180 protein-coding genes, 1 tRNA gene and 2 pseudogenes (2 of these 183 only partly in view) are annotated in these 230,686 nt (G+C 62.2%); 113 read left to right on the plus strand and 70 right to left on the minus strand.

Features of this window, described 5'->3' with window-relative positions:
• Positions 1 to 1,366, minus strand: the 5' portion of a protein-coding gene (locus M2396_RS07770; RefSeq protein WP_259074083.1) for a helix-turn-helix transcriptional regulator. Its footprint begins 116 nt before the window's first position; 1,366 of the gene's 1,482 nt are visible here — the first part of the coding sequence; it begins with the start codon at positions 1,364 to 1,366; its stop codon lies off the left edge, out of view.
• A 231-nt stretch (positions 1,367 to 1,597) separates the two neighbouring features.
• Here M2396_RS07770 and M2396_RS07775 point away from each other — a divergent pair, with 231 nt between their 5' ends.
• From M2396_RS07775 to M2396_RS07795, 5 genes are all read left to right on the plus strand, one after another.
• Positions 1,598 to 2,587, plus strand: a complete 990-nt coding sequence (locus M2396_RS07775; RefSeq protein ID WP_150569636.1) for a hypothetical protein — start codon at positions 1,598 to 1,600, stop codon at positions 2,585 to 2,587.
• Positions 2,588 to 2,720: 133 nt separating this feature from the next.
• On the plus strand, positions 2,721 to 2,900 hold the full coding sequence (locus M2396_RS07780; protein WP_101318671.1) for a CsbD family protein: 180 nt from the start codon (positions 2,721 to 2,723) through the stop codon (positions 2,898 to 2,900).
• A gap of 68 nt (positions 2,901 to 2,968) precedes the next feature.
• Positions 2,969 to 3,739 (plus strand): SDR family NAD(P)-dependent oxidoreductase, encoded by a 771-nt coding sequence (locus M2396_RS07785; RefSeq protein ID WP_259074085.1) that lies wholly within the window; start codon positions 2,969 to 2,971, stop codon positions 3,737 to 3,739.
• 111 nt (positions 3,740 to 3,850) lie between these two features.
• Entirely contained in the window at positions 3,851 to 6,415 is a 2,565-nt protein-coding gene (locus M2396_RS07790) for an EAL domain-containing protein (protein WP_259074086.1), read from the plus strand.
• A gap of 121 nt (positions 6,416 to 6,536) precedes the next feature.
• On the plus strand, positions 6,537 to 7,229 hold the full coding sequence (locus M2396_RS07795) for a type 1 glutamine amidotransferase domain-containing protein (protein ID WP_103437031.1): 693 nt from the start codon (positions 6,537 to 6,539) through the stop codon (positions 7,227 to 7,229).
• Positions 7,230 to 7,279: 50 nt separating this feature from the next.
• Here the strand turns inward: M2396_RS07795 and M2396_RS07800 are convergent, their stop codons facing one another.
• Positions 7,280 to 8,053, minus strand: a complete 774-nt coding sequence (locus M2396_RS07800) for an IclR family transcriptional regulator C-terminal domain-containing protein (protein ID WP_101318663.1) — start codon at positions 8,051 to 8,053, stop codon at positions 7,280 to 7,282.
• A gap of 144 nt (positions 8,054 to 8,197) precedes the next feature.
• Here M2396_RS07800 and M2396_RS07805 point away from each other — a divergent pair, with 144 nt between their 5' ends.
• From M2396_RS07805 to M2396_RS07825, 5 genes are all read left to right on the plus strand, one after another.
• On the plus strand, positions 8,198 to 9,013 hold the full coding sequence (locus M2396_RS07805; protein ID WP_259074087.1) for a shikimate dehydrogenase: 816 nt from the start codon (positions 8,198 to 8,200) through the stop codon (positions 9,011 to 9,013).
• Between the two features lie 26 nt (positions 9,014 to 9,039).
• The gene (locus M2396_RS07810; protein ID WP_259074088.1) at positions 9,040 to 10,782 is read left to right on the plus strand and encodes an FAD-dependent oxidoreductase; all 1,743 of its coding nucleotides are present in this window, start codon (positions 9,040 to 9,042) and stop codon (positions 10,780 to 10,782) included.
• Positions 10,772 to 11,092, plus strand: coding sequence for an NIPSNAP family protein (locus M2396_RS07815; protein ID WP_150569518.1), 321 nt, complete (start codon positions 10,772 to 10,774; stop codon positions 11,090 to 11,092). Before M2396_RS07810 ends, M2396_RS07815 begins: the two co-directional genes overlap by 11 nt.
• A gap of 72 nt (positions 11,093 to 11,164) precedes the next feature.
• Complete coding sequence (locus M2396_RS07820; RefSeq protein WP_259074089.1) at positions 11,165 to 12,898, plus strand: FAD-dependent oxidoreductase; 1,734 nt, start codon at positions 11,165 to 11,167, stop codon at positions 12,896 to 12,898.
• Between the two features lie 142 nt (positions 12,899 to 13,040).
• On the plus strand, positions 13,041 to 14,003 hold the full coding sequence (locus M2396_RS07825) for an endonuclease (protein ID WP_259074090.1): 963 nt from the start codon (positions 13,041 to 13,043) through the stop codon (positions 14,001 to 14,003).
• A gap of 7 nt (positions 14,004 to 14,010) precedes the next feature.
• Here the strand turns inward: M2396_RS07825 and M2396_RS07830 are convergent, their stop codons facing one another.
• Positions 14,011 to 15,096, minus strand: coding sequence for a GlxA family transcriptional regulator (locus M2396_RS07830; RefSeq protein WP_259074091.1), 1,086 nt, complete (start codon positions 15,094 to 15,096; stop codon positions 14,011 to 14,013).
• A gap of 85 nt (positions 15,097 to 15,181) precedes the next feature.
• Between M2396_RS07830 and M2396_RS07835 the strand changes: the two genes are divergently transcribed.
• The 4 genes from M2396_RS07835 to M2396_RS07850 all read left to right on the plus strand — a co-directional run bounded on the left by M2396_RS07835 (position 15,182) and on the right by M2396_RS07850 (position 20,342).
• Positions 15,182 to 16,165 carry an aliphatic sulfonate ABC transporter substrate-binding protein gene (locus M2396_RS07835; protein WP_259074092.1) on the plus strand — a complete coding sequence of 328 codons (984 nt, stop codon included), beginning with the start codon at positions 15,182 to 15,184 and terminating at the stop codon, positions 16,163 to 16,165.
• A 61-nt stretch (positions 16,166 to 16,226) separates the two neighbouring features.
• Positions 16,227 to 17,345, plus strand: coding sequence for an aryl-sulfate sulfotransferase (locus M2396_RS07840; protein WP_259074094.1), 1,119 nt, complete (start codon positions 16,227 to 16,229; stop codon positions 17,343 to 17,345).
• Between the two features lie 78 nt (positions 17,346 to 17,423).
• Entirely contained in the window at positions 17,424 to 19,745 is a 2,322-nt protein-coding gene (locus tag M2396_RS07845) for a TonB-dependent receptor (RefSeq protein ID WP_259074095.1), read from the plus strand.
• A gap of 393 nt (positions 19,746 to 20,138) precedes the next feature.
• The gene (locus M2396_RS07850; RefSeq protein ID WP_150572963.1) at positions 20,139 to 20,342 is read left to right on the plus strand and encodes a hypothetical protein; all 204 of its coding nucleotides are present in this window, start codon (positions 20,139 to 20,141) and stop codon (positions 20,340 to 20,342) included.
• 5 nt (positions 20,343 to 20,347) lie between these two features.
• Here M2396_RS07850 and M2396_RS07855 read toward each other — a convergent pair whose 3' ends face one another.
• From M2396_RS07855 to M2396_RS07865, 3 genes are all read right to left on the minus strand, one after another.
• On the minus strand, positions 20,348 to 20,734 hold the full coding sequence (locus M2396_RS07855; protein ID WP_101318643.1) for an NUDIX hydrolase: 387 nt from the start codon (positions 20,732 to 20,734) through the stop codon (positions 20,348 to 20,350).
• 128 nt (positions 20,735 to 20,862) lie between these two features.
• Positions 20,863 to 22,563 (minus strand): FAD-dependent oxidoreductase, encoded by a 1,701-nt coding sequence (locus M2396_RS07860; protein ID WP_259074097.1) that lies wholly within the window; start codon positions 22,561 to 22,563, stop codon positions 20,863 to 20,865.
• Positions 22,560 to 23,414, minus strand: coding sequence for an IclR family transcriptional regulator (locus tag M2396_RS07865; protein ID WP_259074098.1), 855 nt, complete (start codon positions 23,412 to 23,414; stop codon positions 22,560 to 22,562). Before M2396_RS07865 ends, M2396_RS07860 begins: the two co-directional genes overlap by 4 nt.
• 251 nt (positions 23,415 to 23,665) lie before the next feature.
• Here M2396_RS07865 and M2396_RS07870 point away from each other — a divergent pair, with 251 nt between their 5' ends.
• Together M2396_RS07870 and M2396_RS07875 are read left to right on the plus strand one after the other, a co-directional pair.
• Positions 23,666 to 24,493: a sugar phosphate isomerase/epimerase gene (locus tag M2396_RS07870; RefSeq protein ID WP_259074100.1), complete on the plus strand. Its 828-nt coding sequence runs from the start codon at positions 23,666 to 23,668 to the stop codon at positions 24,491 to 24,493.
• A 13-nt stretch (positions 24,494 to 24,506) separates the two neighbouring features.
• Positions 24,507 to 24,593: pseudogene (locus M2396_RS07875) on the plus strand (glutathione S-transferase); the annotation flags it as partial.
• A gap of 13 nt (positions 24,594 to 24,606) precedes the next feature.
• On the opposite strand, the gene M2396_RS07880 reads toward M2396_RS07875, so the two are convergent.
• The gene (locus M2396_RS07880) at positions 24,607 to 25,314 is read right to left on the minus strand and encodes a FadR/GntR family transcriptional regulator (RefSeq protein ID WP_101318636.1); all 708 of its coding nucleotides are present in this window, start codon (positions 25,312 to 25,314) and stop codon (positions 24,607 to 24,609) included.
• Between the two features lie 98 nt (positions 25,315 to 25,412).
• On the opposite strand from M2396_RS07880, the gene M2396_RS07885 reads away from it, so the two are divergent.
• On the plus strand, positions 25,413 to 26,156 hold the full coding sequence (locus M2396_RS07885) for a FadR/GntR family transcriptional regulator (protein WP_101318634.1): 744 nt from the start codon (positions 25,413 to 25,415) through the stop codon (positions 26,154 to 26,156).
• Positions 26,157 to 26,168: 12 nt separating this feature from the next.
• Here the strand turns inward: M2396_RS07885 and M2396_RS07890 are convergent, their stop codons facing one another.
• The 8 genes from M2396_RS07890 to M2396_RS07925 form a co-directional block, all read right to left on the minus strand.
• Entirely contained in the window at positions 26,169 to 27,989 is a 1,821-nt protein-coding gene (locus M2396_RS07890; protein ID WP_259074102.1) for a glycoside hydrolase family 28 protein, read from the minus strand.
• Positions 27,990 to 28,135: 146 nt separating this feature from the next.
• Positions 28,136 to 28,912 (minus strand): ABC transporter ATP-binding protein, encoded by a 777-nt coding sequence (locus M2396_RS07895; protein WP_101318630.1) that lies wholly within the window; start codon positions 28,910 to 28,912, stop codon positions 28,136 to 28,138.
• An 11-nt stretch (positions 28,913 to 28,923) separates the two neighbouring features.
• The gene (locus M2396_RS07900) at positions 28,924 to 29,763 is read right to left on the minus strand and encodes an ABC transporter ATP-binding protein (protein ID WP_101318628.1); all 840 of its coding nucleotides are present in this window, start codon (positions 29,761 to 29,763) and stop codon (positions 28,924 to 28,926) included.
• An 11-nt stretch (positions 29,764 to 29,774) separates the two neighbouring features.
• Entirely contained in the window at positions 29,775 to 30,692 is a 918-nt protein-coding gene (locus M2396_RS07905; RefSeq protein WP_150572994.1) for an ABC transporter permease, read from the minus strand.
• Between the two features lie 61 nt (positions 30,693 to 30,753).
• Positions 30,754 to 32,364: an ABC transporter substrate-binding protein gene (locus M2396_RS07910; RefSeq protein WP_259074104.1), complete on the minus strand. Its 1,611-nt coding sequence runs from the start codon at positions 32,362 to 32,364 to the stop codon at positions 30,754 to 30,756.
• A gap of 46 nt (positions 32,365 to 32,410) precedes the next feature.
• The gene (locus M2396_RS07915; RefSeq protein WP_101318624.1) at positions 32,411 to 33,448 is read right to left on the minus strand and encodes an ABC transporter permease; all 1,038 of its coding nucleotides are present in this window, start codon (positions 33,446 to 33,448) and stop codon (positions 32,411 to 32,413) included.
• A gap of 64 nt (positions 33,449 to 33,512) precedes the next feature.
• Complete coding sequence (locus M2396_RS07920) at positions 33,513 to 35,123, minus strand: ABC transporter substrate-binding protein (RefSeq protein WP_150569528.1); 1,611 nt, start codon at positions 35,121 to 35,123, stop codon at positions 33,513 to 33,515.
• Between the two features lie 69 nt (positions 35,124 to 35,192).
• Complete coding sequence (locus M2396_RS07925; RefSeq protein WP_101318620.1) at positions 35,193 to 36,347, minus strand: mandelate racemase family protein; 1,155 nt, start codon at positions 36,345 to 36,347, stop codon at positions 35,193 to 35,195.
• Positions 36,348 to 36,699: 352 nt separating this feature from the next.
• Between M2396_RS07925 and M2396_RS07930 the strand changes: the two genes are divergently transcribed.
• Together M2396_RS07930 and M2396_RS07935 are read left to right on the plus strand one after the other, a co-directional pair.
• Entirely contained in the window at positions 36,700 to 37,425 is a 726-nt protein-coding gene (locus M2396_RS07930) for an oligogalacturonate-specific porin KdgM family protein (RefSeq protein ID WP_101318618.1), read from the plus strand.
• A gap of 84 nt (positions 37,426 to 37,509) precedes the next feature.
• Positions 37,510 to 38,334 (plus strand): NAD(P)-dependent oxidoreductase, encoded by an 825-nt coding sequence (locus M2396_RS07935; RefSeq protein WP_259074106.1) that lies wholly within the window; start codon positions 37,510 to 37,512, stop codon positions 38,332 to 38,334.
• 21 nt (positions 38,335 to 38,355) lie between these two features.
• On the opposite strand, the gene M2396_RS07940 is transcribed toward M2396_RS07935, so the two are convergent.
• The gene (locus M2396_RS07940; protein ID WP_371918899.1) at positions 38,356 to 38,835 is read right to left on the minus strand and encodes an isochorismatase family protein; all 480 of its coding nucleotides are present in this window, start codon (positions 38,833 to 38,835) and stop codon (positions 38,356 to 38,358) included.
• A gap of 150 nt (positions 38,836 to 38,985) precedes the next feature.
• On the opposite strand from M2396_RS07940, the gene M2396_RS07945 reads away from it, so the two are divergent.
• Positions 38,986 to 40,293: an MFS transporter gene (locus M2396_RS07945; protein ID WP_188035751.1), complete on the plus strand. Its 1,308-nt coding sequence runs from the start codon at positions 38,986 to 38,988 to the stop codon at positions 40,291 to 40,293.
• A 244-nt stretch (positions 40,294 to 40,537) separates the two neighbouring features.
• Here M2396_RS07945 and M2396_RS07950 read toward each other — a convergent pair whose 3' ends face one another.
• Positions 40,538 to 40,852, minus strand: coding sequence for a DUF2834 domain-containing protein (locus M2396_RS07950; RefSeq protein ID WP_259074107.1), 315 nt, complete (start codon positions 40,850 to 40,852; stop codon positions 40,538 to 40,540).
• Between the two features lie 109 nt (positions 40,853 to 40,961).
• Here M2396_RS07950 and M2396_RS07955 point away from each other — a divergent pair, with 109 nt between their 5' ends.
• Positions 40,962 to 41,774: a helix-turn-helix domain-containing protein gene (locus M2396_RS07955; RefSeq protein ID WP_259074109.1), complete on the plus strand. Its 813-nt coding sequence runs from the start codon at positions 40,962 to 40,964 to the stop codon at positions 41,772 to 41,774.
• On the opposite strand, the gene M2396_RS07960 is transcribed toward M2396_RS07955, so the two are convergent.
• The gene (locus tag M2396_RS07960) at positions 41,771 to 42,712 is read right to left on the minus strand and encodes a LysR family transcriptional regulator (RefSeq protein ID WP_101318606.1); all 942 of its coding nucleotides are present in this window, start codon (positions 42,710 to 42,712) and stop codon (positions 41,771 to 41,773) included. The genes M2396_RS07955 and M2396_RS07960 overlap by 4 nt on opposite strands.
• Before the next feature lie 156 nt (positions 42,713 to 42,868).
• Between M2396_RS07960 and M2396_RS07965 the strand changes: the two genes are divergently transcribed.
• Genes M2396_RS07965 through M2396_RS07975 form a run of 3 tightly spaced genes read left to right on the plus strand, consistent with a single transcriptional unit; the run spans position 42,869 to position 47,011 of the window.
• Complete coding sequence (locus tag M2396_RS07965; protein ID WP_259074111.1) at positions 42,869 to 44,011, plus strand: iron-containing alcohol dehydrogenase; 1,143 nt, start codon at positions 42,869 to 42,871, stop codon at positions 44,009 to 44,011.
• 46 nt (positions 44,012 to 44,057) lie between these two features.
• Positions 44,058 to 45,401, plus strand: a complete 1,344-nt coding sequence (locus M2396_RS07970) for an MFS transporter (protein ID WP_101318603.1) — start codon at positions 44,058 to 44,060, stop codon at positions 45,399 to 45,401.
• A gap of 20 nt (positions 45,402 to 45,421) precedes the next feature.
• Positions 45,422 to 47,011, plus strand: coding sequence for an aldehyde dehydrogenase (NADP(+)) (locus M2396_RS07975; RefSeq protein WP_259074113.1), 1,590 nt, complete (start codon positions 45,422 to 45,424; stop codon positions 47,009 to 47,011).
• A gap of 55 nt (positions 47,012 to 47,066) precedes the next feature.
• Here M2396_RS07975 and M2396_RS07980 read toward each other — a convergent pair whose 3' ends face one another.
• A complete protein-coding gene (locus M2396_RS07980) occupies positions 47,067 to 47,549 on the minus strand; it encodes an Lrp/AsnC family transcriptional regulator (RefSeq protein WP_259074115.1) in 483 nt (160 codons plus the stop codon).
• A 161-nt stretch (positions 47,550 to 47,710) separates the two neighbouring features.
• Between M2396_RS07980 and M2396_RS07985 the strand changes: the two genes are divergently transcribed.
• The 3 genes from M2396_RS07985 to M2396_RS07995 all read left to right on the plus strand — a co-directional run bounded on the left by M2396_RS07985 (position 47,711) and on the right by M2396_RS07995 (position 49,977).
• Positions 47,711 to 48,751 (plus strand): zinc-dependent alcohol dehydrogenase family protein, encoded by a 1,041-nt coding sequence (locus tag M2396_RS07985; protein ID WP_259074116.1) that lies wholly within the window; start codon positions 47,711 to 47,713, stop codon positions 48,749 to 48,751.
• Positions 48,752 to 49,130: 379 nt separating this feature from the next.
• Entirely contained in the window at positions 49,131 to 49,523 is a 393-nt protein-coding gene (locus tag M2396_RS07990; RefSeq protein WP_259074117.1) for a GFA family protein, read from the plus strand.
• A gap of 1 nt (position 49,524) precedes the next feature.
• On the plus strand, positions 49,525 to 49,977 hold the full coding sequence (locus M2396_RS07995; protein WP_150569538.1) for a GNAT family N-acetyltransferase: 453 nt from the start codon (positions 49,525 to 49,527) through the stop codon (positions 49,975 to 49,977).
• 40 nt (positions 49,978 to 50,017) lie between these two features.
• Here the strand turns inward: M2396_RS07995 and M2396_RS08000 are convergent, their stop codons facing one another.
• On the minus strand, positions 50,018 to 50,530 hold the full coding sequence (locus M2396_RS08000) for an AAA family ATPase (RefSeq protein WP_101318579.1): 513 nt from the start codon (positions 50,528 to 50,530) through the stop codon (positions 50,018 to 50,020).
• Positions 50,531 to 50,596: 66 nt separating this feature from the next.
• The gene (locus tag M2396_RS08005) at positions 50,597 to 51,163 is read right to left on the minus strand and encodes a nucleotidyltransferase family protein (protein ID WP_150572980.1); all 567 of its coding nucleotides are present in this window, start codon (positions 51,161 to 51,163) and stop codon (positions 50,597 to 50,599) included.
• A gap of 242 nt (positions 51,164 to 51,405) precedes the next feature.
• Between M2396_RS08005 and M2396_RS08010 the strand changes: the two genes are divergently transcribed.
• The 6 genes from M2396_RS08010 (at position 51,406) to M2396_RS08035 (ending at position 58,642) form a co-directional block, all read left to right on the plus strand.
• Complete coding sequence (locus tag M2396_RS08010) at positions 51,406 to 52,632, plus strand: MFS transporter (protein WP_150569639.1); 1,227 nt, start codon at positions 51,406 to 51,408, stop codon at positions 52,630 to 52,632.
• 120 nt (positions 52,633 to 52,752) lie between these two features.
• Entirely contained in the window at positions 52,753 to 53,550 is a 798-nt protein-coding gene (locus M2396_RS08015; protein ID WP_259074119.1) for a class I SAM-dependent methyltransferase, read from the plus strand.
• 173 nt (positions 53,551 to 53,723) lie between these two features.
• A complete protein-coding gene (locus M2396_RS08020) occupies positions 53,724 to 54,437 on the plus strand; it encodes a helix-turn-helix transcriptional regulator (RefSeq protein WP_259074121.1) in 714 nt (237 codons plus the stop codon).
• Positions 54,438 to 54,541: 104 nt separating this feature from the next.
• The gene (locus tag M2396_RS08025; RefSeq protein WP_409035082.1) at positions 54,542 to 55,981 is read left to right on the plus strand and encodes an efflux transporter outer membrane subunit; all 1,440 of its coding nucleotides are present in this window, start codon (positions 54,542 to 54,544) and stop codon (positions 55,979 to 55,981) included.
• Positions 55,978 to 57,123, plus strand: a complete 1,146-nt coding sequence (locus tag M2396_RS08030) for an HlyD family secretion protein (protein WP_101318568.1) — start codon at positions 55,978 to 55,980, stop codon at positions 57,121 to 57,123. Before M2396_RS08025 ends, M2396_RS08030 begins: the two co-directional genes overlap by 4 nt.
• A complete protein-coding gene (locus M2396_RS08035; RefSeq protein ID WP_259074123.1) occupies positions 57,113 to 58,642 on the plus strand; it encodes an MDR family MFS transporter in 1,530 nt (509 codons plus the stop codon). Before M2396_RS08030 ends, M2396_RS08035 begins: the two co-directional genes overlap by 11 nt.
• On the opposite strand, the gene M2396_RS08040 is transcribed toward M2396_RS08035, so the two are convergent.
• Positions 58,629 to 59,543, minus strand: a complete 915-nt coding sequence (locus tag M2396_RS08040) for a LysR family transcriptional regulator (protein WP_259074124.1) — start codon at positions 59,541 to 59,543, stop codon at positions 58,629 to 58,631. The two genes, M2396_RS08035 and M2396_RS08040, sit on opposite strands and share 14 nt — an antisense overlap.
• Positions 59,544 to 59,662: 119 nt before the next feature.
• Here M2396_RS08040 and lysA point away from each other — a divergent pair, with 119 nt between their 5' ends.
• The 4 genes from lysA (at position 59,663) to M2396_RS08060 (ending at position 63,028) form a co-directional block, all read left to right on the plus strand.
• Positions 59,663 to 60,895, plus strand: a complete 1,233-nt coding sequence (gene lysA, locus M2396_RS08045) for a diaminopimelate decarboxylase (RefSeq protein ID WP_259074126.1) — start codon at positions 59,663 to 59,665, stop codon at positions 60,893 to 60,895.
• A gap of 176 nt (positions 60,896 to 61,071) precedes the next feature.
• Complete coding sequence (locus tag M2396_RS08050; RefSeq protein ID WP_150569547.1) at positions 61,072 to 61,665, plus strand: fasciclin domain-containing protein; 594 nt, start codon at positions 61,072 to 61,074, stop codon at positions 61,663 to 61,665.
• A gap of 125 nt (positions 61,666 to 61,790) precedes the next feature.
• Positions 61,791 to 62,357 carry a sigma-70 family RNA polymerase sigma factor gene (locus M2396_RS08055; RefSeq protein WP_224786382.1) on the plus strand — a complete coding sequence of 189 codons (567 nt, stop codon included), beginning with the start codon at positions 61,791 to 61,793 and terminating at the stop codon, positions 62,355 to 62,357.
• A complete protein-coding gene (locus tag M2396_RS08060) occupies positions 62,354 to 63,028 on the plus strand; it encodes an anti-sigma factor domain-containing protein (protein ID WP_259074127.1) in 675 nt (224 codons plus the stop codon). Before M2396_RS08055 ends, M2396_RS08060 begins: the two co-directional genes overlap by 4 nt.
• Positions 63,029 to 63,058: 30 nt before the next feature.
• Here the strand turns inward: M2396_RS08060 and M2396_RS08065 are convergent, their stop codons facing one another.
• From M2396_RS08065 to M2396_RS08075, 3 genes are all read right to left on the minus strand, one after another.
• Complete coding sequence (locus M2396_RS08065) at positions 63,059 to 64,081, minus strand: methionine synthase (protein ID WP_259074129.1); 1,023 nt, start codon at positions 64,079 to 64,081, stop codon at positions 63,059 to 63,061.
• A gap of 27 nt (positions 64,082 to 64,108) precedes the next feature.
• Positions 64,109 to 65,092, minus strand: coding sequence for a DUF1852 domain-containing protein (locus M2396_RS08070; RefSeq protein WP_259074131.1), 984 nt, complete (start codon positions 65,090 to 65,092; stop codon positions 64,109 to 64,111).
• A 194-nt stretch (positions 65,093 to 65,286) separates the two neighbouring features.
• Positions 65,287 to 65,874: a TetR/AcrR family transcriptional regulator gene (locus M2396_RS08075; RefSeq protein ID WP_101318549.1), complete on the minus strand. Its 588-nt coding sequence runs from the start codon at positions 65,872 to 65,874 to the stop codon at positions 65,287 to 65,289.
• Between the two features lie 135 nt (positions 65,875 to 66,009).
• Here M2396_RS08075 and M2396_RS08080 point away from each other — a divergent pair, with 135 nt between their 5' ends.
• Positions 66,010 to 67,218: an MFS transporter gene (locus M2396_RS08080; RefSeq protein ID WP_259074133.1), complete on the plus strand. Its 1,209-nt coding sequence runs from the start codon at positions 66,010 to 66,012 to the stop codon at positions 67,216 to 67,218.
• 89 nt (positions 67,219 to 67,307) lie between these two features.
• Here M2396_RS08080 and M2396_RS08085 read toward each other — a convergent pair whose 3' ends face one another.
• The 4 genes from M2396_RS08085 to M2396_RS08100 form a co-directional block, all read right to left on the minus strand.
• Positions 67,308 to 67,595 (minus strand): hypothetical protein, encoded by a 288-nt coding sequence (locus M2396_RS08085; protein WP_375139959.1) that lies wholly within the window; start codon positions 67,593 to 67,595, stop codon positions 67,308 to 67,310.
• 14 nt (positions 67,596 to 67,609) lie between these two features.
• On the minus strand, positions 67,610 to 70,084 hold the full coding sequence (locus M2396_RS08090; RefSeq protein WP_101318545.1) for a TonB-dependent siderophore receptor: 2,475 nt from the start codon (positions 70,082 to 70,084) through the stop codon (positions 67,610 to 67,612).
• Between the two features lie 92 nt (positions 70,085 to 70,176).
• A complete protein-coding gene (locus tag M2396_RS08095) occupies positions 70,177 to 71,136 on the minus strand; it encodes a FecR domain-containing protein (protein ID WP_259074135.1) in 960 nt (319 codons plus the stop codon).
• A complete protein-coding gene (locus M2396_RS08100) occupies positions 71,133 to 71,654 on the minus strand; it encodes a sigma-70 family RNA polymerase sigma factor (protein WP_150572992.1) in 522 nt (173 codons plus the stop codon). The genes M2396_RS08095 and M2396_RS08100 overlap by 4 nt, the downstream gene beginning before the upstream one ends.
• A 159-nt stretch (positions 71,655 to 71,813) precedes the next feature.
• Between M2396_RS08100 and M2396_RS08105 the strand changes: the two genes are divergently transcribed.
• The 5 genes from M2396_RS08105 (at position 71,814) to M2396_RS08125 (ending at position 78,241) form a co-directional block, all read left to right on the plus strand.
• Positions 71,814 to 72,335: a sigma-70 family RNA polymerase sigma factor gene (locus tag M2396_RS08105; RefSeq protein WP_220633404.1), complete on the plus strand. Its 522-nt coding sequence runs from the start codon at positions 71,814 to 71,816 to the stop codon at positions 72,333 to 72,335.
• The gene (locus M2396_RS08110; protein WP_259074136.1) at positions 72,332 to 73,303 is read left to right on the plus strand and encodes a FecR domain-containing protein; all 972 of its coding nucleotides are present in this window, start codon (positions 72,332 to 72,334) and stop codon (positions 73,301 to 73,303) included. Before M2396_RS08105 ends, M2396_RS08110 begins: the two co-directional genes overlap by 4 nt.
• Before the next feature lie 137 nt (positions 73,304 to 73,440).
• Positions 73,441 to 75,780, plus strand: a complete 2,340-nt coding sequence (locus M2396_RS08115) for a TonB-dependent siderophore receptor (RefSeq protein ID WP_409035093.1) — start codon at positions 73,441 to 73,443, stop codon at positions 75,778 to 75,780.
• 153 nt (positions 75,781 to 75,933) lie between these two features.
• Positions 75,934 to 76,749 (plus strand): protein phosphatase 2C domain-containing protein, encoded by an 816-nt coding sequence (locus tag M2396_RS08120; protein ID WP_259074137.1) that lies wholly within the window; start codon positions 75,934 to 75,936, stop codon positions 76,747 to 76,749.
• A 139-nt stretch (positions 76,750 to 76,888) separates the two neighbouring features.
• Entirely contained in the window at positions 76,889 to 78,241 is a 1,353-nt protein-coding gene (locus M2396_RS08125; protein WP_259074138.1) for a hypothetical protein, read from the plus strand.
• A gap of 62 nt (positions 78,242 to 78,303) precedes the next feature.
• On the opposite strand, the gene M2396_RS08130 is transcribed toward M2396_RS08125, so the two are convergent.
• Positions 78,304 to 79,473 (minus strand): GGDEF domain-containing protein, encoded by a 1,170-nt coding sequence (locus tag M2396_RS08130; RefSeq protein WP_181089475.1) that lies wholly within the window; start codon positions 79,471 to 79,473, stop codon positions 78,304 to 78,306.
• A 282-nt stretch (positions 79,474 to 79,755) separates the two neighbouring features.
• A complete protein-coding gene (locus M2396_RS08135; protein WP_101318535.1) occupies positions 79,756 to 80,640 on the minus strand; it encodes a LysR substrate-binding domain-containing protein in 885 nt (294 codons plus the stop codon).
• A 102-nt stretch (positions 80,641 to 80,742) separates the two neighbouring features.
• On the opposite strand from M2396_RS08135, the gene M2396_RS08140 reads away from it, so the two are divergent.
• Positions 80,743 to 81,699, plus strand: a complete 957-nt coding sequence (locus M2396_RS08140) for a DMT family transporter (protein ID WP_150569561.1) — start codon at positions 80,743 to 80,745, stop codon at positions 81,697 to 81,699.
• On the opposite strand, the gene M2396_RS08145 is transcribed toward M2396_RS08140, so the two are convergent.
• The 4 genes and pseudogenes from M2396_RS08145 to M2396_RS08160 form a co-directional block, all read right to left on the minus strand.
• A complete protein-coding gene (locus tag M2396_RS08145) occupies positions 81,675 to 82,394 on the minus strand; it encodes a DUF2063 domain-containing protein (protein WP_259074139.1) in 720 nt (239 codons plus the stop codon). The two genes, M2396_RS08140 and M2396_RS08145, sit on opposite strands and share 25 nt — an antisense overlap.
• Positions 82,391 to 83,221 carry a DUF692 domain-containing protein gene (locus M2396_RS08150; protein WP_259074140.1) on the minus strand — a complete coding sequence of 277 codons (831 nt, stop codon included), beginning with the start codon at positions 83,219 to 83,221 and terminating at the stop codon, positions 82,391 to 82,393. Before M2396_RS08150 ends, M2396_RS08145 begins: the two co-directional genes overlap by 4 nt.
• Before the next feature lie 105 nt (positions 83,222 to 83,326).
• Positions 83,327 to 83,581 (minus strand): annotated as a pseudogene (locus M2396_RS08155) (hypothetical protein); the annotation flags it as partial.
• Between the two features lie 215 nt (positions 83,582 to 83,796).
• The gene (locus tag M2396_RS08160; protein WP_150573501.1) at positions 83,797 to 84,360 is read right to left on the minus strand and encodes a DUF4174 domain-containing protein; all 564 of its coding nucleotides are present in this window, start codon (positions 84,358 to 84,360) and stop codon (positions 83,797 to 83,799) included.
• A gap of 286 nt (positions 84,361 to 84,646) precedes the next feature.
• Between M2396_RS08160 and pvdM the strand changes: the two genes are divergently transcribed.
• The 8 genes from pvdM (at position 84,647) to M2396_RS08200 (ending at position 97,291) form a co-directional block, all read left to right on the plus strand.
• Entirely contained in the window at positions 84,647 to 86,020 is a 1,374-nt protein-coding gene (pvdM, locus tag M2396_RS08165; protein WP_259074141.1) for a pyoverdine-tailoring dipeptidase-like protein PvdM, read from the plus strand.
• Positions 86,017 to 87,297: an aminotransferase class V-fold PLP-dependent enzyme gene (locus M2396_RS08170; RefSeq protein WP_259074142.1), complete on the plus strand. Its 1,281-nt coding sequence runs from the start codon at positions 86,017 to 86,019 to the stop codon at positions 87,295 to 87,297. Before pvdM ends, M2396_RS08170 begins: the two co-directional genes overlap by 4 nt.
• A 96-nt stretch (positions 87,298 to 87,393) precedes the next feature.
• The gene (locus M2396_RS08175) at positions 87,394 to 88,203 is read left to right on the plus strand and encodes a formylglycine-generating enzyme family protein (protein ID WP_224786383.1); all 810 of its coding nucleotides are present in this window, start codon (positions 87,394 to 87,396) and stop codon (positions 88,201 to 88,203) included.
• A 35-nt stretch (positions 88,204 to 88,238) separates the two neighbouring features.
• The gene (locus tag M2396_RS08180) at positions 88,239 to 89,255 is read left to right on the plus strand and encodes a GNAT family N-acetyltransferase (protein ID WP_101318520.1); all 1,017 of its coding nucleotides are present in this window, start codon (positions 88,239 to 88,241) and stop codon (positions 89,253 to 89,255) included.
• A 330-nt stretch (positions 89,256 to 89,585) separates the two neighbouring features.
• Complete coding sequence (locus tag M2396_RS08185; protein WP_259074144.1) at positions 89,586 to 91,334, plus strand: BCCT family transporter; 1,749 nt, start codon at positions 89,586 to 89,588, stop codon at positions 91,332 to 91,334.
• A 197-nt stretch (positions 91,335 to 91,531) separates the two neighbouring features.
• Positions 91,532 to 93,187: a cyclic peptide export ABC transporter gene (locus tag M2396_RS08190; RefSeq protein ID WP_181108735.1), complete on the plus strand. Its 1,656-nt coding sequence runs from the start codon at positions 91,532 to 91,534 to the stop codon at positions 93,185 to 93,187.
• A gap of 294 nt (positions 93,188 to 93,481) precedes the next feature.
• On the plus strand, positions 93,482 to 95,797 hold the full coding sequence (locus tag M2396_RS08195) for a TonB-dependent siderophore receptor (RefSeq protein ID WP_259074146.1): 2,316 nt from the start codon (positions 93,482 to 93,484) through the stop codon (positions 95,795 to 95,797).
• Between the two features lie 297 nt (positions 95,798 to 96,094).
• Entirely contained in the window at positions 96,095 to 97,291 is a 1,197-nt protein-coding gene (locus tag M2396_RS08200; RefSeq protein ID WP_259074148.1) for a colicin-like pore-forming protein, read from the plus strand.
• 643 nt (positions 97,292 to 97,934) lie between these two features.
• On the opposite strand, the gene M2396_RS08205 is transcribed toward M2396_RS08200, so the two are convergent.
• From M2396_RS08205 to M2396_RS08230, 6 genes are all read right to left on the minus strand, one after another.
• A complete protein-coding gene (locus M2396_RS08205; protein WP_259074149.1) occupies positions 97,935 to 108,404 on the minus strand; it encodes a non-ribosomal peptide synthetase in 10,470 nt (3,489 codons plus the stop codon).
• Positions 108,401 to 111,481, minus strand: a complete 3,081-nt coding sequence (locus tag M2396_RS08210; RefSeq protein ID WP_259074150.1) for an amino acid adenylation domain-containing protein — start codon at positions 111,479 to 111,481, stop codon at positions 108,401 to 108,403. The genes M2396_RS08205 and M2396_RS08210 overlap by 4 nt, the downstream gene beginning before the upstream one ends.
• Before the next feature lie 10 nt (positions 111,482 to 111,491).
• Positions 111,492 to 112,550 carry a TauD/TfdA family dioxygenase gene (locus M2396_RS08215; protein WP_101318508.1) on the minus strand — a complete coding sequence of 353 codons (1,059 nt, stop codon included), beginning with the start codon at positions 112,548 to 112,550 and terminating at the stop codon, positions 111,492 to 111,494.
• 69 nt (positions 112,551 to 112,619) lie between these two features.
• Entirely contained in the window at positions 112,620 to 121,871 is a 9,252-nt protein-coding gene (locus M2396_RS08220) for a non-ribosomal peptide synthetase (RefSeq protein WP_259074151.1), read from the minus strand.
• Positions 121,872 to 121,962: 91 nt separating this feature from the next.
• The gene (locus tag M2396_RS08225) at positions 121,963 to 124,323 is read right to left on the minus strand and encodes a DNA polymerase II (RefSeq protein WP_259074153.1); all 2,361 of its coding nucleotides are present in this window, start codon (positions 124,321 to 124,323) and stop codon (positions 121,963 to 121,965) included.
• A 52-nt stretch (positions 124,324 to 124,375) separates the two neighbouring features.
• On the minus strand, positions 124,376 to 125,296 hold the full coding sequence (locus M2396_RS08230) for a LysR substrate-binding domain-containing protein (RefSeq protein WP_101318503.1): 921 nt from the start codon (positions 125,294 to 125,296) through the stop codon (positions 124,376 to 124,378).
• A gap of 159 nt (positions 125,297 to 125,455) precedes the next feature.
• Between M2396_RS08230 and M2396_RS08235 the strand changes: the two genes are divergently transcribed.
• From M2396_RS08235 to M2396_RS08270, 8 genes are all read left to right on the plus strand, one after another.
• Positions 125,456 to 126,232, plus strand: coding sequence for a YqcI/YcgG family protein (locus tag M2396_RS08235; RefSeq protein ID WP_101318501.1), 777 nt, complete (start codon positions 125,456 to 125,458; stop codon positions 126,230 to 126,232).
• 3 nt (positions 126,233 to 126,235) lie between these two features.
• Positions 126,236 to 126,868 (plus strand): LysE family translocator, encoded by a 633-nt coding sequence (locus tag M2396_RS08240; protein WP_101318499.1) that lies wholly within the window; start codon positions 126,236 to 126,238, stop codon positions 126,866 to 126,868.
• A gap of 35 nt (positions 126,869 to 126,903) precedes the next feature.
• Positions 126,904 to 127,977, plus strand: a complete 1,074-nt coding sequence (locus tag M2396_RS08245) for a hypothetical protein (RefSeq protein ID WP_101318497.1) — start codon at positions 126,904 to 126,906, stop codon at positions 127,975 to 127,977.
• Positions 127,978 to 128,169: 192 nt separating this feature from the next.
• Positions 128,170 to 128,814, plus strand: coding sequence for a hypothetical protein (locus tag M2396_RS08250; protein ID WP_101322984.1), 645 nt, complete (start codon positions 128,170 to 128,172; stop codon positions 128,812 to 128,814).
• Between the two features lie 92 nt (positions 128,815 to 128,906).
• Complete coding sequence (locus M2396_RS08255) at positions 128,907 to 129,608, plus strand: AzlC family ABC transporter permease (RefSeq protein WP_101322983.1); 702 nt, start codon at positions 128,907 to 128,909, stop codon at positions 129,606 to 129,608.
• Complete coding sequence (locus M2396_RS08260; protein WP_101318495.1) at positions 129,605 to 129,919, plus strand: AzlD domain-containing protein; 315 nt, start codon at positions 129,605 to 129,607, stop codon at positions 129,917 to 129,919. The genes M2396_RS08255 and M2396_RS08260 overlap by 4 nt, the downstream gene beginning before the upstream one ends.
• Positions 129,916 to 130,749 (plus strand): AraC family transcriptional regulator, encoded by an 834-nt coding sequence (locus M2396_RS08265; RefSeq protein ID WP_101318493.1) that lies wholly within the window; start codon positions 129,916 to 129,918, stop codon positions 130,747 to 130,749. Before M2396_RS08260 ends, M2396_RS08265 begins: the two co-directional genes overlap by 4 nt.
• A gap of 60 nt (positions 130,750 to 130,809) precedes the next feature.
• The gene (locus tag M2396_RS08270) at positions 130,810 to 131,037 is read left to right on the plus strand and encodes a hypothetical protein (protein WP_101318491.1); all 228 of its coding nucleotides are present in this window, start codon (positions 130,810 to 130,812) and stop codon (positions 131,035 to 131,037) included.
• Between the two features lie 68 nt (positions 131,038 to 131,105).
• Here the strand turns inward: M2396_RS08270 and M2396_RS08275 are convergent, their stop codons facing one another.
• The 5 genes from M2396_RS08275 to M2396_RS08295 all read right to left on the minus strand — a co-directional run bounded on the left by M2396_RS08275 (position 131,106) and on the right by M2396_RS08295 (position 136,564).
• The gene (locus M2396_RS08275; RefSeq protein ID WP_101322982.1) at positions 131,106 to 131,588 is read right to left on the minus strand and encodes a copper chaperone PCu(A)C; all 483 of its coding nucleotides are present in this window, start codon (positions 131,586 to 131,588) and stop codon (positions 131,106 to 131,108) included.
• Positions 131,589 to 131,594: 6 nt separating this feature from the next.
• Entirely contained in the window at positions 131,595 to 132,200 is a 606-nt protein-coding gene (locus M2396_RS08280; RefSeq protein WP_101318489.1) for an SCO family protein, read from the minus strand.
• Between the two features lie 234 nt (positions 132,201 to 132,434).
• On the minus strand, positions 132,435 to 133,019 hold the full coding sequence (nfuA, locus tag M2396_RS08285) for a Fe-S biogenesis protein NfuA (protein ID WP_101318487.1): 585 nt from the start codon (positions 133,017 to 133,019) through the stop codon (positions 132,435 to 132,437).
• 58 nt (positions 133,020 to 133,077) lie between these two features.
• Entirely contained in the window at positions 133,078 to 134,112 is a 1,035-nt protein-coding gene (locus M2396_RS08290; RefSeq protein WP_101318485.1) for an acyltransferase, read from the minus strand.
• 142 nt (positions 134,113 to 134,254) lie between these two features.
• On the minus strand, positions 134,255 to 136,564 hold the full coding sequence (locus M2396_RS08295; protein ID WP_181089356.1) for a fatty acid cis/trans isomerase: 2,310 nt from the start codon (positions 136,562 to 136,564) through the stop codon (positions 134,255 to 134,257).
• A 164-nt stretch (positions 136,565 to 136,728) separates the two neighbouring features.
• Between M2396_RS08295 and metH the strand changes: the two genes are divergently transcribed.
• Both metH and M2396_RS08305 read left to right on the plus strand, forming a co-directional pair.
• Positions 136,729 to 140,436: a methionine synthase gene (metH, locus tag M2396_RS08300; protein WP_259074156.1), complete on the plus strand. Its 3,708-nt coding sequence runs from the start codon at positions 136,729 to 136,731 to the stop codon at positions 140,434 to 140,436.
• 103 nt (positions 140,437 to 140,539) lie between these two features.
• On the plus strand, positions 140,540 to 140,758 hold the full coding sequence (locus tag M2396_RS08305) for a DUF2970 domain-containing protein (protein WP_101318479.1): 219 nt from the start codon (positions 140,540 to 140,542) through the stop codon (positions 140,756 to 140,758).
• 272 nt (positions 140,759 to 141,030) lie between these two features.
• Here the strand turns inward: M2396_RS08305 and M2396_RS08310 are convergent, their stop codons facing one another.
• A complete protein-coding gene (locus M2396_RS08310) occupies positions 141,031 to 142,107 on the minus strand; it encodes an ABC transporter substrate-binding protein (RefSeq protein ID WP_188035715.1) in 1,077 nt (358 codons plus the stop codon).
• Between the two features lie 211 nt (positions 142,108 to 142,318).
• On the opposite strand from M2396_RS08310, the gene M2396_RS08315 reads away from it, so the two are divergent.
• The 4 genes from M2396_RS08315 to nhaA all read left to right on the plus strand — a co-directional run bounded on the left by M2396_RS08315 (position 142,319) and on the right by nhaA (position 147,768).
• Positions 142,319 to 143,971: a nitrite/sulfite reductase gene (locus M2396_RS08315; protein ID WP_101318475.1), complete on the plus strand. Its 1,653-nt coding sequence runs from the start codon at positions 142,319 to 142,321 to the stop codon at positions 143,969 to 143,971.
• On the plus strand, positions 143,955 to 144,449 hold the full coding sequence (locus tag M2396_RS08320) for a DUF934 domain-containing protein (protein WP_101318473.1): 495 nt from the start codon (positions 143,955 to 143,957) through the stop codon (positions 144,447 to 144,449). Before M2396_RS08315 ends, M2396_RS08320 begins: the two co-directional genes overlap by 17 nt.
• Positions 144,450 to 144,598: 149 nt before the next feature.
• On the plus strand, positions 144,599 to 146,188 hold the full coding sequence (locus tag M2396_RS08325) for a hypothetical protein (protein WP_101318471.1): 1,590 nt from the start codon (positions 144,599 to 144,601) through the stop codon (positions 146,186 to 146,188).
• 389 nt (positions 146,189 to 146,577) lie between these two features.
• Positions 146,578 to 147,768 carry a Na+/H+ antiporter NhaA gene (nhaA, locus tag M2396_RS08330; protein WP_259074157.1) on the plus strand — a complete coding sequence of 397 codons (1,191 nt, stop codon included), beginning with the start codon at positions 146,578 to 146,580 and terminating at the stop codon, positions 147,766 to 147,768.
• 61 nt (positions 147,769 to 147,829) lie between these two features.
• Here the strand turns inward: nhaA and M2396_RS08335 are convergent, their stop codons facing one another.
• The 4 genes from M2396_RS08335 to vasI all read right to left on the minus strand — a co-directional run bounded on the left by M2396_RS08335 (position 147,830) and on the right by vasI (position 154,441).
• Entirely contained in the window at positions 147,830 to 148,699 is an 870-nt protein-coding gene (locus M2396_RS08335) for a DMT family transporter (protein WP_259074158.1), read from the minus strand.
• A 63-nt stretch (positions 148,700 to 148,762) separates the two neighbouring features.
• Positions 148,763 to 152,401, minus strand: coding sequence for a type VI secretion system membrane subunit TssM (gene tssM, locus M2396_RS08340; RefSeq protein ID WP_259074159.1), 3,639 nt, complete (start codon positions 152,399 to 152,401; stop codon positions 148,763 to 148,765).
• A gap of 7 nt (positions 152,402 to 152,408) precedes the next feature.
• Positions 152,409 to 153,863, minus strand: a complete 1,455-nt coding sequence (gene tssA / locus M2396_RS08345) for a type VI secretion system protein TssA (RefSeq protein WP_259074161.1) — start codon at positions 153,861 to 153,863, stop codon at positions 152,409 to 152,411.
• Positions 153,851 to 154,441, minus strand: a complete 591-nt coding sequence (gene vasI / locus M2396_RS08350) for a type VI secretion system-associated protein VasI (protein ID WP_224786365.1) — start codon at positions 154,439 to 154,441, stop codon at positions 153,851 to 153,853. The genes tssA and vasI overlap by 13 nt, the downstream gene beginning before the upstream one ends.
• 392 nt (positions 154,442 to 154,833) lie before the next feature.
• Between vasI and tssB the strand changes: the two genes are divergently transcribed.
• From tssB to M2396_RS08435, 17 genes are all read left to right on the plus strand, one after another.
• Positions 154,834 to 155,340, plus strand: a complete 507-nt coding sequence (tssB, locus tag M2396_RS08355) for a type VI secretion system contractile sheath small subunit (RefSeq protein ID WP_150569589.1) — start codon at positions 154,834 to 154,836, stop codon at positions 155,338 to 155,340.
• 14 nt (positions 155,341 to 155,354) lie between these two features.
• Positions 155,355 to 156,845 (plus strand): type VI secretion system contractile sheath large subunit, encoded by a 1,491-nt coding sequence (tssC, locus tag M2396_RS08360; RefSeq protein ID WP_259074162.1) that lies wholly within the window; start codon positions 155,355 to 155,357, stop codon positions 156,843 to 156,845.
• On the plus strand, positions 156,842 to 157,252 hold the full coding sequence (gene tssE, locus M2396_RS08365) for a type VI secretion system baseplate subunit TssE (protein ID WP_259074163.1): 411 nt from the start codon (positions 156,842 to 156,844) through the stop codon (positions 157,250 to 157,252). The genes tssC and tssE overlap by 4 nt, the downstream gene beginning before the upstream one ends.
• A 2-nt stretch (positions 157,253 to 157,254) precedes the next feature.
• Entirely contained in the window at positions 157,255 to 159,021 is a 1,767-nt protein-coding gene (tssF, locus tag M2396_RS08370; RefSeq protein WP_259074165.1) for a type VI secretion system baseplate subunit TssF, read from the plus strand.
• Positions 158,985 to 160,001 (plus strand): type VI secretion system baseplate subunit TssG, encoded by a 1,017-nt coding sequence (tssG, locus tag M2396_RS08375; protein ID WP_150569593.1) that lies wholly within the window; start codon positions 158,985 to 158,987, stop codon positions 159,999 to 160,001. The genes tssF and tssG overlap by 37 nt, the downstream gene beginning before the upstream one ends.
• Positions 159,998 to 160,567, plus strand: coding sequence for an FHA domain-containing protein (locus tag M2396_RS08380; protein WP_259074167.1), 570 nt, complete (start codon positions 159,998 to 160,000; stop codon positions 160,565 to 160,567). Before tssG ends, M2396_RS08380 begins: the two co-directional genes overlap by 4 nt.
• Entirely contained in the window at positions 160,564 to 161,349 is a 786-nt protein-coding gene (tssJ, locus tag M2396_RS08385) for a type VI secretion system lipoprotein TssJ (RefSeq protein ID WP_259074168.1), read from the plus strand. The genes M2396_RS08380 and tssJ overlap by 4 nt, the downstream gene beginning before the upstream one ends.
• A 54-nt stretch (positions 161,350 to 161,403) precedes the next feature.
• Positions 161,404 to 162,741 (plus strand): type VI secretion system baseplate subunit TssK, encoded by a 1,338-nt coding sequence (tssK, locus tag M2396_RS08390; RefSeq protein WP_259074169.1) that lies wholly within the window; start codon positions 161,404 to 161,406, stop codon positions 162,739 to 162,741.
• A 1-nt stretch (position 162,742) separates the two neighbouring features.
• The gene (icmH, locus tag M2396_RS08395; protein WP_150569597.1) at positions 162,743 to 163,555 is read left to right on the plus strand and encodes a type IVB secretion system protein IcmH/DotU; all 813 of its coding nucleotides are present in this window, start codon (positions 162,743 to 162,745) and stop codon (positions 163,553 to 163,555) included.
• Positions 163,556 to 163,688: 133 nt separating this feature from the next.
• Positions 163,689 to 164,204: an Hcp family type VI secretion system effector gene (locus tag M2396_RS08400; protein ID WP_259074170.1), complete on the plus strand. Its 516-nt coding sequence runs from the start codon at positions 163,689 to 163,691 to the stop codon at positions 164,202 to 164,204.
• A gap of 74 nt (positions 164,205 to 164,278) precedes the next feature.
• Entirely contained in the window at positions 164,279 to 166,444 is a 2,166-nt protein-coding gene (locus M2396_RS08405) for a type VI secretion system Vgr family protein (protein WP_259074171.1), read from the plus strand.
• Positions 166,441 to 167,367, plus strand: a complete 927-nt coding sequence (locus M2396_RS08410) for a DUF4123 domain-containing protein (protein WP_259074172.1) — start codon at positions 166,441 to 166,443, stop codon at positions 167,365 to 167,367. The genes M2396_RS08405 and M2396_RS08410 overlap by 4 nt, the downstream gene beginning before the upstream one ends.
• On the plus strand, positions 167,360 to 170,353 hold the full coding sequence (locus tag M2396_RS08415; protein WP_259074173.1) for a T6SS effector BTH_I2691 family protein: 2,994 nt from the start codon (positions 167,360 to 167,362) through the stop codon (positions 170,351 to 170,353). Before M2396_RS08410 ends, M2396_RS08415 begins: the two co-directional genes overlap by 8 nt.
• A gap of 4 nt (positions 170,354 to 170,357) precedes the next feature.
• Positions 170,358 to 171,245, plus strand: coding sequence for a DUF6708 domain-containing protein (locus M2396_RS08420; RefSeq protein WP_259074175.1), 888 nt, complete (start codon positions 170,358 to 170,360; stop codon positions 171,243 to 171,245).
• Entirely contained in the window at positions 171,242 to 171,496 is a 255-nt protein-coding gene (locus M2396_RS08425) for a PAAR domain-containing protein (RefSeq protein WP_259074177.1), read from the plus strand. Before M2396_RS08420 ends, M2396_RS08425 begins: the two co-directional genes overlap by 4 nt.
• A gap of 325 nt (positions 171,497 to 171,821) precedes the next feature.
• Complete coding sequence (locus M2396_RS08430; protein ID WP_259074246.1) at positions 171,822 to 172,751, plus strand: DUF6708 domain-containing protein; 930 nt, start codon at positions 171,822 to 171,824, stop codon at positions 172,749 to 172,751.
• A gap of 185 nt (positions 172,752 to 172,936) precedes the next feature.
• On the plus strand, positions 172,937 to 173,854 hold the full coding sequence (locus M2396_RS08435) for a LysR substrate-binding domain-containing protein (RefSeq protein WP_101318467.1): 918 nt from the start codon (positions 172,937 to 172,939) through the stop codon (positions 173,852 to 173,854).
• A gap of 49 nt (positions 173,855 to 173,903) precedes the next feature.
• Here the strand turns inward: M2396_RS08435 and madM are convergent, their stop codons facing one another.
• From madM to mdcA, 9 genes are read right to left on the minus strand one after another with little or no spacing between them, the layout of a single operon-like run.
• On the minus strand, positions 173,904 to 174,665 hold the full coding sequence (gene madM, locus M2396_RS08440; RefSeq protein ID WP_101318465.1) for a malonate transporter subunit MadM: 762 nt from the start codon (positions 174,663 to 174,665) through the stop codon (positions 173,904 to 173,906).
• Between the two features lies 1 nt (position 174,666).
• Complete coding sequence (gene madL, locus M2396_RS08445; RefSeq protein ID WP_101318463.1) at positions 174,667 to 175,083, minus strand: malonate transporter subunit MadL; 417 nt, start codon at positions 175,081 to 175,083, stop codon at positions 174,667 to 174,669.
• A 60-nt stretch (positions 175,084 to 175,143) separates the two neighbouring features.
• Positions 175,144 to 176,070, minus strand: a complete 927-nt coding sequence (mdcH, locus tag M2396_RS08450) for a malonate decarboxylase subunit epsilon (RefSeq protein ID WP_259074179.1) — start codon at positions 176,068 to 176,070, stop codon at positions 175,144 to 175,146.
• Complete coding sequence (locus M2396_RS08455; RefSeq protein WP_259074180.1) at positions 176,067 to 176,672, minus strand: malonate decarboxylase holo-ACP synthase; 606 nt, start codon at positions 176,670 to 176,672, stop codon at positions 176,067 to 176,069. Before M2396_RS08455 ends, mdcH begins: the two co-directional genes overlap by 4 nt.
• Before the next feature lie 4 nt (positions 176,673 to 176,676).
• A complete protein-coding gene (mdcE, locus tag M2396_RS08460; RefSeq protein ID WP_150571286.1) occupies positions 176,677 to 177,459 on the minus strand; it encodes a biotin-independent malonate decarboxylase subunit gamma in 783 nt (260 codons plus the stop codon).
• Positions 177,456 to 178,310, minus strand: a complete 855-nt coding sequence (locus M2396_RS08465) for a biotin-independent malonate decarboxylase subunit beta (RefSeq protein WP_259074182.1) — start codon at positions 178,308 to 178,310, stop codon at positions 177,456 to 177,458. Before M2396_RS08465 ends, mdcE begins: the two co-directional genes overlap by 4 nt.
• Positions 178,303 to 178,602, minus strand: a complete 300-nt coding sequence (locus tag M2396_RS08470; protein ID WP_101318453.1) for a malonate decarboxylase subunit delta — start codon at positions 178,600 to 178,602, stop codon at positions 178,303 to 178,305. Before M2396_RS08470 ends, M2396_RS08465 begins: the two co-directional genes overlap by 8 nt.
• A 2-nt stretch (positions 178,603 to 178,604) precedes the next feature.
• Positions 178,605 to 179,459, minus strand: a complete 855-nt coding sequence (locus M2396_RS08475; RefSeq protein WP_259074183.1) for a triphosphoribosyl-dephospho-CoA synthase — start codon at positions 179,457 to 179,459, stop codon at positions 178,605 to 178,607.
• Complete coding sequence (mdcA, locus tag M2396_RS08480; RefSeq protein WP_259074184.1) at positions 179,459 to 181,120, minus strand: malonate decarboxylase subunit alpha; 1,662 nt, start codon at positions 181,118 to 181,120, stop codon at positions 179,459 to 179,461. The genes M2396_RS08475 and mdcA overlap by 1 nt, the downstream gene beginning before the upstream one ends.
• 222 nt (positions 181,121 to 181,342) lie before the next feature.
• Between mdcA and M2396_RS08485 the strand changes: the two genes are divergently transcribed.
• Together M2396_RS08485 and M2396_RS08490 are read left to right on the plus strand one after the other, a co-directional pair.
• Positions 181,343 to 182,269: an MBL fold metallo-hydrolase gene (locus tag M2396_RS08485; protein ID WP_409035083.1), complete on the plus strand. Its 927-nt coding sequence runs from the start codon at positions 181,343 to 181,345 to the stop codon at positions 182,267 to 182,269.
• A 281-nt stretch (positions 182,270 to 182,550) separates the two neighbouring features.
• On the plus strand, positions 182,551 to 186,885 hold the full coding sequence (locus M2396_RS08490; RefSeq protein ID WP_259074185.1) for an NEL-type E3 ubiquitin ligase domain-containing protein: 4,335 nt from the start codon (positions 182,551 to 182,553) through the stop codon (positions 186,883 to 186,885).
• A 267-nt stretch (positions 186,886 to 187,152) separates the two neighbouring features.
• Here the strand turns inward: M2396_RS08490 and M2396_RS08495 are convergent.
• The 5 genes from M2396_RS08495 to M2396_RS08515 all read right to left on the minus strand — a co-directional run bounded on the left by M2396_RS08495 (position 187,153) and on the right by M2396_RS08515 (position 190,806).
• A tRNA-Gly gene (locus tag M2396_RS08495) sits at positions 187,153 to 187,228 on the minus strand.
• A gap of 62 nt (positions 187,229 to 187,290) precedes the next feature.
• Positions 187,291 to 187,851: a CDP-diacylglycerol--glycerol-3-phosphate 3-phosphatidyltransferase gene (gene pgsA, locus M2396_RS08500; protein WP_101318441.1), complete on the minus strand. Its 561-nt coding sequence runs from the start codon at positions 187,849 to 187,851 to the stop codon at positions 187,291 to 187,293.
• Positions 187,852 to 187,884: 33 nt separating this feature from the next.
• Complete coding sequence (gene uvrC, locus M2396_RS08505; RefSeq protein WP_259074186.1) at positions 187,885 to 189,708, minus strand: excinuclease ABC subunit UvrC; 1,824 nt, start codon at positions 189,706 to 189,708, stop codon at positions 187,885 to 187,887.
• Between the two features lie 6 nt (positions 189,709 to 189,714).
• Positions 189,715 to 190,353, minus strand: coding sequence for a UvrY/SirA/GacA family response regulator transcription factor (gene uvrY, locus M2396_RS08510; RefSeq protein ID WP_101318436.1), 639 nt, complete (start codon positions 190,351 to 190,353; stop codon positions 189,715 to 189,717).
• 126 nt (positions 190,354 to 190,479) lie between these two features.
• Positions 190,480 to 190,806 carry a helix-turn-helix domain-containing protein gene (locus tag M2396_RS08515; RefSeq protein WP_101318434.1) on the minus strand — a complete coding sequence of 109 codons (327 nt, stop codon included), beginning with the start codon at positions 190,804 to 190,806 and terminating at the stop codon, positions 190,480 to 190,482.
• 447 nt (positions 190,807 to 191,253) lie between these two features.
• Here M2396_RS08515 and M2396_RS08520 point away from each other — a divergent pair, with 447 nt between their 5' ends.
• The 11 genes from M2396_RS08520 to M2396_RS08570 all read left to right on the plus strand — a co-directional run bounded on the left by M2396_RS08520 (position 191,254) and on the right by M2396_RS08570 (position 205,504).
• A complete protein-coding gene (locus M2396_RS08520; protein WP_150571292.1) occupies positions 191,254 to 192,561 on the plus strand; it encodes a nucleotide sugar dehydrogenase in 1,308 nt (435 codons plus the stop codon).
• A 64-nt stretch (positions 192,562 to 192,625) separates the two neighbouring features.
• The gene (locus M2396_RS08525; RefSeq protein WP_178080758.1) at positions 192,626 to 194,158 is read left to right on the plus strand and encodes a glycosyltransferase; all 1,533 of its coding nucleotides are present in this window, start codon (positions 192,626 to 192,628) and stop codon (positions 194,156 to 194,158) included.
• 17 nt (positions 194,159 to 194,175) lie between these two features.
• Entirely contained in the window at positions 194,176 to 195,339 is a 1,164-nt protein-coding gene (locus M2396_RS08530) for a PilZ domain-containing protein (protein ID WP_259074187.1), read from the plus strand.
• Positions 195,340 to 195,361: 22 nt separating this feature from the next.
• Positions 195,362 to 196,813 (plus strand): sel1 repeat family protein, encoded by a 1,452-nt coding sequence (locus tag M2396_RS08535; protein ID WP_150572849.1) that lies wholly within the window; start codon positions 195,362 to 195,364, stop codon positions 196,811 to 196,813.
• Positions 196,810 to 198,264 carry an alginate export family protein gene (locus M2396_RS08540; RefSeq protein WP_150571295.1) on the plus strand — a complete coding sequence of 485 codons (1,455 nt, stop codon included), beginning with the start codon at positions 196,810 to 196,812 and terminating at the stop codon, positions 198,262 to 198,264. Before M2396_RS08535 ends, M2396_RS08540 begins: the two co-directional genes overlap by 4 nt.
• A gap of 14 nt (positions 198,265 to 198,278) precedes the next feature.
• Positions 198,279 to 199,706 carry an MBOAT family protein gene (locus tag M2396_RS08545; protein WP_101318422.1) on the plus strand — a complete coding sequence of 476 codons (1,428 nt, stop codon included), beginning with the start codon at positions 198,279 to 198,281 and terminating at the stop codon, positions 199,704 to 199,706.
• Between the two features lie 9 nt (positions 199,707 to 199,715).
• On the plus strand, positions 199,716 to 200,810 hold the full coding sequence (locus M2396_RS08550; RefSeq protein WP_259074188.1) for an alginate O-acetyltransferase: 1,095 nt from the start codon (positions 199,716 to 199,718) through the stop codon (positions 200,808 to 200,810).
• Positions 200,811 to 200,829: 19 nt separating this feature from the next.
• The gene (locus M2396_RS08555) at positions 200,830 to 201,459 is read left to right on the plus strand and encodes an alginate O-acetyltransferase AlgF (RefSeq protein ID WP_101318418.1); all 630 of its coding nucleotides are present in this window, start codon (positions 200,830 to 200,832) and stop codon (positions 201,457 to 201,459) included.
• 24 nt (positions 201,460 to 201,483) lie between these two features.
• On the plus strand, positions 201,484 to 202,893 hold the full coding sequence (locus M2396_RS08560) for an alginate O-acetyltransferase AlgX-related protein (protein WP_101318416.1): 1,410 nt from the start codon (positions 201,484 to 201,486) through the stop codon (positions 202,891 to 202,893).
• A complete protein-coding gene (locus M2396_RS08565) occupies positions 202,884 to 204,035 on the plus strand; it encodes a polysaccharide lyase (RefSeq protein ID WP_150571297.1) in 1,152 nt (383 codons plus the stop codon). The genes M2396_RS08560 and M2396_RS08565 overlap by 10 nt, the downstream gene beginning before the upstream one ends.
• Positions 204,036 to 204,049: 14 nt before the next feature.
• Entirely contained in the window at positions 204,050 to 205,504 is a 1,455-nt protein-coding gene (locus M2396_RS08570) for a right-handed parallel beta-helix repeat-containing protein (protein WP_220633377.1), read from the plus strand.
• Positions 205,505 to 205,507: 3 nt separating this feature from the next.
• Here M2396_RS08570 and M2396_RS08575 read toward each other — a convergent pair whose 3' ends face one another.
• The 3 genes from M2396_RS08575 to M2396_RS08585 form a co-directional block, all read right to left on the minus strand.
• Positions 205,508 to 205,939: a GNAT family N-acetyltransferase gene (locus tag M2396_RS08575; protein WP_259074189.1), complete on the minus strand. Its 432-nt coding sequence runs from the start codon at positions 205,937 to 205,939 to the stop codon at positions 205,508 to 205,510.
• A 98-nt stretch (positions 205,940 to 206,037) separates the two neighbouring features.
• Entirely contained in the window at positions 206,038 to 206,733 is a 696-nt protein-coding gene (locus tag M2396_RS08580; RefSeq protein WP_259074191.1) for a glutathione S-transferase N-terminal domain-containing protein, read from the minus strand.
• A 525-nt stretch (positions 206,734 to 207,258) separates the two neighbouring features.
• On the minus strand, positions 207,259 to 208,656 hold the full coding sequence (locus tag M2396_RS08585; protein ID WP_150572857.1) for an amino acid permease: 1,398 nt from the start codon (positions 208,654 to 208,656) through the stop codon (positions 207,259 to 207,261).
• A 421-nt stretch (positions 208,657 to 209,077) separates the two neighbouring features.
• Between M2396_RS08585 and M2396_RS08590 the strand changes: the two genes are divergently transcribed.
• Entirely contained in the window at positions 209,078 to 210,328 is a 1,251-nt protein-coding gene (locus M2396_RS08590; RefSeq protein WP_101318404.1) for an aspartate aminotransferase family protein, read from the plus strand.
• Between the two features lie 3 nt (positions 210,329 to 210,331).
• Here M2396_RS08590 and M2396_RS08595 read toward each other — a convergent pair whose 3' ends face one another.
• The gene (locus M2396_RS08595; RefSeq protein WP_101318402.1) at positions 210,332 to 210,631 is read right to left on the minus strand and encodes a hypothetical protein; all 300 of its coding nucleotides are present in this window, start codon (positions 210,629 to 210,631) and stop codon (positions 210,332 to 210,334) included.
• A gap of 182 nt (positions 210,632 to 210,813) precedes the next feature.
• Between M2396_RS08595 and M2396_RS08600 the strand changes: the two genes are divergently transcribed.
• Positions 210,814 to 211,242 (plus strand): hypothetical protein, encoded by a 429-nt coding sequence (locus M2396_RS08600; protein WP_101318400.1) that lies wholly within the window; start codon positions 210,814 to 210,816, stop codon positions 211,240 to 211,242.
• Positions 211,243 to 211,340: 98 nt separating this feature from the next.
• Entirely contained in the window at positions 211,341 to 213,452 is a 2,112-nt protein-coding gene (fusA, locus tag M2396_RS08605) for an elongation factor G (protein WP_259074193.1), read from the plus strand.
• 55 nt (positions 213,453 to 213,507) lie between these two features.
• On the opposite strand, the gene M2396_RS08610 is transcribed toward fusA, so the two are convergent.
• Positions 213,508 to 214,950, minus strand: coding sequence for a SulP family inorganic anion transporter (locus tag M2396_RS08610; protein ID WP_188035700.1), 1,443 nt, complete (start codon positions 214,948 to 214,950; stop codon positions 213,508 to 213,510).
• A 200-nt stretch (positions 214,951 to 215,150) separates the two neighbouring features.
• Between M2396_RS08610 and M2396_RS08615 the strand changes: the two genes are divergently transcribed.
• From M2396_RS08615 to nuoM, 14 genes are all read left to right on the plus strand, one after another.
• Positions 215,151 to 215,885 (plus strand): secretin N-terminal domain-containing protein, encoded by a 735-nt coding sequence (locus tag M2396_RS08615; RefSeq protein ID WP_188035699.1) that lies wholly within the window; start codon positions 215,151 to 215,153, stop codon positions 215,883 to 215,885.
• A gap of 500 nt (positions 215,886 to 216,385) precedes the next feature.
• Positions 216,386 to 217,711: an isocitrate lyase gene (gene aceA / locus M2396_RS08620; protein WP_101318394.1), complete on the plus strand. Its 1,326-nt coding sequence runs from the start codon at positions 216,386 to 216,388 to the stop codon at positions 217,709 to 217,711.
• A 590-nt stretch (positions 217,712 to 218,301) separates the two neighbouring features.
• A complete protein-coding gene (locus M2396_RS08625; RefSeq protein WP_101318392.1) occupies positions 218,302 to 218,715 on the plus strand; it encodes an NADH-quinone oxidoreductase subunit A in 414 nt (137 codons plus the stop codon).
• A gap of 9 nt (positions 218,716 to 218,724) precedes the next feature.
• Complete coding sequence (locus tag M2396_RS08630; protein WP_101318390.1) at positions 218,725 to 219,402, plus strand: NADH-quinone oxidoreductase subunit B; 678 nt, start codon at positions 218,725 to 218,727, stop codon at positions 219,400 to 219,402.
• 79 nt (positions 219,403 to 219,481) lie between these two features.
• Positions 219,482 to 221,263, plus strand: a complete 1,782-nt coding sequence (nuoC, locus tag M2396_RS08635; RefSeq protein WP_101318388.1) for an NADH-quinone oxidoreductase subunit C/D — start codon at positions 219,482 to 219,484, stop codon at positions 221,261 to 221,263.
• A gap of 2 nt (positions 221,264 to 221,265) precedes the next feature.
• Positions 221,266 to 221,763 carry an NADH-quinone oxidoreductase subunit NuoE gene (gene nuoE / locus M2396_RS08640; protein ID WP_101318386.1) on the plus strand — a complete coding sequence of 166 codons (498 nt, stop codon included), beginning with the start codon at positions 221,266 to 221,268 and terminating at the stop codon, positions 221,761 to 221,763.
• Complete coding sequence (nuoF, locus tag M2396_RS08645) at positions 221,760 to 223,136, plus strand: NADH-quinone oxidoreductase subunit NuoF (protein ID WP_101318384.1); 1,377 nt, start codon at positions 221,760 to 221,762, stop codon at positions 223,134 to 223,136. Before nuoE ends, nuoF begins: the two co-directional genes overlap by 4 nt.
• 134 nt (positions 223,137 to 223,270) lie before the next feature.
• The gene (gene nuoG, locus M2396_RS08650; RefSeq protein ID WP_181089390.1) at positions 223,271 to 225,985 is read left to right on the plus strand and encodes an NADH-quinone oxidoreductase subunit NuoG; all 2,715 of its coding nucleotides are present in this window, start codon (positions 223,271 to 223,273) and stop codon (positions 225,983 to 225,985) included.
• Positions 225,982 to 226,989 carry an NADH-quinone oxidoreductase subunit NuoH gene (gene nuoH / locus M2396_RS08655; protein WP_101318381.1) on the plus strand — a complete coding sequence of 336 codons (1,008 nt, stop codon included), beginning with the start codon at positions 225,982 to 225,984 and terminating at the stop codon, positions 226,987 to 226,989. Before nuoG ends, nuoH begins: the two co-directional genes overlap by 4 nt.
• 11 nt (positions 226,990 to 227,000) lie before the next feature.
• Positions 227,001 to 227,549, plus strand: coding sequence for an NADH-quinone oxidoreductase subunit NuoI (nuoI, locus tag M2396_RS08660; protein WP_101318379.1), 549 nt, complete (start codon positions 227,001 to 227,003; stop codon positions 227,547 to 227,549).
• A 10-nt stretch (positions 227,550 to 227,559) separates the two neighbouring features.
• Positions 227,560 to 228,060 (plus strand): NADH-quinone oxidoreductase subunit J, encoded by a 501-nt coding sequence (gene nuoJ / locus M2396_RS08665; protein ID WP_101318377.1) that lies wholly within the window; start codon positions 227,560 to 227,562, stop codon positions 228,058 to 228,060.
• A gap of 3 nt (positions 228,061 to 228,063) precedes the next feature.
• Entirely contained in the window at positions 228,064 to 228,372 is a 309-nt protein-coding gene (gene nuoK, locus M2396_RS08670; protein ID WP_103436825.1) for an NADH-quinone oxidoreductase subunit NuoK, read from the plus strand.
• Entirely contained in the window at positions 228,369 to 230,222 is a 1,854-nt protein-coding gene (gene nuoL / locus M2396_RS08675) for an NADH-quinone oxidoreductase subunit L (protein WP_101318373.1), read from the plus strand. The genes nuoK and nuoL overlap by 4 nt, the downstream gene beginning before the upstream one ends.
• Positions 230,223 to 230,271: 49 nt before the next feature.
• Positions 230,272 to 230,686, plus strand: the 5' portion of a protein-coding gene (nuoM, locus tag M2396_RS08680) for an NADH-quinone oxidoreductase subunit M (RefSeq protein WP_101318371.1). 1,118 nt of this gene lie beyond the right edge of the window; 415 of the gene's 1,533 nt are visible here — the first part of the coding sequence; its start codon is at positions 230,272 to 230,274; the stop codon falls past the right edge of the window.

Below are 230,686 nucleotides of genomic sequence, written 5' to 3' on the forward strand. Positions count from 1 at the left end.
CCAGCTTGAGCCGCGCGGCGATTTCCTTGTCAGCCAGGCCTTCGCAGATCAGGCCCAGCACTTCGCGCTCGCGCGCGGTCAGGTCGGTCACTGACGCCGGCGGGAATTGGCGGGTGTTGAGATTCTTGGCGTTGGCCAGTTTTTCGATCAGGGTCTGGCTGAACCAGGACGCATCGTGCATCACCGTCTCAATGGCTTCCACCAGCTCAAGCTCGGAGCGTTTGCGCTCGGTGATGTCCATCACCACCAGCAGGTAGCACGGCGAGTCCTGCAGGCTGACGGTGTCGGCGGCGAGCACGCAGTCGATGATCTCGCCGCCCTTCTTGCGCAACTTCAAGTCCAGGCCCTCGATGCGTCCGGACTTTTCCAGCAGGTCGAACAGCTGAGTGCTCACCTCGCGGCCTTCGACCACATCCAGCTCATCAACGGTACGGCCGATCAGCTCCTGCGCGGTGTAGCCCAGGGTCGCCAGGAACGCCTCGTTGGCGTCCACCACCTGCTGGCGGTCAGCACTGCACACCAGGGTCGGCACCGGGTTCAGGCGAAACGCCTTGGCGAAGCGCTCTTCACTCTGGCGCAACGCGGTTTCGGCCTTGCGCCGTGGCTCAAGGTCGGTAAAGGAAAACAGCATGCAGTCTTCTTCGTGCATGTCCAGTGGCTGGCCGGCAACGATCACCAGCTTGCTGCCGCCTTCAGGCAGGCGCAATTCGGCCTGCATCTGCGGGATGGTACCGCCGCTGGTCAAGCGTTCGATGGCAAGGTCCTTGCGCTCGGCGTTTTCCAGCACGTCGACCTCGTACACCGAGCGGCCGATGACGTTCTCCCGGGTGTGCCCGGTCATCTCCAGAAAGCCCTGGTTGACCCTGATGAAACGCAGGTCGCTCAAGCGGCAGATCACCGCCGGTGCCGGGTTGGCGTTGAAGGTCTTTTCAAAGCGTTGCTCGGCACTCGCCCACTGGGTGGCATCGGCGATGATCAGCACCAGTGACTCCGGGGCGCCCTTGCTGTCCTCCAGGACCATGCTGCGGATGCGCTGCACGCGCATGCGCTCTTCTTCATCGCCTATCCGCAGCACCTCGACCAGCACATCACTGAACACGTCACCGGCCGTGACCCGGCTGATCGGGTATTGCTCGGGCTCCAGCGGGTGGTTGTTGCGATAGCGCAAGGCAAACCGCTCGCGGTACTCCTCTGCGTTTGCGCCCAGCTCGCTGATCTCGCTGACACCGTGCATCTGCAGGGCAGCTTCGTTGGCCCAGAGGATGGTCTGATCGACCTCGACCAGGATCACCCCATCGGACAACCCGGAGATGATCTGCTGCAACTGGCGGCGGTTAGTTTCTCGGGCAAGCACAGCGTCGCTCATGGGTCGATCTCCAGTGGGTCAAGGCGCACCCGGGTTAGAAGCACGCCGTGGCAAAAGGTGCCCGCCCAGCTTAGTGCATCGCCTGCCCGTGCAGATTAGTGCGAATGCACCAGATCGGGGGGTGCAGATGCGTCATTACAGGCCTTGGACGCCTGGGCAAACTCAAATCACGGTCCACCCACGGGTGACTGAACTGGAATCTGCCTTGCTGAGGATGCATAGATGACTGACATGACTGACGCGTACGCAACCACTACCGCAGTGCCTGCCCAGCCATTGCGGGTATCGTGGAGCTCGGTGTTCGCCGGTGGTGCAATTGCCCTGGTGACTTATCTGCTGTTGAGCGTGCTCGGTACCGCGATCGGTGCTGGCGCGGTTGATCCGCTCGAAGCCGGCAACCCGCTGCGCGGATTCGGCACCGGTGCCGGTATCTGGTTGTTCGCCAGCACCCTGCTTGCAGTAGCTGCTGGTGCGTGGGTGGCAGGCCGCACGGCCCCCACTCGCGGCGGCCTGCATGGCCTGTTGAGCTGGACCATCACCACCCTGCTCACCACCTGGCTGCTGGCCTCGCTGGCCACCGGTGTGGTCGGCACCGCCGGCAATATCGCGGGCAAAGGCTTGTCGCTGGCCGCTGATGGCGTAGCCGCAGCAGCGCCGGGGGTTGGCCAGAGCATCAAGCAGCAGCTCGACAAGAACGGTATCAGCCTGGACTGGGACAGCCTCAAGGCTGAGCTGGACAAAACCCTGCAACAGTCCGGCAAAGCAGGCCTGGCGCCGAATAATGTTGACCAAAGCGCTGCCCAGGTGAGCGCCGAGACCGAACAGGCTGCGACCACCGTCGCCAATGACCCGACTCAAGCCATGGAGCAACTGCAGCAGTGGTTCGACCGCATCAAGCAGGCTGGCGACCCAGCGCTGAGCGCCGCTGACAAGGATGCACTGGTCAACATCGTGGCTGCTCGGACCGGCAAGAGCCGCGAAGAAGCCCAGCAGGTCGTCGACAACTACGCCCGTGCTTACCAGCAGGCTGCAGAGAAAGTCGAAGCCCTCAAGCAACAGGCTGAGCAGCAAGCCCGCGAAGCAGCTGACGTAGCCGCCAAGAACCTGTCCAAAGCAGCCTGGGGCACCTTGATCACCCTGCTTATCAGCGGCGCACTGAGCTTTGCTATCGGTCGCTTTGCGCTGACCAGCCGTAACCGCCAGATCGCAACGCTGCGCTGATTAGTTGATGGCAATGAAAGCGAAGAAGATGAAACCGAATTTATTTTCGCCAGGAGGTGCAACTGTTGAAAGCGGCAAGCGGTCATTAAAGATGTCGACGACACACACATACTATTGAGCTAGGAGAACGTCCATGAGCGGTACTTCTGACAAAATCAAAGGCATGGCTAACGAAGCTGTTGGTAAAGTAAAACAAGCCGTTGGCAAGGCCACCGACAACACTGAACTGGAAGTCAAAGGCAAGGTTCAGGAGAAGAAAGGTGAAGCTCAGCAAGTGGTAGGCGATGTGAAGAACACAGTGGACAAACACTGATAGTGTCGCCAACGTAACCCAGAACGGTCGTCCTCGGACGGCCGTTTTTTGCGTTTCCGAGGTAGTCAATGAAACTGATTCCCGCGCTCGCTGCCCCTGCCAGTGCACTGATCTGCGGCGCCAGCCAAGGCATTGGCCTGGCTCTGTGTCAAAGCCTGCTCGCCCACCCTGACGTCGAGCGGGTATACGCAGTAGCGCGGCACGCCAGTACCAGCGCTGAGCTGGAAGCATTGGCCCAGGAGCATGGCCAACGCCTGCTGCGGTTTGACTGCGACGCCCGCGATGAGCAAGCGCTGGAACAGTTGGCGCGCGAAGTTGGCGCGAGCTGCCAGCACTTGCACCTGGTGATCAGCACTCTGGGTATTCTTCAGCAGGACGGCGCCCGCGCCGAAAAGAGCCTGGCGCAACTCGACCTCAGCGGCCTGCAAGCCACTTTCGCGACCAATGCCTTTGCTCCCGTCTTGCTGCTCAAGCACTTGCTGCCACTGCTGCGCAGGCAACCGACAACCTTCGTTGCGCTGTCGGCACGGGTCGGTTCGATCGACGACAACCAGCTTGGCGGCTGGTACAGCTACCGCGCCAGCAAAGCCGCTCTCAATCAATTGCTGCGCACCGCCAGCATCGAACTGCGCCGAATCAACCCCGCATCCACCGTATTGCTGGTGCACCCTGGCACCACTGACACACAGCTGTCCCGGCCCTTTCAGGCCAATGTACCCGCCGAGCAGCTATTCACCACTGCGTTTGCCGCCAAGTGCATCCTCGAGCTGGCACGCCAGCATGGGCCCGAGCAGAGCGGTAGTTTCTGGGCCTGGGATGGCAAGCCGATCAGTTGGTAAGTCATGAACGGCGCCAACCGATAGACAGTTCATCGGGAACTGCCCGCCACTCCTCATCCTCGAGTTCATGCAGCCGATAACCTCCATGAGCCCTTTCGAGCAGCGCAATCCATGTCCAACAGCTCTTCCAATGCTGTCAGCCCTTCCAGCGTACGGTTGGCCAGTGCGCCACTTTTCAAATTTGTTGCGCTGCTCGCTGGCGTGTTTTTGCTCGCCGCCATTTCGCTGGTCTATCTGGCGCAGGATCTCGACCGCACTGAGCAGGAAAAAAACGCCTTCTACGTGCGCAAGGCGGTGCAGTCGCTGGAAAAATCCTTGGCCGTAACGGTTCAGGATTATGCCTTCTGGGGCGATGCCTACCGCCATTTGCACGCCGAGGTCGACACCGACTGGGCCTACATCAATCAGAATATCGGCCCGACGCTGTACGACGACTTCGGCTTTCAGGGGCTGTTCGTGGTCGATGACCAGAACCGCACGGTGTATTCGGTAATCGATGGCAAACAGCGCAGTGAAGAAGCCAGCGACTGGCTGCGTCAGCCCATTGCCGGCATCGCCGGCGTGGCCCGGGCCGGTGCCGAGGCGCAAACCTCCGTTACCCGCTATATCAATATTGGCGGTGCGCCCGCAGTGATTGCCGCAGCGGCCATCACCCCAGGCACCGATCCCACCGTCACGCCAGACAACCGAGCACACTCGGTGCTGATCTTTGTCGATGTGTTGGACCCAAAAAAACTGGCTGCCCTGGGTACCGACTTCGGTGTAGCTCAGCTGCGTGTAGCAAGCCATGGTCAGCATTCCGTTGATAGCGTAGTAACGCTGGCCGATGGCGGCGGCACCCTGCAATGGACCCCAGCTCAGCCGGGTTGGCGCCTGCTGGCCGGTGGCCTGCCGCTGATCGGCCTGGCCGCTTTGCTGGTGGCGCTGATGACTTGGGTGATCCTGCGCCGCACCACCGCCGCCGCCCAGGCGCTGGACGCCAGCTTTGCCTCGTTGCAACACAGCCAGGCTGCCCTGGCCACCAGCGAAGCGCGCTTTCGCGATGTTGCCGAAGCCAGCTCCGACTGGATCTGGGAGGTCGACGCGGCCCTGCGCTTCACTTACCTGTCGGAGCGCTTTCAGTGCGTGACTGGACTGTCCAGCGACACTTGGCTGGGCGCCCACATCGACGATCTGCTGACCACCGAAATGGGTCTGCTATCGCAGTGGCTGAGCATTCCCAACCGCCGCCCCGAGATCAGTGTGCAATGCCGCTACCTGGATGCCCGCGGGCAAGCACGGATCACCCGCCTGTCAGCACGCACCTTGCCCGACGGCGGCGTGCGCGGCACCGCTACCGATGTCACCGAAGAAGTCGAAGCGCGCCGGCGCATCGAGTTCCTGTCTCAGCACGATGCCCTGACTGGCCTGCCCAACCGCACCCGCCTGCAGGCCTTCCTCGACGGCAAACTGAAGGCCCAGCCCACTGTCGAGCAGCCGCTGGTGATGCTCTGCCTGGACCTGGACCGCTTCAAACCGGTGAACGACCTGCTCGGCCATGCCGCCGGTGATCGGGTACTCAATGAAGTGTCCAGTCGCCTGGCCGATTGCGTACGGCATGCCGACCTGGTAGCGCGGGTGGGCGGCGACGAATTCGTCCTGATCGTGACCGATGTCAGTTCTCAGGAAGAGGTCGAAACCCTGTGCCGGCGGCTGATCGCCTCCATCGAAATGCCGATCGCAATCGAAGACCAGGAGGTGTTCATCAGTGCTAGCATCGGCATTGCCATGGCCCCGCACGATGCCTGCGAGGCGACCGCACTGCTGCGCTATGCCGACATCGCCCTGTATGAAGCCAAGAGCGGGGGGCGCAACACCTGGCGCTTCTATGCCGGCGACATGAACGCGCGGATCATCGAGCGCAGACGCCTGGAAAGCGACCTGCGCCAGGCGATCAAGAACGGCGAGCTGGAGCTGCACTTCCAGCCCCGCTACCGCATCGCCGACGGCCAGATGGTCGGCGCCGAAGCCCTGGTGCGCTGGCAGCATCCGCTGCGCGGACAGATCGCACCGGATGTGTTCGTGCCGATTGCCGAAGAGTCCGGGTTGATCCTGGCGTTGAGCAACTGGGTGCTCGAACAGGCCTGCCGCAATGCCGCCAACTGGCCCGCGCAGCTGTTTGTATCGGTCAACCTGTCGCCATCCGAATTCAAACGCGGCAACCTGATCGAGCGGATCCAGCATGTGCTGAGCGCCAGCAACATCGCCCCTGCTCGGCTTGAGCTGGAAATCACCGAAGGGGTCATGCTCGACGATGCTGCGGGTGCGCTAGAAATCATGCGCACGCTTAAACGCTTGGGCGTGCGCATCGCCCTTGATGATTTTGGAACGGGTTATTCGTCGTTGAGCTACCTGCGCGCGTTTCCGTTCGATGGCTTGAAGATCGACCGAAGCTTTCTTAGTCGGTTGGACCAGAGCGACAACAACGAAAGTGATCAGGCGATCATTCAGGCCATCGTTGGCTTGGGCCGGGCGTTGTCTCTCACGGTTACCGCTGAAGGCGTGGAAACTACGGATCACCTGAAACTGCTGCAGGCGGTGGCGTGTGATGAAGGTCAAGGGTATTACTTGAGTCGGCCGTTGGGCAGTGATGCGTTCAGGGCTTTGTCTGCGATTGCCGGTGGGGTGGATGCTTGAGGTTGGCTCGCAGCGCCTCCCAGCTGTTTCTGGGCTCATGGCCGGAATCGTTGAACGTCTGCGCCAGCCAAGCCTCTGAAATAAACGCACCTACACATCCAGCTCTGGAGGACAGCCTCACATGAAGATTCTGATGGTCCTGACATCCCACGACCAACTCGGCGACACCGGCAAGAAAACCGGCTTCTGGCTGGAAGAGTTCGCCGCCCCTTATTACACCTTCATCGACGCCCAGGCCGAGGTCACCCTCGCCTCGCCCAAAGGCGGCCAGCCGCCACTGGACCCGAAAAGCGATGAACCCGACGCACAAACCGAAGCCACCCGCCGCTTCGCCGCTGACAGCAAAGCGCAAGCGCTACTCGCCGACACCCTGCCGCTGGGCGAGATCGACCCGTACGACTTCGATGCAGTGTTCTACCCAGGCGGCCACGGCCCACTGTGGGACCTGGCCGAAGACCTCGATTCGAAAACCCTGATCGAGGCCTTCTACGCCTCGAACAAACCGGTAGCCGCCGTGTGTCATGCCCCAGGCGTGCTGAAAAACGTCAACGCAGCTGATGGCAGCCCGGTCGTCCAGGGCAAGCGCGTAACCGGCTTCACCAACTCCGAGGAAGAAGCCGTCGGCCTGACCAAGGTGGTGCCGTTTCTGGTCGAAGACATGCTCAAGGCCAAAGGCGGCAACTACTCCAAAGCCGCCGACTGGGCCAGTTACGTGGTCGAGGACGGCAACCTGATCACCGGCCAGAACCCGGCATCGTCGGAAGCGACGGCAGAGGCGCTGCTGGCGCGACTGCGCCAGGAACAGGCTGACTGAGCCAAACGTTCGCCGCTATCGCTCAGGCGCTGGCGGCGAACTACCCTCAGCTACAAGGTCATGATCGGCCGCAACAACGCCTGGCCCTCGTACAACGCCGACAAATAGCGTTCGCGCATCTGCTCGGTGGTCATTCGCGAGGCATGGGTGGTGATGGTCAGGACCGCCTGCAACCGCCCTTCCCGATCGATCAGCGGCACGCTCAGCACACGCATCCCCACCTCGTATTCCTGATCCAGCAACACATATCCGCGCTCGCGTGCCAGGTTGATCTGGGCGCGCACCTCTGTCTCGTCGATCAAGGTATACGGGGTAATCGCCCGCAGCGGGTTACGCGCAAAATAGCCCGCCAGCGCTTCTTCATCGAGGCTCGCCAGCCAGAGCCGACCGCTGCCGGTGCAGTACATCGGCACCCGCGAGCCGGGACGGATCGACAGCGACGCGATGTGGCTGTAGCGGCTGCGTACGATATGCACGATGTCGTCGCCATCACGCACCCCGACCGAAACATGCTCCTGAGTGGTTCGCGCGACCTGCTCGACGATCGGCCGCAGCATGCGCGGCAAAACCGCCGAATCGACGTAGGCCTGGCCGATGCGCAGGGCTTTGGCAGTCAGCCAGTAATAGCGGCCATCAGTTTGCGCATAGTCGTCATGCACCAGGGTCAGCAGGAAGCGCCGGGCGGCGCTATGGGTCATGTCGGCGAGCCGCGCCGCCTCGGGCACGCTCAGGCGCGGGTGGTCCTGGGAAAACAACTGCATCAGTGCCAGGCCTTTTTGCAGCCCGACGATCAGATCGCGCGAGTGGATAGTTGGCTGCTTCATGGCGCCTGCGCTCATTAAAGGGATGAGTGCGATTATCGCATCGACAGCGCGATTATCAACCGATCTGGCGTTCACCTTGATTGTTGCTGCAAACCGCAGCTCGCACTATCGGCTCACAACAAAGCCAACCAGCGAGTGCTGCATATGATCAAGGGATCGACCCAACTGGTCGCCATCGTCGGCTCACCTATTGCCCAGGTGAAGTCACCGGAAAACTTCAATCGCTGGTTCGCCGAGCAAGGTCAGGACACCGCCATGCTCGCCATCGACCTGCAGCACACCGCCCTTGATGGCTTTGTGACGATGCTGCGCGGCTGGCACAACCTGCGCGGATGCGTGGTCACCGTGCCCTACAAGCAGCAGCTGGCCAGCCGCCTGGACGGCCTCAGTGAACGCTCCCAGGCGCTGGGCACGGTCAATGTGATTCGCCGTGAAGCCGATGGCCGTTTACTCGGCGACATCGTCGATGGCGAGGGCTTTCTCAATGCCGCGCGCAAGCAGGGCTTCGATCCGCGCGATCAAAACGCACTGGTGATCGGCACTGGTGGCGTTGGCAGCGCCATCGCCTATTCGCTGTGCCAGGCCGGACTGATCCGGTTGGCCATCAGCGACCTCGACGGCCGGCGTGTCGAAGCGCTGGCTGAGCTGCTGCGCACCTCCTTCCCGCATATCGCCATCAGCGCCAGCCCCGCCTCGCTGGCCGAATTCGATCTGGTGGTCAACGCCTCGCCGGTGGGCATGGGCGCTACTGGCGACGGGCCGATGCCACTGCCGATCGCGCTGATGCAGACCCTGCGCGACACCACCCTGGTCGCCGACGTAGTCACGGCGCCGGCGCTCACGCCGTTCCTGTCGTTTGCCCGGGGCATGGGCTGCGCCATCCAGACCGGCCCGGAGATGGCGCTGGCGCAGTTGGGCAATCTCGGCCATTTCATGGGCGTGACTCCGCTGGATATCTGACCCGCAGGGTCAATCAGGTGACAGACATGAACAACAAAAATTATGACCTGATCGTGCTCGGCAGCGGCGCTGCCGGTTTCGCCGCTGCGGTAAGTGCCAGCAGCCTTGGCTTGAACGTGCTGCTGGTGGAAAAAGCCGACCGTTTTGGCGGTACCTCGGCGATTTCCGGCGGTGCGGTCTGGCTGCATGACACCGACCAGGCGCGCGCCGCCGGGCTGCAGTTGCCGGCCGAGCAAATGCGCCTGTATCTGCAGCAGGTCATCGGCGCCAACTATCAGCCCGAACTGGTCGACGTCTTTATCGAACATGGCCGTGAGGCGCTGCGTTTTCTGCAACAGAACAGCGAACTCAAATACAGCCTGCGGCCGTTGTCGCCGGATTATTACCCGGACCTGCCCGGCGCGACCCAGAGCGGGCGCGCGCTGGAGATCGACGAGTACGACGGGCGCCGCCTGGGCGCGCAGTTCAGGCACCTGAAACAACCACCGGACGGCATGCTGCTGTTTGGCGGGATGATGGTCAATCGGGTCGACATCCAGCATTTTCTCAGCTGCAAGCGCTCGCTGCGTTCGCTCGGCCATTGCCTGAAACTGCTTGCGCGTTATGGCCTGGATCGTCTCAGTCACCCGCGCGGCACCCGCCTGACGGTCGGTAATGCGTTGATCGCGCGGCTGGCCACCACGGCATTTGCCAATGGTGTCGAGCTGTGGCTCGAGGCTTCGGCGCAGGCGTTGATCGTCGAGGACGGTGTGGTCAGCGGCGTGCGCATCCACTGGCGCGGCGAGGAACACACCGTGCGCGCCCGGGGCGGGGTGCTGCTGGCCATGGGCGGCTTTGCTGCTGGCGAACACGCCGGGCAGTGGCGCCCGGCCAGTGCTGCGCCGCACTTGAGCATGTCGCCGCCAGCCAATGTCGGCGATGGCCAGCGCCTGGCGGCATCGGTGCAGGCAGCGCTGGGCGAGCAACTGGCAGCCAACTTCTTCTGGGCGCCGGTCTCGTGCCTGCGCAAGGCCGACGGCAGCGAGGAGCGCTTTCCCCACCTGGTCACCGACCGCGCCAAGCCGGGGGTGATTGCGGTCAATCAGGACGGCCAGCGCTTCGTCAACGAAGCCGACTCCTATCACAGCTTTGTCGAGGCGATGTTTGCCAACGGCGGAGCCAACGCGCCCTGCTGGCTGGTCTGTGACGGCGAGGCGCTGAACACCTACGGCCTGGGCCTGGCGCGACCGCGGCCGGTCGACAACAGCGCATTGATCGCAGCCGGCTACTTGCTGCGGGCCGATAGCCTGGCCGAGTTGGCCGCGCGGCTGGCGATCGACCCCAGCAAATTGGCGCAGACCGTACAGCGCTTCAACAACGACGCCGCGGCAGGCGTCGACCGCCAGTTCGGCAAGGGCAGCAATGCCTACAACCGCTATATGGGCGACCCGTTGCACACGCCCAACCCCTGCCTGAGGCCGCTGAACAAGCCGCCCTACTACGCCATTCGCCTGCACACCGGCGACCTCGGTTCGGCACGCGGGCTGATCACCAACGGCCAGGCCAATGTGCTCAACGCACAGGGCGAACCGATCGCCGGGCTGTATGCCGCCGGCAACGAAATGAACTCGATCATGGCCGGCACCTATCCAGGGCCGGGCATCACCCTCGGCCCTGCCCTGACCTTTGCCTATCTGGCTGCCAAAGACATCGCCGGCCGCCTGAATGGCGCCACCGCAACCACCTCAACCCACTCAACACAGCCCTCTGGAGAGCAGCATGTTCTATGAACTACGCACCTACACCCTGAAACCGACCAAGTTGGCTGACTGGCTGGCGTTGTACAAAAGCGCTGCGCTGGAAGTACAGCAAGAGCACCTGGGCAATCTGGTCGGCTTCTTTACCACTGAAATTGGCGAGGTCAACCAGGTGGTACACCTGTGGGCCTACACCAGCCTGGATGAGCGCACCGCCCGCCGCGCAGCAATGGCGGCCGACCCGCGCTGGCTGGAGTTCGCCCGCCAGAACAAAGCGCTCGACGCGGTAGTCACGCTGGAGTCGCGCCTGCTGCGCCCGACCGATTTCTCGCCGCTGCAATAACCGCGCAGGTCCCTAAGGCTCGCGCCCGCTCGGGCGCAGCCGCTTCTTCAAGCCATTACAACGGAGGCTGCCTTGAGCGCTTCGCCGTCGAACACTGCTGCCCTGTCGGCCAGTCAAACCCTGCAATGCGATGTGCTGGTGGTCGGCTCCGGCGCCGCGGGCCTGGCTGCAGCCGTCACCGCTGCCGAGCTGGGGCTGGAGGTCATCGTGGTCGAGAAGGCGCCGGTTTTCGGCGGCACCAGCGCCTGGTCCGGAGGCTGGTTGTGGGTCCCTGGCAATCCGTTGGCGGGCGCTGATGGCGGGGCCGCCGATATCGAGCAGGCGCGGCTCTACCTGTGCAACGAATTGCATTGTGATCAGCTCGATACGCGCCTGGAGGCGTACTTGCGCCACGGCCCGGAGATGGTCGGTTTCTTCCAGCAGCACACCGAAGTGAAATTTTTCTGCGGCAGCACGATGCCTGATTTTCACGCCAGCGCGGGCCATGCCAAAGGCGGCCGCTCGGTCTGCGCCGAGCCCTATGACGGCCGCGAGCTGGGGCCGTGGATCAACAAGCTGCGGCGCCCACTCGACCTGATCAGTCCGGCCGGCATGGGCATTGCCGGCGGCGCTGACCTGAATCATCTGCTCAATGCCAGACACCGCTGGCGCTCACTGCGCTACGCCGGCATGCGCGTATTGCGCCATGCCCGAGACATGCTTTGGCATGGCCGCGGCATGCACCTGGTCAACGGCAATGCGCTGGTCGCACGCCTGCTGAAGAGCGCCCTCCAACGCGATGTGCAGCTACTTGCCGAAACCCCTGTCCGCGCATTGCTCAGCGACGGCCAGCGCGTGCTCGGAGCGACGGTTGAGCAAGGCGGGCGACGTGTCCAGGTACACGCCAGGCGCGGAGTAGTGCTGGCATGCGGCGGCTTCCCCCACGATCGCCACCGCAGCGCCCAGTTGCTCGCTCACTGTGCCGACGGCAGCGAGCACTTGAGCGCCGCGCCAAAGGGCAACAGCGGTGATGGCCTGCGCTTGGGTGAAGGCGTCGGTGCGCAGGTGAGCGCCGACATGGCCCATGGCGCTGCCTGGGCACCGGTGTCGCGGGTGCCGCGTGCCGATGGCGGCTTCAGCGGCTTCGCCCACCTTATGGAACGGGCCAAGCCGGGCTTTATCGCGGTGCGGCAAAATGGCCAACGCTTCGTCAATGAGGCCGACTCCTACCACGATTTCATGTGCGCGCTGTTTGCCGCCACCGCGTCGAATGAAAGTCCGGTGGCCTGGCTGATCTGCGACCACCGCGCGCAGCGCCGCTATGGCCTCGGCTGGTCAAAGCCATGGCCGTTTCCGACCACCCCCTACGTGCGCCAAGGCTACCTGCACAAAGCGCCCACATTGGCGGCACTGGCCGGCCAGTGCGGGATCGATGGCGAGCAATTGCAAGCGACCGTGGCCCGCTTCAACCAGCATGCAGAACAGGGCCGCGACCCGCTGTTTCAACGTGGCGAATCAGCCTACAACCGAGCCCAGGGTGAACCCTTGCACGGCCCCAACCCGTCATTGGGCAGTGTCCGGCAGGGCCCGTTCTACGCGGTCAAGCTGGTGCCGGGCAGCCTTGGCACATTCACCGGGCTGGTCACCGATGCCCAGGCCCGCGTGCTCGACCAACAGCAAACGCCGATCCCTGGGCTGTTCGCGGTGGGCAATGACATGAACAGCATCATGCGCGGCTATTACCCCAGCGGCGGCATCACCCTCGGCCCCGGTATGACCTTTGGCTACCTGGCAGCGCGGATGCTGGCGGGCCAGAACCTTGGATAAACATGGCTGCAAGCCAGCACCCCTGCATGGCCAAAGGGTGTTTGGCTGTAGGCATAAGCCTGCCCTGATGTAGGCAAGATAGACAGGTTTCGTGCGTATAATGCGCGCCCCAATCTGATAAGCCTGACTGATAAGCCTGACCATGAAAAAACTGCTGTATGTCCTCGGGCTGAGCCTCGCGGTCATTTACCCCGCCTTCGCCACACCACCTGCCACCTTCACCGAAGCCAAAGTCGTCGCCAAACAGAAGATCTATCTGGACCAGGCCAGCAGCGCCATGGGCGAGCTGTACTGTGGCTGCAAATGGACCTGGGTCGGCAAGTCCGGCGGCCGCATCGACCCGGCGTCGTGCGGCTACCAGACCCGCAAGCAACAAAGCCGCGCCGAGCGTACCGAATGGGAGCACATTGTCCCGGCCTGGACCTTCGGCCACCAGCGCCAGTGCTGGAAGAACGGCGGCCGCGAAAACTGCGCCAACGACGATCCGGTGTTCAAGGCGATGGAAGCCGACCTGTTCAACCTCTACCCGGCCGTGGGTGAAGTGAATGGCGACCGCAGCAACTTCAATTACGGCATGGCCGCAAGCGTCGGCCCGCAATATGGCCAGTGCCAGACCCGCGTCGACTTCAACCAGCGCGCCGCCGAGCCGCGTGACGAGGTCAAAGGCCTGGTGGCACGCACCACCTTCTACATGTTCGATCGCTACAACCTGAACATGTCGCGGCAACAGCAACAGCTGCTGATGGCCTGGGACAAACAGCACCCGGTGACGGCCTGGGAGAAGGAACGCGACCGGCGCATCAGCGCCGTCATGGGCCATTCCAACCCGTTCGTGACCGGCGCCCGCAGCTGGAAGCCGGGCTACAAGCCGGTGGCCGATGGCGTGGTCAGCAGTGTTCCGAGCAAAGCAGCGCGCCCTGCTCCACAACCGTCACTGGCCAGTGCCAACACCGGCACAATCATCGGTAACCGCAACAGCCACGTCTATCACCTGCCCAGCGGCTGCCCGAGCTACAGCCAGGTCGCCAGCAAGAACCAGGTGACGTTCGACTCCGAAGCCCAGGCGCAGGCTGCCGGGTACCGCAAGGCAGGCAACTGCAAATAGCCGCTGGCTACTGCGCCAGGTGCTCCATGGCAATCTCCAGCCGGGGGTCATGGCGATACCCGGTCTGCCCTGCCGCTGGCGCGTCCTGCGTCGCTGAGGTGAGCCGCGAGTGTGAGCGATAGGCCAACGGGCTCACGCCGAGCTGGCGCTGGAAGCTACGGCGCATGCGCTCTTCATTGCCGAAGCCGCTGGTTTCGGCAATCCGCTTGATCGGCTCCTGGCTGGTCTCGAGCAAGCGGCAGGCAGCCTCGAGGCGCAAGGTCTCGACCGTCTGTGCCGGGGTGCCGCCGGTGGCTGCGGTGTAGGCGCGGGCAAAATGGCGCGGGCTCATACCGAACTTCTCGGCCAGGCGCTCGACGCGCAGATCACTGTCGAGGTTCTCGGCAATCCAGCCATGCAGGCGCACCAGGCGCTGATCACGGTCGCTACGCAGGGCATCGCTCTGCGCCTTGAGCGGTGCGCTGAGCTGGGCCTGCTCGGCCGAGCGGCGCAGAAACAGCGTGAAGTAGCGGGCCAGGGCCAGCGCAGCATGGGGGCCGAGGTCCTCCTCGACCAACGCCAGCCCTAGATCGATCCCGGCACTGGCGCCACCACAGGTCCACAGCGCGCCGTCGTGCAGGTAAAGCCCGTCGTGCTCGACGGTCAATGCCGGGTAACTGCGCTGCAGGCGCTCGGCAAACTGCCAGTGGGTGACCACCCGCCGCCCGTCGAGCAGGCCGGCAGCGGCCAAGGCAAACGCGCCGCTGCCAATCGAGCAGACGCGCCGCGCACTCGGCGCACGCCGTTGCAACCACGCAATCACCTCGGGGTCACGCTCCAGCGCGGCCACCCCCGGCCCGCCAATCACGATCAGCGTGTCCAGCACTGCCTCGGCCTCGACCTCCTGCAAAGAGCGGGTCATGACCCCAATACCGGAGATCGTCTCGACCTCGCCCCCTGCGGGCGAGGCCAACACCACCCGATACGGCGGGTTACTTGCCAACTCGCCAGCAAGTACCCGTGGCGCGGCGGCGAACACCTCCAACGGCCCGGCGGCGTTGAGCAGCAGTGCGCCGGGGAAGGCCAGCACCAGTACCGTTCGCGGCGCCGTCATGGCAGAAAACGAGGGGTGTTTGACATGGTGGGGACGAGGCCGCGTGGACATACTGAGTGCACTTTCCAATTCAAGAGCCCAGACGATGCCGACAAAATCGTTGCCTGCCAAGTACCTTGCGCGCCCCCTGGCACAGCTGTTGTTGACCAGCCTGCTGTTCGCCGCCCTGCCCGCTCAGGCAGAGTCGGTGGCCGAACTGGAGGTGGGTGACCAGAGCGGCTTGACCCAGGCCCTGCTGGCGGCAGCGGGTGAGGATCAAGGGCTGCCTTATCGCCTCGACTGGCATCCTTTTGCGGCCGGCACTGCATTGCTGGAAGCCCTGAACGCTGCGGCAGTCGATGTCGGCGTAGTCGGCAATGCTCCGCCCGTCTTCGCCCAGGCCGGCGGCTTCGATGTGCGGGTGGTAGCCGCTGCCGAAGGCGCGCAGAACAACAACGCCCTGCTGGTTCAGGGCAACTCGTCGATTTGCCAGGTAGCCGAGCTCAAGGGCAAACGGATTGCCGTGGCCAAGGGCACCAGCGGTCACTATCTGCTGCTGGCAGCGCTTGCCCAGGCCGGGTTGCGCAGCAGCGACGTCGAGCTGATCTACGCCAGCCCGGTCGATGCGCAAAACGCCTTCGCCAGCGGCAAGCTGGATGCCTGGGCGGTGTGGTATCCATTTGTCGGCCAGGCCACCTCGCGCGGTGCGCGCAAGCTGCTCGACGGCAGCCAATGGCCAGAAACCGGCCTCAACTTCACCGTCGCCAGCCTCGCCGCGCTGCAAGACCCGGTCAAGGCCGAGCTGCTTGGCGACTTCATCCAGCGCCTGGCGCGCGCGCAGGACTGGGCCACCGCGCATCCCGACGCCTGGGCCGCGCAACTGGCCACAGTCACCCGCCTGCCGTTGCCCTTGCTGCAGGAGATGCTCGCCAGCCAGCAGCTGCACTACGTGGCGCTGGACCCACGGGTGACCGACCTGCAGCAACGTCTGGCTGACCGCTTCACCGAGGCGCGCTTGCTGCCCCGCCCGATCAAGGTCGCCGAGGCCTTCGACGACCGCTACAACCCGCTGTTGCCCCACCGCCCCTGACCTGAACCCCGCGCAGCATGCCGCACTCGTCGGCAGGGCCGCGCTCATCTGGAGAAAAGCCATGCCCGCACTCGACCGCACTACCTTGCGTCGCCATGCCACCGGCCTGATCGGCATCGACGCCGAACGTTCGGCTGGCGGCTACACCCTGTTTGCGCCGCAGACCGCCGACGGCAACGTGTACCTGATCAACCTGCGCGGTGAGCAGGTACACCACTGGAAACTGCCGCAGCGGCCCGGCCGCGATGCGGTGATCCTGGCCAATGGCAACCTGGGCTACAACGGCAACCACCCAGACTCGGCTGAGCTGTTCGGCGGCTGGTCGGTCTGGCATGGCGGTGCCTTCAGCGAGGTTACGCCGGACGGCGAGGTGGTCTGGGAGTACACCGACCTGGCGCACCACCACGATGCCCAATGGCTGGCCAACGGCAACCTGCTCTACACCACCGTCGAGCCACTGCCGGCAGCGTTTGCGCAGCGCATCCAGGGCGGTATCCCCGGCAGCGAGGCCGCAGGCGGGGTGATCTACGGCGATGTGGTCAAGGAGGTCGACCGCAGCGGCACGCTGGTCTGGCAATGGCGCAGTTGGGAGCACCTGGCGCCGGAAGACTACCCGCTGCACGCTTGCTTTGAGCGCTATCACTGGCCGATGACCAACGCAGTTACTCCGGGCCGCGACGGCAAGGTCATTCTCAGCCTGCGCAGCGTGTCGGCGGTGATTGCCGTGGACAAGGCCAGCGACCGCGTGCTCTGGCGCCTGGGTCACGATGTGGTAGCCCAGCAGCACTGCCCAAGTGAACTCGAGGACGGGCGCATCCTGATCTTCGACAACGGCATCTCACGGCCACACGTGTCGATGCCGCATTCGCGGGTCATCGAAGTCGACCCGCATACCCAGCGCATTGAATGGCAATACGCCGACAGCCCAGGCTATGCCTTCTTCACCCCGTTCATGGGCGGTGCCCAACGCCTGCATAACGGCAGTACCTTGATCACCGAAGCCAACTTCGGCCGGCTGTTCGAGGTAACCCGCGCCGGCGAAGTGGTATGGGAATACATCAATCCGCACTTTGCCGCGTACCCGGACGCCGCCTCGCGTGCGTACCTGCCCGGTGAAAACAACGCGATCTTCCGCGCCCATCGCTATCAGGCCGCTGATATCCCCTGGCTGCGCGACTGAGCCAATACCCCCCAACCCTTGCGATCACGCTTACGCAAACCACGCGCAGCGAGAGGTGCCTCATCACTGGAGTTACCGATGAACCTGCGTTTTTCTCATCAGCGCCGCGCGTGCCTCTGGCCCCGGGTTATCCCCGGCCTGTTCGCGCTGGCGTGCAGCCCAAGCCATGCCGCAGAGCCGCTCGCAGCCTCGGCGCACGCCGACGACACGAGCCTGCAAACCGTTACCGTCAATGCCCGGCGCCGCGAGGAAGATGCGCAAAGCGTGCCCTCAGCGATGTCGGTGTTGTCAGCGCAGACCCTGCAGAACCAACGGTTGTACCGGCTGCAAGACCTGCAACAAGCCATGCCCAGCGTCAACGTCGCGTTCATGCATGCCCGTCAGTCGAGCCTGTCGATTCGCGGCCTGGGCAACAATCCGGCGAGCGACGGCCTCGAGGGCAGCGCCGGCATCTACCTCGACAACGTTTATCTCGGCCGACCAGGCATGGCCGTGTTCGACCTGCTCGACATCGAGCAGCTGGAGCTGCTGCGCGGCCCGCAAGGCACTTTGTTTGGCAAGAACACCACCGCCGGAGTGCTCAATATCAGCACTCGGCGGCCGACCTTCAGCCCCGAGGGCAGCGTCGCCACATCGATCGGCGAAGGCGGCTATCAGCAGACACACGCCAGCCTCGGCGGGCCATTGAGCAGCACCTTGGCAGGGCGCCTTTCTACCTACCGCAGCGAAGAAAATGGCTATGTCGATAACCAGTTCAATGGTGAAACCCTGGGTGGCGGCACCCGCCAGGGCCTACGTGGGCAGTTGCTGTTCGAACCCAACGACAGCTTCAACCTGCGCTGGATCGCCGACTACAACGAAGAAGACTCCAGCGCAGGCACGCGCTCGTTGTTCAGCACCGGGCCGACCATCAACGGCGTCAACCGCTATCAGCAGCGCGCAGCAGCCGTGGGCGCAACGTTGGTCGAGGGCCGTCGGGTCAATCTGGATGCCGAACAGAACGTGCGCGTATTTCAGGGCGGCAGCTCGCTGGAAGCCAACTGGACCCTGCCGGGTGATTACACCCTGACCTCGATCACCGCCTGGCGCTGGTGGGATTTCACCCCGCGCAACGATGACGAGCTGAACGTACCGGTGATGCGCAATGTCGGCCAGTCGGCGCGCGACCGCCAGTATTCGCAGGAGCTGCGCCTGGCCTCGCCGCGCGGGGAGTTGTTCGACTATGTAGCCGGGGCTTACTACATGCGCCAGGAAATGCGCAATGAAGTGTTCACCGACTACGGCCCGCTCGCCGACACCTGGAACGGCACGCCTCAAGGCGCCTTGAACGATGTCTCCAGCCTGGGTAAGGGACGCATCGATACCGACAGCTTTGCCTTGTTCGCCCAGGGCACCTGGCACCTGACGCCGCGTCTGGACCTGAGCGCCGGTCTGCGCGGCACTTATGAGGTCAAGCAGGCGCGGGTCAACCGTTTTGCGCCCAGCGGCGGCGCATCGGTGACGGGTGCTGCTGCCAACGTGCGCGCGGCGCGGCTGGGTGCTTACGACTCGGGAGACCTTGGCCTGTACAGTTTCAGCCCCTCGGCGCTGGTCAGCCTCGCCTACCACTTCAATGATCAGGTGATGGGATACGCGTCGTTGTCCCACGGCGAGAAGTCCGGCGGGGTCAACCTCAGCGTCGCCAGCGCGCCGGTGGCCGGCGCCGACTCGCTGTTGATTGGCAGCGAACGCGCCAACGATGCCGAGCTTGGTCTCAAGAGCAGCCTGTTCGATCAGCGCCTGCTGCTCAATGCCAACCTGTTCTGGACTGAGGTGCATGGCTACCAGACCAACGCCTACGATGATGCCAACCTCACCAGCTACCTGACCAACGCCGGAGCGGTGCGCAGCCGCGGGCTGGAGCTTGAGTCGACGTTGCTGCCGACCCGCGGTCTGACCTTGAACCTCAACGGCTCGTGGAACGACGTGCGCTATCGCGACTACGCCGACGCGCCCTGCCCGGCTGAGGTCGCCTTGCAACCGGGCGCACCGGCCTCCTGTGATCTGAGCGGGCACGCGGTGGTCGGCGCCTCGAAGTGGATCTTCAATGCCAACGGCGCCTATGAATGGCAGGCCGGGATGTTGCGGCCTTACGTCAATGCCAGCTATGCATTCCGCTCGCACGCGGTCGGCACGGTGGATGACTCGCGCTTTGCGCAGTTGCCCAGTTATGCGGTGGTCAATCTTTCGGCGGGCGTGCGCGGCGACCTCGGCGACGGCCAGTGGGACCTGTCGCTGTGGCTGCGCAATGCCGGCAGCAAGACCTACTACAGCACCTTGTGGAACTCACCGAACGGTGCCTACACCGGGGTGTTGGGAACACCCCGCACACTTGGCGTCACTGGCCGCTACGACTTCTGAGCAACCGTCGCCACCTGCAGCGGGATACGCACGTTGAAGGTGGTGCCTTTGCCCGCAGTCGACTCGACCTCGATGTTGATCGAGCATTTCACGCTGGTGTGATGCATCGCATCACAATAGACCATACCCACCGGGTACGACGCCAACAGCGCCTATCTTGATGCGTAGCGGTCCCTGTAGGAGCGGCCTAGTGTCGCGAAAGGCTCGCGCAGCGGGCCCGACATTCTACGGTGCTGCACAAATCATGGGCCCGCTGCGCGAGCCTTTCGCGACACAAGGCCGCTCCTACACGTGCGCGTCAGCGCGGCTGCCACCGGTCGGCCTAGTATTAGTCTGCTTGCTTAGTACCCCCAATATGACTAATAGTTTGGCATTGCCATCGGAGGCACCAGCATGCGCGCACGTTTCGTCGTGGTTTCGGCTTTACCGATCAAGGAATATCACTACCGCAGAGCGGTAGGATTTTGTACCGCGCCGTCGTGCAACGGCTTTGACTTGTATGACACTGTCGCCAAGTTGCGTTTGACCCCCACCTACGCCAAGCGCGCAGATGCCCAGGCGGAATGCGTCAGGCGTAACGAAACCGCCTGCGCTTGAGCCATTCAGGCCATCAGGGCAGGCAGCGCACGGGCCATCAAGGCTGAAGCGCTGGGGTTGAGTTGGGTCTTTTTAAGCGCAACGCGCTTGACCCATTTGCAGGCGACAATCTCGTTGCCGGGTGCGGGTTTGGCACCCTCGAACAGTTGCGTGGTAAAGATGTGATGGAGCACGCTGCCCTCTTCCAGGGTGCATAACTCCAGCAGTGCTTCGCAGTCGAGCCCAGTCTCCTCGCTCATCTCCCTTGCAGCCGCCTGAACCGGTAGCTCGCCCTGCTCGATCGCGCCGCCAGGAAAATTCCATTTGCCTCCCGACTTGCGCACCAACAGCACATTGCCTTCACGCAGGCAAATGACCGTGGCGCGGGCGCGAAGCTTAGCGGAGCCTGGCACAGGCCACTCCAGCTTGGAGCAAATCGGTGAATGAAGCTGCTGAATCAATCATGGCAAAAACCCATCATGTAGATGGCCTATTGAGTCAGTTGTAGCTCAATTGGTTCGGCTCGTATGACTCAGCACCATCATCTGCTCTGCGCAGCATGCAGACCTGCGACGTAACCGAAGGTCATGGCCGGCCCGAGGTTGATCCCGCCTGACGGATACATGCCGCCCATGATGCTGGCCATATCGCTGCCCACTGCATACAGACCTGCAATAGCCACGCCTGCGCTGTTCAGCACCTGCGCGTTGCCGTTGGTTTTCAACCCGGCAAAGGTGCCGAAGCTGCCAGGGCGGACCTTGACCGCATAGAACGGGCCATGCTCGATCGGTGCCACGCACGGGTTGCCCTTTGTCACCAGCGGGTCACCTTGCTTGCGGTTATAGGCACTAAGTCCACGGCCAAACTCCGGGTCCTCACCCTTGCGGGCATGTTCATTGAAGCTGCTCACGGTTTCGAGCAAGCCTGCCGGGTCGATCCCGCAGGCTTTCGCCAGCCCCTCGAGGGTGGCGCAGCGTTGCAGATAGCCGCTGCGCACCGACGGCCCAACCGGCAGTGGGAACGGCCGCGAATGGCCAAGACCGAAGCGGCGCTGGAAGCGATGATCGCAAATCAGCCAGGACGCAACCTCCTCACCTGCTGGCGCGGCAGCCACCATGGCTGCGGTGTAGTCGTAGTAACCGTCAGCCTCGTTGACGAAGCGCTTGCCGTTGGACAGCACGCCGATCAATCCCGGCTTGGCCCGGTCGATGATATGCGGGAAGTGGCCGCTGCTGCCGTCCGCATGGCGCACCAGCGACACCGGCGCCCAGGCTGCCGCTGAAGCAACGTCGAGTTCGAGCACGCCACCCACCGCCTCGCCCAGCGAAATACCATCGCCGCTGCACTGAACCGGCGGCAGGGCCAGGTGATCTTCAGGGGCCGATGTGCGCGGGAACAGCGCTTGCCGGCGCTGCAGATCGTTGGGGAAGCCACCGGCAGCCAGCACCACCCCGCACCGCGCATGAATCTCGGTGGGCCCAGCAGGCGTCTCGACCAGCGCGCCGATCACTCTGCCCTGCTCCTGCAGCAAGCGCTGCGCCGGCGCCGACTCGATCAGCGTCACGCCCAGGTCTTCGGCTGACTTGGCCAGCCGGCCCACCAGTGCCACGCCATTGACCAGGTGCATGGCCCGGCCATGCACGGCCAGGTCGCGCAGGTGCCGGAACATACGCTTGCTGACGTGCAGCAGTGACTTGAACGAGCGGGTCATGCTGAGGAAAGCCGACAGGTCAGCACCGGCCATGATCGGCATGCCCATGAACGAGGTCTCGCGCATGGTCTTGCGCATGCGCTTGATCAGCGGGCCCATGGCGCGCGCGTCATACGGGGCGGCGATCACCTGATGTCCCTGCGTCGCCGCGCCCGGCAAGTGCCCGTGAATATCCGGGATGCCATTGCCATCGGCCCATTGCAGCGAAGTGTTCTCTTCAAAAAACGCGACCATCTTCGGCGCATTGTCGAGAAACGCATCTACCCGCTCGGCGTTGTAGCGGTCGCCGAGCTGGTGTTTGAGGTAAGTGCGTGGATGTTGCGGGTCCTCATGGATACCGGCGCGTTTGGCCAGCGGATTGCCCGGCACCCACAACCAGCCACCGGACCACGCCGTAGCGCCGCCAAAGGATGAGTGTTTCTCTACAACAATGACCTTCAGCCCCTGCGCCGCAGCAGTGACTGCCGCCGCCAGCCCGGAGGCTCCCGAACCAATCACCAGCAGGTCGCAGTCCAGACGTCGCATGCTCATGCCTGGCCCCCCGGAGTGAGGCTTAGAGCGGTCAGGCCTGGGCTCATCAAGGCTGGCGAGCCTGGTATCAACTGCTGGATCTCTGCCACCGCGGCGATCAGCGCCGGCGCGATCTGGTGCAGCCGTGCCTCGCCAAGGCGAAAGACCGGCCCGGCAACGCTGACCACGCCGATCACCTCATGGGTGACCGGATGATGCAATGCCACTGCGATGGCCGACATCCAGTCGGCAAAGGTCTGTACAGCCAGCGCGTATCCTTGCTCGCGCGCGGCCTGAATATAGGTCAGCAGCGCTTCCACCGTCTGTGGTGCGTTCGGACCATAATTCTGCACTTGCCCCAGGCCCTGCCTGAGAATCAGGGCCAGGGCCTGCTTGTCGGTCATGCTCGCCAACCACGCATAGCCACTGGCTGAACAGGACAGCCTGGCCTCCATGCCCATGTCCGGGTCATAGCGCAGCCCGGAACGTGCGCCTTGCGCACGGGCAACCCAGGTCAGGCGCTGCTCGTCCACCACCGACAGCCGCACCAGCTCGCCGACCTCGGCCGCAAGCCGGTTGAGCACCGGTTGCACAGCATCGATCGTGCCGTCGGCAGCCAGGTGAGTAAACGCCAGCGCCTGCAGTTTGGAGGTCAGCACGTAAGTGCCGCGCTCGTGCTCCTGCCGGGCATAGCCGGTGTCGCACAAAGTGCTCAGCAGCCTGTGGGTGGCGCTGCGGGGGATCTGCAGTTGCTCGGAAATGTCCGTCAGCGAGCTGCCCTCGGCGCTGCTGGCGAGCAGTTCCAGCACCGCAAGCCCGCGATCGAAGAGGCCTGCGTAGGGTGATTCTGCGGTGCTTGCGACGTTGCTCATCAAGGTCTCCTGGTCCCGGGCTACATATGTCAGCCTAAATGGATTTTCTATGGCTGGAAAACTATTCCAGCAATGCAGGAGGGTCAATCAAAGGGCAGCATTAAGCGGATTAATGAGGGCGATTATCGAACGAAAGCGCCGCCTGGGCGCGCTTTTCAGGTAGTCCCCAGGGAAGAATTTGATTACAACTGGAACTCGATTCTAACCGGCGCACACCAGACCAGCGCCGCTATACAATTAGAGAGCCAAGCATGAGCGACCAGATATTCTCCCTTGCTGCCCTGACCGTACTTGAGCTGTCCCCGCCCGATATGGTCGAGGTTGCAGCGCGCGCCGGCTATAGCCATGTGGGCCTGCGCCTGGAGCCTGCAACCCCTGAAGAGCAGCACTTCCCGCTGGTAGCCGATGCGCAGTTACGGCGCCAGACCCTTCAGCGCCTGCGCGACACCGGGACCAAGGTGCTGGATATCGAGATCCTGCGGCTCAAGCCAGACACCCAGGTGCAGGCGTTTCTGCCCGTGCTGGAGGCCGGCGCCGAATTTGAAGCAAGCGACCTGCTGATTGCCGGCAACGATCCGGACCCAGTGCGCACGGCCGACAATTTCGCCGCGCTGTGCGAGCTGGCCCTACCCTTCGGTATCCATGTCAATCTGGAGTTCATGCCTTGGACCGATGTGCGCAACCTGGCCGAGGCCTGGCACATCGTCGAGCAGGCTGGACGCAGCAACGGCGCGGTGTTGGTCGATGCCTTCCACTTCGATCGCTCAGGCTCGTCGCTGCAAGCACTCGCTGCCGCCAGCGCAACTGCGCCGCAGCGCCTGCGCTACGCCCAGCTGTGCGACGTGGTGGGCGCACGGCCTGCGGAGATGGCCGAGATCCTGCGCCAGGCTCGCCAGGAACGACGCTTCCCAGGGGATGGCGATTGTGACCTGCACGGTTTGCTCAAGGCACTGCCGAGCGGTATCCCGCTGAGCCTGGAGATCCCCACCCGGCAACTGATGGAGCAAGGCGTCCGTGCCTATGACCGCGCCAGACTGGCATTGGACAAGGCACGCGAGGTGCTCGCCAGCCTGCGCTGAAATTGACGCCAAGCCTGGGCTGCCGGCGGTCAACGCTTACTACGAGCGGTTGAGCACGCGGGAAGGTTTTCGCTCGCATGGGCGTAACGGCACGCCGTGATCCTGCCCTGCACTCACTGCGCGGATGGTACCGCAGCCCGCGCGTGGTGCAGCAGGTTGGTCAGGTGCAGGCGCATGGCTGCACGCGCTACGTCGGCGTCCTTGCGGGCAATCGCAGCGTAGATCTGCTCACGTTCGCGCACTTGCAGCGTGCGCAACTCGCTCTCTACCGCCCGCGCTGGCGGCGCAGCACTCATCAAGGTGCTGCCGACATGGTTCATGGCATCGATGAAGAAGCTGTTGCCGGTGCACAGGGCGATCTGCAAGTCGAATTCAAAGTCGATACGGGTGCTCTGCGCACCTAGCTGCTGCAGGTCATTGGCTTCGTCCAGGGCGGCGCGAATCGTCGCCAACTGACGAGGACTCGCGCACTGGGCGGCGATCGCAGCAGCCTCCACTTCAAGGCTCAAACGCAGTTCGATGATCGCTACAACATCGTAGGCACTGCCCTGCTGTGGCTTGCTCTCGTGAAACTGGGCAGGTCGCATACTGTCGACGACAAAAGTGCCGATGCCGCGGCGAGTTTCTACCAGGCCCTCGGCCTGCAACCGCGACATCGCTTCGCGGACCACCGTGCGGCTGACTTTGCGCTGTTCGGTGAACGCCTGTTCGGTGGGTAGTTTGCTACCCGGCGGCAGCTCGCCGGCGAGGATCTGCCGGGAAAGGTCAAGTACCAGTTGCTGGGCCAGGCTCACGCGTCGGTCAGGGGCAGCAGGGGCCATTGCTTGGATCCATTGAAATCAGACGATGGCAGCATTATACCCGCTGCTTTGCCGTGGAAACCCTTTATAATGGCGATTGTTCACACGCGAGCAGAACAATGCCGGATCAAACTTCAACCGCCCCGCAAAAGCCACGCCGCCTAGCCGAGTCGCTGGTCGAACGCTTCGCTCAGCGCATGCGCGACGGCACCCTCAAACGTGGCGACAAATTGCCCACCGAAGCCTCCATCATGGCCAGCGAAGGCGTCAGCCGTTCGGTGGTGCGCGAAGCCTTGTCGCGGATGCAGGCGGCCGGTCTGGTCGATACCCAGCACGGTGTCGGCACTTTTGTCCTCGACATGCCGGCGCCCGAAGGTTTCAACGTCGGGCCCGCCACCATCGTCCTGTTGACCGATGTGCTCGATCTGCTCGAGTTCCGCCTGAGCCTTGAAGTGCAAGCCGCCGGCATGGCTGCCGAGCGCGCGTCGGCGCAAGCGCTGGAGGAGTTGCAGCAGGCGTTGCAGGCGTTGCTGCAGGGGCCGGAGAAGTCAGGCAGCACCACCAATGCCGATTTTCAGTTCCACCTGAAAATCGCCAAGGCGGCAGGCAACCATTACCTGATCGACATCATGAAACACCTGGGCACCAAGATGATCCCGCGCACCCGGATGAACTCCGCTTACACCGGGCAGAGCAACCGCAGCACCTACCTGGCCGGGATCAACGCCGAACATCAGCAGATCTTCGACGCGATTGCCAGCCGCCAGGTGGATGCCGCGCGCGCGGCGATGTTCCTGCACCTGAGCAACAGCCGCATGCGCCTGCGCGAGGCGCAGCAGGTTCAGGCGTTCTACAGCGAGTAAGCAGATATCGGCTCAGGGCTGCGCCGGCGCGGGCTCGACATCCTGAAACGCCAGCCCGTCGCTGTCTTTGACCTGCCACGGGTTGGTGCCGCCGGTTTCACTAAAGCGGATGGTGTCAAAACGTGAGTCCTTCAAACCATCGATTCTGGCCAGCGCCGGACCACTGAAGCGGACCCGTTCGAAGCTCAAGCCCTGGTGATAGGCACCATGCTGGCTGTCGCCCTTGACCTCGATTGCCGCCAGTTGCGCGTTTTCGACACTGACATCACTGACCCGCACATCCCGGAACTGCCCGGCGATGGTCGAGCGCTGGTAGTCGAGCTTGGCGTTTGGGTCGTGGTAATCAAGGGTGAAGATGAACGCCTGCTTGACCGTGTTGCGTATCGCCGAATCGCGGAAGGTGACATTGCGCGCGCCGCCGCCCATGAAGTTGGTGCTCTTCATGCGCAGCCCGGCGTCGGTGCCATCGGAGACATTGTCCTCGGCGAGGATGTTCTCGATCCAGGCGCCGGTGTGACTGCCGGCGACGACCATGCCATGGCCCTGGCGGAAGAAGTTGTTGAAGATCCAGGCATCCTGCTGGGCCTTCTGCTTGACTGCTTCGGCACCCGTGCCGGCCGCGAAGTTGACGCAGTCATCGCCGGTATCGAAGAAGTTGTTGAACACCATCGCCCCACGGCTGTTGGCGAACTCGATGCCGTCGCCGTTGTTGGCGTCGTAGGTCTTGTGCGTGGTGTTGGCCAGCACCACGTTCTCGGTTTCTAGGTTCATGATGCCGTGGTAAGCCGGGTTGAGCACGGTGAAGCCGCCATAGAAGACGTTTTTCACATCACGCAGGGTGATCAGCGACGAGCGCATCTGGCCGTAGGCGTCCTTGACGTTCATGCCTTCGGCCACGGCGCGCTCGACCTGAGCCTTGGCCAGCAGCCCGTCGAGCATATAGCGGGTATTGTCGCTGGCCAGGTACACCGGTAACGGCTGGCCGCGCTCATCGATGGCGTCGGCCTTGCGCTTCCAGCCATTGCCGTCGATGGTGCCCTTGCCGACGATACGGATGTTTTCAAAGGCCTGGTGCTGGCGCGGATCACGTGGCAAGGCATTGATCAACGAGGCCGGGCGCACCGTGGTCGAATACGGGTACTGGATGTAACCCTCACGCGGGTAGTCTTCGGCGCGTTCGGAGCCGAGCAAGGTCGCGCCTTCAGCGATCTCCAGGGTCATGTTGCTCTTCAGGTACAGGGCGCCGCTCTTGTAGGTGCCCTTGGGCAGCAGCACCTTGCAGCCGGCCGTGCAAGCATCGATGGCGCGCTGGATAGCGGCGGTGTCAAGGCTGCTGCCATCGCCTTTGGCACCGTGTTTCTTCACATCGAACAACGCCGGCAAGGCGGTGGTACGTTGCACAACCACCGGGCTGTCGCCTGACTCCTTGCCGTCGCGCCCCACTGAACGCACGCTGAAGCGGTATTCGGTATCGGGTTTGAGACCGTTGGCGGTAAAGCTGTGGATGGCGATACGGTGGTGGAAGTTGCGCGTGTCCTGCTGGTAGAAGCGGTCGATGTAGGGCTTGGCGGGCGACACCTGGTCGTTGTTGGCGTTGCTGCTGCCGAGCAACTGACCATTGGCGTAGACGTGGTAATCGCTGATGTCGGCATGACCGGCGGGTTTTTCCCAGACCAGAATGATCTGCTGGTCGTCGTAGGCCAGAGTCGGCACCTGGACCTTGCTCGGCGCTTCCAGCGCCCATAGCGGCAGGCTGCAGCCCAGGCTCAGTGCGGCGAGGACCGCTTGCGCCAAGGGCTGTTTGCGGACAACGGCAATGCGTACGTACGGCATGTTTTTATCTTCCTTGTTTTTTCGTATTCAAGATTTTTGGGGCTGCTTCGCAGCCCTTCGCGGGTGAACCCGCTCCTACAGGGTTCACCGCAGTCCTTGTGGGAGCGGGTTCACCCGCGAAGGGCCGCAAGGCGGCCCCAGAGATTTCAGGCAACTGCAGGGCGAGCTGACTCAGCACTGAAATCGCGGCTGGCCTGGACCAGCATGCGGGTGTACTCATGGCTGGCGAGGTCCTGGCTCAGGGCCTGGCTGTCGAGGCGCTCGACGATGCGCCCTTGTTGCATCACCGCGACCTTGTCGCACAGGTGGCTGACCACACCGAGGTCGTGGGTGACCATCAGGTAGGTGAGTTTCTCGCGCTGGCGCAGGTCGGCCAGCAAGTTGAGAATCTCGGCCTGCACCGAGACGTCCAGCGCCGAGGTCGGCTCATCCAGCAACAGTACCCGCGGCTGCAGAATCAGCGCGCGGGCAATCGCCACGCGCTGGCGCTGGCCACCCGATAACTGATGCGGATAGCGATAGCGAAAGCTGTCGTTGAGGCCGACCTTGAGCAGGATGTCGTTGATGCGATCATCACGCTCGCCGATGCCATGAATGGTCAGCGGTTCGCGCAGCGCGGTATCGATGGTGTGGCGCGGGTGCAGCGAACCGTATGGGTCCTGGAACACCATCTGGACCTTGCGAAAGTGATCCTTGGGGATCTTCTGCTGCAAGGGCACACCGGCAATGCTCAGCGCCCCGCTCCAGTGTCGGTACTGCCCGGCCAGGCAGCGCAGCACGGTGGTCTTGCCGGAGCCGGACTCGCCGACCAGGCCGAACGACTGGCCGTCCTCGACGGTCAGGTTGACGTCATGCAGCACCTGGTTGACGGCAGCGCCGACGCCAAAGCTGAGGTTCAATGCGTGTGCTTGGATCATGGACATGGGCAGTTACCTCAGCAGGTGAGCCAGAGCGGGTCGCGTTGCAGTACCGGCAAGCGCGGGCGACGGTTGTCCATGCTCGGCAAGGCTGCCAGCAGGCCACGGGTATAAGGGTGTTCGGCGTACTGCAGGTCACACGCGGCAAGTGACTCGACCACCCGCCCGGCGTACATCACCAGCACCCGATCGCAGTAGTTGCGCACCAGGTTGAGGTCGTGGCTGACGAAAATCAGGCCCATCTGCTGCTCGACCACCAGCTCTTCAAGCACGCTGAGCACCTGCTGGCGTACCGAGACGTCCAGCGCCGAGGTCGGCTCGTCAGCGATGATCACTTCCGGGTTGGTGATCACCATCATGGCGATCATGATGCGCTGGCCCATGCCGCCGCTGACTTCGTGCGGGTACAGGTTGTAGACGCGCTTGGGGTCACGGATATGGACTTTTTCGAGCATCAGCATGACCCGCTCACGGGCCTCGCTGCGGCTGGCCTTGTGGTGCGCCAGGTAGGCTTCGGCGATCTGCTCGCCGACCTTGACCACCGGATTGAGCGAGTATTTGGGGTCTTGCATGATCATCGAAATGCGCTGACCACGGATCTTCTGCATGGCCTTTTCACTGGCGCTGAGCAGGTCGACATCGCCGAACTGCAGGGCCTTGGCGGTGATCTGGGTGCTGCCCGGGTGCAGCTTGAGCAGGCTGCGGCCAACCGTGGACTTGCCCGAGCCGGACTCACCAACAATCGCCAGCTTCTCGCGGCCCAGGGTGAACGACACATCGCGCACCGCGTGCATTTCTTTCTTGCCATTGACGAAGCGCACATTGAGCGAATCGACATTGAGTTTGAGCGTCGACATAAAGCCTCCAGTTACTCGCTACGCGGGTCGAGAATGTCCCGCAGGCCATCGCCCAACAGGTTGAACGCCAGGCTCACCAGCATGATCGCGGCGCCCGGTACGGCTACCAGCCACCAGCACTCGAGCATGTAGCGGCGCCCGGTCGAAATCATCGCGCCCCACTCCGGCAGCGGCGCCTGCGCGCCGAGGCCGAGAAAGCCCAGCGCTGCGGCGGTGAGGATGATCCCGGCCATGTTCATGGTCAGGCGGATGATCACCGACGACATGCACATCGGCACGATGTGCCGGAGGATGATCCGCGTCGATGACGCGCCCTGTAGCTCGACGGCAACAACAAAGTCAGCCTTGCGCAGCGACAGGGTTTCAGCCCGTGCCAGACGCGCGATTGGCGGCCACGACGTCAGGGCGATCGCCACCACCGCATGCTCCAGGCCAGGGCCGAGGGCCGCAATGAACGCCAGCGCCAGAACCAGGCTGGGGAATGAGATGAAGATGTCGGTGATGCGCATGAACACCGTATCGACGATGCCGCCGAAGTAGCCGGAGACGGTGCCGATGAACAACCCGATCGGGCCGACGATGATGGTCACCAGGGCAATGATGTAGAGGGTGATCCGGGCGCCATAGACCAGCCGGCTGAAGATGTCGCGGCCGTACTCGTCAGTGCCGAACCAGTGCGCCGCACCCGGTGCCTGCAAGGCATTGGCAAGGTTTTGCACGACCGGGTCGTGGGTGGCGATCCACGGTGCGAACGCAGCCACTACGACCAGCAGCAGCGCGACCATCAGGCCAGCCAGGGTCATCGGGTTGCGCAGCAGGTGGCGCAGCACGCGCAGGCTGCTTTTGTAGAGGGCGTCGAGGCTGGACGCCGGGGTGTTGTCGGCCTGCCGTTTGGCAGCGGTTTCAGTGGTAGAGATGTTGGCTATCATCGGCATGCTCTCTCGGTGCAATCATGGCCCGGCAGGACACCCGCAGGCGTCCCGGCGGGGTTCAGCGTTGCTTGTAGACGCCCAGGTAACGGGTCGCCTCGGCGTCGTCGCCGGTGAAGCCCTTGACGTCGGCCGCGCTGACCGCGGTGTCGGTCATCTGCGAGATCATCATGATCGGCCCGACCTGCTTGTCGTACAGGGTCTGCGCCTGGTGGTAGAGCTTGAGACGCTGGTCGGCGTCGCGCTCGACCCCGGCTCGATCGATCAGCTCGTTGAGCTGCTGGTTGAAGAACGATGCGCGCCAGCCCTGGAAGTTAGGCAGGCCGGCGGCGTCACTGTTGTCGGGGTTGTAGACGAAGGTGCGCAGGCTGAAGTACGGGTGCGGGTAACGCTCGGCACCGCGTGCGACGATCATCTCGAAGTTGCGCGCGCGCATGGCGCCGTACACCTGGTTGCCGGTGCCGGTGACGATGGTGGCCTTGATCCCGCCCTCGGCCAGGGTCGCCTGCATACGTGCGGCAATGTCGATGAACGGCGGCTCGGACAAGGTCCGAATGGTCGTATTGAAGCCGTTCGGGTAGCCCGCTTCGGCGAGCAGCGCCTTGGCCTTGGCGACGTTCATGGTGTAGCCAGGGTCAGGCAGGCGGGCAGCCAGGCCCAGTTGCATCGGTTGCTGGTTGAGGGTGCCGTAGTGCGGCATGACCTGCTGGTCGATGCCCTGATAGTCGATCAGGTTGCGCACCGCTTCGCGCACTTGCTGTTTGGCGAACTCGGGCTGTTTCATGCTCATCGCCACGTAGTACATGGTGCCGCGCTGCAGCGCCTGGACCTGCAACGCGTCCGAGCGCTCGATTGCCTTGATATCCGGCGCAGCCATGCCGTAGGCCAGGTCGAGGTCGCCGCGCTCGAGCATCAGGCGCAGCGACTGCGATTCGGTCATGTGCCGCACCAGCACGCGCTTCATCTTCGCCGGCCCGGCCCAGTAGCCGTCGAAGCGGGTCATCACCAGGCTGTCATTGGCGCTCCATTTGCTCAATGTGAACGGGCCGCTGCCGGCTTCGTTGGTGACCAGCCAGGCAGCACCGAGGTCGCCGTTTTTCTCGTGTTGCAGGGCCTGCTTGCGGTCTACGACGACCGCGCTAGGCGAAATCGCCAGCGAGTCGATCACCAGCAAAGGATCGGTCGGCTGCGGCAGATCGATCACCAGCGTGTGCGCGTCGGTGGCGCGGATAGACGCCTGAATGTTGTCGAGGTTGTAGCCGTAGGCCTTCCAGGTGGTGGCCAGGCCGAAGTTGAGCTTCATCACCCGATACAGCGACCAGGCCACGTCTTCAGCGGTCAGCGGGTTACCGGAGTGGAACTTGACGTCGCTGCGCAGCTTGAAGGTGATCTGCTTGCCGTCTTCACTCACCGTCCAGCTTTCAGCCAGTTGCGGCACGTGCCGCTCGGGGTTGCCGTTGTCGCGCTTGACCAGGGTGTCGTAGAGGTTGGCGTTGATCCCGGAAGCGTCCAGGCCAGGCGCGTTGGCCGGGTCGATGGAGAACAGGTTGACCATGCTCATGCCGACGATCAACTGGTCGGCGGGGGTTTTCGCCTGGGCTGCCAGCATCGGGCTCAGCGCCAGAATCGCGCCGAACAGGCTGTTGCGCAGGGTCGCAAATACAATATTCATGGGGCATCCTTTTTTATAGTTATGGGTTCGCGCTTGCCGCGCAGGCTTAGCGGGTCCTTGGATCGAACACCTTGTACAGCGCGTCGCTGATCAGGTTGAGGGCAACGAAGATCAAGCCGATCACCAGCACACAGCCCATCACCGCATTCATGTCGCCGAGCATCAGGCTGCTGGTCAGGTACTGGCCGAAGCCCGGCCAGGCAAACACCGTCTCGATCAGCACCGCGCCTTCGAGCAATGAGCCGTAGGCCAGTGCGACCACGGTCAGCAACTGCACGAGGATGTTGCGAAAGGCATGGCCCCAGACCACCTGACGGCGCGACAGGCCCTTGACCCGGGCGGTGATGATGTACTCCTGAGACAGCTGCTCGAGCATGAAGCTGCGGGTCATGCGGCTGATATAGGCCACCGAGTTGAGGCCCAGGATCAGCGCCGGCAGGACGATATGCCGCAGCGCGCTGGTGAAGGCTTCCCAGTCGCGGGCCAGGGCGGTGTCGATCAGCAGCAGGCCGGTGACGTCCGGCACCATGCCGTCGTAGGCAAGATCGATCCGCCCTGCTCCGCCAGCCCAGCCGAGCCAGGCGTAGAACACCAGCAGGCCCATCATGCCGACCCAGAAGATCGGCGTGGAGTAACCGAACAGAGTGATTACCCGCGCCAGGTGATCGCCCATACGGCCCTGATTGCTGGCCGCGACAACACCCAGTGGCAGGCCGATGAGGATGCCGAACAGGATCGCCAGGGTGGCCAGTTCGATGGTCGCCGGGAACACCCGTTTGATGTCTTCCAGCACCGGGTGACCGGTCAGCAGGGCGTTGCCGAAATCACCGTGCAGGAGGTCGTTGAGGTACATGCCGAACTGGGTCCAGATCGGCTGATCCAGACCCATCGCCCGATAGACCTGGTCATAGGTGGAGCTGTCGGCGTCTGGACCGACCACGGCCAGCACCGGGTCCAGCGGCATTACCCGACCAATGAAGAAGGTCAGCGCCAGCAAACCGAGCAGGGTCACCAGCACCGTACTCGCCCGGCGGGCAGTACCGGACGCGCGCGCGCCCAGCACAGAGGCAGTCGAAACAAACATAACAGGCTCCTGAAAAAGCGTTTACCAATCACCGGCCGGCCTGGGCAGTGCGCCCCGGCTCGACTCAACGCGACTTGTAGACGTCCTTGTAACGGGTGGTGGCCGCGGTATGGCCCTGGTAATCCTGAACATCGTGGTAAAGCACCACGGTGTCGGTCATTTGCGACACGGGCAGGATCGCCCCCACCTGCTCGTCGAGGGTGGCCTGGATCTGCTGGTACTGGGCCTGTTGCCGGGCTTTGTCGGGTTCGACTTCGGCTTGCTCGATCAGGCTGTTCAACTCAGGGCTGTAGAACGACGTACGCCAGCCCTGGAAATTGCTCAGTTTGGCTTCGTCGCGGTTGTCCGGGTTGTACACCAGGGTGCGCAGGCTTGAATGCGGATGGCGCTCGGCCCCGCCGCCGCCACGCCCGACCAGGATGTCGAAGCTGCGCTCGCGCATGGCGCCGTAGATCTGATTACCGGTGCCGGTGACGATGGTTGCCTGGATGCCGGCCTGGGCCAGGGTCGCTTGCAGGCTGGAGGCAATGTTGATGAACGGCGGCTCGGTGAGGACACGAATGGTGGTCTTGAAGCCGTTCGGGTAACCGGCGTCAGCCAACAGCTGTTTCGCCTCGGCGACGTTCAAGGTGTAGCCCGGATCATCCAGCCGCGCCGGCAAGCCGAGCGGCAGCGGGCGCTGGTTGAGCTGGCCGTAGTGCGGCATGACCGTCTGGTTGATGCCCTGATAGTCGATCAACGAGCGCACTGCCTTGCGTACACGGGCATCGTCATAGGGTTTGTTCTTGACGCTCAGTGCCACGTAGTAAAGGGTGCCGCGCTGGACGGTCTGGGTGCGAACCTTGTCGGACTTTTCCAGTGCTTCGATATCCGGTGCTGACATGCCCTTGGCCAGGTCCAGATCACCGCGCTCGACCATCAGGCGCAGCGACTGCGATTCGGTCATGTTGCGCATGACGATGCGCTTGAGCTTGGCCGGACCACCCCAGTAACCGTCGAAGCGGGTCATCAGGATCACATCGTTGGCGCGCCAGTCATTGAGAATGAACGGGCCGCTGCCGGCCGCATGAGTGGTCAGCCAGGCGCCGCCCATGTCATTGCCTTTCTGGTGCTGCTGGACCACTTTGCGGTCGAGGATGAAGGCGCTGGGCGAAGTGGCCAGGGTGTTGAGCACCAGCATCGGGTCGGTCGGGCGTGGCAGTTCGAGGACGAAGGTATGCTCGTCGCTGGCGCGCAGGTACTGCTCGGCGTTGCCGGCATTGAAACCATAGGCTTTCCAGGTCGACGCCAGGGCCAGGTTGAGCTTGAGCACGCGCTGCAGCGACCAGGCTACGTCTTCGGCGCTGAGGGCGTTGCCGGACTGGAATTTGACGTCCTTGCGCAGGTTGAAGGTAAGGGTCTTGCGGTCTGCGCTGACCTGCCAGCTTTCGGCCAGGGCCGGCAGCAGCTGGTCGGGTTGTTTGACATCCTGCACCAGCAGCATGTCGTACAGGTTGGCATTGACCTCGGAAACATCCAGCCCGGTCGCCGCAGCGGGGTCGAGCGAGAGCAGGTTGATCATGCTCATGCCGACGATCAACTGATCGGCCGGGGTCTTGGCGAATGCTGCAGGGACTGAGGTGAGTGCCAGCGACGCGGCAAACACCCCTGCCCAGAATGTGGGGAGTACGTTCATGTGAGATAGCCTTTTTATAGTTATTGGACTCTCGGGCGGCACGCGATGGCGCGTGCCGCCATGCACGAATCAGAAGCTGTGCAGCGTATTGGTCTCGACGTAGTCGAAGTCGATCTCCTCGCCCAGGCCCGGCAGGTCAGACAGGTGCACGAAGCCGTCCTGGTCCATCGGGTCGACCAGGCGCTTGAGGTAGGCCGGGACGTCGTCGTACTCGAGGAACGGGTGCAGCAGGCCGCGCTCGTACCAGCTGCAGTTCTTGATGGCGCCGACCACCGCCAGGTTGGCCGCGCCGTTGCCGTGGATCTCGCAGTCCATGCCAAACGCTTCGGCCATGTGCGCAACCTTCAGGCACGGTGCGATACCGCCGACACCGGCAACCCCGGCGCGGAGAATGTCACAGACATCGTTCTTGACCCAGCTGGCGCGGCTCAGGTGCTTGCCGCCCAGGCTTTCCGGACCAAGGATAGGGATGTCCAGCTGCCCCGCCAGCCAGGCATAGGACTCGGCCGAGTCTTCCATCATTGGCTCTTCGAACCAGGCGAAGTCGAGCTTCTCCAGCGCGCGGCCAACGGTCAGTGCTTCGGTCCGGCTGTACCAGTGGTAGCCATCGATCATCAACGCGATGTCCGGGCCAACCGCCTCACGCACCGCGGCGCAGGCCTTGATATCCATGCTCACGCTCGGCGCGAACGACACCGGCGGCATCCAGGTGTGCAGCTTGATTGCCTTGTAGCCACGCTTGACCAGGGTCTCGGCGAAGCGGCCGTACTCCTCCGGGGTCGACAGCCCACCTTCGAGCTCATCGCCACACATGGTTGAACCGTACGCCGGAACCTTGTCGCGAAAGCCACCGATTAGCTTGTGCACCGGCAGGTTCAGCTTGCGCCCGGCCCAGTCCCACAGCGCCTGTTCGACCAGCGCCAGCGCGCGGTCGGTCAACTGGCTGGCACTGCCGCGCTGCCAGTGTGCCAGGTCGTGCCAGATCTTTTCGCGGTCGAAGGCGTTGGCGCCGACCAGCACTTTGCGCACGAAGCCATCCAGCACATACGGGCGAATCAGCTCGGGTGCGCCCAGTGCAAAACCCTCGTTGCCGCATTCGGTCTTGATCCGCAGCAAGGCCATTTTGGCCTGGGTGACATCGCCCGGATGGGCATGGCCGGCGCTGTCTACGGCGCGTCGGGTGGGGTAGGAAAATACCTGGACGTTTACTGCAGTGATGATCATGGACGTCTGAGCCTTCTTATTGGAATTGTGGCGGAAAGGTCACGCTCTGGGGATGATCCTACGTCATCGTACAACAATTGAAAAGTACCCCTTTGAAACTTTATAAAGCGCGCAAAACCTCCCTTCTCTATACGCCATCAGCGACCTGGCACCCCGCCAACAACCTCTAAAAACCTTGATATAGATGGCCTAATCCATGTCATCAGACAACATTTCAATAAAAAATAGACAACCATAAAGTTGTACGATAACTTATTTGAAAAATTTGCCACGGAGGGCATCCCCCACCCCGCACCCATCCTCACTGCCCGACCTCATAACGACCTCAACAAAAACAAAAAAAGAAGATCGCATGAACACCACACTCCGCACGCTTATCGCTGTCAGCACGCTTGGCCTGTCGCTCTACGCCCACGCAGATTCGGCCAGCATCAACTACCGGCACGGCTTTACCGAAGACGACAGCATTCACTCCGACCGAATCAAGCTGAACTACCGGATGGACAGTGGCCTGGGTTTTGGCGCCGAGATCAAATACAAGACTGCCGGCGACCGCGAAGACGTCGCCTACGACAACATGGTCAACAACGGCCATGAATTCACCGTCGACTACAACCACAAGCTCAGTGCCAAATCGACGCTGACCCCGGCCTTCCAGATGGACAGCTCGAAAGACGCCACCACCTACAAGTTCGGCCTCAAGTACAGCTACAAGATCAGCGACACCTGGTACGTCGCCAGCCGCGTACGGCACGACGCGCGCAGCCTCGACCGTGATCAGATCGATCACAGCAAAGAGCACCGCGCCAAGGACAACCAGAACACCACGCGCTTGGAAGGCTGGCTCGGCTACACCCCCAAAGGGCCGTGGGCGTTCGAGTATCAGTACATCCACTTCAGTACCGATTACATCCGCTACGACAACAAGAAAAGCGACTACGAGCAGAACCTGATCATCAAGTACAAGCTCAACAAACAGTGGGCGCCATTCATGGAGATCGGCGACATCAAGGTCAATTCCTACACCGATGACCGTCAGGCGCGCTGGCGCCTGGGCATCCAGTACAACTTCATGTAAGGCCTCGCTGGCGGGCGGCCACAAGGCCTGCCCGCTGCTACCGAGCACCGCCGAACCTGCACCTCCAACTACAGGCACCCCGCCATGACTGCACCCTCCTCCACCTCGACCAAACCCTTCAACCGCCTGCTGCTGACCGGCGCTGCCGGCGGCCTCGGGCAGATCCTGCGCGATGCCTTGCAGGCGCACGCGAATGTCGTGCGAGTATCCGATATCAGTGAGATGGCGCCCGCTGCCGGCGACCATGAAGAAGTGGTCAGCTGCAATCTGGCCGACAAAGCCGGCGTGCATGCGCTGGCCGATCAGGTGGATGCCATCGTCCACCTGGGCGGTATATCCACAGAGCGCAGGTTCGAAGATATTCTCGACGCGAACATTCGCGGCACCTTTCATATCTATGAAGCGGCGCGCCTGCACGAGATCAAACGGGTGGTGTTCGCCAGCTCCAATCACGTCACCGGGTTTTACCCGCAGGATGTCCAGCTCGATGCTCATTCGCCGCGCCGACCGGACTGCTACTACGGGCTGTCGAAAGCCTACGGCGAAGACCTGGCGACGTTTTATTTCCACCGCTACGGCATTCAGACCGTGAGTTTGCGCATAGGCTCGTCATTCCCGGAACCGCGTAACCTGCGCATGCTCTCGACCTGGCTGAGCTACGCCGACCTGGCCCACCTGGTCGAACGCGCGCTGCTCGCAGAGGACGTCGGCCACACCGTGGTGTATGGCGTGTCTGCCAACCGTGACCTGTGGTGGAACAACCGCTACGCCGCGCACCTGGGCTTTGCGCCGCAGGACAGCTCCGAGCAGTTTAGGGGCAAGCTGGAGCAACTGCCCCAAGCCGCGGCGGACGAGCGCAGTGCCCTGCTGCAAGGCGGCGCCTTTACCAGCGCTGGCCCATTCGATTGAGGCCGGTCAGGTCACAGCGGATCAGCCATGCAACCCGGCAAGTACCTCGGCCCGCGTGGTGACTTGGCGAAAGTGGTGCTGCCACAGCTCGATGCCGAGTTTGCCGGAACGGTCCAGCGACGAGCCGATGGTGAGGTCGGTGACCAGCGTCGGCGACAGACCGGCATCGAACAGGGCAAAGCCTGCGGCGAGCACGCAGGTTTCAGTTTGCAGACCACACACCAACACACGTTCGACGTCCATCTGCTTGAGATAGTCGAGCATCGCTGCAGTGGGCCCGTAGCCGTGCTTGATAAACACCTGATCGACCTCCACCAGGCACTCATCCTGCGCCGCAGGGTGCCAGCCAAGCTGGCGCTCGAAGGGCGTCACCTGCTCGTCATGCAACTCGACCGAGGCAATGGTGGGGATGCGCGCAGAAAACGCCCGCACACCATCAACCAGCCATTCCGGCGGGCTGAACGTGGCCTGAACATCGACAACAAGCAAAACCTGACGCATAGGTTGTTCCGAATACCTGCAGAAGCCGGGCATTATATCGACGGATCGGCATGCCGGGTGTTTCCCGCCGGGATTGCCTCTGTTCTTTAGCTGCGGCGCACGACAAAGCGCTGCAGCATGCGCTGCTCGCCCGCGCGTCAGGAGACCCGAATGCACCACCCCACAACCGCCCACGGCGCAGTCGCGCAGGGCCCGCACGCGCTCTATCGCAGGGTTACCTGGCGGCTTATCCCGTTTCTGTGCCTGTGCTACCTGGCGGCCTACCTGGACCGCATCAACGTCGGCTTCGCCAAGTTGCAGATGCTGACTGACCTGCAGTTCAGCAGCGCCGCGTATGGCCTGGGCGCGGGCTTGTTCTTCGTCGGCTATATCCTCTTCGAGGTACCCAGCAACCTGATCCTGCAACGGGTCGGCGCCAAGCTGTGGATCGCCCGCATCATGATCACCTGGGGCCTGCTGTCGGCCTGCACGCTGCTGGTAACCACCACCACTCAGTTCTACCTGGTGAGGTTTCTGCTCGGCGTGGCCGAAGCGGGCTTTCTGCCGGGCGTGCTGTTCTACCTGACCCAGTGGTACCCAAGCTACCGGCGCGGGCGGATCATTGCCCTGTTCATGATTGGCCTGCCGCTGTCGAGTGTGATCGGCGGGCCGTTGTCTGGCTGGATCATGAGCAGCTTCGACCAGTTGCACGGCCTGCGCGGCTGGCAGTGGCTGTTCTTGCTGGAGGCGATCCCCAGTGTGCTGCTGGGCGTTGCGACCTTGTGGATTCTGCCCAACAGCTTCCAGCAGGCACGCTGGTTGTCTGATGACGACAAGGCGCAGCTGGCTGCCGACCTCGCGGCAGACGATGCCGAAGACACAGGCAGCAAGCAGCGCTTTCGCGATGGCTTCTTCAACCTCAAAGTGTGGATGCTCGGCGGCATCGACTTCTCGATTTTGCTCAGCGCCTATGCCATGGGCTTCTGGATGCCGACCTTCATCCGCGACGCGGGGGTCAGCGATACCTTCCACATTGGCCTGCTCACGGCCATTCCGAGCCTGGCAGCGCTGATCGGCATGCTGCTGATCGGCGCCAGTTCCGACCGCTATCGCGAACGCCGCTGGCACATCATCGTGCCCTTCATTGTCGGCGCGATTGCCATGGCCAGCAGCACCTTGTTCAGCCATGACCTGCTGATGACGGTACTGCTGTTTGCCATCGCTTCAGCAGCGATCATCGGTGCAGTGCCGGTGTTCTTCAGCCTGCCGGCGACCTTTCTCAAGGGCACTGCGGCGGCCACTGCCTTCGCCCTCGCCTGCTCGCTGGCGAACATTGCCGGGCTGGTCAGCAACTCGCTGATGGGAGTGATGACCGACCTGACCGGCAACGCCCATGCCGCGCTGTGGGCATTTGCCGTCTGCCTGCTGCTCAGTTGCCTGCTGGTGATCGCTCTGCCGGCCAGGCTGGTCAACCGTTGATAGCCGCCGTAGCGGCGCGGCGTCATCCCATCGCCAGTTGGGTGGCAATGACCGCGCAAAAGCCCACCAGGCATATCAGAGCAACCGCTTAGCAGATCGTTCGCCACGGCTGCACACCGGCCAGATAGGTCAGTGTTGTGGAACGCCAATAGGCTTAAGCGCAGGTAGCCCTGATAGCAAGAGATCGCAAGCATCTTGAGAAACAGCAGCACAACACTCAGCGCATACACCTGCAGGGCGTCATTCATGCTGGACGCTCACTGCTAACGCCTCGGATGGCCAAATACAGCAGCGGCCCCAGCGAGACGAACACCGCGGTCAGCAGCAAGTAAGGCAGCAGAGCAATCCATGTTCCACGACGGCGACAGTTATCGCTGACCATCCAGCAGCAGCCCAGCCCTGCCATCAGATACAGGTCGATGACGACCTGAGCTGTATCAGGGCGCGCCATCAGTTCCAGGCCAAACGCGACGAGCGACTGCTCGGCATTCAGCAGGGTCCAGCCGGTATACGCCGCAAACGGCACCAGCAAGGTCAGGGCAAGCAAACGCAGGGTCATCAGCCACTCCTTGGGTAGGGTTCGCCGGCAGAGTAGTGATAGTGTTGCGCCCTCTCAATGACCTGACAGGTCATGGACACAAGGCACCAAGGACGGTCAGAGTCGACGTATGAGCCAACCAATTTTCCATCGCCAGCAACCGGCCCCGAGCGCCTCGGCCGGTCAGCAGGTCCGCCAGTGGCGTCAGCAGGCGCGCCTCAGCCAGCTCGAACTGGCGCTGCTGGCCGGGGTTTCGCAGCGTCACTTAAGCTGCGTCGAAACTGGCCGTGCCAAAGCCAGCCCGAGCACTCTGCATGCCCTGCTCTCGGCGCTGGCCGCACCGCTGGAGCAGTGCAACCAGTTGTTCGTCGCCGCCGGCTACGCCCCGCGCTACGCCACATCGCCGCTGGATGCGCCGGAGCTGAAGATGGTCCACGAAGCTATCGAACATATTCTGCACGCGAACAACCCGGCGCCGGCCATCGTCATCGCCAGCAACTGGGATGTCACCGCGGCCAATGCCAGTGCCGGCTTGCTGTTTGCCATGGCTGGTATCGCGCCCGAGGCGACTGCACGGCTGAATTTGCTCGACACACTGCTGCGCCCCGGCGGGTTGGGTGATCGGCTGGCCAATGCCGACGAGATTCGCGCGGTCGCCTGGCAGCGTGCGTCGCGGGAGGCCGTGGCTAGTCCCGAGCTCGCGCAGTTACTACGCGAGCTGCCGGCTCCCGCTGCTCAACTGCACGCGCCCGCAGCCATGCCGGTGTTGCTGACGCGGGTGAATACCGCGGAGGGTGAGCTGAGGTTTCTGTCAACCTTTACCACCTTTGGCATGCCGCTGGACATCACCGTGGAGTCGATGCGGATCGAGCATCTGATTCCGGCAGATGCGCCGACCCGGCAGCGGATGACGGCGGCGTATGAGCACTGGCTCGCTGGTTAACGCGTCGAGCCGCCAGCAGCAGCGCTGAGCAGCAAGCCGCGAAGCTGCTGCATGGCCGGCGTTTCCTGACTGGCCTGGCGTGTAACCAACTCATACGGGTCACTCACCGATTGGATCGCCAGCGGCAGAATGCAGATGCGGTGATGCTGCAGACACTGCTGGGCCACATCGATAGACACCAGCGCGACGAATTCAGGCTGGTTCTGCAACAGCGACAAGGTCGCCAGAATCGACGTGGTTTCCACCAGGTGCAGCGGGAAGCGCAGGCCGGCATCGTGGAATTCACGTTCCAGTTGCACGCGCATGGGCATGTTCGCCCGGTAGACAATCCAGCGGTTCTCGGCCAGTTGCTCAAGGCTCAAGGTCGCGGCGTCCTTGAGCGGATGATCGACGCTGGCGATCACTGCAAGTGTCTCGTGCTGGACGAACTCACTGGCGAACAAATGCGGTGAGCTGCTGACAGAGGTTCGGCACACAGCCATGTCCAGGCGGCCACTCTCAATCTGGCTGAGCAGAAACTGGCTGGTGCCCTCGACGATCTCGAAGGACATTTCCGGCTGGATCGCCGTGAGTTCTGATACCGCCTTCATCAGCAGCGGCACGGCGCCCATGATCGCACCCACCGCAAGCCTGCCGCCGACTCCACGCAAAATCGCATCGAGGTCATGCCGCAGGTTGGACAGGTCGGCCTGGATCACCCGAGCGGATCTGATCGCACAGTGGCCGGCAGCGGTCGGCTCCAGGCCACGGTTGGTGCGTCTGAACAGCAGCGTACCAAAGGTCGTCTCGATCTCCTGCAACGCTTTGCTCGCACCGGGTTGAGTAAGCCCGACGCTGTCGGCCGCGCCGAGCAGCGAGCGGTGCGCATCCAGCTCGATCAACAGGCGCAAATGCCTGGCGTGCAGCCGGGACATGATCGAGTTCAGCGATGGCGTCATTGGCTATGAGTCCTGGTTATAGCTGTATGGATTGTTCTCAGTACCACAGCCCGCAGGGGATTTCTATACTGGCCCCGCACGATGACGCACCCGGTGCGCCAGCAAGGCCCTGAGATTGGCCAAAAACAAAGAAGCCAAAAGGCTCCAGGAGAGCGCATGTCCCTGATCAACTACATCACTCAAATCCAGTTCGAGGTCGGCGCGATTACGCTGCTGCCCGCCGAATGCCAGCGCATTGGTATAACCCGACCTTTGATCGTGACCGACCGCGGCGTACGCGCCGCCGGGCTGGTCGACCGCGCCCTTGACGCCTTCGAAGGCGCTGACATGGCCCTGCCGATCTACGACGCTACGCCACCCAACCCAAACGAGAGCGCAGTCCGCGAAGCAGTCGCCATGTTCCGCGAATGTAACTGCGACGGCATCATCGCCATTGGTGGCGGCTCGGCCATCGACCTGGCCAAAGGCGTGGCCGTCTGCGCCCGCCATGAGGGCCCACTGAAGCGCTTTGCCGTGATCGAAGGCGGCCTTGCCCACATCACCGCCGCCACTGCGCCAGTGATTGCGGTACCGACCACTGCCGGCACGGGCAGCGAAGTCGGTCGCGGCGCCATCCTGATCCTCGATGACGGTCGCAAAGTCGGCGTGATCTCACCGCATGTAGTCCCTAAGTCAGCCATCTGCGACCCTGCGCTGACCGTAGGTTTGCCCGCCGCAATGACCGCTGCCACCGGCATGGACGCTATTGCGCACTGCCTCGAGACGTTCATGGCGCCTGCGTTCAACCCGCCGGCCGACGGCATTGCCCTGGACGGGCTATGGCGCGCCTGGCGCTTCATCACCGCTGCCACCGCCGACCCGCACAACCTCGAAGCGCGGACCAACATGATGAGCGCGTCACTGCAGGGCGCCCTGGCATTCCAGAAAGGCCTGGGCTGTGTGCATAGCCTGAGCCACGCGCTGGGCGGCATCAATCCGCGCCTGCACCACGGCACGCTCAACGCGATCTTCTTGCCGGCGGTGATTGCCTTCAATCGTCAGGCGGCGACGATGACCGCTGAACAGAAGACGCTGCGCATTGCCCAGGCCATGGGCCTGGCTGACGACAGCCAGATCGAAACGGCCCTGCGTGACATGACCCGTGCCCTGGGCTTGCCGACAGGCCTGCGTGAACTGGGCGTCAGCGAAGCGATGTTCCCAGGCATCATCCAGGGTGCCCTGGCCGACCATAGCCACCGCACCAATCCCCGTGAAGCCAGTGCCGAGGACTACCGCTGGATGCTCGAGGCGTCCATGTAAGCCCAAGCCAGCAACTAATCCCCAATAACAATAAAAGTGAACAGCCATGACCAGTAAATATGCGCAAGCCGAGCTTGACCGCACTGCGGATACGGTAGCCAGCCGAAACCCATTCAAGAAATACCAGTTCATCACTGTCAGCCTGCTGCTGGTGATCGGCATCATCAACTATGTCGACCGCAGCGCTCTGTCGATTGCCAACACCTCGATCCAGCGCGACATGGCCATCACGCCTTCGCAGATGGGCATTCTGCTGTCGGCGTTTTCCCTGGCTTATGCCTTCTCGCAACTGCCGCTGGGGGTGATCATCGATCGCCTGGGCAGCAAACTCTCGCTCGGCGCCGCCCTGTTGGGCTGGTCGGTGGCGCAGACCGCCTCGGGCCTGATCAACAGCTTCTCGGCATTCATCGGCCTGCGCATCGCACTGGGCATCGGCGAAGCGCCGATGTTCCCCTCGGCGGCCAAGGCCCTGGCGGAATGGTTCGAGGCAGAAAAACGCGGGACGCCCACCGGCATCGTGCTGTCCTCGACCTGCATCGGCCCGTGCATCGCCCCGCCGCTGCTGACCCTGCTGATGATCAACTGGGGCTGGCGCGGGATGTTCATCGCTACCGGCGTGTTCGGCATCGTCATCGCGCTGTGCTGGTTCGCCTTCTACAAGAGCAAGGAGCGTTACCTGGCTGAATTGCCTGCCGAAGAACGCGAGCGCCTGCTGGCGTCGCAGACTCAGCAACAGGCCAACGTGGCACCAAAGCCAAGTTTGAAATCCCAGCTCAGCGCCTGGGCTGAACTGTTCCGCCACAAGAGCACCTGGGGCGCAGTGCTGGGCTTCATGGGCGTGATCTACATGCTTTGGCTGCACCTGACCTGGCTGCCCGGCTACTTCGAGCGTGAGCACGGTCTGGGCCTGTATCAGACCGCCTGGGTGGTGTCACTGGCTTACGTGTTCGGCGCCTTGGGCACCATCGTCGCCGGCCGGCTCTGCGACCGCCTGGTGAAAAAAGGCGGCACGGTGCTGGGCAGTCGCAAACGGGTGGTGATCAGCGCGTTGCTGGCTGCAGCGGCGTTCACCGTGCCCCTGGCCTTTGGCAGCGGCATTGTGCTCAGCCTGGCCCTGCTCTGCTGCGCCTTGTTCAGCATCAACATGGCCAGCTCCACCGCCTGGATGATCGCCAACACCATCGTCGACAGCCGCCAGGTCGCGTCATTCGGCTCCATTCAGAACTTCGGCGGCTACCTGGCAGGATCAGTGGCACCGATCGTCACCGGCTTCAGCATTCAGCAATCGGGTTCGTTCGCCTCGGCATTCCTCATCAGCGCCGTCGTCGCAGCGGTTGCCGCCATGGCTTACCTGTTGCTGTTGAAGCAGCCGATTTCTTCTGACAAGTAACTGGTTTACGGAGTAGAGCAATGCCACTTACCGGCGAACAAATAATCGGGCATCAACTGATTCGTGGCCAAGGCCGTGAACTGCTGGCGATCAACCCCGCGACTGAAGAGGCCATCCCCACCCCTGTGTTCAACTGCGCCAGCGCCAACTTGGTCAATCAGGCGTGCGAGCTTGCCGACCAGGCGTTTGACAGTTTGCGTTCGACCAGCCCGGAACGGCGCGCGCAGTTTCTCGAAGCGATTGCCGACGGTATCGTCGGCCTGGGCGCAACGCTGCTTGAGCGCGCCCACAGCGAAACCGGGCTGCCTCTGGCCCGCCTGGAAGGTGAGCGCGGGCGTACCGTGGGCCAACTGCGGCTGTTTGCCTCGGTGCTGCGCCAAGGCCGCTGGCAGCAGGCGACCTTCGACTCTGCCCTGCCCGACCGAGCGCCACTGCCGCGCCCGGATCTGCGTATGTGCAAGGTGGCGCTGGGACCTGTGGTGGTGTTCGGCGCCAGCAATTTCCCGCTGGCGTTCTCGGTCGCGGGCGGCGACACGGCCTCGGCACTGGCCGCAGGCTGCCCGGTGATCGTCAAGGCGCACCGGGCACACCTGGGCACCAGTGAGCTGGTCGGGCGCGCGATCCAACAGGCTGTGCAGCAGCTGGAACTGCCCGAAGGCACTTTCTCGCTGGTGGTGGGTGACGGCAATGACGTAGGCCAACAACTGGTCGCCCACCCGGCCGTCAAGGCCGTTGGCTTCACCGGCTCGCGCCGCGGTGGCCTGGCCTTGCTACGGGCAGCCGCGGCGCGTGCCGAGCCGATCCCGGTGTACGCCGAGATGAGCAGCGTCAACCCGGTGTTCCTGCTGCCAGGCGCACTGGCAGCGCGAGCCGAGACAATAGCCGCAGGCTTTGCCGACGCGCTGGCACTGGGCGCCGGCCAGTTCTGCACCAACCCAGGCATCCTGCTGGCCGTTGCAGGGCCTGAGCTGGAAACGTTCGTTGCCCGTGCCGGTGCCTGCCTGGCTGACAAGGCCAGCCAGACGATGCTCACACCGGGCATTCACCAGGCATACCTGACCGGCCTGCAACGGATCGCTGCGCAGCCCGACACAGCACTGGTCGCCGCTGGCCAGCCGCCTTCTGGTGCGACGCAAGCGCAGGGTCATTTGTACCGCACGACCTTCGCCAATGTCGCGGCCAACCCGCAGCTGCTGGAAGAAGTGTTCGGCCCTGCGGCAATCGTCATCAGCTGCCAGAGCGTGGACCAGATGCTGGCCTTCGCCAGGTCGCTTGAAGGTCAGCTGACGGCAACCCTGCAGTTGACGGAGCAGGACCTGGAGGTTGCGCGCTGCCTGGTTCAGACGCTGGAGAAGAAAGCCGGCCGGCTGCTGGTCAACGGCTTTCCTACCGGCGTCGAAGTCTGCGATGCGATGGTCCATGGCGGCCCCTTCCCGGCCACCTCCGACAGCCGCAGCACGTCGGTCGGCTCAACCGCCATCGAGCGCTTCCTGCGACCGGTGTGCTATCAGAACCTGCCGGATGCCTTGCTGCCTGACGCGCTCAAGCAAGACAACCCACTGCAGATCTGGCGCCAGCTTGACGGGGTAACCACAGCGCCGCTTGGCTGAATGAGCTTCGCCAGTAGCCAGCGCGTACGGTGCCCTGGTTACTGGCATCCGCCTGTCAAATACTCACCAGCTCGGTCACCGGCAGTCGATTGGAAGTCTTCAGCTCACGCAGGGAAATATTGGACCTGATACTGGAAACGCCCGGCAGGGTCCTCAGCACTTTTTCGACAAACCGGCTGTAGCTGTCGAGATCTCTAGCCACTACCTGCAACAAAAAGTCGGCCTCCCCAGTGGTGTTGTGACAGCTCAGCACCTGCGGCGCCGATTCGATGATCCGTTCGAATTTTGCAGTCGCTTCCTCACTGTGGTCCGTGCAGGAAATCTGCACGAAAGCCATCACCCCAAGGCCCAGCTTCTTCCTATTGAGCACTGCCTGGTAGCCTTCGATGACCCCACACTGCTCCAGGCGCTTTTGCTTTCGCCAACAGGAGGCTTCGCTCAAGGACAACAGCTCGGCAAGCTTGACGTTGGACAGCCTGCCGTCGCGTTGCAGTCTGTCTGATATCGCAACATCTACCTTATCCAGGCGTTCGGTCATGAAAGGACTCTTCAAAAGAAATGACTTTAAGCGAAGTTAATTTCAGCCAACCCTCAAAGTCAATTGCACTCTGAAAGGCAATTTCAGCTTGATTGCGGATAATTGACCGCACCCCAAGCGCTGAACCAGATTGTGCTGCCATGCACACGGAGATCGTTGCCATGAAAGCTGTAGTGTACGAAGCCTTTAACCAGCCACCGCGCCTGATGAACGTCGCCGACCCAACCCCGGAGCGCCACGGCGTGGTCATCGAGGTCAAGGGCACCGGCGTATGCCGCAGCGACTGGCATGGCTGGAAAGGCCATGATCCCGACATTCAGTTGCCACACGTGCCAGGGCATGAACTAGCCGGAGTCATTGCCGAGGTCGGCAGCCACGTCAGCCGGTGGAAAGTCGGTGACCGCGTTACCGTACCGTTCGTGGGGGGTTGTGGGGCATGCCCGGAATGCAACAGCGGCAATCAGCAGGTCTGCCACAGCCAGTTCCAACCTGGCTTCACCCACTGGGGCTCGTTCGCCGAATACGTAGGCATCCACCACGCGGATCTGAACCTGGTCGCGCTACCCGAATCGATGGACTATGCCACTGCTGCTAGCCTGGGCTGTCGCTTCGTCACCTCATTTCGCGCGGTAGTCGATCAAGGCAAGGTCAGCGCGGGCCAATGGGTCGCCGTGCACGGCTGCGGTGGGGTTGGCCTGTCCGCGGTGATGATCGCTAACGCCCTGGGCGCGAGTGTGGTGGCAGTCGATATTGCCGATGACAAACTGGCGCTGGCACGCACGCTGGGCGCCGTTGCCACGATTAACGCCACTCAGGTGGCGGACGTTGCCGAAGCGGTGATGGAGATTACCAAAGGCGGTGCGCATGTATCGCTGGACGCGCTGGGCCATCCGACTACCTGCTTCAACTCGATCAATAACCTGCGCCGTCGCGGCAGGCACGTGCAGGTGGGCCTGATGCTCGCCGACCACGCCAGCCCGGCCGTGCCGATGGGCAAGGTGATTGCGCACGAACTGGAAATCTGCGGCAGCCATGGCATGCAGGCGCACCGCTACGATGCCATGCTCGAGATGATTCACAGCGGCAAGCTGGCCCCGGATAAGCTGGTGGGCAAGACCATCAGCCTTGAGCAGTCGATTGATGCACTGGTAAACATGGACCGGTTCGAGACGGCAGGCGTGACGGTGGTCACGCAGTTTTGAGGTGGTGTTGAGCCTTGCCTACTGAGGCCGCTGCGTAACTGCCTCAGCGGGCGACCAGCCCCCACCTAACGCTCGCTATGCCGCATCAGAACCAGAGCACCGGGCTGGATCCGTTCGATGCAGTCTGGTTCAGGATTGGGGGCAGCCACGCAGTGTGGAGATAACGACCTGACGATGTGAGCGTGGGAATTTGGGGCTGCTTTGCAGCCCTTTCGCGACACAAGGCCGCTCCTACAGGGACCGCGCAATACCTGCTGACGCGGTCCCCTGTAGGAGCGGCCTTGTGTCGCGATAGGGTCGCGCAGCGGCCCCATTACCCGCGACTAGACCCACCCAGCACAACTGGCTACGCTGCTGCTTCGCTCCCTTGGAGAAGCACATGACCGAAACCCATCGCGGCAGTTGCCTCTGCGGCGCCGTCAGCTACCAGCTACTCACGCCGCCAAAAGCCGTCAGCCACTGTCATTGCAGTCAATGCCGCAAAGGCCACGGCGCCGCATTCGCGTCATACGCCAGCGTGCCACGCGACGCGCTACGCATCCTCAGTGGCGAGTCGAGCATCAGGGCCTATGCATCATCAGCCACAGTAAAACGTGAGTTCTGCAGCGAGTGCGGATCAACGCTGTTCTGGTCGCGCTCAACGGGTGAGTTGGCTGACTGGGTTTCGATTGCACTGGGCACGCTCGACACACCGTTGCTGCCAGCCAAACAGAAACACGTTCATCTCGAGTCAGCAGCACCTTGGTACACCCCCAACCCAAGCGGGGCATAGGATGACTTCTGTGATTCGACCGGCAACCGTGGCGGACGCAGCAGCAATCAGCGCGGTCGTGATTGGCGCATTGCGTGTGTCCAACGCCAGGGACTACTCAGCAGACATCATTGAACAGGTGCAACGCAGTTTTTCACCCGCAGCGGTCGAGCAACTGATTGCCTTGCGTGAGGTGTATGTCGCAACTCTGCAAGATCAGGTAGTAGCTACGGCGAGCCTGGATGGCGGTGTGGTGCGCAGTGTATTTGTGAGTCCTGATTATCAGCGCCGCGGGGTTGGGCAGCAATTGATGCGCAAACTTGAAGCAGTGGCGCAAGCCAGAGGCCTCGGCGTGTTGAGCGTGCCCTCGTCGATTACTGCTCAGGCATTTTATCGGCGCTTGGGCTTCAGCGAGGTTCGCGACGAATTTCACGGTGCCGAGCGCACGATCATCATGCAAAAGACATTGCGATAGAGGCAGAAGCGGCCCAACTCCACGAGCGCACCGTGAATCCTTAGTCGAAACTCGCCAAAAACGCCTGAGTCTCTTGATCAGAACGCAAGCAAACCACCCGGCAACCCCGCGGTGCATCCGCCACCAACTGCTGCATCTTGCGCCGCGCCGACTGCCTGGTTTGCCACATGAAGCGGAAAAACTCAGGCAGATTGCCCAGCAACTCTGGGCAGTCTGCCGGCAAGTCAGGCCGGGTTCGACCACGATTGAGCAACGTCCTCAGCAACACTCGCCAGAACCGTAGCGGAGTCGATCGGTCAATCCAGATCAACAGGTCGGCGCGCGCCAGCCGATTTTCCCAGGTCGCCGAATGCCCTCCTTCGAAGATCCACCGCTCACCCGCCTCGACCTCGCCGCACAGTCGGGTCTTCTCATCCCGGCTGCGCTCAACCCAGCCGGGCTGCCAGTGAATGGTGTCGATGTGCACCACCGGCAAACCAGTGCGTTCACCAAGCTGCCGCGCCAGGGTGCTTTTGCCCGAACCCGGCTGCCCAACAATCATCACCCGTTGCATCGAAGCTCCTTTTCGCTGTGCGTGCTGAATCGAGGGGGCGCGATTGTAAGGGGGTGACCGGCACTGTCAATGCTGATCTGCCAGTTTCAGCCAAGGCCAACGCTGGCGATAACTTGCTGCCTTATCGTTGAACAAACCAGCCAGCGGGTTGAGTGGGTTGAGCCTGAGGACGTTGTGCTGCAAATCATCCAGCCCGTAGGTGCTGTACAGCTCGCCGGTATATACATCAACGCCGACGCAGGTCGAGGCGATCAGGTAGCGGTCTATGCCGTCGGTAGCCTTGCGAAGCTGCGGGTAGTCAGCACCGAATCTGGTTTTGTACCAAAGGTGAATACGGGCTTGATTGCGCACTTCGACGTTGACACCAAGGTGCGCGCAGGCCTCGTGCACACGCTGAATCACGCGATCCTCTGCTTCCCAGGAAAGATCGCTATCGAAGTAGGCAATGTCGTAGTCCTTGATGCCCCATTCGGCGTTCTGACCTGCCTGGTGATTCCAGAAGGTCTGGAACAGACACCCAGCCACCAGCATGCAGTCCGGGAGCTGCAACGTCGGCAGCAGCGTCAACAGTTGCTGGTTGATCGCATTGGTCTGGATGATCGTCAACAGGTGCTGGTTTGTCACTTGATTCATAGTCGCCGTCCATATTGGCGTAAGTCGATGCGCTCGCTCAATTCTACCGCTCCCAGAGCACGCCACGGCAAGCGTGAATACCCGACGCCGGCAGCCGCTCTGTTCAGCACCTTTCATCGATACCACTGATGATTACTATCGAACCGCACGCCTGCCCGCTTGCCGCAGGCGACTTCTATAATGCCCGCCAATCCGCCCTCTCCCGCCTGCTCAAGGCGACCTCATCCTTGGAATCAAGCACCATGCCAAGCGCCAGCCGGGCCCCTAGCGGCCTCCCTGAACACAATCAACAAAGCGTCGCACAGCAGTGGCTGGCGATCCTCTCGGTCGCTGTGGGCGCATTTGCCCTGGTTACCAGCGAGTTTCTGCCAGTGGGCGTGCTCAACGACGTCGCCCGCGACTTGGGCATCAGCGCCGGCCACGCCGGGCTGATGGTCACCGTGCCGGGCATCATGGCGGCCCTCGCTGCCCCGCTGCTGTCAGTCGGCATTGGCACTATGGACCGCCGTTACCTGCTGATCGGCCTGACCCTGATCATGATCATCGCCAACGCAGTGGTGGCTTACGCCAGCGACTTCAGCCTGCTGCTGTTCGGCCGCGTGCTGCTGGGCATCAGTATCGGTGGCTTTTGGGCCACCGCGATTGCCCTGAGTGGCCGCCTCGCGCCCAAGGGTGTCGGCGTGGCACAGGCGACCTCGATCATCATGGTCGGCGTAACCCTGGCCACCGTGCTCGGCGTGCCGGTCGGTACCTGGCTGAGCGGGCTGATGGGCTGGCGCATGACCTTCCTGGTGACCGCACTGGTGGGCATTCCGGTGCTGCTGGCGCAGGTACTTTTGCTACCGCGGCTCAATCCGGAAAAGGCCATCCGCGTCAGTGACCTGCCGGCGTTGTTCATCAATCCGCAGGCGCGGATTGGCCTGATTGCCGTGTTGCTGATTGGCCTGGCGCACTTTGCGGCATACACCTACGTGGCGCCGTTCTTCAAACAGAATGCCGGCTTCGACGGGCCGACCATTGGCTCGCTGCTGTTGCTGTACGGCGTGGCCGGTGTGCTGGGCAATATCTTCGCCGGCTTTGCCGCCAACCGCAGCGTGCGTCATACCCTGATGCTGGTGGCTGTAATGATCGGTATCAGCACTGCACTGTTCCCCCACTTCGCCACCGGCATGACCGGCGCGGCCATCTTGATTGCGCTGTGGGGCTTCGCCTTCGGTGCGTTCCCGGCCTGCGCCAGCATCTGGATGTTCATCGTTGCACCCAAGGACGTCGAACGCGGCATGCCGCTGTTCGTGGCGATGTTCCAGGTGATCATTGCGCTAGGCTCGTTCTTTGGTGGGCAGATCGTCGATCAGCTGGGTACGGCAGCGTTGCTCAGCCTGGCAACTGCTTTGGTCGGCTGCGGCTTCATGACGGTGCTGGTGCTGGGCCGCAAGGTCAGCAACCACCTGGCGGCACAGCCCTGCTAGATTTGAAAGCCGAAGTACTCGCTGCTCGGTGGGTTTGTAACTTGCGTTACGCCTCCCTACCGTGCTCACTGAGCAACCAGCCGGCCTGATCACCGGCACTCTCATGGAGTGAAACCGAATATGCCTTCGTTCGAGCAAATGATCGAAAGCAACCGCGATGCCTGGAACGCCTCTGCCGATGCGCATCGCAACAGTGCCACCTGGCAGAGCTTGGTGACGGAGGTTGCCCATGCGCAGTTCTCCTGCCTGGACCTGACACTCACGGCGCTGCTCAAGCAAGTAGACCTTCGCGGCAAACAGGTACTGCAGTTGGGCTGCAACAATGGCCGCGAAGCGCTCTCGTTGTATGCGCTTGGCGCCGAGCATGTGGTCGGCGTCGATCAGTCCGCCGCATTCCTGCAGCAAGCCCATGAACTCGCCGCAAGGTCGCCCCACGCTGTCGAGTTCATCGAGGCCGACATCCACCAGCTACCAGCCTCGATGAACGGGCGCTTCGATGTGGTGCTGATCACCATCGGCGTGCTCAACTGGATGCCCGATCTATCCGCGTTCTTCCGCCACGCCGCCAGCACGCTGAAGCCGGGCGGGACGCTGGCAATTTACGAAACTCACCCGTTCCTGGAAATGCTCGAACCTGAGTCCAACGACCCCTGGCGCATCAGCGGCAGCTACTTCCAGACCGAGCCTGTGGTTGAGGATAAGGCCATTGTTTATGAGGGCCAGGGTGAGGCGAATGGGGTGACGTCGTATTGGCACATCCACCGCATGAGCGACATCGTCACCGCTGTGCTGCAAGCGTCGCTGCAACTGCAGGCGTTCACCGAATACCCGCATTCGAACCGCGAAGAGCTCTATGACGTTTATGAGAGCAACGAGCTGCAGGTGCCGATGTGTTACACCTTGCTGGCAGTGAAATAGCTGCAACCGCAAGCAGGAACAAGCGCACGCTGATTGCGATAAAAAGCAATGGGCAACCGATAAACGCTCTATAAAAGCAAAATTCAGGCAGAATAAATCCCCCTAAAGAAACATGTTGCAATAAACCACCACCAGCCAACGGTATAATCAGATCCGGTCAAACGGAGCGATCCATGCAAACGCTGGGAAGGGATTATCAACACGGCGAGCACGTTGCCCATCACTGCCACGGCGAAGACCAGCTGATCTACGCCGCCAGCGGCATCATGCGTGTCAGCAGTGACGGCGGTAACTACGTCATCCCCGGCGGGCATGCCCTGTGGGTACCGGCCGGGGTCGACCACGCGATCGCCATGCAAGGCCAGGTGCGCATGCGCACGCTGCTGCTTGAAGCGCAAATCGACCGCTGTCAGGTGATCGTCGTTTCCGGATTGCTGCGCGAATTGATTCTGGCCGCGTCACGCCTGCCCGACCGGCAGGACGGCGAGCACATCCGCGCTCTGATCAAACACGAACTGGCCAACGCGGCCCACCTCGATGCCTTCGTAGCCATGCCGCAGCATGCGCGGCTGCGAGCGTGGTGCGAGCGCTTTCTCGACGACCCGGCCCAAGACCTCACCCTGGAGCAATGCGGCAGTCAGCTCAACCTCAGTGCCCGCAGCGTGGCGCGGTTGTTTCAGCGGGAAGTGGGCATGTCCTATGGCGAATGGCGGACTCGCGCGCGGGTCATGCTCAGCCAGCAGAAGCTCGCCGAGGGCAAGCCGATCCTGACGGTGGCGCTGGAGCACGGTTACGAAAGCGCCAGCGCCTTTGCGGCCATGTTCAAGCGCACGCTCGGTCAGGCGCCGAGCGATTGGCAGTTGCGCCTGCTGGGCAGCAGCGACTAGCCAGCAGGTTGTCCCGTTTGCACGCATGGTTGGCGCGCTTGCGGCAGCGGCGCAGCGGGTGCGCTGAGTAACCTCGCATCACAGCCCCTGATGCGACATTTGTGATGCCTTTACGCCAATCCTCCCCCCGCCCTACCCGGTTTGCCTTGGCCATGCTCTGTGCGCTGACTGCCTGCACCCGGCAACCTGTGCCCGCGCTGCCCCCCTTGCAGCTTGATGCCCTGGCCAGCGCGCCCATCGGTACCAGCAGGCAGGCCCTGCCCGAGGACTGGTGGCGGCTGTTCAATGATCCGCAGCTTGACCGCTGGGTACAGCGCGCCCTGGCGCGCAATCAGGACCTGGCCCAGGCCGAAGCCAACGTACAGGCGATGCTGGCGGGCATTGCCGAGTTCGACGCCCAACGCTGGCCCGCCACTGCACTTGGCCTGGCAGCCACTTACGGTAAAACTGCCGATGATCAGACCCTGGCCAAAGCCACCGACAGCCACGCCTCGGCGCAGTGGCAACTCAATCCGGACATCGAGCTGGCCTATCAGGTCGATATCTGGGGGCAGGTACGCGCTGCCATCGAGCGCGCCGCGGTGCAGGCCGACGCCAGCGCCGCAGCACTGGACCTGGTGCGCCTGAATGTCGTCACTCAAACCAGCCGCGCCTACGTCCAGCACTGCACCTTCAGCGCCCGTCTGAACCAGGCCAGGCAATCCCTGCACAGCCTGGAGCGCAGCGTGCAACTCAGCCAACGTCAGCAGCAAGCGGGCATCGCCACCGAGCTGGACCGTGAGCGCCTGCTCGCACTGCGAGAGCAGCTGCGCGCCGAATTACCGTTGCTCGAAGCGCATCGGCAGATGGCCCTGTACGAGCTGAACATGCTCAGCGGCCAGGCTGCGCCGGCAGAGGCCATAACCTGCGAAAGCCCGCCCACGCTGGCGGCTGCGCTGCCGCTAGGCGATGGCTGGCAGTTGCTCGAACGCCGCCCGGATGTGCGCCAGGCCGAGCGTGAGCTGCGCGCCGCCGGGCTGGACGTCGAGATCGTCACCGCCGACCTCTACCCCAAGGTCAGCTTTGGCGCTTCGCTGACGGCCGCCGACCAACACCTCGGTCACCTCGGCGACAGCCGCGCTGTGATGTTCGGCATCGGCCCGCTGATCACCTGGCAGTTCCCCAACGTGCGCGCCAACCGCGCCCGAGTGCGCAAGGCCGAAGCCTTGCAGCAGGCCCAACGGGCTCATTACCAAGGCGTCGCGCTGGCCGCATTGAAGGATGTGCGCCAGGCCCTCGCTCGCTTCGACGGTGAGCGGCGAAGCCTGCTGGCCGTCACCGCTGCGCTGGAGCACGGTCAACGTGCGCATGCACTGGCCGACTTCAATTACCGCGCCGGCGCCCTCGACGGCCTGGCGTTGCTCGACAGCGAACGCGAGCTGATAGGCCTGCGCGCTCGCCAGGTCGACGCCCAAGGTCGTCTCGCCCAGGCCCAGATCAACCTGTTGCGCGCCCTCGGCGGCCGCTGGCAGGCACCCATCAGTAAAACCGGAACCCAACCATGAACAGTGCCGTACAACCCACCGTGCCCAACGCTGCCGAGCAGCGCAGTAAAACCACAACCCGGCGGCGCCTGGCGCTGACGCTAGCGCTCGCCGTGACCGTGGTCGCGCTGGTGGCGCTGGCCAGTTATTGGTGGGCCACGGGCCGCTATCTGCAGAGCACCGATGACGCCTACATCAAGGCTGACTGGGTGGCGCTGAGTTCGCGCGTGGCGGGCAATGTGGCGGCCGTTGAAGTCGAAGACGACCAACCGGTCAAGGCCGGAGACGTGCTGGTGCGCCTGCACGATCGCGACTACAGCGCCCGCCTTGATCAGGCAAAAGCCGGTGTTGCCCAGGCGCAGGCGGCACTGCTCGCAGCCGCTGCCAGCCAGCAACTGGCGGCCGAGCGGATCACCCTGCAACGCCAGGCCATCCTCCAGGCGCAGGCCGCCCTGCGCAGCGCCAAGGCCGAAGCACGCCGCAGCCAGCTCGATGTCCAGCGTTATCGCGAACTGGTGCGTGACCACGCCGCCACCGCGCAACGGCTGGAAACCGCCACCAGCCAGGCCAGCCAGGCGCAAGCGGGCGAGCAAGTCGCCCAGGCCGCACTGCAGCAACAGCAAGCGCAACTGAACATGGCCAAACTGCGCGCCGCGCAGGTCGATGCCGAACTCCAGCAGTGCCAAGCGACCCTTTCCCGCGCGCAAGCCCAACAACTGCTGGCCGAGCAGGATCAACAAGACACCGTGATTCGCGCCCCGATCGCCGGGGTGGTCGGCCAACGCCGAGTTCGCGCCGGGCAATATGTGGTGCCAGGCCAGCCGCTGCTGGCAGTGGTGCCGTTGCAGCAGGCCTACGTCGTGGCCAACTACAAGGAAACCCAGCTGGAGCACATGCGCCCCGGCCAGCCGGTACGCATCGCGGTCGACAGCTTTTCCGACCACGACCTGCAAGGGCATGTAGCGAGCTTGTCGCCGGCCTCCGGCAATGTCTTCGCGCTGCTCCCGTCCGATAACGCTACCGGCAACTTCACCAAGATCGTGCAGCGCTTCCCGGTACGCATCCTGCTCGATCAACCGTTGCCGGATCTGCCGATCCTGCCCGGCATGTCGGTTGTGACACGGGTCGACACGCGCCCGGGGGCAAGCACCGATGAGCACTGAGCAACCGGTATCGTTGCGTGCCTGGGTGGCAGTGCTGGCGGGGCTGTTCGGCTGCTTCATGGCCGGCATGAACGTACACGTCACCAGCGCGGCGCTGCCCGAGATTCGGGGTTCGCTGGGGGCCAGCTTTGAAGAAGGCTCATGGATATCCACGGCCTATCTGGTCGCAGAAATCGTGATGATCCCGCTGACCGCCTGGCTGGTCGAAGTGTTCTCCCTGCGCCGAGTGATGTGGACCGGTTCGTTTATCTTTCTGCTCGCCTCGGTAGCCTGCTCGGCGGCACCCAATCTGGAGACGATGATTTTCATCCGGGTCATTCAGGGCGCGGCTGGCGCGGTGCTGATTCCGCTGTCGTTCCAGCTGATCATCACCGAGCTACCGGCGCGCAAGATGGCCATGGGCATGGCCCTGTTCAGCCTGGCCAACAGCGTCGCCCAAGCCGCCGGCCCGTCGCTGGGCGGCTGGCTCACCGACGCCTTTTCGTGGCGCTGGATCTTCTACCTGCAACTGGTGCCGGGTATTGCCTTGCTGCTCGCCATCGCCTGGTCGATCGAAGCCAAACCGATGCAGCTGGCGCGCCTGCGCCAAGGCGACTGGCTGGGCGTCGCCGCCATGGTCATCGGCCTGGGCGGGCTGCAGATCGTGCTGGAAGAAGGCGGCCGCCTCGACTGGTTCAGCTCGCCGTTGATTGCCGGCCTTAGCCTGATTGCCGCCGTTGCGCTGGTGCTGTTCGTGGCGACCCAGCTGTTTGGCTCACGTGCCTTCATCAATCTGCGCCTGCTCGGCCACTACAACTTCGGCGTGGCCAGCGCGGCGATGTTCATCTTTGGCGCGGCTACCTTTGGCCTGGTCTTTCTGGTGCCCAACTATCTGTCGCAGCTGCAGGGTTTCAGCGCCCATCAGGTCGGCGTGGCGCTGATTGCCTACGGCGTGGTGCAACTGCTGCTGGCGCCACTGATGCCCCGCCTGATGGGCTGGACCAGTGCCAAGTTCATGGTCGCCAGCGGCTTTTTGATCATGGCACTGGGCTGCTGGTTGGGCGCGTGGCTGAGCGCCGATGCCGGCAACAACGTGATCATTCCCTCGACCGTGGTGCGCGGCATTGGTCAGCCGTTCATCATGGTGGCGTTGTCGGTGCTGGCCGTCGCTGGCCTGGACAAGCGCCAGGCCGGCTCAGCCTCGGCGGTGTTTTCCATGCTGCGCAACCTCGGCGGGGCCATCGGTACGGCGGGGTTGACGCAGATCGTTGCCAGCCGCGAACGGCTGCATAGCGAGCGCTTGCATGAGCACGTCACGCTGTTCTCGCCCGCCCTGCAGGAGCGTATCGGCCAACCGATGCAGAGCTGGCTGCTGCAGCAGCAACAGCTGCTCGAAGGGCTGGCCGGGACGATCCGCCGCGAGGCCTACCTGATGGCCTACAGCGATGCATTCTATGTGTCGTGCCTGGCGCTTACCGCCTGCGCAGTCGCGGCCCTGCTGCTGCGCTCGGAACGGGCAAAGGAATCTACAGCCCCGTAGCCAAGGCATCACTCAGCTTGCGCGCTTGCGCCCGCATTGCCTGGCAGAAACGATCGACCGCCGCCGAGCCGGGGCGGTGGTCTGGGCGAACCAACATCACTTTGTAGGGTACGCAGACACTCAGCCTGCGTATCGACAGGCCACTGCGCGCAGCGTCCAGGCCACTTAGCGGATTGATGACTGCCACGCCCAGCCCTTGCCTGACCATCGCGCATACCGAGGCGGCATTGGTCGTCTCGATGACGGTGCGCCGGTTGACGCCTGCCGCGCTGAAATGCTGATCCAGCTGCTGGCGATAGGTATCCAGGCTGGAGAGGTTGATGAAATCAACCTGGTGAAAGTCACCGAGCTCAAGCTGGCGCTTGTCGAGCAACGGGTGCTGATCCGGCAATAGGCAGACCATGCTTGCGCTGAACAACAACTCAGCGACGGTCCCGTGTGGCGTTTGCTCGACCTCGGTGAGCCCAAGGTCATGCTGTTGTGCAATCAGAGACTCTTCCAGCAGTGGCGACTCTTGCGCTTCGATCCGCACGCTCACGCCGGGGTAGTGTTGATGAAAGCTTTGGCACACCTCTGGCAGTAACGTCTGCGAAAACAGTGGCAGGCAAGTGATCGCCAACCTGCCCTGCTCAAAGTTGCGAATGGCCTGGGCACAGCGATCGATACGCTCCAGAGCGATATACGACCGCTCCACTTCCTCCAGCAGCAGCAACGCCTGCGCCGTCGGCTTCAAGCGTCCTGCTTCGCGGTCAAACAGGCTCAACCCCACCAGTTGTTCGAACCTCGCCAGTTCACGGCTGACGGTAGGTTGCGAGGTGAACAGCAGGCGTGCAGCCCCGGTCACGCTGCCGGCTGACATGATGGCCCGAAAGATCTCGATATGACGAAATGTAAGCTTCACAGCGGCACCGACGCAGCAGAATTGCCATATCAGATATGAATTGCTGACACATAAAAAGCTATTTTTATAAATACGTCGCTTACCGCAACCTTGGGTCCCTCCCGTACAAGGATTACCCCATGCCTGAATCCACCCCCTTCCACTTGCTGGCCAGCGCAGTTCGCCGCCATGGCTCGCCGTTGTGGGCCTACGACGCAAACACCATCAACGCCAGGATCGACCAGTTGCAAGGCTTCGATCTGGTTCGCTATGCGCAGAAAGCCAACCCGAATCTGCATATCCTGCGCCTGATGCGCGCGCGAGGCCTGGCCCTGGATGCGGTATCACTGGGCGAAATCGAACGGGCCCTGGCTGCAGGCGCCACGCTCGATCGGCAGCCAGCAGAGCTGGTACTGACCAGCGATGTGCTGGATCGCGCGACGCTGGCGCGGGTGGTCGAAGCGGGCATCGAGGTCAATGCGGGCTCGATCGACATGCTCCGACAGCTGGGCGAATGCTCCCCCGGGCACCGGGTGTGGCTGCGGATCAACCCGGGCTTCGGCCACGGCCACAGCCGCAAGACCAACACCGGCGGCGAAAACAGCAAGCATGGCATCTGGCACGAGCAACTCGGCGAGGCCCTCGACTGCATCCGCGCTCACGGCCTGCACCTGGTGGGCGTGCACATGCACATCGGCTCAGGTGTGGATTATGCGCACCTGGAGCAGGTCGCCCAGGCGATGGTCGAATTGGTCGGCCGGCTGGACATGGATATCGAGGCGTTCTCGATCGGCGGCGGGTTATCGGTACCGTACCGGGACGGCGACACTCCGGTCGACATCCAGCGCTATGCCCGGACCTGGGCAGCGGCGAAAAGCCAGATCGAAACAATGCTTGGCCATGGCGTGCGCATGGAGATCGAGCCGGGGCGGTTCTTGCTTGCCGAGTCGGGCTACCTGGTGACCGAGGTGCGTGCGGTCAAGCAGATGGGCGGCAACCGCTTCATCATGGTCGACGCCGGCTTCAACGATTTGCTGCGCCCGGCGCTGTATGGCAGTTATCACCGGATGACAGTGCTTGATGCCAACGGCAATCCAGTCGAGCGGCCATTGCAACTGACTCAGGTGGCTGGCCCGCTGTGCGAGTCGGGCGATGTTTTCACCCAGGACGAGCACGGGCTGGCGGCGCAGTTGTTACCCCAGGCCTGTGTCGGCGACCTGCTGGTGATCCACGACGCAGGGGCCTACGGCGCCTCCATGTCGTCGAACTACAACAGTCGGCCGTTGTTGCCCGAAGTGCTGATCGAGGATGGCGATATTCGTCTGATAAGACGCCGACAAACCATTCAGGCGCTATTGGACCTGGAACTGTAAGAACCACGCTGATCGACTCGGGCCGAGCCGATCAGCGACATTTCACCAGCGCCAAGCGACACGCTTGTCCCGCCCTGAAAATAAAACTTGCCCCACTGCATCCAACCCGCCACCCACCGCGTATATCAAGCACGGACAGACCTTCCTGGCCGATACTTCCTGCAAGGATCACCACCATGAAACGCACTGCATTGAAAACGCAGCTGGTCGCCAGCCTGCTGACGCTCGCCTTCGCCGGTAATTTCACCATCAGTACCGCGCAAGCGGCGAGCATGAACCAGGACAGCGTCATGGTGGGCGGCCAGAGCATGTTGCCGAGCAAGGACATCATCGACAACGCGGTGAACTCTGCAGATCACACTACGTTGGTCGCCGCAGTGAAAGCGGCCGGGCTGGTCGACACCCTCAAAGGCAAAGGCCCGTTCACCGTATTCGCGCCGGTCAACTCAGCCTTCGCGGCATTGCCCGCGGGCACTGTCGACACGCTGCTGAAACCGGAAAACAAGGCCAGCTTGAGCAAACTGCTCACCTATCACGTCGTTGCCGGCAAGCTCGACATGGCTGCCCTTGCCGCCAAGATCAAGGCGGGCGGCGGCAAAGCCGAACTGACCACCGTGGCGGGCGGCAAGTTGTGGGCGATGATGAACGGGCCGCACAACATCACCCTCAAGGATGAAAAGGGTGGCGTGGCCGACATCACCACCTACGACGTGTACCAGTCCAACGGCGTGATCCAGGTAATCGACAAGGTCCTGATGCCTAAAGGCTGAACCCTGCCGCCGCGCCCATCGGACGGGGTGCGGCGGTATTGGCCAGGCGCCGCTCAGTGAATGGCCCGTCCCCATTTCCTACACTATTCTCTGACTGCAATCGAAGCCTCGCATCACTCAACCCGATTGCCTGGAGAACAGCTATCTCAATCGCCGAAAGTGACCAGTTGGCGCAGCTCCTGGCATCCACTGCGCTGGGCGACCGACGTGCCTTCGAAACGCTCTATCGCAGTGTAAGCCCGCGCTTGCACGGGATTGCCCTGCGTTTCATGGGGCGCGGCGATCTGGCTGAAGATGTGCTGCAGGAGAGTTTCGTGCGCATCTGGCATAACGCCTCCCGCTACCAGGTGCACATTTCCGCGCCAATGACCTGGATGATCAACATCACTCGCAATCAGGCCGTGGATCACCTGCGCAAGCAACGTGAACGCTCGCTGAGCGATGTCGAAGCGCAGCTGCTGGAGGATCAAGGTCCTTCCGCGCATGAGCAATTGAGCACTGCCCGCGAGGCTAGCGCGCTGAACCGCTGCCTGGACACGCTTGAAGGCATGCAACGCCAGTCGATCGCCGTCGCGTATTTCCAGGGTTTGTCCTGTGCCGAACTCGCCGTCCACCTCAAGGCTCCATTGGGCTCGGTCAAGTCGTGGATCCGCCGCGGTATGGAGCGCCTGCGCAGGTGCCTTGAATCATGAACTACCAAACCCCTGCCCTGCGCCGTGCCTTGGCTGGCGACTACGCCGTCGGTTTGATGCCGGCGCTGGCGCAGCGGCGCTTTGAACGGCTGTTGCTTGAAGACAAGACGCTGCGTGCAGAGCTTGCCCAGTGGCAAACCTGCCTGGCCAGCATGACCGAGACTATCCCAGAGTCGCCCGTTGCCGAGCATGTCTGGCAGCGGATCAGGGCACGCATCGAACCGCAGCCGGTCACTGAACCGGCTAAACGCGGGTGGTGGAACGGGCTGCGTATCGGCGTGGTGGCTTGTGCGCTGGCCGTGGCCGTGGTGTTTGGCGTGATCCACAACCTCGACGACAGCCGCTACCGCGCCACCCTGCGCAGTGACACTGCGCAGGCTGTGTTCCGGATTGACGCTGGTGCAGACCAGTTGCACATCGAAGCGCTGGCACTGACTGCAATTACCCCGGCGCACAGCCTGCAACTCTGGGCGATCGCCGCGGGCAGCAAGCCGGTCTCGCTCGGGGTGATCGCCGCGACTGGCCGCAGCACGCTCAAGCTTGATCAGGCCCAGAGCCGATTGCTCGGCAAGGCCGTGGTGTTGGCGATCAGCCTTGAACCGAAAGGCGGCTCGCCGACCGGTCAACCGACCGGGCCGGTACTGTACAAAGGTGCGCTGGCGGATCTGTAGACCAGACCCGCCACTGGCCCGGCAGGGGCTTCAGAGCTCTCGGCGAACGATCTCTGCACCCGCACTCAGCGCGCTCAGCTTGCCCTGGGCAACCTGCCGGGGCAACGGCGCCATGCCACAGTTGGTGCACGGGTACAGCTTGTCGGCATCGACGAACTGCAGCGCTTTGCGCAAGGTGTTGGCCACGTCCTCGGGCGTTTCGATGGTGTGGTTCGCCACATCGATCGCGCCGACCATTACCTTCTTGCCACGGATCAGCTCGATCAGGTTCATTGGCACATGGGAGTTGTGGCATTCGAGCGAAATGATGTCGATGCTGGACTTCTGCAGTTTCGGAAATGCCTCTTCGTACTGACGCCATTCCGAGCCGAGGGTCTTCTTCCAGTCGGTGTTGGCCTTGATGCCGTAGCCGTAGCAGATATGCACCGCGGTTTCGCACTTCAGGCCTTCGACTGCCCGCTCCAGGGCAGCAACGCCCCAGTCGTTGACTTCGTCGAAGAACACATTGAAGGCCGGTTCGTCGAACTGAATGATGTCGACGCCGGCCGCTTCCAGTTCCCTGGCTTCCTGGTTGAGGATCTTGGCAAATTCCCACGCCAGCTTTTCACGGCTTTTGTAATGGCTGTCGTAGAGCGTATCGATCATGGTCATGGGGCCCGGCAGTGCCCATTTGATCGGCTGATCGGTCAGCTGGCGCAGGTACCTGGCGTCTTCGACAAACACCGGTCTTGTCCGCGCAACAGCGCCTACGACGGTTGGCACGCTGGCATCGTAACGGTCACGGATCCTGACAGTTTCGCGCTTTTCGAAATCAACCCCGCTCAAATGCTCGATGAACGTGGTGACGAAGTGCTGACGGGTTTGCTCACCGTCACTGACGATATCGATGCCCGCCTGTTGCTGCGCTTGCAACGACAGACGCAGAGCATCCTGTTTACCCTCAGTCAGTTCATCGCCTTGCAGCTTCCAGGGCGACCAGAGTGTTTCGGGCTGGGCCAGCCAGGAGGGTTTCGGCAGGCTGCCGGCAGTCGAAGTGGGTAGCAGTTTTTTCACGGTAGATAACCTTGCTTTGTTAACGGCTCAAACCGCGTAGTTGGCGGCCCACTGTTCGAGAACAGCGCGGTGAGGTTTGATGAAGTGTTCGGCGACGAACTGGCCCTGCTCTTGCGCCAGCCGGCTGCGCTCTTCGCGGTCATAGACGATGCGCGTCAATGAATAATCTTCATGTTGCAGGCTTGGCCGGTACGACTTGCCCGCGGCAGAATTGGCGTTGTAGATCTCGGGACGATAGATCTTCTGGAAGGTGTCCATCGTGCTGATGGTGCTGACCAGCTCAAGCGTTGTGTAATCGGCCAGCAGATCACCCGAGAAATAAAACGCCAGCGGCGCAACGCTGTTGGGCGGCATGAAGTAACGCACTTTCAAGCCCATCTGTTTGAAGTATTCATCGGTCAGCGAATAATCATCCTGGCGATACTCGATACCCAGCACCGGGTGGTGATTGTCGGTACGCTGATACGTCCTGCTGGTGGAAACGCTCAGGCAGATAACCGGGGGCTTGGCGAAGTGCTCGCGGTAGGCGCTGGACGTGACAAAGTGCTGGAACAGCTTACCGTGCAGCTCACCGAAGTTCTCCGGAACGGCAAACTCGGACGCGCCTTTGTTGTGCTGCAACAACAGCACACTGAAGTCGTAATCGCGCACGTAGGAGGAGAAGTTGTTGCCCACCATGCCCTGGGTGCGCTCGCCGGTGACGCGATCGACTACGGTCGCTTTCAATATCTCGATCAACGGCAGGCCGCGCGCGCTGTCAGGTGCACCGAGGTCCATTTCAACCGAGATGATGTCCAGTTCGACGCTGTAGCGATCCGCTGTCGGGTTGTCCCAATGGGCCAAGGCATTGAAGCGGTTGTCGATCATCTGCAGGGTGTTGCGCAGGTTCTCCCGGCGATTACTGCCGCGCGCCAGATTGGCGAAGTTGGTGGTAATGCGGGTCTTTTCGCAGGGTTGATAGTGTTCGTCGAAACGAAGACTTTTCAGGGTAAAGGCAAACTGGTTATTCATCGCAACCTGACATCCTGTTGAGCGAGATGAAACCCGAAACCCGAACGCACATTTCCAGCAGTGGGCAACTCGGGCTTCAGTTTTATCGCGTAACTAAGTAGGACGTAGTCTAGGTTGCTAGTTGTGTGCAAACTAATGAAACGATTTCACAGCATCATTAGGCATATTCATGCAGGTATCCAGAGGTCCTTGGATCATGCTCTAAGCAGCAAACCGCGCAGCAGCAACTCCAATGCCGCGCTGGCCCGCTCCAGCCTACGGGAGGCTTGGTCGCCCTCCGCGATCCAGAACGCCGCTTCCGACAGACTGCCATAGATCAAGGATGCCAGCGCTTCCGAGTCTGCCTCGGCTACTACGCCTTGCGCCATCAGTTCATCTATCAACCCCGTCATCGACTCGACACAGTGGCGCTGCGCCTCGGCCGAGGCAGGGCCCAGCACCGCTCGGGCATCACGCAGCAACAGGCGCTGGATTTCCGGCTCGAGGGCCATCTGCAGATAGGCCTGGCAGCGACCGCTGAAGCCTTCCCAGGGGTTCTCAGCGGAATCAGAAATGGCCTGCAGCCGTGCGTCCACCTCGCTGTCGACCTGCTCGACTACCGCCGCCAGCAGCCCTTTCTTGTCACCAAAGTGGTGATATAGCGCGCCGCGGGTAAAGCCCGCCTGGGCGGTCAGGTCATCCATTGAAGTGTCGGCATAGCCACGCTCGGTGAACACCTTGCGCGCGGTGGCGAGCAAGGCTGCGCGGGTTTCTTCCATCTCGACACGGGTGCGACGAACCATCTGCGTTCTCCTGGCTACGGCCTGAATGATGATTTACATACGCAGCGTATGAATATACGATCGCTTTCATACACAGCGTATGTATTTTCCCTGCATGGGCAATGCACATGCAAGTCGGCATTTCAGGAGATCCCCATGGCCCCCACCTATCGAGCACTGTTCACCGCACCTGGCAGCACTGCTTTTACCGCCGCAGGCCTGCTGGCGCGGCTACCTCTGCCAATGACCGGTATCGGCATCATCACCCTGTTATCCCAGCTCTACGGCAGTTATGCCCTGGCAGGCCTGGTCTCGGCGACCTTTGTGCTGACCTACGCCCTGCTCTCGCCGCAGCTGTCGCGGCTGGTTGATCTGCATGGGCAACGCCGCGTGTTGCCGGTCGCGACCGCGATCAGCGTGGTCGGCCTGTTGATGCTGGCCGCCAGCGCCAGGTGGCAGGCGCCAGTCTGGTGTTTGTTCATCGCAGCACTGCTCGCCGGGGTCATGCCAAGCATGTCGGCAATGGTGCGGGCCCGCTGGACCGCCCTGTATCGCGGCCAGCCCTGCCTGCAAACGGCGTATTCGCTGGAAACGGTCCTTGACGAAGTGACGTTCATCCTCGGCCCACCGCTTGCGGTCGGCTTGTCTGTGGCGGTGTTTCCAGAAGCTGCGCTGTTGCTGAGCGCAAGCGTATTGGCGCTTGGCGTGACTGCGCTGCTGCTTCAACGTGCTACCGAGCCAGGCGTTGCTGCTGCCGATAATCTGGCTACACCATCATGCTCGGTCATCCGCCTGGGCAGCGTGCGTCTGCTGACGCTGTTGATGGTGTGCATGGGCATCATTGTCGGCACCGTCGATATCGCCAGCGTGGCATTCGCCGAGCAGCTTCAGCGCCCGGCAGCTGCGAGCGTGGTACTGGCCGCATATGCGCTCGGCTCTTGCGCGTCCGGCTTGCTGTTTGGCGTTTTGCAGACGAACGTTGCGCTGCATCGACAGCTGCTCATCGGTGCAGCCGCTACAGCCGTAACTACGCTGCCGCTGATGCTTGCGGGCAGCATCCCTGCCCTGGCGGCCGCAGTACTGGTGGCGGGCCTGTGCTTCGCACCCACCATGATTGTGGCGATGACCCTGATCGAGCGGTTGGTCCCTGAACAGCAAGTGACCGAGGGCATGACCTGGCTGCTGGCTGGGCTGAATGTTGGCGTGGCTATGGGCGCTGCGGGTGCAGGGCGAATCGTTGACGGCGCGGGTGTCCACGCTGGATTCGCCCTGGCCTTGGGGGCCGCCTGTGCAGTGCTGCTGGTGGCACTGCAGGCATCGAGAAAGCTGCACAGCCAGCAAAGGGCTGCGCTGATGAGTGAGTGAACGGTTCGCGCCACCTAACTGGCGCGCATTGATAACAGACCGTTGGATGGTTGGGGGCTGCCGCGCAGCCCCCCATGTCGAAATCCGGATCACTCCAACAGCGCTAGCAACCGCCCCGCCAGCTCAGCCGCATCCTGCTGATAATCCTTACCCCAGCGCACCGACCAGTCTCCAGGTCGCCCCTGCTCATCCCACTCGGCCAATGCCAGCGCATTGACGATCTCAAGTTCAAACCACAGCGCCTGCCAGGCATCGCTGTCCTTGACCAGCGCAGCGTCCTGCCAGAGAAACTCCGTGGCCGCGACGAACGCCGACCAGGCATAAATATCCTGCGCCGCGCGACCACCTAGCGCTAGCCAATAGGCCCGATCCATCAACGCAGTCTCCTTCATCAAAAGCTCGCCTTCACCGACGCCATGAAGTTGCGCGGCTCACCGTAGTAGTTGCCGAACGCCTCGGTGCCGATGGTTGCATAGTAACGCTTGTCGAACAGGTTATTAGCGTTCAGTGCCAGCGACCAGGTGTCATCGATGCGGTAACCGATCCGTCCATTCCAGACCACGTAACCTGCCTGGGTGATTTTCTCGCCGCTGGCAGGCGACAGGCGGAAATTGTCACTTTGCGCATTCACCCCTGCCCCAACCGTGAAGCGCTCGAGCGCCCCGCCCAAGGCATATTCACCCCACATCCGCAGTACATGCCGCGGCACATAGCTGTTGAACGCTGCGCCGTTGAGGCTGGCGTCGATGTCGTCGAGGGTCTTGGTCTGGGTGTAGGTATAGCCCGCCATCAGTTGCAGGCGCTCGATGACTTCGCCGCTGATTTCAGCCTCGAAACCCTGCGCACGAACCTTACCGGCGTTGACATAGCAATAGCCGTCGGAAGACGGGCATGACGAAAAGTAATCCGTCTGCGCCTGGTCCTTTTGTAGGGTGCGGAACAGGTTGAACGCGCTGTTGAGGCGACCGTCGAACCAGGCGCCCTTGATCCCCAACTCGTAACTCTGGCCTACCAACGGTTTGAGCGCCGATCCGGCTTCATCGCGGTAATTGCCTTGCGGGGTGAAGATATCCGAGTAGCTGGCGTAGGCCGTCAGGTTGTCATTGAGGTCCAGCAGTACGCCGGCAAACGGGGTCACCTGGCCGGTCTCGCGGCTGCGCGAATGCTGTGGGGCAACGCCGTTGAGGAACTCCGAATCGGTCTCTGAGCTGTACCAACTGACCCGTCCACCGACCACCAGCGTCAGCGGATCGGCCAGTTTCAGGCGCAGCGTCGAGTACACGCCTTTCTGTTTGGTAACCGATTTGACCGGGCCACCGCGCGACGCATTGTCGATGAAGTAGCTGTCATCCGGCTCAGGGATATTCTTGTCAGGGTTGAATACATTCTGTCGTTGCGGCAGAAACGCGACCGAATAGAAGTCGTCCTTGTCGGCGCGGCTCGCATTGGCGCCGAACACCAACTCGTGCTGCCGGCCAAACGCTGCGAACTTGCCATCGACATAGGCATCCAGACCATAGTCGACCTGGTCGTAGTCATACATGCTGCCGAGCATACCGGTGGTGTCGACGCCGGGGGTAACAGCGCCGGAGGCGAAAGCGTATTTGATATCCTGGGTGTTTGTTGAATGGACGCTGGCGACCTTGAGCTGCCAGTCATCATTGAACTGGTGCTTGAGGTCACTGAATACGGTAGTGCGTTGGCTGCGCCAGGTATTCCACGAAGGGTCCAGGCAGGTCGAGCGGCTCAGCTTTAGGTCACTGCGATCGCGATAGCGCGGCAAGCCACCCCAGCATGGATTGGCGTCGACGTCTTCATAGGCGACACCGAGGCCCAGGGTAGTGTCAGGGCCGAGATCGAAATCGAGTGCGCCGTAATAGACCTGATCCTTGCGGCTGGCGTCATCGGTGAAGTAGTGCCGGCTCTGCTGCGCGATCACCGCCCTGCCGCGAAGCGTGCCGGACGCATTCAGCGGGCCGCCCGTGTCGACCTGTCCACGGTAATTGTCCCAACTGCCGCCCGACAGGGTGACATCGGTGTGGGCAGCGGCCAGGCCACGCTTGCGCACAAAGTTGACGCCACCGGCGGTGCCGCCCGCGCCTTTCATCATGCCGGCGGCGCCGCGCAGGACTTCGACCCGGTCGTAATAGGCCATGTCACTGCTAAAGCTGTCGGCCTGCACGTACAGGTTGCCCATGTCCAGCGGCACGCCGTCGTACTGGTACTGGCCCGACATGCGGAAACCGCGAGAGTAGAAGTATTTTCCACCCATGGTCGAGTCATACACGGTGATGCCCGGAGTCTTTTCCATGACTTGGTCGATGGTGTTGAGATTCTGGTCATCGAGCAGCTTGCGGGTCATCACCGTGACCGACTGCGGTGTTTCCTTGAGCGAGTGCTCACCCTTGCCGATGGTGACCGCGCCGGTAGTATACGAGCCGCTATTCTCGGTAGTGGCGCCAAGCACCTGGCCGTTGATGGTGGTGGCGCCCAGCTCCATTGCCGAACCAGTAGCGGGCGCAGCACGCAGCACATAGGTGCCGTCAGCCTGCGCTTCGGCCTGCAGGCCGCTGCCGGCAAGAATCCGCGCAAAACCTTCGCCAATGCTGAACTGCCCATTGAGCCCTGGCGACTGCAGCCCGGCTGTTTGGCGGCCATCAAAAGAGATCGCAGCACCCGCTGCGCTGGCGAAGCGGCCGAGTACCTCGGTCAGGCTGCCCGGGCCAATCGCGAACGCCCGCGCCGCGCCTTGCTCCTGCGCCGGAGCGGCGACTGTTGCCGTCGACCATACACTGGCCATGCTTGCGGCCAACAAACCAGCCCTGACTGCGGTCGCCAGACGACCCCGTTTGTGCATTGCAGACATGCCTACCCTCCCCCTGAACATTGCTCAATAAAACGTATTGGGGGATGAGCCGAACGGCGTCGGTAAAAAGTGCACATGCCTGCGAATTTTTTTCAATGGGACACGGCCGCTGCCGAGACATGCACCCAGTAGCGGCTGAAGCGCGTGACCCGCAGCGACAGGCCACTTTCCAGTGCGGTAAGGGCAAGGTCGGTGTCATCGACCGGGAACGCTCCGGAGACCTTCATCCGGGCAATCTGCGGATCGCAACGCAGCACGCCGCGGCGATAACGCGACAGATCCGCCAACAGCTCAGCCAACGGCCGCTCCACGGCAATGATGCTGCCCTGCTGCCAGGCGCCCACGGAGGCATCACTGCGCTGCACAGCCCCCGACGAGCGTTTATTGAAGTCCAGCCGCTGCCCCGCTTCGACCCGAATGGCTGCGCCAGCGCTGGCCGTGCGGACCTCTACCGCCTTCTCGATTACGGCGACCTCGGCGTTCTGCTCGTGAGTGCGAACGATGAAGCGCGTCCCCAGCGCCAGTACCTCGCCGTGACGGGTGTGGATTTTGAACGGCCGCTGCGCAGCGTCAGGGGCCGTGCTGATCAGAATCTCGCCCTGCAACAAATCAAGCAGACGCTGGCTGCCGTCGTACCTCACGTTGACTGCCGAATCGGTGTTCAGCCACAGGCTGCTGCCATCCGCCAACTGAAACTGGCGACGCTCACCAACCGTGGTCCGAAAATCGGCAAACAGCTGCTGCGGCGTATCACTGCGCCAGCTCAGCCAACCCAGTGACGCAGCAGGCACCAGGATCATTACGCTGCGCAGCACCTGTCGGCGCGAGCGCTCGAGGCCACGCAATGCCGGTGCCGCCACCGCACCTGGCACGCTGGCCATCTGCTCGGCAACGGCAGTCATACGCTGCCAGGCCTGCAGGTGAACAGGATCGGCCAGCAGCCAGGCGTTCCAGGCCGCCCGCTCGGCGTCGGTAGCGACCCCTGATTGCAGCGCTGCGTACCAGCGCGCTGCGGCGCTGATCGCTTGCCGTTCAGCGAGGGTCAGGCTCATGCCAGCTGCATCTGGATCTGCATCAAGCAGCAGTGTTCCATGGCCTTGGCCATATGCTTGTTGACGCTGCGCAGGCTGATACCCAACTGCGCGGCGATCTGCGGGTAACTCAGGCCGTCGAACTGCGACAGGATCAGCACCTGTTTGACCTTGGGCCCCAGGCCTTGCAGCAAGCGGTCGATCTCGACCAACGCCTGCAGCATGATCGCCTGCTCTTCCGGAGACGGCTGCAGCGCTTCAGGCATGGCGGCCAGTGCCTGCAGGTAGGACTGTTCGAGCGAACGGCGCCGAAACAGGTCGATCAGCAAACCGTTGGCGATCCTCGACAAGTACGGCCGCGGCTCGCGGATCTCCAGGGCGCTGCGCGCCTTGAGCACGCGCACGAAGGTGTCCTGGGTCAGATCGGCGGCATCGAAAGCATTGCCCAGGCGCTGGCGCAACCAGCGATTGAGCCAGCCGTGATGCTCGCAGTACAGGTCATTGACGGCGGTGTGCAGGGACGCATCATTGGCGGACATGGCAATAGAACGTTTCGCGAGTGGTAATGACTCTTATTGTCGTGCGGTGTCCAGTAGCTTTGCAATAGCCAACCGATTCGCACCTGTTGCGCATCGCCCCGAGCCGTATATATGATAAGCATTATCGTTTGCGACACTTCCCTTCGGCGCCTGCAGATCATGCTCCCATCCTCCCAACCTGCCCTGTGCAACGTGGCTGTGCTCTACCGTCAGCAACACAGCTGGTTGACGGGCTGGCTGCGGCAACGCCTGAGTTGCTCGCACAGCGCAGCGGATCTGGCCCAGGACACCTTCATGCGCCTGCTGGCCAAAGAGCAGCTGCCAGCGCTGCACGCACCGCGGACCTTTCTCGCCAAGGTGGCGCAGAGCGTGCTGTGCAACCATTACCGCCGGCAGAAAATCGAACGCGCCTATCTCGAAGCGCTGGCGGCAATGCCCGAGCTGGTTGCGCCAAGCCTGGAAACCCAGGCAATCCTGCTCGAAACCTTGATCGCCCTCGACGCCATGCTCGAAAGCCTGGAGCGGCCGGTGCGCGAGGCGTTTCTGCTGTCGCAGGTCGATGGCCTCGGCCACGCCGAGATTGCCGACCGGCTCAAGCTGTCGGTAACTACCATCAAGCGCTACATCATCAAAGCCAGCGCGCGGTGCATCGTCCTCGATGACAGCCTGGACCTGCCGTGACCAGCGGCACCGCGCCAATTGCTGCAGAAGTGGCCGAGCAGGCCATGCACTGGCATTTCGAGTTGCAGGAACCTGAGGTCAGCCCGGCCACCCTCGCCGCGTGGATGGCCTGGAGGCAGGCGCAGCCGATGCATGAACATGCCTGGCAACGCGCCGAAGCATTCGCCCAGCGCATGGGCGACCTGCGTAATCCGGGCCAGCGCCGTCTGGCCCAGGCGGCGCTGCGCCCAGGCTCGTCGCGACGCAGTGTGCTCAAGCAACTGAGCGTGTTGATGGCCGCCGGCGCCAGTGCCTGGTACATGAAGGACACAGCCCTGGTGCAAGACTTCAGCGCCGATTATCACAGCCGGGTCGGCGAACAACGGCGCATCAGCCTGGCCGATGACACTGAGCTGCAATTGAACACTGACACGGCCGTCAACGTCGCCACCGAACAGAACCAGCGGCGGATACAACTGCTGCGCGGCGAGCTGCTGATCACCCGTAGCAACGCCGGCGCCCGGCGCATGCTGTCGGTACACACTGCTCAGGGCCGGCTTGAAGCGCAACTGGGGCAGTTCAGCGTCAGGCAACGCGCAGGCGTTACTCAGATCAGCGTCTACCGCGGCACGCTGGTGCTTAGCCCTGCCCTGCTGGCGCAGCCGCCGATCACCCTGCAAGCCGGCGAGCGGGCCAGCTTTGCCGAAACCGGCGTAGTCAGCCGGCAACCTGAACCGCTCGCCGCCCCTGCCTGGAGCCAGGGCATGCTGGTCGCTCAAAACCAGCCACTGGCAGAATTCATCGCTGAACTGAGCCGTTACCGCCGCGGCCATCTGGCCTGTGATCCCGCTTTGGCCAGGCTACGTGTATCCGGCACCTTCCCGCTGGCCGACACCGACAAGGTCATCCTCGCCGTGGCCAACACCCTGCAGCTCGAGGTCGAGCATTTCACCCGATACTGGGTGACATTGAAGCCACGCATCGCCTGACGCAAAAAAATCTGCGCAAGGGTGGTCCCTTTTTGATTCTCGCGAGACTTAACCCCCAGACAATCCATTCAATCGGGGAACAACGCGTGAATCTCAAGCATAAACTGGCCGGCGCCGTGGTCCAGGCCATCACCTGCATGACCGCCACCGCACCGCTGCTGATGCTGCCCACCTGGGCCAGCGCCGCCGAGCAGGCCCAGGCCGACTTCGACATCCCGGCCGGCCCGCTCGCGCCAGCCCTGAGCCGCTTTGGCCAGGCCGCCCATATTCTGCTGAGCTACCCCAGCACCCTCACCGACGGGCGCAGCACCGCCGGCCTGCACGGCAACTTCGACGTTGACCAGGGCCTGGCCATGCTGCTTGCCGGCAGTGGCCTGGAGGCCAGCCGCAGTGCCAACGGCAACTACACCCTGCAAGCCAGCAGCAGCGGCGCGATGGAGCTGAGCGCGGTATCCATCTCTGGCAAAGCCCCCGGCTCGACCACCGAAGGCACCGGCCTCTACACCACCTATTCGTCAAGCAGCTCGACCCGCCTCAACCTGACCCCGCAGGAAACCCCGCAGTCGCTCACCGTGATGACCCGCCAGCGCCTCGATGACCAGCGCCTGACCAACCTCACCGATGCCCTCGAGGCCACCCCCGGCATCATCGTCGTGCGCGACGGCCTCGGCGCCGAGAGCGACTCGTACTGGTCACGCGGCTTTGCCATCCAGAACTACGAGGTCGACGGCGTGCCCACCAACACTCGTCTGGACAACTACTCGCAGAGCATGGCGATGTACGACCGCGTCGAAATCGTCCGCGGCGCCACCGGTTTGATCAGCGGCATGGGCAACCCGTCGGCGACCATCAACCTGATCCGCAAGCGCCCGACAGCCGATGCGCAGGCCAGCATCACCGGCGAGGCCGGCACCTGGGACCGCTACGGCACAGGCTTCGACGTCTCGGGACCACTGACCGACGCGGGCAACATCCGCGGCCGCTTCGTCGCCGACTACAAGACCGAGAGGGCCTGGATCGACCGCTACTCTTCGCAGTCGCAGCTGATCTACGGCATCACCGAGTTCGACCTGACTGAAGACACCCTGCTGACCCTGGGCTTCAGCTACCTGCGCAGCGACGTCGACTCGCCGCTGCGCTCGGGCCTGCCGTCGCGCTTCAGCACCGGCCAGCGCACCAGCCTCAAGCGCTCGCTCAACGCCGCCCCGGACTGGTCCTACAACGACCACGAGCAAACCAGCTTCTTCACCTCCATTGAACAGCAACTGGGCAACGGCTGGAGCGGCAAGATCGAGCTGACCCACGCCGAAAATAAGTTCGATGAAGTGTTCAACTTCGCCATGGGCGACTTGAATACCGACGGCAGCGGCCTATCGCAACTGCCCGTGCGCTTCTCCGGTACGCCACGCCAGGACAACCTCGATGTCTACGCCACCGGCCCGTTCAGCCTGTTCGGCCGCGAGCACGAACTGATCACCGGGGTGACCTTGTCCCAGTACAAGGAAAGCGTGCCCGGCTGGGGCGGTTGGGGCTATGACTATGCCGGCTCGCCTGCCGGCGCGATCGACAACCTGTTCGACTGGGACGGCAACTCGGCCAAGCCCAACTTCACTGAAAGCGGCAAGTCGTCGATCGATGAAGACCAGTACGCGGCCTACCTGACCTCGCGCTTCAGCGTCAGCGAAGACCTCAGCCTGATCCTCGGCAGCCGCCTGATCGACTGGAAGCGCGACACCTCCGAGCGCCCTTACGGCGGCGCCGAGACCGAGGTCAAGCGCAAAGAGAGCGGCGTGTTCATCCCGTATGCCGGGGTGGTCTACGACCTTGATCAGACCTGGTCGCTGTATGCCAGCTACACCAAGATCTTCAACCCGCAAGCGTCGTGGGTGACCGACGAAGGCAACAACCCGCTCGACCCGATGGAAGGCGTCGGCTACGAGATCGGCATCAAAGGCTCGCACCTCGACGGCAAGCTCAACTCAAGCCTTGCGCTGTTCAAGCTGGAGCAGGACAACCTTGCCATCTGGCAGCACGACAACGTCTACAGTGCCGAGCAGGACACCACCTCCAAAGGCATCGAGCTGGAACTGAACGGCGAACTGGCCGAAGGCTGGCAGGCGTCCGCCGGCTATGCCTATTCGGTGACCACCGATGCCGATGACCAGCGCATCAATACCAACCTGCCGCGCAACAGCGTGAAGACCTTTACCAGCTACCGGCTGCACGGGCCGCTGAACAAACTGACAATTGGCGGCGGGGTGAACTGGCAGAGCAAGGTTGGCGCTGACTTGCACACCTTCAGCCAGAGCAGCTATGCGGTTACCAACCTGATGGCTCGCTACGACATCAGCCGCAACCTCAGTGCTGCGCTGAACATCAATAACGTGTTCGATCGCGAGTATTACAGCCAGTCCGGGTTGTATAGCGTGTACGGCGCGCCGCGCAATCTGATGACCAGTTTCAAGTACAGCTTCTGAGGTTGGCCTGGGGACTCAACCCCCACCTACTGCCCTACTCGAATGCGACCAGGGTCATCAGGTATGCTGGAACGCGCCCGCGAGCTGAACGAACCCGCGGGCCAATACCCGGTCCAACCCCTCCCAGCCAACCGCCAAGAAGACCGATCGACCATGCACCTCGACCTTATCCAGAGCCTGAGCCTGGCCGGCAAGCCAGATGTCGCCAACGACGACCGCATTGGCAGCGCAGACCTGCACGCGTGGGTGATCGATGGCGCCACCGACCTCGGCCCGCCTGGCCTGCTCGGCCAACGCGGCGGCGCAGCATGGCTGGCGGCGGCCGCGCAGCGGGCTTTTGCGGGTGCTGAAGGTAACCTGGAGCAGGTGTGTGAATCGGTTTTCGAGCACGTTGCCCATGACTACGAACGCCAGCGTCAGCGCCTTCCGCTCGCGACCTGGGAACTGCCCCGCGCCTCGTTCGCGGCGGTAGCGCTCGAAGGCGATCAGCTGAGCTGCAGCTTTCTCGGCGACTGCGCAGTGCTGCACCGCAGTGCGCAAGGCATTGCCTTCCTCACCCCCGCGCCAGACCGCCAGGCTGAAAGCGCCGAAGCCGCAGCCCTGGGCCCGGGCACTGGCGCCCATGGCGTACGCACACCGGCCATCATCGCTGACCGCAGGCTGGCGCGGGAGCGGCCCAAGGCAGTCCTCAGCGTAGATGCCCAGGCCGCCCGCGCTGCCCTGCGCTACACCCGCACGCCAGTGGCAGCGGGCGACGACCTGGTCCTGATGAGCGACGGTTTCAGCGCGTTGCTGGACAGCTACGCGGCCTTCACCCCCGCTGACTTCATCGCCCATCTGCTGCACCACGGCCTGGCGGATCTGGCACTGCAGCTACGTCGGATCGAAAAGGAGGATGCCGCCTGCCTGCGTTACCCCCGATTCAAAGCCAGTGACGATGCCTCCGCCATCTGGCTCCGGGTAAGCTGAAGCCCCCAACGGCAATGCTTGGGAAACGCCCTACAAACGCTTAGGAAGGATCGGCCCTGTTGGCTCTTCCCAGGCTAAATCGATGCGCCGCATGATCCTCCCTCACACCAAGGCGATGTTTCCGAGGGAGAAATCAGGTTTGTCGGACTATCAAAACAAGCTGCGCCACTTGAGCGCTGAACAGGTCGAAAAGCTCTACCAGGAATACCTCGGTGGCGCCAAAAACGCCGCTCTGATTCAGCGCTATAACCTCGACCTTGCACCCAACTGTCTGATCAAGAGCTTTCCGCCGATCGCGTCGCCGGACGTGACCTGCCCTTACTGCGCCGTGCCGATGTATGAGCGACGCAGGGGCAAGACGGCGACCAGCTGGAATCTTGATCCAGCCTTCTGCAAGGGCTGCGATCATCGTCACTACCCGCCTGGCCGGACCCGCCTGCTGCGTTATTGCACCTGCGCGCCCTGCAAGGCATCACGGATGGCCCAGCAAAAGCAACAAACCCTGGAGCGTCGTCAGCGGATTCGAACACAGTGGTCGCTGGATGATATCCCCGGCGTGCCGCTCGCCTCGCTGGACTTCACCAGCAAAGTGCAATTGCTGGCCTTGCTCATGACCCATGCAGACCAGGCCAACCAGCGCCTGGCGCCCTTGGCCGAGTTGCGCGGCGATGCCCGCCTCACACCCACGCAGGACATGGACAGCGCGTTGTTGCAGACGCTGCGCGAGCGCAAAGTGCTGGTGATCGATCCAGGTTCAGCCGTGGATGCCTTCAGCTCCGGCTCGGCACTGGTACCGCGGCTGGACAAAGTGTGCTGGATCGTCAATGTCTATCTGACCGGCCCGGAGCGGGCGAGCCTGGCGCAACTGCAGCAGGCGCTGCTCGATGACTTGTCACAGGGGCCGCTGGCGGCCTGGCATGGCGAGATCGTCGAAGTACTCCACCGCTTGGCTGTGGAGGAGGTGTATGCCTACATCCTCAGCCGAGCGGCCGATCACGGCCTGCCGTTCGATGCGTGGAAAAAATCCCGTGAGGTGGCCGCGCAGCTCCTGTTACAACTGCCCATACGCAGTATCTGGTCGCTGACCAATACGGCCATTCGCGGCGCGCTGGCGTTTGCCGCGCAGTGTCAGGTAAACAAACACATCGCCTCCAATACCATCCCCGGGCGGATGCTCGCGCTTGGCCAGCGTGCGGTCGACGAGCGCTGGCCGTTTCGTTGGCCCGGCTACGAGGTGAAGGCGCCGCGGTCAGGCTTCAGCCAAGTCCTGCATGGCGTGGTACTGAAACTGGATGACCATGGCCTGGAACAGACCTTGTTTGCCTACATCAGCCAATTGCCCACGCCTGGCGGCGCAGCGGCCGCGTCCGGCACCAGGCTGCACTGCGTAAGCTGCGGTTCAGCGGCTGTGCATGCGCAAGCCAACCAGATTGAAACTGTAGTCAACTGCAAAGACTGCATGGCTCGCACGGTAATCATCAACGCGCAGTGACAGCTTTTCGTCGAGACCGCCCATAACCCGCTCCATCGCAGTCAATTAGTTGGCAGCTGTGCTCAATCGACCACCGGAGTGCCCAGGGTCAAATCAACCAGACTAATGCTGTTGCGCCCTGCCCGCTTGGTTTCATAAAGCGCTTTGTCACCCTGCTCGATCAACGCTGTGAGACTACTGGGCGGCTGATCGAACAAGCTGGCACCAATGCTCAAGGTTACCGCCGCAGGTGTCGCATAAGAGCCTGAGGTCAGTAGCTGGAACTGCTCGCGCAGGCTGTCGCCCAGCTGGTTGACCCGTTCACGACTGGTGTTGCCAAGCAAGATGATGAACTCGTCGCCGCCCAACCGGGCAGCCAGCGCATGGGCAGGCACCAACCCACGAATCATCTCGCTCAGCGCCACCAGCAGGCGATCGCCGGCAGCGTGGCCGAACAGGTCGTTGACCATCTTGAAGTTGTCGATATCGATGATCAACAGCGCCCCCGGGCGCGCGGCGCTGACCTGACCCAGCAGGCGCGGCGCCCGCACCTCCAGAGCACGCCGGTTGTACATTGCGGTCAGCGGGTCGCGCGCGGCCAGGCGGGCGATCTGCTGTTCGCGGCGATAGCGCTCGGTGCCGGTCATCGACAATGCGATCAGCATGATCGCCATCGCCCCTTCAACCAGCGAAATCTGGATGATCTCGCCACGGAACGCCGCCAGGTCAATCAACGTGCCGGGCATCAATGGCGGGATCATCTTGGCCAGGTAGAACAGCCCGTGCAGCAGCAGCACAAAGCGCAACTGCACCGCACCCACGCTCAGCGACAGCCCATGCGGGCGCAGCAGCGAGCTGGCTTTGAGCGTCGTGACCGCCACCAGCAGCGAGTTGGCCAGCAGCATCAGCTTTGACCATTCAGGCCCGTCTGGCAGCAGCAACAGTGCCGTCCAGATGACAAAAATCGAATACCAGCCCCGTGACAGGCGAGTTTCGGTGAAGCGCGCCACCCCCAGCAGGAACAAAAAGTGCGCCGTAACCAGCAGGCCATTGGCGAACCAGATGCCGATCAACAGCATTCCCTGCAAACGCATCAACGACAGTACGCAGCCGACGGTAATGGTGGCGAAGCCTGCGCTCCAATACAGCAATGAAGATTCACGCACGGTGCGCCACTCGACCGCCAGGTACAGCGCCGCAGCGGCGGCAAGGGCTATCGAGATGGTCAACATCGTTGGGGGGTCGAGCGCCATGGATTGACGGGCCTGTATGCAGAAGTGATGAAATGGCACGGTGTAAACCGCTCTGCGCGACCCTGCGCGGTATGCCTAGCGCACGATTTCCGTCGTGGCGATTTGTTCATGCATCATCCGCACCAAAACGCAATTGTCCAGTGGTCTGCTCAATAAAAACCCTTGTACTTCATGGCACTGGTCATCCAGCTCCTTGAGCGGTCATGGTCTGCAACGCGCCCTCGATGTCGTTGAGCACGTTCTCGGTGATCGCAACTGACGACCGGGGCTCTGTGCGGCGCCTCACTGCCCGGTCAGAAAGCTCACCAACAGCCGTCCATGCGAGCTGAGTCCTTCCCAGCTGCGAAAGCACACCCTGAGCTCCAGCGTGGCCCAGCGCTCCTGCAGTGGCAGCCAGCGCACGGCCAACTCCTGCTCGGCGCGCACGGCAGCGGTCTGCGGCACGATGGCAATGCCGGCGTGTTGCGCGACCAACTGCGCTATCGCCTCGAAGCTGGGCGCCCTGACCCGCACCTTCAATGGCATGGCCAGGTTCATCGCCAGCTCCTCGACAAAGCGTTGCATGGCGCGTTCGGCCGGCAGGCAGACAAAAGCAAAATCCAGCGCGTCGACCAGCCGCAACGGGCCGCGCTCGGCCAGCGCATGCTCGGCGGGCACCAGCAGCACAAGCCGTTCGGTACGAAACGGCAGCGACACCACACCGTCATTGACCAGGTTGCCGTCATACACGCCGATTTCGCACTCGCCGGCCAGCACCACGCGCAGTACATCGATGCTTTTGTGCTCGACCAACTGCAGATCGACCTGCGGGTAGTCCGCCAGGAACGGCCCCAGCACCGCCGGCAGCAAGGTGCTGTTGGTCACTGTCGACGCGGCCAGATGCAGGGTGATTCGGCGTTGCCCGGCCAGTTCGTGCAGAGTCGCCTGCAGCTTGCTTGCCTCGCCGAGCACACCACGGGCAGCTTCCAGCACCAGCCGCCCGGAGGGCGTCAGTTGCATACCGTCGGCGCGGCGGTTGAACAAGGTCAAACCGCTGCGTTGCTCGAACAGACGCAGGCGGTTGCTGGCAGCCGAGACGGCTACCGGAAAGGTAGCCGCGGCTTTACTCAGGCTTCCGCTGCTGGCGATCGCCGCGATCAGGCGCAGATCAGCAAGGTCGAAGTGCATCAGGTCTTCTCCAAAAACGAAAGCCTTGTTCGCTAAATAGCGATTCTACAGTGCGCCGCGTTATGCGCAGAATAAACCTTACCAATTGTTTCCGGATTCGCCATGTCTCGCTTACATGCCATGCTCAAACGCCAGATCGACAACGGCAGCCTGTTTGCAGTGCTCGCGGCACTGGGCTTCAGCTTCAAGGCGATCTTCGTCAAACTCGCCTACGCCGCAGCTGCGGTAGATGCAATCACCCTGCTGGCGATGCGCATGGCGTTGGCCCTGCCGCTGTTTGTCTGGTTGCTGTGGCTCAGCCAACGCCAGGGTGGCGAACGGTTGACCGTGGCCGATGGGCTGCGGGTGGCAGTGTTGGGGCTGCTTGGGTACTACCTGGCCAGCTGGTTCGACTTTTATGGCTTGCAGTACATCAGCGCGGGGCTTGAGCGGCTGATCCTGTTCACCTACCCCACCTTGGTACTGCTTATCCAGGCCGTCGCCCTGCGTGAACGGCCCACCTTGCGCACGATGGCGGCGATGGGGCTTTGCTATCTCGGCCTGGGCATCGCATTCGTGCACGATGTCAGCAGTGCCAGCGCAGGCCAGCAGATCATTGTCGGCTCGTTGTGGGTGTTCGCCAGCGCGGTCACTTACGCGATGTATTACTGCGGCACCGGCATGCTGCTCAAGCGCATGGGCTCTATGCGCCTGGCCGGGTTGTGCGGCACGGCTTCAAGTTTGATGGTGCTGGCCCACTACCTGCTGGTGGCGGATGTAAGCCAGCTGGCGCAGTTGCCGGCTGCGGTGTGGGCCAATGCCGGACTGATGGCAGTATTCTCCACGGTGCTGCCGATCTACTGGCTGGCCCTGGCGATTCAGCGCCTGGGGCCTACCCAGACGGCGGCTGTCGGCAACCTCGGCCCGGTACTGACGGTGCTGGCGTCGTGGGCGATTCTCAGTGAGCAGATTTCACTGTATCAAGTGGCGGGCATGGCACTGGTGCTGTTGGGAGTCACCCGGTTGAAGCCGCCGGCGAAGAAATCCGCCGAGGCTCAGGCCGAGGCACCTGCCAGGTAATTTGCGGCGATGACAAGCTGCTGCGCGTGCAGGTCTTCGAGCAGCGCCAAGCCCTGCGCCTGAACCTGCTCGTCGCCCAGCGCCTGCAAGCGCTGCCGTCCGCTGCCGCTGAGCCCGGCCAGTAACTGGTAGGCCATTGGGGTGAGTCGGGCGAAACGCACCTGCAGGTGCTGATCGCGATAAACCAGCAACAAGGTTGGCGATGCAGGTGGCGCTGAAGGCTGATAGCCGGGGCCGATCCGATCGACCGGCCAGCGGTACGCCAGGATCCGCGCCAGGCACGACAGTGTTGGCTCGCCCTCCAGCAGATCGGCTGTATCCAGCTGGGTGAAGGCCTCATCAGCGCTCAGGAAAAGCTGCGCTTCGATCCATTCGTAATGGGCCAGTTCCAGTTGCCACGGGGCGTCCAGATCAGCCTCGTGCAGGTACTCGATGAATGCCCCGCCGACCTCGGTAAACAGCGGCGTCTGGCTACGGTAAGCGGCATAGAAATCACGCACTCTCGCGTGCCAGACCAGCTCGCCCAGGGTTGCTCGCATGACCGGGAAACTGGCTGCCAGCAGCCCTTCGATGCTGTTGTAGAACAGCTCGCGATAGACCCGCAGGCGCCGAGCCTCGATATCGGCCGGCGGCGGGTTGCGCACGGGGTCGCGCACGTAGTTGGCCATCTGCAATTGCTGCTGATGCAGGTTCATGCTGCACGCCTCCCGCGGGCTTGTTGCGCCATTGCAATGCGCGCCGTTTCGGCCAGAAGCTCGGCCAATGGCGGGTAGTTGAAATCGCGTTCAAGAACCGTCGGCTGCACGCCAAAGCGCTCGCAGGCCACTGCGTACAGGTCCCAGACGTGCTCTTTCACCGGCGCGCCGTGAGTGTCGACCTTGAGGTCGGGGGCTTCGTCATAGTGACCCGCCACGTGCATGGCAGTGACCCGCTCGCGGGGCAAACCGCGAAGAAAGTCGACGGGGTCATAGCGATGATTGCAGGCATTGACGTAGACATTGTTGATATCCAGCAGCAGATCGCAGTCAGCCTCGTCCAGTACCGCGCGGATAAACGCCAGTTCGCTCATGGCCTGGTAAGGCGCGGCGTAGTAGCTGATGTTTTCGACCGCGATTCGCCTGCCCAACTGGTCCTGAGCCTGACGAATGCGCGCGGCGACGTGGCGCACGGCTTCATCAGTGAAGGGTATCGGTAACAGGTCGTAGAGGTGACCGTCATCGCTGCAATAGCTGAGGTGTTCGCTATAGTGCCGGACCTCAAAGCGATCCAGAAACTGCCGGGTGCTGGTCAGCAGGGTCCGGTCCAGCGGTGCGATGCCGCCGAGTGACAGCGATAGCCCATGGCAACTGATGGCAAAGCGTTCAGCCAGCTGGGCCAGGCTGCGGCCATGGCTGCCACCGACACCGATCCAGTTTTCCGGGGCGCACTCGAGAAAGTCTACCGCCCCCTGGGGCATGGTCAGCAATTCGGGTAACAGGCCGCGACGGAGGCCTAGGCCGGTGCGCAGATGCGGGTTGTTCATGCTTGGTACTCCGGGCAAGTGCCGCAGGCCTGATCCATACCGAGGATCGAGGCCTGCGGACGTTGGCGGTCAGGACTTGGCTTTGCCTGCCTGTTTCTCGCTGGCACCGCATTTGCCCTCACCGCACTTGCCTTCGGCCTTGCCGGCTTTGGCCTCACCGCCGCATTTGCCTTCGGCTTTGCCAGCCTTCTCACTGCCGCCGCACTTGCCTTCGCCGCATTTTCCTTCCGCGTCGGTCTTGGCGGCGGCCAGTTGATAACCCTGGCTCATCGGTTCGACGGCGAAGGCGCTATTGCCCAGCAACAGGCTGCCGACGACAGCAGCGCCAAGCAGGCCAAGGGTGTTTTTCGACTGTTTCATGGTGGTGCTCCACTTGCGGTTGGTAGTGGAGCCATTGAGCCGCAGTGGTGTGTCGGTGATGTATCGGCACTGCGGTGCTTTTGTATGGGAGTGGGTCAGGAATAGGTGTGGATACAGAGTGATACACGCGGGCGGGTGGACCGCTACGCAATCCTTTCCGGCCGGCTGGCGTCCGGTGAGACAGCTTGGTACCGCGTGTATACCTTTATTTGCGCTCAATCCTCCAGCGGCTTGGGTGGCGCCGCTGGCTTGGCCGGCTTGACAGGCTTGACGTTCTTGGCCTCCTTACCCTTGGGCTCCGGAGCAGCTGCCGCAACCGGTGCCGCAACCGCTGCAGCCTTCTCGCTGGCAGGCAACTCGTCCACCGCCTTGAAGATCACCTGCGGATCAAGCTTTTCGCCGCTGTCGTCATCCTTCAACACATGAAACTCGCCATCCTTGCCCACCAGAATGACCTTGGTGCCTTTGCTCGCACCCAGTTTCAGTTCACGAATCAGGGCCATGGTGGTCTGCTGCTCAAGGTTTTTCCCTTCGCGCGTACCCGCTAGGCCAGCAACGCTGTAGAGCACCAGCTGACGCTCCTCAAAGGCCTTTTTGGTCGCCGATTCATTCAGTGCCTCGTTAAGGCCGCGCAAGGTCGGGTCAGCTGGGCTGGGGGCAATCACCACCAACGGCCTGGCCTTGCCCAGCTCCTTGGCCAACGGCGCATCGCTGTCGGCGGCAAGCAAAGGGCCAGCTACGGCTAGCAACGTGGCGAGGGTCAATGACCGGACAAGCATGCACATCTCCTTATTCTCTCGATGAAACAAAGACTACAGATCGGGGAGAAAGATCCTGTCGGCGAGCCTAAACCAAGTCATCCAACACCTGCTTGGCTCAAGCGTAACTGCCGATTTCCAATACCTTCGCAGATCAGGACGACAGCACCTACGGAAAATGCCTACGCCTCGTTTGAGCATAGCCGATTGCCGCCAGGCGATTAATTTTTCCCCGTGGCCACACGTCCTTCCCCTCATAGCGTGTGGCTTGAGCCACGCCCGGTTACCACCCTGATCCGAGATGGCAATGAACATACGATTGCGCAACAAGGCGCTGTACCTGGGCCTGCCCCTGCTGCTGGCGCTGGGTGGCGGCGGCTACCTGGCCTGGGACCACTGGAGCAACCGCGGCTACCCCGCCGAGGTGATCCAGCAGGCGGACGCGCTGCATGAATACATGCTCACCTTTGACAGCCATATCAGCCTGCCGCTGGACTACGCCAGCGCCGGCAACGAGTTCGATAAAGACGGCGCGGGCCAGTTCGATCTGGTCAAGCTCAACCGCGGTCGGCTGTCGGGTGCCGCGTTGAACCTGTTTGGCTGGCCAGAGATGTGGAACGGCGACAATGCGCCGCACAAGCCAACCGCCGCCTTTGTCGATGAAGCGCGCCACCAGCAGGAAGTGCGCTACCGGATCATCACCGGCCTGGTCCGCGACTTTCCCAATCAGGTCGCCATCGCCTACAGCCCCGACGACTTCCGCCGTCTGCACGGTGAAGGCAAGTTCGTGATCTTTCTGAGCATGCTCAATGCGTACCCACTGGGTAATGACATCGATCTGCTCGACACCTGGGCTGCGCGCGGCATGCGCATGTTCGGCTTCAGCTATATCGGCAACAATGCCTGGGCCGACTCATCGCGGCCGATGCCGTTTTTCAACGACACCCCAAATGCCCTCGGCGGCCTGTCGGCAATTGGCAAGCAGGCCGTGCAGCGGCTCAATGACCTGGGCGTGATCATCGATGTGTCGCAGATGTCGACTCCAGCGCTGGAGCAGGTCGCCCAGCTCAGCCGCGCACCGCTGGTAGCGTCGCATTCAGCGCCGCGGGCGTTGGTGGACATCCCGCGCAACCTCAGCGACCGCGAGCTGCAGCTGATCAAGGACAGTGGCGGTGTGGTCCAGGTGGTAGCGTTCTCGCAATACCTCAAACCGCTGACCCAGGGCACCCGTGACAAACTCAACGCGCTGCGCCAGCGCTTCGACCTGCCGCCCCTGCAAGACCTGGCCATGGCCCTGATGCCTGGCGACCCGATCATTGCCGGCTGGCCCGAGCAGCGCTTCGGCGAGTACGCAGGCGCGCTGTACGGCATTCTCGAAGACGAGCCCAAGGCCACGTTGCAGGATTTTGTCGCGGCCATCGACTATACGGTGGCCAAGGTCGGCATCGATCACGTCGGCATCAGCTCGGACTTCAATGAAGGCGGCGGTGTGCAAGGCTGGGACAACGTCGGCGAGGTCCGCAACGTCACAGCCGAGCTGATCGCCCGCGGTTACTCAGAGGCCGATATCGCCAAGCTCTGGGGCGGCAACTTCATGCGCGTCTGGGCGCAGGTGCAAAAAGCGGCGCTACCGGTCGCCAGCCTGCAATCGGCCAGCTCTGTCGTGGAGGCACAGCCATGAACCCGCGGCGGACCTTTCTCAAGCAGGCCGGGGTGCTCGCCGCCACGTTGCCGCTGGGCCAATACGCGCTGGCCACGGCTGCTGAAAATCCTGCGACCAGCGCCAGCGGCGACAAATGGCGTGACCTGCAGCAGCTGTTCGAGCAGGACCCTAGCTACCTGCACCTGTCCAACTTCCTGGTCACCTCGCAGCCGCGCCCAGTCCGCGAGGCAATCGCCCGCTACCGCGCACAGATCGACCGCAATCCGGCCTTGGCAATGGACTGGGACCTGCAGGAAACCTGGAAGCGCGAGGGCCAGGTCCGCCGCGCCGCCGCTGAATACCTGAAGGTGAGCCCGGCCCAGATCGCCCTCACCGGCAGCACCACCGAAGGCCTGGCGATGGTCTACGGCGGCATCCAGGTACGTCCGGATCAAGAGATCCTGACCACCGTGCACGAGCACTATTCAGCCGAGACCAGCCTCGACCTGCGCACCCGCAAGCAAGGCACCCAGGTGCGCCGCATCACCCTGTTCAAAGACCCGGTGCTGGTCAGCGAAGATGAAATTCTCGGCAATATCCGCCAGGCCATCCGCCCGCAGACACGCGTGCTGGGCATGACCTGGGTGCAGTCGGGCAGCGGCGTCAAACTGCCGGTTGCGCGTATCGGCGCGCTGGTGCGCGAGGCCAACCGCGACCGCGCCGAACAGGACCGCATCCTGTATGTGATCGACGGCGTGCATGGCCTTGGCGTGGAAGACCTCGACGTGCCGAGCATGGACTGCGACTTCTTCATCGCCGGCACTCATAAATGGTTGTTCGGCCCACGTGGCACCGGCATCGTCTGCGCCCGCAGCGCCAAGGTCGAACACCTGACGCCAATGGTGCCAACCTTCTCCGAAGACACCGACTTTGCCACCACCTTTACCCCCGGTGGCTACCACGCATTCGAGCACCGCTGGGCGCTGGATGAAGCCTTCAAGTTGCACCTGCAATTGGGCAAGGCCGACATCCAGGCGCGCATCCATCAACTCAACAGCTACCTCAAGCAGCAACTGTCGACGGTGCGGGGGGTCGAGCTGGTAACCCCCCGCAGCCCGACGCTTTCCGCCGGTTTCTGCTTCTTCCGGGTCAAGGATCGCGACTGCGACGAGGTCGCCGCCTACCTGCAGAAAAACAAAGCCATGGTCGATGCGGTGTACCGCGATGTCGGCCCGGTGATCCGCACCGCGCCGGGCCTGCTCAACGACGAAGCCCAGCTCGAGCGCTTTGTCGCCCTGCTGCGCAAAACGGTGTAACCGATGTATTCGCCAACGAGAATTGCCATGTCCCAACCCACCTCGCGCCCTACCCTCGCCCGCCTGCACGGACTGACCCTGGCGCTCGCCGCCGGCATGCTGCTCAGCAGCGGCGCCCAGGCCGCAGCGCCCGGCACGGTGATCCGTGACTGCAAGGACTGCCCAGAGCTGGTGGTACTGCCCGCAGGCAGCTTCAGCATGGGCACCCCCGAGGGTGAAGTCGGCCGCCAGCCCGATGAAGGCCCGCAGCATGAGGTGACCTTCAAGCGCCCTATCGCCATCAGCCGCTTCCAGGTACTCAAAGGCGAGTGGGATGTGTACCTGCGCGACAGCGGCTACCGCATGCCCAGCGGTGATGACCGCGAAGGCCGCCAGTGCATCGCCGGCATCCCGCGCTACAAGTACGAAGCGCGCAACCCGGCGGTGTGCCTGGACTTCAACGAAGCCCAGGCGTACATCCAATGGCTGTCGAAAAAGACCGGCAAGCAGTACTTCATGCCCAGCGAAGCGCTGCGTGAATACGCCGCCCGCGGCGGCAGCAAAGGCCCGTTCCCGTTCCCGCTGGACCCGGACAAGGAATACAGCATCGCCCTCAATGCCAACACCTACGGCCCAGCAGACGGCTTTGCCAATATCGCCCCGGCCGGCAGTTTCAAGCCCAACGCCTTTGGCGTCTATGACATGCACGGCAACGTTTCCGAATTCACCCCTGACTGCTACCGCGACAGCTATGAAGGCGCACCCAACGACGGCAGCGCCTGGACCGAGCCTGGCTGCAAGGTGCTGTCGATGCGCGGCAACGACTGGATCGAGCCGCCGATCTTCTCCCGCTCCGGCAACCGCAACGCCACCATCCCGTCCGACCGCGGCGACTGGCTGAGCTTTCGCGTTGCCCGCGAACTGTGACCGCCACCCCACCCGTGCCCCGAGGGAGCCCTGCCATGCCCGCACCACTGTTCAGCCTGACCTTGCCTGATGGCCGCCGCGCCAGCACTCACGGCGACACCGCCGAGGGCGTGCTGCAGGTCGGCGACCTGCCCTCGCTCAGCTACCGTTTCGACGGCGAGCGCGTGCTGATCGATAGCCCGCTGCCCGCGCACTACCCCGCCACCGCCTTGCTGGCAGTGATCGGCAGCCACTTTGCCTACCGCAAAAAATCCGCCGTGCTCAGCATCAACCTCAAAGCCCCGCAGGCATTCGCCGTTGCGGCAATCCGCCAGGGCGTGTTCGACACGCAGCTGCCCAGTGCAGATGGCAGCCTTGAACTGCAATGCCGACGCGCCACCTTCTGGCAGAACCCGCTGGCATGGCTGACCGCACCGGCCAGTGTGCACACGGCCCCGCATTACTGTTTCAGCGGCGAAAAACGCCACCCTCAGCGCCCCCCTATCCCTGCCGGCGAAGTCTATCGGCGCCACCTGCCGGGCCTGAACAGCACTTTCAGCCTGCGCACCATCGACCCCGACCGCGACCTCGAAGCCTTCAACCGCTGGATGAACCTGGAACAGGTGGCGTACTTCTGGGAGCAGACCGGCAGCCTCGAAGAGCACGCCGCCTACCTGCGCGAGATGCTCGACGACCCGCGCGTGCATCCGCTGATCGGCTGCTTCGACGATGAGCCGTTCGCCTACTTCGAGGTGTACTGGTGCAAGGAAGACCGCATCGCGCCGTTCTATGACGTGGCCGACTACGACCGCGGCTGGCATGTGGTGGTCGGTGAGAGCAAGCACCAGGGGGTGGGCAAGCTCAAGGCATGGTTCAACTCGCTGATGCATTACATGTACCTGGATGATCCGCGTACTCAGCGCATTCTTGGCGAGCCGCGCATCGATCACACGCGCCAGATCGAATTTCTCAAGTCGCAGGGCTTCGGCCACTTGAAAGACATCCAGTTCGTGCACAAGAAGGCCGCCTTGCTGCGTCTTGAGCGCGAATACTTCTTCGAACGCAGCCTCTGATTTGCGTCGTTAAAGGGTTTGGCCTGCCATCAGGCCGAACCCGCTAAGCAACCGGCTGCCCGCCACCTCCCCCGTTGAATCCCCCGCCTCTGCTCAGGGCAAGCGCCCGCCTGACCGTCCTTCTCCCGCCGTTGCCCTGCACCAGATTCTCCCTGCGCAGTTGTCGCAAGTCGTCAAAAGGATTGCGCATGGACGCTCTCAGAACAGGCGGCGTGAACAGGAAATGGATAATCGGCGGGCCTCCAGTGCGCACTGACGTCGGACTGTTTGCAGCGTTACCGAGAAAACAAGAACAAAGACCTGCAAAATTTCAAGGTGGGTAGTTAATTTATGGCAATGGAAAACAACGCTGAAACCCTCGCACTCGGCGTGACCGACCCCTCCAAAACAGAAGAAGCGCGGCAAGATCGGCATCTAGAAGGCAAGATCGACTGGATCGTGTTCGGCATTACCAGCATCACCGCAATCGCCTTCATCCTCTGGGGCTTCCTCAGCCAGTTGACTCTTGCCGCCAGCGCGTCAGCGGCGCAATCCTGGGTCATCATCAATTTCGGCTGGTTCTTCGTGCTGACCTCTACGCTGTTCGTGATTTTCGTGCTCTGGCTGGCGGCGAGCCGGTACGGCAGGATCCCACTCGGGCGTGACGGCGAGGTGCCCGAGTTTCGCACAGTGTCGTGGGTCGCGATGATGTTCAGTGCCGGCATGGGCATCGGCCTGATGTTTTTCGGCGTCGCTGAGCCGCTGTCTCACTACATGACGCCACCTCCCGGCTCAGCGGCCCCCCAGTCCAACGAAGCGATGCAGGTGGCGATGGCTACCACCCTGTTCCACTGGACGCTGCACCCGTGGGCGATGTACGCGATTGTAGGCCTGGCGATTGCTTACGGTACGTTTCGGCGTGGCCGCTCGCAGCTGGTTTCGAATGCATTTCGTCCCCTGATCGGCAAGCATGCCAACGGGCCGCTGGGGCGGGTAATCGACATGATGGCCATTTTCGCCACCTTGTTTGGCTCTGCCGCTTCACTGGGGCTTGGGGCGCTGCAGATCGCCGGCGGCCTGGAATACAACGGCTGGATCGAACACCCTGGCAAAATCTTTTACCTCGTCATCGTGACCGTGCTGACCATCGCCTTCGTTGCCTCTGCGGTGTCCGGGATTGGCAAAGGCATCAAGTGGCTGTCCAACGTCAACATGATCCTGGCCCTTGCCTTGGCCGTGTTCGTATTCCTGGTCGGCCCGACGTTATTGATGTTGAACCTGCTGCCGACCTCTATCGGCGTCTACATCAAGTTGCTACCGGAAATGATGGCGCGTACCAGCGCCAGTGGCGGCCCGCAGATGGACAGCTGGCTGGCCAGCTGGACCGTGTTCTACTGGGCATGGTGGATTTCCTGGACGCCTTTTGTCGGCATGTTCATCGCCCGCATCAGTCGCGGCCGTACCATCCGCCAGTTCGTCAGCGGCGTGCTGCTGGTGCCAAGCCTGGTCAGCCTGATCTGGTTCACCTTGTTCGGCGGTGCAAGCATCGATGCAGTGCGTGAGGGCAGCCTGCTGCTGGTGGACGGCGTGGTCAACAGCAATACCGCGCTTTACCAGCTTCTGGACGGATACCCGCTGGCAAGCCTGACGTCGGTGTTGGTCATGGTGCTGGTGGCGATTTTCTTCGTGTCCGGGGCGGACGCTGCTTCGCTGGTGATGGGCACGCTGTCGGAGCGCGGGACGACGACACCGTCGCGGTCCACGGTGATTTTCTGGGGCGGCCTGACCGGCACCGTTGCGGCGATCATGCTCGCAATTGGCGACCCGGCGAATCCCGGCGCGGCCCTTACCGGTCTGCAGAACCTGACTATCGTCGTGGCCCTGCCCTTTGTGATCGTGATGGTATTGCTGTGCGTGGCGCTGTATCGCGATCTGCGCAGGGATCCGATGATGCTGCGTCACGTGCGTGCCAGCGAACTGATCGAAAAGGCAGTACTGTACGGCGCGGTGAAGCACGGCGAGGAGTTTTACATCGTCGTCCAGGAAACCAAGTCTGCACCTAAGCACGCGAGTGAAAAACAGCACGCAACCGAGTCGTAACGGCTATCTGAATTGGCTTCAACCTGAGCGGCTCTGCGAATGGTGGACATTTCTGTCCACCATTAGCGCGAGCAGCTCATCCTCCCCTCTCTCCTCGCTAAATCCCCCTCCTCCCGCTTCGTCCTCTCTGCAGGGATACGCCAGCCTTGCGCGCACGGCTATCTGTCTTTTTCTCGCCGTTCGACTCAGGAGTTTCCATGATCAGCCCTCCACGCAGCCGCAGCGCCTTCGCCGACCTGCTGCGCCTGCTCAAGCCGTTCTGGCCCCTCGTGACTGTGTCCATCGTGCTGGGCATGGTCGGTGGCTTGTCGATTACGGTGTTGCTGGCCACCATCAACAATGCCCTCAACAGCGAGGCTGGCTTGACCGGCAATGTCGTTGCCGCCTTCGCCGGCCTGTGTCTGCTGGCGCTGTGCTGCTCGATCCTGTCGGACATGAGCAGCAACCGCGTCGGCCAGTACATCATCCGCCGCCTGCGCCTGGAGCTTGGCGAAAAGGTCCTCAGCGCACCGATTGCGCAGATCGAACGCTACCGCAGCCACCGCCTGATCCCGGTGCTCACTCACGACATCGACACCATCAGCGACTTCGCTTTCGTGTTTGCCCCGCTGGCCATCTCGCTGACCGTCACCCTCGGCTGCCTGGGCTATCTGGCCATGCTGTCGTGGCCGATGTTCCTGATGATGCTGGTGGCCATTGCCATCGGCTGCACCGCGCAGTTCGTCGCCCAGAACAAAGGCCTGAAAGGCTTTCTCGAAGCACGTGATGAAGAAGACAACCTGCAAAAGCACTACCGCGCGATTGCCGATGGCGCCAAGGAACTGCGCATTCACCGCCCGCGCCGCCAGCGCATGTTCACCCAGCGCATCCGTGAAAGCGCTTCGCTGATCTGCCGCAAGCAGATCGAGTCGGTGAACATCTTCATTGTCGCCAAGACCTTTGGCTCGATGCTGTTCTTCGTCGTGATCGGCCTGGCGCTGGCCATGCAAGCCTACTGGCCCGACAGCAACAAGGCGGTGATGAGTGGCTTTGTGTTGGTGCTGCTGTACATGAAAGGCCCGCTCGAGCAGTTGATTGCCAACCTGCCGATCGTCAGCCGCGCGCAAATTGCCTTCCGACGCATTGCCGAGCTGTCCGAGACGTTTTCCTCGCCGGAGCCACATCTGCTGCTCGACGCCCCGGCCAAGCCCGCGCAAGCGGTGCACGAGCTGGAACTGCGCGACGTGCGCTATGCCTTCCCGGTAGTTGACGGCGCTACGCCGTTTGCCCTCGGGCCGGTCAATCTGAAGATCCGCCAGGGCGACATTGTCTTCATCGTTGGCGAAAACGGCTGCGGCAAGACCACCCTGATCAAACTGCTGCTGGGCCTGTATGAGCCGCAGCAAGGCGAAATACGCCTGAACGGCCAGGCGGTAACGGCACAAAACCGCGATGACTATCGCCAGTTGTTCACCACCATCTTCGCCGACTACTACCTGTTCGACGACCTGGTCCAGGGCGACGGCGACCTGCCGGCAGACGCTGCCCGTTATCTGGAACGCCTGGAAATTGCCCACAAGGTCAGCATCCGCGACGGCGCCTTCACCACCACCGACCTCTCCACCGGCCAGCGCAAGCGCCTGGCGCTGGTCAATGCCTGGATCGAAGAGCGGCCGGTGCTGGTATTCGACGAATGGGCCGCTGACCAGGACCCGACCTTCCGCCGCATCTTCTACACCGAGCTGCTGCCCGACCTGAAACGGCTGGGCAAGACCATCATTGTCATCTCCCACGACGACCGTTATTTCGATGTGGCCGACCAGCTGGTAAGGATGGATTCGGGCAAGGTCCGCAGCGATCTGGAGCCGGCCTGAAAAAACTTTTCCGGTTTTCAGCGGGTCATGCGTTCCATTGTAAGTTGAGACGCAATCGCATTAACACTTACGCCATATATAAGAGCCGACACAATGCCAGCACCACACCGCCTCACCCCACTAGGAAAAGCACTGCTTCTGCGCCATGCCTTGCGCCCATCGTTGAGCATGAGCGCTCTTGGCCTGGCCCTGGCCCTGCCCTACGCAACGGTTGCTCAGGCGCAGGACCTGGCTTTCGACATTCCGGCGCAGCCGCTGAGTAGCGCGCTGCTCAGCTTCGGCAAGCAGACCGACATGCAGATCCTGTTCAGCCAGGACACCGTGCAAGGCCGCCGCAGCGCAGCAGTAGCCGGTCGCCTGTCGCCTGAGCAAGCACTGGCGCGACTGCTGCAGGGCACTGGCGTCAGCTACAGCGTGCAGGGCAACGTCGTCACCCTTGGCGCTCCGCGGGCGGCGGATGATTCGGCCATGCAGTTGGGTGCAACGAACATTTCCGGGGCGGCGTTAGGGATCACCACCGAAGGAACAGGTTCGTACACCACCGGTGAAACCGCAGCGGCTACGCGCTTGCCTCTGAGCCTGCGCAAGACGCCGCAGTCGGTCAGTGTGGTCACTCGCCAGCAGATGGATGATCAGAACCTGCAAAGTGTTTCCGATGTGCTCAAGCAGACGCCGGGGATTACTGTTGACCAAGAAAGCTCAGAGGCTTATAGCTTCTATTCGCGCGGTTTCAAACTGGAGAATTTTCAGTTCGACGGCGTTCCCAGCCTCTCCTCCGAAGGCGGCTCTCTGCGTGACAACTACAGCATCGGCGACAGCTTGATCTACGACAGGGTAGAAGTGCTCAAGGGCGCAACCGGCTTGGTCAACGGCACCGGCTATCCGTCGGGCGTTGTCAATCTAGTGCGCAAACGCCCGACCGACAAGTTTCAGGGCAAGGTCGGCCTGGGTGCCGGTTCTTGGGACAAGTACACCGCCGACATCGACTTGTCCGGCCCTCTTACCGACAGCGGTAACATTCGCGGTCGCACCGTGGTGGGTACCCAGAAGCAGCACAGCTATGTGAACTACCTGACCGGCGAGCAAAACACTTTCTATGGTGTGTTGGAGGCCGACCTTAACGAAAGCACGATGCTGTCGGTCGGCTATGACATTCAGAAAAACAACGATAACGGCAGTACAGTCAACGCGATGCCTGGGTTTTACCAAGACGGTCGCATCGCCAAGTTTGATCGCGATTTCAACGCCGCCGACCGTTGGTCCTGGCGTAATCAGGAAACTCAGCGGGCGTTTGTCGAACTGTCACATACCTTCGATAACGACTGGATTCTCAAAGGTGTGGCCAGCGGACGCCAGTATCGCTCGCGTGAGTTGATGTCCGGCGTCAGCGCTGAGGGCATCCGCGATGACGGCAGAATCTCCCACGGCTTCATCGGCGGCAACATCAACCCGGACGGCACGATTAACCAGGAATTCGGTACCGCGTCGAAGTTCAATACCACCAGCAAGGAAAAAGGCCTCGACCTTTATGCACGAGGCCCGTTCACCCTGGGTGGACGCATCCACGAGGCAGTTGTTGGCTACAACTATTCTGAAACCAAATCTCAATCAGTTCGCCAGGACGGCCAAACCAACCCGATTGTCGAGGACGTCTTCCAATGGGATGGATACGGAGACTACCCGACCAATTTCCAGTGGTGGTCAACCTTCGATATCAAGGCACGCCAGAGCGTTGCCTTCGCTGCATCGATCTTCAAGCCGACTGACGAGCTGTCATTGATCGTGGGCGCCCGCGTGGTCAACTACACCTGGGAAATCGATACGATCAACGCCGTGAATCGCAAGCTGCCAGCAGACTCTAAGGTGTCTGGCGAGGTCGTACCTTATGCCGGCGTCACCTACGATCTGGATCAGTACCACACTGTCTACTTCAGCTACACCGACGTTTTCAAGCCTCAGGCATACAACCGCGATGCGACGGGCAAACCGCTTGATCCGATGACGGGCAAGAGCTACGAGATTGGTATCAAGGGCGCTTACCTTGAGGATCGGGTCAACGCCAGCCTGGCAGTGTTCCAGCTGTCTCAGGACAACTTCGCAGTAGAAGTCGGTTACGACGCGCAAAACTTTCGGTCCATCTACGAAGCCAGAGAAGGTGTAAAAACACGCGGCGTCGAGCTGGAGGTCTCGGGCGAGGTCCTCAAGGACTTGAATGTGATGGGTGGTTACACCTTCGCGGAGTCGCATGATAGCGACGACGAGCGCGTGGCGACCAACCAACCGCAGCATCTGCTGAAACTCGCGACCAACTACAGGCTGCCGGGCGACTGGAGCAAGGTCACGGTAGGCGGCAATCTCAAATGGCAGAGCGGGACGTTCTATCAACCGGGTGAGTGGTACACCACCGATGACCCGAACGCCAAATTCAAGCAGAAGGCCTTTACGCTGGTCGGTCTCAATGCGGGTTATGACTTCACACGCGACCTCAAAGGCACGGTTAACGTGAACAACCTTTTCGACAAGCACTACTACAGTGGCCTGGGCAACTATGACTCCGTGTACTGGGGGGCACCACGCAACGTGATGTTCAATGTGAAATACAGCTTCTGACCTGACCTCTAGTCACGCGAGCTCAAAGCCCCCGTCGGGAATCCGGCGGGGGCTTTTTTTTAATGCGTTTTTGCCGCGCAGCGACTTGCTTGCACGTTTCAGCTAGCAGACAAGCATCTTCAGACCTCCTCTACCAAGACATTCGATGGATCCTGCCGAACGACCAGATGCTCCAATGCATTTCTATTTGCATTAATGCATTTGTGCATATACAGTTGCTCCACCTGCCCGATCGTACGAACGGCAGGCCCGGAGCAAAACTGCTCCTTCATTAATCACTGCGAGGAGTGACACCCTATGACAACCAATCTTCCAGCCACCTTTGTGGGTGCACAGCCACCCACCGGCAATGACCCCTTTGGCATCGGCTTCAATGTCCAGTCTTACAATTTCGCGCCCGGCATGGCGTCCACGCATATGGCATATATGAAATATGAAATTCAGTATGCAAACAGAGGCTTGGCGAAGGAAATAGGCCGTATTGAACGGGAGGTAAAAGCAACTTATGCCGAGAGCTCCAAAGTTCTCGACGCGCACCTCAGCAATCAACTAACTGCACTAGGTGCCACGACAGCAGATGCAGGTAGTAATGCTGGAAAGATGCAAACACTCATTACAAGCTTGGCAACCGAGCGAGCAGTAGCACTAGAAAAAGCTAACGCTTTTTTTGGCAGCAACCCCCTCACGATTTCGATGAACGTCAAGCAGGCCAAACTTAGCGTAGGTGGATCCCCTCGTGGCTACATGGCCATGGCACTGCGCATTCAGACGGAATACGGCTTGTCGTACGCTGAAGCGCACAAGGTCCTTTGGCTGGATGCTGCAATCGAGTCCATGGGTAAGCGCCTCGCTGAAGAACGCGTCAAAGCACAACAGCAACGCGAGGCGGAAGCTAAACGTCTAGCCGAGGAGAAAGCCAAGGCTGAGGCTGAAGCCGACCACATGGCGGCGGTCAAATTCGTTGTCGACTTTTATGGCGAAGTAACAGACAAATTCGGCAATCAACTGGCCTCGCAAGCTCGGGAACTGGAACAGGCTGCTCAGGGTAAACGCATCCGGTCCGCAGCTCAGGCGATCAAGGCATTCGACCAATACCGGGAAGGCATTCAAAAGAAGTTCGGCGTCGCAGATAGGGCTGCAATCGCCACTGCGCTGAAGGCCATGGATAAGAAACAAATGTCGGAGAACCTTGCACGCTTTGCCAAAGGTTTTGGCGTTACTGCCCTAGTCATGGATTTACAGGTCTTACATACCGCTGCAGTCGAAGGCTTCGAGACCAATAACTGGAACTCTTTTTTCCTGGCAACCGAAACTTTCGTGGCAGGGAAGCTCGCAGGAATACTGTTAGCAGCCGCCTTTAGTATGACTATCGGTATGCCGGCAGGGGCTGCTGGAATCCTAGCCTTCGCCGTGCTAATGGCTGTAGTCAGCGCTGCAATCGATGACAACCAAATGAAGAAATTCAACGATTTTGTTTTGTCTCTCAAACCTTAATCTAACAAGCTGACTTATTGAGTCAGCTTTTTCTCGCGCTCGCGTAGAGAAAATACAGCCCGCCAACTGGCAGCGCTACGACCAAACAAAAAACGTGATAGAGCATAATAAATCCGTTATTTCTGAGGGTTTCGACACCAAAGCATCTATGCCACAGGCTATAGGTACGCGTAACATGCGCAAGCTGCTCGAAACACTTAGTAGCATACGGAAACAATAAGCAACTGGCGACTACCAGCGAGGTATAGACGACATTATTACCTAAGGGATACGCATCACGCCAATACCAGTTGATCAAAAACACGCCGCTATAGAGCAGCCCACGTTTGCATTGCCGAAGATAATATTGACTGTCCATTTTTGGTCTATTCTGACGTGCTTCAAAAAAGGCCGCGACCCCTCTTTCACGGCCTATCTACCTGAGCAATTTTCACCTGCATGATACCGCTTAGCGCAGATGCATGCAAAATGCATATACCCATGTGAGCCTCCCTCATTCAGCTACTCTACGCAAAGCCAAGCGGCTGGGTCGCAACGACTTCAGGCAGCGCAAGTGAGCTTCTGCTAACGGGTGCCGCCCATAGTCATCGCAAAAAAAGAGGCACCTTTCGGTGCCCCTTTTTCCACCCTTCACGACAAGCCATCACGCCGCCAACGGTCGTTTGCCCAACACCTCCCCCAGGTTGCGATCAACTCGCCCATCCACCAATTGCCACAGCACCTGCAACAATTGCTCGTTCAGCAGACCCACCGCATCCTCAGCGAATGCATCGAGTCGGTAGTCAAAGCGCAGCTGCAATTGGCCTTTCAGCTCCACATACAGCGTTAGCGGGGTATTGGCCTGTTCGACACTGTTCATGGCCTGCAAGCGCAAGCCGCGGCTGTCACCGCTCGCTTGTGCGGCGCTGACCGGATAATTCTCGAAGACAATCACGGTATCCGCCAGAGCACCGCCCAGCCCCGCCCAACCTTCGATCTCAGCCGGTGCGTTATAGCCATGCTCGCGCACTTGCAGGTTGCGAGCCTGCAAATCCTGCAGCCAGTCGCCCAGCCCTTGTAGACGATCTATTTCGGCCACCAGTGGCACATCGTTGATATATAGGCCCAACTGCCGCTCGATATCGCGCAAGTGCGGCGGTCGTCCAGATAAGGTCACGCCGCAGGCGACTGTCGATTCACCCGTGTGATGGTGCAGCAGCAACAACCAAGCGGCCTGCATCAGCGTGTTGACGGTGATTTTCTGCCGGCGGGCAAAACTGGCAACCTGCTCGGTCTGCAGTGCGTCAAAGCGGTAGCCCAACTCGCCATGCCCTCCTCCCGCTGCCGCAGTGCGACCGATCGCGCAGCGCTGCAGCAAGGTCGGCGTGTGCAACGAGGCCAGTTGGCCTTGCCAGAAGTGCTGATCGGCAGAACGGTCACGGCTTTGCAGCCAGGCAATGTAATCGCGATAGCCACCACCACTGCGCACCAGCGCCTGCCCGGTGTAGGCAGCCAGGACATCGTTGAACAGCTGAAAACCACTCCAGCCATCCAGCAGAATATGGTGATTGGTACACAGCAACCGATAGCGCGCGCCACCGCGGTGAATCAACACCAACCGCAACAGCGGCTCAGCATCCAGTTCAAACCCACGCAGGCGCTCATCATTGGCCAACTGTTCAAGCTGAGCAGTGCTCAGTTCGCAACCATCCACCTGCCGCAACGGCAACCGCACCTGGCGATGCACCACCTGCACCGGAGCAGTCAACGGCGCCGCCCAGGCAAATCGGGTACGCAGGATCGGATGATGATCCATCGCCGCCTGCCAGGCCTGGCGCAGCCGCTCCGGGTCGACGCCATCGAGGTCCATGCACATCTGGTTGACGAAGTCGCCCGCCACCGCGTCATGCAGCTCATGTTGCAACAGGTACTGTTGCATCGGCGCCAGCGGATAGATGTCTTCGATGGCCGCAGGCGCGACGCCAAGTGCGTCCAGCTGGGGCTGCGCAAGCCCGGCCAAAGGGAAGTCGGATGGGGTGACGCCGGCGTGGCGCTCGTCGCAGCAATGTTCGATCAGCTCGGCCAGCGCCTGCACATAGGCATCCGCCAACGCCTGCATCGGCGCAGGGTCGAACATCGCCTGGCTGAAACTCCAGTCCAGGCGTAGACGGCCGTCATACACCTTGCCACTGATCGACAGCCAATTGCCCAGCGGCGCCTCAGCGCTGGAATCGCTGCCATGGGCTTCGCTGGCCGGGCTGAACAAGGCATCATCCTGGCTGAAGCTGCCGTCGAACTGGCCGAGGTAGTTGAAGGTGATGCGCGGTACCGGCAGCGCAGCCAGTTGCCGACGAGTGTCCGCCGAACCGAGGTAACGCAGCACGCCGTAGCCCAAACCTTTGTCGGGGATGGCGCGCAGTTGTTCTTTGATCGCTTTGATAGAGCTTGCAGGATCGTGAGCCGGTGTCAGCTTCAGCGGAAACACCGAGGTGAACCAGCCGACTGTGCGGCTGAGGTCGATGTCGTCAAACAGCGCCTCGCGGCCATGGCCTTCGAGCTGGATCAAGGTCGAGCCGGCGCCGGTCCACTGGCCCACCACCTGGGCGAGCGCGGTGAGCAGCAGGTCATTGACCTGTGTCCGATAGGCTGCCGGCGCTGCCTGCAACAGGCGACGGGTCTGTTCGGTGTCGAGCTGGGCGTGCACGCTGGTGGCATCGAGGCCGCTGGCGATCGCGTTGGCTGCAACACCGGGCAGACCGGTAACCGCGCCGCTGAGCTGGCTGCACCAGTAATCCAGTTCGGCTGGCGCGGCGGCGCGCTGCGCATGAGTCTGCAAGCGCTCGGCCCAGCGTTGATAGGCGCTGGATTTTGCCGGTAGTTGCACTGGCTGGTTTTGCAGCGCTTGCTGATAGGCCTGTTGCAGGTCTTCGAACAGCACCCGCCAGGACACGCCGTCGACCACCAGGTGATGCACCACCAGCAACAAGCGCTGGCTGCCATCAGCCAAGGTCGCCAGCACTGCTCGCAACAACGGCCCGGCAGCCAGATCAAAACTGCGCTGGGCAGCTTCGCAGCGTGCTTGCAGTTCAGCGGTATCGGCCACCTCGACCTGCCACAGCAGGCTCTGAGCAACGTCTACATCACGGTAGTGCGCCTGCCAGCCATCGGCTTGCTCGACAAACGCCAGGCGCAACGCATCGTGGTGTGCGACCAAGGCCTGCAGCGCCTGCTCCAGCGCGGCGGCCTGCAATGGCTCACGGCCTTTGAGCAGTACCGACTGGTTCCAGTGATACCGGCTCGGGATCGGCTCCTCGAAGAACCACTGCTGCACCGGCAGCAGTACCTGCGCACCGGTTACCGGGCCTTGGTCGATCTGCTCGCCCTCACCCACTTCAGCGACGGCAGCCAAGGCCTGAATGGTCTGCTGCTCGAACAGGTCTTTGGGCGTAAAGCGAATCGACGCCTGCCGCGCACGGCCCACCAGCTGCAGCGAGATGATCGAGTCGCCACCGAGTTCGAAGAAGTTGTCGGTGACGCCAACCTGCTCGACCTTGAGCACCTCCTGCCACAACGCAGCCAGCGTGCTTTCGACGTCATTGCGCGGTGCCACGTAGCTGCGCGCAGCGTGGTCAACCGTCGGCAGCGGCAAGGCCTTGCGGTCGAGCTTGCCATTGGGTGTCAGCGGCAGTTGCTCAAGCAGCAGCCAATGCGCGGGCAGCATGTAATCGGGCAACGCGGCCTTGAGTTCGGCCTTGATCGGCTCGAGCAAGGCTGCATCGGTATGCGCCTGGCGTTGGCCAGCGGCGGCCACCAGATAAGCCACCAGCCTGCGCCCTTGTGCAGTTTCCTGCGCCAGCACCACGGCTTCGCTGATGGCGGCAAAGCCCATCAGGCGTGCTTCGATCTCGCCTAGTTCGATACGGAAGCCGCGAATCTTGACCTGACTGTCGATCCGCCCGAGGTACTCGAACACGCCCGCCTCGTCCTGGCGTACCACATCGCCGGTGCGGTACAACCGTGCACCGGCTTCGCCGTAAGGATCGGGCACGAAGCGCTCGGCACTTTGTCCAGGGCGGTTGAGGTAGCCGCGAGCAAGCCCGGTGCCGCCGATGTACAACTCACCCGCCACACCGACCGGCAACAGGTTGAGGTCGGCGTCGAGCACGTACGCGCTGCGCTCGCCCACGCAACTGCCAATCGGTGCATAGGCCGCGCTGCAGACGTCATGCAAATCAGTGCGCCAGACCATCGGCGTGACCACGGTTTCGGTCGGCCCGTAGCCGTTGATCATCATCTTCGGTTTGAGCACCTGCTGCACCAGCTCGAAGCTGGCCTGCGGCATGGCATCGCCACCAAAGCTGTACAGGCGCATCGGCGGTGGATTGCCGACCCGCTGCACGTGCTCGGCAAGCTGGTGCAGATAGACGGGCGGGAACCCGGCCATGGTCGCGCCGTACTCGCGCAGCGCCTCGCAGGTCTGCTCCGGGGTCCACAGGCTGTCGTCGCGCAAGAGGATGCTGCTGCCATGCAGCAAGCCGGTCAGCCAGCGTTCATGAGCGCCATCGAAGGCGAACGAGAGGAAGTGCAGCTCGCAATCGGCCGGCGTCATGCGATAGGCCTCGCCGGTGCTGCGGCAGTGCATCGCCAGCGGCCCGTGGGCGACAGCGACGCCTTTGGGGCGGCCGGTGGAGCCTGAGGTGTAGATGATGTAGGCCAGGCTTTCGGGCGCAACCTCGACGGCAGGTGCGCTGCTCGCGTGCTGGCTGAGGTCAAGGCTGTTCAGCTCGAGCACCGCCAGCCCCGGCGGGATCGGCAGTTGCGCGCGCTGTGGCGCCTCGGTCAGCAGCAGGCTGATGGCGGAGTCTTCCATCAAGTACGCCAGACGCTCTCGCGGATAGCTGAGGTCCAGCGGCACGTAGGCGCCACCGGCCTTGAGCACGGCGAGCAGGGCCACCAGCAAGCCGTCACTGCGCGGCAACGCCACGCCCACCCGCAGCTCCTGGCCGACGCCGCGGGCGATCAGCTCATGGGCCAGGCGGTTGGCACGCCGGTCGAGCTCGCCATAGCTGAAACGCTGGCCATTGAAGATCAGTGCCTGCCGCTCTGGCCAGGCGCCGGCCATGGCGCCGATACCCAGGTGTACCGGCGGTTCGGCGAAGCGTGGCCAGTCGTGGCACAGCGCAGCGCGCTCCGCTTCGGTCAGCAGTTCGATGCTGGCCAAGGGGCGCTCGGCGTCGACCATGAAGGCGGCCAACAGCTGCAACAGATGGCCATTGAGACGCTCGATGGCGGCGTGGGTAAACGCTGCGCGGTCGTATCCGTAGCTGATACTCAGGCGGCGTTCGGCTGCAACTGCCACGGCCAGCGGATAGTTGGTCCGTTCGCGGCTGGCGACGTCGCCAAAGCGCACGCTGCTCTCGGCTTGTTGGCCCAGTGCCTCGGCCACCGGATAGTTGTCGAACACCAGCAGGCTGTCGAACAGTGCCTCGCCGCCGGTGCCGGCCCAGCGCTGGATATCGTTGAGCGGCGTGTGCTCGAACTCACGCAGGGCGAGGTTTTCGGCCTGGACGCTGTGCAGCCAGTCGCCGACGCGCTGGCCTGCCTGCGGGGTGGCAATGACCGGCAAGGTGTTGATGAACAGCCCGACCTGTTGCTCGATCCCCGGCAGCTCTGCCGGCCGCCCGGCCAACGTGGCGCCAAAGGCCACGCTGGCTTGGCCGGTATAGCGCTGCAACAGCAGCAGCCAGGCCGCTTGCACCAGGGTGTTGACGGTGACTTTCTGTTGCCGGGCAAACGCCTGCAGGTGCTGGCTGTTGGCTTCGTCCCAGTCATGGTGAAACTCGCCATGGCCACTCGCACCCGTGCCCCGGGCGAGGCTACCGGCCAACCGGGTAGGCTCGTCCAGGGCCGTCAGGCGCTGGCGCCAGAAGCTTTCGCAAGCGGCGCCGTCCTGGCGCTGCAGCCAGCCGATGTAGTCGCGATAACGACCAGGCTGACGAGCCGGCTGCAGGCCGTGATAGCGCTGCATCACTTCGCTCATCAGCTGCGAGCTGCTCCAGCCGTCCATCAGGATGTGATGGTTGGTGTAGATCAGGTACTGCTTGTCGCCGCCCAGCTCCAGCAGGAGCAGACGCAGCAATGGCGCCTGATCAAAGCGCGAACAGGCCTGCCGCTCGGCAGCGGCCAATGCCTCCAGATCCACGCCTTGGCCATCGAGCACCTGCAACGGCAGCTCGACCTGACGATGGACAATCTGCACCGGCTCACTCAGCTCGCCCTGCCAGTGGAAGGACGTGCGCAGGATGTCGTGGGCTGTAATTGCATCCGCCCACGCCTTGCCGAAACGCTCGGCGTCGAGGCCTTGCACCGGCACTTGCAGCTGATTGACGTAGTCGTCCGAGGCTTGCTGGTAGAGGGTGTGAAAGAGCATGCCCTGCTGCATCGGCGCCAGTGGATAGAGGTCGGCGATGGCCCGCGGTGCTACCGGCAAGGCGTCCAGTTGGGTTTGCTCGAGCGCAGCCAGCGGGAAGTCGGACGGCGTTACTCCGCCGCTTGCCAGCTGGCAGCAGTGCTCGATCAGCGCCAGCAGGGTCGCCTGATAGTCGTCGGCCAGCCGCTGCACCGTGGCATCGTCGAACACCTCGCTGCTGAAGCTCCAGCTCAGCGCCAACTCGCCGCCGTAGACCTGGCTGTTGAGGGTCAGCCAATTGCCCAGCGGGGCACGGCTGTCGCGCTCGTCCCCGGCGTTTTCCGCTGCCGGCGCAAACAGCGAATGCTCGTCGAAGCTCTGGTCGAACTGGCCCAGGTAGTTGAAGGTGATCGCCGGTTTCGGCACTGCCGCCAACGCGGCGCGGCAGGCATCGTCACCGAGATGACGCAGCACACCGAAGCCCAGACCATTGCCCGGCACCTGGCGCAGTTGCTCCTTGATTGCCTTGATCGAACTGGCGATATCGTCGGCTGGGGCCAGACGCACGGGGTACAGGCTGGTGAACCAGCCAACCGTGCGTGACAGGTCGATTTCAGGGAACAGCTCTTCGCGGCCGTGCCCTTCCAACTGCACCAGCACCTCAGGGCGACCGGTCCAGCGGCAGACCATTTCGGCCAGGGCCAGCAACAGCAGGTCGTTGATCTGCGTGCGGTAGGCTCGTGCAGCGTCCTGCAGCAGGCGGGTGGTGGCCTCGCGTGGCAGGCGGGTGTTGATAGCGCGGCCATGGCAGGCCAGGTTGGCGCCGTGTGGGCGGTCCAGTGGCAGGCTGGCATCAGCGTCACGCAAGCGTTGCCAGTAGGCCAGTTCAGCCTCGGTCAGCGGGCCGCGGGCATGCTCGCGCAGGCGCAGGGCCCAGCTCTGGAACGCGCTGGTCTTGGCCGGCAGACGCGCCAGCGTGCCCTGTTGCAGATCCCGGTACAGCTGCTGCAAGTCTTCCAGCAACACCCGCCAGGACACGCCATCGACCACCAGGTGGTGGATCACCAGCAATAGCCGCTGGCTGCCATCGGCAAGGTCCATCAGCACCGCGCGCAGCACCGGGCCGTTGCTCAGATCCAGACTGGCTTGTGCACGCTGGCCCAGATCGCGCACAGCGGCTTCGTCGGCCACGGCTTCGTGCCACAGGCAAGCCTCGATGCTGTCGACGTGGCTGGCCTGCCATTGCCCGGCAACCTGCTGATAGCGCAGGCGCAAAGCGTCATGGTGCTGTTGCAGGGTGCTCAGTGCCTGGGCCAGCAGTGCCACTTGCAGCGGGCTGCGTGGCGTCAACAGCACGGACTGGTTCCAGTGCTGCAACTGCGGGATGTCGCTGGCGAAAAACACCTGCTGGATCGGCGTCAGCGGCATCTCGCCGCGCACTGGGCCCTGGTCGATCTGCAGCACTTGGATACAGCTGGCAACGGCTGCCAGCTCAAGGATGGTCTGGCAGCGGAAGACGTCTTTGGAGGCGATATGAATGCCCGCCTGACGCGCCCTGCCGACCATCTGGATGGCGATAATCGAGTCACCGCCAAGTTCGAAGAAGTTGTCGCTGATGCCTACCCGCTCGACACCGAGCAGCGCTTGCCAGATTTCTACCAGTTGACCTTGGACGTCGTTGGCGGCAGCGCGATAGTCGGCCTGGCTGCTGACGTCGGGTTGTGGCAGTGCCTTGTGATCCAGCTTGCCGTTGGCGGTCAGCGGCAGCGTCGGCAACAGCAGCAGATGGCTCGGCACCTGATGCGCTGCCAACTGCTCGCCCAGCCACTGACGGATCCCGGGCAGATCGGCCTCGGCGGCGACCAGATAAGCCACCAGCTGTTTGCCGGTCGGGCCGTCCTGAGCAACCACGGCGCATTCACGCACCTGTGGGTGGCTCTGCAGGCAGGCCTGCACCTCGCCAGGTTCGACCCGGTAGCCGCGAATCTTGACCTGGTGATCGACCCGGCCAATGAACTCCAGCAGGCCATCGGCGCGGTAGCGGGCCTGGTCACCGGTGCGGTACAGCCGCGCGCCATCGGCGCTGAACGGGTTGGGCACGAAGCGCTCGGCGGTCATGCCCGGACGCAGGTGATAGCCACGGGCGACGCCGGCACCGCCCAGGTACAGCTCACCGGCACAGTTCACCGGCAGCGCGCCAGCATCACTGTCGAGCACATAGGCGCGCAGATTGGCCAGCGGCCGCCCCAGCGGCAGGCGTGTAGCGTGCGCCCAGTCGCCATCGAGGCTTTGGGTGATGGCGCCGACCGTGGTCTCGGTCGGGCCGTAATGGTTGACCACGCAGCAGGCCGGGGCCAGCTGCTGGATGCGTTGCAACAGGCTTGGCGGGCAGGCTTCGCCGCCCAGCACCAGGCACTGCCGGGGGATGACTGCGGCGTTATCTTCGCCAAGCAGCGCCGCCAGGTGCGACGGGACGATCTTCAGCACATCGATCTGTTCGTTGTGCAGATAAGCACCCAGGGCGCTGCCATCGACCGCCATGTCGTTGTCGATCAGGTGCAAGGCCTGGCCGTGGCACAGCGCGCCAAACAGCACGGTATGACCAAGGTCAGCGGCCATGGTCGAGACCAGCGCCATGCTCCGCGCCTGAGTGATCGGCAGGCGTTCGCCGATGGCTGCAACGTAGTTGGCCAGCGCGCCGTGGCTGACGGTGACGCCCTTGGCGCGACCGGTGGAGCCGGAAGTAAAGATGACATAGGCCAATTGCTGCGGGTCGCTGATCGGCGCCAGCGCCCAGCCTGAGCCGGACAACGCCTGGGTCGGGTCGGGCAGCAGTTGCTGGCGGACGCCGGTCAGCTCGGCAAAGCGCTCAGCCAGCGGCGCCTGCACCAGCAGGTGCTCGAGGGCGCTGTCGGCGATCATCTGGTTGAGACGTTGCTGCGGGTACTCGGGCGCCAGCGGCACATAGGCGCCGCCGGCCTTGAGCACCGCCAGCAGGCCGACGACCATCTCCAGCGAACGCTCGGCAGCGATACCGACCAGTACATCGGCGCCCACGCCCTGCTCGCGCAAGCGCCCGGCCAAGGCTTCGGCCTGGCCGTCGAGCTGGGCATAGCTGAGGCGCCGTGCGCCTTGCACCACAGCGATGGCCTCAGGTGTGGTTTGCGCATGGGCACTGATCCGCGCTGGTACATCGAGGGCGCGCTGCTGCAACGGGCCGCCTTCGGCCCATTGCGCTAACTGCTGTTGTTCTGCAGGGCTGTACAGCGCTAGGTCGCCAATCGCCTGCTGCGGATCGCGCAGTGCATCAGCGAGCAGATTGCGCCAGTGCTCGGCTAGGCGGGCAATGGTGCTGGCGTCGAACAGATCAGTGGCGTACACCAAGGCTGCATACAAGCGGCCATCGGCTTCGCGGGTGCTCAGGGTCAGGTCGAAGCGCACCGCTTCATGCCCGCTGCCCTGCACCTCGACGGTCAGGCCCGGCAATTCCAGGCGGCCGGCGTCGGCTGCGTCGACCAGATGGTTGTAGAGCACTTGAAACAGCGGGCTACTGTCCAGATTGCGCTCGGGTTGCAGGGCATCGACCAGTTGTTCGAACGGCGTGTCCTGATGCACCTGGGCCTCGAGGACCCGGCTTTTGACCTGGGCCAGCAGCGCGGCAAAGGTCTGCTGGGGCGTGATATCAGCCTGTAACACCTGCGTGTTGACGAAAAAGCCGATCAACCCCTCGACTTCAGCGCGAGTACGGTTGGCCACGGGCGTGCCGACGCGGACTTGAGCGGCGCCACTGTAACGGTGCAGTACGGCCTGGAAGCTGGCCAGCAGCAGCATGAACAGCGTGCTGCCGGTCGCCGCCGACATAGCGCGCAGGCGCGCGCCAAGGGCTGCATCGAATTCGATTTCATGGCGCGCACCGCGGTTGCTGCGGCTGGCCGTGCGTGGCCGGTCCAGTGGCAAAGCCAGCTGCACGTGCTCGCTACCGAGTCGCTCGCGCCAGTAGGCCAGCTGCCGCTCGCCCTCACCGGCTTCCAGCCACAGCCGCTGCCAGTGGGCGTAGTCGGCGTAGTGTACGGCCAGAGGCGGCAGCGCAGCGCGCTGGCCGTGCAAGGCCTGACGATAACCTTCGCTGACTTCACCAACCAGGATCGGCAACGACCAGGCATCGCAGACAATATGGTGGCTGCAGAACAACAGCACATGCTGCTCGGCATCGAGCTTGATCAGCGTTGCCCGCAGCAGCAAGTCACGCTCCAGATCGAAGGGCTGCTCGGCCAGCGCCGTCATCTGTTCGGCCAATAGCGCTTCGGCGCCCTCGCCCGCGGCACTGAGGTCGAGCCGGGTCAGGGCAAACCGACGCTGCGGGTGGATCACCTGCAACACCTGCTGCTCGTGCCAGCGGAAGCTGGTGCGCAGCACTTCGTGCCGCTCGATCAACTGCCCGATCGCCTGCTCCAGCGCGGTGCTGTTCAGCTGTCCACGCAAGCGCAGCTGCGCGGGTTGGTTATAGGCGCTGGACTGCGGGTCCAGTTGCCATACCAACCACAGCCGCTGTTGCGCATACGAGGCCGGCAACTCGCTGATGCCCGCCTCGCGCGGCGGAATCGGCAGAATATCCAGCGACAGCCCCTGGGCGATCATCTTCGCTTGCAGGGCGCTGCGTTCCGCTGGGCTGAAGCCGGCAAAGCGTTTGGCCAGGGCCAACATCCGATCGGGTAGCTGACTCATTGCTGCTCAGCCTCGGCGAACAGGGCTTCGAGGGCATCGAGCTTGTCTTCGTTGACTTCGTTATCGCGGTGCAGCTCGACCTGCTGGGCCAACAACTCGACGGTTTCACCTTCGAAAAATGCGCGCAGCGGCAGGTTGATATTGAGCTCGCTGTGTACCCGCGAGCGAATCCGCGTGGCCAGCAACGAATGCCCGCCGAGGGCGAAGAAGTTGTCGTGGATACCGACTTGCGGCAGCTCCAGCGCCTCTTGCCAGATGCGCGCCAGCGTCTGCTCCAGCTCATTGCGCGGTGCGACGTAGGCCTGACCGCGTTGCTCGCGGGCACTCAGCGCGTTGCGGTCTAGCTTGCCGTTGGGGGTCAACGGCATGCGCTCGAGCGCGTTGATGAAGGCTGGCACCATATGCTCGGGCAATTGCTCGCGCAGCAGCTCCAGCAGCGCCGCTTCACTGGCATCGGCAGGCGCGTCGGCGTGCAATACCACATAGGCGGCCAACTGCTTGCCGGCTGCGGTATCGCGGGCAACCACCGCCGCTTCGCGGACACGGCTGTCAGCGCCGAGACGCGCTTCGATCTCGCCCAGCTCAATACGGAAGCCGCGAATCTTCAGCTGGAAATCGAGGCGTCCAAGGTAGTCGAGCACGCCGTCCGGGCGGCAGGCCACGCGGTCGCCGGTGCGGTACAGGCGCGCCCCGGGTACTGCCCCGTGCGGGTCCGGCAAGAAGCGGCTGGCGGTCAGGCTCGGCCTTGCCAGGTAGCCGCGGGCCAGGCCGGCGCCGGCGATATACAGCTCACCCGGGCGACCGAAGCCGACCAGTTCGCCCTCCTCGTCGAGCACCTGCAAGCGGGTGCCGGCAATCGCCGTGCCGATCGCCACGCGCTCGGCCAGCACGGGCTCGGCAACTGCCTGGGCAGTGCACCAGACGGCGCTCTCGGACGGCCCGTACTCGTTGACCAAGAGTGTCTGCGGCAAGCGTTGCTGGTGGCGTTCGCTGAGCTCGACCGGGCAGGCCTCGCCGGCCACGATCACGCAGGCCAGGCCGGCGTCAGTTGGCAGTGCTTCGAGGATCTGCGCATAGAACGATGGCAGCGCAAGGAAGTGCGAAATTTGCTGGTCGGCAACCTGCTGGGCGATCTGCAACGGGTCTTTGTGTGCCTGCTCGGCCGGCAGGCACAAGCTGCCGCCTTGAGCGAGGGTCCAGAAAATGCCGGCCACCGAGCTGTCGAACGAGAACGACGACAGCATCAGGAAGCGTTGGATCGGTTCGCGGTAGAACTGCAACCGCGCCTGGGTCGAGGCACAGGCGTTGGCATGGCTGATCATCACGCCTTTGGGCAGGCCGGTGGAGCCGGAGGTGTAGATCACATAGGCCAGATCGTCGCTGTGATTGCTGGCTGGCAGCGGGCTGGCGTCGCCCTCCTCCAACGTCTGCGCGGTCACTTCCAGCTGCACGGTTGCAGCGGGCAGCGTCAGTGCTTCAGGCAGCGCCTGCAAGCGCACCAGGCAGCGGACGCCAGCGTCTTCAAGCATGAAGCTCAGCCGTTCGTGCGGATAGGACGGATCCAGCGGCAGATACGCGCCGCCAGCTTTGAGAATGGCCAGCAGGGTCACCACGATTTCCACTGAGCGGCCGCCGTAGACGCCCACCAGGGCATCACGGCCGACACCTTCGGCCTGCAGGCGCCGCGCCAGGCGGTTGGCCTGGCGGTCGAGTTCGGCGTAGCTCAGCTGGCGGCCTTCGACCTGCAAGGCGATGTGCTGCGGATGCAGCGCGGCGCGGCGTTCGAACAGTTGGTGCAGCAGTTGCGCCTGCGCCGTCTGCAGGCTGGCACTGTGGTCCAGCGACGCCAGCACCTGCTGCGACTGGCCGGCATCGAGCGTGGCGATGTCGCTGACGGGGTGCTCAGGTGCGGCCGCAGCCCCGGCGATGAACACAGCAAACTGGGCCAGCCAGGCATCCAGCAAGCCCGGTGCGAGCAGGCCGACCGGGGCCAGTAGTTGCAGAATCAGTTGCTGACCGCAGCGGCGCCCCTGCAGGTGGAGTTTTTCGGCTTGAGCGGGATCTTGCACCAGCACCAGATCGTGCTCAGTCTCCAGCTCGATGTCAGCGCCAAGCAGCAACGGGCCGGGGTGGTCCAGATTGCTCTCGAACAGTTCCACTTCATTGAAGCATTCAAGCCAGGAGCGGCTCTGCGCCAACTGCTGGGCAAAGCCCTGCAGGTGCTCACGCACAGACTGCTGCGCCGGCACCTCTGCGGCAACCGGCAGACGCCGAGCGAAGTGGCCCAAGGTGGCGAGCAATTGTTCGTTGCGACCATCCACCAGCAGGCTCAGCAAAACTCGTTGCTCGCCCAGCAGGCCGCCCAGAAAACCTGCCCATAGCCCGCCAAGCGCTACCTGCGCCGGCAGCCCAAGCTGCGCCGCCAAGCCAGCCACGGTCGCCAATGGCAACTCCAGACGGCTCGACTCCCGCTCGCCGCCCAGGCCAACCCGACGCTCGAATGGCAGCTGCGGGGCATGAGTAAATTGCGCCAGCAGACCGCGCCAATGGGCCAGGCCCTCTTGGCCCAATTGCTGCTCGGCAAGCTCCTCCTGCCAAGCGGCGTAGTCGGCATATTGCAAGGCATCGAATTCAGGCAATGTCTGGCCCTGGCCAAGCGCCGCCAGTTCATCAGCCAACAGGCGCAGGCTGGTCCGGTCAAGGCTGGCCAGCGGCGCGGCGAGCAGCACTTGCTCAGCCCAACGCACTGCCACCAGCGGCGTCTCTGCCAACGCTGCGCGAGCCAGCTCGCGGGCGTGCTCAAGGTCAGTCGCGTGCATCAGGCGTACCTCGGCCTGCGCGCTGATCGCCTGGGCGGGCAACTGCAGGCCAGGCACCTGGGTGTAGCGAGTGCGCAGGATTTCGTGGCGCTCGGCCAGTTGCAGCAGCGCGGCGTGCCACTGCGCGTCGTCACCGACAACGCTGGCAGGCAGCTGCAGGGTGGCCAGCAGCGGGCGCCCGGCATTGCGTTCGGCGCGCAGCAGTGCGGCTTGCTGGGCGGAGGTCTGGAAGATTTCTGCTGGAGTGCTGTACGTCATGCTGATGTCCTTAACCAATGGCCACGTCGGTGCTTTTCAGCGGGATTGCCATTGCGGTGAGAATTTTGCGCGGGCCGCTGTAACCGTTGCGGGCATGGATGGTGAAGATGTTGTCCAGCACCACCACGTCGCCCTGCTGCCACGGGAACTCGACCATCACCTCGCGGTACAGCTGCTGCAGGTGGCGGATGTAGTCTTCGGGGATCGGCGAGCCGTCACCGAAGTAGGTGTTTTGCGGCAGGTCCTGCGGTTCGAATTCGGCCAGCAGGCTGTCGCGAATGCTCTCGGGCAGGGTCAGCGCGTTGAAGAAGGTGGCGTGGTTGAACCACACCGTTTCGCCCGTACGCGGGTGGCGCACCACCGCGGGGCCTTGTTGGCGGGTGCGCAAGCGATTGCCGGGCTTCCACTCAGGTGTGATCCCAATCCTGGCGCAGTAAGCCTCGACTTCGGCGCGGTCTTCGGTCTGGAACACCGTTTGCCAGGGCAGGCCCATGCCGTCGCCGTAATTGCGCACGTAGAGCACGCGCTTGCGGATGAATTCATCGCGCACCTGCGGGTCGATGCGTTCGAGCAGCAGCCGGGTATCACCGAACGGCGTCTCGCCGCCGGTGGCCGAAGGCTGATCGCAATAGAAGTACAGGTGCAGCGGAAACACCGGCGAATAGGAGTGCTCGTTGTGCGGGAAAATCTTCTCTGCCGACGGGTAGTCGGTGGAGCTGTAGACGTTGAGCTTCTTGGTGATCTGGGTGCGCGGCGAGGCGCGGAACAGGTACTCCAGCGCGCCGCCGGAAATCGCATCGACGCACTGGTTGAAGGCGTGGATATCCGGCACGTTGAAGCCACGAAACAGCAGGGTCGCATGCTGGTCGAGCTTGCTTTCGATCAGGGCGCGGTTCTGCCCGGCCCACTCGATCAGGTTGACCCCGGGCATGCTTGGCGTGCACACCAGCGGCAGCGGGCGGTCGGCGAACATCGGGCTGAAGGTGACCAGGCTGGACTGGTCCAGGCTGAGGCTCTTGCGCCGCCCCTTGCCCAGCGCCGGTATCACTTGCGACTCGAAATTCGACATTGCACCTCTCCCATTCGTGTATCAGGTGGCGCCCCCTGGCGCGCACCTGCCTGACTGTCCTTGCCGCCGTTACTCGACCGCCACCCGGCCTGGGCGACGACGCTGGATCGGCTGTTGCTGCAATTGCGCCTGGCGCTCGGCCAGGGCCTGTTGCTCGGCCGCCTGTTGCACCTGCGCTGCACCTTCGAGCAACTGCGCCAAGGCCGCCTGCGGGTCGCCAAGCATGTGCTCGAACACCCCTTGCAACTGGCCAAACAGGCAGGCCATGTCGGCACTGGCGTAGAGTCCGGCATCGCACTTGAGCCCCAGGTATATGCCGGCGGGCGCGTTGACGAACTCGGCGATCAGGTCCAGCTCGGCGGCGGCTTTACCCGCCGGCAATGGCTGGATCTCGAGGCCGTCGATCGACAGCGGCACATCGCTGCTGTCCTGATAGATGAACTTGATCGCAAACAGCGGCGAACGCCCTGCCCTGCGCGGAACTCGCAGGGCTTCCACCAAGCGCTCGAACGGCAGGTCCTGGTGGTCGGCAGCGCCGATCACGGTGCTGCGCGCCGCCTCCAGCAACTGGCTGACGCTGGCCTGTGGCTCGACCGTCAATTGCAGTACCAACTGGTTAACGAAGAAGCCCACCAGATCTTCAACCCCGGCGTGGTTGCGGTTGGCCACATCGGTACCCAGGCGCACCCGCCTGCTGGCGCTGCGCTGGGCCACTACCACGCTGAAGCCGGCCAGCAGGAGCATGTACAAGGTCACCCCCCGCGCCGTGGCGAATTCGCGCAGGGCCTCGCTCAGGGCCGGGCTGAAGTGGAACTCGTGCACCTCGCAATAGGCGGCATTGGCCGAGGCTGCCTGGCGTGCAGGCGATGCCGGCAGGCTGGTCAAGCGGTGGTCATCGCCCAACTGGGCGCGCCAGTAGGCCAGCTGCCGCTCGAGCTCACCGGCCGCCAGCCACTCGCGCTGCCAGACGGCGAAGTCGACGTATTGCAGGCGTGGCTCCGGCAACGCCGATGGGCTGCCGCTGCGGGCCGCTTGGTACAGGCTGACGAACTCCGCCGGCAGCAGACCAAACGACCAGTGGTCGGCGACGATATGGTGCAGGGTGATCAGTAGCACATGGCGCTGCTCGCTCAGACGCAGCAGGCGCACGCGCATCGGCGAGCCGTCGACCAGGTCGAACGGCTGGCGGGCCTCGCTCTGCAGGTGCTGCTCGAGCGCAGCCTGCACTTCGGCTGAGCCACGCAGATCAGTGAAGGCGAATTCCGGCGCCAGCTGCTGATGCACTTGCTGCCAATGCTCGCCATCGGCTTCGAAATAGGTGGTGCGCAGCACTGCATGGCGCTGTACGAGCATGTCGAAGGCCTGGCGCACCGCGCGCGGGTCCAGCGTGCCGGTCAGCTCGAGCGCGCGGGCAATGTTGTACATCGAGCTGTGCGGCTCGAGTTGCCAGAGGAACCACAGCCGCTGCTGGGCAAACGACTGCAGCTGCGGCTGGCGCTCATCGACCCGGCGCAGCACCGGCATGCTCGCAGCGCGCTCGCTGTGTTCGATGCTGGCGACAAAGTCTTGCAGGGTGGCCGCCTCGAACAGGCTGCGCAGGGCCAGCTGTACGCCCAGCTCCTGACGCACCCGGCTGATCACCTGCGTGGCCAGCAGCGAGTGGCCGCCGAGGGCAAAGAAGTTATCGCCGAGGCCGACCTGCGCCACGTCCAGCACCGACTGCCAGATGGCGGCAACACGGCGCTGCAGATCGGTCTGCGGCAGCGCCTGACTGTGGCTGACGGCCTGCGGCGCGGGCAGCGCCTTGCGGTCGAGCTTGCCGTTGGGGTTGAGCGGCAGGCGCGCCAGCAAGATCAGCTGGTTGGGCTGCATGTAGTCCGGCAAATCGGCTTTCAACGCGGCTTGAATAACACCGCGCAGGTCATCCTGCGCTGGCACGGCCAGCGCCTCCAGGTCATCGACTGGCACCACATAGGCCACCAGTTGCAGGCCATGGCGGGCTGGCAGCGCTACGACCACTGCCTCGCGCACGGCGGGCTGAGCCGCGAGGCGCGCTTCGATTTCGCCAAGCTCGATGCGAAAACCACGGATCTTCACCTGGTGGTCGATGCGGCCGACGTATTCGATAGCACCTGCCGGGTTATAGCGCACCAGGTCGCCGCTGCGGTACAGCCGCGCGCCGGGCTCGCTGGCAAACGGGTCGGGCAAGAAGCGCTCGGCGGTGAGCGCCGGGCGGTCGAAATAACACTGTGCCAGGCTCGCCGCAGCGCCAATCCACAGCTCTCCGGTTGCGCCGGCCGGCAGCAGCTCGGCGCCAGCATCAAGAATGCGCAAACTGCGCCCGGCAATCGCCTGGCCAATGGGCACGCCATATACGGCACTGGCGTCGGCCAACTGGCAGTCATGCACGCTGGACACCACCGTCGCCTCGGTCGGGCCGTAGGTATTGACCAGGCGCACCGCGCCCAGCCCGGCCGCATGCCACAGGCGCAAGCCCTCGACCGACATCGCCTCGCCGCCGACGTGCACCTGGCGCAACCGCCCCAGGCTGCGGTCTTCGCTGGCACACAGCTTGGCCAACAGATGCCAGTAGGCAGCGGGCAAGTCGGCCAGGGTCACGCCCTGCTCGACCAGCACCTCGGCCAACTGCTCGACCGACCACGGCTGGTCATCGCGCATGATCAGCGCCGCGCCGACGCTCAAGGGTGGGTAGCACTGCTCGACAAAGCCGTCGAAGCTGAACGTGGCGAACTGCAGGACGCGGTCGCTGGCGGCAAGCCGGGAATAGTCAGCGGCGCTTTCGCAGAACTCGCGCAGGGCCGCATGGGCAATCGCCACGCCCTTGGGTTTGCCGGTGGAGCCTGAGGTGTAGATGACGTAAGCGAGGTCCTCAGGACAAGCGCGGTTCGCCGGGTCCAGCGTTGATGCGTTGGCCAGCTGATCGCCCAGCGCGTCGAGTTGCAGCCGCGTCAAGCCAGCCGGCAGTGCCAGATTACCAAGCAGCCCACCCTCACTGAGCAACAGGTCGAGACGGCTGTCCTCGACCATGAACAGCAAGCGCTCGTCCGGGTAGCTGGGGTCGAGCGGCACATAGGCGGCGCCACTTTTGAGCACTGCCAGCAGGCTGACGATCAACTGCGGGGTACGCCGCAGTGCCAAGCCGACACGTTGGCCGGGGCCGACGCCGGATTCGATCAGGCAATGGGCAAGGCGGTTGGCCTGTTGGTTGAGGCTGGCATAGTCAAGGCTTGCTGCCGAGGTCCACACCGCCAATGCTCCAGGCGTGCTGGCGGCCTGAGCAGCGATACGCTGATGCACCAGCGCTTGATCACGCAGCGCCATGCAGCTGTCGCCCTGGCGTTGCAGCAGGTTGTGCTGGCCGGTGTGATCAAGCAGGGTCAGGTTGCCGAGCACGCCTTGCGGGGCGGCGACAAACTGCTCAAGCAGGTGGCGCAATTGGCTGCACAACCCGGCTACTTGCTCGCTGCTGAACCGCGCCAGATCGTAGCTGAAGTCCAGGCGCAGGGTCGCGCCCAGTTCGATGCCGAGGGTCAGCGGATAGCTGGTCTGCTCGTGGTTGCTCAGGTTGCGCATGCGCAACCCGCTGCTGTCAGCCTGGCTCAAGGCCTCGGCCACCGGGAAGTTTTCGAATACCAGCAGGCTGTCGAACAGCGCGTTGCCCTGCTGTCCAGCCCAGGCCTGGATCTCGTACAGCGGCACATGCTCAAACTCGCGCAGCGCCAGGTTGTGCGACTGCAAGGCCTGCAGCCACTGCGCCACACTGTGCTGCGGGTGCGGCTGGCAGACGATCGGCAAGGTATTGATGAACAGCCCAAGCTGCGCGTCGATGCCCGGCAACTCGGCCGGGCGCCCAGCCACGGTGGCGCCGAAGGCTACGCACGCTTGCCCACTGTAACGCTGCAACAACACCGCCCAGGCCCCCTGCAGCAAGGTGTTGAGGGTGACTTTATGGGCGCGGGCGAACGCCTTCAGCGCGTCGGTCTGCACGGGCTCGAGCTCGGTCAGCAGCTGCCCGTAGCCGCTGCCGTGCGCCGGTCGGCGCAGGCTTTCAGCGAGCAGGGTCGGCTGCTCCAGCGGCGCCAGGTTGACTTGCCAGTAGGCCTTGGCAGCTTCAGCAGAGCGCCCCTGCAACCAGGCCAGATAGTCGCGGTAACGCCCTGGTGCAGCGCTCGGCTGTACGCCTGCATAACGCCCGAGCACCTCAGCCAGCAGGCTGGCGTTGCTCCAGCCGTCGAGCAGAATGTGGTGGCTGGTGTAGATCAGGTGCCAGTCGCCGCTACCGGTCGGCACCAGGCTCAGGCGCAGCAATGGCGCGCGAGCCAGATCGAAGCCCAGCGCGCGCTCGGCGGCGGCCAACTGGTCAAGGTCATGTTCACCCGCTTCGAGCAACGTCAGCGGCAGTTGCAGCTGGCGATGGACCAACTGATGCGCGTGCTCAAGGCCCTGCCAATGGATGCTGCTGCGCAGGATCGGGTGATGATCCAGCGCCGCTTGCCAGGCCTGACGGAAGCGCTCGACGTCGAGGCCGGCGATGTCCAGGCGCATCTGGTTGACGTACGCGCCATCTGCCGGCTGGTACAGGCTGTGAAAGAGCATGCCTTGCTGCATCGGCGCCAGCGGGTACAGGTCTTCGACCTGATCGGCGCTGGCGGGCAGCTGATCGAGCTGCGCCTGGCTGATGCTGGCGAGCGGGAAGTCCGAGGGCGTCACCTGCCCGGCCGGCACTTGCAGGCAGTGGGCAATCAGCGCGTGCAGCTCCTGCAGATAACCGTCGGCCAGTTGCTGGACGCTGGCATCGTCATACATGGCGCTGCTGTAGCCCCACTGCAAGGCCAGCTCCCCGGCGTACACCTGGCCTTCAACGGTCAGCCAGTTGGCCAGCGGCGCTTGAGGGTCCTGCGCCTGGCCGCTGCGTTCGCTGGCCGGGGCGAACAGCGCCGCCTGGTCGAATTGGCCATCGAATTGGCCCAGGTAGTTGAAGGTCACCCGCGGCGCTGGCAGCGCGGCCAGTTGTGCGCCGACGGCAGGCTCGGCGAGGTAACGCAGCAGGCCATAACCGAGCCCCTTGCCGGGCACCCGGCGCAACTGCTCCTTGACCGCCTTGATCGAACCCGGCCAGTCGGCCGGGACTTGCAGGCGTACCGGGAACAGGCTGGTGAACCAGCCGACGCTGCGGGTCAGGTCGAGGTCGTCGCCCAGGTCTTCGCGGCCATGGCCTTCGAGCTGGATCAGGCAGCCTGGTTGCGCCGTCCAGCGTTGCAGCAGGCGCGCCAAAGCGGTCAGCAGCAGGTCGTTGACCTGGGTGCGGTAGGCCGCCGGCGCGACTTGCAAGAGTTGCCGGGTGGCCTCTCGCGACAGACGCGCTTCGACCTTGCGCTGCAGTTGATTGGTCAGGGCGCCGTGGGGGCGGTCGCACGGTAGTTCGGCGATGTCTTGATGCTGGGCAAGCCAGTACGGCAGCTGATCGAGCACAGCCGGTACGTGCTGCTGCAGGCGCGCGGCCCAGGCTTGATAGCTGCTGGTCTTAGCCGGCAGCCTGGCTGGTTGGCCGGCGGCCAATTGCTGATAAGCCAGTTGCAGGTCTTCGAGGAGCACCCGCCAGGAAACTCCATCGACCACCAGGTGGTGAATGACCAGCAGCAAGCGTTGCTCGCCATCAGGCAGCTCTACCAACAGCGCACGCAGCAGTGGCCCTGTCTGCAGATCGAGGCTGCACTGCACCCCATCGCAGAGTGCTGCCAGTTGGGCGGTGTCGGTTGCCTGCGCGGATTCGAGTACTCGAGCGCTGCTGACCGGCGCATACGCCTGCTGCCAGCCTTGCGTCTGCGCGGTGTAACGCAGGCGCAGGGCATCGTGCTGGGCCAGCAACAGTTGCAAGGCTTGCTCAAGCACTTCGGCTTGCACCGGTTCACGCGGGCTCAATAGCAGCGACTGGTTCCAGTGACTGCGCTGCGGCATGTCCAGCGCGAAGAACGCGTGCTGGATCGGCGTCAGCTGTACGTCGCCGGTTGCCGGCCCCTGCTCTTGCTGGGCCTGGCTGTCGCGCACCGCGACCTGGGCCAGGCTACGCACCGTCTGATGCTGGAACAGGTCACGCGGCTTGAGCCGCACGCCGGCCTGACGCGCGCGACTGACCACCTGAATGGAGACGATGGAGTCGCCGCCAAGCTCGAAGAAATTGTCTTCCAGACCTACCTGGGCTACGCCGAGCACGTCCTGCCAGATCCCGGCCAGCAGCCGTTGCAGTTCGTCCTGCGGGGCCACGTAGGTTTGCTGCGGCGGCGCCTCCGGCAGTGGCAAGGCTTTGCGGTCGAGCTTGCCGTTGCCAGTCACGGGCAGCTGGTCCAATGCCAGCCAGTAGGTCGGCACCATGTACTCGGGCAGGCATTCGAGCAGCGCATTCTTGAGCTGGGCCTGCCAGCCCTCCTGTGGCTCCTGAGCAAGTACCAGATACGCCACCAGGTGTTTGCCTTCCTGCACCAGCACGACCGCCTCATCGACCTGCGGCTGCTGCATCAGGCGCGTCTCGATCTCGCCCAGCTCGATGCGCAGGCCACGCAGTTTGACCTGATGGTCGAAGCGGCCCAGATATTCGATCACCCCGTCGCGGCGCTGGCGGACCCGGTCACCGGTGCGATACAGCCGCTCCCCGGCAACGAACGGACAGGCGACGAAGCGCTCGGCGGTCAGCCCGGGGCGGCGATGATAGCTGCGCGCCAGGCCGATCCCGCCCAGGTACAGCTCGCCGGCAACACCTGCCGGCACCGGTTGCAGCTGGGCATCCAGCACCAGGGTGCGCAGGTTGGCAATCGGCTGACCAATCGGCACGGCCAACGCGCCTTCGTCGATGCAGGTCCAGTGCGTGACATCGATGGCTGCTTCGGTCGGCCCGTAGAGGTTATACAGCGCAGCCTGCGGCAAGCGGGCAAAAACCTGCTGCTGCGCTTCCAGCGGCAGTGCCTCGCCGCTGCAGACAATGCGCTGCAGGCTATGGCAGGCCTCAACGCCGTATTCATGGATAAATGCCTGCAGCATCGAAGGCACGAAATGCAGGGTGGTCACGCCGTTGTCGACGATGGTTTCGATCAGCCGCTCGGGGTCGCGATGCGCACCGGGTGCAGCGACCACCAGGCAAGCGCCGGTCAGCAGCGGCCAGAAGAACTCCCACACCGACACGTCGAAACTGAACGGGGTTTTCTGCAGGACCACATCGCTGCTGGTCAGTGCATAGGCCTGCTGCATCCAGCACAGCCGGTTGACCAGCGCCGCATGGCTGTTGCCCGCGCCTTTGGGTTTGCCGGTGGAGCCTGAGGTGTAGATCACGTAGGCCAGGTGCTGGGGCAAGGTCTGCGACAGTGGTACTTGCTCGGAGTAGTCGTCGAGCCAGCCTTGCGACTGATCCAGATCGATCATCTGCAGGCCGGCCTGCCCTTCCAGCAGCGGCCGCAGCGCACGCTGAGTCAGCAACAGGCGCACGGCACTGTCGTCGATCATGTAGTGCAGGCGTTCCTGAGGGTATTCCGGGTCAAGCGGCACGTAGGCACCGCCGGCCTTGTGGATGGCCAGCAGGGCCACGACCATTTCCAGCGAGCGCTCCAGGCATACGCCGACCAGCACATCCGGGCCAACTCCGCGCTCACGCAGCAGGTTGGCCAGCTGGTTGGCGCGACGTTCGAGGGCCGCGTAGCTCAGGGTCTGTTCGGCGAAACGCACGGCCGGCGCATCGGGCGTGCGCTGCACCTGCTCGCCAATCAGGCTGTGCAGGCACTGATCCAGCGGATAGGCCTGGGCGGTCCGGTTCCAGCCGCTGATCAGGGTGTCGTGTTCTTCATCCGCCAGCAGCGCCAGCTCGCCAACGCGCTGATTTGGGTCGGCCACCAGCGCTGCCAGCAGGCCGGTGAAGTGTTTGGCCATGCGCGCAATAGTGGCGGCGTCGAACAGTTCATCCGCATACGTAAGGGCGCCGCGCAGTTGCCCGCCCTGCTCATAGGTATCCAGAGTCAGGTCGAACTGAGTGGTGCGGCTCTGCCACTGCACCGCACTCAGGCTCAGGCCCGAGGCCGTTTGCAGGCTGGCCATGTCGGCTACGTGCGGCTGGTGGTTGTACATCACCTGAAACAGCGGCGTGTGGCTCAGGCTGCGCTCCAGCTGCAGCGCTTCGACCAACTGTTCGAAAGGCAGATCCTGATGCGCCTGGGCCCCGAGCACGCGCTCCTTGACCGCTTGCAGCAAGCTGGCGAATGGCTGCAGGGCGTCGACTTGAGTGCGCAGCACCAGGGTATTGACGAAGAAGCCGATCAGGCCTTCGATCTCGCTGCGGTTGCGGTTGGCGATCGGTACGCCGACACGCAGGTCGGTTTGCCCGGTGTAGCGCAGCAGTAGCACGTTGAAGGCGCCGAGCAGCAGCATGAACAAGGTCACGTTGTGCTGGCGGGCCAGTTCGCGCAGGCCGTCGGCCAACGCTGTGTCGATGGCGAATTCCAGGCGCCGGCCGCGCTGGCTTGGCAGCGCCGGGCGTGGATGATCGGTGGGCAGTTCAAGCGGATCGTGCTCGTTGCCGAGCGCATCCTGCCAGTAGCTCAGCTGACGCGCCTGCTCACCCGCCTCGAGCCAGCGTCGTTGCCACAGGGCATAGTCGGCGTACTGTACCGGCAACAGCGCCAGCGCAGGATTCTTGCCCAGCGCGAAAGCGTCGTAGCAACGAGTGAATTCTTCGATCAACACGTTCATCGACCAGCCATCGGAGACGATGTGGTGCAGGGTCAGCAGCAACACGTGCTCGTCGCTGGCCAGACGCAGCAGGCTGACCCGCAGCAGTGGGCCTTGCTCAAGGTCGAAGGGCTGCACCGCCTGGGCTTCGGCTGCCTCTCGTACCGCCTGCTCGCGCGCATCAATAGCCAGCGCCGAAAAGTCCTGATGAACGATGTGCAGCGGCTGCTCGGCGGGCACCTGCTGCACGCTGTCGTCATCACGGCGCCGGAATACAGTGCGCAGGGTCTGATGCCGCTCGATCAGGTTGGCGAAGGCGCGCTCCAGCGCGTTGATGTCCAGCGCACCTTTGAGCCGCACTGCACCGGGCAGGTTATAGGCGCCGCTGTGCGGGTCCAGTTGCCACAACACCCACATGCGCCGCTGGGCATAGGACAACGCCTGGCGATCCTCGGCGGGCACGTCGGCCGGGATCGGAAACTGGGCAAAATCCACCCCTTCACGGGCCAATGCAGCGAGAAACAGCTGACGTTTCTCCACCGGCAGGCCAATAAAGCGACGAGCGAGTTTCAGGGCGTCTTCAGCATTCATTGTGTGGGCATCCGAATCTATAGGCGTGGGGCGGTGGCGAACCATCCCTATAGAACGAATGCAACGAGGAAAAATTAGCGCCCGTGCGGGCTCAGAACAGCATCAGCTGGCGACCAGTCAGGGCGTTGAAATCGTCACCGACAAACGGCAGGATCGCGTCCGCCACCGGTTGCAGCTGGCGGCTCAGGTAATGCTCGTAGTCGATCGGCGACTGCAGGTTTTCCAGCGGTTCGGGGCCTGTTGTAGTGATCACATAGCTGATCCAGCCGCCGCGCTGGTACTGCCTGGGACGGCCCAGCCGCGCATTGAAGTCATCGGCCAGACGCGCCGCGCGCACGTGCGGCGGCACGTTGCGCTGGTAATCGGCCAGCGGCCGGCGCAGACGCTTGCGGTAGATCAGCAGTTCGTCCTGCGCGCCAGCGAGGGTGCGCTGTACGTAATCGCGTAGATAGTCACGATAAGGTTGGTTGCGAAAGATCCGCTCATACAGCCCTTGCTGAAACTGTCGGGCCAGTGGCGACCAGTCGGTGCGCACCGACTCCAGGCCCTTGTAGATCATCTGCAGCTCGCCATCGGCGCCCTGCACCAGGCCTGCGTAGCGCTTCTTGCTACCCTCCTCGGCGCCGCGGATGGTCGGCATCAGAAAACGCTGGTAATGGGTTTCGTATTGCAGCTCGAGTGCACAGTCGAGGTTCAGGCTCTGACGCAGGTGCTCGCGCCACCACTGGTTGACCTTGGCCACCAGCGCCTTGCCGATGCTCGCCGCCGCCTGCTCGTCGTGGGCGTGCTTGAGCCAGACGAAGGTCGAGTCGGTGTCACCGTAAATGACGTCGTAACCCTCGGCCTCGATCAGGGCGCGGGTCTGGCGCATGATTTCGTGGCCACGCAGGGTGATCGACGAGGCCAGGCGCGTGTCGAAGAAGCGGCAACCGTTGGAGCCGAGCACGCCGTAAAAGGCGTTCATGATGATCTTCAAGGCTTGCGAGAGTGCCGCGTTACCGTCGCGCTTGGCCGCTTCCCGGCCTTGCCAGACGCGCTCGACGATGGCTGGCAGGCAATGCCGGGTGCGGGAAAAACGTGCGCCGCGAAAACCCTCGACCGAGTGCTCGTCATCGGGCTGGCTGAGCCCTTCGACCAACCCGACCGGGTCGATCAGAAAGGTGCGGATAATCGACGGGTACAGGCTCTTGTAGTCGAGCACCAGCACCGAGTCATACAGGCCGGGGCGCGAGTCCATGACAAAGCCCCCAGGACTGGCAGTGTCCGGCTGGCTGCCCATGTTTGGCGCGACAAACCCCATCCGGTGCATGTGCGGAATGTACAAATGGCAGAACGCCGCGACCGAGCCACCGCTGCGGTCCACCGGCAGACCGGTGACGCTGGCGCGTTCCAGGAGGAATTCGAGCAGGCGGGTATGGGCGAAAATCCGCGTGACCAGCTCGCAGTCCTTGAGGTTGTACCGGGCCAGGGCCGGCTTGTCCTCGGCGAACATGCGGTTGATTTCGTCCATGCGCTGGTACGGCGTATCGATCGCCTTGCCTTCGCCGAGCAGGGTCTGGGCGACGTTCTCCAGGCTGAATGAAGGGAAGCTCCAGGTCGCCGAACGCAGCGCCTCGATGCCGTCGATCAACAAGCGGCCCGGCGCCTCGACGAACACATGGTTGCGCTCGGGGTGTGCGCGCAGGGTGAGTGGTGCGCCGTTACGGCCAAGCAGCAGCGGCACCTGCAAGCGCGCGGCGTGCTCGTGCAGCAAGCGCAGATCGAACTGCAGCACGTTCCAGCCGATGATCGCATCTGGGTCGTGGCTGGCCATCCATTGATTGAGGCAGTGCAGCAGTTGCGCGCGGTCGGCGCAGTAGTGCAGATCGAAGTCGACGATGCTGTGGTCGCCATTGGCCGGCCCGAGCATGTACACCTGACGCTGGCCGCAGCCCTCGATGGCAATGCTGTACAACTCGCCACGCTCGGTGGTTTCGATGTCCAGCGAGGCCAGGCGCAACGGCGGGCGGTAATCGGGGTGCGGCTTGAGCTGACCGTTGCAGAGCACGCCGTGGGCATCCGGCTGGCCGCTGAAGAGCACCGGCGCGGTAATGAAGCGCTCCATCAGGTAGCGTTCCGGTGGACGGATATCCGCCTCGTATACATCGATACCAGCGCTGCGCAGACGGTGCTCAAGCTGGATCAGTTGGCGATGTTGGCGGCAGTACAGGCCCAGCACCGGGCGTTGCTCGAAGTCGCGCAAGCGCAGTGGTTTGAGCTCAGCACCCTGCTCGCCCTTGAGCACTGCGCGGGCGTGGGCGGCGAACCGCTCAGGGATGAACGCCACCGATTCCTGCGGCGCCAGACGCAGCTGGCGCGGGCCCTGATCGGTCGCCAGCCAGAACTCCACGCAGGTGCCTTCGGGCGTATCGTGCCAATGTCGGGTGAGGACAAAGCCCTGCTGCAACTCCACTGCGATGACCTCTGTGATACGGCGTGCTGAGCAGGGATTCTACCCTGTTGCGTCAGCCGTAGAGGTAGTTGATCTCCTTGGACACCAGCGGCGGCACCTGGGCCAGCAGAAAATCGCGCAGCCGCAGCATCTGCCGAGCCTTGGGGCTGGCCTTGAGCCAGGTCATGTAATAGCCGTCGCCGGTTGCCACGGCGTGCTTGAACGGCATCACCAGGCGCCCGGCAGCGACGTCAGCGCTGGCCAGCACCAGGTCCACTACCGAGATGCCCAGGCCTTGCTGGGCGGCGGAAATACCTTGATCAAGGGTGTCGAACACCTGCCCCTGGTCGATGCTGATGTGCAATGCGTCCATCCGCGCCAGCCAGCGCCGCCAGTCACGCCGGTCGGTCGAGGGGTGCAGGAAGTCGCACTGACTGAGTATGGCCAGATCTGGGTTGGGGTCTTGCAGGTAATCGGGGTGGCAGACCGGAATCAGCCACTCGTCGAACAGCTTGAAGCCCTCGACGTCGGCAGGGAAACGACCGTTGGCCAGAAGAATCGCGCAGTCGTACGGTTCTGAATAAAAATCGACGCTATCGATGTCCATCCACACGCTCGACAGCTGCACGCTGCAGCTGTTTTCCACCTTCTTGAAGCCATCCAGCGCGCGCAATAGCCAACGTACGGTGAGCGTCGACGGTGCTTTCAGGCGCAAGCCATAGCGATCCTGACGCAGCAAGGCGCAGGCGTTTTCGATGATCTTGAAGCCGACCTTGAGCTCCTGCGCCAGCAAGCGGCCATGTTCGGTCAGGCGCAGCTTGGGCCCGCGTCGTTCGAACAGGCTGCAGCCAAACATCGACTCAAGGGTCTTGATGTGATGACTGACGGCGCCCTGGGTCAGGGCCAGCTCTTCGGCTGCACGAGTGAATGAGCCGTAGCGCGAAGCCACTTCAAAAGCGCGCAGGGCATGCAGTGCTTGAATCCGTTCTGACATCTATGGCCGTCCGCAGCATGAGTGAGACTAATAGTAGGTCATAAATCCAGGCGTTTTACAACGCTGGGCGCATCTCAGAAAATGCCTGTAAACCATAAATACATAGAGCTAATCAGCCTTAGCTAGGCAGAAATGATCATTAGAACGTCTGGGGAAACCATGTTTACGGGATATGGAAACTGCTATCGCCTGGATGCGCTAGAGCTGGCCGCCGAACATGTCCAGAATACGAGTCACTGGACCTTCAAAACCATAGAACACTTTCGCGCAATTCTCGCCAATCCTGAATTTCCTTGTTTGTTTGGCCGCAAGGCGGTCGGTGCCAAGACGTGTCACATTGTCTTCGCCCGTGCTGAGCACATGGCTGATGACATGGCCAAGGGCTTGACCGACTACGTGCGCACCATCGAACCGATACCTCGCAAGCAACGCATCGGCACCCCGCTGCTGGTATTCATCGAAACCGCCCCTGGCGGCAGCCTCGACGAGCAGCAGGCGCTGGCCTGGAAAGTGCTGCAAGGCGTGCATGCCCGCGACCCGCAGCCCTGGCCTCAGGACGTGCCGGGCGACCCGCACGATAATCAATGGTCGTTCTGCTTCGCCGGCATGCCGCTGTTCATCAACATGAACTTCCCGGCGCACCGGCTGATGAAGAGCCGCAACCTGGGCGACAGCATGGTCTTCGTGATCAACCCCCGCGAGAGCTTCGAAGAAGTCGCGAGTGCCCAGACCGAGAGCGGTCAGCGCATTCGCGCGCGGATTCGTGAACGGGTCAGCCACTACAACGACGGTGTCGTGCCTGACTCGCTGGGGTACTTCGGCCAAGACGACAATTTTGAATGGAAGCAGTACCAGTTGCAGGAGCAGGGGTCGCTGAACCCGTCGCGCTGCCCTTTCCATGCCCACAAGGCACCCGACACACTGATCGAGAACTGAATCGTGAATACCGCCCTGACTGCCACCTATGCCCTGACCGTGCTGCTGCTGATCGCCACCCCCGGCCCAGTCGTCGCCCTGATCGTCAACACTGCTGCAGCGTCCGGCTCACGCAAGGCGCTGTTCACGGCCATCGGTACCAACTGGGCATCACTGGTCCTGATCGGCGCTGCGGCCTGGATCATCATGACCAGCGCCGCCATCGACAAGGCCTGGCTCAACGGCATGAGCCTGCTCGGTTGCCTATTCATCGGCTACATCGCCGTGGCGACTCTGCGCGAGGCACTGCAACCGCCTACGGCTACAGCGCCAGCCGTGGCAGAAACGCCGCAACCGGCCCGCGGCGGCTTGCTGCAGGGGTTCATGGTGGGCATTTCCAACCCCAAGGACATCATCTTCTTCATCTCGTTCTTCCCGCAGTTCATCCAGATCACCGAGTCGTTCGGCAAGAGCATGGTGGTGCTGTCGCTGCTGTGGATCGCCATCGATTTCGCCGTACTCAGTCTGTATATCTTCGCCATCGGCAGGATCGCTTCGCAGCGCAGCAGCCGCATGATCAGCCTTGCCTCCGGCGTAGCGCTGCTGCTGATTGCAGCGGTCGGCCTGCTTTACAACCTGAAGGAACTGACGGCCTGAGCCGCACACGCCTGCTGACCGAGTGAGGAGGTTTGATGAGCCTGATCGATAGCGCCACGGACGGCCAACTGCTTCCTTTGCAACTGGACTACCAGCGCTTTATGCAGCTGGGCAGCCGGCGTTTGCCGCAAACCCTGTACATGCACGAACGGGGTTATCGCTCGGACACCATCAATACCGATTCATTGGGCTTGCGCTATAGCCACTGGGCGGGCAAGCGCTACTCACCCGCCGAACGTGGCAGTACGGCGCGAGTCAACCTGCTGGTGGGCGGCTCGACCGCTTTTGGCATAGGCGCGAGCGGCGATGACGCTACGGTTGCCTCGCACCTGTCGGCGCTCACCGGTGAGGTCTGGCTGAGCCTGGCTGGCTGCGGGCTGAGTGCTACGCAAGAGCTGCTGCTGTTCCTTACACACCAGCATCGGCTGGGCAAGATCGGCCATGTGGTGATCCTCAGCGGGCTCAACACGTTGGCCCAGGAGGCCCTCAGCGAGTTACTGGCCACGGGTTCCGACCCGCGTCAGGCATACCTGAACAGCTTCAATGAGACCTTGCAGGCACCGCCCTGCAAAGGCGTCGATTCGCTCTGGCAACGCTTGCGCCAGGCGTTGGTGCCACGCCGCGAGCAGCCTGCCTTGAGCTGGTCGCTGCCGCCTGCGGACAAGCGCCTGATGCGCGCTGCCGACTGTATTGGACGCACCTTGCGCCAGTGGGACCGCTTGCTGGCCGACAGCCATGCCACCCTCACCTTCATCTTGCAGCCGCTGCTGCCCTGGTGCCGCGATACGGTGCCCGCAGCTGAGCAGGCCAGGCTTGATGCTTTGCAGCAGCAGCCGGTACCGTTCGATCAGTTGCTGGCGGGCGTTTTCGATGCCGAACGGCACTCGGCATTCTTTCGCCGGATCAAGAACCAAGCCGATTCTGTCGCCTGTTATGACATGAATTGCATGCTCGACAGCTCACCGGTATTCGCCCAGTCACTGTTCGTAGATCGCTTGCATTTCAATGACTTGGGGAACAATACCTTGGCCAAGGTGATCACTGCCAAGCTGGGCCTGGCGCAGGATAAACAACGCCTGCGCAAGGTGACGCCGATCAAGCTCGTCTGATAAACGCGGCCATGGTCTATCGGCATGGGCCTCGGGATGGCTAGAATAGCCGGTCATCGCTGTGATTTACCGAGGCATATGCGCATCTGCAAAGAACATCGAAGCTCCAACGCTGCCAACAGCGGCACGCCACGTTCAATCGTCACGCGTGCTGTCCTGTTCTCGCCTCTGCTCATCGCCCTGGCTGCGCCCATGGCAGACGCGCTTGAGAGCCAGATCGACCCGCACGCTGATCTGCTCTACCGGCAGGCCTTGCCGCTGCTCGAGCAAGCCGACAGCGTGAGCGACAGTCCCTCGCCGCTGCGCTCGGTTGCCGACAGCGACCCCGAGCTGAGCCGCCAAGGCCAGGCACTGGCGCAGACCCTGCCGACCGCGGTGGCGTTGCTGAAAAAGTCGGTGGCGCTGGGGCATCCGGTGGCGCAATACCGGCTGGCGCTGTATTACATGACCTACCTGCCTGCCGCGCAGATTCCCGACGCCGCCTGCCCCTTGCTCGAGGCCAGCCTGCAGCAGGGCTTTGCCCCGCCCGCGCCGGCCATTTCGACCTGGTGCCCACCGTACAACGCCAGCCCGGCGTATCGCGACGCGATGGAAGCCATCCCCAACATGGCCACGTTGTACGCGCAGTACTACCCGCAACCCGCTGTGCGCCTGGCCTGTAACCGCAGCCAGCCACAAGGGTTGCAGATGCAATGGGGGCGGCAGCGCGATTATCAGGCCGAGGTCTATCGGTTGCTGGGTGATCTGGACCCGCAGCATCGGCAGACACTGTTGCAGAAGGCAGTAGAGATCAACGGCTGCGCCGCTGCGCAGCAACGCCTGACCAGCAATCGCTGAAGCACAGGCTGGCCTTAGACGAGCAAGATCGTTCAAGCCAGCCTTGAGCTGTTCTGCCATGCTGCGCTGCCTTGTTGTTTGCAGCCGTCATCATGCCCAGCAGTCAGCCAATCACTCGCCACGCCTTTCTCCACGGTGCCATTGCCAGCCTGCCGCTGTCGCTGGCGGTTGCTCCCTGGGGCCTGCTGGCAGGCTCGATGGCCATCGAGGCGAACCTCAGCCCATGGCAAGGCCAAGGCCTGTCGGCGATCGTGTTTGCCGGTGCAGCGCAGTTGGTGGCGATCGGGATGCTCAAGGGTGGCGCCAGCCTGCTGTCGATCCTGCTCACGACCTTGCTGCTGACCTCCCAGCATTTGCTCTACGGGCTGTCGATGCGCCCGCTGCTGTCGGGCCAGCCATTGCGCTGGCGGCTGGGCCTGGGTTTCCTGCTCACCGATGAATTTTTTGCGCTGACCAGCCACTACGACCAACAGCAGTTCAACCGCTGGTATGCCTTGGGCGTTGGCCTGACCTTCTACGTGGCGTGGAACCTGTTTACCTTGGCCGGCATTGTGCTCGGCCAGAACATCCCGCACCTGGACCAACTGGGCCTGGATTTCTCCATCGTCGCCACCTTCGTTGCCCTGATAGCGCCCACCGTGCGCAACGTGCCGGCATTGGTGTGCGTGCTGGTATCGCTGTTCAGCTCGGTGCTGTTCACCTACTGGCACTGGGAGACCGCATTGATTGCAGCAGGGTTGCTGGGCATGGGTGCAGGCTTTGTCTGTCAAAAACTGGCTGGAGCACGGGCATGATCTGGTTGTTGATCTTGGGCATGGGCCTGCTGGTATTTCTCAACCGCTACGCGTTTCTCGAGCCGCGTTTACCGCTGCGCCTGAGCTCCAACGCACGGCAGTTTCTCGGTTTTGCCGTACCCGGCATGCTCACAGCCATCTGCGGGCCAATCATCTTTCTGCCTGAGCACCAGCTTGACCTGAGCCTGACCAATCCGTACCTGCTCGGTTCGGTGGTGGCTGTGGCGCTGGTGCTGTTGACCCGCAGTGTGCTGCTGAGCATGCTGGTAAGCATGTTGATCTTCTTCCTGCTGCGCAGCTGGCTGGCATGAGCACACCCCTGCGTGAACAAACCCACCTCTGGCAGGCGCCGGCACTTGGCGACGTCGAGATGCTGCACGCGCGTTATGTACAGCAACGGTTTGCCCCGCATGTGCATGAAGGCTATGTGTTCACCGTGATCGAATCGGGCGCGCAGCGCTTCTGGCACCGTGGCAGCGAGCACCTGGCGCCGGTGGGCAGCATGGTCCTGATCAACCCCGACGAACTGCACACCGGCGCTACTGCGCACGAGACCGGCTGGCGTTATCGGGGCTTTTATCCCGAGCAGGCACGGGTTACGGGCGTGCTCGACGAGCTGGAACTGAGCGGCCAGGGCATGCCTTACTTTCAGCAGAGCGTGATCAATGATCCCGCCCTGGCGGCGGCGTTCAGTCAGTTGCACCAGCTCTCGGAAGCCGGGGCTAGCGCCTTGCAACAGCAGACTGCCTGGCGCCAAGCGGTGCTGGCCCTGGCCCAGCGGCACGGCCAGTGCAGCGCGCCACGCGATCCAGGCCGTGAGCCGCTGGCTGTCGCCCGCGCTCGTGAGCTGCTGGAAAGCCAGCTCGCCAACCCGCCTTCGTTGGAAGCGTTGGCGGCGGCGGTTAACTTGTCTGCCTTTCACTTTGCCCGGGTATTCTGCCGAGCCACCGGCCTGCCCCCGCACAGCTGGCTGAAGCAACGGCGCCTGGCCCGCGCGCGGGAGCTGCTCAAGGGTGGCATGGCTGCTGCCGATGCCGCGTTCGCCCTGGGCTTTGCCGATCAAAGCCATCTCAACCGCCAGTTCAAGCAGGCCTACGGCGTCACCCCTGGCGCCTACCGCAGCGCCTGCCTGAGCCGCTGAGGCGCCCGGCAAATTCTGCCAGCGCTGCTACACTTCAAGCGCTGAACGGAGGAACCTGCCATGTCTGCAAAAGAGCTCAACACCCTGCTGACGTTGATGAATCAGCGCCAAACCCACTTGACCAGCGCGTGCAAGGAAATTGCCGCTTGGATCGACCGGCAGGGTGATGTGCCCGCAGCCGGCAAGATCCGCGACAGCTTGCGGGCACTGGAGGCTGAAGAAGCACAGGTGCGCAAAACGCTGACCTCGCTGAAGACCGACCGCCCGCTGCCACGTTTCCGCGGTTGATTCTCGGCAAAAAAAAGCCGCTCTCCAGGGAGCGGCTTTCTTTACTGAGCGAATAGCTCCGGCAGCTGTCAGTGTTGATGCGCGTGCTCGTGGCCACCAGTGTTGCCATCGGCTGTCAGGCCACGCACGGGCGCCTGGACCTGCAAGGTCTGCTTGGCGCCCTTGGCGTCTTCGATGGTCAGCGTCAGCGGCACTTGGGTGCCTTCCTTGACCTGCTCATGCAAGCCCATCAGCATCACATGGTAGCCGTTCGGATCCAGGCTCACGGCTTTGCCGGCAGGCAGCTCGATCGACTTGACCTGGCGCATGCCCATGACGTCACCGTTCATGGTCATCTCATGCACTTGCACGTCCTTGGCTACTGGCGAAGCGACCCCGACCAATTTGCTGTCGGTGGTGGCAGTCAGCACCATGAAGGCGCCGGTAGCATGCTGCTGCGGCACGGTTGCTCGCACCCAGGCATCGCTGACGCTGGTCTCGGCCAGGGCCGGCAGCGCCATGCCCATCAGTGCCAGAGCGGCCAGGCCGCGCTTGATCGGTTGCAGCGAAATTGCCATTTAGCAGATCTCCATTAGGGTAAGCAGGTCTTCTGTGCATTCCTTGGCATTCAGGGAATGCCCCAGGCTCAGGCGCAGTGTGCTGCGCGAATCGTAGACGTAGCTGGTGGACGAGTGGGAGATGGTGTACGTGTCGCCGGTGGGGACCTTTTCGTAGAACACCTTGAACTCCCGCGCAACCGCGGCGATCTCTTCCGGCGTACCGGTCAGGGCCGTGAACGATGGGTCGAATGCCTTGACATAGGCGTCAAGCACTTCGGGCGTATCACGTTCAGGGTCGAGGGTGATGAATACCACCTGCAAGAAGCCAGCATCGCGGCCCATCAGCTTCTTGATCTGGGCGGCACGCGCCAGCGCAGTCGGGCACACGGCCGGGCACTGGGTGAAGCCGAAGAAGATCATCGGCATGGTGCCGTAGAAGCTCGACAAGGTCCGCACGTTGCCCTGGCTATCGGTCAGGCGGAACGAACGGCCGAGGATTTCGTTGCTCATGTTCTTGCCGTACTTGAAATCAAGGCCGCGCGCCGGGTTGCAACCGGCCAACAGGCCAAGCCCGAGTACGCCCATGCCGGCGACAACGGCACGCCGGCTCAACAGATCAGTCATGGAACCATCCTTTACAGGGAAGGTGCCAGCCCCTGGGCAGGGCCGGTCAAAAAGCCGCGGCATTCTGGCATGACCTCTGTTGGCTATCTACCCAACAAAGCCGGTGATCGGCCTGCAGCCCTTGTAATACGCGGCTGCGACCTGTTGTCGCGGGGGTTGAATCAGTAACAGATTGTTGCTAGAAGCGCGACCCGCGCGTTGCTGCCCGGGTCTGCTTGCGCACCACTACCGCTATCAGTAGTAGGCGTTTTCTTTCTGGGTGTGGTCGGTCACATCGCGCACGCCCTTAAGCTCAGGAATGCGTTCGAGCAAGGTGCGCTCAATGCCGTCCTTGAGGGTCACGTCGGCCTGGCCGCAGCCTTGGCAACCACCACCGAACTGCAGGACGGCAATGCCGTCGTCAACTACGTCGATCAGGCTCACTGCGCCACCGTGGCTGGCCAGCCCTGGATTGATCTCGGTTTGCAGGTAGTAGTTGATGCGCTCGTTGATCGGGCTGTCTTCGTTGACCATCGGCACTTTGGCGTTTGGCGCCTTGATGGTCAGCTGGCCGCCCATACGGTCGGTGGCGTAGTCGACCAGCGCGTCATCCAGAAACGGTTCGCTGACGGCGTCGATGTAGGCCGTGAAGCTTTTCAAGCCGAGGGCAGTGTCCTCTGGCTTCTCTTCGCCCGGCTTGCAGTAGGCAATGCACGTCTCTGCGTACTGGGTGCCTGGCTGGGTAATGAATACGCGGATGCCGATACCCGGGGTGTTCTGCTTGGAGAGCAGATCGGCCAGGTAATCATGGGCGGCGTCGGTAATGGTTATAGCGCTCATGGAAGTTCCTCACAGACTTGCTGGCAAGTGTACGCCAACCCAGGCCCCGAACAAAGTCCTAGCATTTGACTCGGGATAGCTCCCAGGCTGGCTGCTGCGCCGAACGTGCGTCGATCCAGGCCTTCATCCGTTGATACAGGCCGCGTTCCAGCCATTGGTAGCTCAGCCACGACATTAGTCCAATGGACGGCACGCAGAAGGCGAAGACCAGATAAGGGTTGAGTGCAAAACGCTCGCTGACGAACCAGCCAGCATGCAGCACCAGCACATGGATCAGATATACCGAGTAGGAGCAGTCACCGAGCATCTTGAGCAGCTGGTTGCCACGGAAATACGGCTCAAGCGAGATGAACGCCAGCACCACCAGCGCGCTCGGCAGGCCCCAGTGCAGCAGGCGCAGCGACGCATCCAGCCGGTATAGAGCAAACCCGGCCAGCGCCAGCAATGCCAACGGCAGCCAAAAGCCCTCGCGGATCAGACCTCGGCGGTAGAGCACGCCCAGGCCGATCCCTAACAGAAATTCGTAGATGATGCCGTTGTTGTAGAAGTGGCTGACCACCCCCAGCCGCCCCAGAACTTCGCTGACCAGCAACAGCGCGGCCGTGACCAGCAGCAGGTGCAGACGCCGACGTACCATGAAGGCGAGGCCGAACAGCAGATAGAAGAACATCTCGAAATTCAGTGTCCAGCCCACATTGAGCGTTGGATACATGCCGTAGCCGCCGGGGTTTTCTGCCGGGATGAACAGCAACGACAGCAGCAAATGCTGCCAGTCGAACACCTGATGCGGCATCCAGCGGCTGGCGCCGAACAGCAGCAGGGCCATCAGAGCGGTGTAAAACCAGTAGGCGGGTATGATGCGCAACGCGCGGTTGAGCAGAAACTGACTGGGGACGATGTCCTTGTCACGTGTCGACAGGTAGATCACCAACCCGCTGATCACAAAAAAGATGTCCACCCCAACTGCGCCGCGCTCGGCGAGCAGGGCGCCAACGGGGCCGCTGGCGTGGAAGTCGAAGAATATCTGCATGAAATGGTGGCAAACCACCACCCAGGCGGCGAACGCCCGAAGTGCCTGAAGCGAGTACAACATGCAATGCCCTGTGGTCCTGGTGCATTCAAGCCTGGGGTTCGGCGCAGACGCGCCACCGAGAGCGGCGAGCCGAACCACAGACCACTTGCTATTGGGACCACGACATCGATGAAAAGATCAGCCCTCCTGCCGGGCGGTCAACTCACAGGTTTTCATAGCGGTTCATGTCCAGCACCCCCGCTTCAAGCGGATCGGTCTCCTGGATAAAGGTATTCAGATCATGGAAGTACTGCCAGAACTGCGGGTGACTGCGGCGCACGCCCCAACGCATGACGATGCGCTCGAACTTGGCCGGATCATCGCGCGCAGCTTCCATGTCTTCGACCCACTCCGGGACATCGCTGGCCGGGATGTTGAAGATGAAATTGGGGTAGCTGCTGAGCACGCCCGGCACCAGGGTCAGGGTGTCCAGACCCGGCTGATAGCGCGATTCCTCACCCAGCAGGAACGCCACGTTGCTGTGCGCACGGTTGCGCAGCAGGCTGTAGACCTGGCGTTGCCCACCCTGCCCTTCGATACGCAGCATGCTCGCTTCGGGCAGCTGATTGATTACCTTCAGGCCTGCGGCAGGACGTGATACCAAGCGGCTGAGGCTCTGCTCGACATCGCGAAACTCGGCGCTCATCTGCGGCCGCGAGCAGTACGCGCCCTGGCAGCGGTTGATCGGGTCGGGCGTGACATTGAGGCTCTTGGTGCGCTGCAGCAATTGCAGACCGAAGTCGCGCTTGGGGTCACGTTCGTCGAGCTTGAAAGCGCTTGCCGTATCGGTGTCGATGTCTTCGTAATCCAGCCACATCTTGACCTTGCCGGTGGTCTGGTACCAATCGCTGAGGATCGCGCCGCGCTGGTCAGCGGGCATCAACCGCAGGAAATTGACCTCGGCGCCGTTACGGATCAGGTCGAAGTAGAGCCGGGTCTGCAACTGGTGCGAGACGTTGCCGAACACATCGAAGTTGACCGCCAGTTGGTAATAGGTGCGCTCAAGCAGCGGGTAGTCGAACAGCCAGCTAGTCAGTGGCACGTCGCCAATCAAGCCTTTGCTCACCGAGGCGCTGTCGAAGTGGCGGAAGATGCTCAGCAGCGCGTTGTCATTACCGGCCCACAAGGTCGACCAGCTCGGCGCGGGGGCCTCAGCATAGGCTTCGCGGCGCAGCTTTTCGTATTCGTTACGCTTGTCGCGGTAGGAATGCCAGAGGCTGATCACGCTGCCAACGTCGTCGATCTGGCCGGGCATGGCCAACAACGGCGTCGCCTCACCGCGATAACGTGCGTCGGTGATGTACAGGTCATGTGCAGGCTCCTGGAACAATGCCCAGAAGTTGTCGCGAATCACATCGGTGGCAATCTGCCCACGGCAGACCGGCCCGCGGATGAACGTGCGCACGAAGTACTCGGCGTTATCCAGCATGAACTGGTAGCGCGCCACCGCCGGGATCGCTTCGAAGGTCTCGAACGGGTTGGCCCGGTGCCTTGGGCCATAGCCTGGCAATGAGGTGGCATGCCAGTCGCCACTATAGAACAGCTGCTTGACCCGTTTGAGCTTCTGCGGCCCGAGCGGGTAGCTGATGTGCGTTTTGTGAACGATCACGCCTTGCACCGGGACCAACCGGTAATAGAAGTCAGTACCGGGCGGGTCGTTGGGTCGGCGAGTGGCGATGATGTCGGCCGGCTGACCGCTGGGCGTGCGCGAACGCACCCACTGGAAGAAGTGCCCAGGCTGGCCACCCACGAAGTCGATATGGGCAAGAAACAGATGTTCGTACAGCCAGCGACCGATCAACGCCTCGGATGAGCCTGGGCGGTTTAGCAACGCTTCCCACTCGGCGATCTGGCTGGCTTCCGCAGCGCTCGGCTGTAGCGCCTGGGCATCGACCGGCGCACCGGCTGCCAGCCAGCGCTGCAGGGTCTGGTATTCCTGATCGGTCAGGCCGGTGACGGCCAGGGGCATACCTTCGCCAGGATGAACACCGGCGTAGGCATCGAATTCATGGGGCAACGGGCACATATTGTTGCGATTGAGGCCCAGCACAATGCTCTCGGGCAGTTTGGCGTTGGGCGTCAGCGGCGTCTTGTGGCCCAACTCGAGCATGCGCGCCATCAGCGCCGCCTGACTGCCCTGGCCGTCGAGCACCGAATAGAAGCCCTGCTTGCGCCAGGCCTGCTCGCTATGGGCGTCATAGAACAAACGCGTGGTCGGCACCGCCTGGCTGCGGTCGCCTTGATACACCGGCACCTTGGAGGCGCCGCGCTGGGCGCCGTCGGCACTGCCCAGGTTGAGCTGGCAGGCAGCGTCGTTGCAGGCGTGGCAGGCCACACACTTGTTGGTAAAGATCGGCTGAATGTCCCGGGTGTAGGAGATTGCCGGGCTCGATTGCGGGGCCTGCCCCAGCGCCATGCTGCTGACCGACAGGGCCAGCGTGCCAGCTAGGGCAAGTAAACAGCGGTGAATCATGTGCCGAATGTCCTGGTTTCGAATAAAGCCATCACGGTGTATCTAACGGGCCGACGGGATGCGTAAACATGAGAGAAATTCATGCAAAAGCCCTACGCACCTAAAAACCGCGCAGCTTTGCTATCATTCCGCACCTTCTGTTTTTCGCCCGACCAGGTAGTCCTATGTCCGACCGTAGCGCTCGTCTCCAAGCACTCCAGCACGCACTCAAGGAGCGCATACTGATCCTCGACGGAGGCATGGGCACTATGATCCAAAGCTATCGTCTCGAGGAACACGACTATCGTGGCACGCGCTTTGCCGATTGGCCAAGTGACATCAAGGGCAATAACGATCTTTTGCTGCTGACCCAGCCCGATATCATTGCCGCGATCGAGAAAGCCTACCTCGACGCTGGCGCCGATATCCTCGAAACCAACACGTTCAACGCCACGCAGATTTCCCAGGCCGACTACGGCATGGAAGCGCTGGCCTATGAGATGAACCTGGAAGGCGCGCGTATTGCCCGCCAGGTGGCCGACGCGAAAACCCTGGAGACGCCAGACAAGCCGCGCTTCGTCGCCGGCGTGCTCGGCCCGACCAGCCGCACCTGCTCGATTTCGCCCGACGTCAACGACCCGGGCTATCGCAACGTCACCTTCGACGAGCTGGTAGAAAACTACATCGAGTCGACCCGCGGGCTGATTGCCGGGGGCGCCGACCTGATCCTGATCGAAACCATTTTCGACACCCTCAACGCCAAGGCGGCCATCTTCGCCGTGCAGCAGGTGTTCGAAGACGACGGCATCGAGCTGCCGATCATGATCTCCGGGACCATCACCGACGCCTCCGGGCGGACCTTGTCCGGGCAGACCACCGAAGCCTTCTGGAACTCGGTGCGTCACGCCAAGCCCATTTCGGTCGGCCTCAACTGCGCCCTCGGCGCCAAAGACCTGCGCCCGTACCTGGAAGAGCTGTCGACCAAAGCCGACACCCACGTTTCTGCGCACCCCAACGCCGGCTTGCCGAATGCCTTTGGCGAATACGACGAAACCCCGGCAGAAATGGCCGAAGTGGTCGAAGAATTTGCCGCCAGCGGCTTTCTCAATATCATCGGCGGTTGCTGCGGCACCACCCCAGGGCACATTCAGGCGATTGCCGAGGCCGTGGCCAAGTACCCGCCGCGGGTCATCCCGGAGATCGCCAAGGCCTGCCGGCTGTCGGGCCTGGAACCATTCACCATCGACCGCCAGTCGTTGTTCGTCAACGTCGGCGAGCGCACCAACATTACCGGTTCGGCCAAGTTCGCCCGGCTGATCCGCGAAGAGAACTACACCGAGGCGCTGGAAGTCGCCCTGCAGCAGGTTGAAGCCGGCGCGCAGGTGATCGACATCAACATGGACGAAGGGATGCTCGACTCCCAGGCTGCCATGGTCCGTTTCCTCAACCTGATTGCCGGTGAACCGGACATCTCGCGCGTGCCGATCATGATCGACTCGTCCAAGTGGGAAGTGATCGAAGCCGGCCTCAAGTGCATCCAGGGCAAGGGCATCGTCAACTCGATCTCGATGAAAGAAGGTGTAGATGCCTTCAAACATCACGCCCGCCTCTGCAAGCGCTATGGCGCAGCGGTAGTGGTAATGGCCTTCGACGAACTGGGCCAGGCCGACACAGCGGCGCGCAAGCGCGAAATCTGCCAGCGCAGCTACGACATTCTGGTCAACGAAGTGGGCTTCCCAGCTGAAGACATCATCTTCGACCCGAACATCTTCGCCGTTGCCACCGGCATCGAAGAGCACAACAACTATGCCGTCGACTTCATCGAGGCCTGTGCCTTCATTCGCGATCATCTGCCCCACGCACTGACCAGTGGCGGCGTCTCCAACGTATCGTTCTCGTTCCGTGGCAACAACCCGGTGCGTGAGGCGATTCACTCGGTGTTCCTCTACCACGCGATCCAGAATGGCCTGACCATGGGTATCGTCAACGCCGGCCAGCTGGAGATCTACGACGAGATCCCGCCTGCGCTGCGTGAGAAGGTCGAGGACGTGGTGCTCAACCGCACCCCCGAAGGCACCGACGCGTTGCTGGCGATTGCCGACGACTACAAGGGCGGCGGCGCCACCAAAGAGGTCGAGAACGAAGAGTGGCGCTCGCTGCCGGTCGGCAAGCGCCTCGAACACGCACTGGTCAAAGGCATCACTGCGTTCATCGTCGAAGACACCGAAGAATGCCGGCAGCTGGCGACACGCCCGATCGAGGTTATCGAAGGGCCGCTGATGAGCGGCATGAACGTGGTCGGCGACCTGTTCGGCGCGGGCAAGATGTTCCTGCCACAGGTGGTCAAGTCGGCCCGCGTCATGAAGCAGGCGGTGGCCCACCTGATCCCGTTCATCGAAGCGGAAAAAGGCGACAAGCCCGAAGCCAAGGGCAAGATCCTCATGGCCACGGTCAAGGGCGACGTGCACGACATCGGCAAGAACATCGTTGGCGTGGTGCTCGGTTGCAACGGCTATGACATCGTCGACATGGGCGTGATGGTCCCGGCCGAGAAAATCCTGCAGACCGCCCGCGAGCAGAAGTGCGACATCATTGGCCTGTCCGGGCTGATCACGCCGTCGCTGGACGAAATGGTCCACGTCGCCCGCGAAATGCAGCGCCAGGACTTCCACCTGCCGCTGATGATCGGTGGCGCGACCACCTCCAAGGCGCACACCGCAGTGAAGATCGAGCCCAAGTACTCCAACGACGCGGTGATCTACGTGACCGACGCCTCGCGTGCGGTCGGCGTGGCCACCCAGTTGCTGTCCAAGGAGCTCAAGCCGGAGTTCGTCGAGCGCACTCGCCTGGACTACATCGAAGTCCGTGAACGCACCGCCAACCGCAGTGCCCGCACCGAACGCCTCAGCTACGCCCAGGCGATTGCTGCCAAGCCCAAATACGACTGGGCCGAGTACACCCCGGCAGTGCCCTCCTTCACCGGCGTCAAGGTGCTGGAAGACATCGACCTGCGGACCCTGGCCGAGTACATCGACTGGACCCCGTTCTTCATCTCCTGGGACCTGGCCGGCAAGTTCCCGCGCATCCTCACCGACGAAGTGGTCGGCGAAGCGGCTACCGCGCTGTATCAGGATGCCCGCGAGATGCTCGACAAACTGATCGACGAGAAGCTGATCAGCGCGCGTGCGGTGTTCGGCTTCTGGCCGGCCAACCAGGTCGCCGACGACGACATCGAAGTGTACGGCGCCGATGGCCAACCGCTGGCCAAACTGCACCACCTGCGCCAGCAGACGATCAAGCCCGACGGCAAGCCCAACCTGTCGCTGGCCGACTTTGTCGCACCGAAGGACAGCGGCGTCAGCGACTATATCGGCGGCTTCATCACTACCGCCGGCATCGGCGCCGAGGAAGTGGCCAAGGCTTATCAGGACAAGGGCGACGACTACAGCTCGATCATGGTCAAGGCGCTCGCCGACCGTCTCGCCGAGGCCTGCGCCGAGTGGATGCACGAGCAGGTGCGCAAGGACTATTGGGGTTATGCCCGTGATGAGCACTTGGACAACGATGCGCTGATCAAGGAGCAGTACAGCGGTATCCGCCCTGCCCCGGGCTACCCAGCGTGCCCAGACCACACCGAGAAGGAAACCCTGTTCCGCCTGCTCGACGGCACGGCCATTGGCGAGACCGGCCAGAGTGGTGTGTTCCTTACCGAGCACTTCGCGATGTTCCCGGCGGCAGCGGTCAGCGGTTGGTACTTTGCCCACCCCAAGGCGCAGTACTTTGCCGTGGGCAAGATCGACAAGGACCAGGTCGAGCGCTACAGCGAGCGCAAAGGCCAGGCGCTGAATGTCACCGAGCGCTGGTTGGCACCTAATCTGGGTTACGACAACTAAAGCGTGCCAGGGGCTAGGGCCTGCCAGGGGCTGCTGCGCGGCCCCTGCCTGCTGAAGGTCTACACTGTGCACTGATCGCCTGCGCTACCTACAGGAGGCCAGCATGGACGACCCCAGCCAAGGCAAACCGCCGACCTTCTGGCAGATGCTGCACAGCGTGCTTGCCGCTGCCCTGGGCGTGCAGAGCGGCAAGAACCGCGCTCGCGACTTCACTCATGGCAAGGCCAGCCATTTCATCGCCCTGGGCGTGCTGTTCACGCTGGTATTCGTACTGGTGCTGATTGGCCTGGTGCAACTGGCCATGCACCTGACCGCCCGTTGAAAGGCAAGCCGCCCGTGGCGGTGCCTGCCACGGGCGGTTCAGGTTGCAATCACGGTCGACAGCGGTGATGCGCTACTGATGGCTGACCCAGTACACCGCAGTGACGACGACCAGCACGATCAGACACAGGATCGCCCAGGCATCGACACTGCTGTCGCTTTTGCGCAGCTTGGTGGAGTTACCCATTGCATTGCCTCTTGTAGTGGTTATGGGAATGCACATACACCACCAGCAGTTAAGTCGAGCAATGCCCTTGATTCAAGCAGGGTCTTTCAATAGTCGACCGGTGACGTCAGAAACGGGTAACGATAATCGGCTGGTCGCCCTTCGGCGCTGAAACGGTGGAAGTCCAGACCATAATCGTCGCCCTCCTGCAGGGCCAGCCAGCGCCGCGCCTTGGCCTGATCGATTGACTGCAGCACCGGCAAGCTGTATTCGCCGCCACCGTCGCGATTGATGGCGATGCCCTGGGCGTGGTCATGCAGCATGACCATGGCCCAGCCGCCGACAGTGAAATGGCCGCCCATCAATACGCTGAGGCGCCCGTCGATACGCGCGCGCAGCGCTTCAGGCGAGCTGTTGACCGCACCGAACAGCACATCCACGCCAGGTTTGCGCCCCGCTGCCTCGAACGCCTGCATCGCTCCAAAAGCCATTTCGTCATTGGCCGACCACACCAACTGCGCTTGTGGATAGCGCTCGAGCAGCAGCTGCGCTTGCTCGAACGCGCGCTCGCGGTTCCAGCCGCCGTATACCACCTGGCGCAAGCGCACCTGCGGGTGATCGGCCAAGGCCCGGCGCATGCCATGCTCGCGGAGTTGCGAGGCCGGGGTGGTCTTGACGCCGGCAAATGCCAGCAGGTCGATCGGCTCGTCCGATGGCGGCAACTTCGCGACCATCTCGCGCAGCATCTGGTAACCGGCCTGCTCATCGTTACTGGTCAGCGTGCCCAGCACTGGCGGGTATTTGTCCGGTTGTGCCCGGACGCTCTCGAGCTGGTTATCGGTCAGGCCGTTGTTGACCAGAAACAGCTGCACGCCGCTGTCGCGGGACAGGCGAATGATCTCCGGAGCGACATACAGCTCGTTGACCAGCACCAGATAGTCGGGGCGCTGCGGCCCGCTCAAGATAGCCCGCGCCTGGCTCAACACCAGATCGGCGCGGCGCTCGCTGTATTCCACCCGCAGCTGCATGCCGAGATCGTCAGCGGCGGCCTGCATGAAGCGCGTGTATCCCACCCAGAAGTTCTCGTTGGCATGACCCGGGTTGAGAAACACCACGGACGCCGCCTGCGCACCGGCCGATAACGGCAGAAACAGGCACAGACTCTGGCACAGCGCTTTGAACATGGGTGCATCTCTGTGGAGCAAAGCGCGGATTATACCCAGCGCAGACGCCTGGAATAAATGCCAGTCAGTCTCACTTAGTCCGTTTAGTTCTTTTCATATGCAAAAACATCACTTTAGCGCATAAATGCAACCTGATATCGTTCCCCGGCTCCGAACCGGAGTGCGCGGCCGTGCGCGCGATTAGCTGCATGCAGCCTGAGACAGGACTTTTATGTACGTATACGACGAGTACGATCAGCGGATCATCGAGGACCGCGTCAAGCAGTTCCGTGATCAGACCCGCCGCTATCTGGCCGGTGAACTGAGCGAAGAAGAATTCCGCCCTCTGCGCCTGCAGAACGGCCTGTATGTCCAACGTTTCGCCCCGATGTTGCGGGTGGCCGTGCCTTACGGCCAACTCAACTCGACGCAAGTGCGTGTGCTGGCGAAGATCGCCCGCGACTACGACAAGGGCTATGCGCACATCAGTACCCGGCAGAACGTCCAGTACAACTGGCCGGCGCTGGAAGACATCCCGGACATCCTTGCCGAGCTGGCCACCGTGCAGATGCACGCGATCCAGACCAGCGGCAACTGCCTGCGCAACACCACCACCGACCAGTTTGCCGGCGTCGCCGCCGACGAGCTGATCGATCCGCGCCCATGGTGCGAGATCATCCGTCAGTGGACCACCTTCCACCCCGAATTCGCCTACCTGCCGCGCAAGTTCAAGATTGCCGTGAACGGCTCGAAGGACGACCGCGCGGCCATCGAAGTGCACGATATCGGCCTTGAGCCGGTGCACAACGAAGCCGGCGAACTGGGCTTCCGCGTGTTGGTCGGCGGCGGCCTGGGGCGTACCCCGGTGGTCGGCTCGTTCATCAACGAGTTCCTGCCGTGGCAGGACCTGATCAGCTACCTCGACGCGATCCTGCGCGTGTACAACCGTTACGGTCGTCGTGACAACAAGTACAAGGCGCGGATCAAGATCCTGGTCAAGGCCCTGACCCCGCAAGTGTTCGCGGAAAAGGTCGAAGCCGAAATGGCCCACCTGCGCGGTGGCAACACGACCCTGACCGAAGCCGAGATCGAGCGCGTTTCGCGCCACTTCGTCGACCCGGCCTACCAGGCGCTGGACAACGTCGACTACGCCGAGCTCGACCAGGAGTTCCCAGGCTTCGCCCGCTGGCGTTCGCGCAACACCCGTGCGCACAAGCGCCCAGGCTATGTGGCCGTGACCCTGTCGCTGAAGCCGACCGGGGTTGCCCCGGGCGACCTCACCGACAAGCAGCTGGACGCCGTTGCCGATCTGGCCGAGCGCTACAGCTTCGGTTTCCTGCGGACCTCGCACGAGCAGAACATCATCCTTGCCGATGTCGAGCAGCGTCAGCTGCACACGCTCTGGCAAGAGCTGCGCGAAAGCGGCTTCGCCACGCCGAACATCGGCCTGCTGACCGACATCATCTGCTGCCCGGGTGGTGACTACTGCTCGCTGGCGAACGCCAAGTCGATCCCGATTGCCGAGTCGATCCAGCGTCGCTTCGACGACCTCGACTACCTGTTCGACATCGGTGAGCTGGACCTGAACATCTCTGGTTGCATGAACGCCTGCGGTCACCACCACGTCGGCCACATCGGCATCCTTGGTGTCGACAAGAAGGGCGAGGAGTTCTACCAGGTCTCGCTGGGTGGCAACGCCGCCCGTGACGCGAGCCTGGGCAAGATCCTCGGCCCATCGTTCGCTCAGGACCAGATGGCCGATGTGATCGAGAAGCTGATCGACGTCTACGTTGAACAACGTACCGAAGAAGAGCGCTTCATCGACACCTACCAACGTATTGGCATCGACCCCTTCAAGGAGCGCGTCTATGCAGCGAATCATTAAGAACAACCAGCTGGTCGACGAAACCTGGCACTTGCTGCCCAAGGATGCCTCGTTCGACGAACTGACCAACTGCGACGACTACATCGTGCCGCTGCAACTCTGGCGCGATCACGCCCATGCGCTCAAGGCCCGCGATGGCGGCCTTGGCGTATGGCTGGACAGCGACGAAGAAGCTGAAGAAATCGGTGACGACGTTGCGCATTTCCAGGTAATCGCCCTGAACTTCCCGGCCTTCACCGACGGGCGCAACTACTCCAATGCGCGTCTGCTGCGTGATCGCTATCAGTTCAAGGGTGAGCTGCGCGCAATCGGCGATGTCCTGCGTGACCAGCTGTTCTACCTGGCGCGCTGCGGCTTCGATGCATTTGCCATTCGCGCTGACAAAGACCCCGTCGATGCCCTGGAAGGCTTGAAAGATTTTTCGGTGACCTACCAGGCCGCGACCGACGAACCGCTGCCGCTGTTCCGCCGCCGCTGATCGTCTGTGCTTGAGCAATCAGCCCGCCCTTTGGCGGGCTGATTTGTTTCTGGCTGGCGCAGCCCCGCCAATACCTACATGAACGCTAAGGTTTTGCCTGACCGTGCCGATACCTTGGGTTAGACCCTAGATCTGCACGGAAGCCGACCATGAATGCGATAACTGCTGCGCAGCGCCTAACCCCAATCTACAACGCTCCGCCGCCTGTTCAAGTGCAGGCGGTTGCCCAAGCCAGCCAACCCCTGACCTCGCCAAGCACTTCGGTCAGCCTCGGCCAGGCGGTGGACGCTACCCCCGACCCGACCTACACCGCCAACGGTACGCTGGCCAACGGTACTCTGGCTGGCCCGCAGGTGCGCCACGTCTGGGAGCGGGAAGGATCGGACAAGCTCAGCATTGCCCTGATGAACAGCATCCAGTCGTCGTCCAATGGTGGCCGCTTCCAGAACATCGGCGCCGCGCTGCTGGAGCAATTGGCAGGCAATGGCGGCAAGGCCGTTTCGCAGTCCATCATGACCATCGCCAGCGGCGAGCAGCCCAATGAGGCTGCCCTGCAATTGCAGCTGGCCAACCTGCGCTCGCACCCCACCAATGGGGTGACATTCAGCCTGACCACGGCCTCCGGAGCGACCGTCAACCTCTCCCTGGCGAGCAGCGCACAAGGCCTGGCCGTGAGCGCCGAGGTGCTTGGCGGTGAACTGAACGACGAAGAACTCCAAGGCCTGGCGGCAATGGCCGACGACTTCCAATCGGCGCTCGACGGCCTGACCCAGGTGCCACCGCGCTTGCAGCTCGGTAACCTGGTCAAGTTTGACACGACGCTGTTCAGCGGCCTGCAACTGAACGCCAAGCTGGACGTCAACGGCGAACCACAGACCTTTGACCTCAGCGTCAACGAGCAGTCGCGCAACCTGACACTGGACGGCCCCTCCGGGCGCGTACAGATGAACCTCGACACGCCGGACGCTGCCAAACTGGGCAGTAGCAGCCAGCGCCAGGCCGCCATCAGCAATTACCTGAGCCAGTTCGACGCCGCGCAAAAGCGCGGTAAAGGCGATGAGAACCTGATGAACCTGTTCAAGGACGCCTTCACCCAGCTCAACGCCGTCGATGACGGCAAGCAGGCGGTGACCGAGCGTGGCTCGTTGCAGAGCGCCAGCGACCGCGCCCTGCTCAGCGGCCTGGCCGACTTCAATGCCTCGATCAGCCAGACCTCGCAGCAGAGCAACCCGATGCGCCTGGAAGAATCCGACCGCTTCGATTACCGCGCGTCGCAATCGACCAGCATTACAGGTGGCGGCCAGCTGACCCGCTCGGTGCAGCAGGATCAGCAGAGCGCACTGAAAGCGGGTTACCACCTGGGCCTCAACCCGCTGACCAACATGCAGCTAGGGCTGGACCGCGAATCGCAGAACTACCGCTATCACGAGATCAACGACCAGGCCAGCAGCAGCACGCGCCTGGCCTTCGACAAAGGCCGCCTGGTCGAAGCCAGCGCCTCGCAATCCGCCAGCCAGAGCGAGCGGGTGCGTACTTATGTGAATGGCGACCTGACCGATGACGTGACCACGCCAAGCTCGAGCAGCCGCAGCCAGAGCCTGCTGACGGTACTGGACGACAGCTTCCGCCAGGAGCGCATCGCACGCGAGCAGAGCGGCATCTCGATCCTTGATGATGCACTGCAGTCGCTGCGCAGCCGCTGGCAGCTGCAAGGGTCGACTGCGGCCATCGGCGGCTAACGCCTGACCGCGCTCGAGCAGACGCCCGCAATGGGCTGATGCTCGAGCGCGGCGCCCCATTGCAACATTTCGATGCAGACCCCTCGCCCACCTTGACTGCCAACTCTGTATAATTCGCCGCCTGGCGTGTGCTGCGTGCGCCCGGGAGCTATCCCGAATACGGAGAACATTCATTTGTTTTCCGAGAGTCCATCCATGTTGCACGCAGCCTTGCTATTTCTTTGGCGTATGCCGTTCCCGCGTTTTTTGCCGGGTACGTGCTCGCTGCATCCCCTTCCCTTCTTCTCGCCTATTGTTGCAGTGGCCCATTCGGTGCCAGCGCTTTGCCGTGGCCGTCGTTCGGCCAATGCCTGCAGCATCCAGGGCGAATCCATGAACGAGGACCTCGCATGACCGTTTCTCTGAACAACGCCCAGCGGCGCCCATTGCTGCAGCGCCTGCTCGCCAGCGAAGCCGCAGGCGGCGTGGTGCTGATGCTTGCCGCAGTAGTAGCCATCATCATCGCCAACAGCCCATGGGCTGCGGCCTACCAACACCTGCTGCACCTACCCCTCGGCCCCACCTTCACGGACAAGCTCGGGCCGATGACCGTGCACCTGTGGATCAACGACGGCCTGATGGCGATCTTCTTCCTGATGGTTGGCCTGGAGATCAAACGCGAGATGGTCGACGGCCGCCTGGCCACCTGGGAGCAACGCCGCCTGCCAGCGCTGCCAGCGCTGATGGGCATGGCAGTGCCAGCGCTGATCTACCTCAAGGTGTCTGCCGTCGAACCGGGCCTTGCCGGTGGCTGGGCAATCCCCGCGGCCACCGACATCGCCTTTGCCGTCGGCGCCCTGGCGCTGCTCGGCAAGCACGCACCGCTGTCGCTGAAAGTGATGCTGGTATCGGTGGCGATCATCGACGACATGGGCGCAGTAGCGATCATCGCGCTGTTCTATACCTCCTCGATTAACCTCATCGCCCTCGCCGGCGCCGGCGCTATCGTCGCCCTGCTGCTGGGCCTGAACCGCCTGCGCGTGGTCAGCCTGTGGCCATACATGATCGGCGTCGCCGCCCTGTGGTACTTCACCCTGCTGTCCGGCGTGCACGCGACCATCGCTGGCGTGGTCGGCGCACTGCTGATCCCCTACACCGCCGGCGATGCCAAGAGCCCGCTGCTGACGCTGGAGCATGCCATTGCGCCGTGGGTAGGTTTCCTGATCGTACCCGCGTTCGGCTTTGCCAATGCTGGCGTGGCGTTTACCCATTTGAGCTGGAGCGACGTGTTTGCGCCGTTGCCGCTGGCGATTGCCCTTGGGCTGCTGCTGGGCAAGCAGGTTGGGGTGTTTGCCGGGGTGTTGCTGGCGGTCAAGACTGGCCTGGCTTCGAAGCCGCAAGGGGCCAGCTGGTTGCAGATTTACGGGGTGGCCATGCTCTGTGGGATTGGTTTCACCATGAGCCTGTTTATCGGCGAGCTGGCGTTTCCCGGGCAGGCTGAGCTGATTGATAAAGCCAAGATCGGGATTTTGCTGGGTTCGCTACTGTCGGCGGTGATTGCTTGTTTGATATTGCGCTTTGCGCCTAAGACGGTGAAGTGAAGGGGAACGGCGCCGGGTCAGCGGCGCCGTTCAGCCGCGGCTGTCATGGCCAGCAACCCTCTTAGCCATACAGGTGGATAAGGCCAGCGCCGATCAGCACAAAGGTAATGCCCGAGACCTGCAGAGCTGTGAGGCGCTCGCTGTGAAAGATGTAGCCGAGCACGGATGCGATACCGCCGGACAGAGTACTGATTACCGTAACGATCGAAACTGAGCCGCTCATTGCGCCCAAGGAAAAGGCGGCAAAGCCGCTCAAATTACACAGGCTCGCGGCGCAGAGGGTTCCATAGGCCTTGAGCTGAATAGCGCTCTGCCGTGACAACATCGGGATCACTTCTCGCCACAGCACGGCCACGCCAATGATATAGATAAGCCACAGCATATTGATTGGGCCGAGTGCGGGAAGTGCATAGGTGCCTTGCAACCATAAGCTCGTGCCGTAACAGAGGGCAGCCGCAAGCGCATAGATGATGGATGCCCTCCCCTGTCGCACTGGAGTGTGATTGCGGGGGGATGGCCTGCGGCTTACCAAGAGCACCCCGCAGACACAAATTAAGACACCCGTGAATTGCCAGTTGGTCAACGTCTCACCCGCTACCCATGCGATCAGAGTAGTGACAACTCCATAGCTTGTGACCAGCGGCGCGACCAAGGCGGTTTTGCCTATTGCGAACGCATTTGCCAACGCGAGAGCGCCTGCCACTGCACAAATGGCTGCGAGCAGGCCAAGCATGATGGCTAACAGTGGCGCATCGATCAGGCGAATCAGGTGTCGACTCGACATCAGCAACATCAGGCTCATCACGATCAAGCCAATGAGCTGCCCGAAAAAAACAGATCGCCTGACACCGAACAGCCGCGCATTGATACCCACCAGAAAATCGGTCACGCCCCAGAAAACCGCAGCCAACAGGCCCATTGATACATCCATATCAGTGCTCTCTTTCTTATTGTTATGGACCCCGACTGCGTCACTCGCCGGGTTGTCCCAGCTCTAAAACGCGCTACTCCTGCCTTCCTCCAACACGCTCGCCTGGAGTAGATTCGAAGACTGTTGTAATAGCCCGCGGGGCAGCTTGAAGCCCTTGAACGGCTGCTGGGTAATCGGGTTGAAGGCCTTCTCGGAATTCAGTCGGTAGCGCATCACCCCCTCCCCTGTTGTGAAGCTCAAGTCGACACTGGTAGCAGTGCGACCGTTGAGCGCGCCTCGGCTGAGCAGGCGGAACATCGACCATGGGCCGCGGTACTCCAGGCGGCTGCTGTTGCCATTGAGCCTAAGCAACGTCAGGTTGCTGCGCACCTGCTGGCCAAGCGTATTGGGCCAGACAACACCTGTAATCTGGCTCGGGCCATGGGTGTAGGAAATCAGCTGACCGTCGAGGTCCAGCAGACTGGTGCGTTGGTTGGCGCTGAGCCCAAGCGGCTCGATGCTGAATTGCACACTGAGGTTGCCGCGCTGATCAAAGAAGGTGTCGCGGATGCGCTCTGCCGCTTGCAACTGAGCGATCACATCAGGGCGGATCAGCGACTCGCTGTATTGGTCGGACTGCAAAGCCTCGATGTTGTCTTTCAGGAAGAGTGTCAGGTACTGATCCTGAAACTGCTGCAAGCGCCCCTTCGGTCCAAAGAAGGCCTCAAAATCATCCAGCGAGGCATCGACTGCGGCCGCGGCAAACGGATAGCGACCGGCCAACCGCTGCTGGAAAAAGCTGTAAACGTCGGCGTCCCATCGCCGCTCCAGTTCACGCAGCGCTTCAATGTTGAGCACGCGAGCGGTCTGGTCTGCAACCTTTTTGACCTGCTGATTGAGCGGCTCTGGCAAGCCGCTGGCAACGCGTTGCAACGTGCCAATCGGTTCGTGCCCGGTCATCGAGAAGCGCTGCATTACCGCATTCAGTGCGGCCCGGCCACGATCGGGGCTGTCGTGGACCAGTCTGGCGTAATCGTACACGGCAGTGATCGCGGTCAGGGTTTCATCGTAGTAGCTAGGCTTCTCGCCCTTCACTTCCAGCATGGAATTAAGGCCGGCAAAAGCACGGCGGATGCTCACGGTCTGCGGCGACTCAGGCATGCTCGCTGCAGGCTGGACACCATTGGGCTGGTCCTGCCCGGTACTCACCACCGGCAACGAACTCAGCGTGGTATTTTCCGACACCGTTTCCAGCAACCGCTGCATAGGCGCAGCAGGACCGGTCAGTTGCTCCAATACCGTCACAGCATGCTTCAGGTCCTGGAAGTCAGTGATAGCAACAGCGTTCAGGGCCTGCCGCCAGCTATTGACGTAATCGGCGCTGTAGAGGCTACGAACGCGCTCGGTCAAGGCTTTACGGTCGGCGTCCGAGTAGTCGAGTTGATCGCGCTCTCCTAGTACCCACTGGTCAATCATGGCTATGTCGGTGATCTTCTCGCTGTGAGGCTCAAAATAGCTTTTGTAGCCTTCAGCCGTGAGCAGCTTTGCCAGCAGCAAGCTCTGATAATCAGGTTTGCCTGCAGCGCTTGACTGGTAAACCACGTCGAACGCAGGCCCGACCTGATTGCGCAGGTCAAGGTTGCCGTGCAGCTGCTCCTGCGCCTGCTGCTTGAGCGCGTTGTACACCCGTTGCGGGAGCGGCAATTCGCGCAGGGTTCGCTGAATCTCGCTGACCCGCAGACGATACTGCGGCAGATCGGTATCGGCGTATGCCATGGCGTAATGCAGATGGCGCATCAGATTACGCTGAACCTGGCCTTGCCCAGGAAAGGCCGCCTGCCACTGCTGGGCCATCCATTCCTCTACCCACTGCGGGCGGCGATTGCTACGGTCCTCGATCATGCGATAAACCCGCAGCGCAGCCATCTGCTGCTCGCTGCCGGCAGGCGCAGCGTCCATGGCCTTGATGACGCCAGCCGCCAGCGATGGCAGAAAGCGTCTGGACAGCAGACTCAGGTACGCTTCGTCTACCCTCGGCCCGATTGCGCGCCCCTGATAAAGGCCCAGATCTGCCACACCAGGCCATGCTCCGCGATAGTCACCGAACACAGCTACTGCATCGCGGATCTGGTCCAACGGACCTAGCAGGTTACGCCCGGTGGGGTCGATATGCTGGTCGACCTCGTGAAGGCTGTATTCCTGACTCTTTGCCAGGACAGCAGCGGCTTTCAGCTGGTTGACGTCGAAGTAGCGTTGCCAGCTGGCGGTCGCGACTGCCAGCGCCAGAAGGCCTACACCAGAGCCAAGCCACACCAACTGGCGCTTGTTGCGGATTACCTTGGCATTGTCGCCAGCGAGGCCAGCCTCCTTGTAGATGACCCGTTCGAACAGTTGCTGGATGAAGTAAACCACTGGCTGACCATGCGGCTTGCCTTCACGCAGCACCTGTTTGATTACGTAAGGCTGGGCCGCCTCGCGAACGAACGCATTGGTGATCTGCCCCTGCTGCAGTACTGACGACCAATACACACCGCGCACCAAGGCCGGGGTGGTGAAGCGATCACTCGCCAGGACTTCATTGAGAAAACTCAAACTGACGGGACGCAGACCGATGAATTGGGCATGCAGCGACATGAGGCGCTCCCGCTGGGACGGGCATGCCAATAGCCGCAGCTGCTCGAGTACTTGTTCGTAGAGCAGAGCGGTCAGTTTGTCGTAGTGGTTGGCGAACTCATTCAACCAGGCATCGAAGTCGCTGACGGCGTCCAGCCTGAAGGTGAAACCTAGTATCTGCTCGCGTCCCTTTACAGGCATGCGCGCGAAAAACTGGTCGAAGCCATCGAGCAAGTCAAGTTTGCTCATCACCACATACACCGGCAGGCGCGAACCTAGCTGAGTACTAATGTCGTACAGCCGGGTGCGCAAGGTGTTGGCTAGCTCGATGCGTTGCTCTGGCGAAGCATGCAGCAGGGCTGGCAGATCCACTACCAGTAGAAGGCCATTGAGAGCCCGGCGGCTTCGATTGCGGACCAGCCAGTCGAGCAGATGATTCCACAGCTTCGCCTGGCTGCCGGCAGGTATTGCAGCATTGGATTCGGACGATGTATCGCCTGATTCAGGCTTCGCCATTGCCTGGGTGATCAAAGCCCCGGGCGGATCGATGATCACGGCGTCATCGCTGATCCACCAGCCGATTGGATAAGCGAGAGTATCCAGCGAATGCCCTCGGGTCTGAGCCTGATCGACCCGGGTAAGTGCGAAGCGCTGATTGGAACGCTCGATGAAACTGCTCTTGCCGGCATCCGCCACCCCCACGGCCATGTACCACGGCAGCCGATACAAAGCTCGACGCCCGCCAGCATTGCCGAGGTAGTGTTCAAGGCTGCGCTGCAACGCTCGATCCTGTGCCTGCACCAGCGGCAAGCAAGGGTCTGCTTCAGCAGCCAGTTCATGCGTGCGCTGCGCTTGCAGCCAAGCGAACCCTGCCCGCAGCACCAGCGCCCACGCCAACAGCGGGACCAGTACAAGTAGCAGGCTGGCCAAGCTGCGTTGCGTCACACTCGCCAGCGGTTGCTGGCCACGCCAGCTCCAGTGCGGGCCGAGCCACCAGATGGCGATCAGCACGAGCACGCCGCCAAGCCCCAACAGGATCGGCAAGGCCAGGCCGACTCGTCTTGCCAACGGCACGCCCCAACGTTTGAAAACAGTCCAGAGTTGTTTCATGAGGCTCCTAGTCCTTGTTCTGTTTGAGCAGCGCCGAGGTTGCTGCTACCTGCTGCAGCCGGTTGAACACCTCTGGTTCCCAGGCAGCGGCGCTGGTTTGCTGCATGGTCAGCACCACGCTTGCGCACAGGTCCTGAGCCAACCAAGAGAGGCCTTTGGTGGCGAGCAGGTCGGCGGCAATAGCGGTGGTATGGCAACGCTCACGCGGCGAGCGATAGTCTGTTTGCAACGCTTGCAGCTGCAGCAGCACCGGCTCCACCCCTGCCACTTCCAGCTGGCTGACCAACTCGGCGCGCAGGCTGCTGAATTCTTGCGAAGCCGATGTCTGCTCTGTCGGACCGTGGCCACCTTTGAGCCACGCCAGGCACTGCTCGTCGATAAAGGCCGTGCCGTCGCTGAAGCACAGCGACTGCAACGCTGGCAAGCGCAAAACGAAGCGTGCGGTACTGCTGCGAATGGCTTCGGCTACCTCACCCATTGCCAGCCGACCGGCGATGGTAGCCGCAAGGAAACTGCCGCGAATCCAGTAGGGTGAAGCCGCTACGCTCTTCTCCACCCGCAGCAGCAGCGCGGGGTCAACCGCAGTGCCAGCGATCGCTTCTTCGTAGCTGATGGCGATGTCAGCCGGGACCACCATCAGCTCGGTGCGCTGATCCTGCCTTGCAATGGGTGCCAGCTGGATGTGTGCCCACAGGCCAAAGCGCCGTAGCTGAAAGCCGGTGGGGTCATAGATGTCCTGCTGATTGATGAATTCGGCCATGCTCAGCACGGCGCGGCGGGTCTCGCGCTCATTGCCAAGAGAGATGCCCGGCTTGGCCGGCAAGAAGGCTTCGGCCAATGGCGCTGCCTCCCTTGGTGATGGCGCTGGGCTGACCTGCGTCGGCTCGCCGGTACCGCTGGCAAAGTCCACCTGTTTGAGTAGCAAGCGCTGCAGATCATCGACCGCAGCCGCCTCAAGCTGCGCTGACTTGACCTGTTGCTGCAAGCTGGTGAGCGCTCGCTGCGCGGCCGCTGCATTGGCCGGGGTATAGGTAAATCTATCCAACTGCGTAATCGCATCGGTGAGTCGTTTGATGATCAAAGCCACTGACTTGCGTTTACCCAGGAAGCCCTTGGGCCCGGGCTTGGGGTGCGCGGTTTCCCAGTAGCGCTCTAGCATCCCCGCAAGCAACTCCAGGGTGAATCCCCAGCGCTCCCAACAGGCGCTGCGTAGCCAAACGACGCTCAGATGACCAACGATGCGCAGATGTTTGCACTGTTGGCTCAAGTACTGGCGCGACGCTTCCTCGATGTAGCACCAGTCGATCGAAGACTCCTGCATGCCGCCCAGTTTGACCATTTCCTGGTCAATCGCCTGATAAGTCTCGTCCTCCACGTCGAACAGACCTGCCGGAGCTGCGGGGTCGATCGGCGCAAGCAGCCGCACAATTTCTTCCGCCGAGACTGGCGCTACCAACGACATGCTCTGCGCGCCTCCTCGATCAATGGATCCAAGCCCTGGGCATCGAAGCTCAGGCCATTGAGGTCTGCATGTTCGCTGACAACATGGATGCGCTTAGCCCCGATGATCTGCTTGATCTGCTCGATAGCCGGCAAGCCACGGCCGGCATCCAGCACCTGGCCGTTTTCCATCACCTGCCAGGCTGTAGGAACGGTCGATCCGCGCTCGCCTTGCAGCTGGATCCTGACCCATCGGGCGTCAATAGACCGCGAGCTGATCAACTGCAGTCTTGAGATGTTCTGCACACAGCTGATTGCCAAGTAGGGCCGCGGTTCGCCTTCGGCGATTGCCGGAGCCGAGATTACCAGCCGCTTGTGCGCGGGCCCGCCATCATCATGGATTCGAAGGCGGAAGGTCAGGTCATCACCCGCCCGCTCGGCTTCGTTGGTCATGACGCTCTGCACGCTGGGGGAATCCTGCTCGGGTACCGACCAGTCCTGGCTGGCAACCCGCGCCGGAGTTCCGGCAGCCTGGTCAAAGCAGGCCAGACGCTCCAGGTTGGACGTAATACTCGGGCAATCACGTACAGGGTCGGCCAATACCTCGCCTGCACTTACCAGCAGTGAAAAGATAATGCCAGACGCACTCCGAACTAACACCGAATTGAACTCCATTCAATAGGACGCACGCCCAATAGAGCGTAGAAATTTTCTTGGATAACCAGCATAGCGCCAGAATCCATATGTGAGGATCGCTGAGGGAAAGAACACTAATCCAGTTAGAACAAAACATACAGGCAAATATTTCCTTACACTTTTCCGCTCGACCAAAAAGCCATGTTTCGCGCAAGGTTTTAATAAGCCGGCAGTCGCTCACCGCATAACTAAACAGGAATATTACATTTATGTAGGATGCTTCCTACACAAATAAATAAAGTTAACTCTCTAGATGAGAAATCTCCTACAAACATAACAGGAAGTTACGAATTTCTATGGCAAAAAATAACGGTTCCGTAGCGCCAAAAGAGCGTATCAACATCAAATATGTGCCCGCCACCGGCGGCGAGCAGGCCGAAATAGAGCTGCCGCATAAAATGCTGGTCCTGGGCGACTTTGGCCTGGACGACAACCGCACCGTCGAAGACCGCCAGGTCATGGGCATCGACAAGCACACCTTCAATCATGTGCTAAGGGATGCCGATGTCAGCCTGTGCCTGTCGGTGCCGTCGATGCTCAGCGCCGCCACCGATACCGAGTTGGCGGTGCACCTGCAGTTCAATTCGATCAACGACTTCGGGCCTGACCAGGTCGCCCGCAAGGTGCCGGAGTTGAACAAGCTGCTGGAACTACGTGAAGCGTTAGTTGCACTTAAAGGCCCACTGGGCAATGTCCCGGCGTTCCGCAAACAACTGCAGCAACTGCTGACCGACCCGCAGGCGCGCAAGCAACTTGCACAAGAGCTGAACCTGGTGCTCGACGCGCCCAAACAAGACCAATAAGACGGAGCCCGCCGATGCCAAACAAGACCGACACAGCCACTGCCGCCGAACTCACCACTGAAACCCTGGGCACCGCCACATTACTCGATCAGATCATGGCCGAAACAATGCTGGCGCCAACCCAGGAAGGCTATCAAGTCGCCAAACAAGGGGTTGCGGCCTTTATTGCAGACATCCTCAAAAGCAATGAGCCAGATCAACTAATCAACAAGCACAGGGTTGATCAAATGATCGCCGAAGTTGACCGAGTGCTGAGCAAGCAGATGGATGCGATCCTGCACCAGCCTGAGTTTCAGCAACTGGAGTCCGCCTGGCGTGGCCTGAAGCTTCTGGTCGACCGTACCGACTTTCGCGAGAACATCAAGCTTGAAGTCCTGCACGTTAGCAAGGACGACTTGCTCGATGACTTCGAGAATGCCGCCGATATTACCTGCAGCGGTATCTACAAACATGTTTACACCGCCGGTTACGGCCAATTCGGCGGCGAGCCGGTGGCAGCCATGCTAGGCAACTACAGCTTCGGCCCCTCCTCACCGGACATAAAGCTGCTGAGCTATATGGCATCGGTCGGTGCAATGTCGCACGCGCCGTTCCTGACGGCACCCGCCCCCGAGTTTTTCAACCTGAGCAGCTTTGAAGACCTGCCCAATCTGAAAGAGGTGAAAGACATTTTCGCCGGCCCACGCCATGCCAAGTGGCGCGCGTTCCGTGACAGTGAAGACTCCCGCCATACCGCGCTGGTTGGGCCGCGCTTCATGCTCAGATCCGCTTACCACCACCTGGAGCAACCGACCGACAGCTTCAACTATGACGAGAGCATCGACGGCCGCCACGACAACTACCTGTGGGGCAACTCGGCATTCCTGTTGGCCAGCTGCATCAACGACAGCTTTGCCCGCTACCGCTGGTGCCCGAACATCATCGGCCCACAGTCGGGTGGCGCGGTCGATGACCTGCCGGTGCATCTGTATGAGTCGCTTGGCCAGTTGCAGGCGAAGATACCCACCGAAGTGCTGATCTCCGATCGCAAGGAATTCGAGCTGGCGGAAGAAGGCTTCATCGCCCTGACCATGCGCAAGGACAGCGACAACGCCGCGTTCTTCTCAGCCAATTCGGTGCAAAAACCAAAAACCTTCGCCAAGACCCCTGAGGGCCTGCAGGCGCAGACAAACTACAAGCTCGGCACGCAACTGCCGTACCTGTTCATCGTCAACCGCCTGGCGCACTACATCAAGGTCCTGCAGCGCGAGCAGATCGGCAGCTGGAAGGAGCGCAGCGACCTCGAGAACCAACTCAACAAGTGGATCAAGCAGTACGTTGCCGATCAGGAAAACCCCTCGGCTGATGTTCGCAGCCGCCGGCCACTGCGCGCCGCAGCGATTGTAGTCTCCGACGTCACCGGTGATCCGGGCTGGTATCAAGTCTCGGTGGCCGTGCGTCCGCACTTCAAATACATGGGCGCGAACTTCGAGATCTCGCTGGTTGGCCGGCTCGACACGCAGTGACCGGGTTGTTTGACCGGCTGGGAGTGAAGGCCACAGCCAACGTCCAGTCGTCTCGGAGTGAAGCGCGTGGGCGCAAGTTCGAGGTGATCAAGCAACACCTCGAAACCCTGCTCAATTGCCGTGAGGGCTGCTCGCAAAGCAGCCCTGAACTGGGCCTGCGCGACTTCAACGGCCATGACTTGAGCCGCGGTGACTTGCTACAGCAGATCAGCGCCGACATCCGCCACACCATTGACCGTTTCGAACCACGGATCGCAGTGCATGCGCTGCAGGCCGTGCCCGATGCACATGCCCCGCTGGAGCTGCACTTTCATCTGGATTGCCAGGTGCAGGTCAACAACCACGCGGAACAACTGCAGATCGAGTTGCTGGTGAGCGGGCACAGCCGTTACACCCGAGTGAAGTGACCATGTTGTTAAAAGACCGTTTCAGCGAAGAGCTGCGCTACCTGCGCGAACTCGGCACCGATTTCGCCCGAGACAACCCGCAGCTCAGCCGATTCCTCGGCAAGGACAGCAGTGACCCGGATGTCGAGCGCCTGCTGGAAGGCTTCGCCTTTCTGACCGCCAAGCTGCGGCTCAAGCTGGAAGACGACATGCCGGAACTGACCCACCCGATGCTGCAGCTGTTGTGGCCTAATTACCTGCGGCCATTACCCAGCGCCACCATTGTGCAATTTACCCCGCAGCCGCAATCGCTGACCCAGTCACAAAGGGTAGCCAAGGGTGCGAGGCTTTTTTCCAGAGAGGTAGATGGGGTCGCCTGCGAATTTCGCACCTGCGCCGAGGTACAACTACACCCCTTCGCCATCAACGACGTCGACGCGACACAGACCCTGGACAACACCAGCGTGCGTATCGACCTGCAGACACTGGTTGATCGCCCGCTGAACACGCTCGACTGCGAACGCCTGGACTTTCATCTGAGCGGCGAGGATCGCTGCGCGCAGACCCTGTACCTGTGGTTGGCGCAGTACCTCAAACATATCAGCGTGAGTATCGATGGCGAAGTGCGCCGCCTGCCGGCCAGCAGCATCGTATTCCCTGGTTTCAGCCCTGATGAAGCGCTGCTGCCCTATCCGCAAAATGTGTTCGACGGCTATCGTATCCTGCAGGAGTACTTCGTCTTCCCGCAGCGCTTCCACTTTTTCAGCCTGACGGGGCTCGCCAAGCTCTGGCCTGGCCACAGCAGCAAACGTGTACGGCTGGAGTTTCACTTCACCCGCCAGCTGCCCAGCTCGATCCGCGTGGGCAAAGACGACTTCGGCCTGTTCTGCACCCCTGCAGTCAACCTGTTCAAGCACAGCGCCGAGCCTATCGACTTGTCGGGGCGCGACGCCCAGGTAGAACTGCAACCCAATGGCAATCGCGCCGACGCCTACGAGATTTTCAGCGTCGACCGGGTCGTCAGCACGCGCACCACGGGCGAAGATACGCCGGGTGAGACGCTGCGCACGTTCCGGCCCTTCGAATCATTTGCCCACGAGATCGAGCACGTGCAGGGGCGCACGGCGCTCTATTACCACTGCGAAATCGAGAACTCGCTACGCGGCAATGGCGTGATTCAGCGCATCGCTTTTGTCCGCGGGGATGCCACCGCCTACATCGAACAACTCGAAACCGCTTCGATCGATCTGACCTGCACCAATCGCGACCTGCCGCTGGCACTGGGGATCGGCGACATCGATGTGATCACCGAGATCACGCCTCCGCTGGCCAGCTACCGCAACATCTGCCGCCCTACCCGCCCCTATCGACCGGTGCTGGACGGCGACCTGCAATGGGCATTGATCTCCAACCTCTCGCTCAACTACCTGTCGTTGCTGTCAGCCGAGCCGCTCAAGGCAGTCATCGGCGCCTACGACTTTGCCGCCTTGCATGACATCCAGCAAGCGCGCGCCACGCGCAAGCGCCTGGACGGTATCTGCGATGTGCAGACGGCGCCGCTGGACTGGCTGATCAAAGGCCAGCCGATCCGCGGGCTGCGCACACAGCTCAAGCTGAACCAGGACGCCTTCTCCTGCGAGGGCGACCTGTACTTGTTCGGCTGCGTGCTATCTCAGTTTTTTGCCCTGTACGCCAGCATCAACTCCTTCCACCAGTTGGAAGTGATCAATACCACCAACAATGAGCACTACACATGGCCACTGCTGACCGGCAGACAACCGCTGATCTAGCCGACGCTTTGCTCGCCGAGGCGCACCAGTACAACTTTTTCCAGTTGCTGGAGCGTTTGCACGGCCTGCACGGCGACGACCTCGAACCGCGCTGGCCAGACGAAGCGACACGGCTGCGGGTGAGGCTTGGCTGCGACCCGCGGCTGACCTTTCCCGTGTCAGACGTATTCAAGGCAGAGCGTATTGCCGATCAGGCCGAGCGCTACCGTGTCTGTACCACCTTCATGGGCCTGCACGGCACCGACTCGCCACTGCCGACCTATTACCTCGAGCAGATTGCCTACGACCACGCTCACGACATCGGCGTGCGCCCGGCCTTCTTCGACTTTTTCAATCATTACCTGCTCAGCCTGCTGCATCGTATCTGGCGTAAGTACCGCTATTACATTCGCTTCCAGGCGGGCGCCACTGACGGCTTTTCGCAGTATGTGTTCGCCCTGATTGGCCTGGACAACAAGCAGTTGCGTGGCGATACCGAGCTGCCGTGGAGTCGCCTGCTCAGCTTTGCCGGCGTTATCGCCAGCCGCAGCCGTGCGCCCGGGACCGTGGCCGGCATCATCGCCCACTGCTTTGACTTGAGCAGCGTGCAGATCCGTGAATTCGAGAGCCGGTCAGTGCCTACCGCTATCAGGCAGACGGTCAGCCTTGGCCGCTCCAATGGTTGCCTGGGCAGTAACTTCATGGTCGGTAACCGTACCCGCACCCGCAGCAGCAAGTTCACCATCCTCATCAGCGACCTCGACCAGGCCCAGCTGCGCCAGTTGCTGCCAAGTGGAGTCAATTTCGGTCGCCTGCGCGCCTTGATCGACTTTCTCCTGCGCGACGGCCTGGCCTACGACCTTGAGCTGCGGCTGGAACAGCACGCGCTGTCGCCGTTCTGCCTACACCGCAGCCAGGGTGCGCACCTGGGCTGGACCAGTTTCGTCGATGACAAGCATGGCAAAAGCAGCCCAGTGGTCCGCATCAGGGGGCGCGCATGAACACCCTGGACCTGGTAATCGGCAATATCGACCGGCTCGAACACGGCGTAATCGCCCGCCATCGATTCGATCGTAACGGCGGCAGCATCGGCAGCGGACCAGCCGACTGGCTGCTATGGGACCGCGCACAGCGTATCCGGCCGCTGCACTGCGAAATTCGCTGGATCGAGGGCAGCTTCTGCGCCGTCGACCTGTGCAACCAGACCTACCTCAATGACACCCCGCGAAGCCTCGGCGAGCGCTCACCCGTGCGCCTGCAACAAGGCGACCGGCTGCACATCGGCAGCTATCGCGTTCATGTGCATTGTCAGCAGCACTCAGCCGACGAGCAGTCCCTGGAGGAGCTGTTCGCACCTGGCCAGCGACTGCTCGACGCCCTGATCGCCGACGCTCCGGCGGATCCTTGGCAGATCGAAGTTTCAACGCAACAAGGCACCGTCGATATCTGCACAGCGTTCGACCGGCCGCTCGGCCATGACCCTCTGGCCGCGCTGGACGCGTTGCTGGATACACCGCTAGCACACGCCGACGCGTTGCAGCGCCTTATCGGCGGGGAGCAAGCATGAAACGCCAGTTGCCAATGATCACCCTGTTGCTGGCACTGCTTGGCCTGGCCGGATGTACCTCATTGAGCAGAATGAGCCAGGTAGCGCTGGATCACTCATTGCCGATCGGACCGCCTGAGGATCATCCCACTCAGGTCGCCTTCAGCATCAACGCCAGCCCTACCCTCAACGGCAACCCCAACAGCGCACCCACTTACGCCGAGCAGGAAAGCGCGCTACCACCAAGCCCCTATGCCATCAGCCTGACCGCGCAGGATCCGCAGGCGCTGATGGAAAAAGTCGGCAGCTTGTTCGACTACCTTCAGCAGCAATATCCGCAAGCGCCAAGCGAGCAAAGCCAGAGTGGCAGCCTGGCCTTTGCGGCTGACGACGACAGCACTCTCGGCAGCTATGACGACCCGGCAGTAGTGCTGACCTTGCCCAGTGCCACCGAGGTAACGGCTGAACCAATCGCCACGCCTATTGCGATCAAGATTCTGCAGCTGCGCGATGACTCGCTGCTGCGCAACAGCGTGTATCAGCTGCTGGATGAAGACCCGGCCAAGGTGCTGCGCAGTACCTATATACGCGATGACGACTACGTGCTCGCGCCAGGGCAGTTCAAGTTCATACCTTTCGAACCGATTCACGCCGACACCCGCTTCATCGCCGTCATCGGCGACTACCGCGAGCAGAACGACGCGACCTGGGGGCAGGTACTGCGCATCACCCCACGGGGTCGTCAGGTCGTGCTCTCGGTGCTGCTCAATGACACGCAGATCGTGCTCAAGGAGGAAGACTGATGAGTCTCTCCTGCATCTGCGCCGTGCCTTTTAACTTCTCGATCCGGAGCGCCCATGAGCTCACGTAATCCCGTTCTCTGGCCCGAAGGGCTGTTCGTCAAACCGCAGCACTTCCAGCAGGCAGCGCGCGCCAGCGAGGCTGCGTTTCATCAGCGTCTGAGCAGCCTGAACCCCGGTTTTTTCGGCTTCAGCGAACTGCAGCTCAACGATGAATACCTGAGCCTGGGCAAGGTGGCCATCACCCGAGCCCGCGGCATCATGCCGGACGGGACGGTGTTCGATATCCCCGCAGACCTGCCACCGCCGCCACCGCTGGAAATCGACGACGACGCATCGCAAAACGGCGAAATCTACCTGTGCCTGCCGCTGCGCACCGAAGGTGGCCGCGAAGTGAGCTGGCCCGACAATGCCGCCAACTTTCGGTACACCGCGCACGCCGAGGAAATCAAAGACACCCACACCGCAGATGGTGATCTGGTCCAGGTCGAGCTAGCAGTGCCCAATCTGCAGATCAAGCGCAACAGCGAAGACCGCAACGGCTATAGCCGCCTGGCCTTGGCGCGGATTTTCGAGAAAAGCCCGAACGGCGCATTGAAACTGGACGAGAACTTCTATCCGACCAGCGTTTCGGTACGCGCGGTGCCGGCACTGCAACGGTATCTAGACGAGATCAGCAACACCCTGCGTGAGCGCGCCCGCAATCTCGCGGCTCGGATCGGCGCAGGTGGCCAGTCGGGTATCGCCGATATTCGCGATTTCAATCTGCTGCAAGCCATGAACCGCTGGTGGCCGTGCTTCCAGCATCTGTCACGCCAGCAGCATGTCCACCCCGAGCAGCTCTACCTGAGCATGAGCCAGGCCTGTGGCGAGCTGGTGACCTTTACCGATGAAAGCAGGCTGCCGCAAGACTACCCAGCGTATCAGCACAGCGCCCTGCGCCCATCGTTCAAACTGCTGGAAGACACCCTGCGTCGGGTTCTGAGCACGGTGCTGCAACCCCGCGCCATCTCCCTGCCGCTGCATGCCCATGACTACGGTGTGCTGACGACAACCCTGGATGATCGGCGCCTGATCGACCAGGCCGAGTTCATTCTGGCGGTCCGCGCCAGCCTGCCGCCAGAAACCCTGCGCCAGCAGTTCATCCAGAAAGCCAAGGTCACTTCGCTGGAAGCACTCAACGACCTGGTGCCGCTGCAACTGCCGGGTATCCCGCTGCTGCCGCTGCCGGTGGCCCCTCGCGACCTGCCTTTCCATGCCGGTTTCTGCTACTTCGAACTGGACCGGCGTAACGCAGCGTGGTCAACCATGCAGGAAAGCAACGGCTTTGGTTTTCACATAGCCGGTGAGTTCCCGGGCCTGGAGATGCAATTCTGGGCGATCAGGAGCGAATGAGATGACCTTTGGCAAAGCGAAGCTCGGTACAGCACCTGATGCTGAACACACCAACCCAGTGCCTGCAGAACAGCCTGACACTGCCGCTGTCAGCAAGCATTACGCAGCCGATCCAGCATTTCAGCTGCGTGGAGGCCACGCCAATCCCATGGTCGACGCAGCGATGCCGCTGCTGGGCCTGGTGATGCGTCTGCGCAGTGTGGACCAGATGGACAACATCGATGAAGTCCACACCCAGGTGCAGACGCAAGTCAGCAACATCCTCGAGGAGATGCGCCAGCATGCCTACGAGCCCGCCCATCTGCTGGCCTACTCCTACGCGCTGTGCCTGCACCTGGACGAAGCCGTGATGAGCCGGTCGTGGGGCAAGAAGTGCCGCTGGAGCCATGAGCCCCTGCTGAGCATCTTCCACCACGAGACCTGGGGCGGCGAGAAGTTCTTCACCGTGCTGTCGCGGATGATGCAGGAACCCAAGCGCTACCAACACGTGCTCGAGTTCATGTACCTGTGCCTGTGCCTTGGCCTCAAGGGCAAGTACGCCATCGCGCCCAAGGGCGACGACGCCCTGCAGGCGCTGATCAACAAACTCTACAGCGCCATCCGCGAACTGCGCGGGCCTGTGCCTGAGCAGCTTTGCCAGCCGCTGAGCAACGTTGCCCCACGCAATTACCGCATGAACCGGCAATGGCCATGGTGGAGCCCGCTACTACTGTGCTCGACCGTGATGGCTGCGGTTTATGGGCTGTACAGCTACCGCTTGCACGTGATCACCAACGAGGTGCTCAGCTCGCTCGGCGGGATCCTGCAGCAATAGCCCACGCCAATCGAACTCAACCGACTCAACCCGTTTAGCGAAGCCTCGGTTTCGTTAGCAAGCCCATCGCTTCCGATGGCCACGTCCCCTCAGGAAGACGTGTTTTATCCACATGGATGCAGGAGATTCTGCCATGCCAACACCCGCTTACATCAAGATCGAAGGCCAGACCCAAGGCAACATCACCGCCGGTGCCTTTACCTCCGACTCGGTCGGCAATGTCTACGTCGAGGGCCACGAAGACGAAATCCTGGTACAGGAAATCAAGCACCAGGTGACCGTGCCGACTGACCCGCAAAGCGGCCAGCCATCCGGCCAGCGTGTGCACAAACCCTTCATCTTCACCAGCTCGCTGAACAAGGCCACGCCACTGATGTATCAGGCACTGGCCAGCGGCGAGATGCTGCCCACCGTCGAAGTCAACTGGTACCGCACCTCGGTCGAGGGCAAGCAGGAGCACTTCTTCACCACCAAGCTCGAGGACGCGACGATCGTCAACATCAACACCGTCATGCCTCACGCCCAAGACAAGGAGAACGCCGACTTCACCCAGCTGATCGAGGTGTCGATGGCGTATCGCAAAATCACCTGGACCCATACCACTGCCGGCACCGAAGGTGCCGACGACTGGCGCAAGCCGATCGTCTGACCTAGCTGCATTGCCCCAGGCCAGCGTGCCTGGTCTGGGGCATCACCCTCTCGGAAGGCAGACAAGGACTTCATATGGCTAGCCAATCTGATCTGCGCTACAGCTTCCAGCCACTGCTCGCGGGTGGCGCCAGCTTCGAAGTGGTCTCGTTCACCCTCGACGAAGCCTTGAGCACGCCCTTCGCCTTGCACCTGGAACTGATCAGCTTCAGTCATGACGTAGACTTCGGCAAATTGCTCGACAAACCCGTATTGTTCACCGTCTGGCGCGGCGAGCAGCCGGTGCGCTACGTACACGGATTGGTCAGCAGCTTCAGCCAGGGCGAAAGTGGCTTTCACCGGACCCGCTATCGAGCCTTGGTCGAACCGCAACTGGCCCGCGCGCGGTTACGCTCGAACTGGCGCGTCTTCCAGCAAAAAACCGTGCAGCAAATTCTGCAACTGATGCTCCAGCGCCAAGGCATCACCCAGTTCGACATCGGCGCCAGCTTTGATCATCAGGTGCGTGAATTCTGTGTTCAGGCCGGCGAGAGCGACCTTGATTTCATCGCTCGCCTGGCCGCAGAAGAAGGCTTCGTCTACAGCTTCGAACACAGCGCCAAGCAGCATAAACTGCTGCTCACCGACCGCCTGTTATCGCTTGGTTTGATCAGCCGTGGTGCGATCAAGCACGAAGACGCTGACGCTCGCTATACCGCGCCGGAACCGCTCGCTGCCGACACTGTGCTGTACCAACCCAGCGGCGGCGGCGACCAGGCGATACCGTGCCTGCGCCGGTTCAGCTATAGCGAACAAGTACGCACTGCACGCCAAGTGCAGCGTGATTACACCTTCACCAATCCGGCCTATCGCCAGCAGCACGCTGCAGCCAGCAAGGCCGCGCATCAGTCCAGCGACTACGAGTGCTTCGACTACCCCGGCCGCTACAAGCGCGATGTGGCTGGCAAGCCCTTCACGCAAACCCGCATGACCGGCCTGCGCCACGACGCCTGCCTGGCAGAGGTCAACGGCGACGATGTGCGCCTGCAGCCGGGCCTGTGCTTCAAACTGATCGAGCACGAGCGCCAGGACCTCAACGTGCACTGGCGGGTGATCAGCATTCACCACGAGGGCAAGCAGTTCACCAGCCTGCAGGAAGAAGCCGCCGAAGCCGAGCACGGCACTCACTACCAACAGAGCGCGGTGCTGGTTCCAGGCATGAGTGAGTGGCGACCCAAACCCCTGCAGCGGCCCCGCGTCGACGGCCCGCACATGGCTACCGTGGTTGGCCCGCCGGGCGAAGAGATCTATTGCGATGAATGGGGCCGGGTCAAGGTCAGCTTCCCATGGGACCGAGAAAGCCGCGACAACGAGTTCAGCTCCTGCTGGGTGCGTGTGTCGCAGGGCTGGGCCGGTGGCAGCTGGGGCTCGATGGCCATCCCGCGGATCGGCCAGGACGTGATCGTCCAGTACGTCAACGGTGACCCTGACCAGCCGATGATTACCGGCCGCACCTACTGCGGCAACCAACTGCCGCCCTATGACCTGCCACAACACAAGACGCGCATGACCATCAAGAGTCAGACCCACAAAGGGCCGGGCTTCAACGAGCTGCGCTTCGAGGACGAACTGGGCCGGCAGGAGGTATTCATTCATGCCGAGAAAGACCAGAACAACATCGTCAAGCACGACGAAACCACCTTTATTGGCAACGACCGTGAAGAGCAGGTCGAGCATGACGAGACCATAAGTATCGGCCACGACCGCCGCGAAACCGTAGGCAACGATGAACAGGTCTCGATCGGCCAGGACGCGTTCGTCACCATCGGCCGCAACCAGACGATCAAGATTGGCAAAGACCGTGTCGAGTCCATCGGCAACCACCGCCATGATCAGATTACCGCCAACCATCACGCCCGTATTGGCGGCAACCAGGAGGTGCAGGTCGAAGGTCATGCAGAACTGTTGGCGAAAGCGGAGATTCGCCGTCGCACCGCTGTGTATGACCTGCAGGCAGCTGATGCCGTGGTGATCAAGGGCCCGGGCGGATCGATCCGCATCGACAACAACGGCATCACTCTGGACACGCCGACTATCCGCATCAACGGACAACTGCTGAAAACGCCACAAGGCGCAGGCAGCTCGTTTTCGATCGCCAGCGCGCCTGTCAGCGGCGAACCTCTGGCTAACAGCTGCGGACGCCAACCTGACGGCAGCTGTTCGCTGCCCGAATGCAGGTGTCTGGGGGGCAGAAGCTCATGACTGTCTTCCCCTCCCGATACGTAGCCGAAGGGCCGCCGACCAGCGAGCACTTTCGCTACCTGCTGCTGATGACCAACACACTCGAGGACCTGGCTTATCGCCCGGCTGCTCAGGATTCCCGGTTTCTACCCGCCTACGCCCCGTCGGTGCTGGAGCTGATCGACGAGGTGACCAACCGCCCACCGCATACCTGGATATGGAAGCGCACGGCGCTGGACGATGAGCACGAGTTCGGGCCGCTACTGGTCGATATTTCCCAGGTGCCTGAGTTGCTGGACCACGCAGTTGCCGAATGGATGCCGGTCGACGCGGCCATCGCGATCGACTCAGGCCTGCCCCTCGTCGAACTTGCTGACCACTTCAGCAGCATGATCCAGTTCGGCATTCGCGGCGCGGAAATCAACAACCACTCGCTTGATCCCAACCACCTCGACGCCTGGCTGGATGCATTGGCGCCAGATAACCGCGAGGCCTGGCTAGGGCCCATGTCGCGCCTGGGCTGGCGGATCAATTGGGGCCCTGCATTCGAATGGCGCCAGCTTGAACGCAGCCCGACAGTTGCGCGGCTCAGAGTCGAGCCGATGTTGATGCTGCAGCAGGATGAAGTGCACAAGCTGGCGTGGGGCCTGCACGACTATTTTGTCCTCAGCCTCGCCCACAAGATCATCGCCATGCCGCAGTACACCACACGCAGCCTCAGTGAAATAAGGCCGTGGATAGAGGCGCTGCTGCCGCAACTCAGAGACCTCAATTTCGCCAATGAAACGGTGGCAGGCCAGTTCGTCCTGCTTGTGGCTGCGCATATGTGGCTGATGAGCAATCAACAGGCAACCGCTATTTACACCAACCTCGAAGAGTCGCCCGAAGCCCGCCTTCGGCAGATGCAGGCGCTGGTCCTGAACAAGGAGCCCCACCATGACTGACCCCGCTGTCACCCGTGCGTCCTCAGGCCCTACCTGCAGCGGCCGCGTGCCCATTCTGCCGGTGCGTTACGCCATCGTCCCGCGGCCCGCCGATGCCCCGGCCTGTCGCTATGCGGAATCCGGTTTCAACCTCGAACAAGGCTTTACCCCGCTGCAGCACTCCGCCTACACCCTACGGGCTCTGCGCCCGGGCTATGTGTATGTGTTCATGAAGGGGACGAAAAGCGAAAAGCTGGTCATCCACGAATACGACGGCGAGGGCCACTATCAGGAACTGCGCTATCGCGGCCTCGATTGCTACCACCGCCGTAACCGCTATATGGGCAGCCGTACCTTGGGCTGGGTTTGGGCCGACACCAGTGCCGAAGCCGGCAAGGAAGTGTGGATCGCCTACAGCCCGCACCTGTGGACCAACGCCATGACCGCCCGCATCTGCCAATCTGCGACCCTGCGCCAGCGGCATATGCGTTTGCTGGACACTGCTGAACTGGTCGCCGGCAGCAAACAGCCCTCGACCCAGCCGCACATATTGCCTGTCAGCGCGCTGAAGGAATGGGTAGAAGACTTCAAGCCCGAAGACCGGCGCATGTCGTTGACCTGGAGCAGCCACCCGATAAAGGAAACCCTGCCGATGGGCACCCTCGGCGCGATGCTCCGCCAGTATCCATATACGCAGCCAAAGATCCCGGCGGTGGTTGCGCTCAATGACGCGGAGGGCATGGCCCTTGACCTGAGCCTGTCGGTTTCGGCCTATCAGCACCAAATGCGCGACCTGATCCCGTCCGAGGAACTGTACCCCCGTGAGCCTGATCCCAATTCCGAGCAGGCCTGCGTGCCCAAGTGCTTTCGGTTGGATACCGAGCGCCTGAGCCCGCAAAGCCGCGACTTCCACCACCGCAACCTGGTGGCCATGCTGCTCGACAAGACACTGGTCAGCCTGTATCCGGCCAAACCCCGACGTCCACTAGAAGCAGCAGCGCGCGCGCTGAGCATGCCAGATGGTCGCCCCTGGCCAACTCCGGCTGAAGCACGCTACCGCGCGCTGACCCACAAGTCCTACTCGGAAGACGGCGCTCGGCTCGGCTTGCGGATTGATACGGACAAGTACCATAAGTTTCTGGCCGAACGTGATGCGCTGGAAAAGCGCATCACAGTGCTTCGCAAAAAAGCCCTGCAAGCCAGCGACGACCATGACATATGGCTCGGCACAGCTGAAAACCAGCACATCGACGACCCCACCAGCCTCGCCGCAGCGCTGGCCAGCTACGACCGCGATAACTGCACCTCAGCCCGCGGCCTGGAGATGTCGCTCGCCTTGCTGATCCACCCCATGGGCCAACCCGCGCTCGGCACGGAGGACGAGGATCGGCGCTTCAAGCGATTGGAACAGTGGCTCGACCAACATGACAGCCCAGTGTATGTGGCGCTGGCGCCGTTTAATCCGTTCAAGGACAAGGCTGATTCTGTCGGGAGCCTGTTAGGCGGCAGTGACAATGTAATCCAAGGACTGGCAGGGCGTTTCCCTGCGATGGCCAGCATTACTGACCTGACCGCACAGTCGGTCATGACCACAGTGCTCAAGCGCATGGACGGCAAGACCCGCTGGGACGCCAGTAATAACCTTCGGAAACAGGTACTCCTGGCGGCGTCCGAAGCCAACGCTGAGAAGGCGTTGGGACTGCTAGCAGCCCGGTATCAAATTACCGACCAGCTTCTTAAGGAAAGTCGATTCAGCCAAGAGGTAGATCGATATCTCAAAAGCGGTATGGCACAGATTGAGGAAATCAAGAAAGTAGACATTAGCGGCAAGCGCACTGTAACTGTAGAGATGACTACAGAACTAAGGGTAAAGCCAAGTTTTCTCGGCTTACTCACTGCAGGCGGAAGTACACCGCTAAATGCAGGAATGCTTTGGTTTAATATAATTAACCTCAAAGCCGCCCATAACAACTTAGAACAAAGCGACAGGCAGGAATATGTGTATGCTTTTGCTGCGTCTATCTTCGGCGTGATAGGTGCCGCAGCGGCAACGCTTGTGGCTGCAAGAGGTGCACAAAAGGCCATGATGCTTCGAACGGGTCCCTCCGCGCCAGGAATGGCGTTCGGCAACAACCTGGTGAGATTCTTAGGGAGCAACTTATTTGCTCGTCTATCGGGCTACCCAGCAATTTTATCAGGGGTGTCCTCTGACATCGTAAAATCCAGAAGACAAAAGCTTTATGGCGATCCGACAGCTTCCACCTATACGATTGCGGGCGGGGTAACGAGCGCAGTTGGATCAATACTGATATTAGAGGGCGCTTTAGCAATCGCCGGACCTACCACTGTTATTCCTTTTGCGGGGTGGGCCGCTGCGGCTATCGTGGTGATTGGAGGAGCATTCTCTGCAGCTGGCTTTTACCTATATTCAAAAGCGCACGAGAGGATCCATCGACCTATCGAGCTATGGGCTGCCAGAAGTATTTTTGGCAACCGCCTTAACGATGGTGAATTCCGTGAAAATATTTTGCTCGACGTTAATAAAAATCTACCGGGCTTCCCAAATCTTCGGAATGAGGTAATGACATGGCATACAGAATCCCACTCGCCAATACTTTTATCTTCCAAACAAACCGAAACACTTGGCCTAAGCGAGCTTGATACCAAGTGGACAAAAGGCAGATCGGCATACTTCCACACTCTAGCATCAGCCAATCACGTGGACCGCTCTAGCTTTAAAACCACCGCTGAATTCACTATATTACTGAGAGGCTTTATAATCGGACAAAGTTGGTGGTCTGCCACTCTTATCACAGATGGCAGCACTAGCAAAAGGGAGGCGCTTACCATCAACCCAAGCTGCCACCTGACAAATTCCGGGCTAGTAATTAATATAATACACGATGTTCACGGGGCAGAGAATGCAACCCTGAGCATTTGCTATGCACCAAATCACGGCCTAGCTGAAGAAAAAGAATCATTCGCCTCTTTCACTCTGGAAAGTTAAGATCATGTCAGTCATGTGGTTATTTTCAACAAAACGAGATACCGGTGAAGAGCCAAAGATCTCCTACCAAGTATCCAGCGTATCTGGCAGTCTCTTGAGCCTGCGAAATCCTTGGGTGACTGACTCTGTATTCATGGGTAAGTTGTACACAGCAATGATGGTCGCCACGGCGATTTTCGTATACCCCTGGACGTTTTCTTCCGAAAACTCTTTTGAAGGGGCGTATGGACTGCTAACCATGTACATAATCACGCCATTGATATTCGCCCCTTTTTTAGCCTATAGAATTTTCTACATCAAGAAACTATCGAATTTCCACTTCAATCGCTTAACAAAAAAAATATACTACAAGCGCATAGGGAAACTTATAGTATTTGACTGGAATAACGTCCATGGAGGCCTATTCAAGCGCGTTGAATATGGTGGAGCATCATTCAGTAGTTGTTACGCACTCGCATTTGCCCCCCAGCGAGCAGACGGAAGCCTTCATCAGAAAGATTGCTTATGGATCGATAGCAATGAATCTACGGAGCCTGACATCAAGCATGCGGCTCAAGCTTGGGAATACCTCCGCCGCTTTATGGAACAGGGACCTGAGCAACTACCGGCGCTTGGCGAAGCTAGATGGTTGTATACACCGCTCCATGAGATTTGCCTAACGCCCTCACAAGCGTGGCGACATTATGCCCCGTGGCGTACAGGCGAGGCGGGTGAAATGCAGGGAAAGAAAACTTGGATGCTCCCGTTCTGGGCAATTCTATTCCCTTACAACCTCTCAGTAGCAATTAGCTGGTACATAATCTGCCGCTTGTTCAACGTTAAGGCTGCGCCACCGCCCGCCGAGGCATTTGAGGTGCCCGCAGACAATTTACTTAAAAGGAAGCGTAAATGAAACCTATCGTGCTCGTCGGTCATCGCCACAACTGTCCTATCCACGGCGAAGGCACTGTGACAACAGGGTCGGACGCTACTCTGGTCGATGGCCGCCCGGTAGCACGTGTCGGGGACAAGATAAGCTGCGGCGCTGTAATCGAAACCGGCGCTGATTGCACGATAATTGATGGCCAACCGGCCGCGCGAGTGGGAGACACGACCAGCCATGGTGGAGCCCTCATAGAAGGGGAATCAGGATGGTTGCCTTGATAACACTGGAGACATCAGGAATAACAAGTGCGCACAACATCATAATTAGGCAATGCACCTAGCGAGTTCAGGACGCACAAATGAAACTGACCTTACTCGTCGGCCGCCGTCAAATTTGCCCTACCCCGGCGAAGGCACCGTTACCGGACCGGACTCCGTCTCGATCACTGGCCGTTCAGCTGCGTAAGTCGTGAACAAAATAAGTTTTGGCTTAGTAATTGAAATAGGCTCAGATTTCACGATCACTGAAGGCCAGCCGCCCGCAAGAGGGCGACTTAGGATGATTGATCTGATGCATATGCGTGCTACGAGGAAAAACTACACAATGACAACTGCCTGGATTTTCACACAGCAGAGTAATTCACAGCATCCTCCTAGAATAAATTCCCAAGCCATAAGCATTTGCGGCGACCTCCTTATTTTACGAAACCCCTGGGTCACAGACTCGGTATTCATGGCAAAGATGTATCTCGCACTTACAATGCTCCTCGCAGGAATGATATATTCAGACAGCTTGAGCAGCGAGTTTCGCGACCTAGTGCTTACGGACCCAACCTCCATTGCACTATACATACTATGCCCACTTATTCTTACGCCATTCCTCGCCTATAGAATATATTACATACGAAACCTGTCGGCCATTTATCTCAATCGAAACACAAAAAAAATTTATTACAAGCGCATCAATACACTAATCATCTACGATTGGAACAATGTCGGCGCAGGAGTATTCAAACGCACCGAGTTTGGTGGTGCATCATTTACAACCAGCTATGCACTGGCATTCGCCGAGCGTCGAGAAGACGGTAGCTTGAACCAAATAGATGCTCTTTGGATCGACAGCAACGAACCCACTGAACCAGACGAGAAATACGTGGCTCAAGTGTGGGAGTATTTGCGTCATTTCATGAATCACGGCCCAGACAAACTACCTCCATTTGGCGAACCCAACTGGCTCTACCGCCCACTGCACGACATCTGCCTTACCCCTCTCCAAGCCTGGCATCACTACGCCCCCTGGCGCACTGGCGAGCCTGGCGAAATGCAGGGCAAGAAAAACTGGATGCTACCCTTCTGGGCGGTGCTGTTCCCATACAACCTATCCCTCGCCATCTGCTGGTACATCGTCTGCCGCCAGTTCAACGTCAAAGCTGCAGCGCCGCCTGCAGAAGCCTTTGAAGAGGCACCCGCACTCAAAACGTCGCGCAAGAAAAACCTATACGGTCGTCGCCGCACACGACGCTCCAAAGAGTAGTTTGCCCACGGCCTCTGCTCGCAAAACCACACCGCAATAGCTGCCGAGGCCATCCACAACCCACCACTGTCCCCCCCACCCTGAATACAAATTGCCGCCCAAGCTCCAACGCCCTATCCTGATCCCGCTCTACCCCTCGCTCGTCAGCAGCAACTGAAAACCGCCCCACCGCTCCCGAGGCCCACATGCAGATCGACGAAGAGCTCACCCTGAAGAAGCTCGAAATATTCCTCGCCTTCATGCACAGCGGTAACCTGGCCCGTGCAGCCAGCGCGCTCGACACCAGCAGTGTCAGCGTGCACCGGGCCATCCATTCCCTGGAAAACGCCCTGCGCTGCCCACTGTTCAAGCACGAGGGCCGTACATTGACGCCGCTGGAGAGCGCCTACGTGCTTGAAGAGAAGGCCCGCAAGCTGATCCAGGACACCACCGAGATGGTCCGCGCCACACGCGAGGCGGCGGGCTTTTCGTCGGAGCGGTTCAAGCTCGGTGCGCTGTATTCGCTGACGGTGAAAACCGTGCCGCTGCTGGTAATGGGCTTGAAGCTGCGCCGCAGCGAGCTGAACATCGACCTGACCTTGGGCTCGAACGTGGACTTGATGTACCGCCTGAAAAACTTCGAGCTGGACGCGATTCTGGTCTCGCTGGATGAGAGCACCTGCGATGCGGCGTGCGAGCAGTTACCGCTGTTCTCGGACGATATCTTCCTGGCGGTGCCGACCGATTCGCCATTTGCTCAGGAGCAGGAGGTCGACCTGGCGGATCTGGCCAATTCGACCTTCATCACCCTGACCCAGGGCTTTGCCACCCACCGCGATGGCGAGCGGGTATTCGAGCAGGCGGGGTTCAAGCCGAATGTGGCGATGCAGGTGAATGACATTTTCACCCTGCTGAGCATGGTCAGCTCGGGGGTGGGTTATGCGCTGTTGCCGGGGCGGATTTCGGCGGTGTACGAGAACCGGATTCGGCTGATCCCGCTGCAGGCGCGTTACCGTCATCAGCAGCACATCGGCGCGGTGTTCTTGAAGACTCGCGAGCGCGACCCGAACCTGCTCGCCTTGGTTGCCGAATGCCGGATGTACAGCCGCCAACGCGAAGGCTGAAACGCAAACGCCCCGGCGTTCGGGGCCGGGGCGCTTGTCAAAGGTACTATCAGCCGACCAGGCCGCGTACGCAGAAGTACAGGATCGATGGCCCCATCAAACAGCCAAGACCGGTGTGGAAGGTTGCGGTCAATGCGCCGTATGGCACCAGCCTGCGGTCGGTTGCCGCGAGGCCTGCGGTAACGCCGCTGACGGTACCGGCAAGGCCGCCGAAGACCATCGCCGAGCGTGGGTTGTCCAGCGCCAGCCAGCGCGCCGAGACGGGGGTGAAGACCATCACCAGAATAGCTTTGATCAGGCCGGTGGCGATCGACAGCGCCATCACTTCGGAACTGGCGCCCAGCGCGGCACCAGTGACCGGACCGACGATGTAGGTTACGGCGCCGGCACCGATGGTGGTGATACTCACCGCGTCGCGGTAGCCGAAACTCCAGGCGACTGCCGCACCGACCACGAACGGCAGCACTGTACCCAACAGCAGTGCGATTGCGCCGATCATGCCGGCCTTACGTGCTTCGGTGGCCTGCACTTCAAAGGCGGTGGCGACGATAGCGAAGTCGCGCAGCATGGCGCCGCCCATCAAGCCGATGCCGGAGAACAGGGTCAGGTCGGCCAGGCCTTTTTGCCCGCCGGTAAGGGTGCCGCCCACCCAAGCCAGCACCAGGCCGATGACGATGGCAATCGCCGAGCCGTGCACGCGGCCAAAGGTCAGGCGCTTGGAGAGGATTACCGAGATCCACATCACTGCGCCGACTACGGCGAAGGCAGTGATCAGGCTGTTGTGTTCAAGTGCTTTGAGGATGACTTCCATATCAGCGACCTCCGACCGGTGCGACTGCGCTGGAGGTTTCAACGACCTCCTTTTCCAGCGGTTCTCCCCGGTGGGTGCGGCTGATCAGGGCGATGGTGGCGCCACACAGCAGGACCGAGCCGATCGCTGCCAGCAGCGCGACCGGGCCGCCATGCAAGGCGGTGACGACGTTTTGCTGCGCAGCCATGGCCACCACGATGGGGATGTACATCGCGCCCCAGAAGCCCACGCCCAGCTCGCACTCTTTGCTCATGCCGCCGTTACGCTGCATGTACAGGCGGGCGAAGATCAGCAGGATCATGGCAATGCCGACCCCGCCGACGTTGGATTTGACCCCGAGCAGAACGCCAAGGAAGTCGCCGAGGATGACACCGGCAAGCGTGCAGATGGCCAGCAAGGCCACACCGTAAATGATCATTGTTGTTTTCCTCACGTTGAATCGAAGTTGTTTTGTTGTTGTTCTTCGAAATGCGGGCAGTCAGTCGCTGGCGTTCACCTCCCGCCGCAACAGGGCATCCAGGGTGTCGGCGCGGGCGCCTTGGCAGGCGATCACCGTACCGGAGTTGAATACACGCCGCGCCAGGCCGCTGAGGACGGTGCCGGGGGGCAGTTCGATCAGCAGCCGTACACCGCGCTCGTAGGCATTGCACAGCGTGCCGTACCAGTCGACGGTGCGGCACATGTTCAGCGCCAGGTCGCGGCGCAGGGCTTCTGGGTCATGCAGTTGGCGAGCGCTGGTACTGCTCAGGTAACCCAGTTGCGGGCGTTTGAGCGGCACCTCGGCGAATGCAGCCGCCAGTTCGGCGGCAGGCGCATCGAGCAGCGCACAGTGGGACGGCACGCTCATCGCCAGCCGCTTGCACGCGCCGGCACCCAGCGCCAGGGCCTGGCGGGCAAGCGCGGCCATGGCCGTATCGCTGCCGGCGATCACGAACTGGTTGTCGGCATTGATGTTGGCCAGGTACAGCGGCTGCGCCGAGTCTTGAAGCAGTCGTTCGACAGTGCCTTGATCAAGCCCGATGATCGCGGTCATGCCGTAGCCCTCGGGATAAGCCTGTTGCATCAGTTCGCCGCGCAACGCCACTAGCCGCAGGGCATCGGCGAAGGTCAAAGCCCCGGCTATGACTGCCGCTGGGTAAGCGCCGATCGACAGACCGGCAACGTAGTCCGGCGCCGGGCTGCGCTCCAGCAACCAGCGCGCATGGGCGACACCGGCCACCAGCAAACACAGTTGCACTGCACGGGTAGACGCCAGCGACTGCGCCGTGTTGAGCTGCAACACCGGCTGCTGCAGCACGTCGCTGGCCTCCTCCACGCAAGAACGCACCACGGCCGCATCCGGCAGTTGCTGGAGCATGCCGGGCCGTTGCGCGCCTTGGCCGGGGAAGGCAAACAAGCTGCTCATGCCGACAGTTCCAATGCTGACCACGGGTCGCTGACCAGGCATGCACCGTGGCGGCTTTTGAGCAGCACCCGCTTTGAAGCGCCGGACCATTCGGCCAACGCGACGGCGCCGTAAGGTGTTTCCAGCTGCAGGTCGATACGGCACGGTGCAGCGCACAACGCCTGATACAGCGCTTTCGCATCGACGCGAGTCAAGGCGGCGGGCGTGCGCAAAACCAGGTCCAGATCGCTGCCGTGGTGCAGCACAGCGATCCCCGTCGCCAACTGATAGCCCACCCCTCCGGTCGGCCCCCAAGACAGGCCGAGGCTGTCCATAAACGGCGTAACAGCGTGCAGTGCCTGCAGCGCAGCCAGCTCTGCCCTGCCCTCGCCGCGCAGCTGTTCAGGGCTGCAACGGCGCTTGATCGAGGCGACGGGCATTTCAGCCGCCAGACGCTCGCCGCGCTGACTGCCACGCACGCCGACCGCCACGCGCCCCGCACCGGCTACGGCGCGGCGCACCACCACCGGCTGACCGGCCAGCAGCACCTGCTGCGCCCACGCGGGAGCGTCTGCAGGCAGCTGATCCGGGGCCATGCCCCACAGCAGGTCGTGTGCGTTCATGCTTTCACCATTGCTCGCGCAGCAGTTGCCGAACCTGGGCAGACATCGCCCGGTTGGGCGCGCCCAGTCGCCCGCGCAGATCAGTACTGCTGCCGATGTCGTCCACAGCGCTTTCCAGCACCGCGCGCACCTTGCCGATATCGGCGGCAGTTGGCTGCTCGACCGCGTCCACCTTGACCCGCTCCCAGAGCAGGCCGAGCGAGGCATAGCTGGCGATGTCGTAGGCCATGGGCGGCACTTTTGCAGCCAGAGCCTCCAGCTCCTCGACACTGCGCAAGGTAATCCGCGCAGCTGCCGCCTTGCCCATGGCATGCACCATCACTCCTTGATCATCCAGCGCGATCAAGCGCTGCGCCTGATAGCCGTGGGCGAGAAACGCCCCGGACATGGCCTTGCCCACCAGCAGTCCAATCAGTGCATGCCCGGCCAGGCGCGCCCGGGCATAGGCATCTACTGCGCCGGCCAGCGCCTGATGGATACCCAGCGCCTCTTCACGGCGGCCGTAGGCCTGGCTGGGTACATCGACCACGGCGACCAACACCCGCGGCGTGCCGCCCTGGTCAGCCTGGATTGCCTCATCGACAGCCTTGGCCAGGCCCCAGCCTTCGAGCAGGCCGACCTCGCCATCGCGAGCCCTTGGGAAGGGGTTTTGCGCGTCGGGCACAACCGCGATGAAGCGTGCAGGACGGTTGCCCAACTCGCCGTCGATGACTTTTACCGAGGCGGGATAGCCTGGCAGCTCGCTGCCCTGGGCCAGCGCCCGAATCCACTCAAGACCACGGCTCATTGCAGTTCTCCTTGATACAGCGCCCGCGTCAGCGCAGCGTCGACTTGCGCACAGTCAGTGCCCAGCGTGGCCAACAGCGCGAGGAAGTCAGCGTAGCGACGGCTGCGCGGCAACGCCGGTTCGCCTGCAGCGAGTTGCGCTACCAGCGCCTCACGTACCTGGGCCAGATCATCCGCCACATAGGCGTCGGCCAGGCCGCAGGCGTGGCGTTGCTCGCCACCGGTCAGGCTCCAGATGAACGGCCGGTCGCGCGCGTCGTATTCCTCGATGCCGGCTTCCTGCTCGATGACCTGCGGCCCATTCAAGCCCAGGCGTGCTTCGCGGGTGACGATCAACCGGCTGCATAGCCCAGCGGCAATCGACATGCCGCCAAAGCAACCGACTGAACCTGCGATCAGGCCGATCACGGGCTGGTACTGGCGCAGCTCGACTATCGCGGCCTGGATCTCGGCGATCGCGGCCAGGCCGAGGTTGGCTTCCTGCAAGCGCACGCCACCGGTTTCCAGCAGCAGCACAGCGGCGGTGGGTATACCGTTACGGTTATCTTCGACCGCCAGCTCCAGCGCCCCGGCGATCTTGGCGCCGCCGACCTCGCCCATGCTGCCGCCCTGGAATACGCCTTCGATGGCGGCCACCAGCAACGGCTGGCCATTGAGGCTGCCCTTGGCGATGATCACGCCATCGTCAGCCTGGGGCACGATGCCTTGCTGGGGTAGCCACGGCGACATCATCCGATCAAACGGCCCAAGCAATTCGCGAAAGCTGCCGGCATCGAGCAAGGCGCGGGCGCGCTCGCGGGCGCTGAGTTCAACAAAGCTGCAGGCCTGCAGTAAACGGTCGATGTCAGTCATGGTTGATCTCCTCGAAGCCTTGTTCCAGCCTCAGCCGTACTACGCCAGGCGTGGCGCCGAAGTCGTGGATGTCGATGTTCATGGCGGGCAGGCTGTGCTCGGCGAACAGGCGCTGAAAAAGCTGCTCCCAGCGCGGCGCACTGCCGTTTACCGAGGTCACTACGTTGATGTTCAGTACACCGCTGGTGCCAGGTTCGAGCAGCACTTCGAGGTCGCCTGAGCCGACACAGCCGACCAAGGCTCGGTTGGTTGCCGGCGCGCCGGCCGGAAATCTGAAAGACAAGGTTTCCATGCTCAAAGGCTCCCGAAGTTATCAAGCAGCAGGCAGGCCGCCAGCAGGTCAGCGGCGCCGCCCGGTGAGGCGTTCAGCGCCAGCAGGCGCGTATCCAGTTGGCGCAGCGCACGGCGCCCGGCCAGGGTTGCGCTGCCGCCAGCATCCAGTACGCCACGGGCACCTTGGTGCATGGCCCGCAGGCCGTCGAGGCCGGCGCGCCAGAGCACGCAGGTGTCGTGTAGCTGACTCATGATCGCCAGCAGCGCATCCAGCCGCGCATTCTGCTCACCACTGCCAGCAGCGCGGCTTTTGGCCAACTGCGGCAAGCCGTGGGCGAGCACCGTCGGGAAGCCCAACTGCGCTTCTTCGCGGGCACCACGCACGCCGAAGCGGCGCTGTACCTGCAGGCCATGACTGTCGTGCTGAGGGGGCGCATAGCGGTCGTCGATCAGGGCGATGCGCCCTGCCCGTGCGGCAATCGATGCGGCATCGTTGTTGATTGGATCAAGGGCACGGGCAGCGACCAGCAAGCCCAGTGCCCAGATGGCACCACGGTGAGTATTGATGCCGGCAGTAGTGACGCGCATGGCTGTCTCGCCTTCCCGGCCAATGCGGCCGAGGGCTTCACGCAATGGCTGGCCGACCTCTCCGTGGAGCATGGCGGCCTCGGCCATCTCCTTGAAGCATGGCCACAGCGACAGCGCCGAAGCGTGCATCAGGCCAAGGTGCAAATCACTGTGGGCGCCGCTACCACGGCGGTCGACCAGGGCCGGTTTGGGCGACAGATCGGCTTCGTCGATCAGCGCTTCAACCGCCAGGTCGGCCAACTGGTGCGACAACGGCAGTGGTGCGTGGATCTGAATGGATGCAGTCATCACCAGCTCCTGAAGCGTGCGGGCGGGTTGTACAGGCCGCCGGACCAGTCGACCAGCTCGGCGATGCTCTTGGCGGCGAGCAACGTACGGGAGGCCTGATTGCGATGGATACCAAGGTCTTCGGGCAAGGCGATCAGCCCTTCGCGGCGCATGCGTGCGGTGTCTTTAGGGTCGTGGCGCAAGCCGATGCTGGTCACGCCGGCAACCGCCGCGATCATCGCCTGGCGCTCTTCGAGCGTGCGCGCCTTGTACAGATAGGCAATGCCTTCTTCGGTGAGCAGGTGGGTCACGTCGTCGCCGTAAATCATCACCGGCGCCAGCGGCATGCCGACCTTCCTGGCTACCTCGACCGCATCGAGGGTATCGACGAAGGTGGGTTTGCCGCCCTCCTGGAAGGTCTCGACCATCTGCACTACCAGCTTGCGACCGCGTTCGAGCATAGTCACCGGGGTGGTCATGTCGAGCCAGGCCGGCGTTGCATGGCGCCGACCGCGGGGGTCGTGGCCCATATTCGGCGCGCCGCCAAAGCCGGCCAGGCGGCCACGGGTGACGGTCGAGGAATGACCGTCGCCGTCAACCTGCAGGGTGGCGCCGATAAACAGGTCGACTGCGTACTGCCCGGCCAGCTGGCACATCATGCGGTTGGAGCGCATCGAGCCATCACGGCCGGTGAAGAACACGTCCGGGCGCTGGGAGATGTAGTCCTCCATGCCCAATTCAGTGCCAAAGCAATGCACGCTCTGCACCCAGCCGGTTTCGATCGCGGGGATCAATGTCGGGTGCGGGTTCAGTGTCCAGTTGCGGCAGATCTTGCCCTTCAGGCCAAGTGAATCGCCGTAGGTCGGCAGGATCAGCTCGATGGCCGCGGTGTTGAAACCGATGCCATGATTGAGCGACTGCACGTTGTGTTTTTCGTAGATGCCGCGGATCGCCATCATCGCCATCAGCACGTGCACCGGCTTGATGTGGCGTGGGTCGCGGGTGAACAGCGGTTCGATATAGAACGGCTTGTCCGCGACCACCACGAAGTCGACCCAGGACGCCGGGATATCCACCCGCGGCAGGTCGCGCACGTCGTCAACCAACTGATTGACCTGAACGATGACGATGCCATCGCTGAACGCCGTAGGCTCGACCAGCGCCGGAGTGTCTTCGGTGCTGGCGCCGGTGTAGATATTGCCCTCGCGGTCCGCCATGAAGCCGGCAACCAGGGCAACGTTGGGGATCAGGTCGACCAGCAGGCGCGAGTACAGTTCGATGTAGGTGTGAATGGCGCCGACTTCGAGCAGGCCGTCTTCCAGCAACTGGCCGATGCGCAGACTCTGCGGCCCAGCGAAGGAGAAGTCGAGCTTGCGGGCGATCCCGCGCTCGAACAGATCAAGGTGCTCGGCACGGCTGACACTGGGCATGATCATGTGCAGGTCATGCAGGCGAGCGGAGTCGGCCTTGGCCAGCGAGCGCGAGAGAAAATCTGCCTGCTTCTGGTTATTGCCTTCGAGTACCACGCGGTCACCAGGGGCGATCAGGCGCTCAAGGGCTTCGACGATCCGCTCGCTGGGCAACACCACGCCATCGGCAAGGTCTCGCACCTGCTCAAGGCGGCGCTGCTTTTCGCTGCGCCGCCGCGACCATTGCGGTGGGGGGGAGGTTCTTGTTGTCATTCTGCAACTCCACGGGTGCGCTTTCGTGGAGTCATTTAAGGCTGGCAGTTCAGGCCGATCAATCAACGCCCGGGGCTGATCATTACTCTCAGGTTAATGATTACTTAATTTAGAAAGCGCTAATAGCTGAGGGCTGATTTTCGTTACACGTTGATGCGGACAGTGCGCTTCAATCCAAGGGCGTTGCCCCATTCCTTTCAATCTTTTGCCGAGTGAACTCCGATGCAAACACCGCGATTTGTCCTCTCAGCCTTGACCGTCGCCTTCGCCATGCTAGTGGCTGGCACCGCACCCGCTGCCAGCCCAGTCAGCGAGCCGCCCGCCATGACCAAGCCTGCGCATCAGGCATTGACTGTGGATGTGTTCAACCCAGGCGAAGCGGCAATCTTTGCCGTGTCATCGGTACTGGTCGAAGGCAAGCAGGACGCAATCCTGATCGACGCCCAGTTCTCCGCGCAGGAGGCCGCCAAACTGGCAGCCCGGATCAAGGCCTCCGGCAAGCATTTGACGACCATCTACATCAGCCATGGCGACCCTGACTATTACTTCGGGCTGGACACTTTGGTGCGCGCATTCCCTCAGGCAAAAGTTGTCGCCACCGCGCAGACCGTTGCCCATATCAACGCCAGCAAAGACGCGAAACTGAAAATCTGGGCTCCCGAGCTTGGCGCCAATGCGCCGCGGCAGATCGTGGTGCCGCAGCCCCTCAGCGGCGATACCCTGATGCTGGAAGGTCAGCTATTGAAGATCATCGGCCTCGATGGCCCGACGCCAGAGCGCACCTTTGTCTGGATTCCTTCGATCAAGACGGTGGTTGGCGGCATTCCGGTGCAATGGGGTGAGCATGTGTGGATGGCTGATACGCAGAGCGCCGCCTCCCATGAGCACTGGTTGGCGACGCTGGAGCAGATCAAGGCACTGGCACCGGCCACGGTGATACCAGGGCATTTCAACGGGACATTCCCTAAGGGCCTGCAAGCTGTTCAGTTCACCGCTGACTACATTCGCGCGTTTGACAAAGAGACTGCCAAGGCTGACAACTCCGCTGAGCTGATTGCGGCGATGAAAAAGCGCTATCCGGATTTGGGCGGGGACAGCTCGTTGGAGCTGAGTGCCAAGGTGGCCAAGGGCGAGATCCAGTGGGAGTGATCCGACTCGGCAACCAAGCCGTCGACTTTGCCGTCAGCGGCTTCAGTGCTGATCATTTCAGGAAGCAGCCCTACCATTTTTGCCAGTTGTGAACCTGTCTTGCCCAACATCAATCAAAAAACCACAGCCCTCCTGCCAGCGTTCATCGCGCTGCATTCTCATGTGTTCGGCGCGGAGCGCTCTCGATCTTGGCGTCCCAGTACCCCCTGTCATCGACATAACTACCGCACGCGCCGGTGACAACGCGGGCTGAATGAGCGTTTTGCGCTCATTGGTGCGTTATGAAAGATACTCTATTCCCGGACACTTCCGTCGATACCCTCATAGCAGATCGCTTACCAGACTGGCTGACCGCGGCTACCGCCGATCAACGTTCTGTTCTGCATCAGGCACTGATCGCGCAACAGCGTGCGCGCGAACAGCTGACGCGTCTTTTCGCCCAGATAGAACCCCTGGACAGCTTCGCCAGCACATCGCTGGACGCAGCGCTGCAAAAGCTCGTGCAGCGCCCAGTGGATGTCCACACGGCCAAGCTCCGCCGGGTGGTACACGTGCGTTACCCATCAGGTGTCAGCACAGTTCCCGATCGTGTGGTCCCCACAACCTCGGAGCAAAGCCTGCTGGCCCGCGCCCTGCACAACTTCGAGCGCCGGGAAACCTCCGAGTCGGCCTGGTTGCCAGAGTCCAGGCTGCAAGATGCAGACGGTACGCTGATCGCGCTGCGACCTCGTGCATTTGCCGGCCTGTGCCGTTCTCTGGATGTGGGCGCCCTTTATCAGCAACATCTCAAGCAGGTGCTGTTTGCAGACGACAGCCGCCGGCGCAGCGTCAACGCCATACTCGAAGAAGCATGGCGCACGAACCTGCTGGCGGCTGCGCAACTGGCGCGCCTCAAAGGCGAGGTTGAGGGGGTGCTGCTTGATGAGATGCTGAACGCTGTATCGGCTCCAGCCGAAAGCGCCGCAGGTACGTTCAGCGAGCTTCGACTACTGGGGCGGGTGATCACCGGTGTGACGGTGTTCCAGCCGCGCTCGGGTGCAACAACCACTGCGCCCCAGAGCCTGATGGTGTGGATCCCTGACGATCCGCATGGGGCCCTGAACGTCTATGGGTCATGGTCGCAAGTGTTCAACACCTTGGGTAGCCGTCTGCGCGATCCAGCCTATCGAACGTTCTTCCAACGGTTCATCAAAGAGCATGACCGGATGCACGTCAGCCAGCAATTGAAAGGTTTGCTGGGCCAAGGCGGTGCCCAGCAGCCGATGCACCTGGACGGGCGCCAGCAGCTTATTACCGGTTCGTTGGCCGAGCACCTGCGTCAGGTGCAGATCGATAGGGTACTGCAGGACGCTCAAGCCTTGGCAGTCCCCAACAGCGCTGTCGATAGCCAGGAACGCGACCGGCGCATGCATTTCTTCAAAGGACTCGGCGTGGACATGCTTGGGCTGGCCGCTTTCTTCGTACCAGAGCTTGGCTTGCCATTGCTTGCGCTGGCTGCGCACCAGGTAACAAACAACGTATTCGAGGGTTACCAGGAGTGGGAGCTGGGCGATCGTGAGGCAGCGCTTAGCCACCTGATGTCTGTAGCCCAAAACGTTGCGATGATCGGATTAGGGGCGGCCGCCGGAGCCGCAACAGGCGGCATACTGGCTCGAGAAGCTGCCGTTGATGAGCTGGCACCCGTGCTCACGCCCACAGGTGAGCAGCGCCTGGCACGAGCTGACCTGCCGGGCTACTCGATGGCAGGCACCAGCCTGATGTCGGGCCAGCGAGGTGTTCTGCGGGGCAAGCCACACGTGTCGATCGCGCAGCAGGCTTACCGTTTGGGACAAAGTGAGGAGCGCCCAACCGTGGTGCACCCCGATCGTGCTCAAGCGGCAGCAATAGCCCTGGAGGAAAACGAGGCTGGTGGCGTGCACCACGCCTTGGAGCGACCACATGACTGGCAAGATGCGGGAATGCTGATGAGGAGGCTCGGTTCGAACCTCGGTTTGGCCAGGCATGACTTGGCCAGCTCGCTGCTGCGCAGTGTAGGCATGGATGAAGCGTGCCTGCGGCGCCTGCATCTGGAAAACGCCCCTGCCCCTGCCCGGCTCTGTGACGCACTGCAACGGTACGTAGCCCACGAGTCGTTCCCACGCCTGCGCGGGCAAGCATTCGAGGCATACTGGCAGGAGACGCAGCCGGTTCCGAGCGGCCCAGCACAGCCCTTGCACCGCGCCTTTCCTGGCCTGACGATCCGCTCGGGCAGAGCGTTGGTCGCAGCCGCCAGCGACAGCGATCTCACCCAGTTGCTGGAGCAACAGAGGGTGCCACTGGCGCTGGCCGAAAAGGCTCGCTGGGAACTGCGCGACGCACGCCTGGATCGCGCTTGCGCAGGCTTCGAGCAGCCAGATGCTGTGACGCCTGACACAGAGCAGCTGGCCCTGGGCTTGCTTCACGCCGCATGGCCCTGGCAATCGACGGTGCGAGTGGAGGTGCGCGACACACAGCTCAACGGTGATGTCGCGGCCAGCATTGGCGCTGAACAGCCCACGCAGACCCACTCTCTGATCCGCACCGTACGAGGCTACCTTGCTACCGACAAGGCAGGTTTCGCCAAGCCCGGTTCCTTGGCTGGCGACGATCTGTTCAAGGCCCTGCTGCATGTGCTGGACACGCAGCAACGGGTGGCGCTGGGCGAAGCCTCAGCATCGCCGGTGAAGCTGGCCAGCACCCTTGCAGATCTAGCCTTCGCAGACCGCAACGAGGCGGCACGGCTGCTGGGCATGGCGCCGATCGGCACGCCCCGACCTCCAACGCGTCTGGGTGATGGACGCATTGGCTATGTACTCAGCGGTCGCCCGGAAGGCTCACGACGCGCGCTGCTTCGCGGTTATCAGCAAATCTTCCCGACGTTGACCGACATGGAGATAGAGTTCTACCTGGAGCGCGTTCGCTTGCAGGGTGAGCAACCGTGGGACCACTTGCACAGCCTGCAGCAGCACCTGATTGGACTGGGCGAGAGCCTGGGTGCGTGGCGCCGGGAGGCCACTGTTGCGCCCCTGCCCGAGCGCCGCCGCCTGATCGCTCGACGCATTCGCCAGTGCTGGCGGCGCAAGCGGCCTGACGCGGACGGCGAGTACCGTCTGGTGATAGATAGCGAGCGTATCGATAGTCTGCCGGTGCTGCCGGCGCAGGTGACTTTTGACCATGTCACGCACTTGATTCTGCGCCGCGCGCATTTGACGCACATCACCGAGGGGTTTTTGCAACGGTTCGCCAACCTGCGCACCCTGGACCTCAGTGACAATCTGCTAGGCGGCATTCCAGATGGCCTGCAGGCACTGACCCAGCTCAGCGAGCTGCGCCTGACGCGCAATCAGATCGTGATCGACGATGCAGGCCTGGCCAGGCTGAGTGCATTGTCCAGACTGCGGGTGCTGGACCTGTCGCATAATCCGATCGGGCAGCTGCCGCCATTGGGCAGTCTGCTCAACCTCCAGCGCCTGCATTTGCGCCACTGCGGCCTGAGCGAATTGCCTGTAGAGGTGTACATGCACCCTGCGCTTGAAGACATCGATCTGCGCGACAATCACATACAGGACATGAGCCCGACCCTTGCTCAGTCGCACCGCCGACTGGCCGGGTTGAGCCTGCATGACAACCCGTTACCCGAGCCGACCCAGACCGCCTTGCGCAGCACCCTGGGCGAGGCCGGTGCGGGAGCATTGCCTACGCGACGTCATGGGCCTGGCGGACAGGAGTCGCTCGAGCGATGGCTGGCCGACTTCAGCGTTGAGGAACGTGCCATCCGCTCCGAACAGTGGCTGGCCCTGACGCAACAACCGGGTTGCGATGATCTCATGCGGTTTCTCAACGACCTCGGCCGATCCAGTGATTATGACCTTCAGGGCATCGATTTGCGCAGGCGCATCTGGGCGCTGGTTGAGGTGTGCGTGGAGAATACACAAGTGCGGGAGGCGATTTTTCAGCAAGCAGCAGGCCCGCGGACCTGCGCAGACCAGATGCTGTTGATGCTCAGTTTGTTCGAGGTGCGCGCCTTGGTCGCCACCCGCACGGCCGGGCTGGGCAGCGCAGAGATGAGCCCGGCACTGGTGCAGCTGGGCCGCGAGCTGTACCGGCTTGACGAGGTAGATCGCGTCGCGGCGCAGCACATAAGGGAGCTAAGAACCAGCAACCCCTACGGTCTGATCGATGAAGTGGAAATACACCTGGCGTATCGCGCCGGTCTGGTGCGCCCGCTGGGGCTGCCGGCCCAGGCGCGCTACATGTATCACCGGATATTCTCCGACGTGAACGACGCTCGCCTGCGTGACGCCGCCCGGACCATCCTGCAGGCAGAGACCAACGCCCGTATCGCAGATTCGATGGCGCAGCATGGCTTTTGGATCGATTTTCTGCGTGAGACCTTTGCGGAACAATACGAGGCACTGAACCAACCCTACCATGACCGCCTCGAAACGCTGCTGCTGCCCGAGGAAGGCGCCAACGAGCAGCAAGTCATTGAAGCGGTGGGCATGCTGGCTGATGAACGCAGCGCAGCCGAGCGCGAGCTGACGCTGACTTTGACGCTGGGATTGCTTACCGAGCACCCCTGGGGGGGCGTCTTGTAGAGTGTCTGGGTAGCCAGGAGTGAGCTGCAGTGAGAATACTCCAAGCAGGCGACCGGAGTAGCGACGTCGCCTTTTGGCTCGGGCACACCACGGGGATCCAGGTCTCCCGCTCCAGCGAACGGGAGTGCGGGCTTCATGGGCTGATTCCTGGAGCAAAAAGTCTGGCTGCCCATATATCGGCGTGGTTTGGCCTGGAACGAAAAAAGACGCCGAAGCGTCTTTTTTCAAGGCCTTGCAGAAATTATCTTCCTTCTGCAGACCGATATTTGGAGCGGGAAACGAGACTCGAACTCGCGACCCCGACCTTGGCAAGGTCGTGCTCTACCAACTGAGCTATTCCCGCTTGGTGATGGCGCTATTCTAGCGATCTGCCAAACGCCGTCAAGCCCTTGATTCAAAAAAGTTTTATTTCGGCTCTGAACCTTCACGCAGATGCGGCCAGGCGGCGACCAGGTAATTGATCATGGAGATCAACGTCAGCGCTGCAGCTACCAGCAGCAGACCATAGCCCAGCACAACCCAGAAGCCAAAGACCGGCGGGTTGGCCAGCAAGATCACCAGGGACAGCATCTGCGCCGCAGTCTTCCACTTGCCCAGATTGGACACGGCAACATGTGCCCTCGCCCCCAACTCGGCCATCCACTCACGCAGCGCCGAAACAACGATCTCGCGGCCAATGATCACCGCCGCAGGCAAGGTCAGCCAGAAGTTCGCGTGTACCTGTACCAGCAGCACCAGAGCAACCGCGACCATCAGCTTGTCTGCGACCGGGTCGAGGAAGGCACCGAGCGCAGTGCTCTGCTGCAGACGACGGGCCAGATAGCCGTCCAGCCAGTCGGTGGCAGCGGCGATGGCAAACACCGTACTGGCAGCCATGTAGCTCCAGTGATAGGGCACATAGAACAGCAGAATGAAGATCGGGATGAGCAGGACGCGTAGAACGGTGAGCAGATTTGGAATATTCATCGGTACGACTGGCTGCGAGTTGAACTGGGCATTCTACTCGCTATGCAGGCTGGCATAAATCGACTCGGCAAGCTTTTTACTGATTCCGGGTGCTTTGGCTATCTCGTCGATACTGGCGCGATTGAGCTCCTGCAGCCCGCCGAAATGTTTCAGCAGCTCGCGGCGGCGCTTCGGGCCAACCCCGGCGACGTCTTCCAGGCTGGAGGTGCGTCGGGCCTTGCCGCGCCGGGCACGGTGGCCGGTGATAGCAAAACGGTGCGCTTCGTCGCGGATCTGCTGGATCAAGTGCAGCGCAGCAGAGTCGCCCTTGAGGGTGAACTCGTGGGCTACGTCGTTGAGGTAGAGGGTCTCGAAGCCGGCCTTGCGGGTCACGCCCTTGGCTACGCCGAGCAAGGTCAGGTCGCTGATGCCCAGTTCCTGCATGACGTCGCGGGCCATGTTCAACTGACCTTTACCGCCGTCGACCAGCAACACATCGGGCAATTTGCCCTCGCCGGCCTGGATCCGGCCATAGCGGCGCATCAGTGCCTGGTGCATGGCGGCATAGTCGTCACCGCCGGTAATGCCTTCGATGTTAAAACGGCGATAGTCGGACTTGATCGGGCCTTCCGGGCCGAACACCACGCAACTGGCTACAGTGGCCTCACCGCTGGAATGGCTGATGTCGTAGCACTCAAGGCGCTGCGGTACTTCATCAAGGCCCAGCACGCTGGACAGGGCTTCAAAGCGTGCGGCCATGTGTTGCCGGTTGGCCAGCCGGGCGTTCAACGCCTGCTCGGCATTGGTCACGGCCAGTTGTTGCCAACGGGCACGGGTGCCACGCACGCGATGGGTAATAGCTAACTCGCGCCCGCGCAAGGTCTGCACGGCTTCGCTGATAGCGGCGAAGTCTTCGTGGACGACGTTGACGATCAACTCGCCGGGCATCTCGCGTTCGGCATTGCCCAAGTAATACTGGGCGAGGAAGGCCGCCATGACCTCGCTGACCTCCTCTTCTATGCCCACCTGCGGGAAAAAGTTCTTGCTGCCGAGCACCCGCCCGCCGCGCACGCTGATCAGGTGCACACAGGCGCCGCCCGGGTTGATGAAGGCCGCCACCACGTCGACCTCACCGGAGCCACCCTCCATGTACTGCTGGTCCTGCACCCGGCGCAACAAGGCGATCTGATCGCGCAGCTGGGCTGCCTTCTCGAAATTCAAGGTCATCGCCGCCTGTTCCATCTCGGCATTGAGCTCATTGCCCAACTGCTGGCTGCGGCCTTCGAGGAACATCACCGAGTGACGCACGTCCTCGGCATATTCCTCTGGGCTGACCAAGTCCACGCAGGGGCCTTTGCAGCGCTTGATCTGATATTGCAGGCACGGCCGGGTCCGGTTCGCGTAATAGCTGTCTTCGCACTGGCGGACCATGAAGCCCTTCTGCAACAGGCTCAGGCTTTCGCGGATGGCACCAGCACTTGGGTACGGGCCGAAATAACGACCCTTGGCCTTTTTCGCCCCGCGATGAATACCCAGGCGTGGGAACTGGCCGTCAGACAGGAATACATATGGGTAAGACTTATCGTCGCGCAACAGGATGTTGTAAGGCGGCCGCCACTCCTTGATCAGGTTCTGCTCGAGCAGCAGCGCCTCGGTCTCATTGGCGGTGATGGTGGTTTCGACCTGGGCGATGCGCCCCACCAGGGCGGCAGTCTTGGGCGCCAGCCCGGTCTTGCGGAAATAGCTGGCCAGACGCTTCTTGAGGTTCTTGGCCTTGCCCACATAGAGCAGCCGCGCCTCGGCGTCGAACATACGGTACACACCCGGCCGACCACTGCAGGTCGCCAGGAATGCGCTGGCATCAAAAATTGGGGACATGGAAACTCAGAGGCTTGCGTCGACCATACCGTGGCGTACGGCCAGTAACGTCAATTCGACATCGCTGGTGACCGAAAGTTTTTCGAAGATTCGATAGCGGTAAGTATTGACGGTCTTGGGGGACAGACACAACTTATCGGAGATGATCTGCACTTTCTGGCAGCCGACGATCATCAAAGCGATCTGGATTTCTCGCTCGGACAGCGAGTCGAACGGCGAGCCCTGCGGCTGGAATGACTTCAGCGCCAGCTGCTGGGCGATCTGCGGGCTGATATAGCGCTGGCCGGCAAATGCCAGGCGAATGGCCTGGACCATTTCATCCAGCGCCGCGCCCTTGGTCAAATAGCCAGCGGCGCCGGCCTGCAGCAGACGCGTCGGGAACGGGTCTTCCTCACACACGGTGACTGCCACCACTTTGGTGTCCGGATGGCTACGCAGCAGCTTGCGGGTCGCTTCGAGGCCGCCGATGCCAGGCATCTTGACGTCCATGAGGACAACATCGGGTTTCAGCTCACGGGCCAGCTTGAGGGCTGTCTCACCGGAATCCGCCTCACCCACCACCTGCAAGCCGTCGATATCGGCAAGCATGCGGGTGATGCCGGTACGCACCAGATCGTGATCATCGACCACTAGGACCCTAATCAAGCAGACACCTCGTCAGTGGGGCGATTGGATCCCGCCACCATAACAAAAAATTACAAGGTCGACCTAGCCCTTCGCATCACGATTCCAGGCCTTTTGCTCGATCTGAACTGACTATCTGGTCAGGCTTTAGCTGGCGTCACCCAGCAAGCGCTCGGCGAGGTACCACAGCGCAGCCTGATCACTGGCGGACAGGCTGCGAAACGTACCCAGCAAGCGGGTCTCGTCTTCACTTAGATTGGTTATGGGCGGTGGCGTGCGGACACCACCGAGCACGTATCTGGCGTCAACGCCGCAAGCGACCACCGCGGCAAGGTAGTCAACACGCGGTGTGCGCTCGCCACTCTCGTATTTGCCCTGAGCATTGGGCTCGACGCCCCCGATCTCACCAAATCTGCGCTGGGTAAGTGCCAGACGTTCACGCTCTTCGCGCAGCCTAGGTCCGATTCCTTTCATGAGATGCCTCCTGTGCAGTAAAGGGCGATCGAGCACTTCCAGCACCCGAGGTGTAACCAAGTGCAACTATGCCTAGCACAGCCGCTCGACGCAAGTTGGCACCCCACGCAGCCAGCAAGATGAAAATAATACATCAACGACAGTTTACCGACGCCATTTTGTTGCCAATCAAGCAGCATCGGATTTTTGACGCCGAACTTACATCAAACTTTAAGTCGTTGTTTTAAAACGGTTTTTAAACTTTAACAAGCAGCGATTAAAGTATTTTCACAAAGCCGCAGATCAACGCTTGCGGTTCTAACAGCAACCCCTTTAGGATGAAAAAAGACCAAAAAAAACAGCCTGTATTGCCACTTCCTCGCGGCTTGTTTCTGCGCGTCTGCCTAATTGAAAACTTCTTGAACTGAGCATCTCGGCCGGCCTTGCCGTGTCCTGGGAGAGGGATCTATGAACATCAGCATCTTTGGCCTTGGCTATGTGGGCGCAGTGTGCGCGGGCTGCTTGTCGGCGCGCGGTCATCATGTGTTGGGAGTGGACGTCTCCCAGGCGAAAATCGATCTGATCAACCAGGGCAAGTCGCCAATCGTTGAGCCAGGCCTTGAGCAACTGCTGCAAGACGGCGTCAACCAGGGCCGCCTGCGCGGCACCACCGACGTGCAGGCCGCGGTACTCGCCACCGACCTGTCGCTTCTGTGCGTCGGTACGCCGAGCAAGAAGAACGGCGACCTCGACCTGGTCTATATGGAAGCCGTGTGCCGTGAAATCGGCACGGTCCTGCGCGACAAGCAAAGCCGCCACACAGTCGTGGTGCGCAGCACCGTGCTGCCGGGCACCGTCAAGAATGTGGTCATTCCGATCCTTGAGCAGTACTCGGGCAAGAAGGCCGGCACCGATTTCGGCGTTGCCGTCAACCCTGAGTTCCTGCGCGAAAGTACCGCGATCAAGGACTACGACTTCCCGGCCATGACCGTGATCGGCGAGCTCGACACCCAGTCGGGCGACTTGCTGGCTTCGTTGTACCAGGGCCTGGATGCGCCGGTGATCCGCAAGTCGGTGGAAGTCGCCGAGCTGATCAAGTACACCTGCAACGTCTGGCACGCGACCAAGGTCAGCTTCGCCAACGAAATCGGCAACATCGCCAAAGCCTCCGGCGTCGATGGCCGCGAAGTGATGGACGTGGTCTGCCAGGACTATAAGCTCAACCTGTCGCGCTATTACCTGCGCCCAGGCTTTGCGTTCGGCGGTTCGTGCCTGCCCAAGGACGTGCGCGCCCTCACCTACCGCGCCGGCCAGCTGGATGTCGAGCACCCCCTGCTCGCCTCGCTGATGGCCAGCAACCGCAATCAGGTCGATATCGCCTTTGACCTGGTCGAGCGCACCGGCAAACGCAAAGTCGCCCTGCTCGGCCTGGCGTTCAAGGCCGGCAGCGATGACCTGCGCGAAAGCCCGCTGGTAACCCTGGCCGAGAAATTGATCGGCAAGGGCTACGACCTGCGCATCTTCGACGCCAACGTCGAGTACGCACGGGTGTTCGGTGCCAACCGCGACTACATCGAGTCGGTCATCCCGCATGTGTCTTCGTTGCTGCAGAACGACCTTGAGCAAGTGATCGGCGAAGCCGATGTGATCGTCCTGGGCAACAACGACGAGCGCTTTGCCAGTGCCCTGCAGAACAACGAGGGCAAACAGGTCATCGACCTGGTCGGGTTCATGGATGGCGTCAGCGACGAGCAACGCCAAGGCATCTGCTGGTAATCGATGCAGGTCGCACCCCCGGCAGTTCGCCGTGGGTGCGGCCGCAGACAGGAGCACACGCTACATGGAACGAACGCAACAGCGACCTTTCGAGGCCCCAGGTTACCTGCGCGCGGCCGCCAGCTTCTGCGCCTGGGCGTGCCTGGCCGGGCTGATCGCGCTGGCGTCGGAGATGATCGCCCCGGCTTATCTGGACCCGAGCCATCATCTGTTCATCTTTGTTATCGGCACGCTCGGGATGTGGCGCTATGGCAATGCCATCGTGCACTACCTGCGCGGCATGTATTTTCTGCATTGGCGGTTCCCACGCATGCGCCGCGAAGTCGAGCGCCTGGGTGATGCGGCACTGCCTTCGCACATGTTCATGGTGGTGACCAGCTTCCGTATCCCGACCTCGACCACCTTCAAGGTCTACCAGTCGGTGTTTCAGGAAGTGCAGCGGCTGAATGTGCCGTGTACGGTGATTGCTTCGATCGTGGAAAAGGGCGACGAGAATTTCATCAAGGACATCATGCGCAATGAAGTGCGCGACCGCGACGACATCAAGCTGGTGATCGTCCGCGCCCGCGGCACCGGCAAACGTGATGGCCTGGCCCACGCCTTTCGCGCACTGTCGCGGCAGATGCCGATGGAAGATGCGGTGGTCGGTGTGGTCGATGGCGACACCATGATGCTGCCCGGCTGTGTCGAGCGCGCCGTGAAGATGTTTGCCGTGCTGCCCGACGTCGGCGGCCTGACTACCAACGAGTTCTGCGAAGTCGAGGGTAGCCGCCTGATGCGCCAGTGGCACTCGATGCGCTTTGTCCAGCGGCACATCAACATGTGCTCGATGGCCCTGTCGCACCGGGTACTGACCCTGACAGGGCGGCTGTCGTTCTTCCGCGCCAGCGTGATGATCGACCCGGAGTTCATTCGCGACGTCGAAGCAGACTTTCTTCAGCACTGGCGCCTGGGCCGTTTCCAGTTCCTGACCGGCGACGACAAGTCCAGCTGGCTGAGCCTGATGCGCGCCGGCTGGGACACCTTCTATGTACCCGACAGCCACACCCTGACCGTCGAGCACCCGCCCAGCGACAGCTTCTGGATCGCCACCCGGCAATTGATGTTCCGCTGGTACGGCAACTCGCTGCGGCAGAACTTCCGCGCCACCGCCCTGCTCGGCCGCGCGCGTCTGGGGTTGTTCACCCTGTACGTGCTGTGGGACCAACGGGTGTCGATGTGGACCTGCCTGATGGGCCTGACCGCCTCGGTGGTGGCTGGCTTGGTGTTCGGCATCCAGTACCTGCTGGTGTACCTGTTCTGGGTATTGATCTCGCGCACTCTGGTGACCGTGCTGTTCGTGTTCGCCAAGCACCCGGTCAGCCCGATGTATCCGTTTGTCCTTTATTACAACCAGATCGTTGGCTCGGTAATGAAGGTCTACGCGATGTTCCATATGGACCAGCAAAGCTGGACCCGGCAGAAAACCACCCTGGCTACCGGCAGTGTTGATTTTGACACCTCGCTAAACCGCTGGTCCTCGAAGGCGATGTTGTTCTCCTCCATCGCCATCTTCTTCGGGGTCATCACCGTACTTCTTGAACTCACGCAACGTTAAAGGAAAGGCGCCTGCACATGAGCATGACCAACAGTCCCGCGGCCCCGGGCAAGACATCGGCCAACATCGTTCATGAAGCGGTTGACGAGCGCCAGTACGTACGCACCCGCATCAACGCCCGCGTGCGCCTTGCCAGCGGTGGTCAGACCGTCATCGAAACCACCCTGCAAGACATCTCGCTGGGCGGTATCGGCCTGCTGCATGAAGGCCCGCTGACCATCGGCGCGCTGTATGACGCATCGATCCAGCTGCGCCTGAATCAGGTCGACCTGTCGATCGATGGCAAGGTCAAGATCGTCTCCCAGCGTGGCAACGAAGTCGGCGCGCAGTTCGTCGAGCTCGACGCGCAGAAGCGCGACATCCTGCGCTACATCATCACCGCCTACATGTCCGGCGAGATCGCCGACATCAATGGCCTGTTCAACGTGATGCAGCGGGAAAACTACATCAAGGAACGCAAACACAAGTACGCTTCGCCGCGTTCTGCCGGTGCTCGCCTCAAGGCCATGACCGGCACCTTGCTGTACAGCGCCGCTGGCCTGGCTGCCCTGGCATTCGTTGGCTACAAGGGCTACATGCTGTTCTTCCGCATCCCGGCCCTGCAGGCCCAGGTTGCGACCAACGCGCAGATCATCAGCATGCCCGACAACGGCTATGTGAAGTTCCTGCTGCCGGCCGGCACCACCGAAGTCAAAGCGGGTCAGCCACTGGCCAGCATCTCTACTCAGTTGGCCACCAGCTTCACCAGCCCGGCTGACATGAAGGCGGTTGCCGACCTCTCGCCAGGCGACCTGCAAACCCTGCTCGGCCGCGCCACCATCGAGACCGTGATCAACAGCCCATGTGACTGCCAGGTGTACTTCCCAAACCAGCCACTGGATGGCTATGGCTATAAGGAAGCACCGCTGATGCATCTGCTGCCGAAAGACCAAGGCCTGTTCGTACGCGCCAACGTGCCGTTCGACAAGCTGGCCGACGTCAGCCGCATTCGCTCGGTGGACATGCAGGTGTTTGGCCTGGATGAGCACTTCAGCGGCAAGGTGGTCGATGCACGGGTTGACGAGGTTAACCGCAACCTGTCCCTGACCATTGCCCCAGACAGCCCGTTGCCGGCCACGGCCTACCAGAAAGCAGTGTCGGTAGACCTGTTCCTGGGCCTGCCGCTTACCGGCCAGAACTGAGTTCATCGAGAGAGCTGACGTCATGACCCTGAAGACGCCTTCGCGCCTGCTGCTGGCCAGCATCGCCCTCGCCTGTGCCAGCGCCGCCAGCGCTGGACAGAGCCTGGAGCAGATCCGCTACGCCTTGTACAAGGACCCGAGCGCCGACGTCACTGCCGACCTGCGCGAGCTGGCCGGCCGCGGTGACCTGGCCAGTGCCCTGCTGCTGGGCGACGTACTGGCCGGGCGGCCGGATGGCAAACCGCAAGAATCGGTGGCGCTGTATCACCAGGCCTTTGCCGATGGCCGCGGGTTGATCCCGGCGCTGGCTTCGCTGGCACGCTTGATCGAGCGTCAGCCAAGCCTGCGCCAGCCACAACAGCCGTGGATGAAACAGGCACTGGAGCGCTACCCGAGCCGGCTCGACCCGCGCAACGCCAGCACTACGCTTGAGGTGTTTCTGGTCTACCCGGAGCTGGTCGACGTGCCGCAGGCCACCGAGCTGCTCGGCCTGTACGAACAGTCGTGCCTGCTCAACTGCCGCCCGCAGCTGTACAAGGCGGTGCTGGCTGAACGCAAGGGCGATCGCGCCGGCGCCGAGCGCTGGTACCGCGAGGCTGCGCGTTTCGATGTGCGTGCGGTCAATCGTTACTACGCGTTTCTCGGCGAACAACAGGATCCGGCCTTCCGCGCCTTCGCCACCGAGCTTGAGCCGCAGCGCAGCCAGCTGCCGGTAGAAGTCGTGCACGCGATTGCCTCGCTGCTGGACAACATCACCAGCGTGCAACGCGCCGAGCAGGACGCCGACCGCTACGAGCGCGAAGAGGCCAACCCGGCCGCTGCCAAGCTACCGCCAACGCCTGAGCAACTGGCCCGCGACAAGGCTCAGGCCGAGGCGCTGGCGGCGTCGATTGCGCAGGTTCAGCGCTGGCGCGATGACGCCGTCGAGCGCGGGTTTGTGCCGGCGATGGTGTCCAAGGCCAACTACATGATCTCTAACCCGACCGAGCACAACGCCGATGAAACCCAGGCGATGATCGATCTGGTGCAAAAGCGCGACCCGGTCCGCGGCAAAGCCCTGCAGGCATCGTTCTATATGGTCAACAACTGGCTGACGCTGGACCCGGACAAGGCCCTGGCCCTGATCGAAGAGCTGCGCGCCAGCGGTTACCCAAGCGCCGGCCTGTTGCTGGCCGAGTACTACAGCAAGGGCGTGGCTGATCAGCCCGATCAGGAAAAGGCCATGGCGTTATTCCAGGCCGAGGCCAACAAGGGTTCATCGGCTGCCTGGTACCGCATGGCCAGCCTGCACACCTTTGGCCGTGCCCTGTGCCATGACCGGGTCAAGGCCTACACCTACGCGCGGATTGCCCTGGACATGGGTGAGCGCAGCGCGCGCAGCCTGGTCCGACGTCTGGAAAGAACCTTGCCCAAGGATGATATCGAGCGTGCCCTGGCCGCACGCAACGACCTGTTGAAGGAGGCCACCCTGTGAAAGCGCATTCCCCCCTGTTCGGCGCCCTGCTTGCCCTGGCCCCAATGTCGGCAGCGTTCGCTGCTGAAGAAGTCACCGGCCCCGAGGCTGACAGCAACGAACCCGTGCGGGTTGCCGCTGCTGATGGCAGCGAGCCGGTGATCACCTCCGAGTTCTTCAACAAGCTCACCGTGCAAACCGGCTACGGCCCGGAAGACTCCCAGGTCGGCAGCGACCGCGAGATGTTCTACAGCTTGCGCTACGAGCCGTCGTTCGCCTGGTATTCGCCGGAGAAGCGCTGGGCCAAATGGATGGTCTATGGGCGCCTGTGGTTGAACTATGACTCCAGCCAGTCGAGCAACCTGACCAACGAAGGCACTACCACCAACGCCCGCGAACAGCCTGAAGGCTGGTACGCCGAGATGCGCGAGTTGTACGTCAAACGTAACTTGATCGGTGATGATCCACGTTTTTCAGCATCGTTCGGTCGCCAGCGATTCTTTGATACCTACGGCATCTGGTGGGACGACAGCCTCGAGTCGCTGCGCTTCAACTACAAAGACACCTTCTCTGACGCCTTCGTCGCGGTCGGGCAGAAGTTCCACAATTACAACACCGACGTCAACTCGCTGCCGGACAGCGAATCGCGCACCACCTATGTGATGAGCGAGTACGCCTACCGCTGGACCCAGAACAACCGCGCCGGCGTGCGCCTTATGTACGAAAACGACCACAGCGGACATGACGCAGACGATCGCTACGACTTCACTGGCGTGCGCTACGGCCTGTTCTTCAATGGCGACAACCTGCCCTCGCCGCTGGTCAGCGACTACCATCTGGAACTCGCCGCGCTCAACGGCAAGATGGACAACACCGACGGCAACGGCGTCACCAGCACCGGCAACACCAGCAAAGGCTGGGCCGCGCTGGGTGAAGTGGGCAAGCGCTTCGACGACCTGCCGTGGACGCCACGGGTGGCACTGCGCGGCGGCCTGACCGACAAGCCGAGCGATGAAAACGACGGCTTCCGCTTGAACTCGATTCAGTCGGACCGGATCACCCGCACAGGATCCTACAGCACGCGCCTGACCAGCTCGTTCGTCGCCCTCGACCTGCGCAACCTGAGCTACTACGGCATCGCCCTGGAAACCCGGCCGACGCCACGCACCGCGCTCGATATGCGGGTCACTCAGCTGAACCTGCGTGATGCCGATGGCACCTTGCCGATCCGCATGAACGGTGACCAGCGCTCCCAGCGTAACCGCGAGATCACTCAGGGCACGCAGGGCAGTGGCCGGAACGTCGGGCAAATGCTCGACGTCAACTACTACTGGAAGATGTTCCCGGTCGCCCTCGATGGCAAGCACCTCGATATCAACGCCCTGGTCAGCGCCAGCTACCTCAATGCCGGTAGCGCGCTGGAAACCGGCGATGACTATCAGCTGAGCCTCGGCGTAGTTGTCAGCTACTAAGGACGGACCTTGCCATGATCTTCGCCTCCAATGTGTTCCTGTTCCTGTATCTGCCGCTGTTCCTGGCCGTGTACTTCCTGGCCAGGCCGCAGTGGCGCTCGACCGTGATCGTTGCCGCCAGCTACATCTTCTATGCCTGGTGGCGGCCGGACTTCCTGCTGCTGTTCGTCGCGATCACCTACTGGAACTACTGGTTCGGCCTGCGCATCAAGGATCGCCTGGATGCCGGCGACAAACGCTGGGCGCTGCGTCTGCTGTGGATCGGCGTGATCGGCAACCTGTCGACCCTGGGTTACTTCAAATATGCCAACTTCGGCGCTGAAGTGCTGGCGGTGCTGCTGGCGCCACTGGGTATCAACACCTGGACGCTGGAGAACATCTTCCTGCCGCTGGGCATCTCGTTCTATGTGTTCCACGCACTGAGCTACATCGTCGACATCTACCGCAAGGACGCCACGCCAACCAACCGCTTCATCGACTTTGCCGCCTTTGTGGCGCTGTTCCCGCACCTGGTGGCCGGGCCGATCCTGCGTTACAGCCAATTGGCGCCGCAGTTGCGCGAGCGTACCCACTCTTGGGAACTGTTCTCGCTCGGTGTATGTCGGTTCATGCTCGGCTTCATCATGAAAGTGTTGATTGCCGACCGCCTTGCGCCGATCAACATGCTCTTCGTCGGTGAAGGCACGCTGCAGTTCAGCGATGCCTGGTTTGGCTTGGTAGTGTCGACCCTGCAGCTGTACTTCGACTTCGCCGGTTACAGCCACATGGCGCTGGGCCTGGCGTTGATGATGGGCTTCCGCTTCCCGGAGAACTTCAATCAGCCGTACGTAGCGCAGAGCGTGACCGAGTTCTGGGCGCGCTGGCACATGACCCTGGCGCATTTTTTGCGTGACTACGTGTACATGCCTTTGGTGCGCAAGCGCGTCACCGGCGCCCTGCCCGCGTTGGTCTGGACCATGCTGCTGTCGGGCCTGTGGCACGGCGCGAGTTTCGCCTTCATCTTCTGGGGGCTGTTCTTCGGCTTCGCCATGGTCATCGAGCGCAAGTTCCACCTGGCGACCAAGATCAACACGCCGTACAAGCTCGGCCGCAACCTGCGCACCGCGCTGCTGATCGTGCTGAGCATGCCGCTGTTCTTCACCATGGACCTGCGCCACAGCCTGGACATCTACCAGGCGCTGTTTGGTTTCAACGGCTTCGGCTCGCTGGAGCTGTACGTGCTGGGTGCCTCGAAGATGGCCATGGCGTTTGTCTTGGTGGCGGTGGTGTGGCTGCTGCTGGCCGGGATCAACAACGTGCGTTTCTACGCCGGCAACAAGGACGGCTACTTCATGCGCCACGTCGGCGCGCTGCACAGCGTGCTGCTGTGGGGCGGCTTCGTGCTGGCACTGAGCAGCCTGGCGGCGAATTCGTTCTCGCCTTTCCTGTATTTCCAGTTCTAGGAGACTGCCATGTACCCCGTGATGAATTCGGCCAGCAAGGCCAATGGCATTCTCTTCGTGCTGGTGCTGGCGGCGATGTTCGTCTATTCGCTGCCGCCGGTGTTCAGCTTTGCCCGCACCCAGACCGACACCTGGAACCTGTTTGTCGATGGCAAGCTGCTGCGCAAGTTCGAGCAGGTCTACGACAAGCGCTTCTTCCTGCGTGAGCCTTCGGTGGAGCTGTGGGCCGATGCCCAGTTCAAGCTGTTTGGTGAAGGCACCAAAGGCGTGGTCCTGGGCAAGCAGGGCTGGCTCTACACCAACCAGGAATACCGCGTCCCGAACGACCTGCAGGTTAACCTCAACACCCAGCTGGAGCAGATCGCCAAGATCAAGACGCAGCTGGCCGAGCACGGCAAGCAGCTGGTGATCCTGCCGCTGCCGATGAAGCTGGATGTGTATGCCGAGCATGCACAGCACCGCTTCGATCCACGCGTAGTCAGCCTGTACGACGATTTTGTCGGCGAACTGCAAGCGCGTCAGCTCGACGTGGTGCCTCTGCGCGGGGCGTTCCTCAGCAAACTGAACGGCCCGGAGTTGTTCCTCAAGTCCGATACCCACTGGAGCCCGGACGGTGCCCGCCTGGCCGCCTTCGAGCTGGCCCGGCAACGCCCGCAACTGATCGGCGATCAGGCTTACGTGTCGCACAAGGCCGGCGAGAAAAGCGTCAAGGGCGACCTGATGAACTACATCCAGTTCGACCACAACCGCCTCGCGCCGCAGTTCGGCCCGAACCAGATCGACCTGTACGAGACGCTCAAGGCCGAGCAGAGCAGCGACGATTTGTTTGCCGAGCAGGAGCAGAGCCTGCTGCTGGTTGGCACCAGCTACAGCAAGATCGATGACTGGAACTTTGTCGGCTTCCTCAAGGAAGCGCTCAACCGTGACCTGATCTCGATTGCCGTCGAAGCCCGTGGTCCGTTCGAGTCGATGAGCCAGTTTCTCGCCAGCGATCAGTTGAGCAACCCACAGATCGACACCGTGGTCTGGGAATTCCCCCTGCGCACTTTGCTGGCCCATCGCCCGGGCTCGCTCAGCCGTAGCGCCCAGCCGCAGCATTTTTGAAGAATCAAAGGAGTAACTGATGAAACTCACCCACCTGTTTACCGCAATCGCCCTCGCCTTCGGCAGCCACCTGGCGGTCGCCGCCGAAGGCAACGCCGACCTGTACGATGCCGTCGCCCCCGCTGATTCGGCGTTTGTCCGCGTGCTCAACCTGTCGCAGAGCAACATCGACGTCAGCCTCAGCGGCAAGGTCAATCCGCAGAAAGTCGCCGCCGGCCAGCTCAGCGGTTACCGCTTCATCCCCGCCGGCACGCACAAGATCGCCGTCGGCGGCAAGGCCATCGAACCCCAGCTCAAGGCCAATGCCGCCAGCACCGTGGTCTACGACGGCAAGCAGCTCAAGTTGATCGCTGACAAATACGTCAACGAGCCGAAAAAAGCCCAGATCGCCTTCTACAACCTCAGCGACAAGCAAGCTGCGCTGAAGACCGTCGACGGCAAGCACGTGATCGTCGACCCGCTGAGCAACGGCCAGACCGGCAGCCGCATGGTCAACGAAATCAAGATTGGTTTCGCCGCCTACGAGGCCGAGCAGAAGGTCGCCAGCTTCGATGAGCTGTTCCTGAAGAAGGGCCGCTCGTACAGCTACGTGCTGCTGCCCGACAATCGCAGCATGAGCATGGCCAACAGCATCGACCCGACCGAGTAATTTCGCTGCAAGGATGAAATGGCAATGAAGATCCTCAAACCCCTGGGCCTCGGCGCCGCCCTCGCCCTGCTCAGCCAGACCGGCCACGCCGCCACGCCTGCGCAAGGCGCCAAGCCCGGCTGCGAAAACCTGCAGTGCATGGTCTGCCCGGCCTTGAGCGATCCTCAGCAGTATGCCGAGGGGCGCATGAAGCTGATGCGCGAGATCGTCCCTGGTCAGGAGCGCTGGCTGTTCCGCTCGGCGGTCGATCTGACCAACGAGTTCGGCATTCCGGCGCCGATGCGCCCTGAATTTGCCCGCCTGATGAAAACCTTCAATCAGCAGGGCATTCAGGTCGCCATGGCGATCCAGCCGACCCGTGGCCTGATGCACCGCGACCGGTTGATTGGCGAGCATCCTTACGGCTTTGACTACGCCCGCGCCAGCGCCAACCTGGCGGCTTACCTTGGCCAGCTCAAGCAAGGTGGCGCGGTGGTCGCGCCGATGATGCAGCTGGTCCAGCAGCCGCCCAAGGGCGAGTACTTCTTCCGCCGCGACCACCACTGGACACCGGTCGGCGCCGAGGCGACCGCGCGCTTGATGGCAGACGAGATCCGCCGTCAGCCGTTCTACGCCGGCCTGACCAAGAAGCAGTACCGCACCGAGCCTGGCGTGATGGTGCCCAAAGACGGCACCCTCAACCTGGCCATGAGTGCGATCTGCGGCAACAACTACGGTTTCCAGTATGTACGCGGCTACCAGACCATCCCGGTCGAGGCCAGCGCCGAAGCGCTGTTCGACGAGGCGCCGGACCCGGAAGTGATTCTGGTCGGTGACAGTAACGCGGCAGCGCGGGAAGACGAGAGCAAGCAGTTCAACTTCGACGGCTACCTCAAGCAGTACCTCAGCGTCGACGTGCTCAACTACGCCCTGCCCGGCGTTGGCGAGGACGGCTCGCTGCTGGAGTACCTGCTCTCCGATGACTACAAGGCCGACGCGCCGCCGAAGCTGATCGTCTGGGAACTGCCGGCCAACTACCGGCTTGACTCGCCGTTGATGTATCGCCAGCTGATCCCGGCGGTCAAAGGCGGCTGCGAAGCGTCCCGCGAAGTGCTTGGCAACAAGCTGCAGCGCTCGCCGCTGAAGGTCGGCGAACGAATCGAGCTGTTGTCCAACGCTGGTAGTGACCGCCAGGCGCTGAGCGGGTCGAACGGCTTTCTGGATATCCGCCTGAGCGACAAGAACGTCAAGGACTTCTACGTCATCGTCTATTACGACAACGGTGCTCGCGACAAGGTCTGGTTCCGCCGTGAAGCTGCAGTCACCGGTGGCCAGTACTACCTTGAGCTGAGCAAAGATCCGGCCTACGCTGGCGCCAACCTGCTGTCGGTGTTCCTTGAGCCGACCAAGGCCAGCGCTGCGCCTACCGATGTGGAAACCCGTCTATGCCTGTAAACCTGCAACGCGCGACGGCCAGCACTGGCCGCGCGCACGCGCGTCAACTGAGCCTGCTGGCCCTGGCCCTGGCCCTGCTCGCGCCTCAGGTGCAGGCGGCTCAGTCGATCTGGCCTGCGCGCAATACTCCGCAGGCAGCGATGATCGCCGACTACCGTACCCTTGAGTGCAGCAAGGCGCCGCCGCCGCCCTACACCGGCAGCCTGCGCCTGCAAAGCAAATACGACCAGAGCGACGCGAGCAAGTCGACCTTGCGCAGCAGCCCGGATGCCGACAGCGAACGGATCGGCAAGCAGGTCAAGGAGTTCATCGGCGGCCTGATCTATGCCAGCAAGCGCTTCCAGCGGGCGAAGAAACCGCAGGAAGCCAACATGGCCCTGGCCTGCCAGGACCAGTGGCTGGAACAGTGGGCCAGCGCCGGCGCGCTGCTCACCGAGGACGCCAGCAGCACCGGCATGGCGGCACGTAAATGGGCGCTGGCATCGATGGCCGGCGCGGTATTGCTGACCCAGTCGGCCAGCGATGGCAAGTTGCAGCTGACGCCGGTGCAGAAAGACTGGTTCACTCGCCTGGGCGAGCGCGTCATCGCTGAGTACGACCCACGCCGCAGCGCCCGCGGGGTGTACTTCAACAACCACGACTACTGGGCAGCCTGGGCAGTCGCGGCCACCGGCATGCTGGTCGGTCGTGACGATTTCATCCAGTGGGCCGACGGCAACTTGCGCCGCGGACTGGCCCAGGCGGTACGCAACAGCGACGGTAGCTACGCCTATCTGCCGCTGGAAGTCGCACGGGCCAAATTGGCGGCCAGCTACAGCCAGTACGCGCTGGTGCCACTGGTGCTGCTGGCCGAATCGGCCCGCGTCAACGGCCTGCCGTGGACGGCCGAAGACCAGCATACGCTTGATCTGCTGGCCAACTTCGCCGCTCGCAGCGTGCTCGATCCGGACGACCTGCCAGAACTCAAGGGCAAGTCGCAGGCGGACGTAGCGCCGTACAAGCTGGCCTGGCTGATCCCGTACCTGCAACGCAACCCGGGCAATAGCCTGGCGCGCAAGCTGTACGACAGCGAAGACGGCGAGGTAGACAACTACAGTCAGCTCGGCGGCCCGATCCAGCCTGCTTATTCCCATTTGCGTTGAACAAGGACGTGCCCATGGCCCCCTTCGCCCGTTTTTCCCTGACCTGCCTCGCCGCCCTGCTGCTGGCCGGTACTGCCCAGGCTGGCACGCAGACCTTGCCCATCAAGCAGACGGTCGACGTGCTGCCAGCCGAGCAATATCAGCAACACTTGCAGCAGCTGCGCCAGCAGGTCCGCCTGGCGGTAACCTTTGCCCAGGCCGAACGCGCACGCCCGGCGGGCCGCGCCAGTGTCAGCCTGCAACCGATGTTCTCGGCCCAGGCCGGCAGCTGGCCGTTCGAGCCGTTCGTCAATAATGGGCTGTTCCGGGCCATTGCTGGCTATCAGGCGCATCACCCGCAAGTGGTGACCCTGCGCGGCGGCAGCATCACCCTTGCTCAGTTGCACGATGCCTTGAACGACTCTCGCATTCTCAAGCGCTACAAGGACGGTTACCTGCTCAGCTATCCGCTGATGATCGGCGCCGATGCCGGTCTGGTCCTCGAAGGCACCAGCCTGTATCTGTCGAGCTACTCCGGTACCGCGCTGATCAACCAGGGCTGGCTGGGGCTTAACAAGTCCAACCTGGAGAGCATGGCCGGTGACAAGGCGGGCAATACCGACCGCGCCTGGCGTCCGTTCGTGATCGCCTGGGCCGGCAGCCACACCCAGGTGGTTGGCTCGACCTTGAAGCGTCTGGGCTATAACGCCAACCTGTCGCGTGGCCTGACTACGGCGATCAGCACCCAGCAGCCGGCCAGCAGCCGCCCGGCGACGGTGGTGATCCGCGACAGCCAGTTCAGTGAGATGTCCAGTGCGGTCGAGCTGCAGCGCAGCCAGGCAACCATCGAGGGCAGCCGCTTCGAGCAGTCCCAGCAATATGCAATCGATGTCCGTGACAGCCAGGTCAGCGTGCGTGACAACCAGCTGCGCGGCATCGACAACAACAGCGGCGTACGTCTGCGTGGACAAACCCGCGCGCTGGTGGAAAACAACCTGATCCTCGGCGCGGGCAAGGCTGCCATCGAAGTCAGCGAGCAACAAGGCGCGGTGTTGCTGGCCGGCAACCGCATCGGCGACAGCCGTGGCAATGGCATCCAGCTGCGCAGCCTAGCGCCAACCCCGGCAGCGCCACTGGTGATCGACAACAACTTGCTCGGCAGCAGTGTCGGTAGCGCCATCGACGCCAGCGAAGTCGGCGCACTGGCGCTGCTTGGCAACCACATCACCAATACCCCCGAGTACGCGGTGAGCCTGCGCAACGCCACGCCCATGGCCGGCCCGCTGCTGCTCAGCGGCAACCGTCTGGGCCAGGTCGGCAAGGCCATCCTGCGGGTAGAAGGCATGCGCCAGGTCGAGTTGGGTGGTAACAGCTTCGACGGTAAGCCACTGCTGCAGAACCTGTTGATCGGCGACCTGTTGCCGCTGCAGGGCACCCTGCTCGAGTCGACCGTGCGCCAGGGCAATACCGTGCGCGTCAGCCAGCGTTGAGGATCAGGCGACTGCGCGCTGCATGCGCACGAAGCAGTCGTCTTCGCCCATCTCGAGGAAACCCTGGCGCAGGTACAACTGCCGCGCCGGGTTGATCTTGAACACCATCAGCCGCAGCAAGCCCAGCTTGCGCTGCGCGGCCATCGCAGCCAGCGTTTGCAGGGCCCAGGTGCCAACGCCGCGGTTGCGCTGCTCGGGCACCAGGTGCAGTTCGCGAATGAACAGCGCCTGGCGATCCTGACTCACGCTGCAAAAGCCCAGCACAGTCTCGCCTTCCATGACAAGCCACTGTTCGCGCCAGCCCCAGGCCTGGTCGAAGGCTTCTTCGATCCAGCGCAGGCCGAATGCCTGATAGTACGGCAGCATGGCCTGGCGGGTGAGATCCCGCGCAAAGCTGCGGTAGCTGTCGCTGGCGCGGATCAATTCAAAGGCCATCGAACACCGCCGCGGCACGGGCCTGTCCATCGCCTGCAAGCTGTTCAAGGATCCATTTGCCGGCCATCATCGCTCGCTCCTGTAGCACTCAGTGCCGCTCAGCTCGGAATCGTCAAACCGCGCTGTACCGCTGGCCGAGCGAGGAAGTTGTCCAGCACCCGCTGCACGTCCTTGAACTGCTCGAACTGCACCAGTTCGCGTGCGTTGTAGCGGTCGACCAGGTTGCGCACCCAGGGAAAGATGGCAATGTCGGCGATACTGTAGTCGTCGACCATCCAGTCCCGGCCGTGCAGATGCCGATCAAGCACCCCGAGCAGCCGCCGCGATTCATTGACGTAGCGATCACGTGGGCGCTTGTCTTCGAAATCCTTGCCGGCGAAGAAATGGAAAAAGCCTACCTGGCCAAACATCGGCCCGATGCCGCCCATCTGGAACATCAGCCACTGCAGGGTCTGGTAGCGCTGGGCCGGGCTGACGCTGAGCAATTGCCCGCTCTTCTCGGCCAGGTACTGCAGAATCGCGCCTGACTCGAACAGCGCCAGCGGCTGGCCGTCCAGCCCGTTGGGGTCGAGGATGGCCGGGATCTTGTTGTTGGCACTGAGCGAGATGAATTCGGGGCTCAGTTGCTCTTCATGTTCGAAGCTGACCTTGTGCGCTTCATAGGCCAGGCCAATCTCTTCGAGCATGATCGACACCTTGACCCCATTTGGCGTTGGCAGCGAATACAGCTGCAGGCGCTCGGGATGCGCGGCTGGCCATTTGCGGGTGATAGGGAATGCGCTCAGATCGGTCATGGTCGCTAGCCTTTGTGCGTAGGAATGACACTGTAGGGCACAAAGGCCAGCACTGACTATCTCCCGTTGCAGGAGATCGGCTGCATCAGGACGCGGCCGGCGACCGCGCCTGTTGCTGGCATCAGTAACGCGGTTTAACGCGGTCGCGAACAGCCAGGCCGGCGGCGTACGCCACTGGCTGGCAGTGTTAGCAAACAGGGGTGTTGAACCGGGATGTTCAGGCGGCAGCCAACCGTTCGGCGCGAAGGCCGTGGTGGTGCACAGGATGAGGTGTATGTGAACATCGCGGAAAGCCTATGGTGAAAACGCCGCTAGGCTATTCCGCTGATCGTATGGGTCTCATAAGAATTGTCTGATTCAGACTGTTGTAGGAGCGGCCTTGTGTCGCGATAGGGCCGCGCAGCGGCCCCTCGATTCATACAGCGCTGCAAGAATGTCGGGCCAGCTGCGCTGGCCTTTCGCGACACAAGGCCGCTCCTACAGGGGCCGCGTTGTGTCGGCGATCAAGGGGCTAATCCAAAACGCTCAATCACCCGAAACCAGAATCGAGGAACGCCCCGGCCCACCTCGACGCCGCGTAACCGCAACCAGCAAGATAAACGCCGTAACCCCAGCAGTCATCAACGTCTCATACCGATAAGCATCACTGAGCAGCATATACCCCAGCACCATCACAATCGTCCCGATCACCAACCAGGTCAGCCACGGGAACAGCCACATTTTCAGTTCCAGCACAGTCCCCAGCCGATCCGCCCGCCCACGCATGCGCAATTGTGAAATCGCAATCACCAGATACACGAGCAAAGCAATCGCCCCGGTAGTGGACAGCAGGAAGCCAAACACCTTCCCCGGGAACACGTAGTTGACCAGACACCCGACAAAGCCCGCCAAGGTCGACAACAGCACCGCTACCGTCGGCACGCCATTACCCGACACACGCCGCACCATAGCAGGCGCCTCCCCCCGCGAAGCCAGCGAGTAGAGCATCCGTGAAGCCGTATACAACCCGGAGTTCATGCAACTGGTAACCGCCACCAGCACCACCAGGTCGACCACCAGTTTCGCCCCCGGCACATTCAGCACCTCGAGCGCCCGCTGGAACGACCCCACCGCCTTCAACGCAGGATCGTTCCACGCTACCAGCGACACCACCAGGAAGATCGACGCGAGATAGAAGATGCCGATGCGGTACACCACTAGGTTGGTTGCCCGGCGAATCTTGTCTTTCGGATTGGCCGTCTCATCCGCTGCAATGGTCACGATCTCGGCGCCAAAGAACGAGAAGATGGTGATCAGCACCCCACCCAGCACCGTGCCGAAGCCGTTCGGCATAAACCCGCCGTTCGCCCACAGCTGGCTCACACCGCGTGTCTCGGCCAATGGCCAGAAACCCAGCACCGCCATCGTGCAAACAACGATGAATGCCACAATGGCGATCACCTTGATCAAGGCGAACCAATACTCGAACTCACCAAAGTTCTTCACGCTGATCAGGTTGGTGCACGACAACACCAACATGATCAGAAATGCAAACAACCATGACGGCACGTCAGGGAAATACGCATGCAGGATGTCTGCCCCGGCAATCGCCTCGACCGGAATGATCAGCACCCAGAACCACCAGTACAGCCAGCCGATGGTAAAGCCAGCCCAAGGCCCGATCGCCTCACTGGCATAGGTCGAGAACGAGCCGCTGTTGGGGTTGGCGATGGCCATCTCACCGAGCATGCGCATCACCAGCAGCACCAGCAAGCCGGTCATGGCGTAGGAGATCAGAATCGCCGGCCCGGCCGTGGCGATTGCGTTGGATGAGCCGATGAACAACCCCGCGCCGATGATCCCGGCGATCGAAATCATCGACACCTGACGCGAGGTCAGACCATGTTGCAAGGACCGCTGTTTCTTGTTTTTTAGCGAAGCCATGGAAAACCCTCGAGTGGGTCGGCCGCCGCTCGGGCGGCTGAACTTGGAGCAGAATTCGTACAATGCAAACGTGCATCTAGTTGTTGTTCTGTACGTACCGAGGCAGGCCTTTTGGTTATCCAGACCTACCCGGCCGCGATCATTGATCCACGTCAGTATTGATCTTTGGTGGAGCCCCAACAAACGACCTTTTTGCAGCACATGATTCCGCAAGGGAATGAACTCATGCCGAGATGACCTGACCGATCGGCCAAAAAATAAAAACCATCAACCACCTTGAGCCAGCGGTTTACGCAACGGTGCAAGTCACTGCTGAAAATTCAGGAATCAGGGGAATGACCGCAATCGAATTATTCGTTTGTGCGTGGGCGATCAAAGCGCTTGGATAGTCAGCAAAATCGAACAAGGTACGCGTGCCCCCATGAATCAGGAAAGTATCAGCCAGTCCATTTCCATCGTTCACCCCATCACACTTTCCCATGGCCTCAATGCGCATGTCTGGGATACCGACGGTAACGGCTATATCGACTTCGTCGGCGGCATCGGCGTGCTCAACCTGGGTCACTGCAACCCGGCAGTAGTTGCAGCGATTCAACAGCAGGCCGGTCGCTTGACCCACTATGCGTTCAACGCTGCCGCCCACGGCCCGTACCTGCAACTGATGGAGCAACTGAGCAGCTTTGTGCCGCTCAGCTACCCCATGGCCGGAATGCTTACCAACAGCGGCGCGGAAGCTGCCGAGAACGCCCTGAAAGTCGCCCGCGGCGCCACCGGCAAGCGCGCGATCATAGCCTTCGACGGCGCCTTCCACGGCCGCACGCTGGCCACGCTCAACCTCAATGGCAAGGTCGCACCGTACAAGCAGCGGGTCGGCGATTTGCCGGGCCCGGTCTATCACCTGCCCTACCCCAGCAATGACACCGATGTCAGCTGTGAACAGGCGCTCAAGGCCCTGGACCGGCTGTTCAGCGTCGAACTGGCAGTGGAGGATGTGGCTGCTTTCATTCTTGAACCGGTGCAGGGCGAAGGTGGCTTCCTCGCGCTTGATCCGACGTTCGCCCAAGCCCTGCGGCGCTTCTGCGATGAGCACGGGATTCTGTTGATCATCGACGAGATTCAATCCGGCTTCGGCCGTACCGGGCAGCGTTTTGCCTTCCCGCGACTGGGGATCGAACCCGACCTGCTGCTGCTGGCAAAAAGTATGGCCGGCGGTATGCCCCTGGGCGCAGTAGTGGGCCGCCGGGAGTTGCTCGCAGCGTTGCCCAAGGGGGGCCTGGGTGGCACCTATTCAGGCAACCCGATTGCCTGCGCAGCGGCGTTGGCCAGCCTGGCACAGATGACCGACGCCAATCTGGCGACCTGGGGCGAACGCCATGAGCAAGCTATCGTCGGCCGCTATCAACGCTGGAAGGCATCAGGGCTGTACCCGTCACTGGGTCGTTTGACCGGGGTCGGCGCCATGCGTGGCATCGAACTGGTCAATGCCGACGGCACGCCAGCCCCGGCGCAGCTGGCCAAACTGCTGCAAGCAGCGCGCAGCAAGGGGTTGCTGCTGATGCCCAGCGGCAAGGCGCGCCATATCATTCGCCTGCTGGCACCACTGACCATCGAGGCTGAGGTGCTCGAAGCAGGCCTGGATATCTTCGAGCAGTGCCTGGCCGAGCTGGGCTGAGGCTTACAGGCCGAGCTCTTGCGGGGTGAGCATGTCGGACTCGAAGGCGATCCAGCCGCCTTCGAGTTCGGCGTGACCATTGACGATCGGGCCGTAATAAACCAGGCCGTTCTCCAGCGTCACACAGATGTGCGTGGCAGGTTTTTCCGGGGCCGCCAGTGCAGCGACGAAATGCACCTTCTTCAAGGTCTCGGTCACAGCCTCGATGCCAACCCGCATGTTGACGTTCTCCGATGCTTCAGTGTCGCCCCCGCGGTCTTCGCTGCTGACGGTGATGGTGGCGATGTACGGAAACTTGTTCAAGCGACTTGCCTCATGGGTTGGGATCGGCGCGCGGGCACCGGGGGCGCATAGGTTACGGCAGCACGCGGCGCCGCGCGAGTGGCAGACGACCGGATGTGCGCGGGCGCCAGCGCGCATGGCCGAAAAAGCGCCGATCTGTTAGGGTGCCCGCCGATGCACGCCACACCACACGAGGACACCGCGTGAGCGCTGAACAACCGATGACCGCCGACCTGTTCGAGGTCGACAAACGCCTTTCCCTCAAGCCCGTCGTGGACTTCAACAGCTACCTGCGCAACGCCTTCGGCGATGGCGCCTGCAGCTGCTACCGCTGCGTCGAAGGCGCAGGCGACGAGAGCAACTACAGCCACCGCCACACCTTCGAGCTGGAAGGCCGCACGCTCAACCGGCGCTTCGCCAACACGGCGGGCAGTGATGTGCTGCAGTACCTGAAAAAGGCCTGGCTGTCGTACACCAAGACCGACATGCAATTGCTCGGCGAGCTCGACCTGGATACCGTCAAAGGTTTCACCGACCCGGCCTTGCATCAACGCCTGCTGGCACTGCTGCCGGCCAGCGGCCTGGCGCGTGAAGTCGACGGCAAGTGGCAGTTGCAGGCTCAGGCCGACTGACACCGTTCCTCGCATAGCCGGCCATTGGGCTAGCAGGCGGCGTGCCGTCTGCTACCGTGGGAATACCCCTCCCGCGCATTCACCTCAGGTGACTGACCATGGCCCGCACGACCCCCATCGAGCTGTACCGCAACATCGGCATTGTCGCCCATGTCGACGCCGGCAAGACCACCACTACCGAACGCATCCTGTTCTACACCGGCGTCAACCACAAGATGGGCGAAGTGCATGACGGCGCAGCGACCATGGACTGGATGGCGCAGGAACAAGAGCGTGGCATCACCATCACTTCAGCGGCGACGACGGCCTTCTGGCAAGGCTCGACCAAGCAGTTCGCCGACAAGTTTCGTTTCAACATCATCGACACCCCCGGCCACGTTGACTTCACCATCGAAGTCGAGCGCTCGTTGCGTGTGCTCGATGGTGCGGTCGTGGTGTTCAGTGCGGCCGACGGGGTCGAGCCACAGTCCGAGACGGTCTGGCGCCAGGCCAACAAGTACCATGTGCCGCGCCTGGCCTACATCAACAAGATGGACCGCCAGGGTGCGGACTTCTTGCGCGTGGTCAAGCAGATCGACAAACGCCTGGGCCACCATCCCGTGCCGATTCAGCTGGCGATCGGCAGCGAAGAAAACTTCATCGGTCAGATCGATCTGCTGAAGATGAAAGCCATCTACTGGAATGACGCCGATAATGGCGCCAGCTACCGCGAAGAGGACATCCCCGCCGAGTTGCAGGCACTCGCCGACGAGTGGCGTGCGCACTTGGTCGAGGCGGCCGCCGAGGCCAACGACCAATTCATGGAGCTGTATCTGGACGGCCAGGAGCTGAGCAACGAGCAGATCAAGGCCGGCCTGCGTCAGCGCACCATCGCCAATGAAATCGTGCCGACCGTACTCGGCTCGTCATTCAAGAACAAGGGCGTGCCGTTGATGCTCGACGCGGTCATCGACTACCTGCCCGCCCCCAGCGAAATACCGGCCATCAAAGGCACCGACCCGGACCACGACGACCGGCCGCTGGAGCGCCACGCCGACGACAATGAGCCGTTTTCGGCGCTGGCGTTCAAGATCGCCACAGATCCGTTCGTAGGCACGCTGACCTTCGCGCGGGTCTACTCCGGCATCCTCAGTTCGGGCGATGCCGTGCTCAACTCGGTCAAAGGCAAAAAGGAGCGGGTCGGCCGTATGGTGCAGATGCACGCCAACCAGCGGGCCGAGATCAAGAACGTCTGCGCCGGCGACATCGCCGCGCTGATCGGCATGAAGGACGTCACCACCGGCGATACCTTGTGCGACCTGAACAAGCCGATCATGCTTGAGCGCATGGACTTCCCCGATCCAGTGATTTCGGTGGCGGTCGAGCCGAAAACCAAGGCCGATCAGGAGAAAATGGGCATTGCCTTGAGCAAGCTGGCCCAGGAAGACCCGTCGTTTCGGGTCAAGACCGACGAAGAAACCGCGCAGACGATCATTTCCGGCATGGGCGAGCTGCACCTGGACATCATTGTCGACCGCATGCGTCGCGAGTTTGGCGTCGAGGCCAACATCGGCAAGCCGCAGGTCGCCTACCGCGAGAAGATCCGCAACACCTGCGAAATCGAAGGCAAGTTCGTCCGTCAATCCGGTGGCCGCGGCCAATACGGCCACTGCTGGATCCGCTTTGCGCCAGGCGAGGAAGGTAAAGAGGGCCTGGAGTTCATCAACGAGGTGGTCGGCGGGGTCATACCGCGCGAGTACATCCCGGCCATCCAGAAGGGCATCGAAGAGCAGATGCACAATGGCGTGTTGGCCGGCTATCCGCTGATAGGCCTCAAGGCGGCAGTATTCGACGGCTCCTACCATGATGTCGACTCCAACGAGATGGCCTTCAAGATCGCGGCGTCGATGGCCACCAAGCAACTATCACAGAAAGGCGGCGCGGTATTGCTGGAGCCGGTGATGAAGGTTGAAGTGGTCACCCCCGATGAATATCAGGGCGACATCATCGGCGACCTGAGCAGGCGCCGCGGCATGATCCAGGAAGGGGAAGAGACGCCGGCCGGCAAGGTGATCCGCGCCGAGGTGCCGTTGGGTGAGATGTTTGGCTACTCGACGCAGATGCGCTCGATGACTCAGGGCCGGGCCAGCTACACCATGGAGTTCACCAAGTACGGTGAGGCGCCGGCCACTATCGCCGAGGCGATCATCAAGAAGAACACCGGCAACTAGGCCAGCGCGTTGTTATGCCTGAGCCGCGCATCCACGCCGGCCCAGGCATGATCGATCAGTGCTGGGCCCCTGCCCGCTTGAGCAGCTTCTTGCAGCGCTCGGACAGATGCACAACACGCAGATGCTTGCCGGCCTTGCTGTAACGCTCGCGCAAGGTTTGCAACGCCGCCACCGCCGAGTAGTCGACAAAGCTCAGGTGCTTGCAATCCAGCGTCACCCCATCAGGGTCCTGCGTGGGCTCGAACTGGTTGAGGAACGCCGCCGTGGAAGCAAAAAACAGCGTGCCGTGTACCTGATAGTGCTTGTTGCCATCACTATCGACATGGCTGTCGGCGTACAGCTCGCGGGCATGCTGCCAGGCGAAGTTGATCGCCGCGAGGATGATCCCGAACAGCACCGCCATGGCCAGGTCGGTGAATACCGTGACCACGGTCACGGCAATGATCGCCAGCACATCACTGACGGGTACCTTGTGCAACACCCGCAGTGAGGCCCAGGCGAAGGTCTGCTGGGCCACCACGAACATCACCCCGACCAGTGCCGCCAGTGGTATCCGCTCGATCAGTGGTGACAGGAACAACACGAACAGCAGGATCATGCCGCCAGCCACTACCCCCGACAGCCGCCCACGGCCATTGGAGCTGAGGTTGATCATGGTCTGCCCGATCATCGCACAGCCACCCATGCCACCGCACATGCCCGAGACCATGTTGGCCGCGCCCAGGGCCACACATTCACGGTCTGGAAAGCCGCGGCTCTCGGTGATTTCGTCGGTGAGGTTAAGGGTCAGCAGGGTTTCCAGCAGGCCGACCATGGCCATCAGCAGCGCATAGGGGGCAATGATTTTCAGCGTGTCAAGCGTCCATGGCACCTGCGGCCAAGCCAACTGCGGCAGGCCGCCGGCGATATGTGCCATCTCACCCAGGGTCCTTGTCGGCAGATCAAGCAGATACACCAGCAGGCCGACGCCGAGGATGGCCACCAGCGCTGGCGGCACGCTGCGGGTCAGGCGCGGCAACACATAGACCACCAGCATGGTCAACGCTACCAGGCCAATCATCAGGTACAGCGGGGTGCCACTGAGCCACTGCTCGCCACTTTTGAAATGCTCGAGCTGGGCCATGGCGATGACGATGGCCAGGCCATTGACGAAGCCAAGCATCACCGGGTACGGCACCAGCCTTACGAGCTTGCCCAAGCGCAGCACGCCAAACAGGATCATCAGCAACCCGCCCAGCAGCACCGTTGCCAGCAGGTACTGCGCGCCGTGCTGTACCACCAGCGCGACGATCACCACCGCCATCGAGCCGGCCGCGCCGGAGATCATCCCCGGCCGGCCGCCGAACAGCGCTGTCAGGGTGCAGATGATGAAGGCGCCGTACAAACCCATCAGCGGGTTGAGATGGGCGACCAAGGCAAAGGCGATGCACTCGGGTACCAGGGCGAAGGAAGTAGTCAGGCCGGCGAGAAGATCGGCGCGTAGTCGGGCGGGTTTCATGGGCTTCCTGAGATCAGTCAATCTGTGCAAGCGCTGGCATCTGGGCATGCAGCGAGCGGGGGCGCGATGTTACGGAATTTGTCCGGGGGCAACCACCTGTGCGTGGCGACTGAGCGCATTTGACTCAGGTTGTGATCCTCATCCGGCATAACCGTGACAAATTTGCCATCATGTCTGTTCTACCTGCGGAGAACTCCAACATGCTGCTACGCCCCCTGCTCGCTTCACTGCTGCTGGCTACCAGCCTTGGCGCCCAGGCCGCCACCGAAGTGCTGCCCTTGCAGCACCGCAGCAGTGCCGAACTGCTGCCCACCGCGCAGGCCTTTATTGGCAAGGAAGGCAGCGTCAGCGCCTTCGAGAACAAGCTGATCGTCACCGCCAGCCCCGAACGCATTGGCGACTTGCGCGCGCTGCTGCAGCAACTCGACAGCAAAGCCAAGCGCTTGCTGATCAGCGTCGACAACAATGACAGCAACTTTCAGGACAACCGTGGCAATGCTCGGGTGATTCGCTACGGCACCAGCAACCGGGAGGGCGGCCTGCAGCAGATCCAGGCCAGTGACGGCCAGCCGGCGCTGATCCAGGTTGGCCAGAGCGTGCCGATCACCAGCAGCAGCACCGACGGCTACGGCCGCGTGCAGAGCAACACTGAATATCGCAATGTGACCCAGGGTTTCTATGTCACACCCAGCGTCAGCGGCGACACGGTGCGGCTGGCAATCAGCAGCAATAATGATCGAATGAGCAGCGAACGTCCCGATGTAGTGAAAGTGCAGAGCACCGACACAACCGTGACCGGCAGGCTTGGCGAGTGGATTACTTTGGCCGGGTACAACCAGCAGAGCCAGGCTGAACGGAGTGCGTCAAGCCACAGTTACGGCACGCAACGAGGAGAAAACATGACTTTGCGTGTCAGAGTCGACCTTCTCGACTGAACCCAGGCAATTCGAGGCTTCGACCAAAGGCCTTGAAACTGACTGTGGAGTCGCATTAGACCAAAGATGTAGTAGACCCAGAAAAGCACTACAAAACATTTGACAGGCACTTTTTGACAAGGGCATGATGGCCTCGCTCCCGCTAATCAGAGGCCCTGGCAAGGGTCTTCGAGGCGCGCTCCGGCTACCCCTGGAGGCGTCTCGTGTCTATACGGCCCACAAGGCGGTTCGACCGGATTGCGACTGCAACGAGAAGTTGTCCCGAGGGACGGAAGCGCATCACCGCAGTCACCAGGCAAATCCTGTCGCGCCACAGCAAGGCATCCACGAGCCGACCTGTCGCCGCACCTTGCCCGAGCTGCGCCCTCCTTCCCCTTCGAGCCTTGGCGTTCGCCGTCGTACCTCCTTCGAACAGGACAGCCGTCAGGCGCTCTGATCCGCGACTTTTGAGCATCAGCACCACAACTACCCCAAGAATGATGCGACGAGGTTTTAATCACATGGCACTGACACGCGAACAGCAAATTGCAGCCCTCGAGAAAGACTGGGCCGAGAACCCGCGCTGGAAAGGCGTGACCCGTACCTACTCCGCCGCCGATGTCGTTCGTCTGCGTGGCTCGCTGCAACCGGAGCACACCCTGGCCCAGGTTGGCGCAGAGAAACTCTGGAAGCTGGTCACCCAAGGTGCCCACCCGTCCTTCCGTCCGGACAAGGACTTCGTCAACTGCATGGGAGCGCTCACCGGCGGCCAGGCAGTGCAACAGGTCAAAGCCGGCATCCAGGCTATTTACCTGTCCGGCTGGCAGGTTGCCGCCGACAACAACTCGGCAGAGTCGATGTACCCCGATCAGTCGCTGTACCCGGTTGACTCGGTGCCGACCGTGGTCAAGCGCATCAACAACTCGTTCCGCCGTGCCGACCAGATCCAGTGGAAAGCGGGCAAGAACCCGGGCGACGAAGGCTACGTCGACTACTTCGCGCCGATCGTGGCCGACGCCGAAGCCGGTTTTGGCGGCGTGCTCAACGCCTACGAGCTGATGAAGAACATGATCGAAGCGGGCGCCGCCGGCGTGCACTTCGAAGACCAGCTGGCCTCGGTGAAAAAATGCGGCCACATGGGCGGCAAGGTCCTGGTACCGACCCAGGAAGCTGTACAGAAGCTGGTGGCTGCGCGCCTGGCTGCTGACGTTGCGGGCGTACCGACCATTATCCTGGCCCGTACCGACGCCAACGCCGCCGACCTGCTGACCAGCGATTGCGACCCGTACGACCAGCCGTTCGTGCTCGGCGAGCGCACCCGTGAAGGTTTCTATAAAGTACGCGCTGGCCTCGATCAGGCAATTTCGCGTGGCCTGGCCTACGCGCCGTATGCCGACCTGATCTGGTGCGAAACCGCCAAGCCAGACCTGGACGAAGCCCGCCGATTTGCCGAGGCGATCAAGAAGGAATACCCGGACCAGCTGCTGTCGTACAACTGCTCGCCGTCGTTCAACTGGAAGAAGAACCTCGACGACGCAACCATCGCCAAATTCCAGCGCGAGCTGTCGGCCATGGGTTACAAGCACCAGTTCATCACCCTGGCCGGCATCCACAACATGTGGCACGGCATGTTCAACCTGGCGCATGACTATGCGCGCAATGACATGACCGCCTACGTGAAGCTGCAAGAGCAGGAATTCGCCGATGCCAGCAAGGGCTATACCTTTGTTGCGCACCAGCAGGAAGTCGGCACTGGCTACTTTGACGACATGACCACCGTAATCCAGGGTGGCGCTTCGTCGGTGACAGCGCTGACCGGCTCGACCGAGGAAGAGCAGTTCCATTGAGGTAGCGGTTGGTTGATGGAATGAGCAGGCCCAGGCTCCCGGTGAGGGAGTCTGGGTTTTTTTATGGTTAGCGAGAAAGGGCCGACCAGCTCCCAGGCAGCGTATGAGCAAAAAACCGGATCAGGTCTATGCTCCCAGAAGCGAACAACCCGCCCCAGTACTCACCAGACCATTGATCCAGAGCGGGGCAAACCGTTTAAAAAGCTGCTAGAACGAGAGCCCTTCGCATTTGCAACCAAAAAGCACCGCCAGCAACTTTGCAAGCATCAGACCAAGTAAAATGAACCGCACCACCCCAAACGATATTAATTATCATTACGCAACTTGCATTCCGTTACATGATGCAGGAAACATAATTAACAAAACCAGCCGCAATGCCCGAAAATCAAGGCTTTCAGCCAGTTACAATCGGTTTTTGTAGTTAAACCGAAGAATTAATTTGCCATAGAAATTTTACTTGCTCTTGGTTTACCCATAAAATCAGCGCGATTGATTCAGCTGCGACATTTGGTCACTGCACCCGCGACACCGCGTCGCCGCGTTACTTATTTCAGACTGCAGAGCTGGGTCTCTGTATAAGGATTTCTAGCATGTCGGATTCAGCAGGACTCATCGCCCACAACTGGGGCTTTGCCATCTTCCTTCTGGGTGTCGTCGGCCTGTGCGCCTTCATGCTCGGCCTGTCCGCCCTGCTCGGCAGCAAAGCCTGGGGCCGCGCCAAGAACGAACCCTTTGAATCCGGCATGCTGCCTACCGGCGGGGCGCGCATGCGCCTGTCGGCAAAATTCTATCTGGTCGCGATGCTCTTCGTGATCTTCGATATCGAAGCCCTCTTTCTCTTTGCATGGTCTGTGTCCGTCCGCGAAAGCGGCTGGACCGGATTCGTCGAAGCACTCGTTTTCATAGCAATTCTGTTGGCAGGTCTTGTCTACCTATGGCGCGTCGGGGCCCTCGATTGGGCTCCCGAAGGTCGTCGCAAGCGGCAAGCGAAGCTGAAACAATGAGGCTTTGGCATGCAATACAATCTCACCAGAATCGATCCGGATGCACCCAACGAGCAATATCCGGTCGGTGAGCGGGAAACCGTTACCGATCAATTGCTCGAAGACCAGGTCCACAAGAACATCTACATGGGGAAACTCGAAGATGTGCTTCGTGGTGCGGTCAACTGGGGTCGCAAGAACTCCCTGTGGCCGTATAACTTCGGCCTGTCCTGCTGCTACGTGGAAATGACCACGGCGTTCACGGCACCCCACGACATCGCCCGCTTCGGCGCCGAAGTCATCCGGGCCTCGCCGCGTCAGGCCGACTTCATGGTCATCGCCGGTACCTGCTTCATCAAGATGGCGCCGATCATTCAGCGCCTGTACGAGCAGATGCTCGAACCAAAATGGGTCATTTCCATGGGTTCGTGCGCCAACTCCGGTGGCATGTACGACATCTACTCGGTCGTTCAGGGGGTCGACAAGTTCCTCCCCGTGGATGTCTACGTACCCGGCTGCCCGCCACGCCCCGAGGCGTTCCTGCAAGGCTTGATGCTGCTGCAGGAATCGATCGGGCAAGAACGACGTCCGCTCTCCTGGGTAGTAGGCGATCAAGGCATTTACCGTGCCGAGATGCCTGCCCAGAAAGACCTGCGTCGTGAACAGCGTATTCAGGTCACCAACCTGCGCAGCCCCGACGAAGTCTGATCCAGCGACCTGCCGCCCGCTCCCCCTGGAGCCGGCGGCCTGGCTTCATTCTCTACGTTGACCGAAAGCGACCGAGACCATGACAGCGGACACCGCTATTTATATTCCGCCTTACAAGGCTGACGACCAAGATGTGGTCGTCGAACTGAACAACCGCTTTGGCGCCGACGCCTTCGTCGCCCAGGAGACCCGTACCGGCATGCCGGTGCTGTGGGTCAAGCGCGCCCAACTCAAGGAAGTGCTGGCGTTTCTGCGCAACGTGGCCAAGCCGTACAGCATGCTGTTCGACCTGCACGGTGTCGACGAGCGCCTGCGCACTCATCGCCGCGGCCTGCCGGCAGCTGACTTCAGCGTGTTCTACCACCTGCTTTCGGTAGAACGTAACAGCGACGTGATGATCAAGGTCTCGCTCAGTGAAGGCGACCTCAACCTGCCTTCGGTGACCGGTATCTGGCCAAATGCCAACTGGTACGAGCGTGAAGTCTGGGACATGTTCGGCATCGACTTTGCCGGCCACCCGCACCTGACCCGTATCCTGATGCCGCCGACCTGGGAAGGTCACCCGCTGCGCAAGGACTTCCCGGCGCGCGCCACAGAATTCGATCCGTTCAGCCTGACCCTGGCCAAGCAGCAGCTTGAAGAAGAGTCGGCGCGTTTCAACCCGGAAGCCTGGGGCATGAAGCGTCAGGGCGCCAACGAGGACTACATGTTCCTCAACCTGGGCCCGAACCACCCGTCTGCGCACGGTGCCTTCCGTATCGTCATGCAGCTGGACGGTGAAGAGATCGTCGACTGCGTGCCGGACATCGGTTACCACCACCGTGGCGCCGAGAAGATGGCCGAGCGTCAGTCCTGGCACAGCTTCATCCCCTACACCGACCGTATCGACTACCTCGGTGGGGTGATGAACAACCTGCCGTACGTGCTCGCGGTCGAGAAGCTGGCGGGGATCCAGGTGCCGCAGAAGGTCGACGTGATCCGCATCATGCTCGCCGAGTTCTTCCGCATCACCAGCCACCTGCTGTTCCTGGGAACCTACATCCAGGACGTCGGCGCCATGACCCCGGTGTTCTTCACCTTTACCGACCGCCAGCGCGCCTACACCGTGATCGAAGCGATTACCGGTTTCCGCCTGCACCCGGCCTGGTACCGCATCGGTGGCGTCGCCCACGACCTGCCACGCGGCTGGGAGAAACTGGTCAAGGACTTCGTCGACTGGCTGCCCAAGCGCCTCGATGAGTACAACAAGGCCGCCTTGCAGAACAGCATCCTCAAGGGCCGGACCATCGGCGTTGCCGCCTACAACACCAAAGAAGCCCTGGAATGGGGCGTCACCGGTGCCGGCCTGCGTTCCACTGGCCTGGACTTCGACCTGCGTAAAGCGCGGCCATACTCCGGCTACGAGAACTTTGAGTTCGAAGTGCCGCTGGCCAACAACGGCGATGCCTACGACCGCTGCATGGTCCGCGTCGAAGAGATGCGCCAAAGTATCCGCATCATCGACCAGTGCATGCGCAACATGCCGGAAGGCCCGTACAAGGCGGATCACCCGCTGACCACGCCGCCGCCGAAAGAGCGCACCCTGCAGCACATCGAGACCTTGATCACGCACTTCCTGCAAGTCTCGTGGGGCCCGGTCATGCCGGCCAACGAGTCGTTCCAGATGATCGAAGCGACCAAGGGCATCAACAGTTACTACCTGACGAGCGACGGCGGCACCATGAGCTATCGCACCCGGATTCGTACGCCGAGCTACCCGCACCTGCAGCAGATCCCTTCGGTGATCAAAGGCAGCATGGTCGCGGACATGATCGCGTACCTGGGCAGTATCGACTTCGTTATGGCTGACGTGGACCGCTAAGCATGAATAACACGCTTATCCAAACCGACCGTTTCGCCCTGAGCGAAACCGAGCGCTCGGCCATCGAGCACGAAAAGCACCACTACGAGGATCCGCGTGCGGCGTCTATCGAAGCCCTGAAGATTGTCCAGAAGCAACGCGGCTGGGTCCCGGACGGCGCCATTTATGCGATTGGCGAGCTGCTCGGGATTCCTGCCAGCGACGTCGAGGGTGTGGCCACCTTCTACAGCCAGATCTTCCGTCAGCCGGTCGGCCGGCACATCATCCGTGTCTGCGACAGCATGGTCTGCTACATCGGCGGCCACGAGTCGGTGGTCAGCCAGATCCAAAGCGAGCTGGGCATCGGCCTCGGCCAGACCACTGCAGACGGGCGTTTCACCCTGCTGCCGGTGTGCTGCCTGGGCAACTGCGACAAGGCCCCGGCGCTGATGATCGACGATGACACCTTTGGCGACGTGCAGCCTGCTGGCGTGACCAAACTGCTGGAGGGTTACGTATGACCATCACTTCCTTCGGCCCGGCCAACCGCATTGCGCGCGCCGCCGAGACTCACCCGCTGACCTGGCGCCTGCGTGACGACGGCGAGCCGATCTGGCTCGACGAGTACCAGGCCAAGGACGGCTACGCCGCTGCCCGCAAGGCACTGGCGCAGATGTCCCAGGACGACATCGTTCAGACCGTCAAGGACGCCGGCCTCAAGGGTCGTGGTGGCGCCGGCTTCCCCACTGGGGTGAAGTGGGGCCTGATGCCCAAAGACGAATCCATGAACATCCGCTACCTGCTGTGCAACGCGGATGAAATGGAGCCCAACACCTGGAAAGACCGCATGCTGATGGAGCAACAGCCCCATCTGCTGGTGGAGGGCATGCTGATCAGCGCCCGCGCCCTCAAGGCCTACCGCGGTTACATCTTCCTGCGTGGCGAATACACCACCGCCGCGAAAAACCTCAACCGTGCGATCGACGAAGCCAAGGCCGCTGGCCTGCTGGGCAAGAACATTCTCGGCAGCGGTTTTGACTTCGAGCTGTTCGTTCACACCGGTGCCGGGCGTTACATCTGCGGTGAAGAAACCGCGCTGATCAACTCGCTCGAAGGCCGCCGCGCCAACCCGCGCTCCAAGCCACCCTTCCCTGCCGCCGTTGGCGTATGGGGCAAGCCGACCTGCGTGAACAACGTCGAGACCCTGTGCAACGTGCCGGCCATCGTTGGCAATGGCGTCGACTGGTACAAGTCGCTGGCCCGCGAAGGCAGCGAAGACCACGGCACCAAGCTGATGGGCTTCTCCGGCAAGGTGAAAAACCCAGGCCTGTGGGAACTGCCCTTCGGCGTGACCGCCCGTGAGCTGTTCGAAGACTACGCCGGCGGCATGCGCGATGGCTTCAAGCTCAAGTGCTGGCAACCAGGCGGCGCCGGTACCGGCTTCCTGTTGCCTGAGCACCTCGACGCGCAGATGTACGCCGGCGGCATCGCCAAGGTTGGCACCCGGATGGGTACCGGCCTGGCCATGGCAGTCGACGACAGCGTCAGCATGGTGTCGCTGCTGCGCAACATGGAAGAGTTCTTTGCCCGTGAGTCGTGCGGCTGGTGCACACCGTGCCGTGATGGTTTGCCGTGGAGCGTGAAGATGCTGCGTGCGCTGGAGAACGGCCAGGGCAAGGCAGAAGACATCGAGACGCTGCTCGGCCTGGTCAACTTCCTCGGCCCTGGTCGTACCTTCTGTGCCCACGCACCGGGTGCCGTCGAGCCGCTGGGCAGCGCCATCAAATACTTCCGCTCCGAGTTCGAGGCCGGTGTCGCTGCTACCAGCGAGCACACCCTGCGCCCGGATTTGGCCAAGCCGATCCAGGTCGAACCGACTGTGGCCGGCGCGTAACACAACTGCATGCGGGTGGTCCGTGCCACCCGCCAGCCTCGCAGGCGCGCACGGTATTGACCGATGCGAGCCGCAGGCACACAGATTTCCATTAGCCACGCCCGCTTACGCGGGCCAACGAAGAACTTTGAACCATGGCCACTATCCACGTAGACGGCAAAGCGCTCGAAGTCAACGGTGCAGACAACCTCTTACAGGCCTGTCTGTCGCTCGGCCTCGACATCCCTTATTTCTGCTGGCACCCGGCGCTTGGTAGCGTCGGTGCCTGCCGCCAGTGTGCGGTCAAGCAGTACACCGACGAAAACGACACCCGCGGTCGTATCGTCATGTCCTGCATGACTCCTGCCAGCGATGGCACCTGGATTTCCATCGAAGACGACGAGTCGAAGGCGTTTCGCGCCAGCGTCGTCGAATGGCTGATGACCAACCACCCGCACGACTGCCCGGTCTGCGAAGAAGGCGGTCACTGCCACCTGCAAGACATGACGGTAATGACCGGCCACAACGAGCGCCGTTACCGCTTCACCAAGCGCACCCACCAGAACCAGGACCTCGGCCCGTTCGTCGCACACGAGATGAACCGCTGCATCGCCTGCTACCGCTGCGTGCGCTTCTACAAGGACTACGCCGGCGGCACCGACCTAGGTGTTTACGGCGCCCATGACAACGTCTACTTCGGTCGCGTTGAAGATGGCGTGCTCGAGAGCGAGTTCTCCGGCAACCTCACCGAGGTCTGCCCGACCGGTGTGTTCACCGACAAGACCCACTCCGAGCGTTACAACCGTAAGTGGGACATGCAGTTTGCCCCAAGCATCTGCCATGGCTGCTCAAGCGGTTGCAACATCAGCCCGGGTGAGCGCTACGGCGAACTGCGTCGTATCGAAAACCGCTTCAACGGTTCGGTCAACCAGTACTTCCTGTGCGACCGTGGCCGCTTCGGTTACGGCTACGTCAACCGCAAGGACCGTCCGCGCCAGCCGCTGCTGGCCGATGGCAACAAACTGAGCGTCGATGCTGCGCTGGACAAGGCTGCCGACCTGCTGCGCGGCCGCACCATCGTTGGTATCGGTTCGCCACGGGCCAGCCTTGAAAGCAACTACGGCCTGCGCGAGCTGGTCGGTGCCGAGTACTTCTACTCCGGCATGGAAGCTGCCGAGCTCAAGCGCGTGCGCCTGGTGCTGGACGTGCTCAACAACAGCCCGCTGCCGGTGCCGACCCTGCGCGACATCGAAGACCACGATGCGGTGTTCGTACTCGGTGAAGACCTGACCCAAACCGCAGCGCGCGTCGCCCTGTCGGTTCGCCAGGCCACCAAAGGCAAGGCCGAGGCCATGGCCGACGCGATGCGCGTACAGCCGTGGCTCGACGCCGCAGTGAAAAACATCGGTCAGCACGCGCTGTACCCGCTGTTTATCGCAAGCCTTGCTGAAACCAAGCTCGATGACGTCGCTGAAGAGTGCGTGCACGCCGCCCCCGCCGACCTGGCGCGCCTGGGCTTCGCTGTCGCCCACGCAATCGATCCAAGTGCTCCAGCGGTAATCGGTCTGGACGACGAGGCCAAGGCCCTGGCCCAGCGTATCGCCGATGCCTTGGTCGCTGCCCAGCGTCCGCTGGTGGTGTCGGGTGTTTCCCTGGCCGAACCTGCATTGATCGAAGCCGCCGCCAACATCGCCAAAGCGCTCAAGCTGCGCGAGAAGAATGGTTCGCTGAGCCTGGTGGTGCCTGAGGCCAACAGCCTCGGCCTGGCCATGCTCGGTGGTGATTCGGTGGACGCTGCGCTGGATGCGGTCATCAGCGGCAAGGCTGACGCTATTGTCGTGGTCGAAAACGATCTGTACGCCCGTGTTCCGGCGGCCAAGGTCGACGCTGCTCTGGCTGCGGCCAAGGTGGTCATCGTTGCCGACCACTCCAAGACTGCCACCAGCGAGCGCGCTCACCTGGTCCTGCCGGCGGCATCGTTTGCCGAAGGCGACGGTACTCTGGTCAGCCAGGAAGGCCGCGCCCAGCGCTTCTTCCAGGTGTTCGATCCGACCTACATGGACAGCAGCATCCAGATCCACGAAGGCTGGCGCTGGATGCACGCCCTGCGCGCGACCCTGCTCAACAAGCCGGTCGACTGGACTCAGTTGGACCACGTCACCAGCGCCTGCGCTGCCGCCACGCCGCAACTGGCCGCGATCGTCAACGCCGCGCCTAGTGCTGCGTTCCGCATCAAGGGCCTGAAGCTTGCCCGTGAGCCGCTGCGCTACTCCGGCCGTACGGCCATGCGCGCCAACATCAGCGTGCACGAGCCGCGTACTCCGCAAGACAAGGACACCGCGTTCGCCTTCTCCATGGAAGGCTACTCGGGTTCGGTCGAACCGCGCCAACAAGTGCCGTTCGCCTGGTCGCCGGGCTGGAACTCGCCGCAAGCCTGGAACAAGTTTCAGGATGAGGTCGGTGGCCATCTGCGTGCAGGTGACCCAGGCGTGCGCCTGATCGAGTCGCAGGGTGACCGTCTGAACTGGTTCAGCGCGATCCCGGCAGCGTTCAGCCCGGCCCGTGGTACCTGGACAGCGGTGCCGTTGTTCCACCTGTTCGGCAGCGAAGAAACCTCCTCGCGCGCTGCACCGGTGCAAGAGCGCATCCAGCCAGCCTATGTGGCCTTGGCCAAGTCCGAAGCAGACCGCCTCGGCGTCAACGAAGGCACGCTGCTCAGCCTGACCGTCGCTGGCGTCTCGCTGCGCCTGCCGCTGCGTATCAATGAACAGCTGGGCGCAGGCCTGGTCGCGTTGCCGAAAGGCCTGGCCGGGATACCACCGGCCATCTTCGGTGCATCCGTCGAAGGCCTGCAGGAGGCAGCACAATGACCTGGTTCACCCCCGAAGTGATCGACGCGATCATCGCCGTGGTCAAGGCCGTTGTGGTCTTGCTCGCGGTAGTGGTCTGCGGCGCGCTGCTCAGCTTTGTCGAGCGGCGCCTGCTGGGCTGGTGGCAGGACCGTTACGGTCCGAACCGGGTTGGCCCGTTCGGCATGTTCCAGATCGCAGCCGACATGCTGAAGATGTTCTTCAAGGAAGACTGGAACCCGCCGTTCGTTGATCGGGTGATCTTCACCCTGGCACCCGTAGTGGCCATGAGCGCACTGCTGATTGCCTTCTCGATCATCCCGATCACCCCAAGCTGGGGTGTTGCCGACCTGAACATCGGCCTGCTGTTCTTCTTCGCCATGGCCGGTTTATCGGTCTATGCGGTGTTGTTCGCAGGCTGGTCGTCGAACAACAAGTACGCCCTGCTCGGTGCCCTGCGGGCCTCGGCGCAGACCGTGTCGTACGAAGTGTTCCTGGGCCTGGCGCTGATGGGCGTGGTCGTGCAGGTTGGCTCGTTCAACATGCGCGACATCGTCGAATATCAAGCGCAGAACCTGTGGTTCATCATTCCGCAGTTCTTTGGCTTCTGCACCTTCTTCATCGCTGGCGTGGCCGTGACTCACCGTCACCCCTTCGACCAGCCAGAAGCCGAGCAGGAACTGGCCGACGGTTACCACATTGAATATGCCGGCATGAAGTGGGGCATGTTCTTCGTCGGTGAGTACATCGGCATCATCCTCATCTCGGCGCTGCTGGTAACGCTGTTCTTCGGTGGCTGGCATGGCCCGTTCGGCATCCTGCCGCAGGTGCCGTTCCTCTGGTTCGCCCTGAAGACCGCGTTCTTCATCATGCTGTTCATCCTGCTCCGTGCGTCGATCCCGCGTCCGCGCTACGACCAAGTGATGGATTTCAGCTGGAAGTTCTGCCTGCCGCTGACCCTGATCAATTTGCTGGTGACCGCTGCGATCGTGCTTTACAACACGCCAGCCGTCGCGGCCCAGTGAGGATTTGACCCATGTTCAAGTATATCGGCGACATCGTTAAGGGCACCGGCACGCAGCTGCGCAGCCTGGCCATGGTGTTCTCCCACGGGTTCCGCAAGCGCGACACCCTGCAATACCCAGAAGAAGCTGTGTACCTGCCGCCGCGCTATCGCGGCCGCATCGTCCTCACCCGCGACCCCGATGGTGAGGAGCGTTGCGTAGCCTGCAACCTCTGCGCGGTGGCCTGCCCGGTCGGCTGCATTTCGTTGCAGAAGGCCGAGACCGAGGACGGTCGCTGGTACCCGGAGTTCTTCCGCATCAACTTCTCGCGCTGCATCTTCTGCGGCCTGTGCGAAGAAGCCTGCCCGACCACCGCAATCCAGCTGACTCCGGATTTCGAAATGGCCGAGTTCAAGCGTCAGGACCTGGTGTACGAGAAAGAAGATCTGCTGATCTCCGGCCCCGGCAAATACCCTGACTACAACTTCTACCGTGTTGCGGGCATGGCAATCGCTGGCAAGCCGAAAGGCGCTGCACAGAACGAAGCCGAGCCGATCAACGTGAAGAGCTTGCTCCCATAAGGACAGAAAGATGGAATTCGCTTTCTACTTTGCATCCGGGATTGCCGTGGTTTCCACCCTGCGGGTGGTTACCGGCACCAACCCCGTACACGCCCTGCTCTACCTGATCATTTCGCTGATTTCCGTGGCGATGATCTTCTTCTCGCTGGGTGCACCGTTTGCCGGTGCCCTGGAAGTGATCGCCTACGCCGGCGCCATCATGGTGCTGTTCGTGTTCGTGGTGATGATGCTCAACCTGGGCCCGGCTTCGGTCGCCCAGGAGCGCGGCTGGCTGACCCCAGGGATCTGGGCCGGGCCGGTGCTGCTGGGCGCTTTGCTGCTGGCTGAATTGCTCTATGTGCTGTTCGTTGCGCCAAGCGGCGCGGGCATCAGCGGCACCACCGTGGACGCCAAGACCGTCGGCATCAGCCTGTTCGGTCCGTATCTGCTGGTGGTCGAACTGGCTTCGATGCTGCTGCTTGCTGCGGCCGTCACCGCCTTCCATTTGGGCCGCAACGAGGCGAAGGAGTAAATCATGGGTGCTATCCCGATGGAACACGGCCTGGCAGTCGCCGGCATTCTGTTCTGCCTTGGTCTGGTTGGCCTGATGGTCCGCCGCAACATTCTCTTCGTGCTCATGAGCCTGGAAGTCATGATGAACGCTTGTGCGCTGGCGTTTATCGTCGCCGGCGCGCGTTGGGTACAACCCGACGGCCAGGTCATGTTCATTCTGGTGATCAGCCTGGCAGCCGCCGAGGCCAGCATTGGCCTGGCGATCCTGCTGCAGCTGTATCGCCGCTTCCACACTCTCGACATCGATGCTGCCAGTGAGATGCGCGGATGAACCTTCTCTTCCTGACTTTCGTCTTCCCGTTGCTGGGCTTCCTGCTGCTGTCGTTCTCGCGCGGGCGGTTCTCGGAGAACCTCTCGGCGCTGATCGGCGTTGGCTCGATCGGCCTTTCGGCTGCTGTCTCGGCCTATGTCATCTGGCAATTCAACGTTGCCCCGCCTGAGGGCGGCGCCTACAGCCAACTGCTCTGGCAGTGGATGTCGGTGGATGGCTTTGCGCCGAGCTTCACCCTCTACCTGGACGGCCTGTCGGTGACCATGCTTGGCGTGGTCACCGGTGTCGGCTTCCTGATCCACCTGTTCGCCTCCTGGTACATGCGTGGCGAAGCCGGCTACTCGCGCTTCTTCTCGTACACCAACCTGTTCATCGCCAGCATGCTGTTCCTGATCCTGGGCGATAACCTGCTGTTCATCTACTTCGGCTGGGAAGGCGTGGGCCTGTGCTCGTACCTGTTGATCGGTTTCTACTACAGCAACCGCAACAACGGTAACGCCGCCCTCAAGGCCTTTGTCGTGACCCGTATCGGCGACGTGTTCATGGCCATCGGCATGTTCATTCTGTTCGCCCAGCTGGGTACCTTGAATGTGCAGGAACTGCTGGTGCTGGCACCGCAGAAGTTCCAGGCTGGTGATACCTGGATGGTACTGGCAACGCTGATGTTGCTCGGCGGTGCGGTTGGTAAATCGGCGCAGCTGCCGTTGCAGACCTGGTTGGCTGACGCCATGGCTGGCCCGACGCCGGTTTCGGCACTGATCCACGCCGCGACCATGGTCACGGCTGGCGTCTACCTGATCGCGCGTACCCACGGCTTGTTCGCCCTGGCGCCGGATATCCTCCACCTGGTCGGTATCGTTGGCGGTGTGACCCTGGTACTGGCCGGTTTTGCCGCGCTGGTGCAGACCGACATCAAGCGCATCCTCGCCTACTCGACCATGAGCCAGATCGGCTACATGTTCCTGGCCCTGGGCGTTGGTGCCTGGGAAGGCGCGATCTTCCACCTGATGACCCACGCCTTCTTCAAGGCGCTGCTGTTCCTTGCCTCCGGTGCGGTGATCGTTGCCTGCCACCACGAGCAGAACATCTTCAAGATGGGCGGTCTGTGGAAGAAACTGCCACTGGCCTACGCCAGCTTCGTGGTCGGTGGTGCGGCGCTGGCTGCCCTGCCGATCCTGACCGCAGGCTTCTACTCCAAGGACGAGATCCTCTGGGAAGCGTTCGCCAGCGGCAACAGCGGCCTGCTCTACGCTGGCCTGCTCGGCGCGTTCATGACCTCGCTGTACACCTTCCGCCTGATCTTCATTGCCTTCCATGGCGAAGCCAAGACCGAAGCTCATGCTGGCCATGGGATTTCCCACTGGCTGCCACTGGGCACGCTGATCGTGCTGTCGACCTTTGTCGGTGCCTGGATCCATCCACCACTGGCGGGTGTGCTGCCGCAGAGCGTCGGCCATGCCGGTGGCGAAGCCAAGCACAGCCTGGAAATCGCCTCGGGCGCCATTGCCATCGCCGGTATCCTGCTGGCGGCCATGCTGTTCCTGGGCAAGCGTCGCCTGGTCACGGCCATCGCCAACAGCGGCATCGGTCGCCTGCTCACGGCCTGGTGGTTCGCCGCCTGGGGCTTTGACTGGATCTACGACAAGCTGTTCGTCAAACCTTACCTGCTGATCTGCCACTTGCTGCGCAAGGACCCGGTAGATCGCGGCATCGGCCTGATTCCTCGGCTGGCACGTGGCGGTCATGTCGCCATGAGTAAGACCGAGACCGGCCAGCTGCGCTGGTACACCGCTTCGATCGCCGTAGGTGCAGTACTCGTACTCGGCGCCGTGCTGGTGGCTGCGGTATGACTTTCACACTTGCGAACCTTGCGACTTTGCCAAAGGAAACGAACCCGTCATGATTTTGCCTTGGCTGATCCTGATTCCCTTCATCGGCGGCTTCCTGTGCTGGCTGGGTGAGCGCTTCGGCTCTACCCTGCCGCGCTGGATTGCACTGCTGACCATGTCCCTGTTGCTCGGTATCGGCCTCTGGCTGTGGGCCAACGGTGACTACACCCTGGCCCCTGCTCCGGGCGCCGAACCTGCCTGGGCCTTCGAATACAAAGTCGAATGGATCAAGCGCTTCGGCATCAGCATCCACCTGGCGCTGGATGGCCTGTCGCTGCTGATGATCCTGCTCACCGGCCTGCTCGGTGTGCTTTCGGTGCTGTGCTCGTGGAAAGAGATCCAGCGCCACGTCGGCTTCTTCCACCTCAACCTGATGTGGATTCTGGGCGGCGTGGTCGGTGTGTTCCTGGCACTGGACCTGTTCC

Source organism: Pseudomonas sp. BIGb0278, from assembly GCF_024809895.1.
GTDB classification, from domain to species: domain Bacteria; phylum Pseudomonadota; class Gammaproteobacteria; order Pseudomonadales; family Pseudomonadaceae; genus Aquipseudomonas; species Aquipseudomonas shirazensis.

Bases quoted from the DNA above. Each gene is read 5' to 3' on its own strand.
- M2396_RS07775 (WP_150569636.1), top strand. From the start codon at position 1,598: ATGACTGACGCGTACGCAACCACTACCGCAGTGCCTGCCCAGCCATTG.
- M2396_RS07780 (WP_101318671.1), top strand. From the start codon at position 2,721: ATGAGCGGTACTTCTGACAAAATCAAAGGCATGGCTAACGAAGCTGTT.
- M2396_RS07785 (WP_259074085.1), top strand. From the start codon at position 2,969: ATGAAACTGATTCCCGCGCTCGCTGCCCCTGCCAGTGCACTGATCTGC.
- M2396_RS07790 (WP_259074086.1), top strand. From the start codon at position 3,851: ATGTCCAACAGCTCTTCCAATGCTGTCAGCCCTTCCAGCGTACGGTTG.
- M2396_RS07795 (WP_103437031.1), top strand. From the start codon at position 6,537: ATGAAGATTCTGATGGTCCTGACATCCCACGACCAACTCGGCGACACC.
- M2396_RS07800 (WP_101318663.1), bottom strand. From the start codon at position 8,053: ATGAAGCAGCCAACTATCCACTCGCGCGATCTGATCGTCGGGCTGCAA.
- M2396_RS07805 (WP_259074087.1), top strand. From the start codon at position 8,198: ATGATCAAGGGATCGACCCAACTGGTCGCCATCGTCGGCTCACCTATT.
- M2396_RS07810 (WP_259074088.1), top strand. From the start codon at position 9,040: ATGAACAACAAAAATTATGACCTGATCGTGCTCGGCAGCGGCGCTGCC.
- M2396_RS07815 (WP_150569518.1), top strand. From the start codon at position 10,772: ATGTTCTATGAACTACGCACCTACACCCTGAAACCGACCAAGTTGGCT.
- M2396_RS07825 (WP_259074090.1), top strand. From the start codon at position 13,041: ATGAAAAAACTGCTGTATGTCCTCGGGCTGAGCCTCGCGGTCATTTAC.
- M2396_RS07830 (WP_259074091.1), bottom strand. From the start codon at position 15,096: ATGACGGCGCCGCGAACGGTACTGGTGCTGGCCTTCCCCGGCGCACTG.
- M2396_RS07835 (WP_259074092.1), top strand. From the start codon at position 15,182: ATGCCGACAAAATCGTTGCCTGCCAAGTACCTTGCGCGCCCCCTGGCA.
- M2396_RS07840 (WP_259074094.1), top strand. From the start codon at position 16,227: ATGCCCGCACTCGACCGCACTACCTTGCGTCGCCATGCCACCGGCCTG.
- M2396_RS07845 (WP_259074095.1), top strand. From the start codon at position 17,424: ATGAACCTGCGTTTTTCTCATCAGCGCCGCGCGTGCCTCTGGCCCCGG.
- M2396_RS07850 (WP_150572963.1), top strand. From the start codon at position 20,139: ATGCGCGCACGTTTCGTCGTGGTTTCGGCTTTACCGATCAAGGAATAT.
- M2396_RS07860 (WP_259074097.1), bottom strand. From the start codon at position 22,563: ATGAGCATGCGACGTCTGGACTGCGACCTGCTGGTGATTGGTTCGGGA.
- M2396_RS07865 (WP_259074098.1), bottom strand. From the start codon at position 23,414: ATGAGCAACGTCGCAAGCACCGCAGAATCACCCTACGCAGGCCTCTTC.
- M2396_RS07870 (WP_259074100.1), top strand. From the start codon at position 23,666: ATGAGCGACCAGATATTCTCCCTTGCTGCCCTGACCGTACTTGAGCTG.
- M2396_RS07880 (WP_101318636.1), bottom strand. From the start codon at position 25,314: ATGGCCCCTGCTGCCCCTGACCGACGCGTGAGCCTGGCCCAGCAACTG.
- M2396_RS07885 (WP_101318634.1), top strand. From the start codon at position 25,413: ATGCCGGATCAAACTTCAACCGCCCCGCAAAAGCCACGCCGCCTAGCC.
- M2396_RS07890 (WP_259074102.1), bottom strand. From the start codon at position 27,989: ATGCCGTACGTACGCATTGCCGTTGTCCGCAAACAGCCCTTGGCGCAA.
- M2396_RS07895 (WP_101318630.1), bottom strand. From the start codon at position 28,912: ATGTCCATGATCCAAGCACACGCATTGAACCTCAGCTTTGGCGTCGGC.
- M2396_RS07900 (WP_101318628.1), bottom strand. From the start codon at position 29,763: ATGTCGACGCTCAAACTCAATGTCGATTCGCTCAATGTGCGCTTCGTC.
- M2396_RS07905 (WP_150572994.1), bottom strand. From the start codon at position 30,692: ATGATAGCCAACATCTCTACCACTGAAACCGCTGCCAAACGGCAGGCC.
- M2396_RS07910 (WP_259074104.1), bottom strand. From the start codon at position 32,364: ATGAATATTGTATTTGCGACCCTGCGCAACAGCCTGTTCGGCGCGATT.
- M2396_RS07915 (WP_101318624.1), bottom strand. From the start codon at position 33,448: ATGTTTGTTTCGACTGCCTCTGTGCTGGGCGCGCGCGCGTCCGGTACT.
- M2396_RS07920 (WP_150569528.1), bottom strand. From the start codon at position 35,123: ATGAACGTACTCCCCACATTCTGGGCAGGGGTGTTTGCCGCGTCGCTG.
- M2396_RS07925 (WP_101318620.1), bottom strand. From the start codon at position 36,347: ATGATCATCACTGCAGTAAACGTCCAGGTATTTTCCTACCCCACCCGA.
- M2396_RS07930 (WP_101318618.1), top strand. From the start codon at position 36,700: ATGAACACCACACTCCGCACGCTTATCGCTGTCAGCACGCTTGGCCTG.
- M2396_RS07935 (WP_259074106.1), top strand. From the start codon at position 37,510: ATGACTGCACCCTCCTCCACCTCGACCAAACCCTTCAACCGCCTGCTG.
- M2396_RS07940 (WP_371918899.1), bottom strand. From the start codon at position 38,835: ATGCGTCAGGTTTTGCTTGTTGTCGATGTTCAGGCCACGTTCAGCCCG.
- M2396_RS07945 (WP_188035751.1), top strand. From the start codon at position 38,986: ATGCACCACCCCACAACCGCCCACGGCGCAGTCGCGCAGGGCCCGCAC.
- M2396_RS07950 (WP_259074107.1), bottom strand. From the start codon at position 40,852: ATGACCCTGCGTTTGCTTGCCCTGACCTTGCTGGTGCCGTTTGCGGCG.
- M2396_RS07955 (WP_259074109.1), top strand. From the start codon at position 40,962: ATGAGCCAACCAATTTTCCATCGCCAGCAACCGGCCCCGAGCGCCTCG.
- M2396_RS07960 (WP_101318606.1), bottom strand. From the start codon at position 42,712: ATGACGCCATCGCTGAACTCGATCATGTCCCGGCTGCACGCCAGGCAT.
- M2396_RS07965 (WP_259074111.1), top strand. From the start codon at position 42,869: ATGTCCCTGATCAACTACATCACTCAAATCCAGTTCGAGGTCGGCGCG.
- M2396_RS07970 (WP_101318603.1), top strand. From the start codon at position 44,058: ATGACCAGTAAATATGCGCAAGCCGAGCTTGACCGCACTGCGGATACG.
- M2396_RS07975 (WP_259074113.1), top strand. From the start codon at position 45,422: ATGCCACTTACCGGCGAACAAATAATCGGGCATCAACTGATTCGTGGC.
- M2396_RS07980 (WP_259074115.1), bottom strand. From the start codon at position 47,549: ATGACCGAACGCCTGGATAAGGTAGATGTTGCGATATCAGACAGACTG.
- M2396_RS07985 (WP_259074116.1), top strand. From the start codon at position 47,711: ATGAAAGCTGTAGTGTACGAAGCCTTTAACCAGCCACCGCGCCTGATG.
- M2396_RS07990 (WP_259074117.1), top strand. From the start codon at position 49,131: ATGACCGAAACCCATCGCGGCAGTTGCCTCTGCGGCGCCGTCAGCTAC.
- M2396_RS07995 (WP_150569538.1), top strand. From the start codon at position 49,525: ATGACTTCTGTGATTCGACCGGCAACCGTGGCGGACGCAGCAGCAATC.
- M2396_RS08000 (WP_101318579.1), bottom strand. From the start codon at position 50,530: ATGCAACGGGTGATGATTGTTGGGCAGCCGGGTTCGGGCAAAAGCACC.
- M2396_RS08005 (WP_150572980.1), bottom strand. From the start codon at position 51,163: ATGAATCAAGTGACAAACCAGCACCTGTTGACGATCATCCAGACCAAT.
- M2396_RS08010 (WP_150569639.1), top strand. From the start codon at position 51,406: ATGCCAAGCGCCAGCCGGGCCCCTAGCGGCCTCCCTGAACACAATCAA.
- M2396_RS08015 (WP_259074119.1), top strand. From the start codon at position 52,753: ATGCCTTCGTTCGAGCAAATGATCGAAAGCAACCGCGATGCCTGGAAC.
- M2396_RS08020 (WP_259074121.1), top strand. From the start codon at position 53,724: ATGCAAACGCTGGGAAGGGATTATCAACACGGCGAGCACGTTGCCCAT.
- M2396_RS08025 (WP_409035082.1), top strand. From the start codon at position 54,542: ATGCCTTTACGCCAATCCTCCCCCCGCCCTACCCGGTTTGCCTTGGCC.
- M2396_RS08030 (WP_101318568.1), top strand. From the start codon at position 55,978: ATGAACAGTGCCGTACAACCCACCGTGCCCAACGCTGCCGAGCAGCGC.
- M2396_RS08035 (WP_259074123.1), top strand. From the start codon at position 57,113: ATGAGCACTGAGCAACCGGTATCGTTGCGTGCCTGGGTGGCAGTGCTG.
- lysA (WP_259074126.1), top strand. From the start codon at position 59,663: ATGCCTGAATCCACCCCCTTCCACTTGCTGGCCAGCGCAGTTCGCCGC.
- M2396_RS08050 (WP_150569547.1), top strand. From the start codon at position 61,072: ATGAAACGCACTGCATTGAAAACGCAGCTGGTCGCCAGCCTGCTGACG.
- M2396_RS08060 (WP_259074127.1), top strand. From the start codon at position 62,354: ATGAACTACCAAACCCCTGCCCTGCGCCGTGCCTTGGCTGGCGACTAC.
- M2396_RS08070 (WP_259074131.1), bottom strand. From the start codon at position 65,092: ATGAATAACCAGTTTGCCTTTACCCTGAAAAGTCTTCGTTTCGACGAA.
- M2396_RS08075 (WP_101318549.1), bottom strand. From the start codon at position 65,874: ATGGTTCGTCGCACCCGTGTCGAGATGGAAGAAACCCGCGCAGCCTTG.
- M2396_RS08080 (WP_259074133.1), top strand. From the start codon at position 66,010: ATGGCCCCCACCTATCGAGCACTGTTCACCGCACCTGGCAGCACTGCT.
- M2396_RS08090 (WP_101318545.1), bottom strand. From the start codon at position 70,084: ATGTCTGCAATGCACAAACGGGGTCGTCTGGCGACCGCAGTCAGGGCT.
- M2396_RS08095 (WP_259074135.1), bottom strand. From the start codon at position 71,136: ATGAGCCTGACCCTCGCTGAACGGCAAGCGATCAGCGCCGCAGCGCGC.
- M2396_RS08100 (WP_150572992.1), bottom strand. From the start codon at position 71,654: ATGTCCGCCAATGATGCGTCCCTGCACACCGCCGTCAATGACCTGTAC.
- M2396_RS08105 (WP_220633404.1), top strand. From the start codon at position 71,814: ATGCTCCCATCCTCCCAACCTGCCCTGTGCAACGTGGCTGTGCTCTAC.
- M2396_RS08115 (WP_409035093.1), top strand. From the start codon at position 73,441: ATGACCGCCACCGCACCGCTGCTGATGCTGCCCACCTGGGCCAGCGCC.
- M2396_RS08120 (WP_259074137.1), top strand. From the start codon at position 75,934: ATGCACCTCGACCTTATCCAGAGCCTGAGCCTGGCCGGCAAGCCAGAT.
- M2396_RS08130 (WP_181089475.1), bottom strand. From the start codon at position 79,473: ATGGCGCTCGACCCCCCAACGATGTTGACCATCTCGATAGCCCTTGCC.
- M2396_RS08135 (WP_101318535.1), bottom strand. From the start codon at position 80,640: ATGCACTTCGACCTTGCTGATCTGCGCCTGATCGCGGCGATCGCCAGC.
- M2396_RS08140 (WP_150569561.1), top strand. From the start codon at position 80,743: ATGTCTCGCTTACATGCCATGCTCAAACGCCAGATCGACAACGGCAGC.
- M2396_RS08145 (WP_259074139.1), bottom strand. From the start codon at position 82,394: ATGAACCTGCATCAGCAGCAATTGCAGATGGCCAACTACGTGCGCGAC.
- M2396_RS08150 (WP_259074140.1), bottom strand. From the start codon at position 83,221: ATGAACAACCCGCATCTGCGCACCGGCCTAGGCCTCCGTCGCGGCCTG.
- M2396_RS08160 (WP_150573501.1), bottom strand. From the start codon at position 84,360: ATGCTTGTCCGGTCATTGACCCTCGCCACGTTGCTAGCCGTAGCTGGC.
- pvdM (WP_259074141.1), top strand. From the start codon at position 84,647: ATGAACATACGATTGCGCAACAAGGCGCTGTACCTGGGCCTGCCCCTG.
- M2396_RS08170 (WP_259074142.1), top strand. From the start codon at position 86,017: ATGAACCCGCGGCGGACCTTTCTCAAGCAGGCCGGGGTGCTCGCCGCC.
- M2396_RS08175 (WP_224786383.1), top strand. From the start codon at position 87,394: ATGCTGCTCAGCAGCGGCGCCCAGGCCGCAGCGCCCGGCACGGTGATC.
- M2396_RS08180 (WP_101318520.1), top strand. From the start codon at position 88,239: ATGCCCGCACCACTGTTCAGCCTGACCTTGCCTGATGGCCGCCGCGCC.
- M2396_RS08185 (WP_259074144.1), top strand. From the start codon at position 89,586: ATGGCAATGGAAAACAACGCTGAAACCCTCGCACTCGGCGTGACCGAC.
- M2396_RS08190 (WP_181108735.1), top strand. From the start codon at position 91,532: ATGATCAGCCCTCCACGCAGCCGCAGCGCCTTCGCCGACCTGCTGCGC.
- M2396_RS08195 (WP_259074146.1), top strand. From the start codon at position 93,482: ATGCAGATCCTGTTCAGCCAGGACACCGTGCAAGGCCGCCGCAGCGCA.
- M2396_RS08200 (WP_259074148.1), top strand. From the start codon at position 96,095: ATGACAACCAATCTTCCAGCCACCTTTGTGGGTGCACAGCCACCCACC.
- M2396_RS08205 (WP_259074149.1), bottom strand. From the start codon at position 108,404: ATGAGTCAGCTACCCGATCGGATGTTGGCCCTGGCCAAACGCTTTGCC.
- M2396_RS08210 (WP_259074150.1), bottom strand. From the start codon at position 111,481: ATGACGTACAGCACTCCAGCAGAAATCTTCCAGACCTCCGCCCAGCAA.
- M2396_RS08215 (WP_101318508.1), bottom strand. From the start codon at position 112,550: ATGTCGAATTTCGAGTCGCAAGTGATACCGGCGCTGGGCAAGGGGCGG.
- M2396_RS08220 (WP_259074151.1), bottom strand. From the start codon at position 121,871: ATGAATGCTGAAGACGCCCTGAAACTCGCTCGTCGCTTTATTGGCCTG.
- M2396_RS08230 (WP_101318503.1), bottom strand. From the start codon at position 125,296: ATGTCAGAACGGATTCAAGCACTGCATGCCCTGCGCGCTTTTGAAGTG.
- M2396_RS08235 (WP_101318501.1), top strand. From the start codon at position 125,456: ATGTTTACGGGATATGGAAACTGCTATCGCCTGGATGCGCTAGAGCTG.
- M2396_RS08245 (WP_101318497.1), top strand. From the start codon at position 126,904: ATGAGCCTGATCGATAGCGCCACGGACGGCCAACTGCTTCCTTTGCAA.
- M2396_RS08250 (WP_101322984.1), top strand. From the start codon at position 128,170: ATGGCAGACGCGCTTGAGAGCCAGATCGACCCGCACGCTGATCTGCTC.
- M2396_RS08255 (WP_101322983.1), top strand. From the start codon at position 128,907: ATGCCCAGCAGTCAGCCAATCACTCGCCACGCCTTTCTCCACGGTGCC.
- M2396_RS08260 (WP_101318495.1), top strand. From the start codon at position 129,605: ATGATCTGGTTGTTGATCTTGGGCATGGGCCTGCTGGTATTTCTCAAC.
- M2396_RS08265 (WP_101318493.1), top strand. From the start codon at position 129,916: ATGAGCACACCCCTGCGTGAACAAACCCACCTCTGGCAGGCGCCGGCA.
- M2396_RS08270 (WP_101318491.1), top strand. From the start codon at position 130,810: ATGTCTGCAAAAGAGCTCAACACCCTGCTGACGTTGATGAATCAGCGC.
- M2396_RS08280 (WP_101318489.1), bottom strand. From the start codon at position 132,200: ATGACTGATCTGTTGAGCCGGCGTGCCGTTGTCGCCGGCATGGGCGTA.
- nfuA (WP_101318487.1), bottom strand. From the start codon at position 133,019: ATGAGCGCTATAACCATTACCGACGCCGCCCATGATTACCTGGCCGAT.
- M2396_RS08290 (WP_101318485.1), bottom strand. From the start codon at position 134,112: ATGTTGTACTCGCTTCAGGCACTTCGGGCGTTCGCCGCCTGGGTGGTG.
- M2396_RS08295 (WP_181089356.1), bottom strand. From the start codon at position 136,564: ATGATTCACCGCTGTTTACTTGCCCTAGCTGGCACGCTGGCCCTGTCG.
- metH (WP_259074156.1), top strand. From the start codon at position 136,729: ATGTCCGACCGTAGCGCTCGTCTCCAAGCACTCCAGCACGCACTCAAG.
- M2396_RS08305 (WP_101318479.1), top strand. From the start codon at position 140,540: ATGGACGACCCCAGCCAAGGCAAACCGCCGACCTTCTGGCAGATGCTG.
- M2396_RS08310 (WP_188035715.1), bottom strand. From the start codon at position 142,107: ATGTTCAAAGCGCTGTGCCAGAGTCTGTGCCTGTTTCTGCCGTTATCG.
- M2396_RS08315 (WP_101318475.1), top strand. From the start codon at position 142,319: ATGTACGTATACGACGAGTACGATCAGCGGATCATCGAGGACCGCGTC.
- M2396_RS08320 (WP_101318473.1), top strand. From the start codon at position 143,955: ATGCAGCGAATCATTAAGAACAACCAGCTGGTCGACGAAACCTGGCAC.
- M2396_RS08325 (WP_101318471.1), top strand. From the start codon at position 144,599: ATGAATGCGATAACTGCTGCGCAGCGCCTAACCCCAATCTACAACGCT.
- nhaA (WP_259074157.1), top strand. From the start codon at position 146,578: ATGACCGTTTCTCTGAACAACGCCCAGCGGCGCCCATTGCTGCAGCGC.
- M2396_RS08335 (WP_259074158.1), bottom strand. From the start codon at position 148,699: ATGGATGTATCAATGGGCCTGTTGGCTGCGGTTTTCTGGGGCGTGACC.
- tssM (WP_259074159.1), bottom strand. From the start codon at position 152,401: ATGAAACAACTCTGGACTGTTTTCAAACGTTGGGGCGTGCCGTTGGCA.
- tssA (WP_259074161.1), bottom strand. From the start codon at position 153,863: ATGTCGTTGGTAGCGCCAGTCTCGGCGGAAGAAATTGTGCGGCTGCTT.
- tssB (WP_150569589.1), top strand. From the start codon at position 154,834: ATGGCAAAAAATAACGGTTCCGTAGCGCCAAAAGAGCGTATCAACATC.
- tssC (WP_259074162.1), top strand. From the start codon at position 155,355: ATGCCAAACAAGACCGACACAGCCACTGCCGCCGAACTCACCACTGAA.
- tssF (WP_259074165.1), top strand. From the start codon at position 157,255: ATGTTGTTAAAAGACCGTTTCAGCGAAGAGCTGCGCTACCTGCGCGAA.
- tssG (WP_150569593.1), top strand. From the start codon at position 158,985: ATGGCCACTGCTGACCGGCAGACAACCGCTGATCTAGCCGACGCTTTG.
- M2396_RS08380 (WP_259074167.1), top strand. From the start codon at position 159,998: ATGAACACCCTGGACCTGGTAATCGGCAATATCGACCGGCTCGAACAC.
- tssJ (WP_259074168.1), top strand. From the start codon at position 160,564: ATGAAACGCCAGTTGCCAATGATCACCCTGTTGCTGGCACTGCTTGGC.
- tssK (WP_259074169.1), top strand. From the start codon at position 161,404: ATGAGCTCACGTAATCCCGTTCTCTGGCCCGAAGGGCTGTTCGTCAAA.
- icmH (WP_150569597.1), top strand. From the start codon at position 162,743: ATGACCTTTGGCAAAGCGAAGCTCGGTACAGCACCTGATGCTGAACAC.
- M2396_RS08400 (WP_259074170.1), top strand. From the start codon at position 163,689: ATGCCAACACCCGCTTACATCAAGATCGAAGGCCAGACCCAAGGCAAC.
- M2396_RS08405 (WP_259074171.1), top strand. From the start codon at position 164,279: ATGGCTAGCCAATCTGATCTGCGCTACAGCTTCCAGCCACTGCTCGCG.
- M2396_RS08410 (WP_259074172.1), top strand. From the start codon at position 166,441: ATGACTGTCTTCCCCTCCCGATACGTAGCCGAAGGGCCGCCGACCAGC.
- M2396_RS08415 (WP_259074173.1), top strand. From the start codon at position 167,360: ATGACTGACCCCGCTGTCACCCGTGCGTCCTCAGGCCCTACCTGCAGC.
- M2396_RS08420 (WP_259074175.1), top strand. From the start codon at position 170,358: ATGTCAGTCATGTGGTTATTTTCAACAAAACGAGATACCGGTGAAGAG.
- M2396_RS08425 (WP_259074177.1), top strand. From the start codon at position 171,242: ATGAAACCTATCGTGCTCGTCGGTCATCGCCACAACTGTCCTATCCAC.
- M2396_RS08430 (WP_259074246.1), top strand. From the start codon at position 171,822: ATGACAACTGCCTGGATTTTCACACAGCAGAGTAATTCACAGCATCCT.
- M2396_RS08435 (WP_101318467.1), top strand. From the start codon at position 172,937: ATGCAGATCGACGAAGAGCTCACCCTGAAGAAGCTCGAAATATTCCTC.
- madM (WP_101318465.1), bottom strand. From the start codon at position 174,665: ATGGAAGTCATCCTCAAAGCACTTGAACACAACAGCCTGATCACTGCC.
- madL (WP_101318463.1), bottom strand. From the start codon at position 175,083: ATGATCATTTACGGTGTGGCCTTGCTGGCCATCTGCACGCTTGCCGGT.
- mdcH (WP_259074179.1), bottom strand. From the start codon at position 176,070: ATGAGCAGCTTGTTTGCCTTCCCCGGCCAAGGCGCGCAACGGCCCGGC.
- M2396_RS08455 (WP_259074180.1), bottom strand. From the start codon at position 176,672: ATGAACGCACACGACCTGCTGTGGGGCATGGCCCCGGATCAGCTGCCT.
- mdcE (WP_150571286.1), bottom strand. From the start codon at position 177,459: ATGAGCCGTGGTCTTGAGTGGATTCGGGCGCTGGCCCAGGGCAGCGAG.
- M2396_RS08465 (WP_259074182.1), bottom strand. From the start codon at position 178,310: ATGACTGACATCGACCGTTTACTGCAGGCCTGCAGCTTTGTTGAACTC.
- M2396_RS08470 (WP_101318453.1), bottom strand. From the start codon at position 178,602: ATGGAAACCTTGTCTTTCAGATTTCCGGCCGGCGCGCCGGCAACCAAC.
- M2396_RS08475 (WP_259074183.1), bottom strand. From the start codon at position 179,459: ATGACTGCATCCATTCAGATCCACGCACCACTGCCGTTGTCGCACCAG.
- mdcA (WP_259074184.1), bottom strand. From the start codon at position 181,120: ATGACAACAAGAACCTCCCCCCCACCGCAATGGTCGCGGCGGCGCAGC.
- M2396_RS08485 (WP_409035083.1), top strand. From the start codon at position 181,343: ATGCAAACACCGCGATTTGTCCTCTCAGCCTTGACCGTCGCCTTCGCC.
- M2396_RS08490 (WP_259074185.1), top strand. From the start codon at position 182,551: ATGAAAGATACTCTATTCCCGGACACTTCCGTCGATACCCTCATAGCA.
- pgsA (WP_101318441.1), bottom strand. From the start codon at position 187,851: ATGAATATTCCAAATCTGCTCACCGTTCTACGCGTCCTGCTCATCCCG.
- uvrC (WP_259074186.1), bottom strand. From the start codon at position 189,708: ATGTCCCCAATTTTTGATGCCAGCGCATTCCTGGCGACCTGCAGTGGT.
- M2396_RS08515 (WP_101318434.1), bottom strand. From the start codon at position 190,806: ATGAAAGGAATCGGACCTAGGCTGCGCGAAGAGCGTGAACGTCTGGCA.
- M2396_RS08520 (WP_150571292.1), top strand. From the start codon at position 191,254: ATGAACATCAGCATCTTTGGCCTTGGCTATGTGGGCGCAGTGTGCGCG.
- M2396_RS08525 (WP_178080758.1), top strand. From the start codon at position 192,626: ATGGAACGAACGCAACAGCGACCTTTCGAGGCCCCAGGTTACCTGCGC.
- M2396_RS08530 (WP_259074187.1), top strand. From the start codon at position 194,176: ATGAGCATGACCAACAGTCCCGCGGCCCCGGGCAAGACATCGGCCAAC.
- M2396_RS08535 (WP_150572849.1), top strand. From the start codon at position 195,362: ATGACCCTGAAGACGCCTTCGCGCCTGCTGCTGGCCAGCATCGCCCTC.
- M2396_RS08545 (WP_101318422.1), top strand. From the start codon at position 198,279: ATGATCTTCGCCTCCAATGTGTTCCTGTTCCTGTATCTGCCGCTGTTC.
- M2396_RS08550 (WP_259074188.1), top strand. From the start codon at position 199,716: ATGTACCCCGTGATGAATTCGGCCAGCAAGGCCAATGGCATTCTCTTC.
- M2396_RS08555 (WP_101318418.1), top strand. From the start codon at position 200,830: ATGAAACTCACCCACCTGTTTACCGCAATCGCCCTCGCCTTCGGCAGC.
- M2396_RS08560 (WP_101318416.1), top strand. From the start codon at position 201,484: ATGAAGATCCTCAAACCCCTGGGCCTCGGCGCCGCCCTCGCCCTGCTC.
- M2396_RS08565 (WP_150571297.1), top strand. From the start codon at position 202,884: ATGCCTGTAAACCTGCAACGCGCGACGGCCAGCACTGGCCGCGCGCAC.
- M2396_RS08570 (WP_220633377.1), top strand. From the start codon at position 204,050: ATGGCCCCCTTCGCCCGTTTTTCCCTGACCTGCCTCGCCGCCCTGCTG.
- M2396_RS08575 (WP_259074189.1), bottom strand. From the start codon at position 205,939: ATGGCCTTTGAATTGATCCGCGCCAGCGACAGCTACCGCAGCTTTGCG.
- M2396_RS08580 (WP_259074191.1), bottom strand. From the start codon at position 206,733: ATGACCGATCTGAGCGCATTCCCTATCACCCGCAAATGGCCAGCCGCG.
- M2396_RS08585 (WP_150572857.1), bottom strand. From the start codon at position 208,656: ATGGCTTCGCTAAAAAACAAGAAACAGCGGTCCTTGCAACATGGTCTG.
- M2396_RS08590 (WP_101318404.1), top strand. From the start codon at position 209,078: ATGAATCAGGAAAGTATCAGCCAGTCCATTTCCATCGTTCACCCCATC.
- fusA (WP_259074193.1), top strand. From the start codon at position 211,341: ATGGCCCGCACGACCCCCATCGAGCTGTACCGCAACATCGGCATTGTC.
- M2396_RS08610 (WP_188035700.1), bottom strand. From the start codon at position 214,950: ATGAAACCCGCCCGACTACGCGCCGATCTTCTCGCCGGCCTGACTACT.
- M2396_RS08615 (WP_188035699.1), top strand. From the start codon at position 215,151: ATGCTGCTACGCCCCCTGCTCGCTTCACTGCTGCTGGCTACCAGCCTT.
- aceA (WP_101318394.1), top strand. From the start codon at position 216,386: ATGGCACTGACACGCGAACAGCAAATTGCAGCCCTCGAGAAAGACTGG.
- M2396_RS08625 (WP_101318392.1), top strand. From the start codon at position 218,302: ATGTCGGATTCAGCAGGACTCATCGCCCACAACTGGGGCTTTGCCATC.
- M2396_RS08630 (WP_101318390.1), top strand. From the start codon at position 218,725: ATGCAATACAATCTCACCAGAATCGATCCGGATGCACCCAACGAGCAA.
- nuoC (WP_101318388.1), top strand. From the start codon at position 219,482: ATGACAGCGGACACCGCTATTTATATTCCGCCTTACAAGGCTGACGAC.
- nuoE (WP_101318386.1), top strand. From the start codon at position 221,266: ATGAATAACACGCTTATCCAAACCGACCGTTTCGCCCTGAGCGAAACC.
- nuoF (WP_101318384.1), top strand. From the start codon at position 221,760: ATGACCATCACTTCCTTCGGCCCGGCCAACCGCATTGCGCGCGCCGCC.
- nuoG (WP_181089390.1), top strand. From the start codon at position 223,271: ATGGCCACTATCCACGTAGACGGCAAAGCGCTCGAAGTCAACGGTGCA.
- nuoH (WP_101318381.1), top strand. From the start codon at position 225,982: ATGACCTGGTTCACCCCCGAAGTGATCGACGCGATCATCGCCGTGGTC.
- nuoI (WP_101318379.1), top strand. From the start codon at position 227,001: ATGTTCAAGTATATCGGCGACATCGTTAAGGGCACCGGCACGCAGCTG.
- nuoJ (WP_101318377.1), top strand. From the start codon at position 227,560: ATGGAATTCGCTTTCTACTTTGCATCCGGGATTGCCGTGGTTTCCACC.
- nuoK (WP_103436825.1), top strand. From the start codon at position 228,064: ATGGGTGCTATCCCGATGGAACACGGCCTGGCAGTCGCCGGCATTCTG.
- nuoL (WP_101318373.1), top strand. From the start codon at position 228,369: ATGAACCTTCTCTTCCTGACTTTCGTCTTCCCGTTGCTGGGCTTCCTG.